Origin of the sequence: Paenibacillus sp. 276b (assembly GCF_900107875.1) — a bacterium.
In the GTDB taxonomy this organism is placed as follows: Bacteria; Bacillota; Bacilli; order Paenibacillales; family Paenibacillaceae; genus Paenibacillus; species Paenibacillus marchantiae.
The window spans coordinates 1-230,686 of the sequence record NZ_FNRR01000003.1 but is presented as its reverse complement, the minus strand read 5'-3'; the positions used below and the strand labels follow the sequence as shown (position 1 = coordinate 230,686).

Genomic DNA, 230,686 nt, shown 5'->3' with positions numbered 1-230,686 from the left:
TTCACACTACCGGAAGTGAAGTTAACATTTGCTGCACCGTTCAATTGCGTAATTTTGGTATCTCCCGACTGTACACTTCGGGTCACATCGCCATCAATGCCATTCAGCGTGAAACTTCCGGAAGTTTGTTTGACTTCCATATCTCCTGCAATTGCTGCAGCTTTAATGTCTCCTGAAGTTAGATCGAGTTGAATGATTGGTACGGTAATGTCCTGAAGGTGAATGCTTCCAGACGTAGTGTTAAGGTCCAAGGTATTGGCATGCAGACCCTTCAGATCCAGGTCACTGGAAGAAGAGACGATGTTAACTTCATCCAGCTGATGTCCTTCAGGTAACGCTACTGTGATCGTTTGCTGCTGATTATTCCAATAAAGGGTGAAAAATTGCAAACGCAAACGCTCTTCCTGGTTTAACGTAAAGGTTCCATCCGTGATCGAAGCCTGTTTAAAAGCTTCAATGGTGGCCGGGTCCCACTTTCCGTCGACTTCAATGTAGCCATTGGAATCCGGACTGACAACGAATTCAATATCTGCGCTTAAGTTGGCATTCATCATGATATTGTGCAGCTCATCATTTTTGAATTCCCAACGTTTAGAGTAGGGTTCTCTCTCATCTCCGAACTGAACTCCGTATATGGAGGTTCCGAGCAAACCGATGCCGATACATAGTATCGCTAAAGCGATCCATTTTTTGGTGCTCATGATTAGACATCTCCCTTCATCGTCTTTTGATTCCATCTTATATACTGAAGAGTGATCAACTTAAAGGCTGTAAACACCCTTTTTGTCGCAATGGCGAATAGAATGCCTATACCGAATACTCCAATCGAAACAAATAATTCAGAATACTCGAAATGGCCGAGATATAAGAAATCCACAGCAGCAGCAACCGGGGCTACGACCAGCAGCGACAAACTGGCAATCGTGAGCCATACCGACCACAGAGTCAGTCCTAGCGGAATCGCGAGTATGATGTTCAAGAAAAAAAGTCCGATTGCCGTGAAGAAGTTGCGTGCAGCTCGATTTCCCTTCTTTTGCTGTGAACGCATTTCTTCGAATGTCCGTGCGTAGAACGGATCAGATCCTGGCGTTTGTGCATCATACCGGTCACCGAGCGCTTCTTTGGCAATCTCGATCGGATGCCCCAGTTCCCGTGCAATCTCTTCTTCCGGTCTTCCTTCTCTTAATCCCATCTCAAAATGCTGTTCATAATCAGCGAGCAATTCTGCCCGTTCCAGCGGGTCCATCGGTCTTAAATGAATCTCCATTGCCTGCATGAATTGTTGTCTATTCATTGGGGGTACCTTCCTCTATAAGATTTGCGACATTGCGCACAAAACCATTCCATTCATTCGTCAGAGTCTTCATATAGTCACGGCCGGTATCAGACAGTTTGTAATACTTACGTGGTGGTCCTTCACTGGATTCCTGCAGGTAAGTCGTACAATAGCCGTCATTGACCAATCTTCGCAAAAGGGGATACAGCGCACCTTCCGCCACTTCAATATGCTGGGATACAGCCTGAGCCAGTTCGTAGCCGTAACGATCCTGGCGGTTGATTAACACGAGGACGCATAGTTCCAGCACCCCTTTTTTGAATTGAATATTAACATTCACTTGGGTTCCTCCTTGTTGCTCTATCCAATCACTAGTGTGTATTGTTCAGTAGTCGTAAATTCATCATAGCATCCGGTACTGTTTAATGCAAGGTAGTGATTTTAAAATAGTTCCGTATCACGATGTCCCGCTAAGTTGGATTAACTTCGTTTTCTCGCTATTTTATCTATAGATCAGCATACGCAAAACCCGAATCGGTTACTTCCGTCTGAAGGCGGATTCCGATCCGGGTCTATGGGATGAAGATATACGCTGATGGGGGTATCAGCTTGGTTTATTCTTGTGCTTCTAGCATCTTAAGGTCTTTAACGGCAGGTCCTTCAATGACTTTGCCCGCGTAATCGTAGCGTGATCCGTGGCATGGGCAATCCCATGAACGTTCCCCGGCATTCCATTCGACTTCACAACCCATATGGGTGCAGGTGGTATCCACAAGAAAGAGTTTGCCAGTCGGGTCCTTGTAGGCGCCAGCACGTTTGCCGTCATGGCGAACAACAGCCCCTTCATCGTTGCCGAGTTCTCCTGTGTTTTTGTGAATAATGCCGACTTTGCCAGAGATCAGTTCCGCGGCTACATTGACATTCTCTACAAGGAAGTTTTTCACACCAGGGTCTACCTTGAATCTTGCAGGATCGAATACCGCTGCGTAAGAGTTATCTCGTCCAGTAATCCGGTCTGTAAGGATATGTCCAGCCATCGTTCCTGTGGTCATGCCCCATTTGGCAAAGCCGGTAGCTACATAGACACGTTCATGTCGTCCAGTAATTGGCCCAATGTAAGGGACCTTATCGATGGAGATCAGATCCTGAGCTGACCAGCGGAAAGGGATGTTGCGAATGCCAAATGTATCGGCTGCATAACGCTCCAAATTTTCATAATGACCGACAGTGCATATGCCCTGTCCGGTTTTATGATTTTCCCCTCCAAAGAGGATGTGTTCCTTCCCTTTATGAATGACAGTACGCAGGGATCGATAGGGTTTATCGTCAGAGATATACATGCCACCTGTGAAAGGTTTCTGAGGTTCAACAACAACAGCATAGGAACGCTCGGCGTGCAGCCTTGAAAAATAAAATCCGGGGTCATAGACCGGGAAATGGGAGGCAACAACGACATGTTCGGCCGTTACGGATGGACCATTCTCATATGTCCGCACATGTAGCGAGGCATCTTCCTCCACATCGGTTACCGTTGTATGTTCGTAGATGCGGACACCTTGCTTGACTGCGGATTCCAGCAGGTAATGTAAATAACTAAGCGGGTCAAAGCGAGCTTGTCCCGGCATCTTAATACCTGCTCTGGCCGGAACAGGGATGGGAAGGGGATCAACCCATTGACCAGGAATATTCAGCTTGCCGTAGGCAGTTAGCTCAATCTCCAGCTTCTTGAGATTCTCCTCGGATTGAATGTAGACATAGGCTTCTTCCTCTGCCCACTGGCAATCAATCTGTTTCTCTTTTACCAGATCGCGCATCCACTTGGCGGCTGTTGCATTGCCTTCATAATACATGCGGGCCTGTTCTTCTCCAAAATGATGAAGCAATTCATCAAATATCACGCCATGCTGTGCCGATACCTTGGCCGTTGTATGGCCTGTTGTGCCATCCAGTACTTTTCCAGCTTCAAGCACGACCACGCTCATTCCTGTCTGGGCCAGCAAATAAGCTGTTGTGATACCTGCAATTCCTGCACCAATAATGGCTACATCGGCGGTTGTATTTTCTGTCAGTTTCGGATATTCATTGAATGTGTTTGTCGCTCTCCACAGGGATTCCGGTATGGAAGGCAAACCTGTCGGGGGCTGTTGATGCTCACTCACTTGATCTTCCTCCTTCAATATTCTTCTTCATTAAGGACTATGCTTAGCTCAATAAGTACGTCATATCTATACTCCTATCCATGATTACCATACTGTGCCAGAATAAAACGATTGTCCGCATACTTTCCTGAGGAAAGTTCACATTTTCCTGTGAAGCCCCCCTGTTTTTTTTGCTAAACATGCTATATGATAGATTTACCGAAACCGTTTTAGTAAATGAAATGAAGAGTTAACGACGGCTCGTAAAGTGCTTGTTCTAAAAGGTTAAATCTTCGAATCGTGAGCTCGGATACGTCAAGAATACATCGTATTAATTTAACAATTATGTATCCGCTATCATTCTAAATAAATCAATGAATTCCCAAAGGAGATTCCATATTATGACCAACCAAACGAAATATCCGTTTCAGGATACAACGATCGAACTGGATACACGTGTTAAGGACCTCGTGTCCCGTCTGTCGGAAGATGAGAAAATCGAATCGATGCTGCAATACCAACCCGCAGTTGAACGACTGGGTATCGCAGCATATAAACACGGCACAGAAGCAGCCCATGGTCTGGCCTGGCTTGGCGAAGCGACTTCCTTCCCGCAGCCAGTAGGGCTGGCGTGTACCTGGGATGCGGACCTGATGAAAGAGATCGGCTCCGTGATCGGAGACGAGGCACGTGTATTTTATAAACGCAATCCAGCAGTAAACGGTCTGACACTGTGGGCACCTACGGTTGATATGGAGCGTGATCCGCGTTGGGGGCGGAACGAAGAAGCTTATGGTGAAGACCCGGAATTGACTGCTGAACTGACAACGGCGCTGGTTAAGGGAATCCAGGGCGACCATCCGAAGTATTACAAGGCGGTTGCTACGTTGAAGCATTTCCTTGCAAACAATAATGAAGTGGATCGTGGCAGTGGTTCATCGAGTATTGATCCGCGCAACATGCGTGAATATTATCTGAAAGCGTTCGAGAAACCGTTCAAAGAGGGCGGCGCACAATCAATGATGACCGCGTACAACTCTATTAATGGTACACCGGCATTGCTGCATCCGTTTGTAAACGAGATTGTGAAGGGCGAATGGGGCATGGATGGCTTCATCGTGAGTGATGCAGGGGATGTCATGGGGATCAAGAACGATCATAAATACTATGATTCCCATACACCAGGTACAGTAGAGTCCGTCAAAGCCGGAATTGACAGCATTACCGATGATGCCGATCTGTCGAAGCAGGCGCTGCGCGAAGGACTGGAGCAGGGCACACTCACGATGGAAGATATCGATCTGGCGTTGTTCAATACGTTCCGTGTGCGTTTCCGTCTAGGTGAATTTGATCCCGCTGAGGGCAATCCATATGCTTCGATTGGTGAAGAAGCGATGATGACGGAGAAGGCGAAGGCCCTTTCACTGAGAGCAGCGAGAGAACAAGTTGTATTGCTTAAAAATGATCAAGGCACGCTTCCACTGGATAAAACAATATCCGGCAAAGTGGCTGTGATTGGTCAACTGGGTGGAACAGTCTATCGCGACTGGTATGCAGGCACCATGCCATATAGCGTATCCCCGCTTGAAGCGATCAGCGGCAAAGTAGGCGGCGACAAGGTTGCATTCAAGGATGGCAATGACCGCATTACATTGACTTCAGTGGCAAGCGGTAAGGCTGTCGGATTGGCTGAGGATGAGAAATCATCCATCATTGCTTCGGGAAATGCGGAGACATTTACACTAAGTGACTGGGGCTTTGGCAGTTACACGCTGAAGGCAGACAGTAATGGGAAATACCTGACGACGGATGAAGAAACGGTTACGGCATCGGCGGATGAAGTATATGGCTGGTTTGTGAAGGAAGTATTCCATCTATTGCCACAACAGGACGGAAGCGTGGGGCTGAAGACTTGGAACGGTAAAACAGTAACGGCATCCAATGGTGGAAACGATGCGTTTGCGGTATCTGAAGAGTTGAAATCTTTCGGTGCTACGGAAACATTCAAAAAGGATATAGTGGTGAATGGATTGGAAGAAGCGGTAGCGGCCGCGAAGGAAGCGGAGACGGCGATTGTATTTGTCGGCAACAATCCACTTGTGAATGGTAAAGAAGAGATCGACCGCCCAAGTCTGGACCTGGCTGAATCCCAGCAGCGTCTGGTTGAAGCCGTTTATGCAGCGAATCCAAATACCGTTGTAGTTATCGTGGGAAGTTACCCGTTCACGTCCAACTGGGTGCAGGAGAACATTCCGGTTGTATTGTATACATCCCATGCAGGACAAGAGTTGGGGAACGCTGTGGCTGACGTATTGTATGGCGATTATGCACCAGCAGGCCGCCTGAATATGACGTGGGTGCAATCGGCAGATCAGCTGACCGATATCAGAGACTACGATATCATTCAATCCGGACGTACGTATCAGTATTTTGAAGGTGATGTACTATATCCATTCGGACATGGATTAACGTATGCATCGTTTAAATACAGTAATTTGGAGCTAAACCCGGCCCAAGCTGGAGTGGAAGAGACCATTACTGTGCATGTGGACGTGACGAATACGGGAACGATCGCCAGTGATGAGGTTGTGCAGTTGTATGTGCGTGCCGGGCAGTCCCGTGTTAAACGTCCACTCAAAACGTTAAAAGGTTTCCGTCGTCTTCATATTGAAGCTGGGGCTACAGTGAAAGTCAGCTTTACACTGCCAGTTCAGGAACTGGCGATCTGGGATGTAACCCGTGATCGCTATGTGGTCGAAAGCGGTACCTACTCCATTATGGTGGGCAAATCTTCTGCTGATGTTCAGCTTGTTGCTGACCTGACGGTACAAGGGGAGACTATTCCTTCCCGTAATCTGAGTGTGGCTACACGTGCCGAGAATTACGATGCATACTTCGGTGTGGATCTGGATGAGAGTAAGGAAGGCGGAACTTCTGTCCGTGTGATTGGTGAGCAAGGATGGATTGGCTTCAAGGATGCAGATCTGGGCAGCAATGCAGCAGCGCTTGAAGCTCGTGTATCATCAGAGCAGGCAGATGCGGTATTGGAAGTTCGACTGGGTGCACCTGACGGTACACTGGCAGGACGCGTGGAACTGGCACAGGGTGAGGCACAGCAGTGGTCCACGGTTAAGGCAGACCTGAAAGGTGTATCAGGTCAACAGGATGTATACCTCATGTTGTCCGCAGGAGTACGTGTCAGCCATTTCGAGATTCATTAAGTCGGATAGAATAACATTAGCAAGATGACCATGACCAAAATGGAATGATAGTAAATGAAAAATCCTCCGAAGAGATTCGGAGGATTTTGTTTGTGCATTTGGTTGAGTGGGTTAGGAGTTTCTTTTTCCTTTTTACTTTCCGTCAAATGTAATCAGTTTGTGCACAAATTGTTTCAATTGTTGGTTCGTTGCATTCAACTGCTCAATCGTGCTCATAAAATTGTTAACTAGTTCCGCTTGCTCCTGAGAACTCGCGGTAATCTCCCCAAGTTCATTCTCCATCCCCTGAATGGATTGGCGGACGGAGAGGAGGGACTCTTCAATACGCGTGGTCGCTTCCTTTGTATCTACGGACAGCTTGCGGATTTCCTTGGCGACAACGCCAAATCCTGCACCTGCTTCACCGACACGAGCAGCTTCGATGGCGGCATTCAGGCCGAGCAGATTCGTTTGCTCCGAGATTTCACGGATGAAGCTGGCGACCTGAGTCACGTTGCCTGATTTCTGTACAGCTTGTTTGGAGTTGTTGCGAATTTCTTCGGTGGTGGCGCTCAGCTCCTCCGAATGTGCAGCTACGTGCTGAACGCTGTCAATCAACTGGTTGGTCAGGTTTTCGGTAGCATTCATGAGCTGCTGCAGCTGATCCTGATCATCCATACTATAGAGCAGGTTGAATATAGCGATGACCTCGCCCTGTTCATTTTTGATCGGAAGGTAGGCGACATCAAACGGTACTCCAAATAACTCCTTCGGGTAATGATCAAATTGTTTGTCCGTACCGCCTTTCAGATCGGCAAAATCACGATTAGGCTCGAGCAGTGGATCACCTGCTTTGAACTCCAGTTGTTTTAACGACTCTCCTGCGGAAAAATACAGGAATTTCTCCCGGTCAATAATGGAAAGGGTTACATCTTGGCGAATCGTATCCCGAAAAAAGGGCATACATGCGATTAGTGATTGAATCATATCCATTGGAAAGGTCCATCTCCTCAATTTTCTGATCTGATAAACGATTGTTTTAAATTGTTATTTAATAACTGCCTATATCATATATCGTCATGCAATAAGGAATAAAATAGAGAGAAATGATAATATATGATCCTTTAGAAGAGTTAGCTGTAGTTTCAAATACCTTTAGCTTCTGCATGGTTGTTCCGGGTGTACCGGACGGTAACTGGCAGGACACGTTGAACTGGCGCAGGAGTACGTGTCAGCCATTTCGAGATTCGTTAAGTCGGATAAAAAAGACATTGCCAGATAAACAAATAGAATGATAGTAAATGAAAAAAGCCTCCGAAGGAATTCGGAGGCTTTTATTTGCATTCACAAGCTTTGTTTAGATTGAGGAATCAGCGGTTACTCGTTCTCTTGCTGTACGAGCAGCGTCCACCATGATGCTCAATGCATCTACAACTTCCGCTTTACCACGTGTTTTCAGTCCGCAGTCAGGGTTTACCCAGAACAGATCTGCTGGCAGCACTTGAAGTGCACGCTCAATCATATTCAACATCTCGTCCTTGCCTGGAACACGCGGACTGTGGATATCGTATACACCGAGTCCGATGCCTTTGTCATACGTATTCTGCTCGAAGCTGCCTACCAGTTCCCCATGGCTACGGGATGTTTCGATCGAGATCACATCTGCATCCAGGTCGCTGATGGCTTCAATAATATCATCGAACTCGCAGTAGCACATATGGGTATGCACCTGCGTTGTTGGTTTTACGGTAGCAGTAGCTAAACGGAAGGATTCCACGGCCCATTGCAGGTACTCATCCCACTTGCTCCGTTTGAGCGGAAGTCCTTCACGCAGAGCTGGCTCATCGACCTGAATCATCTCAATGCCTGCTTGCTCGAGCGCTTCAACCTCGTCGCGAATGGCGCGAGCAATTTGGTAGGATACTTCACTGCGTGGAATATCCGAGCGGACAAAGGACCAGTTCAGGATCGTTACCGGACCTGTGAGCATGCCTTTCACCGGTTTGCTGGTCAGTGTCTGGGCATAGGCCGTTTCTTTCACCGTCATCGGTTCATTGAACAGTACATCTCCGTAGATTACAGGTGGCTTCACGCAGCGTGAGCCGTAGGACTGTACCCAGCCATTTTTGGTGAAGGCGAATCCGGTCAGCTTCTCACCGAAAAACTCAACCATATCGGTACGTTCGAACTCACCGTGTACCAGCACATCCAGACCGATTTCCTCCTGGATGGTAATCCATTCTTGGATCTGTTCACGCACATAGGCATCATATTGCTCCGCATTCCATTCCCCTTTACGGAAGAGTGCACGTGCTTTGCGCACGTCTGCCGTTTGCGGGAAGCTGCCAATGGTTGTTGTTGGCAGCAGCGGGAGCGACCATTTTTGCTGCTGCAATTCGCGTCGCTCCTGGAATGACGCGTTGCGAAGCAGCTGCTCATCAGCATGGACCCCTGCAGGCGCACCACTCAGGCGTGTCCGTGATTCGGACTCGCTCAGCAGGTGCACCGCTTCGGTGCTTGCCTGGGCGCGGCGGCTGGCTTCAGCCAAAGCCGCTGCTTGGTCCGCCTGCTTTGCACCGCCGGACAACAACGTGCCGAGCGTCGCTATTTCCTCCAGCTTCTCGTCAGCAAAGGCCAGGGCATTGCGCAGTACCGGATCAAGCGCGCTCTCCTGAGCGGCAGTAACCGGTACATGCAACAGGCTGCAGGAAGGCTGAATGATTAGCTTGCCTTCGGCTGCGAATTCAGCCACCTGCTCCAGCAGCTTCGCCGTCTCTGCGAGATCGGCACGCCAGATGTTGCGCCCGTCGATGACACCGGCGCCCAACCATTTATCCTGCGGGAAGCCATGCTCCCGCAGGCTGGCGAGGTTGCCTTCATAGCCGTGGACCAGGTCCAGGCCGATTCCGGCAACAGGCAGTGCTGTCACGACCGGATAAGCTTCCACCGATTCGAAGTATGTTTGAAGCAGCAGCTTCAATTCCGGTGCAGCTTGTGCCAAGGCAGCATACACCTGTTGCAGCAAGGCTTCATCTTCGGAAGAGACAGCCAGCGTCAGAGCAGGCTCGTCGATCTGTACCCACTGTACGCCTTCTGCTTGAAGTTCAGACAGAAGCTGGGCGTATACGGGAACGAGGCGTGTGACGATCTCTGCGAAGCGTTCCGCGTCATAGCCTTTGGCGAAACGTACATACGAGTACGGACCGACGACGACCGGTTTACCTTCCAGCCCAAGCTCCTGCTTCGCTTCGCGATAGGCGGCAAGGGGTTTATTTTCAAGCAATGCAAATGCAGTATCATTATGAATCTCAGGTACGATGTAGTGATAGTTGGTGTTCAGCCACTTGGTCATCTCACAGGCTGTTGCCTGATCATTACCCCGGGCCATGGCGTAGTAGGTAGATACGGATACCGGTCCGCCTGTATGGTTAAAGCGCTCAGGAACGACGCCAAACATCGCGGATACGTCAAGAATATGATCATAGTAGGAGAAGTCGCCCACAGGAATCAGATCGAGCTGCTGTGCTTGCTGTTTCTTCAGATCTTGCAACCGAAGTGTGGTCAGCTCCTGATGAAGCGTAGATTCATCGATTCGGCCAGCCCAGAAGGACTCCAGTGCTTTTTTCCATTCGCGTCCCGCACCGATACGGGGGTAACCAAGGTTGCCTGTCAGTACTTGTGGCTGTTGTTGCTGTGATTGCGACATGTAAAATTCCTCCTCATTTATAATAGGTAACTCATCAAGTTGAAGCTATTGTGGTGTGTTTCTTTTGAAAGCATCAAAAAAAGGCATTCCTTCCGATTCCATACCCCGAGAAACAGGCATCATGAATGACGACTGTGCACAAAGATAGAATGGGAAAGAACACCTGCTATAAGTAGTTGTAGCGGTTGCTCTAACACCTTCCTATCTTCCGTAGGTCATGCGATGCTGTCGAAACAGGCAGGTCTCCTGGCTTGCGGATCATGGTCATATGCATTCCTTCCCGGTGGTTACACCAGTGGATTATATGCACAGACTCCCCGTATACAGTGGCGGGACCGCGACGGATTTACACCGTGCTTCCCTTTTAAGCCTGACCACGCATGTAGCGCGGTAGGCACCTGTTTCCGTGTGCAGAAATGTGCGTACACATCTCTGGCTATGAAATTGGCGACCAAGCATAGATGATAGATTGTATCATGATGCAATCGTCTTATACTTGCTCTTATGCTACCAATCATAGACGATAACCTAAGGGCTTGCAACATATATCATTAATCCGATCGGAAATAAAACAGTGCTCTATGAATCCTAGATATATTGGCAGATTTGACTCCTTAAAATGAACCATATCATCGCCCACGCTGTGCTTGATCCCCCTCAAATAAAAAAATCGTTACCATGCATCTAACTGCATGGTAACGATTGTCTGGCCAGCCATTGTTGCACCCACATTAACGATGCGCTGATTACGACTGCCACGAAAAGGAAGAGACACATCACGTTCAGCTGCGATATAAGGCCCGTCGATAATGACGTCGCATAGCCGGGATAACTCCGCCCGTGACGGGTCTGTAATCAATTCCTCATACACAAACCCCGTGTATGCCCATACAGTCAGATCAGGTCGTGCAGCCCGAAGCTGCCGAACCCAGGAGGAGCATTCTGCCGCAGAGAAAAAAGGATCACCTCCGCATAACGTTACCCCTTCCAGCAAGGGATGAGAGGTTACCTCATGCAAAATCTGCTGCTGCCGCTCCTCCGTAAATGGTTCGCCTGCACGGAAGCTCCATGAGCCGGGGCTAAAGCAGCCCGGACAGGCATGGCGGCATCCGCTGATGAACAACACGGCACGCAGGCCAGGCCCCTCATTCACCGATTCCGGAATGTAACCATACAGATTCAACGATGCTTCACCCGGTCTCTCACTTCGGCCTGCTTCGCCCCATTGAAGCGCACTTTATAGTCACCGGTCAGATATCCCGTCACCCGGCGCAGCCGCTGGAAATGCACGTGGGTTTCATGAGCCTCACATCCGGGACATACATCTCCAATAACGCCCTCATAGCCACAGGACGGACAGCGGTCAATCGGATGATTAATGGAGAAATACCCGATGTCCTGGGCCAGCGCGTATTGCACGATTCGTTGGAAAGCGGCGGTATTGGCCCTTACGTTCCCGTCGAGTTCGACATAAGAGATCGCTCCGGCATTACATAGTGAGTGGAAGGGAGCTTCCAATTCAATCTTGCGATAGGCAGGAAGGGAATGATAGACCGGAATGTGAAATGAATTGGTGTAGTATTCCCGGTCATTGACCCCCGCGATGCTGCCGTATCGCTCACGATCAATCTTGGTGAATTTGCCGGACAGTCCCTCGGCGGGCGTAGCGAACAAGGTGATATTCAGGTTATGCTGCTCACTCATCCGGTCACAGAATTCTCTCATCGTACGAATGATATTCAAGGCTTCTCGATGTACATGGAGGTCTTGTCCATGGTGACGGCCATATAGAGCGGTCATACATTCAGCAAGTCCGATAAAACCAAGGGATAACGTACCATGTTTCAACAGATCGGCGACCGGTTCATTCGGAGCCAATTGTTCACCGCCTTCCCATACTCCTTCCCGCATCATGAAGTCCGATGCTTTGGCAGGCTGGTTCATCTGAATTCGATACCGGTGCAGCAGTCCATCCGTAGCATTGTGCATGACGGATTCCAGCGCCGTATAGAAGCCAGCCCGGTCAGCGATGGCTCTTGCTCCCTGGCAGATCCCATATCGAATGCCGAGCTTGACCAGATTGATGGTGTTAAAGGACAGATTGCCTTTGCCGCTCTGACGATTGCGTCCGAAGCGATCAGCCAGTGTGCGTGTCCGGCATCCCATCGTCGCAATGATCGTATCGGGATCTTCCGGTTGATAATAGAGAAGGTTGAAGGAAGCATCCACATTGACAAAGTTCGGATACATGCGCCGTGAGGAGCAGGTCACAGCAAGCCGGAACAAGTCGTAATTCGGATCTCCCTCAGATTGATTAATTCCTTGCTTGCACTGGAAAATATGTTGTGGGAACACGGGCGTTTCTCCGTTACCCAGGCCCCGAATGGTCGCTTCCAGCAACGACCGGGACACGAGCCGACCTTCGGCTGAAGTGCACAGCCCGTAGTTCAGCGAAGTGAACGGAATCTGTCCCCCAGCACGACTGCTCATGGTGTTCAAATTATGGATCAGAGATTCGGCAGCCTGTTCGGTCTCCAGTTCCGTTTCTTCACAGGCAAAGGCAAAGGCTCGAGGACACTTCTCCTTTGCTTCATCGCTATCCAGATGCAGTTGCTCATCCTCAATTGGGGCAATCTCCCCAAACAGCCGTTGCCCCTTCCGATAATGCTTACGGAACGAACGCTTCACATAAGGTGCGAGATCCCAGTCGATTTTATTGGCGGATACACCGCCGTACTGGCTGTTTTGCTGGGATTGAAAAATAATGGCCACCAGTGCCATGGCAGACATGATTGTCTGTGGTGTACGAACCGAACCGTTGCCGGTATTGAATCCGGAGGCCAGCAGTCGGTCAAACGGAATAAAGATACAGTTGGTCGTTCCAAGGGCATACTGATCCAGATCGTGTACATACAGATCGCCGTTCTCCACAGCTAGAGCGAGCTCCTTAGGCAGCACATGACGCAGAGCATGCCACTTGGCGGTCTCCGAACCGAGCCTGCTCATCTTGCCGCTGAACGAGTCTCCGTTCAGATTGGCATTCTCCCTCAGCGTATCGGCATCTTCAGCACCAATAATTCGTCTTCCCAGGTCAGATAGAAGATCAGATGCCGGTGGAGAGGCATACTCAAGCATGTTCATATCAGTTCCTCCTAAATAATGAAATTGAAATTGTATAGGGATAATGTCCATTCATTGAACACTACATGTAGAGTTTCTTTATCCATTTATAAACTATATATTGTTATTTAGGTGTGATAATGATCACATGGGAGAGGCTGATCGACTGTCATGATTTATAGCCCTGAATGATAAATGTTTTCAAAGCTGGAGGGTAAGCGTATAATTTCTATTTACCGTGCAAGTTCAGTTGACGATGCTTGAAAAAAGGATAGAAAACTTCATATATGAATAGTTTGTGACAGCTGTTTTGGAACATTTGATCCCTCGTTAATCGATTGAATCATACTGTGGGATACGGATTTGAAGTGCAGCTAAAACAAGAGAGGTGAATCATGGGAACGTTAGGCATTACAAGGGGCTTCTATGAAAATATACAGGAAGCCGCATCCCATATTGTAGATGTATTAAGCGGTATATTAAAGGTGAACACCATTTTCGTTGCCACGAATGATGGCGTGACGAATGTTATTATGGAAGCTTTTAACCGCGAGGAAGAGTTGATCGCCAAAGGTAGTGAACTTCCATTTGAAGCGTCATATTGTAGCTTGGTCTTAAGAGATAAGGGCAGCAGTCTGATCATCACGGATACATGTGAACATCCCCTTACGAAATCAATGGACGTAACAAGCGGACTGGGCAATCGTTTCTTTGTGGGGATTCCCATTATGCGGAGATCCGGGGAAACGTTCGGCACGATCTGTCTGATGGATGACCCTGATTATGTGATCAGTGAAACGGATATGAAAACTCTGCAAGCCATGGCCGTTTTTCTCGGATATGTTGTGGATCTGGAAGATACGCTGCAAGTCCAGGAACAGAAGCTGAGTGATTCGGAGCAACTACAAGAGCAGTTGCAGGCAGAGAAGGAACGTGCGGAGTCTGAGGCAATGACCAAGACGCAGATGCTGTCGCTGATGAGCCACGAAATACGTAATCCGCTGAACGGCATTCTGGGATTAACGGATCTGATGCGTACACCAGATATGTCGGACGAGCAGGCAGAATATGTGAATATGATTGAAACCAGCGGTAACATTCTGCTCTCCCTGCTGAATAATATGATGAGTTTTAACGTCAATGACGCAGGCAAAACGGTTGTACACGATGATCCATTTGATCTGGTAGCCACGATTGAGAATACCGTTTATCTCTATGCGGGACTGGCGCTGAGCAAGAACATTGAGCTGGGATTGAACCTTGATCTGAATGTGTCCCAGGTTTTTGTCGGGGATGAGATCAAGATCGGGCAACTATTGGCCCATGTCATTCAGTATGCTCTAGATTCAACACGGACAGGTTCGGTATTGGTTACGGCAACCGTAGCTGGTGGAGATGCAGAGGAGGCAGGTACGCTTCAACTCCATGTGAAGTACACCGGACGTATGTTGTCTTCGGACAATAAGCTTAGATCATTTAACAATTTGGATGGAAATATAAGTACACAGAAGCTGGTAGGAACCAATCTCGGTTTGGCGGTCAGCCAGAATCTTGCCATCCTAATGAACGGCCGTATTCAGGTGCATGGCATGGGAGACAAGGAGACAGAATTCGAGATCTGCCTGCCGCTCCGCAGACATTGGGAACTGCCTCAGCTTGCCAATATTCAGCATCGACTGAAGGGCAAAAAGGTGCTGCTTGCCAAGGACCCTGACATTCTGCAAGGGGCCTCTTCCCTGATGCGCAGATGGGAGATGGATGTGCATATGACCTCAGTTACCACCGAAGCGTACGACTGGATTCAGGAGGGCTTTAAGCCTGATGTGGCCGTTGTGGATATGGGACTGTTGGAGGGTGGTGCTGTGGATTTTGTACACAAGCTGAAGCGCTTGGTTACAGATTCACCGGTCATTGTTCTGATCCCGTATGGCATGCATATCGATCCACATGAAGCGGAGGTCTTCGATGCGGTCCTGACCAAGCCGGTGAAGCAGGCTGATTTGTTGAATGCGTTAAGCATCATTGTGCATTAAGAATATGTGAACATATATTAAACTGGCGCACCTGTTACGGGTGCGCTTTATGTTGTTATTTTGAAGGAAGAGGAAGCTCGAACAAGCAGCTCCGAGTCGACTTTAAATACACGTTTGTCCTGAAAATCATTTGTATTCATCGTATCAATCATCTTCTCCATAAGAATGGCCCCCATCGTATACTTGGGCTGGTTCACCGAACTTAGCGTAGGATGAATGTATTTGCTGATTCGATTGTTGTCCACACCTACGATAGCCAATTGCTCAGGGATGCGTATCCCGTATTCCATACATGCTTTGTATACACCTAGCGCCATTTCATCATTAGCCGCATATACAGCGGAGAAGGACAGGCCTTTGTTAAACAGTCTTTTGATGGCCTCGTACCCACCTTCCTCATTGAAGTTCCCATTCTCGATCAGTTCGGGACGGAACGGAATCTGATGATTGCGCAGGGCCTTCAAGTAACCTTCTAGCCGTTCATAGCTGTCAATTGCTTCAGGATAACCGTTTAAGAAAACGATATTTCGATGTCCGGCCTCAACGAGATGCTGAACAACTTCCTGGGAGAATTTCACGTTGTCTGTATATATACACGGGATCTGATCATGTTCGATATATTTGCCAACGATGCCAATGCGATACCCCTTATCCGCAAGCTGGAATAATTCCTCATCCGCCAGCATGGGCGTGATAATGATGACACCGTCAATGGTTCGATCCAGCAGCAAATTAAGATAATCGACTTCTCTCTCTTTCAGGTTATGAGCATCACATATAATGACCTTGTAATGGCGGGCATAGGCGATGTTCTCAATGCCTTTTATAATTTTGGCATAATAGGAGTTGTTAATATCGGGAACGATTACGCCAATTGTCATGGTTCTCTGTGAACGAAGATTCTTGGCTGCTGCGTTGGGGTGATATCCCAATTGCTCGATGGCGCGCATCACCTTATCTTTGGTCTTGGTGCTTACTTTGCTGTGCTGATTAATGACCCGCGATACGGTTGCCGGGGACACACCTGCAATGGCAGCTACATCAATGATTTTGACATCCATATTCTTCACAACTCCAAATAAGTGATTGACAATTAATTCAAATCCATTATAATTCCAATTGAAAACGATTACAAGTTATAACCGATTGAAACAATAATTGGGATAGTGGAGGAATAAAGGGTTTAATATTCAATAAAATGTAATCGATTTCACTAACTCCAGTTGTGATAAATAGCGGACATCCATGGATTGTCCCCCTCGTACACCCGCTGTTTATATAGCATTACCGTTACCTGTCGTGAGTGCTGCATCCTGGTTCAGTCATACCTCAAGATATGACCATTTAAGGGAGGCGTCAACATGTTGAAGAAGAGCACTATTATGCTATTGTGCAGCTGTCTGCTGCTGGGACTGCTGGCTTCGGCCGTAGGTTCACCGAAGGCCAGTGCGGCTTTTGGATCAGGGGATTTCCTGAAGGCTAACGGGACGGTTGTTCGCAATAATTCGGGTACAGGCAACGTGGTAAATCTGCGTGGTACAAACTTGGGTGGCTGGCTGCTGCAGGAAGAATGGATGACGCCCTCCGGGGCGGTAGATGAATACACGCTGCGTCGCACGTTGACGAATCGTTTTGGTGAATCGGGTGCACAGAGCCTGATCAATGGATATCAGGACAACTGGATTCAGGCTGGTGATCTGGATAACATCAAGAACTGGGGCATGAACGTTGTGCGTGTGCCGATCTATTGGGAGGATTTTATGAACACCAGCGGTGTCATGAAGCCTGATTCGGTTACGTTCCGCAAACTGGATTGGCTGATTGATGAAGCGGGCAAACGGAACCTGTATGTCATTCTCGATCTGCACGGTGCACCGGGAGCCGCCTGTCCATGGCATTCCTGCGGTCAGGAGAATTCCAACCAACTGTGGACTAATTCTACATACCAGAACTGGACTATTCAGATCTGGGAACGGATGGCGACACGTTACAAAGGTAATCCAACTGTTGCCGCGTACGACCTGCTCAATGAACCTCTGGTAACCATGGGAACGGGTGAAAATGCAGCTCAAATCAAGCAAAAGATGGATTTCTATGACCGGATGTACAAAGCCGTCCGTGCCAAGGATGCCGATCACATGATCATCATCGCAGCATTCTTCGACTGGTGGGCAGCTTCACCACCAACGACTTATGGCTGGACGAATGTGATGTATCAGACGCACCATTATCAATTCACGGATTATAACAACTGGGATCTGACCAATTCGGAGATGGATCGCTGGCTGAAGGATATGGCGTCCTATCAGAAGAATTGGAACGTTCCGGTGTTAGCGGGCGAGTTCTCGTTTGGTCAGGATGATCTGACCGAGAAGTGGCTGTCTGGTCTGAATGCACTGAATGCTTCATGGACGAACTGGAGTTATAAGGTCAAAGGCGGCGGAACTTGGGGCTATTACAATAACAACAACAACCCGGCACCGAACCTGAATACGGACAGCGCGGCAACAATTGCTTCAAAATGGAGCAAGTTCACAACGGCGAACTTTGCCTCTAATACTTCGTTCCAGAATGTGGTCAAAAAACATACGGGAACAGCTCCTTTTACAGAGACATGGTCCAGCCTGAAAGCCAATGCCAACGGCACATTTGTTAGCGCAGAGAATGGCGGTGCAGATGCACTGGTAGCCAATCGGGATACTGCCGGACATTGGGAGCGGTTCAAAATCATCCAGAATTCGGATGGTACGGTATCCTTCCTGTCGATGAGCAACATCAAATATGTGCAAGCAGATCTGAATAATGGCGGGCGTTTGATCGCCTCGGCCACGTACCCATCCACATGGGAGAAGTTTACCCGTGAAGATCTGGGTGGGGGATTGTTGGCCTTCAAATCGGTGGCGAATGGTAAATATGTCAGTGCGGATCTGAATAACGGAGGCGTGCTGTCTGCCAATCGTAACGCTGTGGGCGGAGCATGGGAACAATTTATCGTAACAGTTAACTAAAATTAACTAGTGCCCATTCATTAAAATGTGGTGACTGGGTAATATTTGATGCGTGTCGTGGCTCCGCTCTTTTAGCGGAGCTTTTCATATTCACCCCTACTATTTCCCAAATTCTTCTCCGAAGCCCTTTTAATCCGAGCCGAATACGATACAATAGAAAGGGAACTTCATCATTAATCAGTTTAGAGGAGGATGTGCATTCAATGGAATACCGTAGATTAGGTGGAAGCGGACTGAAAGTAAGCGAGATTAGCCTGGGTAGCTGGCTGACATACGGAGGATATGTGGAACGTGAAAACGCGGTGAAATCAATTGAAGCCGCATTCGATGAAGGCATCAACTTTTTCGATACAGCCAATGTGTACGAGCGGGGTGCAGCAGAAGAACTGCTGGGGCAGACGTTGAAAGCGTATTCCCGCGATTCCTATGTCCTTGCAACCAAGGTTTTTGGCAAAATGGGTGACGGTCCAAATGACCAAGGGTTATCACGTAAACATATTAAGGAACAATGCGAAGCCAGCTTGCAACGGCTAGGTGTTGATTATGTAGACATATATTATTGCCATCGCTATCATACCGAAACACCGATTGAAGAGACACTGCGAGCACTTGACGATCTGGTGCGTCAGGGCAAGGTGCTCTACGTAGGTGTTAGTCAATGGACCGCGGCACAGATGGAAGCTGCGCTGGGTACCGCTGACCGCCTGTTGCTGGATCATATCGTGGTGAACCAGCCGGTATACAACATGTTTGACCGTTACATCGAAAGTGAAATCATCCCTTTGGGTGAGCGAAAAGGTATTGGACAAGTCGTCTACTCCCCGCTTGCACAAGGATTGTTGACCGGGAAATACACTTCGGTGTCCGATATTCCCGAGAACAGCAGGGCAGCGAAGCTGGGATGGGATGAAGGGAAGATTAATGCTGACCGGATCGGCAAGGTTCGCCAGTTGATTGAAGTGGCGGACAAGCTGGACTTGAAGGTTGGTCAATTGGCTCTGGCGTGGATTCTGCGTCAAAATAACGTGTCCAGTGCGCTTGTAGGGGCAAGTCGCCCTGAGCAGGTGAAAGAGAACGCTGCCGCTTCCGGTGTGAAGCTGGATGCTGCCATCGTTGAAGAAATCGAACAAATCTTAGCTTAAGGCGAACTCAACCTCACAGGTTGCTTTTTACCCGTACGCGAGTTGATTCGAATGCTGCAAAGTGGTGAGATAAGAAAGGGATGTCCTGCTAGCCTGATAGGCTATGAGGACATCCCTTTTTTGGTTTGAGATTAGAATGGGCTTTGGCCGACGGAGAGCGACCTGGAACGCAGCGGAATGGCACATACGCGGTTCCTGCCCGTATTCTTGGCTTCATATAATGCACGGTCTGCCTGTTCAAAGAAATCGTTATCATCCCGGTCGTCGCAGTGATCCGGAAAAACTGCGACCCCTATGGAGATGGTCAGTCGGATCGTATTGCCATCAGGCAGCGCAAAATGGTACTTCTCGACCGATTGTCTGATGGACTCGGCAATGGCCATGGCTTGGTGATGACCACAATCGAGCAATAGTATAGCGAATTCCTCGCCTCCGTTTCGAGAGACGATATCCGCTGAGCGGGCATGCTCAATGAGCAATTGTCCGAGTTGTTTCAGGACCGCATCACCTGAAGTATGACCGAAAGTGTCATTTACTTTTTTGAAACGATCGATGTCGATGACCAGCAGGGATAGTTTTTGCTTGTACTCACGAGCCCGTTCCAGTTCCAACTCAAGTGATTTCTCAAATTGTCTGCGATTACTGAGATTGGTAAGATGGTCGGTGGTTGCTTTTCGTTCGAGTAGGAACAACATCTCATTCGATTTATTAATGAATTCTGCGATGAAATAAATAAAGATTCCACCGACAAAAGAAATGGTCATCTGTAAAGGATATACTTTCATTAATGAGTTCATGCTGGTTGTATTCAGCATCAGGATCACAAAGATCAGCGTCATACCCAGCAGGTTCATGGTAATAATTTTGGTTAATCTCGACCAGGGAGCATAGGCAAAATATACACCGGATAGTCCGATAATCGTCATGACGAATGCTGCATCGATGGCAGCGGATGACATTCCAAACATGACAATACGCAGGATGGAAATGACAAGTCCCGAGATGACCGAAGCCAGTCCTCCTAAATATACGGCTGCTGTGACGATAGCCAAATGACGCAAATCCACAATGGTAGTTTCATTTAAAGGAAAGGAATAATTCATCAGTACCGTTCCATAGATCCCGAACAGCAGACCACCGATCATCTGAACACGCATCGAGGGAAAGGGCACGCGGATACGATAGAATTTGGCTATGATTCCGGACACATACATGAACGTGATCATGACACAGAGATTGACGAAAAACGTGCTTAGCAACAAGCATCCCCCCTTTAGCGCACATTACTATATTTTAGCTGAAAAGCAGTATAGTAGCGAACCATATTATCCCAAATGAGAGCAACGGATGCTTAGAAGAGGCTTGGCTATAAGTATTCATGAATAAAATAGTCGGATATTGACTTCATTGTGCAATGAGATTTATACTTAATCTAAATCAAAATTGATTTTGATGTTTCAGGGAATCATAGCAATCAGTAGATTGCTGTGTCATCTTATATACTATTGAATGGGTTAATAAAGGAGAATTGCTGGTGAGAACTCTAAATCTGACGATACAGCGTCAAGCTGTTTACGATGTAGTCCGTCATTCCGAAGACCATCCAACGGCAGCAGAAGTGATGAACCGTCTGGTGGAGCAAGGTTATAATTTGGCTTATGGTACGGTATATAATTCGCTCCGATATTTAACGGATAAAGAGTTGATTCGAGAACTCAAGTTAGGCGAGACGGCCAGTCGTTATGATGCCCGCATGGACGATCATCAACATATTATGTGTGAAGTATGTGGCAAGGTGGATGAAGTCATGACGGAGGTTCCTCCGCAATGGATGAAGCAAGTCGCGGAGGAAACCGGGTATGCGATTGATCACGCTCATGTGGTCTTTGGAGGTGTCTGCGCGGAATGCAGAAACAAACGGGTCAAGTAAAAATCAACCTGTCCGGTCGTCGTTTGCCGCTCCGGGTCAAGCCTGCCCTTGCGGATCCAACTCCCCTTGTGGATAATTGCCCGGTTACGAGACGGGTCATTCTGATTAGTCCTATGCCAGGGCAAGTACATGAGCTGGTTAAGGCACTTACGGATAGCTGCTTCGATGTGCTGGTGTTCCACCGCTGGGAGCCTGATTTGCATGAACGGCTTGTATTTGATCTGTTGATCTATGACCTGTCTGTTGCTGGAACCATTGATGCTTTTGCCGGTATCAGCAGCCGATTGAATCGTGAAGCGGAACATGCAACACCCTGTCTGTATCTGGTGGGGGAGAAGATGATTGGCAGTGCCAGTGGCCCGATGCTTCAGGAGGAATTACTGGTCTGGCCAGCCCGTCCGCAGGAAGCGTTGTATCGTGTGCAACGCATGATCGGCAACAGTCCTGCAGCACCGAAACGTGGATTTCTACCTCAGGAAGGCCAACGCATCGCTTTCAAGGATCTATGGCTGGATCGTGAGCGGATGAGTGTGCACCGGAACAATGACCGCATTCACCTGACCAAGACAGAGTATGATCTGCTGCTGAAGCTGATTGATGCCAAAGGTGCAGTGATTTCCCGTGAGGAGATGCTCAGCGATATTTGGGAGACTGATTTTACGGGTGGAAGCAATGTGGTGGATGTTCATATCAAAAGCTTGCGCAAAAAACTTGGCGATAACGCGGCTTCGCCTCAATATATAGTAACGGTAAGAGGAGTGGGCTACCGCCTGGCGGATTAGTCCGCTTTTTTTTTGTGTGGACACATTGCGCTGTTCATGTCACTCGTATGCGGGTATATCCACTAGAGAGAGTAGATCAAGCAATCGGAATGGATCAATGCTCATCGTACTCCAAGTTGATGTTCATATTTCATTCATGAAACGAACAAGAAACTCATCTTAATCTCATACGAACCTCATGCAAGGGGCGAGTGGGACATGTTAGAATCAATTTAACAGTTAGATCAAGTCTAAATGTATATTTAAAGCGATGGCGAATATGATTTTAATAGAGTATATACAGCAGGCATGAGACCAACATGAGGAGGATAACGATATGACAGAACGCATGACAACCAATCAGGGCGCACCCGTAGGTGACAACCAAAACTCCCGTACCGCAGGAAGAAGAGGTCCCACATTACTTGAGGATTATCATCTTCTTGAGAAGATCGCACACTTTGACCGTGAACGTATTCCGGAACGGGTCGTTCATGCAAGAGGTGCTGGCGCACATGGCGTGTTTACGCTGGAGAAGAGCATGAAGGCTTATACGACAGCCGATTTCTTACAAGACCCGGGCACAGAGACGGATGTACTGGTGCGGTTCTCCACGGTAATTCACGGTACGGGTTCACCGGAGACAGCGCGTGATCCACGTGGTTTTGCCGTGAAGTTCTACACGCGTGAAGGGAACTATGATATTGTGGGTAACCATTTGCCCGTCTTTTTCATCCGTGATGCCATGAAGTTCCCGGATATGGTTCATTCCCTGAAGCCTGCGCCGGATACGAATATCCAGGACCCTGCACGCTACTGGGACTTCATGACACTGTCACCGGAGTCGACTCATATGATGACTTGGTTGTTCTCCGATCTGGGTACGCCAGCAAGTTACCGTGAAATGGATGGATTCGGCGTACACGCCTTCAAATGGATTAATGCTCAAGGGCAAGTCCATTATGTGAAATACAAGTGGGAATCGGCTCAAGGCGTGCGAGGCTTCTCACGTCAAGAGGCAGCTGAGGTACAAGGACAGGATTTCAACCATGCCACCCGAGATTTACACGATCATATCAAAAACGGTCAATACCCGCAGTGGAAGCTGCAGGTACAGTTGCTGAAGCCGGAGCAGATGGATGATTTCGCCTTCGATCCGCTCGACCCAACCAAGACTTGGCCGGAAGATGTACTACCGTTCCAGACGATCGGAACCATGACATTGAACCGTAATCCACAAAACTTCTTCGCAGAAGTGGAGCAAGCAGCCTTTTCACCAAGCGCTTTGGTGCCTGGAATTGAGCCTTCCGAAGATAAATTGCTGCAAGGTCGTCTGTTCTCTTATCCGGATACACAGCGCCACCGGCTCGGACCGAACTATTTGCAGATTCCGGTGAACTGCCCTTATGCTCCGGTTCGCAATCATCAGCGTGATGGATTGATGAATGTGAGTCAGGACCCGTCCCCGGTAAATTATGAACCGAACAGCTCGGGCAACAGCCCGGAAGAAGCACCGGAATACCGTGACAGCCAGGTTCCGTTAGAGGGTCATGTTACGCGTGAGAAAATTGAGAAGACCGATAACTATACGCAGTCAGGGGAGTTGTTCCGTTCATTCACGGCGGTGGAGCAGCAACATTTGCTCGATAACCTGATCAATGACTTGAAGGTAGTACCGGAACAGACCCAGCTTCGTGCTTTATGCCATTTCTTCCAGGCAGATGGACAGCTCGGTGGTCGTTTGGCTCATGGACTTGGTGTGGATATCTCCGCATTTATGCCCTCACAGGATCGCAATTAAATAAAAGCACTGATTTCATCATTATTTCAGAAATGAATAATCGATTTATGAATTAGACCGGGCAGGACTGCAGAATAGCAGACCTGCCCGGTCTTTAGACTTTTTTTAGCTGTAAACCGAACTTGTGCATCAAAATGATGTTCTGAAATGGAAAACATATTTACAAATCATTTACAATAAATAGCTGACATAGAGGTTGACTTCTCGTTTGTTGGCACTACAATGAGTAGTGTGAGGGGTGTCTGAACATGAGAATACACAATTTTAAAGTGGGTGAGCGTGGGCTGAACCGGTTTTTCGGTCCGCTGGAGGCGAAGATTATGGACATTTTATGGGCGCGTCCAGGCAGCAGCATTCGCGAAGTACAAACCGCACTAGAAAAAGATAAAGACGTTAATTTCAATACAGTCATGACGGTGATGAATCGCCTCGTGGACAAGGAGCTGCTCCACAAGTCGCAGAAGGGCCGAACGTCACTGTACCATCCGGTACAGAGCAGGGAGGAGTTTATGAACGACCAATCCAAGGAATTGTCACATGAGTTGGTGGATGAATTCGGGGCACTTGCTGTGAATCACATGCTGGATGCGCTGGATGAAGCAGATGCAGGGTTGATTGAGCGGCTGGAACAGAAGATTAAGCAATGGAAAAAGGATAGCGATTGACATGTGGAAGGCCCGCTCGAAGCTGTTGTTTACCGTCGGGTTTGGCATTCCGTTATTCGTGTTCATGCAGATGTTCATGTACGCGATGTACAAAATATTTGGTTGGGACATTCCGTTTAATCTGCTCTGGCTATGTAATCACTGGATGAGCAGGCTGGGTTGGTTATCCATGGGGCATGTTCTTATGGCACTGGTGCTCCTGACATTTGCCGGTACAGGCTGGCTGCTGTTCGATCGCATGATCAAGACAAGTGCAGCGGTACGGAAGCTTCGGTCGTTGGAAGACGGGGCCATGTCTCGTAAACTTGAGGCGCGGTACCGTCATCTGAAACAACCTCGATTCATTGTGGTGGACAAGCCGTCACCGGTTGCATTTACGATTGGTCTGTGGAAACCCTGTATTGTGCTTTCCACAGGGCTGCTCACGATGCTGGATGCTGAAGAAGAAAGAGCAGTTGTGTACCATGAGGTGCATCATCTGTGGCATCGTGATCCACTCAAGACGACATTGCTTTCGGTATTTGCCGTCATGATGCCTTATATTCCGGTGTTGAAGCATACTTCAAAACATTACAATATCATTCGAGAAATTCTGGCTGACAATGAAGCGATTGAACGTACGGGGAACGCCGCGGGCATTGGCAGTGCATTGCTCAAACTGATCCGGGCTTGCCCTGAACCTTGGAGGATTAGAGAGACAGCTATTCAATCGTCTTTTGCCGATACTTCGGTGAATGTACGTATTTCCCGTCTATTAGACCCGGAACAGGATGTTACGCTGACGCTTCCCCGCTATGCGGTATTCATTTCTGCCACAGTGATCCTGCTGCTGTCTGTCTTGTTTGTTTGGTCAATTGGGTGAAATGTAACGTTGAACTTAAACTCCAAGGAGGAAGATGAATATGAATAGAAGTGTGGAGATTGGGTTATTTTTCTCAAGGATCATGATTGGTCTCATCTTTGTATTACATGGTTGGAGCAAATTCGAAGGTGGAATTAGTGGTACAGTCGGTTTCTTTGAAAGTATCGGCATTCCTGGTTTTCTGGCATCGGTTGTGGCGATCATTGAATTGGTGGGTGGTGCAGCCATGATTCTGGGGTTAGGAACACGTGTATTTGCTGCATTGTTCATCGTAGTTATGGGTGGGGTTCTGCTTACTGCCAAAGTAGGGCAGCCGTTCATGAGTGGTACCGAGTTTGATTACCTGCTGCTGGCGGGTTCATTGACACTACTCTTCACAGGCAGCCGTTTCCTGGCGGTGGATCATTTCTTCTCTAGACAAGGGAACGCTCGGCAGAATGTGAGTGCATAACGGGTATATCACCATCGAGTAGGGATGGACTAACAATTTCATTCAAGCAGGTATATCCTGTATAGAAGCCTTTTCTCGCTAGTTCGGAATACGCGTAATTATACGTGTGAACCATTCGAACCGGGAAAAGGCTTTTTGTTTTGGACGACAAGCCCATCGATTTGGTACAATGAGAATAAGTATGCTACTAAGAAAAAATAAGAGAACATATAGGAGGATGTCTTTATGATTAACGTCATTCCATCCGATTCCCGTTCCAGCTTCGACCGGGGCTGGCTGCGCGGCAATCACAGCTTTTCCTTTGGTGAATACCAGGACCCGGAGAATACTGCGTTTGGACCCATGCGGGTAGCTAACGATGATGTAATTGCCCCGGGTCGTGGTTTCGGGGCACACCCGCATAGTGATATGGAGATTGTGTCCATCGTGCTGAACGGGAAGTTGCGTCATGAAGATAACCTGGGCAATGTGGCTGTTACATCATTTGGTGGAATTCAGCGCATGTCAGCAGGCAGTGGCATGATCCATACCGAACACAATGCCTCCGATTCTGAAGAAGTGCGTATATTACAGCTTTGGTTCATGCCACATACGAAAGGGCTTGAGCCGTCTTATGAGACAACTTCTTTTGATCCAGACGCACTCGCGGGAGCACTCGTACCCGTGGTATCCCCTGAGGGTGGGGCGCGTATCGCATCCATTCAACAGGATATGACCATCTATCTTGGCCGATTGGCTGCAGGTCAGACTTTAACATATGAACAGGCTGCAGATCGCCGCATGTACATTTTTGCCATTGAAGGAAAGCTTGGCTTGAACGGAGAGTATCAGCTAAATGAAGGGGATACGGCTCGTGTGGAACAGACGACATCCATGAACCTGGATGCAAGCGAGGACGCTTTCTATATGTTGATCGATCTGCCCTAGATTACCGAAATGGATTGAAACTCCAAGATCAAAGGAGGAATTACGTTTATGACGCAGCAGGAATGGTTCATGGTTAAGCATGCAGTGACAGGGCGAGGGTTAGTGAACAGCAAAACAGATTCGATGTCCTATCGCTATCAAAGAGAAGGCACTGGGTTTGTTTTTACCGTTACGGGTCTGGAACAACAGGTGGTAGATAGCATTATGGAGCTTAGACAGGAGCTCAATGTGTTTCGATTTGTACAGCGTAAAGATCAGCCCTTGGTGAAGCACTGGTACTACGTTCAGGGAGACCGGGTGCAGTATGATGGAGAAAGCCATACATTGACGATATATGCGGAATCTGAGATCCGCTATGTTCCTGAAGATTATTTTGCCGACTAACTGAATCATTAAAAAGGCCTTCCAATTGGAAGGCCTTTTTCCTTATATACAATTAAACTTGAATTATATGTGTTTCAGGTTGTTTCATGAAATTTAGAAAAAGAGAAGCAGAGGAAGGTTGACATGAAGAAATTAATATCGATATAATTACTCTAATTGATAATGAGTATCAATATCAAATCGAACTAAGTAGAGCATCTACAAGTGTTTTACGGCTATTGGTGAGGGGATTAGTAGAGAGATGAAGTTAGGCTATATGTTGATCGTGCTGGCTTTTTTGTCTATCGTATACCTGTTTATTGGCAATTCAGCAATTTCGCCCATGGATATATTTCATTTGACCCCGGTCCAGCTTCAGGTGTTACAAGTCAGTCGTTTTCCCCGTCTAGTCAGCATCCTTGTCGCAGGTATCAGTATGAGTGTCATTGGACTGATCATGCAGCAGCTGACACGCAACCGATTTGTTTCTCCGACAACGGCCGGAACAATGGACTCAGCCCGGTTAGGTATCCTCGTTACTTTGATGTGGTTTCCCGGTGCTTCTCCACTGCAAAAAATGTTGGTCGCTTTTGCCTTCGCACTGGCTGGAACGCTAATTTTTATGCGGATACTGGAGAAAGTCAAATTCAAAGATACGATATACATTGCTCTCCTTGGTTTGATGTTTGGCAATATTGTAAGTTCAGTCACGACCTTTTTTGCTTACAAAAACGATTTGATCCAGAACATGTCGTCCTGGCTGCAAGGTGACTTCTCCACGATTATGAAGGGACGTTATGAACTGATCTATATCAGTATTCCGCTGCTCATTATCGTATATCTGTTCGCTAATCGCTTTACACTTGCGGGCATGGGTGAAGATTTCTCAACCAACCTTGGACTGGCTTATCGTAAAGTGGTTAATCTCGGACTGATTCTGGTTGCCATGGTTTCAGCGGTCGTCATTATTACGGTAGGTACAATCCCGTTTCTGGGTCTTGTAGTACCAAATATTGTGACGTTGTATAAGGGGGACAACTTGCGGGATACATTGCCTCATACGGCAGTGCTCGGTGCGATTTTTGTTCTGGTCTGCGATATTTTGGGTCAATTGATTATTTATCCTTATCAGCTCTCCATCAGTTTGACTGTGGGAGTTGTAGGTAGCGTGCTGTTTCTGTATTTATTGCTTCGAAGAAAGGCTTATGAATCATGAGAATGAAGTATACGGCGAATACCTGGAAGTTTGGCATTTTGATTGCAGCGGCAGTGTTGTTAATTGGTGTATTTCTGGTCATTCAATCCGGGGGCAACTGGGATTATATTCTGCCTCGCAGAGGGAAAAAGATTCTTGCCATTGTGCTCACAGGTGCCTGCATCGCGTATTCCACTGCCATTTTCCAAACGATAACCAACAACCGAATTCTTACACCTGGCATTATGGGGCTCGACTCCCTGTATATGTTGTTTCAGACCTTTGCCGTATTTGTGTTTGGGAGCACGCATATCAGCTTTGTGAACAAAAATCTTAACTTTGCGGTATCTGTTCTGTTAATGAGTCTGTTTGCTCTACTCCTGCATCAGTTCATGTTCCGTAGAGAACGGGGGCGCAATATCTATTTGCTGCTGCTCGTTGGCCTTATTCTGGGTACGCTGTTTCAGAGCATGTCCTCCTTCATGGAGGTGCTGATTGATCCCAATGAGTTCCTTGTGCTACAGGGCAAGATGTTTGCGAGTTTTAACAATGTGAATACGGATTTGCTGATCATCTCAATGGTGGCCATTATTTTGATCCTGCTGTATGCACAGAGGTTTACCAAATATCTCGACGTACTATCCCTCGGCAAAGATCACGCGGTTAATCTTGGCGTGGACTATCAATACATCGTGAAAAGGTTGCTGCTGGTTGTGATGGTTCTGGTGTCGATCTCCACAGCGCTGGTCGGCCCAATCATGTTCCTGGGACTGCTGGTCGTGAATCTGGCGCATCAGATATTCCGATCACATCGTCATAAAGTGCTGATCTGGGGTTCAGTCATTATAGCCGTGGTTTCATTGGTCGGTGGACAGCTCATTGTAGAGCGAGTATTTACTTTTGCTACTACAGTAAGTGTCATTATCAATTTTGTAGGCGGTGTGTACTTCATCTATTTACTGCTAAAGGAGAATAAGTCGTGGTAGAAGTCAGAAATGTAACCAAACAATACGGCGGCGTCCGGGTAGTGGATGACGTATCACTGAATATTGCCAAAGGGAAAATCACTTCATTCATTGGTCCCAATGGTGCAGGCAAAAGCACACTGTTATCCATGATCACCAGGCTAATCAGCAAGGATACAGGACAAGTCCTGATCGAAGGGCAAGAGATTGAAGGCTGGAAGAACAAGGATCTGTCCAAAAAAATATCAGTTCTCAAACAATCCAATCACATAAATATCAGGTTGACTGTGGAGGATTTGGTTGCTTTTGGCCGTTTTCCTTATTCACAAGGAAGACTTACAGCAGAGGATCGGCAGTGGATTCAGGAAGCCATCGATTATATGGAGCTGGCTCCATTCCGCAAAAAGTATTTGGATGAGCTAAGTGGTGGACAGCGACAGCGGGCTTACATTGCCATGGTTATCGCGCAGAATACCGAGTATATTCTCCTTGATGAACCCTTGAATAATTTAGACATGAAACATTCCGTGCAGATTATGAAGGTGCTTCGCAAAATGGTGGATGAATTGGGCAAGACCATTGTTATTGTCATTCATGACATCAATTTTGCCTCCTGTTATTCAGACTATATCGTTGCACTTAAAGATGGGCGTGTCGTGCAGGAAGGTAAGACGGAAGACATCATTAATACAGATGTATTGCAGAAAGTCTATGACATGCACATCCCTGTGCAATGGATTGATGGGCGTAAGATTTGTGTGTATTTTGCTTGAAAAAGTTAAACCAATATAGAGAGAGCGAGAGGTGTCTATTTATGAAAAAGGGTTGGTTGTTTACGTTGCTTGTGGTGTTGTCGGTTGTTCTGGCAGCTTGCGGTGGAAGCAAAACAGCAGAAAATACAGGTGCCAGCAGTGGCACAGGATCAGAAGCGAATGCAGCAGCAGATCAGTCCAATGATGAAATCGTCATTAAACATAAACTTGGCGAAACAACAGTGAAGAAGAATCCGGAGAAAGTGGTTGTATTCGACTATGGTGTGCTGGATACATTGGATCAGCTTGGGGTAGAGGTTGCCGGTGTACCTCAGGAGGGAGTTCCTTCTTATCTGGAAAAGTATAACGATGCAAAGTACGCCAATGTTGGCGGTTTGAAAGAGGCTGATTTTGAGAAAGTAAATGCTTTGAAGCCTGACCTGATTATCATCTCAGGACGACTGCAAGACTCCTATGAAGAGCTTAGCAAGATTGCACCGACCATTTATATGGCGGTAGATACAGAAGATTATATGAACTCCCTGACTTCGAATGTGAAGACGCTTGGAGAGATCTTTGGTAAAGAAAAAGAAGCAGAAGAGGCACTGGCATCCATTGAAACCTCTGTTAAAGCTTTAAATGATAAAGTAACGGCTGCTGGAAAGAATGCACTGGTTGTTCTGACGAACGAAGGCAAATTGAGTGCTTATGGTGCAGGTTCCCGATTTGGTATCATTCATGATGTGTTCGGTTTTACTCCGGCAGATGCAAATATTGAAGTGTCGACCCATGGACAAAGCGTTTCATTCGAATATGTTATGGAGAAAAATCCGGATTATCTGTTCGTGGTAGATCGGAGTGCAGTGGTTGCAGGCAGTGGTGAGGCAACGCCTGCCAAACAGGTGGTCGAGAATGATTTGGTCAAAAATACGAATGCTTATAAAGACGGACACATTGTTTATCTTGACCCAGATTACTGGTACTTGTCCGGCGGTGGTTTGGAATCCATTCAGGAAATGATTAAAGAAGTGGACAAGAGTATCAATTAAGTGAATGAAGATTTGATGCAAACTTTTGATGAAACCCCAAAGGTCTCTGTAATTCATACAGAGGCCTTTTTTGTTGTCTGAAATGAAGATGCCATTGGAAATTTTATAAAAAGACCACATAATTCTGCGCGCTCTGGCACAAGCTACCTTGTATAAAAAAACAGGAACGGAGGGGCGGCATATGGCGGACAAAACATCAGGGAAAGATGGTTCCAAGGATTCAGAAAAGAAGAAACACATCCCCTTAGGGCTGCCGTCTCCCCCTATTCTGAAGCAACCGATAGGCCTTTCACATGAAAGCCATATGTTGGCACTGGAAGACATTTTCTCGGATTGCTCGGATGTGATCTTCCGCAATGTCAAGATTTCACCTGAAGTGGAAGGACTACTGGTGTACATCGAAGGCATCGTGAATTCGACGGATATTCAGGATCATATGCTTCGGCCTCTGATTCGTGGTCTGATCGAACAACGAACCGATGAACCTGCAGCTCCTCTGGATGATACACGTATCGCCCTGACGCAGGTGAAGAAAGTGGATACCTGGGCAGACGCAGCGGATGGTGTGCTTGAATCCTCTGCACTTCTGTTGATCAACGGAAGCAAGGAGGCTTGGCTATTCAACGTCAAGGGCGGCATGCGGCGCGGTGTCGAGGAACCCCAGACCGAGTCGGTTATCCGCGGGCCACGCGAAGGCTTCACCGAAACATTGCGCGTGAACACAGCTCTGCTTCGTTTCAAGCTGAAAACACCTGGGCTTAAGATGTTAAGCATGACGATTGGAACCGAGACCAAAACCAATATAGTTCTGTCCTACATCGATGATATTGCCGATCCCAAGCTGATTAAGGATGTCAAAAAACGCCTCAACAAGATTAAGATCGATGGGATTCTTGAGTCCGGGTATATTGAGGAATTGATAGAGGATCATCCGTATTCCCCTTTTCCGCAGATGCATTATACCGAACGTCCAGATACAGTTGCAGGTAACTTGCTGGAAGGGCGATTTGCCATCTTTGTGGATGGTAGCCCGTTTGTCCTTATAGCCCCAGTAACCATGTGGCAGATGCTTCAGGCGAGTGAGGATTATTACGAACGGTTCTTTATCAGCAATCTGGTGCGGTGGATTCGGTTTTTGTTTGTAGCTATCGCGCTATTTCTGCCTGCACTCTATATCGCCATTACAACGTTCCATCAGGATATGCTGCCGACCACGTTGATTCTGAGTATTGCCGGGGCAAGGGAGGCCATTCCGTTCCCTGCACTGGTTGAAGCCCTCATTATGGAGCTATCATTCGAGGCTTTGCGAGAAGCGGGGGTCAGGTTACCCAAAACGGTAGGTCAGGCCGTCAGCATTCTGGGGGCACTCGTGATTGGACAGGCAGCGGTTCAAGCGGGTATCGTCTCTGCACCCATGGTTATTATCGTATCCATGACAGGGATTGCGTCGTTCACGATCCCTCGTTTTAACTTTGCCATTACGGTTCGTTTACTGCGTTTTCCCATTATGCTGCTTGCCGGAGCGCTTGGTTTATACGGCATTGTGTTCGGACTGGTGCTGATCTCGGTTCATCTGACGCAAATGACTTCTTTCGGTGTACCGTATTTGTCGGGCCTCAGTCCCTACAGCAAAAAGGATACCAAGGATATTGTTATTCGTGCACCATGGTGGAAAATGATCAATCGTCCTTCAACGGTTCATCGTGACCAGCAGCGGATGAATGAGAAAATCAACGGTTCACCTGAAGCTGAGGAGGGGTGGTAAGCACATGTTTTTTGTCCATAAACGGCATGTTGTCGCCATCATGCTCCTATGTACCATTTTCATATCAGGGTGCTGGGATCGGAAGGAAATTAATGATATCGCTTTTGTGATTGGTCTCGCCATCGACAAGGAAGAGGATAATTACAGAACCAGTCTGCAAATTGCCCTTCCCGGCCAATCCGGTTCCACTGGAAGTGAGGGTGGTGGTGGGGGCACAAGTGGCGATAAATCGTGGTTCATGTTATCCAATACAGCCAAAACGTTGCGCGGAACATCTATTGAAGGCCAAAAGGCACTTTCCCGTGAGCTTTATTATGCACATCGGCGTACCATGCTGATCGGAGAGGAGCTTGCACGTGAAGGCGTTGCTCCCATGCTGGACCTACTTACGCGTTACCCGCTTAACCGACTCTCTGCTCTACCTATTGTTACCAAAGGTTCTGCTTACAAGGTGCTGAATACCGATGCGCCGATTGAAAAATTTCCTTCGGAAATGGTACGTGAACTGTGCTTTCTGAATATGCGCAGACCACGTTCTCTCAAGACATTCACGGATGCGATTCTTTCCGAGGGGGTAGATCCATTCCTGCCTGTCGCCTCGACCGTTGACAATGTGCCGAGCAACTGGAAGGACGTCAAGACGAACATCAAGTTGGATGGACTCGCCATCTTTAAGAAGGACAAACTGATAGGCATGATTGAAAAAGCGCCTGCTGGTGCACTTATACTGGCTATGGGGGAAGCCAACGAGCCAGAAATTATGGTTAAGGCTCCTCGTGGGAAAGGTGATATTTTCATCAAGCTGAACGAAAACAACTCTACATTACATCCTCATATTGAAAATGGAAAAATATCGGTGACGATTGAACTTTATGCCAAGGGAGTCTTGGTGGACAACGAGTCGAACTACGGTGACCTGAGAGAGCAAGAGATTAAGAACCTGAATCAAGCACTTCATCAGAAAATCCAGGATGACATCAAGGAAGGGATAAGGCTGATTCAGAAAGAATATCCTGCCGACATTTTGGGTTTGGGTCGCTCGATTCACCAACATCTGCCCAAAGAATGGGACAAGGTTAAGGATCGTTGGGATGATATTTATCCAAGTGTAAAAGTTGTGGTTGAACCACATATCGTTATTGAAAATGTAGGAGTTATCAACAAACCATTTGGATTACCTGAGGAGGATATTGTCCATGATTAAGCCGCTGCTGTTCACTTATTTGGGTATAGTCGTTGCCGTAATCATCATGGACTTCAAACATTTGAAGCAGGCAGCGGCTATTAATCGCTGGTTATCCTACGGACTGATCGCCATCAGCGCCGGGATTTGGTTCTATGTAACGAATTTGAGCAAAACAGTCTTCGTCACGACATGGCTTACCCAATTCATTCAGCGGTGGCTACCGTTACCATAAGGCTTTTTCAATGAATAAGCATGAAAGATAAGACAGAAAGGAGGTATTCCATGAATCAAAAAGTGACCAGTCGTCAGTTGGTGCTGCTCATCATGCTGCTCAGTATTACAGGTACGTTGATTCAGCCCCATGCACAAGCCATCTTTTATGCTGAACAGCACGCCTATTTATCCTATATCCCCGTGTTTCTTGTCATGGTGGCATCCCTATGGATGTTAAGCCGTGTTCAGCGACGGTTCCCCGATCAGGATCTGTTTGAATCTCTGGTGGAGCGTTTCCCCTTTTTGGGACGTGTGACAGGACTGTTGTATATCCTGTTTTTTCTCTTTATATTTGCCCGTGATATCCGCCTAATCGGTGACTATGTAAGCATTACCTTGCTGGAGACTACCCCGATTTCCATGATTTTATTGACCCTGTTGGTCATGGCTGTTTTTATCGTGAGGGGAGGGCTGGGGTCCTTAATTGGGATGTCAGAGCTGTATGTTACTTTGTTTATGCTGAATTCGTTGATTTTGCCGTTTATGCTCATTCAGCAAATAAACATGGATAATCTCATGCCGTATTTTGACATTGATGTTGCTGGTGTTGGCAAGGGAAGCTGGTACATATTTTCTTTTTTTGGAGAGATGATTGCAATTCCCTTTGTAATTAAGGGCAGTGATTTCCGATTCAAGTCGGTCATGTGGGGGATTACGATCGCAGCCCTGTTAATGATTCTGATTATCGTCGAAACTATCCTGGCAGTGGGGGTACCCATCGCATCCAGGTTGGTATATCCCTCCTATGAGCTTGCAAGGCAGCTGCAAATCAGTGATTTCCTTGATCGGTTTGATCTTGCACTAGCAGCGGCAACTCTACCTACGATGATTACCAAAATTGCATTTGATCTGTACTTTGTCTGTTGGGGAATGAAACGAATGATTCCAAAAGTTTCGGGCAAAGTGATGACAGGACCCGTGGCTTTGGTTGGTTACGTGTGTAGTTTCTGGTTTTTCAAAAACGCGGTTCAGCTCTTTCGCTTTACAAGGGAATGGACATGGATTGGGATTGTGTTCGAGATACTATTTCCCATCATACTCTTTGTGTTCCTTCGTCCTCGCAAAAAAGATGCGAAAAATCGCCGAGCAACGGATGACCAGAAGCAAAAGCAGCAACCAAAAGAGGATAAACAAGGGAAAGCATCACAGGAACTAGATGAGCCTGACAAAAGTAAACGTGATGGACATCAGGGTGGAGAACTACAGCCTTCCTGATATATTCCATCAAAAATCGTTATAGATGAACCGCCGAAAAGAGGGGAAACTCGGTTTCCCTCCATAGAAGTACCCTGTATACTGTAGTCAGACTGATGACTTTCGGCTGAATTAACGGGGGGAACATGGATGGCTCAACATTTGGCAGGTATACGCGTAGCATTGACCGGACCACGAAAATCCAAAGAGATGTCTTTGCTGGTTGAGAAAATGGGCGGGATTCCACTAGTCCGACCTGCACAAGGAACTGTTTTTCTGGACGATCGTAATATTCGAGATGGTCTGGTATCCTGGATATCCGACCCGCCAGACTGGACGGTATTAACCACGGGTATGGGATTGGACGCTATTTTTGATATGGCTGAGGATATGGAGATTGCTGATCAATTGCTGGACGTATTATCGGAATCCTTGATTGCAGCAAGAGGGTACAAAACAGTCAATGCACTCCGAAAACGTAAACTGACACCGCTGGTACGGGATGATGATGGCAGCACAGACGGGCTGATTCGTGAATTTGCGTCTCATGAACTTAAGGGACAGAAGGTCATGTTGCAACTGCATGGGGAAACCGCGCCCAAGTTGGTCGGTTGGCTGGAGGAACAAGGGGCGCAAGTACGTCAGGTGCTTCCTTATCGTCACGTCCCGCCCGAAGAGGGCGAACTGGAACAGTTGTTGAATGAAATTTTGCTGCATGAGGTGCATGCTGTCGCGTTTACTAGTGGGCCGCAAGTGCGGTTTTTGGTTGAATACGCGGCGTCAAAGGGCAAGCTCGAATCCATGCAGGAAGCCTTCCGGCAAGGCGTAGTGCCTGCTTCGGTGGGTAGGGTTACGGCAAACGCAATGCGTGAAGAAGGTATTGAGGCGCTCGTAGTCCCAGAGGATGAGAAGATGGGGGCACTAATCGTTGAACTGGGGCGTTATTACGCTGCCCGATCTGCGGACAAGGCTCAACTGCTGCAATAATATGTGATCCCGCCTGGAGTCATATTAAGCGTTGAATGAAACGCATTTAAGATGCCAAGTTGTTCCCGGTTCTGATCCGATATATGGATCAGAACTTTTTTTGTTGCTTGTCTCTGTGATCGGTTCATTTTCTATAAGCTGAATGAATCTGATTCAAGGGAATTCACCTGAGACTTTGGTCATGAAGTTAGTTGTACCCATTCATAATTAAAGGTTTTTGGATAATAATGTGGAATGAATTAAAGACAGATTAAGCTTGTGAGGGAGGGACAGCATGATGAAAACCGTATGTGTAACCGGGGCGGCCCGGGGACTGGGGTTAGCTCTGACGGCACAAATGCTGAAGAGAGGTTATATCGTTTATGCAGCAGGGTTGGACATGGAAGAGTCAGAAGGAATTCGTCTTCTGACGGATGCCTTTCCAAAACATTTACGCGCCATCGAACTGGACATTGCGGATGATCTGTCCGTAGCTTTGTTCACGGAGACACTTAAGCTGGATACAGAGCATTTGGATATGCTTATCAATAATGCGGCTATACTAGGAAGTATTACGGATCATATCCGCGGACCGTTAAATATGGCGGAGATGGCAGAAGTATTCAACGTAAATACCTTGGGGACATTGCGTGTGACTCATGCCCTGTTGCCCCTCCTTCTTCAAGGGACAAACAAGCTGATCGTCGATATATCTTCGGAGGCAGGCAGTATTGAGCAGTGCAGCCGGGATGGATGGTTTGCCTATTGTATGTCCAAATCTGCGTTAAACATGCAGGCCCGCCTTGTGCATAATGGTCTGAAGAATGAGGGTGGGCAAGTGATGCTGATACATCCCGGCTGGGTACAGAGTTATATGAGCGGGGAATTAAATACCGATGCAGACCTTACGCCAGATCAATCGGCTCAGCATATCACAGCACTCATCGATCGCCATAAGGAGTTCATGGGCGATCAGCCCGCGTATGTAGATTACAAGGGCGATACCCTTCCTTGGTAATTCTGTTAGAGGTAATTTGAAAGGAGTTTTTATTGATGGATCATCGTAAAAAAGCGTTATTACTTGGTGATTATACTCATCCGGACTGGCATCCGCTGCAAGGGGTGGATGCGGAAATTAGTCGGATTTTTCACGATACTATGACTGTGCAGTGCAGTGAGAATCGCAACATGCTGCTGCAAGAAAATATAACTGGATTTGATGTGTGTATCTGTTACATGGATGATTGGAAGGGGAAAGTCTCTCCACAGCAGACGGCAGGCTTATTGTCCTATGTTAGTAATGGAGGTGGACTGGTCATTATACATAACGGAATTTCGCTCCAAAATCGTTATGAGCTGAAGCAGATGATCGGTGCCAAATTCCTGCATCATCCACCTTATGCCCCACTAGAGTTCACAGTAACTGCAGAGAGCCATCCAGTGACGGAAGGCATTTCCGGATTTACGATGGAGGAAGAGCCTTATCAGTTCGAGTTCGGTTCATTTGCCGAAACGAAAATTCTGCTGGAGTATCAATCCGAAGAAGGGCCGAAGCCCGCAGCTTGGGCGCATAGATATGGTCTTGGACGCATTGTTTACTTGATGCCAGGACATCATGTACCATCTTTTGCCCATGAAACCTATCGTCAGTTAATTCTGCAGGCAGGAAAATGGGCTGCGCGCTACGTATAGCCGTACCGTTTCTTTTGTGAGCAGCTGATTAGGGGTATACTATAGAGATCAACGAAGAGGAGGATGACAAGAATGAGCGATTTGTTCAAAAAGGCAATCTCGTTAGGGCTCGGTCTTACTGTTGTAAGTAAGGAGAAAATTGAGAAAACCGTGGATGATCTGGTTAAGCGAGGGGAACTGGCGCCTGGTGAATCCAAAGCGTTGGTTGAACGCCTGATGGAACGGGGCGATGAAGAGCAGGGCCAGTTCAAAAGAATGATTCACGAACAGGTCAAGCGCGTCCTTCAGGAAGTGGGCGTTCCATCCGAGAGTGATGTAACCAGTTTGGAACAGCGTGTTGCCGTCCTTGAGAAAAAGCTTGCGGAACTGGGTCACACACCACAGCTTCAACCTGATGTATCCCCAGCTCCACTTGAAGTTCCTCCTCTCAAAGGAAACGAGATCGAGTAGATGGCTGTGCGAATCAAACATGTCGGCAGATACCGGGAAATTGCCATGGCGCTGGTGCGTCATGGCTTCGGTTATATGGTCGAGGAGCTGGGTTTGTTCCAGCTGCTGGCCATACCCCGGCGGTGGATGTCGCGTGAAGCCCACACCACCAAGACGCTGAGTGAACGCATACGACTCGTGCTGCAGGAGCTGGGGCCGGCTTTCGTTAAGCTGGGGCAACTGGCAAGCACAAGGGCAGACTTGTTGCCCGAGTCTGTGATCCGGGAATTGGTGAAGCTGCAGGATCAGGTCCCACCGTTTTCCTCGGAGACGGCACGGGGTATTTTGGAACAGGAATTGGATACACCGCTGGAGGAGATCTTTTCCCGGTTCGAGGATACCCCTGTGGCTGCGGCTAGTATTGGACAGGTGCATCTGGGTAAACTCCGAAGCGGTGAGGCCGTAGCTATTAAGATTCAGCGGCCCGGCATATCGCGTATCGTTCAGCGCGATCTAGATATTTTACGAGAATTGACAGCGATGGCGGAGAAACGCTGGGATTGGGTGAAGCAATATCAGATCCCGCAAATGGTAGAAGAGTACGCTCAGGCATTGATGGCCGAGCTGGATTATACCGTGGAGGGACGTAATACGGAAAAGATTGCACAGCAATATCAGCAGGATAGCAAAGTGAAAATACCACTGATCTATTGGGATCAAACTTCTTCTCGTGTGCTCACCATGGAGTACATCGAAGGCATCAAGCTCAATGACCGTGACGAGTTGATTAAACGTGGGCATGATCTGAATAACATTGCGCAGCGGCTGGTGGATTCGTTGTTGAATCAGATTTTCATTCATGGATTTTTTCATGCCGATCCACATCCGGGCAATCTGATGGTTCTGAAGGATGGTAGGCTTGCCTTTATTGACTTCGGCATGGTAGGAAGTCTGAGCGATGAGATGAAGCAGCACCTGGCTTCGCTCATTATCGGATTGATGCGTAAAGATACGGACAGCATGATTCGGGCGATTGAGAAGCTGGGCATGATGCCGGATGATATGGATCTACGAGGGCTTCATAACGATCTGGACAAGCTGCGCAGCAAATACTACGATATTCCCTTCTCCAAAATCAGCGTGGGTCAGGCATTGAATGATCTGTTCGGCGTGGCGCAGCGACATCGGGTTGTGATGCCTGCCGACATTCTGCTGCTAGGGAAATCGCTACTCACGATGGAAGGTGTCATCGAACATCTCGATCCTTCCTTGAGTATCGTAGATATGGCAGAACCATTTGGTCGAAAGCTGATCAAGGAACGCTTCAATCCTGGGAGGATCAAGAACCGTCTGTTCCGCAGTGCTGCGGATATGGCCGAAAGTGTCATGGGTCTGCCAGGGCAGTTAAGGCAATTGTCTTCCATTATTAGCAAAGGTAAGCTAAGGTTGGAGATCAGTGTCCCCGAACTGGATGCGCTCATGCGCAGAATGGACCAGATCAGTAATCGGCTGTCTTTTAGTATTGTACTGCTCGCATTTTGTATCATTATGGTTGGATTGATCATCGGTTCTTCGATCAGTCACCAGTCAACCATGCTGTGGGATATTCCGGTCATTGAGATCGGTTTTCTGGTAGCCATTCTGATGGTGGCCTTCTTGCTCTATTCGATATTTAAATCGGGGAGATTTTAAGTGTAGACGTAATCAAGAGAGTCGTTAAGTTTCCTGTCAGGGGAGCATTAGCGGCTTTTTTTTGTTTGGGCATGGAGGGGAATATTTAAACAAGATAAACAGAGCATAACTGAGATATTTTACATATATAAGAGATAATACAAGATAATATACCAATTACGGATACATACTCTGTTCGTGTAGAAGAGACTCTGGGACTATAATAATAGGTCAGTACATTAACGGACCCGGTTTTTCTGAGAGGGGAAAACCTAGAGAACTTGTGATTGGCTCACGATGCCTCGAAAGCAAGACACCTGAATGTTGTAGTGGAAATAAGAGGTGCACACTGGAACGGATGAGACATGTTCAGACATGGTATCGGATAACTTATTCGGATCATGGTCAATCCAACATGTTTTCAACTTATATAGACACATTTTTGCGGGAGGGTATTCCGCTGTTTTGTGTTGTTTGTTGTAGTTGCTCAGTGACGAACCATTCCATTGCCGTTCAGGAGATAAGTCAAATTTGAGTTTAAATACGTAGGAGGACCGGCAAAGGACGATATGAATACTTTAAAACAACAATGGTTTGGTAACATTCGCGGGGACGTGCTGGCAGGTATTACGGTAGCGCTGGCGCTTATTCCGGAAGCCATTGCCTTCTCGATCATTGCGGGTGTCGATCCGATGGTGGGATTGTATGCTTCGATTACGATTGCCATCGTGATCTCGATTGCGGGCGGAAGACCGGGCATGATCTCGGCCGCAACGGGCGCTATGGCGGTACTGATGGTGGGACTCGTCAAGGATTATGGCGTGGAATATCTGTTCGCCGCTACAATTCTGACAGGTATAATCCAGTTTATTTTGGGGATTTTCAAGGTTGGTCGGTTTATCACATTTGTGCCTCATTCGGTACTGACCGGGTTTGTGAACGCGCTGGCGATTCTGATCTTTATGGCTCAGCTGACCCATTTCACAGGTGCGAACTGGATCATGTATGCGATGGTAGCGGGTACGCTGGCGATCATTTATATTTTGCCACGGTTTTTCAAAAGTGTTCCGGCTCCACTGATTGCTATAGTGATCATGACGATCATTACGGCGCTATTACATCTGGACGTCAAAACCGTAGGTGATATGGGGAATCTTACGAGTACCCTGCCTATGTTCCATCTGCCGAATATCGACTGGTCCCTCAATACGCTAATGATTCTGCTGCCGTATTCGTTCACGATGGCTCTGGTAGGTTTGCTGGAATCTTTGCTGACTGCAACGATTGTGGATGAAATGACCGAGACCAAGAGCAGCAAAAACCGTGAAGTACGTGGTCAGGGGATTGCCAACTTTGTTAATGGCCTTTTCGGTGGCATGGGTGGTTGCGCGATGATTGGACAGTCGGTTATTAATGTGAAGTCTGGTGGTCGAGGTCGATTATCGACATTTACGGCTGGCGCTTTTCTGGCCATATTGTTGTTATTGCTTAGTGGTGTGGTGAAAGAGGTGCCGATGGGTGCACTCGTAGGTGTGATGTTTATGGTGTGCATCGGTACGTTTGACTGGAGCTCCATCAAGAACATTGCGCGTGTGCCACGTGCGGAAGCCTTCGTTATGGTAGTCACAGTTGCCATTGTGGTGTATACCCACGATCTGTCTATCGGTGTGATGGTCGGCGTTGTGCTTAGTGTGCTTCATTTTGGTTGGAAACAGACCAAGATTCGTGTGCAGGCATTTGAGGAGCAAGGGCAGAAGGTCTATCGGGTCCACGGACCGTTCTTCTTCGGTTCATCTTCCCATTTCGTCGATGAGTTCAATGCTGAGGCTGATCCGCAGGAAATCACGATTGATTTTGGTGGCTCACATATTTGGGATAATACGGCGGTTGTTGCCATTGGTAAAGTGAAGTTCAAATATGCGAAGCTGGGCAAAACGGTGCATCTGCGCGGACTGAACGAGGAAAGCTCTCGTTTGCTTGAGAAGAGCGGATTTGCTACGGTGCAAGGGCACAGTTCCTAATTCATAGCTATAGTTGAATCCAAATGAGTATCATTGATAGATGATAGGTGCTGTCCTGCAAGTCATGATGGATCATGACAGGGACGGCCCTTTTTTGTTTATATCAGCAAAATGCTTAGTTAGTTGAGGTCTATAGCGTGGCTGAAGTTCGTCACAATTTCACAGGTTTCCATGACTGCGGTATAAGGTCTGTATGATTCGTTAAGGCTTTAAACACAACGATCCGGGACATTTGTGGACAAATGCAGGAAAGTAACGCCTGATCCCCTTTTGTTTTGCTTGACTAACGTGTAAACTACAGGGTATGGAGAAGAAGAGCAACGGACCGATTGCTTTTTAAAAAATTCATTTCATAATCATGATTGATATACGGAAAACTAGTCTTGATTGAAGCCAAGTGAAAGCAATTATGAAATGGACTTATCTAAATGAATATACAGAGGTGTAACGATTGGCAAACTTTGAACAACTGGGCATTCGCCCGGAATGGTGCGAGATCCTGAAACATCAGGGCATCGCCGTGCCGACTCCGGTACAGGAGCGTTCGATTCCGGTATTGCTGGGTGGGCGTGATATTATTGCTGAGGCACAGACGGGTACAGGGAAAACACTGGCTTTTTTGCTGCCGATTATTCAGAAAATTAATGTATCCGACCGCTCGCCGCAAGCACTGATTATTGCCCCTACGCGGGAGCTGGCGCTGCAAATTACGGAAGAAGCGAAGAAGCTGACTGCAAACGACGATAAGCTGCATGTTCTCGCGGTATACGGCGGACAAGATGTGGACAAACAGCTGCGCAAGCTGCAAAACGGCACACAGATCGTGATTGGTACGCCGGGACGTCTCCTGGACCATCTGCGTCGTGGCACGTTGAAGCTGGATAATGTTAAGAAACTTGTGCTGGATGAAGCCGACCAAATGCTGCACATGGGCTTCCTGGATGATGTTGAGACCATCCTTAGTGAACTGCCACACAAACGTCAGACAATGCTGTTCTCGGCAACGATGCCGAAAGGCATTCGCAACCTGGCGAAGAACTACATGAAAGACCCGGAGGATGTGAAGGTATCCTCCAAGTCCGTGATTCCGATCAATCAGATTCGCCAGCAGGTGCTGGAGTGCACGGATCGTGGCAAACTTGAGGCACTTCGCGGCATGATTGATACGTATCGCCCGTACCTGGCAATTGTTTTCTGCCGGACCAAGCGCCGTGCATCCAAGCTGAATGAAGATCTGCGTGAAGCAGGTTATGCGAGCGATGAACTTCATGGTGATTTGTCTCAATCCAAGCGTGAGAACGTAATGAAAGCATTCCGCGACGCGAAATTGCAAATCCTCGTTGCTACGGATGTTGCGGCACGCGGACTGGATGTTGAAGGCGTAACGCATGTATTCAACTACGATATGCCGCATGATGCGGAAAGCTATATCCACCGGATCGGCCGTACGGGTCGTGCTGGCGGCACGGGTCTTGCCGTGACATTTGCAACACAGCACGACAGACCGGAGCTTGCTCGTATTGAGGAAGGCACCAATCAGAAGCTGTCCCGTATCCAGTGGACAAGTGAAGGTCCGGTAGCATCAACTGGAGCAAATAGACGTTCTATCAACAGTCAGGGTGATGAAGAACGTTCTGGCGGACGCTCCGCTGGGACAGGCAGTGCCCGTCGCGGCGCAGGTCGTACCGGCCGCAGCGAAGGCGGACGTGGCGGTCGTGGTGGTTCCCGTGGCGGCGAAGGTGGACGCAGCGGTGGTCGTAGTGGCGGCCGCAGTGGCGACGAGCGCAGCGCAGGCCGTGGTTCCGCGCGCAGCAGCAGCGACAGCAGTCGCGGTGCAGCGGGTCAAGGCGGGCGTGGTGCAGGTCGCAGCGGCGATGAGCGCAGCAGCGGCTGGGGCGGCCGTAGCGCCGACAAGCGCAGCTCCGGGCGCAGCAGTGAAGGTTCACGCCGACCGGACTCCGCAGGACGCGGGCCGGCCAAGAGCGACCGCCGCGATTCTCGTCGCGGGCGGTAATAACGATAAAACCTATGGCAAGTAGTCTGGAAGAACGCCATACATTTTCCAAACATCAAAACACCTCATCCTAGACCTAAGGATGGGGTGTTTTTTCGTAGAAGCTTATATGATAAAAACTATACAATGTCACGTGTGAATCCAGTATGCATGCAGGGGTAAACGAATTTTGGTTCGTCTATATACAGGGATTGAGTTTGCACTAATTTACATTTCGAGTCCATATACATCAGCTCTATACACGAATATCTGCGTACGAATCCCGATATTTCTCGTTATACACCCGACCAACCGACTCCGCCAGACCACCGCGTGCCTTACCAGGATACAGCTCCAGAGTTCGATAGAGCCGCATAAACCGATCTTTGGGCATAAAGCGCGCGTAGCGGGTAATAAGACTTGGGAACAACTCAATATATTTACTCTTGCGTACAGCAGCGGCGGCTACAGCCGTCAGAATCTGAATCCCGTTGTGCAGTTGCAAAATATTCACTTCGTACGTGGCGATATACCGGATCGCATCTTCACGGACCAATTCGGGCTTCAGCCGTGCGATTTCACCGATATATTCAGCAAGCAGCCGCTCGAAGCTGTGCAGCAGCAGCGGTTTGAGCTGCAGGTCCATATCACTGCGCAGCACGAAGGATTGCAGCAGCGCAACCTGCTGCAGACGAATCCGGTCGTTATAGACGAGTGAACCGATCTCCCTGAGCATTTCATAGGCTAGCGCTTCATCCTGCTTGCGTGCTTCTGCGACAAGAGCCCAATTCCGGTTAATGCCTTGGCGAATCGCTTCCTCATCCTGACGCAGCATGCGTTTAAGTTCACGCTGCTGTTCCACTTGGAAGGATCGCTTTTGCATGAAGATCAATCCAGCCAGAAGCAGCAGGGAGACACTGGCCGCCGCCATCGTTTGGTCTATGGTTTCACCAAAATAGGTGGCTGCTGCACCAAGGATTACCGTGATAAACAAGTCGCGTGCAATCCGACGTTTGACGCGGGAAGAGGCGCGTTCTTCCACTGTGGCAAGGGTGCCGCGTCCACAGGCAGTACAGTGATCCTCCCACAGGCAGGTATACTGGCCACACCGCTTGCAGACACGCAACTTTTGAAATGCATGCGTTGTTCTTATAAAAGGTTTGATGGATACAACTTGTTTATTGCTCATGCTCAATCACGCTCGCCATTCAGAATAGTGTAGAGGGTTCGATCGGCATCTTCCCTTGAAACGGGTTTGCGCCGATGAAGCAGGAACGCAATCACCTTTATAATGACAAAAAGAAACAATATGGCGAGGCATCCGTATGTAACCATAATCCGTTCCTTTCTAGGCATAATTAAAATATGCGTAGTTATAATGTTTACTGATCAAGCGTCGTTATATTGCAGTTTGCTGGCAATAACTATATCATATTTCCATAGTTGGAACTTTTGTTCCAGCTACTGGCATGAATTCGTCGATTTTTGTCAGTCATTACAAAACTGTAACTGAAGATAGGGGTGCTTTTCAGAATTTATTAGTAGACTGTTAAGATTTCCTTAAGGCTTGACGCCTATAATAAACTATTCCCATTTTAATCTCAAACGTGAAGGAGTACACCCAATGCTGCGGACAAGCAAAATACGCTGGCTCAGCGGAACTCTGGTTCTGCTGGCATTTCTAACGCTGCTGCTACCTCAGGCGTTGCTGCCACATGCTGCAGCGGCTCAGGCACAGACAAGCGGAATCGATGCGGTACTTGTAGCCGATGTAAGTAATTCAATGAATACAAGTGACCGTGACAAGATCAGCAATGAAGCCATGAAAATGTTTATTGATATGCTGCCGGTCCAGGGGGACAAGGTAGGGATTGTCGCTTACACCGATCAGGTGGAGCGGGAAAAGGCATTGCTGGAGATTCAGTCCGATGCGGACAAGAGCAGCCTGAAAGATTTTATTGATCAGCTCGGCCGAGGGCCATATACCGATATCTCTGTCGGAGTGGCTGAAGCGGTGAATGTGCTGAACCATGGGGCAGACGCATCTCACTCGCCAATGATCGTGCTGCTGGCTGATGGCAACAACGATTTTAACAAAACCAAAGGTCGCACCCAGTCTCAATCCGATGCGGATCTGGCAAAGGCCGTCAAAGAAGCACAGGATCAGGGGATTCCCGTCTATACGATTGGACTGAACGCAGACGGCAAACTGAACAAGGACGCACTTGCAGATCTGGCTCAGCAGACCGGAGGCAAGTCTTTTATCACAGATACACCGGATGATCTGCCACAGATTCTGAGTGAGATTTTCGCCGATCATGCCAAACTGAATGTCGTGAAGCTGCCCTCCATTACAGGAAACGGCAGTTATCAGGAAGTTACCGTGAACGTACCGAACGACAGTGTACTTGAAGCCAACATCTCGATCATGTCTTCAAAACAAGTCCAGATTGAATTGACCGATCCTTCGGGCAAGGCCGTAGATCTCAACTCTGACGCAGCCAAGCTCTCGACTTCGAAGAGTTATTCCTTGGTGAAGCTGCTCAAGCCTCAGGAAGGCGACTGGAAACTTCGGGTAAAAGGGGCTCCGAAAGACAGCATCGATATCAACCTGTTGTTCAACTATGATCTCCAGCTCGTTGTGGACCCAATTAAGACCAAGTCCTATACGAAGGGCGACAAAGTGAATCTGACCGCCAAGCTGGAGAACGGAGGACAGCCGCTGCAGGATAATGACCTGTACGCTGATATGAAGGCAACATTGGTCGTAAACGATCAGGATACAGGCAAAAGCACGGAGCAGCCGCTCGAAAACACGGGCTCCGGGTTCGCCGGAACGTTTGAAGTGCCGGACAACCATAACTACGAGCTTGTAATCCGTGCAGAAGAAGACAGCTTCTACCGGGAAAGTGCTCCAATTACGATCAATGCGGGCGGAGCAGCCGGTAGCGGAACTCAGCCAACGACACCTGCGGGCGAGCAGGACAAGCCGTTTCCATGGATGCCTGTTATTTTGGGCGTGATCGCCTTGATCGTGGTAGCTGTGGGTGTCTGGTTCCTGCTAGGCTGGCTGAAACGCAAAAACCGTGGATTTGTCGGACAGATGGTTGTCGAAATTCGCGATGAGAATACCGGGGACAAGTCGTACCCGCAATATAAAAAGCTGGCATCCTTCCGGGGCAGATTCCATCTGCACCAGCTGTTACAGCTGGACCCTGAATTGAAGGAAACTGAGAAGTATGTATTTACGCCCAGCAATGGGGATCGAATTATAATCCGTAACACCGCTGGCGGAACGTTGGAGAAATCCGGCCGTACCGTTGATGCAAGCTCAGGCGTTGAACTGAAGAACGGTGACCGACTGAGCATTCCGCTGCAACAGGCGGACAAAACGATTTTAATTGAGTATCTGGTGTAATTTGATTATTTGGTTTAAAAGGAATGCATTTTAATTTGGATATAATTGTTTACACGAGAACGGAGAGGACAGAGAAAACCTGAAGAAGCGAAGCGTTCGCCTTTATCCCCGGATTTTCACTTTGTAAAAGTGAATTGAAAAAATCTGGGGATAACAGCGATCGGAAGGTTACTCTGTCATCGGAGTGGCAAGTGTAATGAGTTTTAGCCCAACTGGTTTAAATAAGGGAGGACTTGGAATGAAACCGATTGTTAGAGAACATATTCAGCAACTGGATGTATCGCTTGGCGGAGGGATTGTCAGTGAGAAAATCAGAGTCGATACGATTGATAACCCGATTCTGATTATCGGTCTTGGAGGAACAGGTATTGATGCGCTGTTGCGCCTTAAATACCAGATTAACCGACGTTTCAAGCTGCCACAGGACCCGGTATCCAAGAAAAAAATGGATAAACCGTCCAACGTGGAGTTTCTTGCTTTTGAAACGAACGAACAGGATCGCGCCAAGAAGTATAAAGGCATCGGACTTGATCCAATTAATGAATTTGTATTGCTGTCCAATGCCGAGATTGGCGGACTGCTTCAGAACCGCAGCGTATTGGAGCCGTATATTACGGACTGGCTGTCTCCGGAGCTGAGCATCACCGATGGCATGAACGGCGCCGCAGGTGTGCGTCAGGCTGGACGCCTGCTGCTGTTCACGAAGATTAACCAGGTCGTGCAGGCGATCGACAAAAAGATCAAAACATTATCTGTAGGCACCAACAAAAAACTGATGGTGTTCCTGCTGACTGGTCTTTCCGGTGGTACGGGCAGTGGTTGCTTCCTTGATATCTCTTATATCGTGCGCGGAATTATCGAACGTGATCACGGCTCTGCCGGGATTGACCGCGTGAATACGCTTGGATATTTGTTCACCCCAGACGTGAACCTGTCCAACAAAAGCTTGAGTGAGCACACTCGTGAGTACATCCGCAAGAATGGATACGCTGCGCTCAAGGAATTGGATTATTGGATGAACGTGGATAGCCGGGGGGAGCGTTTCTCTCAGAAATATGGCAATATTCTGACCGTTAATTCACCGCTGCCGCCGTTCAACCTGTGTCATCTGATTTCTGCAACCAATACGGAAGGCAAACTGCTGGAGAATGCTTATGATTACTGCATGAACGTCACCGCCGAGAACATCACCAACTTTATGGCGAGTGAGGAAAAGCAATCCGGCGAGGAGTTTGCCATCCACGATTATATTAGCAACATTCGCACGAACATTGCTCAGATGAACAAAGCCTATCCGGCCAACTATGATTACAACATTATCGGTGCATCCTCAGCGGTACTGCCGATTGAAGAAATGACGACTTATCTGGCTTACCGCATGTTCGACAAAATGAACACCATGTTCTCCAAAGCGCCGAACCAGGAGGATACCGAGAAGTTTGCCCGCAAGCTGGGCATTGATCTCGAAAGTGTGGTCAAGTCCTTTGAAGCCCGTGTGCCGGAGCCGCTGCCAGGTTACCAGAACAGTGAGCGTCTGTCCTATGGCAATGTGGTGAAATCACAGGTCGTGAACATGGACACCGAACTGGAGCAGAACTTCCTGGCTCGTGCCCGTGAGGAATATATCAAGGCGAAGAAGCAGCTGCCGGGAGAGATTGCGGGTCAGTTCACCGAACAGATCCGGCGTATGTTTTTGCATCCTGAACAGGGTCCGTTCTATGTCTCCCGTCTGATCTACACGGAAAAAGGCTTCTGTGTACTGAAGATGATTCAGTCGTACATTGAAACCCTGCGTGAGAATGCCTTCCGCATTCCGCGTGACATTGAGGCCGCTCAGGAGCAGTCCGAAGAGAAGCTGGGCGATGCGAAGAGTGCTTTCGTCTCCAAAGAGAAGAAGAAGAATGCTTATATTGAAGCAAAAATTCATGAGTACTGGCTGCATGCCGATGTGGAACGCAATGATCAGATGATTGAGTTCTACGAAGACCTGTACGAATTGCTGAACCAGGAGAACAGCCGCATTTATAACGTATTTACTGAAACGCTGAACGCACTCAGCTCGATCTTCTCCAAAAACGGGGATATCCTGACACGCGGCGAAGAACAGTCTGATCACAAAGGCAACAAAACGTATTACTGGAACGTTGTAAGTGTGCCGGATATCGTCAGTGTGGTGGATGGACTGCTGGACAAGCGTGATACGGATGATCTGATCCGTGACTTCTCGCGTGAATTGCTGGAGAACTCCAGCCAGTGGGTGAAAGAAAACGAGATCGATATCGTCAGCTCCATCTCTGATTTCCTGACTGAGAAGTTCGGCGATCTGATTACCCGCTCGATGGAGGACTTCCTGGTTATCAAATATGGACAGGACGAGTCTGTCGAGAAATTCGTGGAACGTTTCATTGCAGGCAAACTGGATGATGAGGCGGTTCCGGTGTTCAATCTGAGCAACAGCACAGGCAGTCTGCATTTCCCATCCTGGGGATTCGTATCGGTACCAGCACAGGCGCCGGGCATTCTGAGAGGGATTCGCAATTATCAGAACAATGCGGTGGGCAAATCCCATTTTACCGTTAAGGAAAGTGAAGTGCGCAACCGGATCTTCTGGCTGAACACTCGCAACGGGGTACCACTGTTTGTGTATACACCGCTCAAAGTATATGAGGAAAGTTATGAACGTACCATTTTGGACAAAGAAGGTATCGGACGCCATCTGGTGCAAACCGAAAAGAATAACTGGACCTATCTGCCGTCGCCAATTCCAGAAAAATCATGGGGAGATGTGTACGAGAACGCCCGGGTCAAGCAGTACAATGCCCGTGTACGTACCGAATTCGAGCAGGCGCTCGGATACAACATTGTGACAGCCAAATCCATTGATGAGAATACAAGCAACCGCTATGCAATTGTGACAACGGAACCGTTTGACTTGTCTGCTAAGCTGGGTGCCTACGACATGCGCCTCACGTCCACCACGCCGAACCTGGGTGAAGTGAAGCGGGCAGTTATTGAATTGAAACGCCTGCAATCCGAAGGTTTGCCACGGGTGTCGGTGAAGGACATTTTCGGAAGTATTAATGAAGATATGGCCAAAGAAAACCTGGTGCGTTCCCCGCAGCTGATCGCACGGGTACGTGAAGAACTGGCGAAGATGAACGCTATCTCAGCCAAAGTCGCCGAGCTGGAAGGCATTCTCGCCCAGCATCAGGACGAGGAGCAGTGGTATGACCGCTTCATCGAAGCACTATACACCGATACCATCGTGAAGAAAGGCGCGCTGTACGTCTATGACCGTGATCCGGAAGAAGACGCGTGGGAGCCGTTTGCGAACCTGATGAAGAGCCGTAACTTTGCCGAATATGAAGTGTTTGGCAACTTCCGTGGACTCGCGGAGAAGGATCGCAGCACATTGCTGCGCAAAGCGTCCCGCCGTGATAACGACCTGACCGCTTCTGAAGATATCACGCCACTGCTTACGAAGTTGGATGATCTGGCTGCATTGTTCATGGAATCCCGTGATCGTCTGGAATACGAGCGAGTAGAACTGGCGAACGGGGAAGACATCTACCAGTTCTACAGAACGATGTCATCGAAACTGAATGACATTCGCAGAAGGCTGAAGTAAGATGGCGGCCGGGATGGAGTTCAGCTCGAACAATGCTCTGAAGCGCAATCTGGAGAAGTATGCAGCACAGTATGCAACAGAGCAGGAGCGTCAAGGCAGCCTGGGTGATGGTCGAAGCAGCATCCATTACCCAGCGTTGTTCTTGTTCGTGGGTGACCAGGTCGCTCCGGCAGTGTCTGCTGTCCAGGAAATCAACCGGCTGAAGTGGGATAACGGAGAAGGCGTAGTCTATGTACAGATTGGAACGGAAAATCAGGAGCATGCCCGACATCGTGACCATGACACCGCGCAAACGAAGCATGACCATTACAGCGATGGTGCTCATTCAGGATATGCGCGTGTTAACGGCGGGAGTGATGCAAGGAATGGCAGCACTTCTGATGATGGTCAGGTGACCCGTCACGTGCTTCCCTTGTCCACCATACAGACGGATCGACCTTCCAAAACGCTTCGCAAGGATGTGCATCGCAGTTTCCACGATTCAGATCAGGCACTCTTTGGTCTGAATCGTACCTTGCGGCGGGTGAGTAATCGTATTGCCGAATACGGACGCCTATATTCATCGTTCGATCGAATCTACGTGACCGTTGTAACCAGGGCAGATGATCCATTGAATGTGTTGTTGCCTGAGCTTACCAAGCTGACCGAGACGATACTGGCTCAATCCTTCAAGTCGGTACAGACCGATTTGCATGTGCTGGTCAGCGAGATGGAGCAGGTCGATTCCTTTGGATATGCAAGTGCGGCGGGACTCGCTTTTCTGCGGGAACTGGATTACATGCAGGGGCTGGACTATACGTTCAGTGGCAATCTGCTGGTTACGGAGGACGGTATCTCCATTCCGGTTGTACATCCCGCTTCTCCGTTATTCGATCTCGTATATATTTTGTCAGACAAAAACGAGCGGGGAACCGGCGTACCCGGCGGGTGGATCGAAAATGCCGAGATCATCTGCCGAATCTGTCTGCTCAAGAATCGGAAGCAGGATGCAGATAGCTCAGGTTCCGTATCAAGCACGGGGGCCAACACGTATAACAATACGTCGTTCAAAAATAACATCCGTACGACCTCGGATCAGCATGGTTATGCCAGTGCAGGTTTTGCCGAGATTAGACGGCCGAACAAACCCATTGCACTCGCGGTGTTGTATCATCTGTATCGTTATTTGCTTGAACGGATGCGGCAGGAACCCGATTGGAGCATCAAGGACAAGCTCGCCTTTTTCGGACTGGATGGGGCTTCGGTAGAACGTAAAGTGGAAGGGATTCTTCCCGATGAGGATCTGGTGAGCGGCATGAGCGGCATTATGACGCATAACGTCAGCTTCACCGATCTGAAGCCGCTCTCGCTGCGTGAAGCGGAGAGAGCATTGTTCGGGCATGGGGCAGAGGCGTATTTCCGTGATAATGTGGTCCGTCTTGCGGAGGAACGAGTACGTCAGCGCAGCACAGAAGACTCCCTTCGTCGTAAGGCTGAGCAATCGCGCACGGAGCATCCTGAGGTTGGCTATTTTCAGTGGGCTGCCTGGAGTGACAATGGGTTCGGCAGCGTGCGTGAGGCTTTGCTTGGACTGATTCGTGATAAATCGGTGCAACTTGAATCTGCACGTGCCTTGCTTGAGCAGCGTCAGCAGGAGCGGGTAGAGGATCAGTCGTTCAAACGGGCGTTGTTCCGTGACAAACAGAACGTGCGCAACCTGATCGATTGTTTGCTGGAGCGTGTGTATGTGCCCAAAGTTGAATTGCTGCGTCTGGAGAATGAATTGCAGCTGCTTCGTGTCTACGACACAGAGATGGAACAACTGCATACGTTCAGCCGGAGTGTAACGGAGACACTGGCAACGCTGGAACGTGTTTTGCGTGAGACAGCGGTAGAGAGCATAGCGGCTGCAGATGAATATATCGGTCAGAACGTAATGGAGTATTACGGCAAAGTGACGGAAGTGCTGATCGCAGATTTGGAGGCAAAGCGTGGACGGGATGTCTGGTTTGAGGACCGCCATATGGGGGATATGAACCGGCTTGCCACAGAAGGAAACGAGCGACTCTTGCAACGTCTGATGGAGGTATGTCATGTGATGCTGCTTACAGCAGAACCGCTCCGGGTACCTTTCGAAGAAGAATTGCTGTTGCGGGCGAATGTTACAATTACCTATGGGGACAAAAATGTACTGACCCGTGATGATCTGTTCCGCCGATTGTATCGCACACTGGAGGAGCAGGCGGTCGTTCGGGTAAGAGTATTCGACTATACGCAGGAACATCGTTATGAAGAAAAATATTTCTTTGGTGATCACCATAGTGCCTTCATGGACTATGCGGCGTATGCCGAAGAAACGTCACGGATCTATAAGCTGGGTGTGGTATACGAAGAACGAAGCAGTGGTGTGGAGAAGCTGAATCTGATGGGAGGCTTCCATCTGGAAGACCTGATGGTGTATCGCAATGGTCGGGTGTATTACGATTCGTATACGGAGAATGGTTATGAGCTCCATCCCTCCGATCTGGCCGAGAAGCTGTCACCCATGCGTTAAAACATAAGGCTGTATCTTATATGGACGGAAGGGAGGTACAGATCGATCCATCTGTTTCCGTCCAGTACATTATACGTTCATTTTTCATCAACCCATCTTGTATTAATTCAGCCGTTCATCGGCTGTTTTGGAAAGGATGCATGCAAACATGCAGCGAAAAATCAATCTTCTCCTGGTCCTGTTCAGCCTGATTGGCGGAGCTGTGGGCTTTGCGGCTGGAGAAATCATGCTGCGTCAGTGGCTCGGGGAAATGCCCCGTCTATTGCTGATGGGATTATACTTTGGCGTGTTGGCGCTTAGCGTGGGATTATTCTGTTTACTCGCAGAGATGATCTCGCCAAAGCTGAACGGAGCTTCCTGGAAGCTGCGATATCTGGGACTATCCTGGAAACTGCTTGTTCCGGCAACGCTGGCGCTATTGTTTGTCGTCGGACTTGCCCTGCAATTGCTGTATCAGATTAACCCAGGCGGTGTGAAGCAAGTCAAGGATATCGTGCTGATGATCGATAACTCGGGCAGTATGAGTAAGACAGACCCAGATAACGGTCGCTTTGAAGCGGCCAAAACACTGATTAGCCAAATGGAAAGCGATAAACAGGTGGCGGTGATTACCTTTGATGATCAACCCGAGCTGCTTCAGCCGTTCACCCCGTTGGACAGCGAAGCTGCCAAAAATGAGGTGTACAGCAAAATTGATGGCATCGTGACGACCTCGGGCGGAACTAATTTCGATGCAGTGCTGCGGGAAGCGATGGAGCAGATTAAGGGCAAACAGGACCCGAAACGCGGAACGGTAGCGATTCTGCTATCCGATGGATTCAGTGATGCAGACACATCTAGCATTTTGTCTGAGTATGCAAATGAACAGATTGCCGTCAATACGGTGGGGCTGAGTCTGGTGGACCCTTCCGGAACCGACTTGCTGCGTCATATTGCACAGCAGACGGGCGGTATGTACTATGATGTACCAGATTCCGGTGGACTTAATCTGGCATTCCAGCAAATTTACGATACGATTGATGAACGAACGCTGGTGACCGAACGTACAGGCATGATGGAGCACAGTACGTATCTGGCTATTTTCCGAGTGGCTGTCTTACTGTTGATTGGTGTCGCGCTGGGCGTGTCGCTCGGACTTGTATTCGATAACCGTCATCTCGCACTCAGTTTCGGAATTGGTGGTGCCGTGTCTGGTTTATTGGCCGGACTTCTGCTCGAATGGGGACTGGACGGATCAACGGTGGGTGATACATTTGTAAGATTCGGAGCGATGCTCATCTTATCTGGTGTGTTAACCCTGTTCAGCTGGATTATTCCGATCAAGGAGAATACACCGCGGAAGACGCGTGGGCGTCGCGATGCTGGTGGAGGAACCAATTCGGTGGAAGGATTCGGTCAGCGGGCAAGAGATTCGCGCAGCAAAGGATTTTGACGTCTGGAGGTAGGCGATAGATGCGTTTTACGGATGCAGACCCTTCAGCGCCCCTGATTCGCAGACTGACACTTGCAGTGGACGAGAGCCAGTGTACACTTCGCTGGCTCTGGCCAGAGAGCGTGGAAGCTGTATATGTTGAACGGCTGGAGCTCGATATGATGGGTGATGATCGTACCGAGGAACAGGCTGCACAGGGCAAGCTGAAGTTATACACAAAAGAAGAATATAAGGCGAGCAATGGATATATGGATCGAATCACGGGTTTTGGTGCCATCCGTTATACAGTGTATGTGTGTCAGATGGAGGAGGACGGGCCAGTTCTGGTGCGTCAGCGTGATGGAGACAACACGGTCGTTGCCAGTGCAGGCAAGGCGGATATTCGCTTTTCGATCCGATACAAGAGCGGTTTTTTTCAGAAACGAAAAAGTGTACTGATGACCGTTACAACGGAAGCACCTGTTCCGAAGGAGGCACTCTGTTATGTCCGCAAACAAGGTGGGGTTCCGTTGAATAAGGAAGATGGCACGGTGTACCCTTTTGTGAGTGATTTTGCTCCCGGGAGAAATGAGATGCCACCGGTTGAGGTAGCCAAGGACGATTACGTGAGACTATTCTTCACGGACGGACCAAAGTATGGAGCCGCCTATAGGCTTATATCAGACTAGATAGTTAGGCTTTTTGTCTAACTGATCAGGGGAGGGGAGCGGCTATGAGCTTTTTTAGTCGGTTTTTGAAGAGACAGCAGCCGGAAGAGCGGCCGTTGTTTTACGATATCGTATGTCCGTATTGTTTCAGCAAGTTTTCACCGGAGGAGGTTGTGTTCCGTGCTGCACATCATCGCGACGACGATGAGGACTACGCACTTGGGGAAGATGCGAAGCTGAATCGATATCGCGAACGGTTTGGACTGGATACGGTGTTTGATATGGAGGCCGTGCTGGCTCCGCATGATGTACCTGAGGAACATCGCATCTATTCGGATAACATTGTGATGGGACTGAACGATCGTTACGGTGTGGTTACACGGCGCCGGCTGTGTCCACAGTGCCATAACGAGCTGCCTGTCACGGCAGGCAAAGCACCAAGCAATATCATTTCCATTATTGGGGCATCCCAGGTGGGTAAATCCGTCTACATGACTTCATTGATTCATACATTGCAGCATTACACAGCCGATCATTTTGATGCGGCCTGCATGCCGCTGAACGCGGAGATTAGCCGCCGGTTCCGTGCAGATTATGAAGAACCGCTATTCGAGCGGGGCGATCTGTTGGATTCAACGCAGAAGGAGAAGCTGCAGGAGCCGTTTATTTTCCAATTTGTGTTCAAGGATGAAGATAAAGCTCCGCTGACACTGGTGTTCTTTGACGTCGCTGGTGAAGGTATGGTGGAGCAGGACTATCTGGGACTTCACGGGCAGCATATCAAGAACTCGGCAGGCATTCTGTTCATGGTGGACCCGCTTCAGATTCGTTCCATCCGGGACAAAATCCGCATCAACCTCGGCAACGAGCCAGGCGAGTGGACGCCAAGATACGATGAGCCACGTGATGTGGTGTTAACGATGTTCGGTGACTTTATCGCGTACCAAGACAAAGCCAAGACGAATATTCCGACAGCTGTTGTACTCACCAAAAGCGACATGCTGCATTCCCTCAAGGATGATGAGGGCGATTATATCAAATCCAACAGTAATGTATTCCGCAACATGGTGCACCGCGACTGGTTTGACCTGACCGAATTCGAGAATATCGACGGGGAGATCCGGCGTTTTATCGAGAAGGTGGACCGTCCGTTCAAAGGCACGATGGATGTGTACTTTAAGGATACGGCTTACTTTGCGGTGTCTGCGCTGGGAAGCAATCCGGTGGATATGAAGCTGCAAGGTGTGGTCAGTCCAATCCGTGTCGATGAGCCATTCCTCTGGCTGCTGTACAAGCTGAAGTACATTGAGGGGAGAGTGGGATGATGCGTTCTTCCATGACCCCGCCAATTGAACAACAGCTGTACACTCGAGAGCGGCGCGGGGTGTTTCGCACAACGGAGGGGTTCGATACGGTTGCCGCATCGCCGGGACTTGACCCTTCTTTTATCAAAAAAGTGCTTCATCCCTACTGCGTCTATGACGCTCCAGCGGAGCTGGCGGGCCGGAGTGAGAAGGATGAGACGAAGTTTCCCCCGTCCATTCATCTGCTGCATCTGGAGAGCGGGGAGACGATACTTGGGCAAAATGTGTACCAGTCTGCTGATTTCACCGGGCTGCGCAGCGCTTTTTTCGCCCATAACTATGTTTTGTCTCCCGAACGCTCGGAAGAGCAGATGAAACAAGGCGGCTGGCTGGATGCTGTGTTCGCCACGTCCTATGACATCGAACAAGGCACAGTGCTGCCTGCGCTTACTGAATTGCCACGAGCAGCTGGTGTTGGACAAAGCTCTCCAAGTCAGATCTTTGCCGCTCTGAAAATGGACGAGGTGGTATTCAAACGCCTGCTCTACGCCGTCATGCAAGCTGTAGCTACACGTCGGAAGGTATACATTGCGCTAGATGTGCCCGCTGAGGAAGTTACAGCCGGAGCCAAGGGACTGCTGCGTTTGTTATATACGGCGCTGCCTTACGCGTTCCGGCGGCAGCTCGGCTTTATGACGTTTGCGAAGGAGCCGCAGGCAAAGAAAGGCATCCATATTCAGTTCGTGGAGCGGGGCACGCTGCGTCCAAAGGATCGGAATACGGAGAAGGATTTTACCTTTGATCTGGTATCGGGCAGAGTTACCCATGCAGATGCATCTGTGGCGAAGCTTCCTTATGCGGAATTCGCCTGGACCCTACTGCACGAACCTGCGGCTGCCGATTCATTTTATGCTTTTGCGGATGAGATGCTGTCCGGAATGGAACCTGGACGGGAGCTCTCCATTGAAGCATACGGGGAACTTTCTATGTTCTATCGTCTGGAGCAGGGGATGGAAGAGTTGTATCTGGATAACAAAAGCGATGTCCTGAGTGGGTTGCTCACCTACTTGAAACCGGAAGGCGGAGCACAGCAACGCTCTCGTTTGAACGAGTTGTTCCTGACGTTGCTCAGTCGTGAGCTGGACAGCGTCAAACGGGAGAATGTACCTGAAGAATCGGTTGCAGCACGCATCGGGGAGTATTTCCGGGTCGCTGCGCCAGTCGTACAGTCCCGAATCGTGGATTATTTCATCTATGGTGTTAATAACGCCCGTTCGCAGAAACGTATGCGTGCCGTGCAGGAGCTGTATGGCTTGCTGGATCGGGACAGCCTGTTAAGCCGTGCTTTCTTCGACAAAGTGCTGGCGAACGAATCACTGACCAAGCTGCTGTTCGAGCCCTATCTGGATAATCAGCTGAAACGCACGGAATCAGCCGCCGATGTTGTGGAAGTGATCCAGAGATGGATTACATCTCACCCGTCTGCCATCCACAATAGTTTCTTGCTGGAACGGACAGCAACCGAGCTGCGTGAACGTTTGTGTTCTGCGCCCAACCCTGTTCAGTCTGCCAATGAGGCACTTAAGCGGGTTAGTATCTTGGATCGTGTACCAGTTGCAGGCTCCCTAGACACGGGTATTACCGCCCGAATTGGCCAGTCTGGAGCTTCAGTTCGTGCTAATCGGAAAGGTGGACCTGGGTCCGCTGTCCAACCACCAGCGTATCAGGAGGATTTAACCCGGCTCGCAGATAAGCTGGCTTACGTCATTAACTTGTTTATGATACAGGATCTCGATCTGGAGCGGGTTAACCGTGAACAGCTGTTAAGCATTGATATTTTGTTGCACGGAAACGAGGTTCGGGACTGGGCTGCTCGCCAGGGCTCAGATGTATCTGCGCGTACAAACATGATGCTGGCAGCGAGAGCATGGCTTAGCGGTGAGGGGAGTGACGAAGAGGAGCTGGAATCTCTCTCTTTGGCCGAACGTAATGAGCTCCAGCGCTGGACGCGTCGCTGGCTTGCCGGAGAGCTTCGTGATCGCCCAGATACGGCTGCATTTGAAGCACTGCCGCTGGCTTTCTATCGCGGTGGCAGCGGCAGCAACAGACTCGATTATCCAGGCCTGATTGAATTTATCTATAGTAGTTCAGGACGTACAGAAGTGTTGTATCAATTTATGGAGTGGTCGGGGACTCAACGCTTGTTTATTCGCGGCTCTAACGCACATAAGGGATACTCGGATGCAATCGTGGCCTATTTCAAGGCCCATGATCGCGAAGCTTTTAAGTCAAAGTCAGCTTTCAAACCCTATTATGCCAGAGCAAGCAAGACGATGAAGCCGGCCTACGACCGCGCCAAAACAGAGTTGTCTTCCCCGCTGGTACGCATGCTGACAGGTAAAAGGAAGAACCTTTTTCTAGGATCGGTTATTGTCATTCTGATTATTGGTATTGCTGGAGGCACGTACGCTTTGATGAGCGATAAGGCGGAGACATCTGAGGCATCACCTCCACCGACACAGGAGCCCGTTGTTCCCGCTGAACCGGAGGTGGAGCTCGCTGAACAGATCGCCTACCTCGTTCCTGCATCCAAAGCGGACGACGGTTCAAAGACGCCTGCCCAGTTGGTGATCCGTTACAGAGACGAAACGGACAGCAACGCTTTGCAAACGGACACTCTCCAATGGAACTTGAAAGATGGTACTACACAGAAGCTCAATGCTGAGGGTGAATGGGAGAGTTTCAACCGAAATGAGGAGCCGGATGGCGAAGGTACAGCTGGTGACAGCTCAGAGGGTACGTCTGAAGGAAGCTCTGCAGGTTCTTCTACCGATAAGGCGGACGATACTCAGCCGAGCGGAGAAGCCGAGCAAGGGGCAGATTCAGCCTCAACGGGGGATACCACTTCAAATCCCGCAGCAGGCAGCACATCGACGGATGCCGGTACTGGCACAGCCTCTGACACTACGGATGAAGGCACAGGACAGGGAGATGCAGACGGCACGGCTTCAGATCCATCTCAGTCTACGGGAGCAGATTCATCTTCAGTGGAAAATCTGACTGTTGCTGAAGCAGATCGTCTGTATCCCTATGGGCACCAAGTGGAGCTTCCGGCCGATTTTAATCTAAAGGACATCGTGAGTATCCAGAGTGGAACGCTCGTGATCAACCTAGTCCCGGAACCGAAGCTCTAAGCGGCATTAATTGAATATATTATTAATGGAATACAGCCACCTCGAAGAATTTCGTAGGGGCTGTATTTTTGTTTTTGCTCAATTGATGGGGAATGACATATACAAAATGAATCAATATAGGTCTAATTTTCACAATTCGGACACATTATTAAGATGTTGGGCAAGGATGAACATACGCAAAGCGATGAAATGCACGTACACGATGAGAAAAGCTCTCACATAAAGTGCGAAAAATTTGAACGATTTCTAGTAAAACACTTCAAAAATAGCTTTCAACTATCAAGGAGTTTGGTATTTACTGTTGACAAATGATAATGATTATCAGTATCTTTAGAGTATAAGATCTTGTTGCGCCGGAAATACGCTGAACTACAATTTCGTTTTCGTTGTCATAGCCGGAATACATAACCGGGATAAATGAGAGAGGGATGATCGCATGTTTCGTCTGGAGACGTCCAAGTTGGATATCGCTTATGAGGAAAGACTGATTGTTGAAGATCTGAATATTCAAATTCCCCAAGGAAAAATTACAGCACTTGTTGGAGCCAATGGTTCAGGAAAGTCTACCATCCTGAAAACAATGGCACGGATCATGAATCCAAAAGCAGGTAGTGTATTGCTCGACGGGAAGTCCATCCATAAGCAGTCCACGCGTGAAGTAGCCAAGCAGCTTGCGATTTTGCCACAAAATCCAACAGCTCCTGAAGGACTTACAGTAACCGAACTTGTGTCCTACGGACGGTTCCCATATCAAAAAGGTTTTGGTTCGATGCGTGCTGAAGACAAACGCATGATTGAATGGGCTATCGAAGTGACAGGCATGACGGAGTTCCATGATCGTCCAATCGATCAACTGTCCGGTGGACAGCGTCAACGTGCCTGGATTGCCATGGCTCTTGCACAAGAGACAGACATTCTGTTCCTGGACGAGCCAACAACGTTCCTGGATATGGCTCACCAACTTGAAGTACTGCATTTGCTGGAGCAACTGAATGCCACAGCAAACCGTACAATCGTTATGGTTGTGCATGACTTGAACCATGCTTCCCGTTATGCGCATCACATGATTGGTATTAAAAAAGGTAAAGCCATCGCTACAGGTTCACCTGTAGAGGTTATGAACTCCGATGTGCTTCGCGAAGTATTTAACATTGAAGCTGATATCGTGATTGATCCTCGTTCCGGTGTACCGCTCTGCTTGCCTTACGCCCTTGCGGGTGAACGTCAGCAATCAGCACCTCCAGAACAAGTGCTCATGAACAGTGCAATGGTTCATGCTGGAGGACGGACAGAGCAACGCGTTCGTCACGCGACAGGAAGTTAATGAAACGGGCCATATGTGGTCCTAAACTATAGAATGAAGCCGCTGTGCATTACGCACGCGGCTCATTCGCATTCTAGGAGGTCTACAGGAATGGGAGAAATCAACTACACCTGGTTACAGCAATATGGACGAATAACAACCGGGATGATCGATGAATCGGTCTTTGGCATGCCTTTGACGGCATTGAAACATCCGAAGCAGGCCAAGCTTATGCTGGAAGCTTATAATGAGCATCTTCGGGCCGACTCTCTTCGCTCAGCGGCTGTTTATTTCATGCAATCGGTTCGTGGCCTGATGATTGGGGTGACGAAGGCAGAGCGGCAAGAGCGGTATGATGCTATTTTGGTTGCGAAGTCAGGCTAAAAAGGTATATGTCCATGTCGATGGACAAAATTTGATTCTACCAATGAACTCGGTCAGAGTTTAATCACAGATTTGGTAATTGATCGCCTCAGGTCTATAATATAGAGACAGGCTGTGTGCCGCATGGTTATTCGGTACAGTACATACAGCAGCCCAACCTACATCTTACTCATGGGAGGAATCAGTCATGTCCGTATATTCGTATCAGGCGGTAACGACCGCAAATCAGGAAGTTTCACTCGATTTGTATCAAGGCAAAGTGTTGGTGATTGCCAATACAGCCAGCAAGTGTGGGCTGACTCCACAATACGGTGAATTGCAGAAGCTCTATGATCGCTATCGTGATCAAGGCTTGGTTGTATTGGGATTCCCTTGTAACCAGTTCGGAGGCCAGGAGCCGGGTACCAGTGAGGAAGCAGAATCATTCTGCCAAATCAACTATGGCGTTAATTTCCCGGTGTTTGCCAAGGTCGATGTAAATGGTGAAGATGCGCATCCATTGTTCAAGTATCTGCGTGAGCAGCAACCTGGTGTTGGCGAAGACAATAACATCCAATGGAATTTCACCAAATTCCTCGTGAATCGTGAGGGTGAAGTTGTAGGGCGTGTTGAACCAAAAGAATCCCCTGAAGCCATGACTGCAGAGATTGAAAAGCTGCTTGGCGTATAAAATAAACGAAGAAGCCTGCCTCCAGATTGGAGGATAGGCTTTTTTTGATACAATTTTTTAGTGCAAATATCCTCTTCATATAAGTGTCTCCTCAGTAGTTATTACGCTTATTTTGAGCATAAACCAGCCATAAGCAGGGAAAACTGAAGTCAATGGAGATTGAGTCGATGACTCGCTTGATCGTAAATAAACCACATCCGAAAAATTTATTTTGATTAACCCCTTGCAATGTGAAAAATATCACATTATAATAAGTGTACAAAGTGAAATAAATCACATAAGCAGTATTCATTTATAAGTGAAATATTTCACAACCACAATGACGTTAAATTCAATTTTTTATTTATATACTCCAAGGGGGAACCTTATCATGAAAATCGCAGTTATCGGATGTACACATGCAGGAACCGCAGCCATCGTTAACACCGCCAAATTGTACCCGGATGCTACCATTACAGTGTATGAGCGCAATGACAACATCTCCTTCTTATCATGTGGCATTGCGCTTTATGTAGGTGGCGTGGTGAAAGATCCAGACGGATTGTTCTATTCTTCGCCAAACCAACTGGCCGAGCTCGGTGTCGTTACCAAAATGCTTCATGAAGTGACGTCAGTAGATGCTGCGGGTCACAAACTTCAGGCTAAAAACTTGAAAACAGGGGAAGAATTCGAAGATACCTTCGACAAGCTGATCGTGACCACGGGTTCATGGCCTGTCGTACCGAAGCTGGAAGGCATCGAGATGGACAACATTTTACTTTGCAAAAACTACAACCATTCCAACACGATTATTGAGAAAGCCAAGCATGCCAAACGTATTACTGTGGTAGGAGCCGGATATATCGGCATTGAGCTGGTGGAGGCTTTCCAAATGAACGGCAAGGAAGTTACACTGATCGATAGTGTGGACCGGATCTTGAACAAATATCTCGACCCCGAGTTCACGGATGCTATTGAAGAAACGTTGACTGGACACGGCATCAAGCTGGCGCTGGGCCAAACTGTTCAGAAGTTTACCGGAGAGAATGGCAAAGTGAACAAGGTCATTACATCCAAAGGAGAGTTCGATACAGACCTCGTTATTCTGTGCATTGGTTTCCGTCCAAATACCGAGCTGCTCAAAGGCCAAGTGGATATGCTGCCGAACGGTGCAATCATCGTGGATAAATATATGCAAACCAGCCAAAAAGACGTCTTCGCTGCTGGAGACAGCTGTGCAATTCATTACAACCCAACTGGCAAGGCAGCGTACATTCCACTGGCAACCAACGCAGTGCGGATGGGTACACTCGTAGCAAGGAATCTTGTTCGTCCTACGACACGTTATATGGGTACACAAGGCACATCAGGTATTAAAATTTATGAGCAAAATATTGCAGGTACAGGCTTGACGGAAGCATCTGCTGCGGATGAGGGTCTGGTCGTTGAAGCTGTAACGCTTGAAGATGCTTACCGTCCAGAGTTCATGCCAACGGCAGAGAAGCTGCTGCTCAAAGTAATCTATGAACAGGCTACACGCCGCATTGTTGGTGCGCAGGTCATGTCACAAGCTGATCTGACACAGTCGATCAATACGATCTCTGTCTGCATCCAGAACAACATGACGGTAGATGAGCTGGCCTTCATCGACTTCTTCTTCCAGCCACATTACAACAAACCATGGAACTTCCTGAACTCGGCGGGTCTTCAGGCGTTGCCACCAGTAGAAGTAAAAACACCAGCGATGGTATAACCATAAATATCTGAGAACTGCCGCAGTCATTCTGCGGTAGTTCTTTTTTGTTTTTTCTGGATATCAAGCAAGACACAACGGAAATATTAAAATGTAGTTTTCAGACTTTGTGATAAAAGTAACAAACCTCTTGAAATCTTCGCGATACAATGAACATATCAACAAAACAGGTTGAATTATGATGTTCATGAACTGTGAAGGAGAGGATCGTTATGGCAGCAAAAACACCTCTTGAGGTTGCACAATATACGGCGCATACGGGGATGAAGAAAGTCCAAAATCCGGTGTCCTCCGTATTGATACTCAGTTTTCTGGCAGGCGCTTTTATTGCGCTCGGATTTCTGCTGGATATTCGGGTCATTGCCTCTGCTCCGGCCGAGTGGGGCAGCTTGGTAAATCTGATTGGCGCAGCAGTGTTCCCGGTAGGTTTAATATTGGTGCTGATTGGCGGCGGGGAACTGCTGACAGGCAATATGATGGCTGTTCCACTCGCGACGATTGCACGTAAACTGTCCGCAGGCAACATGTTGAAGAATCTCACCTTAGTAACGATAGGTAATTTCCTTGGGGCGATCTTTGTGGCCTATGCGTTTGGGCATGTGCTTGGTCTGACGGCAGAGGGAGCTTATTTGACCAAAGTGGTGGATATGGCTGGACACAAGCTGGACGACAGCTTCCTTCAGGCTTTTATATCCGGGATCGGGTGTAACTGGCTGGTAGCTCTCGCGGTTTGGTTGTCTTATGCATCGGATACGATGAGTGGAAAAGTATTGGGCATATGGTTCCCAACGATGGCCTTTGTAGCTATTGGATTCCAGCACGTTGTCGCCAACATGTTCCTGATTCCTGCTGCGATCTTTGAAGGGCATTATTCGTGGGGACAATACGTCATGAATTTCATTCCGGTATGGCTTGGCAACCTGACGGGAGGGGCGCTGTTTGTTGCAGCTGCTTACTGGATGGTGTACCTGCGCAAGCATGAGCCGGAAGTGAAGCCTGAGATGGCCATGGCGGCGGCCCAGCCTGTGGAGTCGGAAGCCAGACCGATGTGGAGCAAGCAGGCGTAGCGGCATTTTGGACAGTAACCGAGTTAGCGGTGTAACCGTGGTGCGAGTGCGAGAACGAGTGGAAAGACGAATGCAAAGTAAACAGGAGGCGATTCTGATCTCGTTCAAGTCATGGCTGTCTGCTGTGATGGGCGGGAAAAGAATCGTTTTTTTTTGCAAAAAAATATCCACGCAAAATAAATTCGCCATGACAAGGTTCGGGGGAACGAAACCTGTTCATGGCGAATTTCGGGAGTGGTCCATGATATGGCATGAGGAGGAAGTGGGGAAACACTAGCCTAATGCCTTATTTTTAATTTACCCCTGAATTTCGAGATTGAATCAAAGGGAAAAAAGATTTTTTGAAAAAAATTTGGATCGGTTGTGGCGGTAAAAAAAGACTGTTTTCTTTTCGCGATTACCAGGAAGAAGATATGATATGAGGATAGCTTTGAAGGGGGAGGGACTTGTATATGATCGATCAGGAGAATGGCGTATTCCCGGCGGTTTGCCCGCTCGATTGTCCGGATACTTGCGGCCTGCTGCTTCATAAGGAGAACGGTAAGATCGTGAAGGTAGCGGGCAATCCGGACCATCCGATTACAAAAGGCGCCATCTGTAACAAAGTCCGAAATATGACGGAGCGGGTGTATCACCCCGAGCGGCTGCAATATCCGATGCGACGCATCGGAGCCAAGGGCGAAGGCCAGTTCGAGCGAATCAGTTGGGACGAAGCCATCGGCGAGATTACGGCGAAATTTAGTTCGCTGGCAGATACCTACGGACCGGAGAGCATCCTGCCCTACAGTTTCTATGGAAACATGGGCATTCTTGGTGTGGACGGCATGGATCGTCGATTTTTCAATGCATTAGGTGCGAGCAAGCTGGAACAGACCATCTGTAATGCAGCGGGAAATACCGGGTGGAAATATACGATGGGTGCGAACCGGGGAACCTTGCCCGAGGATACAGAGCATGCGGATGTCATTCTGGTGTGGGGAGGCAACATCGTCAGCACCAATATGCATCAGGTTGTTCTGGCCGAGAAAGCCCGCAAAAAGGGCGCCCAAATCGTCGTTATTGATGTCCATCGCAATCGGACCGCCCAATGGGGAGACTGGTTCATTCCACTCTACCCCGGTACAGACAGTGCATTGGCACTCGGATTAATGCATGTACTGTTCGAGCAGGGCCTGACGGATGAGGCTTTTATGCAAAAATATACCGTCGGCCATGAGGCACTGCGTGATCATGTCCGCAGCTACACCCCGGGGCGCGTTTCGCGTATTACAGGTGTGCCGGAAGCGGACATCGTGAAGCTGGCTGAGCTGTATGGCAATGCACAGGCAGCTCATATTCATATCGGCAATGGCCTACAGCATCACGACAACGGTGGCATGAACGTACGCAGCGTAGCCTGTCTGCCTGCCATTACAGGCCAGTGGCTAAAGCGCGGCGGTGGTGCCATTCGTACCAACAGCTACGCGAGCACGAATAGCGATGCGCTGGAGCGTCCGGAGCTGCGACAGAACCCGGAGCCGCGCGTGGTGAACATGAACCGGATTGGCGAAGCACTGCTGGAGGCGGAGCAGCCGATCCGGGCGTTGATGGTCTACTGCAGCAATCCACTGGTGGTGGCACCAGATACCGAGCGGGTGGAGCGAGGTTTTGCACGGGAGGATCTGTTCACGGTAGTCCATGACCTGTTCATGACGGATACGGCAAAATACGCGGATATTGTGCTGCCTGCGACATCTTCATTTGAAACGACGGATCTGTATACGTCCTACTGGCATCAGTATGTTCATTTGCAAGAGCCAGTCATTACGCCTTTGGGTGAGAGCAAGAGTAATGTTGAATTGTTCTCTTTGCTTGGACAGGCGATGGGGTATGACCCGGAGATTTTCGGTGAGACACCGGAACAGATGATCGAGGAAGCACTTCAGGGTACGGGCAATCCCTACATGAACGGAGTAACCTTGGAAGGGCTGAAGCAGCATCATTTCGTCAAGCTGGATATGTCTGCACATGACTCCTATTTGGATCAGTTGCCCACGCCTTCGGGGAAAATCGAGCTGTATTCGGAAACGATGGCACAGAAGGGACTGCCTCCGTTGCCTACGTATAGTGCACTCGTGGAGGGGTATGACGGGGAAAACCCGGCTGGACCTGCGGATGTTTATCCGCTGATGTTTCTGTCGCCGCCAAACCATAATTTCCTGAATTCCACCTTTGCCAATTCGGCCAAACATCAACGTTTGGAGAAGATGCCATTATTGCAAATGCACCCGGAGGACGCCGCCCGCAGACAGGTGGAAGACGGGGATGCGGTGGTCGTATGGAACGACCGTGGCCGAATCGAGCTAACCGCCAAAGTGAGTGAATCCATGCTGCCAGGAACGGTGATTAGTCAAGGCTTATGGTGGGATGGTAATGGCAAAAAACAGCGGGCGAACTCGCTCACGTCTAATCGTCTGTCCGACATGGGGAATGGGGCAACATTCTTCTCGGCCACTGTCGAAGTGAAGCGTCAATGAATGTGCTTGCAGATCGGATCTTTTCAGGTAAGATGAACAATGGATAGTTCGTAAGCAGAATGATAAAGAGCAAGATTCGGAAATCAAATTTCTAAATTCTAAATTCAAGTGGCCTTCGCTCTGGCTAATTATGCCGTCAGGGCAAGGGTCTATTTTTTATGGCAATATGCTTTTTGAAGGTACTAAGGAGAATAAACAAGATGATGAGATGGCTGGATACGTATCCAAAAGAAGTGAAAATATTTTTGCTGGCAAGTTTGGTCAATGCGACAGGTAGTGCCTTGATGTGGCCGCTGACCACGATGTATGTATTTGACGAGCTTGGACGCACGATGGCGAACGCGGGGTTTGTTATTCTGATCCAGTCGCTGGGCGGCATCTTCGGGCAACTGCTCGGTGGTGCATTGTACCACCGGGTGGGCGTCAAGAAGCTGATCATCGGATCGCTGGCGTTAAATGCGGTAGGGCTGTTTGCTCTGCCGTGGATTAGTGCGTATTGGGTTGTGTTTATATGTGCCATGGGCTGGATCGGCCTGTTCAGTTCATTGTCGCTGCCAGCGATTCAAGCCTTTATTGGCTTCCGGTTTGCGGAGCGACGTGGGGAATTGTTCAATGTGATCTATGTCGCCAACAATATCGGTGTGGCAATTGGTACAGCGCTCAGTGGTTTTCTGGCTGACTTTTCCTATCACCTCAGCTTTGTACTGAACGGGGTGACCTCCGCCGGGTTTGCGATTTTCTTCTGGTATTATCTGTCGCGGGCAGAACCGGATCAGGGCGAAGTACATCTGACCAAACGCAAAACGGTTCCCGATGGGCCGGGCGTCTGGGCGCTACTGGGCAACACCAGGTTATATCTGTTCATGAGCCTGGGCGTGCTGTTCCTGCTATTCGGTAATTCTATCTGGAATACGGGTGTGTCTCCGTATATTATTTCCGAGGGTATGGAGAAAAGAATGTACGGTCTGCTCTGGACCCTGAACGGGGTGCTGATCTTTGTGGGACAACCCTTCACCAATTGGGTCAAGCGTACGATGGCCCGTACATCGACTGCTCAGATGACTGCAAGTGCGGTGTTCTATGGCATGGCCTACATCGTCATGATTACCATGTATAGCTATCCGGGTATGGTGCTTGCAATGGTACTGGCTACCTTTGGGGAAATGCTGATCTCACCTGCTACGCCGGCATTCATCTCAGAGCATGCCGGAAGAGCGGCACCTTTCTACATCGGGATCTCCGGTGGTATCGGTGCGGTTGGACGGGTTATCGGGCCGTATGCAATGGGGGTCATGTACGACAAACAGGGACTGATTCCTGTAGCGTGGCTGGCGACTGGCACGGCGGTTATTGCGGTGCTTGGTTTTGTACTGCATGCGGTGCTGAACCGCAACCGTGAAGTGAAGGAGTACGGATTGGACGCTTAGCTTTTTCTGATTGAATGCTATGAGGGAGGAAGAGGACAGATTGGAGTGGAGGGGCAAAGAAAGTCACTTTAATCTGTCGGATCATCCCGTATATTGATATTGACAAAAAAATCTTTTTATGCTATAATTTACATATAAAAACATTCCGTATATACTAAGGTTCTCCTGGCCAGGGGGAATCTTATTTTTGTTTGTACGGGAGGATGAAATATGAAGCATAATGAGTCCAGCATCACATCCTTGATTTCGGCATTTGGCCGAGCCTACCACTGCCAGTACGATACACCTCTTATTTTCGATGATTATATAGCTAAAGAGCTTATTACTCCTCAAGAGTTTGCGGGTATTCGCGAGAATATGATTCAAGGTATTCATTTTTTTAACCCGGACATGGCTCATCTGATCAAGGACGAGCCGGATACGATTTTAAAATGGATTACCCAGGTGCAGTTATCACCAATAACACTGGCTCGGGCCGCCTATTGTGAGCATGTACTGCTTCATGAAGTTGTGTTGGGATTGAAGCAGGTTGTCATTCTTGGCGCGGGGATGGATACATTTGCTATGAGGCATCCGGAACTGGAGGACACTCTAGAACTATTTGAAGTGGATTATCCAGCTACACAGCAATTCAAGCGGGAGCGTCTGAACCAGGCCAAGTTGATCATGCCGGACAATCTTCATATGGTGCCAATGGATTTTACTCATGAACCTTCGTATGAACGTTTGACTGATGAAGGCTTGAAGAAGCAAAAGACATTGGTTACTCTGTTAGGCGTTTCGTATTATTTGACCAAAGAAGATCTGTCTAACTTGCTGCGGCATATATTTTCGGATCTTCCAACAGGGAGCTCCATTGTGTTGGATTATGCAGATGAGCATCTCTTTGAGGAAAAAGGAAGGTTTAACCGGGTTGAAAATATGGTTAAGATGGCTGCAGTGGGGGGCGAGCCGATGCAATCCTACTTCACTTACGAGGAGATGGAGCGGTTATTGGCGGATGTGGGACTTCTTATATATGAGCATCTATCGCCAGAAGACATACAGGATCGATATTTCAGCAATCGTACAGATGACTTATCTGCCTTCGAAACAAACCATTTCATCCATGCGGTCAAAAAATAAAATCCTATTCCTGCTGTGATTATCACAGATTAGGATCTGAATAAGAAAGGGATGTCCCATAAGTCATTGAACATGACGGGGACATCCCTTTTTAGCGTTAGTACTGTTTAACGAACTGAGCGCGTGTTATTGGCGCCAATTTCCACAGGTCTGTGGTTTAACGAAACCAAGAGACGTTACTTCCGCACCTACCCAAACTGGGCTTGATGTAATCGGCTATACGAGCCCTGACGCGCCAGAAGTTCATCATGGCTGCCTTGTTCGGCTACGCCACCGTTCTCCACAACCACAATGCGATCCGCGTGTCTAATCGTTGCCAGTCGATGGGCGATGATTAGCGTTGTACGTCCTTGTGCCAGCTCGGATAAAGCCAACTGAATGGCGGCTTCCGTCTCGGTATCCAGTGCGGAGGTCGCTTCATCCAGAATGAGGATCGGCGGATTTTTCAAAATCATGCGAGCAATGGATAGACGTTGCTTCTGTCCTCCAGACAATTTGACGCCCCGCTCACCAATTAGAGTATCGAGTCCTTCCGGTTGAGATTGTACCAGCTCTTCCAGTTGGGCCCGGCGAATGGCTTGCCAGATTTCTTCATCAGGTGCATCCAGTTTGCCGTAGGCAATATTTTCACGGATCGACCCATCAAACAGGAAAATATCCTGCTGCACAATTCCGATATGGGAGCGCAGCGACTCCAGTGTCATATCTCTTACCGGAATCCCATCAATAGAGATGTGCCCCGCATCCACATCGTAAAAGCGTGGAATAAGACTGCACAGCGTAGATTTGCCTGCACCCGAAGGTCCAACCAGCGCTACCGTTTGTCCTGCCTTAATCTCCAGATTCACCTGATCCAAGGTTGGTTTGTGTTCCCCATAAGCAAATGAAACGTCATGGAAGGCGATGTCGCCTTTCACATGTGGGATGGATTTGGCTTGTGGTGTATCATCCACATCGGGCTCGGCTTCCAGCAGCTCCAGGTAACGTCTGAATCCAGCGATGCCTTTGGGATACGTTTCGATGACGGAATTAATCTGTTGAATCGGTCCAAGAAACACATTGGATAACATGACAAAGGCGATAAATTCTCCGTAGGTCATGCTGCCTTGAATGACAAACCACGTACCGCACACCAGTACAAACAGCGAGACAAATTTCATCAGAATGAAGCTGAGCGAGGAATTCCACGCCATAATCCGGTAGGTGATCAGTTTGGTAAGACGGAAGCGTTCATTATTTTCGACAAAACGTTTCACTTCATGCTTTTCATTGGCAAAAGCCTGTACTACACGAATTCCGCTCACATTGTTCTCTACGCGTGCGTTATAATCTGCAATATCCGCAAACATACGCTTGAACGCTTTGGACATTTTGCGGCTGAAATAGAGGGAAAGGAAGATCATCAGTGGTACGATGATGAAGGTCATGACAGCCAGTTGCCAGTTGATACCCAGCATAATGCCGAAGGCTCCAGCCAACGTCATCAGGGCAATGAACAGATCCTCGGGTCCATGATGCGCAATCTCACCTATATCCATCAGGTCATTGGTCATGCGAGAGACGAGGTGCCCCGTCTTGTTGTTATCGAAAAAGCGGAAGGATTGTTTCTGCACACGTTGGAACAGTTCCCGCCGCATATCGGATTCGATGTTAATACCCAGCTTATGTCCCCAGTAGGTGACTGCATAATGGAAAAAGGAACTGAGCAGATAGATGCCCAGTAATCCGGCACAGGCTGATAAGATCATGGACCAGTTGCCTGCGGGAAGCAGCTGATCGACAACTTTGTTTACAGCCAAGGGAAACGCAAGTTCCAGCAGTGCAGCCAGAATCGCACAGGAGAAGTCCAATATAAAGAGTCCCCGATAAGGACGATAATAAGCCATAAAACGGCGAAGCATATGTAGTCACTCCTCTCTCTAACGCAAAAGCCCAGGCAGGCTGATCGGCCTGTCCGGACATTACGTTTCTTCCTATGAAATGATTATTGAATCCATCCTCTTATTTACGATTTTGCTGTGCACGTTCTACGATCATATCAGCGAATTCTTCAGCCTGACTCTGAATTGCAATCGGATCGAAGTACCAGTAGCGATCTTCCTGTAATTCGTACACCTGATTGTTCTTCACAGCCGGGAGCGATTGCCAGATGGAATCACCTTGGTAATTTTTATTGTTTTCCCCTACGGTCAGGAAGATATGGTCTCCTGCATAATCACCAACGACTTCACGCGATATCTCTTTCCACTGGGTATCACCCATCAGTTCTTTCTTGGTGATTTCGAGTGGTGTAAGTTCCAAAGCGCGATAAACGGCTTGTCCACCGCGACCAAAGTTGTCTCCATAGCCATAATAGCTCTTGTCTGATACTTCGAGGATGGAGAAGGTTTCCTCCGGTTTAATGACTGCTTTTACTTTGGCGCGAGCGGCTTCAATACGTTCGTCGTACGTTTTCAGCCAGGCTTCGGCTTCTTCGGATTTGTTCATGAGTTCTCCGAAGCCTCGAATTTCATCCTCTACATTGGTAAACGTGCCGTAGGGAATGACCACGGTAGGTGCGATTTTTTGATAACTCTCAATTTCTTCAGCTTTATCAGAGTAGGTAATGATCAGATCCGGGTCCAACGCGACGACCTTCTCCAAGGATACGGCACCCCGGTCGCCAATATTCTCTATGCCCTCCACTTGATCGGCGTAGAATGGATTTTCCAGATAATATTTAATAGAGCCAACGGGCTTTACACCAAGTGCGAGCAGATCACTTACGTACATATCCGTAACAATCCGTTTCGGTTCAGCCGGAATTTCCACATCTCCACTTAATGACTTGTAGATCCGCGTAGCACCCGAAGAATCGGTATTTGTTTCGGTCGAACTTGTAGTCGATTCTGAACCCGCCGCTGTTGGTTCCGTTGTGCCGGAACCCGTACCGCTGTTACAGGCAGCCAGAATCATGATGATGGCGAGCATGAGCAGCAAGCCGGAAAAGCGTTTTTTTGCAGCAAACATATAATTGTTCCCCCTGTGTATATAATCAATAATGATTATTATTCTCATTACTAACATAGAGGATGACGTAACATTTGTACATGGACATCTATGATGACTAATGCATGGACAGATGTGATGTCAGTTTGTGCATGATGTGCTGAAATTGCTCCATAACCGAGATGGGGTCGAATCCATAAAACATATCCGCATCAATCTCGTACAGGCGCCCTTCCCGGACCGCACTCAAGGTGTTCCAAGACTCCTGAGCAAACAGTTTGTCCACAGCATCCTGCTCTGATGATTCCCTGGCATAATCAATAAAAATATGATCTGCCGCATACAAATGAATTTCATTTAGCGGAACATGGATGTAACCTGTGAGTAGTTGTCCATCCTTCTTCATCCGTGCAGGAGGGGTGAAGCCCAGCGATTGATACAAAATATGAGAAGCTCTACCCCATCCGTGACCATAGATGTACGCTCCACTCTCACCAATCATGAAAATGCATACTGCTGAACCCCGTTCACCCATGATCTGATCGAGTGTACGATTGGCCTCTTGCTGAAGCGTATCATAATGGTCTAACAGCGCACGTGCTTTGGCTTCCAGACCCGTGATACGTCCCAAATGGATGAATTGCTCCTGCCAGTCAAGTTCCTCAAAAGGCATCAAAATCGTTGGTGCAATCTGCCGTAATTCATCCATGTCGGAATGAGGTGCATAACCAAGGATGACATCGGGATGAGCGTCTGCGATTAGATCCGGATGATTAATGAGATCATGCTCATAACACTGATCAAATTGGTTTTGTCCATTTTCAATAAGTCTACTTTTCATCCATCCTGCAACGGCACCCAGATGCGGGATGTGGCCCAGTGCGAGCAAGGAAGCGGTATAGTTGTATGTAAGACTTGCGATTTTTTTTGGCGTTCTCCGATAGAGAGTCGGTGCACAACCTACCGTTTGTTTAAATTTTCGACTTAAATAAAAGGTATCTCTGTATCCCGTCAACTGCGCAAGCTCTTGCAATGTGGGATTGGCAAACAGCAGGTGTTCCTGGGCAATTCGAATTCTTAACCGGGTAACATACTCCACAAACGTAAGTCCGGTGTACTTCTTGAATTCTCTTGAAAAATGCTCTGGACTCACATTAACCTCTTTCGCTAATTGCTCACGTGTAAAAGAATGAGTAATTCTTTCATGGATGTGCGCGATGACGATGTCCAGCCAGGAATGATCTTCATGAGCCAAACGCACAGCATGATCTCGCAACGTATCCAGCAGCTGATAAAACAGCATATGAGGTTTGAATGGTCCGGACTCATCGCGTTTCGAGCTGGACTGAACCAACTCGGAGATCAGCTCGGCAATAAGACGGCTCGTAACGGAAACAGGATGTCCGAATGGCCAGAGCCTTTGTTCGTTATCTGCAAAATCAAAGGCCATTGCAATACCCTGAACGGGTGAAAGGGAACCACGCTTGCTTTCATGCTGAAGCAGGGTTCCAGCTTGGCGTACGATAGCAGAGCCGGTATTTACCATCAATTGACCATTCGAACTGATCAGTCTTGCCTGACCAGAGGTGATGACATAAAGAACGTGCTTGCTGCTCCACAGCTCATCGATACGGGAGAAGGCTTCCCGATCATGGAGCTGCACCAGATGACACAGCTTGAACATTGCCGGAGGCACGTTTGTGATTTGCTGCAAGCGGCCGGGGGTGTTCAGGGATGATTTATGAAAGCTTAGATCCAGATTGCTCATAACATAATGGACTCCTTATAGAGGATTGGACTAATAAGCAGTATAATACCACAAAGGTGTAATGGGGACCCCGCGAATCATTCCCTTCACATATTTCTGTGAAAAATGGATAAAGAGGTTGAAATCGCTATCAACACCGACTATAATGAAAATGTCGAAACGTTTCAATCTATGGTTTACAGGCGTGTTCATTGTGATTTATAATGAATTCTTCCTCTTGTCCAATATTGAAATGTTGTCAATCGACCAAGCTATATGTACAATTAAAGGGTATATGATTCAGCAGTGATGCTTAAAAGACGTGAAGAGAAATTTTTTTTGAAAACACTTCGAAACGTTTCGATAAATGAGAATTGATGCCATTTCTAATGGATAATGCATAGGAATGAGTGGTTGTTGCAACCATTTACAGTATAAAATGATAGGTAACAAGAAAGTTAGAAGGAGCGAACGTGGAATGGCAACGATTAAGGATGTGGCAAAGCTGGCAGGCGTGGCGCTCTCGACCGCTTCCTATGCACTGAATGGGGACAGCAAGGTAAGTGCCAAGACCAAGGCAAAAGTGCTGGCAGCAGCACGGGAACTGAATTATCGCAAAAACGGCTTTGCCATGGACCTGAAACGGAGCCGGACGAACACGATTGCGTTGATTCTTACAGATCTGTCGGGTCCGTATTACTCCGAATTGATTCGCAGCGTACAGGACGTAGCGCTGGCTAACGGATATGATCTGATTGCTTGCAGCTCTATGGGAGGACGCGACTCCACAGCGGTTCGTTTCTTGCGAGAGAAAAGAGTGGATGGTGCTATTATCCTGGCTCATAACATCCATGATGATATCCTGGTGGAATCTGCAGGCGAACGTTTCCCTATCATTGTGATGGATCGGCAACTGTCGAGCAGCCATCTGGTCAACGTGCTGGTGGACGGGGAGCAAGGTGGTTACCTGGCTACACGTCACCTCATTCAGAAGGGGCATAAGACCATCGCCTATATCAGCGGGCCATCCAATTCTTATGATAATGCTCTGCGTTATCAAGGATATTTGCGAGCAATGCAGGAGGCGGGCCTTGAAGAGAAGTCCAAATGGCGTCTAAGCGGTAATTTTGTACGTGAGGGCGGATATAGTGCAACCAAGATGATGGTTATGCAGGGCGAGCTTCCATCTGCTGTATTTTACGGGAATGACGAAATGGCGATTGGTGGACTGAAAGCATTTGAAGAGAGCGGCATTTCGGTACCGAATGACATTTCGATAATCGGGTTTGATGATATTCAACTGTCCGAATATGTTCATCCTCCGCTTACGACGGTGCGGCAGCCCAAGCATGAAGCAGGTTCATTGGCAGGACATTTGCTCTTCCAGATGCTGAACGGCGAAGCTGTGAATACATCGTATACGTTAACCATTGATCTGGTGGAGCGCGAGTCTGTACGATCGGTACAGGTAGAGTCAGGAAACCAGCCGGCCTAGGAAGTAACTCGCCCTCTTTGAATTAAGAGTTGAATGATGGGGATCACCGTCCGAATGGCCAGACAAAGGTCATTTCGCAGAGGACCCCTATTCTTTTTCAGATTTATCGAAACGTTTCGATTTTATACTAATTGAAGGAGTGAATAGTATGACAACGATGATTAATGAACCAATTCGGCTGACTGCCGGGGATTTATCCTTTACCTTTTTGAACAGTGGGGACCTGTACCAAGCTAAATCCGGTACGACCATGTTGAATCAATTGCTTAGCAACCAGATCGATGGATCTTTGAATAACCTGTATCTGCGTGTACACGAGGGAGAGAAAATCAGCTCGTTCCCACTGCTGGGTGTGCGTTCGAACAGCAAAGTGATCACAAGCAAAGCGCAATCCGGGAATCAACTGATCTGGGAAGGTACCGTACAGCTTGAAGGCAAAGAACAAGGTATTAGCTATCAGGTTGTGTTTACAGCCACAACGCAAGGCGTCTGGTTCTGGGATGTGAAGCTCACAGGACAACAACATAACGTTGACGTGGTATATGGACAAGATGTAGGTCTTGCTGATCCAGGTGCAGTACGCAGCAATGAAGCCTATCTGTCACAATATATTGACCATACGGTATTCGAAGATGAAGCGAAGGGATATGTGGTGTGTTCCCGTCAAAACCAGCCTCAGGGCGGTGCTTTCCCTTACATGCAACAAGGTTCTCTGACTAAGGCAATTGGTTACTCTACAGACGGATTCCAATTCTTCGGTCTGTCCTACAAGGAAACGAACCAGCCTGAGAGCCTGAGCCATAATACACTGGCAAATGAGACATACCAGTATGAATTTGCCTACACAGCATTGCAATCGGAGCGCGTAAGCTTGGACGGGGAAGCCCAAGTGGTCTTCTACGGACTGGCCAAAGCAGATCATCCTGCCGGAATCTCCGCACTGGAATTCGGGGATGAAGTGACTGCAGCATGGAACGAAGTACAAGCATTGACTGTGGAGCAAGGCGAGACGTTGGAACAGGTGAAACTGTCATCCTTCTTGGGTGAGCCGCTTGCTGCGCTTGATTTGACACAAGATGAGATTAATGATCTGTTCCCTGACCGTCATCAGGAAGAGCGTAGCGGTGATTCACTGTTATCCTTCTTCACGGGCAGTTATGAACATATCGTCCTGAAAGCGAAAGAATTGCTCGTAGAGCGTCCGCACGGCCATATCCTGATGAGCGGTGGCAATGTACAGCTTGGTGCGCAGGTTATTACGACGACATCGTATATGTACGGTATTTTCAATTCACAACTCGTTATTGGTAACACCAATTTTAATAAAATGATCAGTAATGCCCGCAACGCACTGAACGTGCCGAAGACGGCTGGACAACGCATTTATGTGGAAATGGATGGACAATATCGTCTGCTGACGATGCCTTCCCTGTTCGAGATTGGCTTCAACTATGTGCGTTGGATCTACAAAACCGAATCGGATACCATTATCGTGACCAACTACACCGCAGCACACACGACTGAAGTGAGCATGAACGTGCGCTCGACTAGTGGCAAAGCATATCGCTACCTGGTAACCAACCAAGTTACGATGAATGTCAATGAATACGAGTATCCGCTGCATATGACGCAAGATGGCAACACGCTGATCTTCAAGGCTGATCCGCAAGCGATTAGTGCTGGAACGTATCCTGACCTGCAATATCGCATGTCGGTGGATGGAGCAGCCGTAAATGTTGGGGACGAAACGTTGCTGGCGAGTGGTATCCGCAGTGGATCTGCATCGCTGGTTACACTTAGTCTGGAAGAGAGTGCAGAATGGACGCTGAAGGTACAAGGCGTATTGGAAGGTCAAGCTAACGAAGCAGCCGGTTCTGTAGCAGTAGGATCCAGCCTTACTTTTGAAGAGGAAGTTCAGGCGTACCGCGAATTCTTCGCAGGCGTAATGAACGGTTTCCGTTTGTCTCGTGGGGAAGGCCAAAGTGCGGAGGATCTGTTCAAAGTGAACGCACTGGCTTGGTGGTACACACACAACATGTTGGTTCACTACTCCGTACCTCACGGATTGGAGCAGTACGGCGGCGCAGCATGGGGTACTCGGGATGTATGCCAAGGTCCGGTTGAATACTTCATGGCAACGCAAAAATATGAGCAGGTTCGCGATATCATCAAAATGGTATATACCCACCAATATGAAGATGATGGCAACTGGCCGCAATGGTTCATGTTTGATAAATACTTTGCAATTCAGCAGGAAGAGAGCCACGGTGATATCATCGTATGGCCGCTGAAAGTGCTGGCGGACTACCTGACAGCGACTCGTGACTATGCGATTCTGGATGAGAAAGTACCGTATACCGTTAAGCATAGCTTCGGGTTCACGGAAGAAACAGCGACTGTATTGGATCACGCGAAAAAAGAGATCGAATATATCCGCTCACACTTCCTGCACGACACATTCCTGTCTTCTTACGGTGATGGGGACTGGGATGATACGCTCCAGCCAGCCAATGCACAGCTCAAACAATATATGGTGAGCAGCTGGACCGTTGCTTTGACTTATCAGTCCGTAAATGTGCTCGCACAGGCACTGCAGCATAAAGATGTTGGATTTGCACAAGAACTAGATGTTCTGGCCCAAGGCATCCGTGAAGACTTTAATCGTTACATGTTGGGTACAGATGTGATCCCAGGTTTCGTATACATGGAAGAAGCGGATCAGGCGAAGCTGATGCTTCACCCAACAGATACGGAGACAGGCATTCAATATCGCCTTCTGCCGATGACGCGCAGCATGATCGGAGAATTGCTGAATGCAGAACAGGCAGAATCGCATTATGCGCTGATTCGTGAACAGTTCCTGTGCCCGGATGGGGTACGTCTGATGAATCGTCCAGCTCAATATGCAGGCGGTGTGAGCAGCCACTTCAAACGGGCAGAGCAAGCGTCCAACTTCGGTCGCGAGATCGGCTTGCAGTATGTACACGCTCATATCCGTTACGTTGAAGCGATGGCGAAGCTCGGTAAGACGGATCAGGTGTGGAATGGTCTTGCCATGATCAACCCGGTTGGCATCGGCGAAGTTGTACCTAATGCCGAGATTCGTCAGGCGAACGCGTACTTCAGCAGTTCCGACGGCAAGTTCAACACGCGCTACGAGGCGCAGGAGCATTTTGATCAACTACGCAAAGGAACAGTACAGGTGAAAGGTGGATGGAGAATCTACTCCAGCGGCCCTGGAATCTACATGAACCAACTGATCTCCAATGCACTTGGCATTCGTCAGGAAGGCGGAGATCTGGTTATTGACCCGGTATTGCCGGCTGAGCTGAATGGCATGCAATTCGAATTCGAATATGCAGGAGAGCCAGTAACATTTATCTACCATCTGAACGAAGGTTCGGTTAACCGTGTAACGGTAAATGGCAAGGACATCCGCACCGAGCAAACGGCGAACCGTTACCGTCAAGGTGGGGCTCGTATCTCGCTGGATGAGTTCAAACAAGCGCGTAATGCTTCGGAGCGCACGATTGTTGAAATTTATATGTAAATTTAATACAAACTCGATGTTTCACTAGAGTGGAAGGTCATCCTCCTTAACAGGCAGGGTGACCTTTTTTTATTTGAAAAGATTTATTGGTAGGTCAGGGGAACTTGTTACGGTGAGATGATGATTCTAACGCAAAGGAACGGCCAGCAACGTGTGCAGAAGCGCATTATGGCGTATATGCTTTGTCACATAGCCTGCGTCCTCCAGCGAGCCGCACAGGCCGTCCAGCAGCGGGAAATGACGTTCCCTTATCGTTTGCAATTGGTCCTCATGACCTGCTGCCTCAGCCTGTTGAATATATGTCTGACGGTGAGCTGCATCAGCGAACATCAGATCTGTCAGGCAGATCCGTCCACGTGCAGTTAACACTCGCTGCATTTCATGTAACGCCAACTGTTGCTGGTCTGGGCTCAGATGATGGAAGGCGAAGCTGGATACGACAAAATCGAAGGAATGGTCGGCGAAAGGCAACGCCAGAAAGTTGCCAAGTTTCACATGCATCTCGGGATATTTGGTGCGGCATGTACGCAGCATCTCCCGGGATTGATCGATGGCAGTCATCGCTGCGCCGCGCTCTAACAGTCTGCCAGCCAAATTCCCCGTGCCTGTACCGATATCGAGTCCTTTTTCGCCGGACACAGGAGATATCCAGCTTGCCGTCTGCTCCAGCGCCTCATCATAGTTTTCATATATATTGAACGGTCCTGCGCCTACTCTTACTCCTAATTCTCCCGATCCTGATCCTGCATCTTCCGGATACGTTGTATCGCTGTTTGGACTGTGTGCTGTCTGGCTATTGTTCTGGCTATGGATTTCATCGCCGTTATGATCTGGTCCGCCTTTTCGATCCGACTCAACCGCTGCTTGCATGGCTCTAGGTCTCGAATCAATGCTGACGTTTGAGGCAATTTGTCCTGGCAGACGACCATTCGCCGCCTGTACCCGCTGATCGTGGATGGCTGCTTGCATATCGTAATTCCAGCGGTCATGCCAGTTCTGCCGGGCTTCCCTGAGACGGCGCGCACTGTCTGCAAGATCATGCAGATGACTGACATCCAGTGGCCCGTCTTGGCGATTGAGATCAATCATGCGCTGGGTTGTATCCAGCATGCGCTTGAGCTCAACCCATTGGGCATACATGACCGCCTGCTGCAGCTCCAGATATTCTTCCAGCCGCTGCTGATTGCCCTGGTCAATCTCTCCGAGCGCTTGGGTGATATCCTGAAGCGACATCCCGATTTCACGCAGAGCTGCAATGGTTTGCAGCCGCCAGATGTCATTCTCGGTATATGTACGATATCCGTTACTTGTCTGTTTGACGGGCGAGATCAGTCCTTTTTCCTCGTAAAAGCGAATAGCTCTCGCCGATATGCCGAGTCTGTCCGCGGCTTCTTTGATGTTCATCACGTGCACCTCCTTATCAATTCAGTATAAACGATGACGTTACGGCAAGGTTAAGTGTTTATTTCTTTCCACTGAGTGAAATTTTAGTCAAGTCTGAGGCTATGCTACAATATAAAGCAAAGGAGCATTTTGCATCGTATTCAATTGCAAAATGTCGAAATGAGTAAGGAACAAGCCATTTTTTCTAACGCTGCTTTGCGCAGTATTATCGACTATTGCTCGAAAGGTTGAACTTTTATGCTTATCAGCCATACGTATACCATTCGGCCATCCGAGATCAAGGATGCCGCCCAACTGATGGAACTGGATGCACTGGTATGGGATAAGCATACCTCTCCGGCCCCGTTTCAGTGGCGATCCAGACAACAATATTTGCAGCATTGTCCTCCAGGCAGTCAGCTGATTGCCGTTCAGGGAGAGCGGGTATGTGGTTATGTGGGCTTTTATCTGCCAACAGGAATGCCTGTTAACCGCCATGTATACGAGATTAATATCGCTGTTCATCCCCATGATCGGCGCTGTGGTATTGCTACAGCCCTGATGGATGCGATGAAACACCATGCCTTTGAACAAGGGATCATCAAACTTAGGTTGCGGGTGTTATCCAGCAATCCAGGGGCGATTGCTTTTTATACACAGTGCGGATTTGTGACGGAAGGCAGACTGGTGTCGGAATTTTATATTGCAGGCAATTATGTGGACGATATTCTTATGAGCTATTTCATCCGGGCCAACGGATAGAACAGAGTAGAAGGAGGAACAACAATGGACATGGGACTTCGGGGTAAAAAGGCGCTGGTGCTTGCATCCAGTCGAGGACTGGGCAAAGCGGTAGCCGCTCAATTGGCGGCAGAAGGCGCTGATGTCATGCTCGCCAGCCGGAACGAAGAGAAGCTTGCAGCGGTGAAGCAGGAGCTGCTGGCGCTGGGTGGCGGTGGACGTATCGAATATTGTGCAACCGATGTGACAAGCAAGGAAGATATTGATGCCCTGATTCGCAAGACAGGCGAACAGTTTGGGCAGATTGATATTTTGGTGAACAATTCAGGCGGCCCGCCTTCAGGAACATTCGAGTCATTGACGGATGAAGATTGGGAACGTGCATTTGAATTAAATGTACTTAGCTATGTCAGACTGATTCGCGGTGCGCTTCCTTACATGAAGGAGAATGGCGGACATATCGTGAACATTGCCTCCACCTCTGTGAAGCAGCCGATCCCCGGTCTGATTCTGTCCAATACGTTCCGTACGGGTGTGTTCGGATTAGCCAAGACCTTGTCACAGGAACTTGCGCCATATGGCATTCTGATCAATACGGTTGCACCAGGTAGAATTGGTACGGATCGGATACATGAACTGGACGCTGCGCGTGCAGAGCAGAACGGAATAAGTGAGGAAGAGGTTGCCGAACAATTCCGTAAGGAAATTCCACTGGGACGTTATGGTCAACCCGAGGAGTTTGCCAAAGCAGTTGTGTTCCTCTTATCAGGAGCGAATACGTACATTACAGGTACATCTCTTGTAGTGGATGGTGGCATGGTACGTGCGCTCTAAGAAGAAGTCGGATCGAGAGATTCGAAGTTATATGGATGCATAAATGCGCAAATAAGATAAGCCCCTCCTTATTCTCCACGTGTTGTGGAGTAGGAGGGGCTTTAAGGGTTGATGTATGCATTGTGAGGGCCGTCATTCGTAATGGAAGCTGGTCCTCCAACCATTCAAATTATGTAAGTCTAATTAGCGTAAAAGTTCCCATTCATGCTGCAGCATGCCATACACCGCATGGTTAACATAGCCCTTAGGCAGTTTCTCAGCCTGGCGAATAACGCCTTCAAGGACGAATCCAAGCCGTTCAGGGATGGCCCGGCTCCGCTTGTTGTTGGTTGCTGAACGAATCTCGACACGGTTCAGATCCAGGGTGACGAGAGCGTAGTCCACCAGAACGCGGCATGCGCTGGTCATCAAGCCTTGACCTTCAAAACCCTTGCCAAGCCAGTAACCGATGCTTACCGTGCGGTTGGTCCAGTTGATTTCGTGGAAGCCGATGATGCCGGCAAGATCGCCTTTCAGCCAGACACCTGCGGTGAACCCGCCGTTGTCAGCGCCCTGTTTCAATGCATTGCTGATAAAATTTGAAGTGTGCTCAATCTCGGTCACGTTGTCCACCCACGGTAACCAATGCCTCAACTGGTCCCGCGAGCGGTCCGTGAGTTCGAACAACGGTTTGGTGTGCTCCATGGCAAGTGGGCGGAGTTCGGTATATTCATCCAATGAATAGGTAAACATGAGTGCAACCTTCTTTCTTTAAAATAATGAATTATCGGGAATTCTTCGGTAGCTTGCGCTCCAATGCAAACAGGTCTTCTTCCATCGAGGCCATGCGTTGATTCACCGTAGTACGGGCGTCACCCAGTGCCTGATTATATATGAAGGGAGCCAACTGGGTCATGAAAAGATCCAGCACACCCCAAGCTGCCAGATCGCCCAGTTCTTCGCCGCGTTCCTCTTCGAAATACGACTGGATGGTACGTATGGCTTCATCCTGTTGTTCTTTGGACAGTTTTAGCGCGTTCAATGGGAAACCCTCCCTTAAATTCTGTTTTTCTATCATGCTACATGATTCGTGCGAACCCGTCAAAATGGTTTTGGGCCTATCTTGTGTGTAACTGATCCTGATTTTGGGGCGTTATTTATTGAACTCCTCCCTCGTTAAAGGTATATTTAAATGAAACGCGTACGAAACTTTCCAAGAAAATAGATTTTTTCAGGAAATGACTTCGTTATAAAGGGATTTTAGCCGGAATTGCTGCAAATTCCTGAAAGCTCCAATCAATTCATGAAAGGTTTGATACCTGTGGACAATCGTACAACCCCACCTAACTTTATCAAAAATATTATTACCGAAGATCTCCGGTCAGGGAAAGTCCAGGAAGTCATTACCCGTTTTCCTCCGGAACCGAACGGTTATCTGCATATCGGCCATGCCAAAGCGATCTGGATTAACTTTGCACTGGGTGGCGAATTTGGCGGCAAAACAAATCTGCGCTTCGATGACACGAATCCGGTCAAGGAAGATGTAGAGTATGTTCAATCGATTCAGGAAGACGTGAAATGGCTCGGATATGAGTGGAGCGAGAAACGTTTTGCTTCCGATTATTTTGATGAAATGTACAGCCGCGCGGTCTTGCTGATCCAAAAAGGCAAAGCTTATATCGACGACCAAAGCGCTGACGAAATCCGTGCTATGCGTGGAACGCTCACTGAGCCGGGCAAGAACAGCCCGTACCGTGATCGCACTGTAGAAGAGAATCTGGACCTGTTCACACGGATGCGTGCAGGCGAATTCCAGAACGGTGAGAAAGTGCTGCGCGCCAAGATTGATATGGCTTCACCGAACATCAACCTACGTGATCCGGTCATTTACCGTATTGCTCATGCACATCATCATAATACGGGTGACAAATGGTGCATCTATCCGATGTACGCATTCGCACATCCACTTGAAGATGCAATTGAAGGCGTAACCCACTCCCTCTGCTCCCTGGAGTTTGAGGACCAACGTCCATTCTATGATTGGGTTATTGCCGAATGTGAGATGGAGAACCAACCACATCAATATGAGTTTGGCCGCCTGAACCTGTCGCAAATGGTGACAAGTAAACGGAAGCTGAAACTGCTCGTGGATGAAGGCCATGTGGATGGATGGGATGATCCGCGCATGCCAACGATTTCAGGTCTGCGCCGCCGGGGATATACACCGGAAGCGATTCGTGATTTCGTATTCGAAACAGGCATTTCCAAAAGCCAAGGCGTCATCGACCTGCAAACGCTGGAGCACTTTGTACGTGAAGATCTGAAATTGAAAGCTCCGCGCACGATGGCTGTCCTGCACCCACTCAAAGTAGTCATTACCAACTACCCTGAAGGGAAAGTGGAATGGCTTGAAGCTGAGAACAATGTGGAGAACCCGGAGATGGGCAATCGCCAAATTCCGTTCTCTCGCGAGATTTACATTGAACAAGACGATTTCATGGAAAATCCACCGAACAAATATTTCCGTTTGTTCCCTGGCAACGAGGTTCGTCTGAAACATGCGTATTTCATCAAATGTAACGATGTAATCAAGGATGCAGAAGGCAATGTGACTGAAATCCATTGTACCTATGATGTGGAAACGAAGAGCGGCAGTGGATTCACAGGCCGTAAAGTTAAAGGTACCATCCACTGGGTGGAAGCAAGCCAAGCGGTACCTGCTGAATTCCGTCTGTATGAACCTCTGATCGCCGCAGAAGCACCGGATGCTGAAGAGGAAACAGAGCTGGAAGAGCAACCGGAGAAAACGTTCCTGGATCAATTGAATCCAAACTCTCTTGAAGTCGTTCAAGGGTTTGTGGAGCAAGAAATGAAGGAAGCGAAAGCACAGGATAAATTCCAGTTTTTCCGTCACGGTTACTTCAGCGTTGATCCGAAACATTCCGAGCCAGGCCGTCCGGTATTTAACCGGGTAGTATCCCTGAAAAGCTCGTTCCAACTGCCAAAAGCATAAGGTGAAGTACAAAGGTAGAACAATAGGTGAAGTTAGAGGTTTAGGGTGAGAAAACAAGTTAGGGTTATACGCCTAAGCTGTAAACCTAAATCCATAAAATTCAATCTATAAACGTAAAAGGCGTCTCCAGGGCAATAAGCCAATGGAGACGCCTTTCTTTTTTACTACTACAATTCTTAATCTTTTGTTTCGGTTTTTTAAACGATGATGTTACACGATAACGGAGAGGACAGAAATAACCTGAAGAAGCGGAGCGTTCGCCTTTATCCCCGGATTTTCCCCTTTAAATAAGGGATTCAAAAAAATCTGGGGATAACAGCGATCGGAAGGTTGTTCTGTCATCGGAGTGCTCCAGTGTGACTTTGAACGTGCGAATAGCCTACAACAAAAGATTATCTTTCACCCATTTCCGTCAACACAGTTGGCTGATAGCCGTTGCGGCGGTTCGAGAGCCACATGATTGCAAAACCAACAGCACCGATCAGGGAGAAGAATACCCCGATGTTATACATCACTTCGGCACCGAAGCTCTGGAACAGCCAGCCGCCGAACAGGCCGGCAATGACACCAGAGAGGCCGCCCCAGGCCATTGTATACACGGCCTGACCAGAGGAACGGTACGGCCTTGGAATGAACAGCATCGTCAGCTGGGTTCCTACATAGAAATACCCGCCGAACGTAATGGAGTGCATGAGCTGAATGAACACAATCTCTAACGGATTGTTCGCTAAGGCCATGAGCTGCCAGCGGATGGCGAACAACAGACTGATCAGGATGAGCGATGATAGAAGCATGCTCATTTTGCGTTTGAGAAAACGGTCCAGGAGCAAGAAAACACCCACTTCAAGGATGGATGATGTGAAGATGGCCCAGCCAACCATCTGTTTATCGCCACCCATTTCCACGATGTATAATGACATAAATGTACTGTTCATGGCGTTGGGTACGGAAACGAGCACCCCAAGCCCGATAAAGATCATAAAGTACGGATTGAACATCACCCTGCCGAAACGTCGAAAGCTCACTACAGGTGTATCTGAAGCGATCGGTTGTCTGGGTAGAAACAAGGCAAAGACAAAGGCAATGACAATCATGAAGGCAAAGACAATCGATACACTGCCCGCTCCCAGGCGGTCAATCAGCGGTCCGGCAGCCACAGCGGTTAGAGCCCAACCCAGCGATCCCCAAAGCCGAAACGTACCGAATTTCTGAGTTGTGCCATCGATATAACCGAGAATCAGGCTGTTGGTTTGGGCAAACAGTGGACTTTGAAAAAAATAAAAAAAGATCATGGCTGCATAAATCCAGGCATACGTAGGCGCATAGAATACGGCCTGAGCAAGCACAAAGGTGCCACCCATCATCATCATCAGAATAATGCGAATATTGCGTGATTTATCGCTCCAGAAGCCCCAGAACGGATTAGCGAACAAGGATACAAACGGACCAATCGCCATCAGACTGCCAATCTCCAATTTGGTCATCCCGATTTCCTGCAAATACAACTGAAGAAAACCGGCGAAGATTGAAATGGCTCCATAAATGAAAAAGTTATATAGTTTCAGCGAAACCAAAGAGGGATTGCCTCTTCCGGGTGCATATCTGTCCAATAGAGCCATTCCTTTCAGAATCATATTCTTCAATGTATCATTTGTTGAAAGGGTATTCAATGTATAGAATAAGTTTATTGAACGAGGAGGATTACCGTGAGCACGATGGAATGGACAGGTATTGTATTGGCAGGAGGTTTATCCCGCCGTATGGGTTCCAATAAGGCATTGTTGGAATGGAATGGTTCCAGCGTGCTGGAGCAGGTCATCCAAGCGATGGCACCAGCTGTGAATAGTATTATCGTTTCCGCAGGAGCCAACACGGCTGCATACGAGGCATTGCCCTATGACTGCGTTCAGGATTATTACCCTGGGAAGGGACCGCTGGCAGGGTTGCATGCCGCGCTGAAAGCCTCGCAGACAGACTGGAACCTTGTCTGCGCCTGTGATATGCCGCTTATAGAGCCATCCTTTTTCAAAGGTATGAAGTGGCTCACCGAATCAGGTCAAGAGCATCAAGCGATCGTTCCACGACTGGCAGGGCGTGTTCATCCGCTTGCAGGTGCATATCATAGACATGTTCTCCCCGAACTTGAACAGCGCTTAATAGATAATAGACTGAAAGTAACCCAATGGCTTGAAGAGATCAGCTGCCGATATGTCGACGTCGATGAGCTGGAAAGCGCTGGTGTCCATGATGTGGCCATTCAGCTTAGTAATATGAATACCCCGGAAGAGTATGAGCATATTCGCAACAGATCATACGGCCCTTAACCCATCTATTCATTCATCTTCTGATTCCTTTCTTAGTCCGATTCGGTCTCCCAACTCTGGTCCACTGGACCCGATTCGTTGGATAGATCCTGAACGGCGTTGCGATATTGAAGTGGACTCTGGCCCGTCCATCGTTTGAATTGCCGACTGAAGTGCGACAGATGGGTGTAGCCCAGCTTCCATGCAATTTCCCCCAAAGAGAGCTTCGGCTGTTCGATCAGTACTTTGGCTTCCTGCAGCTTCAGGCTGGACAGGTAGGCCCGTGGAGATTGTCCGTATACCTTGCGAAAGATCTGCAACCCATATCCCGGACTGATGCCAAATGAGGATATGATCTGTTCCACTTTGACGGTGGATACATTGCCCTCTTTGATTCGGAGCTGGGTATGGAACGCCTGTTTGATGGCTTCTGCGATGGCTCCTGCATAATGCATGGCTGCGGGAGCTGGAGCATTAGGCGAAGCATCAGATCGGGTGGATAGTGGTTCACGGTCAGCTGCCTGGGACAGCAGGGCAAACAATTCAAACATGCGTGCCTGCATGATAAATTTGTCTGTGGAAGTGTATGCCTCCGATGTTCTGATCATGTTCATCCAGTTCTCCAGGACAGGGCGCATTTGCATATTATCTGTGGTGCCTGCCTCATAGATTCGGCTGTGATGTGACATCAGCTTCAGGGTAAATACGGGATCATCTACATTAAAATGAGCACTGAAGTACGTCATGCCCTCTGATGATACACATTGGTTTGTATGTTTGAATCCGGGTGGAATTAGCAGAATCGAACCTTCCTCAACCGTATAGGTATATCCGTGAATTACACTCTCCTGAGTCCCCTTTATAATCAGCATAATTTCAAAGCCCGGATGGCATTCCTCCGGCATCGCCCAACCGTATGGAACTTGTTGGCTGTGCGCTCCATAGAATTTAATGTTACAGTCGATAATAGGCAGCCAGTGAGCCAGTGTATGATGTGGCATTTCTCGCAGCTGCGATCGGATATCCATGACATTCACCTCGGAAAAGGGTAAAAATAACTCGCCTTGTACAATCGGCACCCATAGTATACTTCATTATAATCAGTTTAACGCCAACATTGAAAATCGCAGAACAGGAGAGCGTTCGGCAGATTGCTAAGTCTCTGATGTACTTCAATAGATAATAATGTAAACGTTATCATTTTTCAATTGGATCATTTCATTTTGTATAAATGCCAAGAGCTTCATACTTCCGGATGAAAAGGGGATTTTAACATGGACAAGTTATTGTACGGGGTAGCCTACTATGACGAATATATGCCTTATGAGCGATTGGACAAGGATATTCAGATGATGAAAGATGCAGGCATCAACGTGGTGCGGATTGCGGAATCAACATGGAGTACGCATGAACCACAGAATGGTGTATTCGACTTCTCCTCAGTAGATCGTGTTCTGGATGCCATGCATGCGGCGGGTATTCAGGTTATTGTGGGTACACCTACGTATGCTGTTCCGACGTGGATGGTCAAGGAGCACCCGGATGTTCTGGCAACAACGGTACAGGGACCGGGGAAATATGGGGCGCGGCAGATCATGGATATCACACATCCGACGTATCTGTTCTATGCGGAACGCATCATTCGCAAGCTGATTTCCCGTGTCAGTAAACACCCTGCCGTGATTGGTTATCAGACGGATAACGAAACGAAGCATTACAACACTGCCGGAGATAATGTACAATTGCAATTCGTCAAATATATGCGTAACAAGTTCAGCTCATTGGATGATCTGAACAAGGAATTTGGGCTGGATTACTGGAGTAACCGCATTAATAGCTGGGAGGACTTCCCGTCTGTTGTTGGTACAATCAACGGCAGTCTGGGAGCTGAATTTGCCAAATTCCAGCGCCAACTGGTAACTAACTTTCTAGCGTGGCAGGTCGGAATTGTAAATGAGTACAAACAGGAGGGGCAGTTTGTAACCCAGAATTTTGACTTCGACTGGCGTGGATATTCGTACGGCATTCAGGGAGATGTGGACCATTTTGCCGCATCCAAACCTTTTGACATCACCAGTGTGGACATCTACCATCCGTCGCAGGATGATCTGACCGGCATTGAGATTTCATTCGGTGGTGACGTGGCACGTTCCACCAAACAATCGAACTATCTCGTACTGGAGACGGAAGCGCAGGCTTTCTGGCATTGGGTTCCCTACCCCGGACAGCTTCGCCTTCAGGCGTTTAGCCACCTGGCATCGGGAGCAAACATGGTCGCCTATTGGCACTGGCATTCCTTGCATAATTCATTTGAGACGTATTGGAAAGGATTGCTGAGCCATGATTTTGAACCCAATCCGGTGTACAACGAGGCCAAAACGATCGGCCGGGATTTTGCCAGACTTAGCCCGCAACTTGTGAATTTGAAGAAAACGAATCGGGTAGCCGTGCTGTTCAGCAATGAGGCGTTGACGTCGATCAAGTGGTTCGGATTTAATTTTACGAGTGACAAAAAATACAACGACGTTATCCGCTGGATGTATGACGAATTATACAAAATGAATATTGGCTGTGATCTGATTGATCCGTCTGTGGAGAGTTATGAAGGCTATGATGTGATCGTTGTGCCTGCTTTGTACGCAGCTTCCGATGTCTTGCTTGAGAGGCTGAACCAATTCGTACAAGATGGTGGGCATGTCGTTTACTCCTTCAAGAGCGGATTCGCTAATGAGCATATTAAGGTCCGCTCTACCCACCAGCCTGGACTGATCAGTGAGGCTTGTGGCATCAGTTACAACCTTTTTGTAGAGCCGAAAAATGTTTCGCTTCGAGATGATCCGTTCGAGGTTGGAGAGGAACAGAATCAGATTCACACCTGGATGGAACTCATCACACCAACAACTGCAGAAGTGCTGGCCTGGTATGATCATCCTCACTGGGGAGAATATGCAGCAATTACCCAGAATACCTATGGCAAGGGCAAAGCAACGTACGTTGGATGTTATACCAGCTCCGCGGTGATCCGCAACGTGTTGGAGCGTGTCATGAAGGAAGCTGGACTGTGGGGAACCGATCAGGAATTGGCTTTTCCAATCATCGTGAAGAGCGGAGTGAATGATCAAGGGAATACGATTCGGTATTTCTTTAACTACTCCGATCAGGCGATTTCGTTCGTGTATGCCTACGGGGACGGAACGGAACTTTTGGCAGGAACAGCGGTGTCCGGAGGGCAGAATATGAAGCTGGAACCATGGGGGTTCTGCATTATTGAGCAATAATGGGAAATCATAAATGAATTGACAAGTCTGTTTTCAATGATTATAAAAAGAATACCAAGACCAAAGCGCCCTCGGCTTCATGCTGGGGCGTTTATCTTATTTTAGCTCATAGCTCAGGAGTGGATGCCTCGTGTTTACCGAATTATATCGGAAGCTTACTGATCCGTTCAAACGCAGCATTCGCAACAAATTAATCCTCACCATGACGTTTCTGGCCATTCTGCCCGTCATTGCCATGACGGTTGTAGCAGCCGAAAATACCCGTTCTTCCATGGAAGAAGAGATCATGGAGACCAACCGTGCGAATATGAATTGGGCCTCCATCTATTTGGGTGAACAATTCGCGCGGATGAACAATCTCATCTATTCCATTCAGATCAGTGATGAGCTGCATCAGTATTTGGCATTGAACCAGGATGCTCCAGCTGCCAGCCGCTTCGATGAACAGAAGGCTGTGTTCAACATGCTGAACAGTGTATATTATTCGGCTGGCAACTATGTATTTGGTGTGGAATTATACCTGAAGGAACTGGACACATTGTTCACCTTCAACTCGATGGAAAGCCGGATCAGATCAGTCCCGGACATTCCTTCGGCATACGATGAACTTTTTAAACAGCATAAGGACTTTACGATTATTAATGATCCGAACGATCCAGAGAAGTTTCATATGACCCGCAGCATGAACCGATTCGAGGATCAGGCGCAGATCGGCGCGATCAGTCTGGAAGTCAAGTGGGCCGAATTCAATCAGACACTGGAATTGCTGGACAGCCGGGGAGATTATGCGGTGTACATCGCGGATAGTACGGGAAGTCCGGTCTATCAGCCAAATAAGGAGATACAGCCTTCAGCAGAGGCGCTGGAAAGGCTCGCAGCTACGAAGGACAGTTCCGGTTTCATTCGAACAGCCAAGGAATATGTATTCTATCATGCCATTGATCCTTCAGGAATGCGTCTGATCAAAATTGTACCTTCCCATGTCATCAATGAGAGTGCAATGGAAACGATGAAATATGGTCTTGTTGTGGGTGGGCTAGCTACCGTGGTTTCGGTATTGTTGGCAGCACTTGTGGCTTGGCGAACATCCAAACCGATTGTCAGACTGGCGAATTCCATGAAGGGAATCCAGTTGATCAAGGACAAGGAAGTGGTGCGCAGTGGTCGGGTGGATGAGATTGGCCTGCTGGAGAAAAATCTGCATGGTATGGCAAGCCGCATTCGGGAGCATATCCGGGATAACTATCTCATGAATCTGGAGAAACAGACGGCCGAGCTCAAGGCGCTTCAGTCCCAGATTCACCCGCATTTTCTACAAAATACGTTGCAGATGATCGGAGGTATGGTGTACTCACAGAAGCCGGCAGACAGTTATAAAGTTATTCGTGCACTAAGTGAGATGTTCCGTTATATTGTCAGAGCGCCGGATGGTCTTGTGCCATTACAGTCCGAATTGGACCAACTGGAGCATTATATGCTCATCCAGAAGCAGCGTTTTGGCAGCAGACTTGAATATAAACTGGAGATTGAAGGCGGGCTGAATGACTGTTACATTCCCAAGTTGTCCCTGCAACCGATTGTGGAGAATGCATTTGTTCATGGTCTGGAGAAAAAGCAGGGAGAGTGGAAATTGAACATTCAAGTTGTCCGACTAGATCATGAGGTAACCATCCGCATTTCCGATAATGGGATGGGCATGGATCAAGAGAGGCTGGCCGAGATGCAATCGAGACTGTCCAAGCTGTCCCAGCAAGGAGACAGAGTATGGAGCTCGGGCACTAGCATTGGTCTGGTCAATGCCGCATCACGCATTTTGATGCACTTTGGGCCTGCATACGGTATGAACATGGAGAGTGGGGAAGGACAGGGAACCCGTGTCACTGTTCGAATTCCTTGCCATACAGGAGGCGAGATCTCGTGAACAAGGATCATTATAGAGTGCTGTTAGTGGACGACGAGCCATGGAATAGAGACATTTTGCGCAATTTGGGCACGTGGGATGAGCTTGGCATGGTGGTAGCAGGTGAGGCAGAGGATGGCGGAGAGGCGATCCGGTTGGTCGAGCAGCATCAGCCCCATATTATCATTACAGACATGCGTATGCCGGGTAAAGACGGCGTGGAACTGCTCCAGACGCTGAGCGCACAATATCCGCATATCAAAGTGATTGTGGTCAGCGGTTATGATGATTTCAATTATGCGAAACATGCCATTCGTCACCGTGCCGCTGATTATCTGCTTAAGCCAGTAAATCCCGATGAATTGAATAACGTTCTGGCCAAGTGTAAACGTGAATTGGAAAAGACCGAGTCCGGGCCGGAGTCGTGGGAACCTTATCCTTCGGCTTTTTCTGGCGAATTCTCGTTGTTTCAGCAGCAGGCACGCTTGCGTTTTAACGACTTGAACGTTCAGGGATTACATGAGCTGTTCGGGCAGCTGGAGCACCGACTTGATACCAGTGATATCCGGAGACCGCAACAGCTGGGGCGGATAGCATACGAATTACAGACGCTGCTGGGCGAGCTGTGTGTTTCCAACGGCTTATGCGAGCAACCTGTAGCAGCTGTGCTCCCGCCGCCGACGGCTCTGGCGTCCATTGCATCGGCGGTGGACTGGATATCAGCGCCTTACTATACTTCGTTGGAGCAGCTGATTGCGCAGCGCAAATTCAAGAACAAGCTGAACCTGGATGAGGTGAAGCAATACATCGAGCAGCATTGCATGGAGATGATTACGCTGGAGCAGCTTGCCCAGATCTTTTTTGTTAGCAAAGAATATCTCAGCAAGGTGTTCAAAAAAGAACACAGCGTGAATGTGACCGACTATATTGTCCAGTTACGGATGGCAAGAGCCAAGGAGTGGGTGCTCGATGATCAGATTCCATTCAAACATATTGCTGAGATGACGGGTTATGAGGATGTATCGTACTTTTACCGGGTGTTCAAGAAACACTTCGGAGTTTCGCCTGGAGAGATGCGAAAGGGACAACCTCGAATATCAGGTAACAGCCCTAAATAATTCGTTCACAGAGAGCTTACTGTTGGATTAAGGTTTAAAATAATCCAATAAATGAGTCTAATAATGTCCAATGAAGCGCTTTCATTTTGTGATATATAATGATCCTATGAAAGACAAACCAGTTACACCGGGAGGTCATAAGAGATGAAAGTATGGAAAAGCGTAGCAAGTGCGGTACTTGTGAGTGTTCTGCTCGCAGGCTGCGGTTCCAATGCGGGTACGGATGGTAAGACGGAGGGAACTGCATCGGGCAGTACGGTGTCCCTCAAAGTATTCATTGCACAGCCGCGGCTGAAAGAACATTACGATAAATATATAGAACAGTTCAAAGCCAAGGAGAAAGCCGAAAAGAATATTGAGGTCAACGTACAACTGGAGATGCCGCCAGCAGATAATGCGCCTCAGATTCTGAAAACACGACTTGCCTCCAATGATGCACCGGACGTGTTCGCACTTCATGCGGTCAATGAAATTCCACCGTTCAGCAAAGCAGGTTATCTGGAAGACCTGTCGGGTCAACCTTTTGTCGATAAATTACTGGATTCCGTTAAGCCTTCCGTAACGGATGCATCGGGTAAAGTCGTGGCCGTTCCTTTGGAAACGTTATCTTGGGGATACCTGTACAATAAGGATATTTTCAAAGAGCAGGGGATAGAGGTACCTACAACTTTGACGGAAATGAAAGCGGTCGTGGAAAAGCTGAAAGCAGCCAACATCACCCCGTTTGAACTTTCATACAAAGAAGCCTGGATTCCACAACTGTTCCTGCCACTTACTGTAGGTGCACTGACTCAGTCAGAACATAAAGACTTCTTGGATAAGATGAATCAGGATCAAGGTTCCTTCTCGGATATGAAATCCTTGTTCGACATCTTCGATCTCGTCAATGCCAATGGAACGGAGAAAGCACTCGAAGTGGGCGGCGATGATGGTTCAGCAGCCTTTGCAACAGGCAAAGCAGCAATGTGGATTCAAGGACCTTGGTTCGCGGAAACCATCCTGAAGTCCAATCCGGATATCAACTTCGGCGTAGCTCCACTGCCGATCAATGACAACCCGGATGATACCAAAATCAACCTGAGCACATCGACTTCACTGGCCGTATCTTCCTCCAGCAAAAACAAGGAAGTGGCACTCGACTTCGTGAACTATGTTCTCGATGACAAGGACTCAAGTGCATTCTACGAAGCACTGAAATTCAATCCGGTTGCCAAAATTCATGACTTCAAAAGTTTCCCTTGGGTAGACGATGCCCTGAAATATGTTAATGAAGGCAAAGCGTATCAGGATCCATCCATTCCTCAAGCGGTTAAGGATGAATCAGGCAAAGCGCTGCAAGGTTACTACTCCGGACAACTGGATCAGCAGCAGGTGATTGATGCGCTCGACAAGGCGTGGAAATCCTACAACAAAGTCAACAAGTAAGCAGATGAAACGGCTGGCAGAACGGTCTTCGTTCCCCCGTTTCCGCGAGTATGCTTATAGTGAAAAGGGGGAGAACCAATGGCTACGAATGTATTCAAGAAGTATCTGTCGCTGCTAGCGTTCACTGCGCCTGCCTTTGTCATCTATGCCATTTTCCTGCTGTATCCCACATTTAGCGGCTTGTTCTACAGCTTGACGGACTGGAATGGTCTGAACCGGGATTACAGTTTTATCGGTCTGGGGAACTTCGTGGAACTGTTCAAGGAAGATCCCGACTTTCTGAATTCCCTGTGGTTCACGTTGAAATATGTGGTGTTTATGCTGATTCTGCAAAATGGAATTGCCTTGCTGCTCGCCGTGTTCATTGAGACACGGACGCGCAGCAAGGGGTTATTCCGGACCCTGTTTTTCATGCCGAACATGATCAGTACAATCATCAGCGCCTTTATGTGGACATTCATCTTCTCCCAGGTGCTGCCGCAGCTGGCCGAGAAGTTGGCGGTCTCCTTTTTGGACCAACAGTGGCTGGGTGATCCGAAATTTTCATTCTACTCCATCCTGATCGTATCGCTCTGGAATGGTGTGGGGTATATGATGATCATCTATCTGGCTGCACTCCAGGGTGTGCCGAAGAGTCTGAAGGAAGCGGCTGTTATTGATGGAGCCAACGCGTTCCAGGTACTGCGTAATGTCGTATTACCGATGATCACTCATGCCGTGACGATCTGTTTCTTCCTGACACTGAACGGAGCCTTCAAAGTATTTGAAGTTGTGTACGGTCTGACAGGTGGCGGTCCAGGCAGAGCAACTCAGGTCATTACGATGAATATTTATGAAGAGGCATTCTCCAACAATTTTAGATACGGATATGCCAGTGCCAAGTCGGTTGTGTTATTCGTCATCGTGCTCATCTTCACGCTCATTCAGATTACGGTGATGAAGAAGAAAGAGGTGGAAGCATGAGGATGCAACGAATTAACAGCTACCTTATTCGACTGCTGCTGGTGCTGGGCTCCCTCGTCGCAATGCTGCCAATCTACATGGCGATTGTGAACTCATTCAAAACACAAGGCGAAATGTTTCAGTCTTTTATAGCTCTCCCAACGACATTTCATTGGGAAAACTACTCGGATGCATTTAACAAAATCAACCTGCTGGGCAGCTCCTTGAACTCGGCGATTGTATCCTTCCTGGGGATTGGTGGTATTGTATTCTGCGCTTCATTGGCCGGATACAAGCTGTCGCGTACTTCAGGCAGATTGAGCAACCTGATCTTCTTCCTGTTCGTGGCATCCATGCTCGTTCCTTTTCACTCGATCATGATTCCGCTGACACGGGTTGCCAAAGGACTTCACGTTCAAGGTAGCACATACGGATTGGCCCTGATCTATATCGGACTTGGTGTGAACATGGCGATCTTCCTGTATCACGGGTTTGTTAAGTCCATCCCGCGTGAATTGGAAGAATCGGCACAGATGGATGGATGTAATGAGTTCCAGACGTTCTTCCAGATCATCTTCCCATTGTTGCTGCCAATTACGGTCACCATCGCCATCTTGGACTTCCTGTGGATATGGAATGACTTCCTGTTGCCACTACTCATGCTGACGGATGTAAATCGTTATACGCTGATTCTGTCCACGAACATGCTGTTTGGCGAGTACAATAAGGAATGGCCGTTGATTCTATCCTCCCTGGTACTGACCGCGATTCCGGTGGTTCTCATCTATGCGTTCTTCCAAAAGTTCATCATGGAGGGGATTGCAGAGGGTGCGGTAAAAGGGTAAAGAAAACCTGCCTGCGATCTAGACGAGACGTGTCTGTCTTATGAATACAAAAATTCAAAAGAACCGCCTTGATCGGAGGGATGTCACTCCTTCCGATCAAGGCGGTTCTTTCATTTCATGATGTCATCAGCTTTTTGACTGTCTGTGCCAGAAGGTGAAGGCCCCGCTCCATCTCATCCGGTGAAGCATAGGCATAGGACAGACGAATGTGCTCTGCATCTAGGCGGTCATAAAGATAACCCGGATGAATCAGCACATGATTCTCCAGACAGGCATGGAACAGTTCGCGAATGGAAAGAGGACTGACGGTAAATCTGAGCCAGATATAAAAGCCTCCGGCAGGTATGCTCCACTCGACGAGTTCAGCGAAATCGCGTTGCAGAAGCTGGATCATGAAGTCTCTGCGTCTGCGCAGTTCTGGCCGCAGGCGATCCATATGCTGCTCGTGGTATCCATCGGCAAACCAGAGTGCAGCAGCCTCCTGAGCGAGGGAGCTGGTGCCATAATCCGTCTGCATCTTGATGTCTGCGAGGCGACGGATGACCGGCTCCGGCCCAACCAGCCAGCCGAGGCGCAGACCGGGGCTCACCGCCTTGGACAAGGTGCCCATGTGCAGCACCCGTCCTTCTTTATCACGCGCCTTCAGCGCTGGCGGCGGGAGCTCGTCCAGCCACAGGTCGCTATAAGCGGCATCTTCCAATATGGAGATGCCGGTGTTCCGCGCTGTGGCGAGAATTTCTTCCCGGCGGCTGTCACTCATGACGGAGCCAGTAGGATTGTGGAAGCTCGGAATCGTATAGAGCAGTGAGATGCTGTCCCTGTTTGCATTGTTCTGTACGGCATCTTCCAGACGCGGAGTGTGTAAGCCTTCGGCATCCATCGGAATGCCACTCATTTTCAATCCGGCGGATTGGAAGGCATGAATGGAGTACAGATAAGATGGTTTCTCCAGCAGAACTGCCGATCCGCGGGGCAGAAGCCCAACTGAAATAAGGTGCAGTGCCTGAAGAGAGCCGGATACGATCAGAATGGAGTCAGCGGAGGCTTGGATGCCGCTTGCTTGCAAGTAAACGGACAAAGCCTGTCGGAGCTCCAGACTACCCTGTGGTTCGAGGTAGTTTAGTGTACGAGAACGACTGGATAGAGCAAGGAGGATGTCATTAAAAGCCTCCTGGGGCATCAGATCAGGGGCAAGCTCACCTGTACCAAGTCTGATGATGTCTGGCTGGAACTCAGCCCGGTTAATCTGCTGTACCTCTGGCAGATTGGGATAATACCAGCCTTCTTCGATGGCTTCCTCCCAGTTGGGCAGAGCTCCGTGAGCCAGCGCATGCCAGCCAGAGCCACAGACATAGGTTCCGCCGCCATGTCTGCCTTCAATCATGCCTGCGGCAGCCAGATTTTCCAGTGCAGTAACCAGCGTGCTGCGGTTCACACCCATGGTTTGAGCCAATGTCCGTTGTGATGGAAGCCGATATCCTGCTGTCCATTCGCCGGCAGTAATTTTCTCGCTGATATAGACTTCAATCTGTCGGTACAGAGGTAAGGAATGGGAGGGGTCCGGCTTCCAGCTGCCCCCCTGTCGAGAATCAGAACGATTCATGGGCAGGTTTGCCTCCTTTATAGAATGAGTGATGGGATTTACGTTTTCTCTTATTTTGAACACTATATCATTTGGTTGGGTCCGATGCCATCCAAGTGGTTGGTTACGCCTGATGTTATCTCTACTACTATGGAGACATGGCTATAAGGGGGATGAACGATGGGGGTAATTATTCACGCGGTGGTGCTGGCGTTTGGACTGATTTTGCCACTTGGTGTACAAAATGTGTTTATTTTTAATCAGGGCATGAGTCAGCGAAGTTATGCGCGGGCGCTGCCAGCGATAGTAACCGCAGGACTCAGTGATACGTTGTTGATTGGTGCAGCGGTCGGAGGGGTGTCCCTCATTTTGCTGCAATGGCCGCTGCTGGCGAGTTTATTGTATGCAGGAGGGAGTGTATTTTTACTCTATATGGCATGGAGCATTTGGAGGTCATCCGGCCCTGCCAATAGTTCAGCAGCAGTGCTATCTGCGGGAAGACAGATCGCTTTTGCAGCTTCCGTTTCCTTGCTTAACCCGCATGCCCTGCTGGACACGGTAGCCGTAATCGGAACCAGTTCACTTCAATACGAAGGGGTCACACGTTTTTATTTTGCAATAACGGCGGCAGTAGTATCATGGGTATGGTTTCTGGGACTGGCGGGTGCAGGCAGGCTAGTAGGTAGAACAGACCGTACAGGCTGGGTCAGTGTTTTCTTCAATCGGTTATCCGCTGTAGTCATGGTCGGAATGGCGGGCATGATGCTGTGGAAGCTGATTCTATCGTAAAAATAGAAAAGAATCCCCTCACGTTAAACGTGTGGGGATTGTTTATATGCTGGCCTTATAGTTAATGCGCCAAATGAGTATTCTATATTATTCTGCCTTCAATAGCATGGATTCAATAAAAGCTTTGAGATCCTGAGATGCGTTGTTCAGTTGATCAATGACCTCGCTGAACTCGGTGACGAGTTCGGCCTGCTGGTTGCTGGATTGGGCGATGGATGTAATCTCCTGTTCCATCTGACGAATGGAATGTTGTACTTCCTTCAAGGAGCGTTCAATGTTCACTGTGGCTTCTTTGGTTCCGGTGGATAATTTGCGTACTTCGGTAGCAACAACGCCAAAGCCAGCGCCTGCTTCTCCTGCTCGAGCTGCTTCAATGGCAGCATTCAGGCCTAGCAGGTTCGTCTGCTCCGAAATTTCACGAATGAATGAAGCTACCTTGGTGACTTCACTGGAATTTTGTACCGCCATCCGTGTGTTGTCCAAAATCTGTGAAGATGAAGCAGTCAGTTGCTGGGACTGAGCGGCTACGGTCTGAACCATATCGGTTAACTTACCGCTGATTTCTCCGATCAATTCGGTGAAGTGCCCCAGTTTCTCCTCGTTTTTGAGCGAAAATCCAATGGCCAATGCGCCTACGATCTGGCCTGCTTCATCGCGAAGCGGGGTAGCCGCAGAGTTAATGGGAGTCCCGTAATGATGCGCTTCAATACGATTGGCTGAAGTTTCACCATGGATAAGTGCCCGGCGTAGTGTAGGATCTTCAAGTGAGATCGGATCTCCGGCCTTGATACCCAAATCAAGATCTTCGCTCCGTACGTAATACCGGAACTGCTCCATATCGGTAACAGCAATCATCAAATCATTTTCCTTGAGCATGATTTTAAAATACGGGCTTGCTGCAACAAGTGCTTCAACAATATTCAATTGGATCAACTCCTATATATGTGTGCGTATTATCGTGATGTATTGTATATTCATCGTCAGAATTGCGGGATTCTTGAAGGCCTAAAGAGGACATATGGCAGATTTATTTTATTTTAATCTTGAAATCAGGAAAATTGATCAACAAGGTTAGAAAAAAGAAAAATACATGACAAAAAAGCTGATGAGGATCATCTGACCTCAGCAGCTTTTAGTACATCAATAATGGCTGTATTTTGAGAAGTATATCGTGTGCTTACGTTTATTATTTCTTCCTGCTCTGATGCATTTAAACGATGAGCAGGTACCCGCCAGATCACGCTTGCCTATCCACCAATCTGGGACATGCGTCGTACCGTCGGTGTATGACTTTGCATTTTCTGCTCCAGGGCAAGCGCCATTTCATGATTCTTCGGTTTGGTGCCAAGAGCCTTGAGGAAGAGAGCTGCCATAGCATCGGGAGCATCTACGAAGCGGCGAACGTTGTATTCATCCGACCAGTACAGACAAGCTTTGATATGCCCATCTGCTGTCAGGCGGAGTCGGTTGCAGTTATCACAGAAGTGATCACTGACCGGATGGATCAATCCGAATGTCCCTTGTGAACCGGCAATCTTCATGTTTCGTGATGGACCATTACCTGCCGGACCTGCCGTATTTTCCACCGCCCAGCCAGCCTCCGCGCATACATCCGTGACTGCTTCCAGCGGCAAATACGATTTGCGCCATGAATCTGAAGCCTGCCCAATCGGCATATATTCAATGAAGCGTACATGCAGTGGCTGATCTATGGTCATGGCAATGAAATCCTTAATCTCATCATCATTGATGCCCTTCATTAACACGACATTCAGCTTGATCGGAGCAAGTCCAACTGCCGTGGCGGCTTCAATGCCTTTCAGTACCTTATTTACATCCCCACCGCGAGTAATCATGGAGAAACGGCTCGCCTGCAGGGAATCCAGACTGATGTTAATCCGGTTCAGTCCAGCGTCTTTCAGGGCCTGAGCCTGTTTGTCCAGCAGCAATGCATTGGTAGTTAACGCAATATCTTCAATCCCGTCAATGGCCGAGATCATACTTACGAGTTGATGCAGATCTTTCCGTACCAGAGGCTCGCCTCCGGTCAGACGGACTTTGCGCATTCCCATTGGAGCCAACACTTTGAGCACCTGGGCAATTTCCTCGTAGCTCATAATTTGGTCATGCGGGGCAAATTCCATGCCTTCTTCAGGCATACAGTACACACAACGCAAATTACAGCGGTCCGTAACAGAAATACGGATGTAGTCATGTATTCTGCCAAAAGAATCCTGGAGCATTTCCATGCAGACCACCCTTTCATTGATTCAGATTGGAAAGCTTCTATATGAAATGAACCGACAATGTCTAAACGAACAGTTGCATCAAATTTTAGCTATTTCTCCAATCCGCGTCAATGATGACGTCAGGTAATTACGTTTTTATCGGGATGGGTCAGTTGGAATTGTCCCACAAGCTGTTGCAAGAAGACCGTGATGGCTTCGACATTGTGCGATGAATGCTGAACGTGCAGCATGTCGTTAATAAGCTCGACCATCTCGGCTTCAACCTCCGAAGACGTGGAACGATTTTTGTGGCTGATGGCAGCGATATTCTCCATCAATACCACGACCTGATCTACAACCTGTGTTCTTTGGGGTTCTTCAGCCGTTGCACTTTGGAGTAACTGCGAAGCAGCCTGAACAAGCGTGGTGCCTTCAGCCAGCACCTGATCGCCTTCCTTGATGGATTGCGAGGCTGCTCCTGCCGCTACTGAGATATTATCCAGAATCTGATGAATATCTTCCGTGGAGGAACGGGATAATTCTGCAAGTTTGCGGATCTCACCAGCAACGACGGCAAATCCACGTCCGTGTTCGCCAACATGGGCTGCTTCAATGGAAGCATTTAGTGCGAGCAGATTGGTCTGTGCCGAAATTTCATCAATGACAGCAAGTGCGCGGTAGATATCCTGCATGGTCGCCATAAAGGATAGAATCGTATGGTTGGTGTCGGACACGGCTCCCGAGATCTGAGTCATTTTTTCTCCAATACGCTCCACTTCCTGGCGGGCAACGTCAATCTGCTCTGTGGACGACACTTCAAGCTGTTGTAGGGTGAGGCGCATTTCGTCGGCGGCTACTTTGGCCTGATCCAGGTCCTCAAGCTGCTTGCGTATCCCCTGAATCATAGAGCCAAGTTTGAGATTTACACGTTCGGTTGTTCCCTGTGTAGTTTCCGTTGACGCCCGCATCTGGTGCTGGTTGTTCATCACATCCACGGTGGCAAGCTGTACCTTGAGCATAATTCCTTCCAGAGAGTCGATCATATTGTTAATCCATTTCGCCAGTTCACCTGACTCATCCTGGGCAAAAGCCGACGTGTCCAGACGCTGAGTCAGATCCCCTTTGCCTTCGGCGTTAATCCGAATAAAGCGGCTAATGCGGCGCAAATCCTCATGGCCCCGTTGAACATGTTTTCGTTGCAGCTGGCTTGCAGTCAGGAATCCATAGATGAAATTAAAGGCAGCGATGGCTGCTGCGCTCCATGCACTTCCAGTCAGCGCATATACAAGTGCAGCTCCCGCAATGCCTGACAACAGGATGTACAAGCTATGCTGCTTGAATTGGCGCCAGCCAATGCTGCGTATCCGATACACTTCCTCCAGATCGCCTTCACACATCATGCCCCACAGATCCGGACAGTGGGGAAGCTGGAACGTGATGCCTTTTCCAATAACTGATATATGACGATAGTCTGAATAACCCGGAAAAGCCACAAACAGATTGGAGCCATTGTGAATGGTATTCGCTACACCGGGATGAAGTTCATTGGTAGAAGGATCGGTAAACATCAATTCCAATTCGGTATGTTCTTTAACAGATACAACGCCCCATTCAGTGGTTACGCCGTCTTTCAGATTCTCCCCATGGGTGAATGTATGATCCTCGAAGCGGCTGCGGGACAGGGCAGTCCCGGGTTGAAGCGTAGGCCGCAGTTTTGATTCAGCCATAAAAAGATAATTATCCCCCGAATCAGGGTAGATGTGGCCTGATTCACGCTGGATCAGATCGCCCAATACATCATTAGGCACACGACTGCACAGGGAACCGATGTAACGGCCGTTTTCCATGATCGGTACGATAAACGTCAAGGTTACATCATCGTGAAACGTGGAAGAACGTGGTCCAATTTCTAGTGTGAGCGGATCAGAATAAGGTCCAAACAGGCACTTTTGTCCGTTGATATCCGCTTGGGTATACCTAAGTCCTGGCCCGATCAAAGCATTTCCATCTTCGTAGACTTGTCCAATATGTTTCTTATATGTAGAAAATACAACCTGGTTTTGCTCGTTCAGCATAAAAAGCTCAGTACTATCGGTAGCGCGTACATAACTTGCTGCGAACCATACCTCCAATCCGTGTACATCTTCTGTGCCTTGTAACATACCCTGCGGATGAACGGCTCGTACCTGTTGAAGCAATCGATCGAGATGATTCCACTGCTCCTCAGCCCAACACATCAAGAGCTGCCGCCGGGTCTCGGCGATGCCCTCAAAGATTTCCTCTACGTCTTGCTTCATATTTGCATTCAACCGATACGACCGCCACAGCGGCCATCCTTTTCTCCATCCCAGCCAATCAAACATACGGACCACCCCGATTTCTGATTTTGAAAATCCTTTGCGAGACTGTTCGGAAACGCGATTATCCAGCCACTATGGGTGGTGGACGGGAATCAATGACACCGCCTTCATGATCCCGGAACCAGACACCGTATCGGGGCGAGAGTTCACGTCCTTCTATATGAGCATTTTGCAAAATGCTGTTATCAATGTTTATACAAGAAAATCAACAAGAATACGAGGGTATATGTCATATTTTCCGAATATTTATTCAATAAATACAAATGATTATGCGCCTTTACTTGGATATTACAAGAGTTCTGTATGAGTGAAGCAGATGTTAGATAACATACACGGACATTGACATGTTTAGGACTGAGAATCGGTATCATTTTACACTGTGTAACATGAACAGGCCCATACTCAAAACAGTCTGTATAATGTAATCCCCGCCCAAAGATATATAGTATTACCTAACAAGCAAAACCTGTTACGTTCGTGTATATAAACCTTCCATTCAGCCTTGGTGTGAAAAGATTGCGAGCTTCCCGCGAAAAGGAGAATGCCCATGTCCTCTATCATCGTCCCCGACACCTGCCATATCGAGCTGGATCACATTTCCGTTGTATTTGGCAGTGGAGCACAACAAGTTACCGCCCTGTCCGACGTTTCATTTCAAATCCATTCCAATGAATTTGTCTCTCTGCTTGGCCCCTCGGGGTGTGGCAAGTCCACACTGCTGCGACTCGTAGCCGATTTGCTCCAGCCAACGACAGGCAGCATCCGGGTTGCCGGGGAAGAACCGGAGCGGGCGCGGTTGCAGCGCCAGTTCGGTATTGTCTTCCAGACTCCAGCGTTATTCGATTGGCGCACGGTACGCCACAATGTGGAGCTTCCCCTGGAGCTGCTCGGCACAAGCCGGAAGGAGTGCCGCCGCATGAGTGGTGAACTGCTTGAAATGGTTGGGCTGACTCGCTTTGCTGACCATTATCCATGGCAGCTCAGTGGGGGCATGCAGCAGCGTGTTTCCATTGCACGTGCACTCGCGCTTGATCCGCCATTGCTGCTTATGGATGAACCTTTCTCCGCACTGGATGAATTCACGAAGGAGAAGCTGCAATTGGAGCTGCTTGATATTAAGCGATCTACAGGCAAGACATTCCTGTTCGTTACACACAGTATCCCCGAGGCCGTATTTCTATCTGACCGCATCATCGTCCTCTCCGCACACCCTGGTCAGGTGCACTCCATTCATTCCGTCAACCTGCCAGCCAAGCGGGATCGAGAGCTGAGGGAAACCGAAGCCTTTTACCGTATGATGACCACCATCCGCAATTGTTTCTATGAGGAGCGTGATCCAATCCATGTTCCTGCACACCAGTAAGCTGGGTTTTCGCTCCTGGGTAGTGATCTGGATTTTGTTCGTATTGCTGCTGTGGGAAGGTATCGCCTGGATTCTCCACTTGTTCTTGTCACCCCAGCAGGCAGCATCCCGTCTTCCTTATCTGCACGAGGTTCTAGCAGCCCTGTTTCGTTACTCAGGCACATTGGCTGAACAGGGGGCCGTAACGTTTGGGAATGCAGCAATTGGTTTTGCCGGTGGAACTGCGTTAGGCCTGCTGCTGGCCCTGCTCATGAGTGTGGCGGTTTGGGTGGAGCGTACCTTATCTCCATATGTCATCTCTTCCCAGATGGTGCCCGTAATCGGTCTTGCGCCCATTGTCTATGGCATTATCCATAATGCCGAGTGGGCCCGAATTATAATGGCGGCTTACGTTACGTTCTTCCCGATTATCATCCACACACTCAAAGGATTAAAAAGTGCAGCGCCGGAGCATCTGGAGCTTATGCGTTCCTGTGGAGCTTCCCTGCCTGCGCGTTATGTCAAATGTCTGCTGCCTTCTGCACTGCCTGGTCTGTTTTCCGGTATGAAAATAGCTGCTCCACTTGCAGTCACTTCTTCCATTGTGGTGGAGCTAATGGGAGCCCCGGATGGACTTGGCGTACTGATGGTCAGTTCCTTGTATTACGGCAGTGCCCAAATCGGCATGTTCTGGGCAACCATCATGCTCAGCATTGGCATTGGACTCATCTCGTATCTTGCCATCAGCCTTGCTGAGCGCTGGCTAACCCCATGGCAGCCCGAATTCAGGGCCAAGGGAGGGCGTGCTGCATGATGAATGAAAGTGTGGTGGTAAGCCGCAATGGTGAGGAGGGTGCGACGGTCGCTGTCTCTGGCACGGGCTCCATTGGGGAATCTATTGTGGATTCGATTAAGGTGCCAACTGCTTCAGGCTCGGATATCCATGGGCAACAGGGACAAGCCGGACAGAGACTGCGGGGTAGTAGTGTTCGCAAAAGATCAATTGGATTGCGCCTACTGCCGTGGCTTGCCGGAGCCTTATTTCTTACCTTATGGCAGCTTCGATTGTTCCATCAGTTATTCTCGCTTGAAAGTTACCAACTGCCTGTGCCATCAGCAATTGCAGCGTCCATCAGCGAAAATGCAGAAATGCTCTTCCGATACGCGATGTACAGCGGAACCGAGATGCTGGGTGGCTTTCTGCTCGGCTCCTTGCTGGGAGCCTTGGCGGCTGCGGGTGCATCCTTCTTCCCGACGAGTGGCAGGGCGGCAGTTGCTGTAATGTCAGCACTGAACGCCGTTCCGATTGTTGCGCTGGCCCCGATTATGAACAACTGGTTTGGGGACGGGATATGGTCACGTATTGCCGTCGTGGCTGTAATTACGATGGCTGCCATGGCTGTGAGTCTATTCAAGGGCTTGACCTCAATTCAGCCGCAATACAGTGATCTGATGGGTGGTCTTGCCGCCAGTAGGATGCAGGTTTTCGTGAAGCTGCGCTGGCCACATGCGCTACCTTCCCTCTTCGCAGGTCTGAAAATTAATATGTCGACCAGCATTATTGGCGCCATTGTGGGTGAGTTTTTCATCGCCTCCCAGGGGCTTGGATACTTGCTCTCGGATCAGATCCGACTGGCGAACATGCCACTTGCCTGGTCCTGTATTGTTATCGCGGCTGTGCTCGGTATTGTGCTGTATGAAGTCGTCGTTCTGGCCGAGAAACGGCTGATCCCGTGGAATCGTGCACGTACAGATCCATAAAAGCTCATTCAGATGCCAACCTTCCACAGATCGATTGACTCGTGAAGCAGATTTCACAGTACCTGATTGAAAATCCTTATATATAAACAGGGGGTTGTTCTGTATATGTACAAAACGTTAAAACCGGGTTTTCTGGTGTTGGTACTGTTGGTCGTTGCGATGCTGGGAGCGTGTTCCGCGAAATCAGAGCCGTCCGTCACCCCTTCTGCTGCCAGCTCGGAGGGAGCGGAAGGTTCAGATCAGCCCTTAACCAAAGTGAAGATCCAGCTCAAATGGGTGCCTCAGGCTCAGTTCGCCGGGATATACGCCGCTAAGGAGAAAGGTTTCTTTGCAGATGAAGGTATTGATGCCGAGATCATTCCGGGTGGCCCGGATATCGTGATTGAACAGCAGGTGGTCAACGGCGCAGCCGATGTGGGTATCACTGGGGTGGACAGTTTGCTGGTCAGCCGGGATAACGGTCTTCCGCTGGTCTCCCTCGCCCAGATTTCGCAGAAGAGCAGTTATCGATTGATTGCGAAGAAGTCCGCGGGTATTACCGATCCCGCCCAGATGAAAGGCAAGAAAGTGAGCACATGGTTTGGTAGCCAGCAGTTTCAGGTTCTCGCTTTTATGGAGAAGAACGGCCTTGATCCAAAGAAGGATATTGAACTGGTGAAGCAGGGCTTCACGATGGATCAGTTCTTCAACGATCAGGTGGATGTCGCCACGGCGACGATCTATAACGAATATCACGTGGTACTGGAAAGCGGAACGAAGGAGACCGACCTGGATGTATTCAACATTGAGGATGCCGGGGTAGGCATGCTGGAGGATACGCTGATCGCGAAGAAGGATTGGGTGGACAGTAATAAAGAGCTGGCGGTGAAAGTGACCCGTGCCGTTCTGAAAGGCTGGAACTATGCCATCGACAATCAGAATGAAACGGTGGATATCGTGATGAAAAACGTAACAGACGGCAGCACGACCCGCGAACATCAGGTGACCATGCTGGAAGAGATTGCGAAGCTGATTCGACCGGAAGGATTTACAGAGAAACAGGTAGGTAGTTTCGTGGATGAATCGTTTACGCGGACTGCGGATATTGCCCTGAAGTATGGCCTGATCAAGAAAGCCGCCAATCTGGACGAAGCACTGGAGAAAAGCATCTATGAAGAAGCGGTGAAGGATGTGACGAAATAAATAAGCGTGGAGCGTTCGGAAGTGGGCACTGCAATCGGAGTGGTCAAGTGTAAAGTCCATAGATTCAGGTTAGAGAGGAGGATGACGAATGAGCTCAGTGGATCAGCAACCCCAGCCGCGTGGTGGTACAAAGGAAGAGTGGCTGGAAAAGGATCGCAAATATGTGTGGCATCACATCTCGCCTCATAACGATCATCCGATGATTGCCGTAAGCGGGGAGGGCAGCTGGATCACGGATCAGGATGGCACACGGTATCTGGATGCGATGTCGGGACTGTGGTGTGTGAACGTCGGGCATGGACGCGAGGAGATTGCCCAAAGTGCCTATGAGCAGATGAAAGCTCTAGCGTACGTGCCCATGACCCAGAGCCATGAGCCGGCGATTCTGCTGGCAGAGAAGCTGAATGACTGGCTGGAGGGGGAGTATCGCATATTCTTCTCCAACTCGGGTTCAGATGCCAATGAAGTGGCGTTCAAAATAGCCCGTCAGTTTCATCATCAGAATGGTGAACCAACTCGTCACAAATTCATCTCCCGTCACCGCGCCTATCACGGCAACTCCATGGGCGCACTGGGCGCTACCGGGCAAGCGGCCCGCAAAATCAAATACGAGCCGCTGGGCGTAGGCTTTTCTCATGTACCACCTCCCTATTGCTACCGCTGTCCATTTGGACGAAACAAGGATGGATGCGGACTGGAATGCGCCACTATCTATGAAGAGGTTATTCGTTGGGAAGGGCCGGAGACGGTAGCTGCGGTCATTATGGAACCAGTCATTACAGGGGGCGGCATGATTGTCCCGCCTCCGGAGTATATGCGTACCGTGCAGGAGATTTGTGAGCGTTATGGGGTGCTGTTCATTGTGGATGAGGTCATCTGCGGATTTGGCCGCTCCGGGCAAAAATTCGGTCATCAGAATTACGGGGTGCAGCCCGATATCGTCACGATGGCAAAGGGCATGACGAGTGCGTACGCTCCACTATCGGCGACAGCCGTTCGAGCAGATCTGTATGACACCTTCAGAGAACCCGGACTCGATTCACACTTTCGTCATGTGAATACGTTCGGGGGCAACCCAGTCTCCTGCCGCGTGGCACTGACCAACCTCGATATCCTGGAACGAGAGAATCTGGTCAGCCGTGCCGATGAACTTGGATACCTGCTCCGGGATAAGCTGGAGCCGCTGCTGGAGTTATCGGTGGTTGGAGATATCCGTACATTTGGCTTCGCCTGCGGGGTAGAGCTGATTGAAGCAGATGGTTCACCTGCTCATGCGGATAAGGTCATGAAAGTGCTGGCAAGCTGCAAACAGGACGGCATCCTGATTGGCAAGAACGGCGATACCGTACCGGGATTTGCGAATATTTTGACCATCTCTCCGCCGTTTGTCACCACCGAGGAAGAATTGGACCTGATCGCTGGCAGTTTGCTGGCTGCACTACGCAGTCTGGATGCTGGATAGTGATGGAGGAGAGGCGCTAATCTAGTGAGATCTTCATTTATATCGTGCTTTTGAATATGTAAGGAGGCGAGGGAGGATGCAGACCACCACTAAAAAAATCATTAATCAGATGCGTCTGGATGATCGAATTGGACAGTTGTCCCGTATTGGCCGAATTGTGGAGACGGGTGTTTGCCGGCTCGCGTTGACTCCGGAAGACATGGAGGGCATTATCCAGCTTCGTCTCTGGATGGAAGAGGCCGGACTTGTGACTCGCCTTGATCCGTTTGGCAATCTGATTGGTCGCTTTGAAGGTACAGATTCGTCCTTGCCGATCCTCATGATCGGTTCGCATATCGATTCCCAGCCATATGGTGGTCGGTATGATGGGGCCATCGGCGTCCTTGGTGCGCTGGAAGCTGTTCAGTGTCTGATGGAACAAGGCATTCGCCCTCGGATGCCCATTGAGGTCATTGCCTTTTGTGATGAAGAGGGCTCGCGTTTTAACAAAGGATTATTTGGCTCACGTGGCATAACCGGACAGCTGGAAGAGGGAGAATTGGAGCGACAGGACAAAAATGGGGTGACCCGCCGAGAGGCATTGCAGTCCTTTGGCTGTGCACCAGAGCAATTTGCCGTATCGGTCTATCCGGCAGGTTCGATTGGTAGTTATCTGGAGCTGCATATTGAGCAAGGACCTGTGCTCGAATCGCTGGACGCTCCGGTAGGCCTGGTGACTGGCATCTCGGGCCCGCTGTGGCTCACGGTGACCATGAAAGGCATGGCAGGGCATGCCGGGTCCGTACCGATGGGGATGCGGCATGATGCGCTGGTGGGCAGCGCCAAGGTCATTGCGGCTTTTGACGATATGGTCAGAGAAGATCCGGAAGCTCCGACAGTAGGGACCGTGGGGAGCCTCAGTGTCTTCCCGGACTCACGCAACATCATTCCTGAGCAGGTCAGCTTTACGGTTGATTTGCGAGATATGGAGATGGAGCGCAGAAATCGGCTTGAAGGAAGGTTAATGAGCCTCTTGGAAGACGTTAGCTCGGAATACGGCCTGACCTACTCTTTGACCGAAGATACCAACAGCGAGCCGCGATATTGTGCAGAACGAATCAAGAATGCCATTCGCTCTTCTGCCGAAGAAATCGGCCTGCCTTTACCAGAGCTGATGAGTGGTCCGTTCCATGATGCACTTGCCCTTTCTTACGTGTGTGACTATGGCATGATCTTTGTTCGCAGCAAGGATGGCATCAGCCATCATCCAAGTGAGTATTCTTCGCCCGAGGACATTGCTCTCGGTACAGAAGTGATGTACCGCACGATAAGGCAGATGTGCAGCCCGGAAACCAGTGAATAACGATGCGAACATACCAGGAGGGAGGACGCTGGAAGTTCATTTCGTAGGTAACAATCCAATGGATACTTCAAATCCAATCATATTTGGTGGGTTTTACAGTCATATAAGATGATGGTGATTTTCATATAAACGGACAGCGGACAGTTTCTTAGAGGAGGCGATGTGGCGTATGGGTAAAATCAGCATCGGGATGATTCAAGCTTCACACGAGGTGGAGGGCTCGGCCCCAGTTGAAGTGCATAAGGAGGCCGCCATTCAGAAACACATTGCGCTGGTGCGTGAGGCGGCTGCTCGGGGAGCGCAGATTATCGGCTTGCAGGAAGTGTTCTACGGGCCTTACTTCTGCACGGAGCAGAGCCCCAAGTGGTATGCATCTGCCGAGCAGGTGCCGGAAGGACCGACAACCATGCGTTTTCAGGAGCTCGCGAAGGAGCTTGGCGTGGTAGTCATTTTGCCTGTATACGAGGTGGAAGGGATCGCTTCGTATTACAATACGGCTGCTGTTATTGATGCGGACGGCTCCTACCTGGGGAAATACCGCAAACATCATATTCCGCATGTGGAAGCAGGCGAAGGCACCAATGGGTTCTGGGAAAAATATTATTTCAGACCCGGTAACCTGGGCTATCCGGTATTCGATACAGCCTACGCCAGAGTGGGCGTGTACATCTGTTACGATCGTCATTTTCCGGAAGGGGCACGGCTACTTGGGCTGGCGGGTGCAGAGATTGTATTCAACCCTTCCGCAACGGTAGCCGGAACATCGGAATATTTGTGGAAGCTGGAGCAGCCTGCCCATGCGGTAGCTAATGGCTATTATGTGGCTGCCATCAACCGAGTGGGAGTGGAATCGCCATGGAATATGGGTGAATTTTATGGTCAGTCGTATCTGGTGGATCCGCGAGGCAGAATGGTGGCCATGGGCAGCAGGGATCAGGATGAGGTCATCATTGGCGAGATGGATACGGAGTTGATTCGGGAAGTACGCAATGTATGGCAATTTTACCGCGATCGACGGCCTGAGACCTACGAACATCTTGTTAACTTGTAGCTGAGCGAAGATAGTTTTGGCATCGCAGTCCCTGTGTGAGTCAGTCATTAACTTTATCCGGCGGCGAAAGGAAAAACAGAGATCAACCTTATGGAGGTGCATGATATTGATGAACAGCGCAGGAGCAACGTTGTCTGATTACGGATGGGAGAATCGTTTTACCGAAATGAAGCCTGCAATGACGGGCAAGGAAGCGATGGAGGAATCGAACCGCTGTCTGTACTGTTATGATGCACCCTGTATCAAGGCATGTCCAACCGACATTAATATTCCTTCGTTTATCAAAAAAATCTCAACAGATCACCTCAAAGGCTCGGCTCGGACTATTATGGAAGCCAACCCGGTAGGTGCTAGCTGTGCACGGGTCTGCCCGACAGAGGAACTTTGCGAAGGCGCTTGTGTACTGAACGAGTCATCTAAGCCGATTCGGATCGGTGATTTACAGCGATATGCAACAGACTGGGCACGGACGAAGAATGAACTGTTATTCAAGGCAGCGCCTGCCAACGGAAGAAGTGTTGCAGTTGTAGGCGCAGGGCCTGCGGGATTGTCTGCGGCCAGAGAGTTAGGGCGTGCAGGGTATGAGGTGACGATCTATGAAGCCAAAGCGAAAGGCGGAGGGCTTAACACGTATGGTATCGTGTCCTTTCGCCTGCCGGAATCCGTAGCCTTATGGGAAGTCGAACAAGTGCAGGCACTGGGGGTGCAGGTTCGGTATGGTGTACGCATTGGGGTGGATGTATCCGCTGAAGAGTTATTGGAGCAGCACGAAGCCGTTATTCTGGCTTGCGGGATGGGCGCTGTTCCGATGCTCGGCATTGAAGGAGAGACGCTGGAAGGTGTCTATGATGCCATTGAGCTGGTGGAATCCACGAAGCAGGGTGTGCCCCCGGCTCTGAACGGTCTGAAGGTTGCCATTATTGGTGCGGGCAATACGGCAGTGGATGCAGCGACCTGTTCGGTACGCCTAGGTGCCGAGCGTGTGCAGATGCTTTATCGACGTGGGGAGAGCCAGATGACAGCGTATGCCTTCGAATATACATTTGCGAAGCAGGAAGGTGTGGAATTTCGCTGGTTCACCATGCCGAAGCGCATTATTGGAGACGAGAATGGTCGAGTCCAGGCTATAGAATGTATGAAAATGAAGCTGGTTACTCCACCTGGAGGTGGCCGGGCATTGCCTGTGCCGATTGAGGGATCGGAGTTCATGCTTGAATGTGACACCGTTGTTCGAGCCATTGGACAGAACCGTTTGCTGCCATTAATTGAGGTATTTGGCCTGCGTCATCACTGGGGCGTTGTTGAAGTGGAACCACAGACGTACCGTACGTCCCATCCACAGATCTATGCGGCAGGCGATGTTATCTTCGGACAGGGGCAGGGCGAAGCAATGGTGGTCTCCGCAGCTCAACAAGGCAAGCTGGCGGCTGCATCGGTGATGAAGGCGTTGCCCGGACAGGTGGAAGAGACGGCATGAGATATATTTAGTTATAGCTAACGAATCTTATGCACCAAGCCTTCTACGATTCGTTAAAACGCTCACCTACCGCATTTGCACCAAACAGAAGGTGTACGGTTCGTTAGAATGTACACAAACAGTATATAACAGCAGGTTGGCAACACCAATCACTCATACTAACCCTGATCAAGCAGGATTCCTGGGTCATACGTGAGATTCCAGTCTATCTTGTGAAGTTCAAACAAACACCATTGTGAGTTCAAACCACACCAAGGAGGGATCGTTATGGCTGACTTATCCATTAATCTGGCAGGTATTCGATCGCCCAATCCATTCTGGCTGGCCTCTGCGCCGCCGACCAATACCGGATATCAGGTTCAGCGCGCCTTTGAAGCAGGCTGGGGTGGTGCCGTCTGGAAGACGTTGGGCGAGCCGATCATTAATACCTCTTCGCGTTTTGCAGCCGTTCATTTTGGTGGACAGCGCGTCGCGGGTTTTAACAATATTGAGTTAATATCCGACCGGCCGCTGGAGGTGAATCTACGTGAAATTGCTGAGACCAAGAGGCGTTTCCCAGATCGGGCAGTGGTTGCTTCACTCATGGTGGAACCGAAACGAGAGAAGTGGCATGAGATTGTGAAGAAAGTCGAAGCTGTCGGCGTAGACGGGCTGGAGCTGAACTTTGGGTGTCCGCACGGCATGGCCGAGCGTGGTATGGGAGCAGCGTCTGGTCAGCAACCGGATCTGGTTGAATTACAGACGATGTGGGTGAAGGAAATGGCGACCACACCTGTTATTGTGAAGCTAACGCCTAATATCACCGATATTACGGCGACTGCCCGTGCGGCGGTGCGCGGCGGTGCGGATGCGATTTCCCTGATTAATACGATCAACTCCCTGGCGGGTGTGGATCTCGATTCCTGGAATACCGTGCCGCATGTAGGTGGCAAAGGGGCACATGGCGGCTATTGCGGTCCGGCTGTGAAGCCAATCGCGCTGAACATGGTTGCCGAGTGTGCGCGCAATCCGGCAGTTGGGGTGCCGATCTCCGGCATCGGAGGCATATCCGATTGGCGAGATACCGCAGAATTTTTACTTATGGGCGCGACGGGGGTCCAGGTATGTACCGCAGCCATGCATCATGGCTTCCGTATCGTGGAGGACATGATCGATGGATTGAACGATTATTTGGATGAGAAAGGTCTGCGAAGTGTATCTGAATTGATTGGTCAGACGGTTCCGCGTTATTCGGATTGGGGCAATCTCGATTTGAATTACAAAGTGGTAGCCCGCATCAACCGCGATGTCTGCATCAATTGCAACAAATGCCATATCGCCTGCGAAGACACCTCGCATCAATGTATTGATATGTTGTCTGACCCCTCTGGCTCGTATCTGGAGGTCGTTGAGGAAGATTGCGTCGGATGTAATCTGTGCTCGATTGTTTGTCCGGTGGACGGCGCAATTGAGATGGTAGAGATCGCACATGAACAGGAACCGTTAACCTGGAATGACCGTCAGTCTGCGATTGCCCTGCTGCAATCGGCCAGAGATCAATCCACCAAGGAGGCTATATCATGAGTACCCGCAAATTGATTCGTAATGGAATGTTGGTCACGGCGTCGGATACGTTTGAAGCTGATATCTACATTGAAAATGGAAAGATCGTGCAGATAGGCATGGGACTTGTGCCGGATGAACGAACGGAGGTTGTGGATGCGTCCGGCTGTTATGTCATCCCTGGCGGGATTGATCCGCATACTCATCTGGATATGCCGTTCGGCGGAACGGTGACGGCGGATGATTTTGCAACGGGTACCGCAGCTGCTGCCTTCGGCGGCACAACAACGGTCATTGATTTCTGTTTGACGCAAAAAGGCCGACCTTTGCTGGAATCCCTTCAGGAATGGCATGCCAAAGCCGAGGGCAAAGCCGCCATTGATTACGGGTTTCATTTGATGATTGGCGAGATGAATGATCAGGTGCTGGAGGAACTGCCACAGATCATTGAAGAAGAGGGTGTGTCTTCCTTCAAGGTGTTCATGGCTTATAAAAATCAGTTCCAGGCCGATGACGGCATTCTCTTTCAGACGCTGCAAAAGGCCAAAGAGTACGGCGCACTCGTCATGGTACATGCCGAGAACGGCGATGTTATTGATCTGCTGGTCCAGCAGGCGCTGGCGGATGGTAGAACCGAGCCGATACATCATGCACTTACCCGACCTTCCATGTTGGAAGGAGAGGCTACAGGGAGGGCGGCCCGACTGGCAGCACTTGCCGATTCACAGCTCTATGTGGTGCACGTCACCTGTGCGGAAGCCGTGGAGCAGATCGCCCGTATGCGAGACATGGGTTATCGAATCTGGGGCGAGACCTGTCCGCAGTACTTAACTCTGGATCAATCGAAGATGGATCAACCGGATTTTGAAGGCGCGAAGTATGTCTGGTCCCCACCGCTGCGTGAAGCCCCTCATCAGGAAGTGTTGTGGAATGCACTCAAGAACGGTCAATTGCAGACGATTGGCTCGGACCATTGTTCGTTTAACTTCAAGGGACAGAAGGATCTGGGACGGGATGATTTCAGCAAAATTCCAAATGGAGGGCCTGTCATTGAAGATCGGCTCAGCATTTTATATTCCGAAGGGGTAGTGAAGGGGCGAATTTCGCTTAATCAGTGGGTGGATTTATGCTCTACACGGGCAAGCAAGCTATTTGGTTTATTTCCGCAGAAAGGAACGCTTGCAGTGGGGACAGATGCGGATATCGTTATTTTTGACCCATCTATCTCAAGGGTGATTTCGGCAGCTACCCACCATATGAATGTGGATTATAGCGCCTTTGAGGGCATGCAGGTTCAGGGATGTCCGGTGACAGTGCTATGCCGCGGGGAATATGTGATTCGGGATCGACAGTTTGCCGGAGTGGCAGGAGCGGGTCAGTATGTGAAGCGTGACAAATATGATGCCGGTGCACCATTACCTGTGAGACAGCCTGTGACGGCAGTGAATGGAGGGTGAAGCTGATGTCTGACCATGATGTATTTGAAGAGGAAAAGATAGCGATTGAACGAATGGTGGCCCAGGGTTACCGGATCTATGCCGTTCGGGAACATCTGGAGGGTGCTCATGTCGTGTGGGGGCACCCCGATCTTCCCGGAGAAAAACAGGAGCAATATGTGGGTACAGCGTCTGGACGGAAGTGGTTCAGTCATATCCTGATCAGGCAGCTTCAGGAGCAAAAAGGAGCGTAGAAGGTCACACGAGTGGCCCATGAACGTATTCATATGCATAGATGGCAAGTTCGATGGCGACGCGTTTCTCGGGGAGAGTATAGTCGTCACCCAGAAGTATCTCAATTTTGTGTAATCTGTGATATAACGTCTGTCGGACGATAAATAAAGCCGTGGCCGTCTCCTGTTTGGAGCAGCATAGAATAAAATATTGTTTAAGCGTACGCAACAACTGACCGCCTTTTTCGGTATCATAACGAATGACTGGCCCGAGATATTCTTCAATGAAATCATCCAGACTGCCGCTCTGCTTCATGCTGGCAATAATGCGGTAGCAGTGAAGATTGCTGTAAAAGGGCTGCTGCATCACACCGATGTCCTTCTGAATGCGCAGGGTATCCTTGGCTGCCTCAAGGCTGTCTTTCAGACGTGATAGATCAGCGCAGCTGTGACCGATGCCGAACAGACCCGAGAAGAGGCGATGGGTCTGTTCCTGTTCATGCTGCTGCAACTGTTCAATGCAGCGCCATAGACTGCTTTTTCGCTGAGATCCAGGCAGAGGGTCAACAATAATCAGAATGATCTGGTGGTTTAGCACGGTGCTGTACAGGGCGAATCCTTCCCGCGCGAACACGGAACGGGCAATGATGTTGCGTTGAATTAGCAGTTTCTGTAGCTTGAGACTGTCTGTGTAGCTGGGATTGCTATCGAACAAAATGACGGTACCTTTTCCAGAAGCAAGCTGGGCATTGGCAGCAGATACATATTCATGAATTTCTTTCGCAGAATGATGTCCGTTAAGCCAGTCAATGACCCACATATCTTCCTTGTAGCGTCGCTTTTCCTCCATGTATTTGGTGCGCATCCAGTCCTGAGCAATGGCGGCTGCGCAACGTTCCAGTGCCTGGATGATGAACTCATCAGAGGGTCTATTATGCAGATCCTGATCGTGATCCGACAGCTTGTCGAGCATCAGCACCAGATCGGCAAATGCATAATCAAGCGCCTGTACAGGCAGAGTGAGTGCATCCGGTGAATGCACCGAATGATTCCTCTGTAAAGAATGATCTCCCAAATGCTCTCCCTCGTCCGAATGACCACGACGTGACAACCACTCCTGCCGACGAATCTCCAATTGGGCTGGAGGGCAGTAGGGAACGGCACTTGCTTCCCCATCCAGTGGATATAGCGCTACAGGGTAACCCGTTGTTCGAGACAACAGTCGGAGCAGTGGTTGTACACCGTCTCCATTCAAAAGAAGTTGGTTGAACGAGGTAGTGAGGCTGTCGAGATCAGCGAGCATACGCTGGTGGCTGCGAATCAGGGCGAAATGCAGGTCCTGTGTAATATCGATATAACGTACTTGTTCGTGGAACCAGATCAGTGGAAAATCCTCTTCTGCTGCAAGTTCCTTCATAGGTCCGAGCTGGGACTTGGTGTGAGCCCCCAGTTCGATACAGAGTCCCGCAGCTCCACGAGCAATTAACTGGCGCATGAAAGACAGTCCCTGCTTTTCATCATCCTGCCAGCCAATGCCAGTCGTTAGCACCAGTTCCCCGCCATTCAGCAAGTTGCCTACTTCGGTAACCTCCATAATGTGCACCCAACGCACATATCGCTCCAATGCCCGTTCACTGGCGAGTACCTCAGCCTTGCGGAACACTGGACGTTTCAGCATGTCTCTCATCTGAATATGCAGCGTCGTTTCCCCCACAAAACCACCGTCCTTCCCTCAAATACATGCAGTTTACATACCCGCTTTGTAAGTCGAGCTTCTGAAGAGCGTTTGTCTTGATTATAAGTCTGTTAACAACAGATGAGCTGAAATCTCACGTTCATTTGTTTTATTTCACAAAATGATCTCTTCCTTTTATGAAATAAAACAAAATGGATTATTTCTATGTAGTTCTATCTAACATCTAGATGTTTCTATGACCGATGCTAAGAAACTATAGTTAAATGTAAAACACCCCTTAGCCGCAGATCAGAATGTACAAACCATTCTAATGTGGACTAAGGGGTGTTCTATGTTAGAAGCTCATCATAATTCTGAGTGATGATTTAATTCAATCAACAGAAGGTGTCGATTAATCTTCAATTCTTTTCTTTTTGAACTTCATCAGGAACTCATACACGATTGGCACGATAACCAGAGTCAGCAGCGTAGAGCTGATCAGACCACCGATTACGGTAATTCCGAGACCTTTCGAGATGATCCCTGCGCTTTCTTCAAGTCCTGTCACCAGTGGCAGCAAGGCACCAATGGTAGCCAGAGCTGTCATTAGAATTGGACGCAGACGCGTTGCTCCGGCTTCCAGCAAGGCTTCACGAGTAGGCATTCCCTCTTTTTCCTTGTGAATAACACGGTCGATCAAGACGATGGCGTTGGTGACCACGATCCCGATCAGCATCAGTCCACCCATCATGGCAGATACGTCAAGCGTACCACCAGCTACGAACAGGCCGACCATAATACCAATGACGGTAAATGGCAGGGAGAACAGGATGGCAAATGGCGCCAGTCCACCGCCGAACGTAACAACAAGCACAAAGTATACAATCGCAATGGCTGCCAGCATGGCCAGACCAAGTTGGGTAAACGTGTCATTAATCTGTTCGGTTGTACCGCCAAACTTCACTTCAACACCATCTGGCAGATCCAGTTTGTCGATGTTCGCCTGCAAGTTTGATGATGCTTTTTGTACATCGGAAGCTAAGATGTTGGCTGATACCTGCACAACGACTTTGCCATCAATACGCATGATGGAGTTCGGTGAAGTGCCTTCTTCCACTTTCGCGACATCTTTGATTGGTACTTCAATGCCGAGTGGTGAAGTAACTTTTTCGTTTTCAATATCAGCAATGCTGGTAAATGTCTTTTTGTCAGTCTCTACATAGACCTTATACGTTTTGTTTTCAATATCCACTTCTGTGAGTACAGGGCGTTCACGTGCAGGGCTGAGGGTCATAGCCAGTTGGCCAGCAGTCAGACCGAGCGAGCTCAGTTTTTCCTGATCCGCGACGAGCGTGTATTGCCCGTAGGTATCAGAGAGCGTAGTGTCGGCTTTTTCAAAAGATTCGGTATCTGCTTCAACCAGCTTCAGAATTTCATCCGAGACAGGTTTGATCTGATCTACATTGTCACCATAGATGGAAAGGCTCAAGCTGCTGCCTCCCAGTCCCCCAGACATGTCAAGCTCATTCCAGGTTCCTACGGTAACTTCTTTCTTCAGACCTTCCACAAGCTGTTCTTTCACTTTTGTAAAGTCTTTCGTATCTTCGTTATATTCGATATAGAAGAGAGCAGAGTTGGAGCTGCCTCCACCCATGCTGCTCAGTGGATTGCTGCCGCCGATGGAATACTGCATTTTCTCCAGACCTGGCTGCGTCAGCAACCATTTCTCGGCTACGAGTGCTTCTTTTTCAACATCTTCACGCAAAGCTCCAGTTTCCGGGCTGTACGTAATGGTCACATATTTATCCTGTTGTTCCGGCAAGAAACTTGCACCGATGAACGGATACAGGAACAAACTGCCGACGAGCAGCAATACAGCAACGCCGACGGTGATGAGTTTGTGAGACAATGTCCAGTTCAAGAGACGTTTGTAACCTTCCGCCATCTTGCCTGGTTTTTCCTCATGATTCTGCTTGTTCTTCAGACCTTTGCGGAACAGCGTATGTGCCAGCATCGGTACAATCGTAACAGCCACAATCAGGGATGCCAGCAAAGCAAAGACCATGGTCAAGGCAAATGGCATGAACAGCTCACCGACCATACCACTCACCAGTGCCAGCGGCAGGAATACCGCAATGGTTACGATCGTGGAAGAAAGGATCGGAATGAACATTTCACGGGTAGCTTCCCGGATCAAATCACGGCCTTTAAGTTTCTCTCCCTTGAGTGTCAGTCTGCGATAGATATTCTCGATAACAACGATGGAGTCATCGACAACCCGTCCAATCGCGACCGTCATGGCACCCAGGGTCATCATGTTCAGCGTAATGTCCATCATATTCAGTGCTGTCAATGCAATGAGCAAGGAGAGCGGGATAGAGACAATGGAAATAATGGTGGAGCGAATATCACGCAGGAACAACAGAATGATCAAAATGGCGAACAAAGCACCAAACATCGCTTTGAACAGCATCGTGTTTACGGAGTCCTGGATAGGTTTACCTTGGTCAAGCAAAACAGTCAAATCGGCGTTTTTGAACTGCGTTTGTAATTCTTCCGCTTTGTCCTTAACCGCCTTAACGACATCAACTGTATTGGCATCATTGGACTTAACGATGGAGATCCCGATGGATTCCTTACCGTCTGTCCGGGAAGTGGACTCCGCCTGACCAATGACTTCAATTTTGGCGATCTCGCTTAATTTAACCGTTGGAATTCCAGGTGCGTTTGCGGCACCTGAAGTGCTGCCTACACTGGCATTTCCACCTGCGGCTTGTCCTGCAGCCTGGTCAGAACCTTGTGCAGAGCCTTGAGCTGCTCCACCAGCTTGTGCGCCGGCGCCTTGTGGTGCTGTGGCCGAACCACTGCCTGCTCCTGCACCGCTTGGTACAACCGGAATAGCGAGATTTTTCAAATCATCCAGATCGATGATGTTGCCATCAACAACAACAGCTTTCTGTGCTTTGTCCAGTTCAAACAGTCCGAGTGGTACACGGACAGAAGAGCCTTGAACGATGCCGTTGACTGTATCTTCAGTCAAACCGAGTTCATTCATTTTTTTCTGATCAAACTTCAGTTGAACTTCCTTAACATATTGGCCGGAAACTTGGACTTGAGCTACACCGTCAATATCTTCGAGTGCAGGCTGGATATCCGTTTCAACCAGTCGAGTCAATTGTTCAAGATCGCCGCCGTCCTTGTCAGACAAGCTGAGCGAGACAACCGGGAAGGAGTTGATGCTGAACTTCGAGATGGTTGGTTTCTGTACACCATCCGGCAACTGCACCTCATTCAGTGCTTCACGTACCGCTGCGGTAGCGTTGTCCAGATCGGTACCATAATCAAATTCGAGGGTGATGGAAGAAGCATTCTCCATGGAAGTAGAGGTGAGTGTCTTAATTCCCTCTACATTTCTTAAGGTCTGTTCGAGTGGTTTGGTGACATCCTCGACAATACCTTCTGGAGCTGCCCCTGGATCAATGGCCGTAACACTCAAGAATGGCACATTGATGTTTGGAATGGTCTCCTGTTTCATCGTCAGTCCGCTGTACAAACCGGCGAAGGAAACGATGATGGTCAGAATCCAGATCGCAAACTTGTTGTTCAGTGAAAAATTAATAATCCCTTTCATACGATGGTTTCTTCTCCTCTCTGTTTCTCCCTGTATTTCTTTATTGTTGTGACGAGTCAGCCTGGATGAACCGGCTATACATGGCATCCATAATGTGCTGAAGCTCGGAGTGCAATGGCTGGATGACAGGAATGTGATCCAAATTACGCATCATGCCCAGAATAATGGCACGTCGCGGTGTGAATTCCATGATTTCCTGTCTCAGGATGGCGATGGTCTCCAACGCGTCATTGCGCAATTGCCCTGGAGGCATATCAGAAGAGATGATATCCTTCATCTGTTTGATGATATGAATAGGATGACGCATCATTGTGGAATCTGTATCTGAATCGCTGCTCCATGCTGGCCAATGTTCCAAAGGAACCAAAGGGGCAGGGCGTTGATCGAGCAATCCGCGAGCTGCATAATCAATCGTTTGCAGCATGTTGCTTGCCATCTTGGATACGGTAAGGGAAGGCATTTCCGTAAACCAGATTTTGATGTAGGAGAGGAACAGACCATGCGTGAGCAAAATAAGGTCTAAGGTATAGGGTCCAATCTCCGGTCCGTACAGATCCTCCAGTTTGTCCTTGAACCAGTGCAGGGTACGGATCTCCAGATCCTTGTTTTTCGGTTTGCACTTTTCCTTGCGATGCTGCTCTTCATCCATCATCATGCTGCGCATTTGCACGCGTAAAAATTCTTTCAGCTCGGATACATGGACAAGCAGTGTTTCAATCTGCCTGTGCAGACGTTCTCTCGAAGTGAGCCCAGCTTCATGTTCAATCTGGGAGATTTCGTCCATGAGCGTGAATATGCAGTACTCCATCGTACTGGCCTCTAATTCCTCTTTGGATTTGAACATGAGGTAGAGGCTGCCTTTCGACATCCCGCATATTTCTGCAATCTCCTGCATGGAGGTTGCAGCACTGCCTTTGGCTGAGAACAGCTTGAGTGCTGTGGTAATAATGAGCTTTTTCTTCTCATTCATTTCATGGATAGGGTTCATTAACGATACATCCACCTCACCTGCGGAACTTATGAGTTCTTGAATTGACTTTAGGGTCAAACCAAGTATAAACGATAAAGACAATGGAATTCAAATGGGAGAAAAATGGAAAAATAAGAGGGTGTACTATATGGGGACTGGAGCATTTTTCCTACGTAATGCAGACGCAGTAAAGGCTGTATATATGAGCGACGAATGTTCATTGCAATATGTATGATCTATTTCATGATCCGCCTTTAAAGACGTAAATGGCTAGAAGAATAATAGCTACAAGAGCAATCAAATAAAAGGTTCCCACAGCGACCAGAAAGATATATCCGGTAAATGAACCCATACGCGCGAACCATTTCTTCATCATCACGACTTCCTTTCTTACGTAACAGAGTGTGGTGAGGTTTCTTACTTACATCATATCCCAAAAAGACGACTTTCTGATCGAAAGTCGTCTTTTTGGGATAATTAAATATTATGGAAGATATATAATGGAGGTATTTACGTTACGTAATCAGTTTCAATCCGATCGCCGCCACCAAAATCATGGCAATAAACAGCAGCCGCTTGGCTTCCTTCCGCTCACCGAACAGGAACATACCTGTTAACGTACTGCCCACCGTACCGATTCCAGTCCACACCGCATACGCGGTACCCATGGGAATAGAAGTCATCGCGTAGGATAACAGGGAGAAGCTGAATGCGAACGATACGAGCATGAGCACGATATAAGGCCAGCCTTTTCGGGTAGAAGCACCATTAATGCCGATGACGCCAAAAATTTCACATATGCCTGCGCCCACAATTGCCATCCAAGCCATTATGCTTCACCTCCTTTTGCCGATTGTTGATCCGTGACCAGTTTCAGTCCGATCACACCACATAGCAACAGACCGATTAACAAAACCTTGGCAAGTGAGAATGCTTCACCAAATAGGAGCATTTCAGCCAGTACCGTACCTGCAGTACCAATCCCCGTAAATACGGCATACACCGTACCCACAGGCAATCTTTTGGAAGCAGCAATGATTAATCCAAAGCTCAGGATGATGGCTAAGGCCGTCAAAGCCCACTCCCAAACATTAGAGGCGTGTTTCAGCCCACTTACCCATACAATCTCAATGAGTCCTCCGATAAAAACATATAACCAGTTGCGGTTCATGATGATGAATCTCCTTTCAAAACAACGGGCAGTGCCTCTTGTTTCAGATGATGAATGCCATGCCAGTAGACTGGCCAGGAAGCTTCAATCCGTCTTCTGTATCGACGTGAACTTCCATAAATAATCTCAACCGTGATGCCATCGAGAAAAGTCATATAAGTAATCGCAGCTTGTTCTGCTGGAACAGCCTGTAGTTCCCCCTTGCGCGTCGCCCTTTGTAGCAGCCGTGTCAGTGACCGCTCCATACCGTCCAGAAACGGATAAACTAAATCCATCACTTCGCTATATAGCGAAAGCGGCGGGAAGTAACACATACGCAGCATAAAGCGGGCAGAGGCATTGCAGTTATACTCTTGCTCAAACCATATCAGCAAACCCTTCAACCTTTGTTCCAGTGGCAGATCGGCGTGATCACGGAAGTATTCGAGCGTTCGACGCTGAACATCCTTAAACGCATGCGCAAGGGTTTGCAAAAACAGGTCATCCTTGCCGCTAAAATGTGCATATATGGACGGTTTTTTAATCCCGACTTCGTCAGCGATTGCTCTTAAGGAGGCTCCTTCATATCCATCTCTTGCAAAATGGAACAGGGCTGCATCCCGAATCGAATGTGCAGTCATTAATATCACCTTCCTAACGGTCGTTAGGTAACCTATATTTTCACATTTTACAATCCCTGTCAAGGCACGAAAAACGCCTGCACGATAGTGTACAGGCGGCTTTATGCTTGGAATTTCATTTTCCATTAGAAGGTCGTTAAACCCAAAATCAGTTGCAGCTTATATACGATTTCTTTCAAAAATGTAGTCTTTTCCTGAAATTCATCCAGGTTCAGGGTGAACTCGGCATCTTCATTATTCCATATCCGGTCAAAATAATTCGCCACATCATGAGTAAATGAGTTGTCTGGTGGTGCAGCAACCCAGAGGTCATTTTCCAGATTGTAATCATTCATGTTTCTGGGGGTGAAGTTGGTCGATCCTCCAAGGACGATATGATCCCCGGTGGCTTTGGCAATGTACATCATCTTAGTATGATATTGCTCCTTGGTTGTGTTATACCAGCGAATTTGGATTTTGCCATCCGATTTATCATGTAACTCAGCAGCTACAGGACGATTGGGAATGCCAGTCTTCTCCTGACCAAAGGCATTTTCGTTCGGGTCGAGTACAAGCCGTATCTCGGTTCCCCGTTGCGAGGCTTCGAGCAGTGCATCCAGTACTTTGGGTGAAGCGATGTAGAACATGCCCATCCACAAGATGTCACCTTTTGCCGATTGATTAATCTCATGGAGCACTGCGTCATTCACTTTGCCCTCGGTCAGATAGCGAATTCGCAAATCTCCTTTATTCGGGTCTGTGGTAGGAGCTGTATAGGAAGGAATTTTACCTCCACCCGAGATGTTTAGTACGGCCTGCTCGGACTGAAGAATATCTCCGATGATTGGTCCGGTTATTTCAAAAGCAATGTTCGAATGATAGGCACTGGCATCATGAACATTGCCTGAGGAGACAATAGCTGTCTTCTCGCTGACCACCACTTTGCGATGATTGGCCTTCACATTGAGCAACTTAAGGTAGGAACGCACGGTGACATCCGGTCCATCGGTTGCCATCAGGTTCGGAATCCAGCCATTGCCGGATTGTCCAAACCACTGGAAGAAGGTGCGCCAGACCGCAGAGTAGACAGGAGTGGAGTCACGTAAAGGGTCCACATCTGTGATGACCACGTGAATTCCGGCCTGCTTCATCTGCTCCAGTAACGGGTTCGGTGCGGAGTTATAGTTGGTGTTCACTTCATCCGTAATGAACCACATATCCATATCCGGTTTCTGAAGTTTTTTGGCAACCAGTGTTTCCGTAAACTCTGTGCTGATGGGTGGAAATTGCTGACCTTTGTGCTGGTAATTATTGAATAAAAACATATCAACGACGACGAACTGTTCCGCGTCCTCGATAACCTGAAGCATGCGCTGGAAGATCTGCTGTTCGTGCTCCATCTGTCCATCAGCGGATGGATAGGTCAGATCATGCAAAAACTGTACCTGATCCACCCGGTATTCAGGACTTTCATAGGCAATGCCGGATGGTAACGGTTTATAGGTCTGATAGAGCATGACGGCGATGAGCCATAGTGCCAATAGGACGAGTCCTGTTCGTATGTATGGAAATTTGCCGCGTGAAGACTTGCGGTCTGATGTCTGGCGGCGATAAGAAAACAACAATAACTCCCCTTTCTGAACGTGCTGACTTCTATTACCACCCGGATGACAACATTGACGCAGAGAGCCTGACAGATTATTTAAGTCGTCAGGAAAGGCAAAACCATTTCGATTGATTCAATCGACATGCATATGACCGTTGTGTATAATGAGTGTATTATTTTTGTGGAATGTTCGGATTTTCATATACCTGACAAAGACGGGATAAGGATTCGTTTAACCTGCGAAAGTCTGGCTATTTCAGGAAAGAAAGTGGGTAATAAGGTGTATTCCATCAAACAAGTCGCTGCCATGCTGGGTATTCCGACGGTAACGCTCCGGGCTTGGGAGAATCGGTACAGTGCGGTCACCCCTGAGCGGACGGAATCGGGTTATCGCTTGTACACGGAAGAGAATGTTGCAGATCTGCGCTGGTTAAAAGAGCAGGTGGAGCAGCACCAGACGAATATTTCGGAAGCAGTACGCATGCTCAAGGTGAACAAAACCAGTTCACATGAAGCTGCAGTGCCTACATCGTTAACGCCTCCAGTACCCACGATGGAAGAGGCTTATGTACGTATAGCCGATCAGATCTATGACTCGCTATACAACTTTCAGGGTGAACGAGCCAATGGTCTGATTGATTTTGGCTTCACCATGTACGGATATGATTCCATGTTTTATCATGTGCTGGTGCCCATTCTGGTTCGGGTTGGGGATGCATGGGAGCAAGGCAGGGCTTCGGTCGCTCAAGAGCATTTTATGACACAACTGATCTCACAGCGCTTTTATCAGTTTTTCCATCTGTTCCCGATCTATCCGCATCTGCCCAAAGTTCTGGCCTTGTGCCCGGAAGGGGAGCATCATCAGGTGGGATTATTGTTGTTCTCCCTGTTTATGCGTAAAAATGGTGCAGAAGTGCTCTATCTCGGAGCCAACACACCGGAAGAGGGGCTATTCCCAATTATCCGGGAGCAGAACATCCGATTGGTCTGTCTATCGGTTACTAGTTCCGAACTTCTTGAGCGGTGTGATCAACTCATAGGGCGAATTGTGGACGAGTTCCCGCATATGCGTTTTGTACTTGGAGGCAAGGGTTATGAGCGTACAGAGAAAGCACGATATCCGCAGTGGATTATGCCTGAAGATTCATCGGATTGGCAAGCGTGGATGGAACGTGAGTATTTTGTTGAACCATCGCCTGGGCGGAGATAACTGATTCGTTTCTTTTTGAAAATGTATTTTAAAATAGAATGTATAGGTTTGGGTATACAGGACATCCTTTGACGCAAGAGCGCAGAGGGTGTTTTTTGTATTCCAAAATATCTTATTAGAGAATTTGACCAGTCGGTCATTTTTTGATTTAATAAGTTGTATAATATTTGTACTATATTTGTATAATGTTTTTGCGTTTACCCGCTTGAACTGTTCATGGGCGGTTTAATAATAGGTTAAAGACTATAGTCTTAGAGATAGTTCTTAACATAGGAAAGGTGAGTGGCATGATACCGAATCAGCAACGTAAACGTGCAGCTGTCATTGGTGCAGGTCCGGGTGGACTTGCAGCAGCGATGTTATTGTCCGGCCAGGGGTACGAAGTAGATGTATATGAGAAACAGCCAGTCATCGGGGGACGTTCTGCCAGACTGGAGCTGGGTGAATATCGATTCGACCGTGGTGCCACATTTTTGATGATGCCGCAGTTGATTGAAGAGATGTTCGACGTTGTAGGACGCAAGCTATCAGACTATGTGGAGATGAAAGAGCTGACTCCGCTGTATGCCCTAAATTTCGGTGATAAGGTGTTTACGCCTTCTCGTAATCGTGAAGATACAGCTGCACAGATCAAGGAGCTTTTCCCCGGCAACGAGGACAATTACCTTCGGTTCATGCAGGAAGAGGAAGTGAAGTTTGGCAAAGTCATGCCTTTGCTGCGCAGGCCTTTTGGCAAGCTGGCAGATTATTTGCGAAAAGATGCCATGACAGCTCTGCCGAAACTCGATATTAACAATACAGTTTACGGCATTCTGTCCCGCTATTTCACAGATGAGCGCTTGCGCTGGGCATTCACGTTCCAATCCAAATACCTCGGCATGTCCGCTTGGGATTGCCCGGGTACGTTTACGATTCTGTCATTCATTGAGCACCACTATGGATTATTTCACCCCATTGGAGGCGTCAATCGCGTATTTCAAGCCATGGCTGATGTAGTTGAAGAATATGGAGGAAGAATACATACATCCTGTCCAGTTAAACAGGTCATTGTTCGCAATGGTCGTGCAGAAGGCGTTTTGCTTGAGAATGGCGAACGCATTGAAGCGGACCATGTCGTTGTTAATGCAGACTTTGCACATGCCGTGAACCATCTGTTTGAACCAGGCGTACTCAAGAAATATACACCGGAGAAAATGAAGCGTAAAAAGTACTCTTGCTCCACAGCCATGTTGTATCTGGGCGTGGACGGTGAAGTGGATTTACCGCATCATTCGATCTATTTTCCCGAGGACTATCGACTGAACGTCGACGAGATTACGAAGCACAAAGTGTTGTCTGCGGATCCATCCCTCTATATTCATAACCCTTCCAGACTCGATTCGACGCTCGCACCGGAAGGAAAATCTGCTTTATATGTTCTCATGCCTACGCCGAACCTTACCGGAGACATCGATTGGGAGGTAGAACGGGAGAATGTGCGGGAGGCGATGATGAAGCGGATGGAATCGATTCCTGAGTTGTCAGACATCCGCAATCGTATTGAAGAATCCATGATGTTTACACCGCTGGATTGGCAAAATGAACTCGACGTGTACCGTGGAGCAACATTTAATATGGCTCACAATCTTGGGCAGATGATGTATCTGCGGCCGCATAACCAGTTCGAAGAGTTAAAAAGGGTATGGTTGGTGGGCGGCGGAACGCATCCGGGCAGTGGATTGCCGACCATTTTTGAATCAGCTCGAATCAGCGTGAAGCTGATCCAGGAAGAGGACGCTCGCAAGTGCTCCAAACCATCCTCGTATGTGAAAACGGCGGAAGCGGGAGGCCATTCATGAAACGGGCAGCCATCGTAGGTGCAGGCATTGGCGGTCTTACTTCAGCATTACTACTGAATAAACAGGGTTGGGACGTAACGGTATACGAACGGGGTTCCAGAGTTGGAGGTCGTATCGGCTACGAGCAGGAAGGGGAATATCGGATCGATCAAGGCCCTACGATCGTACTTCTGCCCGAGATGCTGCTTGGCATTTTGGAGGAAGCAGGTGTGGATCGTTCGAAGATTGAGCTGCTGCGTTGTGATCCATTGTACAGGGTTCATTACAGCAGCGGTCGTGTGATGACCAAGATGACGGCACGTGAACAGCAGGCCGAAGAGATTGAACGTCTCTTCCCTGGAGAAAGCCAGGGATTCTCGAAATTTATGAAAGATATGGACACACTGTTTCCGGCGGGACGGGCTGCGTTTCTGGAACGGGCTTTTCCGCGAAAACGGGATTTCTTCACTCCGTCTCTGATGTCCCTGATGGGCCGATTACGTGCTCACAAAAGTGTACGGAAGGCTGTAGGCGATTATTTTCAGCATGAGGAACTGCTGGATGCTTATTCGCTGCAAAGTCTCTATATTGGGGGATCTCCCTTCGGCACGCCGGGTATTTACTCCCTGCTTCCTTATGCAGAGCATGAATATGGCATCTGGATGGTGAAGGGTGGCTATGCTGCATTACCTGCCATACTGGAACAGGAACTGATATCACGTGGTGGTCGCGTGGTGCTGAACACGGAAGTGACGGGACTGAATATTAAAAATGGTGTGTGCGAAGGTATAGAAACTGCCGCAGGCGCAGAAAATGTGGATGCAGTTATCTACAATGGCGATTTCCCCCACCTGTCGGGTCTGCTGGGTCAGACGCCTGAAGTTTCACGTAAACGAAAGCCATATCGTCCCTCATCGGGATGTGTGTTGATCTATGCGGGCGTAGACAAAACCTGGGAGGATGCAACGACGCATCAGTTTTTCCTGCCTCCTAGTCTGGACGGCAGTCTGCGGGAAGTGTTCGACCAGCGCCGCATTCCGGCGAAGTCCTCTTTTTATGTATTCAATCCGGCTGCATTGGACGAGACAGCAGCTCCGCCAGGTCAGAGTGTGTTGTACTTCCTCATTCCAGTGCCGGATGCCGATGGTGTCGACTGGTCTCGGGAGAGCGAAGCGCTGGCAGAACGAGTGTTGGAAGAAGCGGAACAACGCGGATTTCCGGGACTTCGTGAAGCAATCAAGTGGAAAAAAATACGTACTCCCGCTGACGCTGAGCGTGACGGGCTGTATGGCGGCGGCAGCTTTGGCATCGCACCCGTACTGTTTCAATCCGGTGTATATCGTCCGCAACCGAAGCCATTCCCGGCAATCCGGGGACTGTATGCGGCAGGAGCTTCTGTACATCCGGGAGGCGGGGTTCCTATTGTGATGCAAAGTGCACGGATGGCAGTGAATTTACTGACGAAGGAGATGGAAACATGAATGAAGCGATTTTGAACAAGTGTGAGGAATTAATGCAAAAGGGCTCGTCATCTTTTTATCAAGCCTTCAGAGGTCTGCCCAGCCCACGCCGCGAGGCCGTGTACGTGATCTATGCCTTTTGTCGCATGATCGATGACAGTGTAGATGAGCCGGAGCAGTCGCCCTATACGATTCATGAAATCCGCAATCTGTTCAATCAACTGGAAGAAGCGGAAGGACATTTTATTTGGCCGGCATTACGATGGCTGTTTACGAGTTTCCCTCATTTGGACAAGGGGCCTTTCTTCCGTCAAATGGACGGACAATTAACTGATCTTAAAGTCACACATTATACAACGATGGAGGAACTGGAACAGTATTGTTATCTGGTTGCCGGAACCGTCGGCGAGATGTTGCTGCCTGTATTGCGAGATGACAACGGTACAGACGTGGCTATGAACGGGATTGCGCTGGGCAAAGGTATGCAGATCGTCAATATTATCCGTGATGTGGGCGAAGACCGGGCAAGGGCCCGTCGCTACGTTCCGCTGGAGATGATGGAGAAGCATGGATATTCCGAACAGGATTGGGCTAACGGTGTTGTTGACGAAAGGTTTAAAGCCATCATTCATGAATTAAAAGCAGCTGCGCTGGGCTGGTTCCGAATCGGTATGGACCGTCTGGATACGTATCCCACCGAAAGTGCATTTGCCATTGAGCTGGCGGCAGCCTTTTATTCGACCATTCTGCATGCGGTTGAGCGCAACGACTATGACGTGTATACGAAGCGTGCCTTTGTTAGTGATGAACTGAAACTGGAGATGCTGGGTGCCATTGTGAAACGTTATCCAATGCTGGCTTACCAAGCCTCCCGCACGGCGGTATCCTGATGGTTCAGGGCCTCTACTGGGCGTGGTACTTCATCGGAGCGGTACTGATGCTGACGATTGGTGTTCCGGATGTACTGTCCTTCTCCAACGGTTTGTTTCTAATCTTCTATGCACTGTATGTGCTGGATCTGATATATCAAGGACGGAAACGGTCGGGGTTGTCCGACCAGTCAGTCATTTGGATGAAACCTGGACTCTGGCTGGTTTCCTTTATTATATGGCTGGGCGGCATGGGGGTAGAATGGGTCGGCGTGCATACACACTGGCCCTTTGGCGAATATTCGTATTCGAACTTCTTCGGAATCCACCTGTTCAGTGTACCCGTTACATTAGGCTTCGCCTGGATTGCCGTGGTGGGTAACTCGGCTCTGCTCAGTGGCGGTGGATCGACCTGGACTGGCAAGCTGATTCGGGCGGTTAAGACCGGATTTTGGGCTATCGTGCTGGACTTGGTGCTGGACCCGGTTGCGCATGCCAGAGGATTCTGGCAATGGCAAGCTCCAGGTGGATTCTACGGAGTGCCCTGGACCAATTACATAAGCTGGTTTGTAATGGGAGCGTTTCTCTCTTTGTTTCTTCCCGCAATGCCTTCAGATCGAAGCTCATTGCTGCGTGCGAAGTGGTTGTATCAGCTGTTTATTCTTTTGTTTGGGTTGTTAGCTCTCAAAGAAGGAATTACGGGCAGCTTCATCATTGCTATTGTAGGTGTGCTTCTTGCTGAGGGGAGCTGGCTATATGATTCGCGCCGTAAAATCAAAACCGTTTAACCGGATTTTTTTCTTATACAATCATTATTATTTGCTGCGGAGACGTTTTCGCTCGTTTACGTTATCAGGTTCATTGGACCCGCTTTTACCGAATACTGGTTCACCCATAGATCCGGATCAACCGGTCATCTATTTCATGAACCACAGCTCCTGGTGGGATGGTCTGCTGCTCTATCATGCATCGCAGCAGACTTCCCGAGGCGATCATTATGTCATGATGGAAGAAGAGCAGCTGCGACAATATGCCTTTTTCCGCAAACTTGGCGCGTATTCAATCAACAAGGAGAATGCATCCAGCATTCGAACCTCCTTGCAATATACCACCGAGCTGCTTCACTCCGGCAAAAGGGTCTGGATCTTTCCCCAAGGGGAAATTCTGCATCAGGATGCCAGGCCAATCGAGTTTCGTCCAGGCATTAGTTTGCTGTTACGCCGCTCTCCACGCGCCGTAGCTGTACCTGTGACTTTGTGTCATGGCATGGTTCAACATGATTTACCGGAAGTATCGATGCAGGTGGGTACGCCTGTAATAGAAGATTGGAAGACATGGAAGAGTGACGAGATTGCCACCAGATTGAGCAGGGTGCTGGAGCAGCAGTTGAATGACCATAAATCAGAGCTGGTACGCATCGGGCAGGGGAGTTTACCGGGCGCTTTTCCACTGATTCGTCATGTACGTTCTACGAGTGAAAAATACGATGCGGCACGAAAGCGGGTGAACCGTTAGCGATGAGTGCATCTGAAATAGGATGGATTATACTGACTTGTGTATTGGGCGTTCAGTTGATGTTTGCAATATGGAACATTTCCTGTCTGCCTAAAGTGCGTTCATTCAACGCAGACGGATTGAAGGACAGGGATATGCTGGTCTCTGTGCTGATTCCTGCCCGCAACGAGAAACTGCACATTCAAGGATGTCTGGAAAGTGTGCTTGCCAGCGATACATCTGGATTTCGGATGGAAGTACTGGTGCTTGATGATCGCTCGGAAGATGAGACCGCAGCTATAGTTCAGTCGATTGCCGATCATGATCCACGTGTGCGCCTGCTGCATGGCGTGGAACTTCCCGTAGGCTGGATGGGAAAATCTCATGCTTGTCACCGACTGGTACAGGAGGCCAAGGGTGAATGGTTTATGTTCGTGGATGCCGATGTGCGCTTAGAACCGGCAGCCATCCGGCAGACTATTGCTGCGGGGTGTGAGCAAGGCGGCGGCCTCGTAACGGGATTCCCTTATCAGGTGACGAAGACCTGGATGGAAAAGCTCGTTGTGCCTATGATGGTGTTCACCATCATCAGTCATCTTCCTATTTTCATGATACGCAGATCATCCAATCCGATGTTTGTAGCCGCTACTGGGGCGTTTTTGCTCATTCATCGTTCCAGTTATAAGGCCTCCGGTGGACATGCTGCAATCCAGGCTGATCTGGTCGATGACATGAGTCTGGCGAAGGCGGTTAAGCGTGCGGGACATCCAGTCATGCTGGCCGATGTTCATGATGTAACGAAAACACGAATGTACCAGAATGGTGCTGAAGTGTGGAACGGGTATAAGAAAAACATGTACGAAGGTATGGGGCGCAAAGATGTGCTGCTTTTAGGCACGATGCTGATGTATACACTGATGTATATTGTGCCTCCCCTCGGTCTGATTATCGGTTTGTTGTCGGGCAATGCTATATCCATCATCTATGGTCTTGTGGGAACCGTGCTCGGGATGGCAGTCAAAAGGGTATCGGATCACGCTGGAGGACAACCCTGGTGGCTTGCTTTCCTGCAACCGATAAGTATGGCCTGTGTCATTGCGATCGGCATCGCTTCCTGGCAGGCAGGCCGTTCCGGCAAGGGGTATGTATGGAAGGGTAGGCGGTACAGTTGAAGGGTAACGTCATTATTATCGGAGCAGGATTTGGAGGTCTATCGTGTGCCATTCGTCTAGCTTCGCAAGGAGTGAGGGTCACCATTCTGGAACGGCAGGAGCGGGTCGGTGGAAAGCTGCAACAGATTGAGCAGGATGGATATCATTTTGACCGGGGGCCAAGTACGATCACGATGCCCGCAAGCTTCCGTTCCGTCTTCGATCACGCTGGTGTGGTGATGGAAGATTATGTGCAGCTATATGAGTTGGAACCTCGTACACGTAATATATTTGCAGATGGAACCGTGGTTGATTTGTCGGGCAATCGAGAGAGGATGAAAGAGCAGATTGCTGCCTACAGCCCGGAGGATGCAGCCCGTTATGATGCATTTATGGACGAGTCTGCAGCGCTGTATTTGGAAGCCAATCGTCATTTTCTTGGAAAGCTGCTGTTGTCGCCTAAGGATAAATATAATCTTCGAATGTTGCGCAGTCTGCTACGTGTACGGCCTACAGTGAAGCTGGATAAATTGCTGCGTTCTTATTTCCAACATCCCCATACCCTTGCGATGTTCGGTCGGTACGCAACCTATGTGGGGTCATCGCCATATCAGGCGCCTTCGATCTTTGCCATGATGGGTCATGTGGAAGCAGAAGAGGGCATCTATGGGGTCAAGGGTGGAACCTATCAACTAATAGAAGCAATGACACGGCTTGCACAGGAAGAAGGGGTGCAGATCGTTACTGGCATCGAAGTCCATCAAATTGTTGTCAGGCATGGTAAAGTGGCAGGCGTGGATACGGATCAGGGCTTCCGGAAAGCCGATCAGGTCGTTGCCAATGGAGATGTGCTTAGCGTCAATCGGCTGCTGCTTGCGCCAGAATATCGCAAACAGATGAGCGATGAGCGAATTCGCAAGTATGAGCCGTCGATTTCGGGGTTCGTGACACTGGCTGGTGTGCGGAGACAGTATGAATCCCTGCTGCACCATACCGTCTTTTTCCCGGAACGGTATGAAGCGGAGTTTGACCATATTTTCCGTGACCGAAAAATGCCTGCCGATCCGACGATCTACATTTGTTATTCCGGTTATTCGGAAGCGGGTATGGCTCCAGCGGGAGCCAGCAATCTTTTCATTCTGGTGAACGCTCCGTATTTGTCGGACTCCTGGCACTGGGATGAGCAGATGGACCGATACGGTGAGTTGGTGTTGGAGAAGCTGGCCGAGCGGGGAATTATGGGATTGAAGCAGTCGGATGTACTGATCCGGTACACGCCACAGCATATAGAACGGGATACCCTCGCCCATCAAGGGTCGATTTACGGCATCTCGTCCAACTCCGTGAAGCAGACCTTCATGCGCCCCGGCAACAAAAGCAAGGATGTACAAGGATTGTGGTACGTGGGTGGAACGACGCATCCGGGCGGCGGAACACCAATTGTGACATTGTCCGGGCAACTTGTTGGAGCGCAGCTTGCATCGGAAATCGTAACGTAAGTTATAGAAGAGATTCATTTAACAGAATGACTTACCCAACCTCCAAATATCTGAGTAGCAAATATGAATTGGACCTCGAAATTCAAGTTATTGTTGGGTTTCGGGGCACCCTTTCCATTGCCGGGCCGGAACGTTATACTGGTAGAGTTGACGCGTTGAGTGGGAATATCATTTATAATATAGATCCAAATCATACCGTTTGTACGTTACATAATAAGAATTAATATTTCTGAGAATCTCTCTGCTGTATCGGGCAAATCCTGAACGGAACCTAGCCCACGCTGGCAATGATCCTGTCCATCAGCACTATTCTCACATAAGGAGGTCTCATCATGAATGAACAAGAGCGAGCCGGCAAACGGCTGCTTCCCGAGGTGGCTACGGGGGAACGGAAGCTGGAGCATGTGCGCCTCTGTCTTGAAGAGAATGTGGCAGGAGAAGGGGTAACCAGCGGAATGGAGCGGTATGCTTTTCGTCATAACCCGTTACCTGAATTGAATTTTGAAGAGGTAAGTCTGGAGACTTCGTTTATTGGTAAAAGGGTTCGTACACCCTTGCTCATCAGTTCGATGACGGGTGGCAGCAAAACAACGGGTGCCATTAATGAGCGGCTTGCCCGTGTGGCAAACGCCCGAGGCTGGGCACTCGGCGTAGGTTCGATTCGGGCTGCCGTGGAACAGCCCGAACTGGCAACCACCTTTGATGTGCGGCGCTGGGCACCGGATATTCCGGTCATCGCGAACCTTGGCGCGGTGCAGCTGAATTACGGCTTCAACACTGCTGATTTCCAGCGGGCCGTTGAGATTGCTGGCGCAGATATGCTGGTGCTGCATTTGAACAGCTTGCAGGAGATTTTCCAGCCCGAAGGCAATAAGGATTTTAGCGGACTACTTCATCGGATCGAGGAGCTGTGCCGTCAATTGGACGTGCCTGTTGGCGTGAAAGAAGTGGGTTTTGGCATCGATGGAGTAACGGCACAGCGATTGTACGAAGCAGGTGTGGCTTTTATCGATGTGGCTGGAGCAGGTGGCACCAGCTGGGTGCAGGTCGAAAAGTTCCGAAATTCGAATCCGGTACGTCGTGCGGCAGCAGAAGCTTTTGCCGACTGGGGCATTCCGACAGCGGAGTGTATTCAGGAAGTGAGAGCGGTAAGCCCGGAAGGTGTTCTGATTGGCAGCGGTGGACTGCACTCAGGCGTTGATGCGGCCAAAGCGCTGGCGCTTGGTGCAGATCTGGCCGGATTCGGCCGATCTCTGCTGGAGTCTGCCGTCGCTTCCGATGATGCGCTGAATGAGCGGTTGGAGCAGGTTGAATTCGAGCTGCGTACCGTCATGTTTGGCATTGGTGCAGGGCGGATCAAGGATTTGAAGCAGACGTCGCGTCTGGTGGAACGGCGTTGAATTCGATTTGGTTTTATGTGAGCTGAGCTAACGAACCTTAGAAAATTAAAAGGGGAACCCCGTCAGATCATGACGAATTGGGGAGCCTCTTTTTGTTGTTTAACGTGGGAGAGAAGGGCTACATACAATCTTCTCTCACGGTTATCGTTTCGTTGGTTACAGTCACATAGGAGTTGCCAGATAAGTATTCGGTATAGCCGCATACCGTTTTGTTATAGGTTTCACCACGGCTGTTCGTAAACTCCAGATAGACGGATCCTTCACCGGAAAGTTGCAGCTGTGGAGCGAACTTCACTTGTTCCCCGCTGGGGACTGCTTTATTTAAGTTGTATATAGTACCCTCATTGTTTGTATTGAACGAGTCAACGCCGCTGCTCACGCGTGCTGTAATATTTGAAAGATCATAGTCGGACTGATTATGAATCGTGATCCTTAAATGTCTGAAGGGGTCCAGCGCCTGGTAAACTATAGAAATAACTAATCCAATGAAGAGAATCACTGTAGATAGGATGATTATTTTCCTTTTTGAAAAGGGACGACGCGTATTCATAAGTAATCTGCTCCTTTCTTTCATATAGATATAAACAGAGTGAGGTAACTAAAAGTTGTATAGGATTTGGCTTGAATTGCATCATGCAGACCATGGTATAACAAGATACAATACTATAGAGTGCAAAAAGATCATACATAGAACACTCAAACTAGGAGGGAAACCAATGGAACTGATCCCCATGAATCAAGAAGAATATGAAAATTTCCGTGTTCGCTCAATTAAAGATTTTGCAGAAGAGAAAGTGGAGGCGGGTACTTGGGCTGCAGAAGAGGCGCAGGGACTTGCGGAGGCATCCTACGACAAATATTTACCTGAAGGGCTGAATACACCTGGTGCGTACCTCTATAATTTGGTGCATGCCGTGGACGGGAATGTGGGTTATATCTGGTTTAACGTTACGGATAACCGCCGTGGCAAAGACGCTTTTTTGCTGGATATTGTGGTCGAAGAAGCCTATCGGGGTAAGGGTTACGGTACAGAGACGATGGAGGCGCTTGAAAAGGAAGCCTTGAGCCTTGGCGTGGATCGCATTGGTCTGCATGTCTTTGGACATAATGTGCGGGCAAGCAGCCTGTATCGCAAGATGGGGTATGAGGTAACGGATCTGACGATGTACAAGGAAATCAAAGGGTAAAACTAAAATCGGATAATTTAAGTCAAACGTATGATCTACGCAAAACGAATCATCCGCAGTAACCAGGGATTTGGGGAAGCGGATGGCGCTCTGGTCGAATTGGCGAAGTTCCTTGATGCCTTGGGGTTTGTCATATATAATGTATAGGATTATCCATACCGAACAAGTAATCAATGAGGAGTTGTCATATACATGGCTTTGAAAGCTGGAATCGTGGGCCTGCCAAACGTTGGTAAATCCACACTGTTTAACGCAATTACACAAGCTGGTGCTGAATCGGCAAACTATCCGTTCTGTACGATTGACCCTAACGTGGGGATCGTTGAAGTACCGGACGAGCGTTTGGACAAATTGACAGAACTCGTTGTACCGAAAAAAACGGTACCAACGGCGTTTGAATTTGTAGATATCGCAGGTCTTGTTCGCGGTGCGAGCAAAGGCGAAGGTCTTGGTAACAAGTTCCTTGCACACATTCGTGAAGTAGACGCAATTGTACACGTGGTACGCTGCTTTGTAGACGAGAATATCACACATGTTGATGGCAAAATTGATCCGGTAAGCGACATCCAAACGATCAATCTGGAGCTGATCCTGGCCGATATCGAGAGTGTTGAGAAAAAAATCGATCGCTCCAAGAAAAACATGAAGGGCGGCAACAAGTCAGCTGCTCAGGAAGTGGAAGTACTGGAGAAAGTGAAGGCTGTTCTGTACGAAGACAAGCCAGCACGCAGCATGGAGCTTACGGACGAAGAGCGACTGATCGTGCGCGATCTGCATTTGCTTACCCTGAAGCCTGTTCTGTACGCAGCCAATGTAGCTGAGGACGAAATCGGTGATGTGGCGAACAATGCTTATGTGCAAAAAGTAAGAGAATTCGCAGCTGCTGAAAATGCAGAAGTGGTGCCGATTAGTGCGAAAGTGGAAGAAGAGATCTCGGAGCTGGAAGGCGAAGATAAACAAATGTTCCTGGAAGAACTCGGTATCGAGGATTCCGGTCTGAACCTGTTGATCAAAGCTGCTTACAAATTGCTGGGTCTGTACACGTACTTCACAGCAGGCGTACAGGAAGTTCGTGCTTGGACGATCCGTAAGGGTACAAAAGCACCTGGCGCAGCGGGTGTCATTCACACCGACTTCGAGCGCGGATTCATCCGTGCAGAGGTTGTTTCCTACGACGATCTGGTTGCTGCCGGTTCCATGAACGGTGCGAAAGAACGCGGACAACTTCGTCTCGAAGGTAAAGAGTATGTTGTAAGCGACGGCGATGTTATGCATTTCCGCTTCAACGTCTAATCTGGATAATCTAGATAAGAAAACATACTTGAATATACGAGTATAACAGCTCTGTCGTCTTCTAATGAAGATGGCAGGGCTTTTTACATATTGCAAAAAAATTCTCAATGAGCTTAAGGCATTCGACAATAAATTTGTCTGTATATCCTGTACATTTACTGGATTGTTTACTCGCTCTGGATATAATAAAAGGAAGAAGGCTCATGGGAGATGAGCTCTTATACTCTTATAGCGGTTGCAAATCAATCTGGTTGCTTAAAATAAAGTAAATCAAAATTTGGATGCAGCTGCTGCAAACAGTTGCTATTCAGGAGCATAAGAATATGCTATAATTAAGAGTCGTATACCTATGTTAAATTTCTCGCTCAGCTTAATGAGTTGAAGCGGGTTTGACACCGGGTACGCGATTTCTTTTATATAACTTAAAAGTAAAGGATTTGATGACGTTGTAGCGATGTTATACGTCGATCATAAAATGAATGTTACGGTCAGGGATTTCTGAGAACTCCGTGCCTTGTGAAATATAAATGGTCTGATAACGCATGAATGAATTGAATGCCTATCGGAATCGAATGAATCGAATGAACGTTGAAATGCTGGAACGAAAATAATGCGTGAGGTGACTATACATGTTTGATAAATTACAGGCGTTAGCCGACCGTTACGAGAAACTCAGCGAGCTGCTGTGTGACCCGGATGTAGCAAGTGACAACAAGAAGCTGCGGGAATATTCCAAAGAGCAATCGGATCTGCAGCCTACCTATGAAGCATACAATGAGTACAAACAAGTGAGCCAGGATCTCGAAGCTGCGAAAGAAATGCAGGGCGAGAAGCTGGACGACGAGATGCGTGAAATGGTCAAAATGGAAATTGATGAACTGAGTACTCGCCAGAAAGAACTGGACGATCTGATTCGTGTTCTCATGCTGCCCAAAGACCCGAATGATGATAAAAACGTCATCGTAGAAATTCGTGGTGCAGCTGGTGGGGATGAAGCGGCGCTGTTTGCAGCGGATCTCTATCGGATGTACACACGTTATGCCGATACGCAAGGCTGGCGCGTGGAACTGATGGACGTTAACACAAATGATTTGGGCGGATTCAAAGAGGTCGTATTCCTCATTAATGGACGCGGCGCGTACAGCAAAATGAAATACGAAAGTGGCGCACACCGTGTGCAACGTATTCCTACAACGGAATCCGGCGGTCGGATTCATACGTCTACTTCGACAGTAGCCGTTATGCCTGAAGCCGAAGATTTCGATATTGAAATCCATGATAAAGATATCCGTGTAGATACGTTCTGTTCCAGTGGTGCCGGTGGACAATCGGTTAATACCACGAAATCGGCTGTACGGGTAACTCACGTTCCAACGGGAATTGTGGCTACGTGTCAGGATGGTAAATCCCAGAACTCGAATAAGGAAAAAGCATTGCAGGTTCTGCGTACGCGTATCTTCGATATGATGCGTCAGGAAGAAGAAGCGAAAATTTCGAGTGAACGGAAGAGCAAAGTGGGTACAGGTGACCGCAGTGAGCGGATTCGTACCTATAATTTCCCACAAAGCCGTGTTACGGATCACCGTATCGGATTGACGATGCACAAGCTGGATCAAATCATGAATGGTGAGATTGCTGATATCGTGTCTGCACTTACGATTGCCGAGCAGACGGATATGATGGATAGAGGAGAATAATGCTGTGACCCGCGCGCAGTTTGTCATGACGCCGGAACAGAGTTGTCGGGAAGCCTTCGTGGAGGCTTCCTCTTTTTTGGAGAAGTGCGGCGTGTACGAGCCGCACAACAATGCCCGGCTGCTGCTGGAACATGTACTCGGCCGCGAAGGGGCCGCGTACTATATGATGCAGCTGGAGCCCTTTCCCAGCGAGCTTCGCAACCGCTGGGAAGACGCCGTCACGCGCAAGGCTGCGGGTGAGCCGGCGCAGTACATTATCGGCAGCCAGGAATTCTACGGGCTGCCGTTCGAGGTCACGCCGGCCGTGCTGATCCCGCGGCCGGAGACCGAGTTGCTGGTCGAGGCTGTGCTGCGCGAAGCCGACCGCGTGTTTCCCGGCGGCTCTCCGCTCGCCGTCGACATTGGCACGGGCAGCGGGGCCATCGCAGTGACGATGGCTTCGCAGCGCCCGCACTGGCAGGTAGGCGCCGGAGATATCTCGGCGGCTGCCCTGCAAGTGGCCGCGCGGAACGCGGCCGCGAACGGGGTACAGATCGACTTCCGTGAAGGCGATCTGCTGGCCCCGTTCGCCGGGGCACGGGTGGACATCCTGGTGTCCAACCCGCCTTACATCCCGGCGGCAGATATCGCCGGGTTGCAGCCCGAGGTGCGCGATCATGAGCCGCGCACGGCACTGGACGGCGGCCCCGATGGGCTGGGGCCGTACCGCATCATGCTGGAGCAGCTGGTGCTGCTGCCTGCACCGCCGCAGATCATCGGTTTTGAGCTGGGCCAGGGTCAGGCTGGGGACATCGCAGCTCTGCTTGAATCGGCCGGATATTGGCCGGAGATTATCGTCGTGCCGGACCTTGCAGGCATAGAACGGCATGTACTGGGTGTTCGTACTTCGGAACAGGTGACGAAAATGTAAGGTTCCACGGGTTTTCTTTTTGCCGTGAAATCCTCTACAATGAGATATACCGAAGATTGCTGAATGCTTGGAGGAACATAACTACATGCTGCATAAATTCAAAAAAATAGACTATTCGATTGTTTTTATATTGCTCATACTGATGGCTATTAGTATTTTGTCGATTTATAGTACCACCTTCGGCAGACCAAAGCTGGAGGGACTCACGAAAAGTGCAGTGATGTATTATATTTTGGGCTTCGTGGTCTTTTTTGGGATGTCGATGATCAACTACAAATTCATTATCAAAAATTATTTGTATATCTATGGCGTGGGTATGCTGCTGCTCATTTTCGTTATGTTCTTTGGTAAAGAATATTATGGCGCCAAAGGTTGGCTATCCATATTCGGAGTCAGTTTGCAGCCTGCTGAATTGTTCAAGTTATGCCTGATTGTTTTTTTATCGGCCTTTTTAGCCAGAAAAAAGAATCGTCCGCTTTATTTTGGACGTGATGTCATTCCGATCTCACTCTGTGTACTGCCGCCATTACTACTCGTATTACTTCAAAATGACTTGGGGAATGCGTTAAGTTATGTGGTCATTCTTGTGGGGCTATTATGGATTGGTAATATTAAATTTACTCATGCCCTTATTGGTTTTATTATCGCTGTGGCTGCTTTTATCGGTGGTATACAGGCTTATATTCATTATCACGATGAGATTGTCAAATTTCTGAAGGATGTTGGACGTTCGCACTGGGCAGATCGTTTCGATCCATGGCTTGTGCCGGATTTGACCTCAAGAGATGTTCTCTGGCAGACGTATAACGCGAAGCTTGCAATTGGTTCTGGCGGCATTACGGGAAAAGGGTATTTGGAAGGAACAACGATTCAGTCGAATCGGGTGCCACTGGCATATGCCGATTCGATCTTTGTACAGATTGGGGAGGAATTCGGTTTTATAGGTGCATCCGTGTTGCTGCTACTGTACTTTATTCTTATTCACAGGCTTGTGCTGATTGCGTTGGAATGTAAGGACAGGGCAGGGCCATATCTGATTGTCGGTATTATAGCGATGCTGCTCTACCAGATTTTTGTTAATATCGGTCCGTTCATTGGTCTGATGCCGCTGACTGGGATTACCTTGCCGTTTATTAGTTCGGGTGGTACCTCAATTATGATCAACATGATCAGTATGGGGATTGTGATGAGTATCAAGGTTCACACGGAAGAGAACGAGGATATCCTTGGTTCCGCAGAACAACCAGGCATTACAGAACTGGTCATGAAGCTAGTTAGACGCAAATCAACGCAACAGGAGCAATAGTCTTTATCCTTGGACAGACTCTTTGCAAATGAATACGATATAAGTTAACCCTGAAATCAACAGATCGGAGCAAGACAGATCTGTGGGTTTCAGGGTTTTTCGTTGTTTTGTTTGACGGATTTCCATTTTCTCTTCCAATTCTATACAATGGTAATATTAAAGACTAATGGAAATAATTAATGGGTATTGAGCCTCAGGGGGATACGTGGGAACATGCTGAGAATGCTGAAGAAGATGGACGGGGTTATTCTGTTTGTGTTGCTGCTGCTTATGGTCATGAGTGTATTTACGGTGTACAGTGCGATTCAGTCCGATCCGAAATTGGGCAATCATCATATCAAAACCTTGCAGTTTTACGGAATTGGATTCGTAGCCCTCATTGGTATTGGATTGGTCAATTATAAACTGTATATCCAATATGCGTTTTATATTTACGGGTTTGGGATTGTCCTGTTGATTCTTGTTAATTTCATAGGGGGCACGATCAATAATGCGAATGGCTGGATAAAGATTAATGATTATCTTTCTTTTCAACCTGCAGAGTTGTTTAAAATGATCTTGATTCTGTTTCTGGCTCATGTATTGGTAAAAAGAAAAAATTCTACGCTTCGTTTCTGGAAAGACATCGTTCCTATTGGTTTATGGACGTTCGTTCCCTTTGCACTCGTAATGATTCAGAATGATCTGGGCAACGCCCTTGGATACATCGTGATTCTGGCCGCTGTGTTATGGATAGGGAATATCAAGTTGTCGCATGCACTAATTGCTCTTGCCATTGTGGGGATAACCTTTTTTGGATTCGTCAAAGCATATACGTCATATCACGATGAGATTTTTACCTTTCTGGAAAAGGCGAACCGGGAGCACTGGGCCGAGCGAATTGATCCTTGGCTTGTACCGGATAAAGCAACGTCGAAAGCTTCCTGGCATACGAAAAATGCGGGTCTCGCCATAGGCTCGGGAGGCATAACAGGCAAAGGCTACATGCAAGGCACATCTGTTCAATCGGGGCGTGTACCGTATACATATTCGGATTCCATTTTTGTGGTCATTGCCGAGGAGTTTGGTTTTGTAGGTGGATCTGTTCTGCTCTTAATGTATTTTATCCTCATTCATCGTATGGTGTTAATCGCTTTACACTGTAGAGACCGGGCGGGACCTGTCGTGATTGTGGGGATTATCGGCATGTTGTTATATCAGGTGTTTGAAAATATTGGTGCTTTCCTTGGGCTGATGCCGCTTACGGGCATTACGCTGCCATTTATCAGCTATGGAGGCACCTCGTTGCTCATTAATATGGCATGTATCGGGCTGGTGATGAGCATTAAATTGTATGGCCAGGAAGAAGAGGACGAGCTTCTTATAGGTGAACAACGACCTACCTTACTGGAACGTTTATGGAGTATGGTCAAAAAGGAAAAGACAACAGCGTAATCTTGAAGTTTGGTATGATTCATCTCTGCTATGGACATCCAGCTTCTCATTAAGAGGGGGGGAGTATGTTATAGAGCAGTAAGTGATTTGTTTGTTATTCCGATCTTTGCCTGCGGCAGTCAGGTGAAGGTCTTTTTTTTTGTTAAAAAAGCATGGCGATCTTTGGAACTTTGAATGAATGCCAAATTTAAATTTTATTGACAAATATTTCAATTCTGTATTATCCTAATTTTAACTAGATTATATACGTATTTTACCCGCCTTACTTACACTCTAGACGTCAGACAGTAATCAATACTTTTGAAAGTGGGTTATCAACCTACTCCTCATCCATGCAACCAGTCATGCCAATGATGAATGTAATTGTAATTTCGTTGGTGTACTTCTTCCCTAGATTATCAAAATTGTTCAGCGACAAATTTCCTTTGATATCCCATTGCCCTTCAGCTCAACGTACTATGATCCTTTTTGAGTTAGCCTATTTTTTCTGCGAATCTATGTATTCCATCCACGAATGTTCAGCGGCTCAGATTCCTTTTTCTTTAAATGAAATCGATTACATTTGATTGTAAACGCTTCCTTTATTTCGAGTCTGATTGGAACAGAAAGGGTGGAAAAGCGATGTGGATCAACAAACATAGCCTTTCAGCGGCATTAACGAGAGAAGCAGCAGGGAGTACAGGGCGTGATCCTCCTGCTAACCAAAACGTAAGGCTACTGCTGAATTCCTAAAATTAAAACCCAAAGGAGAGTTAAGTGATGAACCTAAATCGAGTTGGTACGATCCCTTCATTTGTAAAAGTGTTCATGCTCTTGTTTTTATCTTTTGCACTAACCGTTTCAACATTTGCTATCGGACCGGCGAAACAAGCTGAGGCAGCTCCTCTTCCAAAGAAAATTATTGCTTATGTGGCTGGTTGGGCCAATTGGACCGCGAATGATATCAAGGCAGAACAGCTCTCTCATATCAATTACTCCTTTGCACTCATCTCTAACGGCAAAGCAACCATTACAAACTCGGATCGTACCAAACTGCAACTTATGGTTGGACTGAAATCCAGAAACCCTGATCTGAAGGTGATATTGTCTGTTGGTGGCTGGGGAGCTAACGGTTTTTCAGACGCAGCGCTAACAGACGCCTCACGTACAACCTTTGCCGATAGCATTGTGCAGTTGGTAACCTCCAATAATATGGATGGTGTCGATCTGGATTGGGAATATCCGACCAACCCTGCTGCCGGTACAACTGCACGGCCGCAAGATAAACAAAATTTCACACAACTGCTCTCGAAGGTGCGTGAGAAGCTGAATGCTCAAGGACAAGTGAATGGCAAACAATATCTGCTGACCATTGCCGCCGGAGCGAGCAGCAGTTATCTGAACGGTGTGGAAATCAATAATATCACGCCTCTACTCGATTGGATCAATCTGATGACTTACGATTTTCATGGAACCTGGGACGCAACCACAGGTCATCATACGAATCTGTCCGGAAGAGATATTAGTGTAACGTCTGCGGTCAATCTGTTCAGAAATAGCGGTGTTCCCGCGAATAAACTGGTTATTGGCGGAGCCTTTTACGGCCGGGCTTGGACTGGTGTCCAGAATTCGAACAATGGTCTGGACAGGCCAGCTTCGGGTGGTTTTGAACCCGACTACAACACTATTGTCAGCCAATATTTGAATAAAAACGGGTATACACGGTACTGGGACAGCAGTGCCCAAGCTCCTTATCTGTTTAATGGGAATACCTTTATCTCCTATGACGACCCGCAATCGCTCAGCCTGAAGGTGCAATATGTGAAAAACAGCAATCTGGGTGGCATCATGTTCTGGGAGTACAGCAATGACCGCTCAGGTGCGCTGCTTCAAGCCGTATATTCGGAGGTTACGGGTGGGGGCACGGTGCAGCCTCCGAATCCAAGTGGATACAACTATCTGGTTGCTCAAGCCAATCAGCAAATCATCTCTGCCGAGAATCAAGGCAATGACCAGCTTGTCGCCAATCGGACGACGGCAGGAGACTGGGAGCTTTTTGAATGGATCACGAACTCCGATGGAACGGTGTCCCTCAAGTCCAAAATCAATAATAAATATGTCACAGCGGATGTTAATATGGGTGGTGCCCTGATCGCCAAAGCCACAACCATTCAGCAATGGGAGAAGTTCAATCGTGTGGATTTGGGTGATGGAACAATCGCGTTGCAGGCACTCGCCAATAACCTGTATGTGACCTGTGATCTGAATAATGGCGGTAAGCTTGTAGCGAGCCGCAATTCGGTTGGCGGGGCTTGGGAAGCTTTTCGGGTGAATAAGTAACCGAGAAGCCGAGAAGCAAGGGCATCCATACAGCATGCTAATTGGAATATCAAGGGTAGGTTAGAGTTTTAGATTTATCAAAGAAGTGCCAGCCGACAAGCGTTCCATAGGCAGGCGCTTCTTTGATTTTCGTCATACATAAAGCGAACTAACAGTCCTTTCGTTTTAAGTATTACCCGCCTATTAAAATTTTAGTAGATTTGTAATCTAGCAGGTTTACTTCCGTCTCTTCCGGGCATACTGATAGACATGAGAGAGTTACAGGGATCATGATCACGGGAGCCGAGGGGGAGAACGGAATGAGCAGAAGAATCGTGAAACAAATTGGACTTATAATTGTATGTCTTATGATGATTATTATGATGTGGGAAGGTCAGAAAACCGATGCAGCTGTGGCGGCCACAGCGATTCCGGAACAATCCATTCGCTTGCGCATTCTGGCAAACTCGGATGCAGCGGGAGATCAGTTGGTCAAACGCGAGATTCGGGACGCCGTCGTTGCCCAAATGAATGGGTGGGTAACCGAACTGGAGAATCCGCAAAGTCTGGAAGAAGCGCGTGGGGTCATCCGTCAGCATTTATCTGAAATAGAGGATCGTGTAGGAGAAGAGCTTGCCAATCGTGGCTTAACCTATTCATATCAGGTGGAACTTGGGGTTGTTCCGTTTCCAACCAAATTATATGGGGGTACCGTATATCCGGCTGGAGATTACGAAGCAGTGCGGATAACACTGGGAAAAGGTGAGGGACAAAACTGGTGGTGTGTGTTGTTTCCACCATTATGCTTCATAGATGCAGGAACAGGTGATGCGCTGGCGAAGCCTGCAACAGCATCTGCAGCTGCCGTAGAGCCTGGGGACGCACAAGCATCTGTGCAGGCAGCTACACCAGAAGCGCGTTTCTTCCTGTGGGATATGGCGGTCAAATTGTGGGATTGGGTGACGGGATTGTTTGCATAACTGTATAACATGCTGCTGGATATAAGCTTTATCAGGGGACTTCGATTCATGGAAGTGCGCTTTTGTTTTATCATAGGCTTGAGTCAAAGATCGCATGATGTTAATCGCTGGGAAGATTCAGACCGCATCCTTGGGCAGAGCAGATATGTTATAATTATAGGAATCAGAAAACATAAGCGAAGAAGGCATCTCGGAAGCGGAATGTCTTGCATTAACTACCCTACTGAAGTTTAGGAATGATGGATATATGACGAGAGAGAACGAGCAATTGCATCAGTCTTCCATGAAAGGCATGGAGAACGATGAAAGTACAGAGAAAATGGTTACAAGTATGTGGGATGTCAATGTACTGGTAACCAATGAGAACAAGAATGACGTGGAAAAAGGGAGCGCGTATAAACAGGCTCTTGCTGACTTACAGGATGCCGCAGCCTGTCTTCGTCAAGGACAGACCGTGGCATTCCCAACCGAGACGGTATACGGTCTGGGCGCAGACGCTCGCAGTACAGCTGCGGTGGAAGCTGTATTTGCAGCCAAGGGGAGGCCTTCAGATAATCCGCTGATTGTGCATATTGCACAGCGTGACCAGTTGGATTCACTGGTCACGGAAGTGAATGGCACAGCGGAGGCGCTGATGACGGCCTTCTGGCCGGGGCCGCTAACGCTTGTGCTGCCGGTTAGGCCAGGGGCGGTATCCCCGCGGGTTACCGCCGGCTTGGACACGGTGGCCGTGCGGATGCCGGACCATCCGGTGGCCTTGCAGTTGATCGCGGCGGCGGAATGCCCGGTCGCCGCGCCGAGCGCCAACCGCTCCGGGCGACCAAGCCCGACCCTCGCAGCACATGTGCGCGAGGATCTGGCAGGCCGCATCGGCGGCATCGTGGACGGCGGCCCCACCGGGGTGGGCGTCGAGTCCACGGTGGTGCAGGTCGGTGACGACGGTACCGTCACCATCCTGCGCCCTGGCGGCATTACGGCGGAACAGCTGTCCGCCGTTGCCGCCCGTGTCGCCACGGACCCCGCGCTGCTCGCCGAGGGGCCCGGTGGCGATGACAGCCCGGCGCCGCGCTCGCCGGGCATGAAGTACACGCACTACGCGCCCACAGGTGCGCTGTGCGTGGTGGAGGGGCCGCCCGCAGCGGTGGCGGCCTGGATCAGCGCCGCCCTCGCAGAGGCGGCGCAGCGCGGGGAGCGCACCGCGGTGCTGGCGTTCGCCGAGCACGTGGAGCAGTACCGCGCCGATGCCGTGTTCTCGCTGGGCGAAGCCAGCGAGCTGGAGGAAGCAGCGCGCCGGCTGTACGCCGCGCTGCGCAGCTGCGATGAGCAGGGGGCCACATATATTGTGGCTGAAGCCTGCTCACGCGAAGGACTGGGAGCAGCCGTCATGAACCGGCTGCTCAAGGCGGCAGGTCACCGACTCATTCAGGTCGGTAACCGATAGCTCCCTTTTTCCATAATATCGCTAGAATATTTCCCTCTGGCACCCGTCCTCTAGTTACGACTAGCAAATCCATTTTTTTGAGCTGGGATTGCAAAATGTCTTCTCAGGTTATGTTTATGTCCTTGTCCGCATAAGGTGTACAAGAACCTTTACGTGACTTGGGGGTATGGGGATGTGGGATGTGTCTGCCCATGTAGGGCAGTTGGTAACCATTTTGATTATGGCCGTCGCTCTCGGACTCGACGCGTTCTCACTCGGCATCGGGATTGGCATGAAGGGCATTCGTATGAGAGACGTATTGCGAATCAGTACCGTAACGGCCCTGTTTCACATCATCATGCCGCTCATCGGCATGTATACGGGCAAATATGTCAGTTCCTTACTTGGTGACATTACGACGTATGCAGCTGGCGGTCTGCTGGTCCTGCTCGGCGCCCATATGATCTTGAACGCTTTCCGGGAGGGAGATACCAAACTGGTGGATCATCGATCTTTGCTCGGTGTGATACTGTTCTCACTGAGTGTCAGTGTGGATTCGTTTTCCGTTGGAGTCTCGCTCGGCATGTTCAGCAGTGACTTGGTGTTAACAGTACTGGCTTTTGGTGTTTGTGGTGGAGCGATGTCCGTCATGGGTCTGATGTTGGGACGGCGTGTGAGCCAGAACATGGGGGATTACGGAGAAGCGGTCGGCGGAGCGATCTTGCTCGCTTTTGGACTTTTGTTTATATTTTAAAAAACGACGTTAACCATAATTACAGCCTAGTGCAGTCTTCAATATATAATTAAGAGTTTCATTGGTTCAGATGGAGTTTCAAACATGATTCGACAACATTTGCAAAATGGGGAGGCTAACCACAATGAAACATATTTTGTTTGTATGTACAGGGAATACATGTCGCAGCCCCATGGCGGAGGGACTTTTACGTAAACTGGCGTCTGAGCGGGGCATTCAGGTGGACGTTCGTTCCGCGGGTGTAGCCGCAACTACGGGCATGCCGATTTCCCGTCATGCGGAGGCCGTATTAAGGGATCACAACGTTGAGGGACCCCCTCATTCGACGCTCTTGAGCTCTAACCTGGTCGGTTGGGCTGATCTGATCCTTACGTTGACACGCAGTCATAAACAGCATGTTATGCAGGTTTTTCCTGACTCTATACACAAGACGTATACTTTGAAAGAGTATGTGGAAAATGACGAACAAGTCCTGAATGACCTTCAGGAATTGGACAGCCTGTTTGCGACATTGGAAATGAAACGTGCGCTAGGTCAGGAGATTTTGGCATCTGAACGTGAGCGGGCGATCGAGATCAGACAACGCATACCGAGCTTTGATATTTCGGACCCGTTTGGCGGCAGTCGCGACGATTACAACATCGCTGCGGCAGAGATTCGGACTGCGCTCGACAGACTTTTGGACAAGCTGGAGTAATTGGATTTGTTTAATCATTCCCAGCTACCGATGGATTTCCATATAAAAACGTACACGGGATGTAAATTACCCGTTGATTTTAAACGCAGGTTGTTTTATGATGAATGGGAAAACAGGGATCCGGTGTAACTGGCGACGAAGTGGGCATAACCACGATGGAGCACCGGAACAAACGGCCGGTCGCCTGGGCAAAAGAGCAATTCTGCGTTACCCGCAGACTGCTCTTTTTTTCGTCTTTCATCTGATTATTCGCTATAATAGTACCTGAAATGCCATGCAAGAATATTAAGGGCAGCCAAGAGGAAGCCGGGCATGATTTTATCGGGAGGCGATAGGATGACTATTGAGTTAGATTCGGAACAACCCGGATTGCATGAACAGACTGCATCCATTCTGCGTGAACTGGCGCTTGCCGGACAGCTTGGACCTGGACAGATCGTGGTGATCGGTACAAGTACAAGTGAAGTTGCAGGCAAACGGATTGGTACAAGCGGTGCGGTTGAAGTGGCGCAGCAGCTTCTTGCGGGTATACGCGAGGTGCAGCAGGAGTTCGGTTTTGATGTTGTATTCCAATGCTGTGAGCATCTGAACCGGGCACTGGTTATGGAGCGTTCATTGCTTACACGTCTTGGATTGACTGAGGTTGGTGCAGTACCCGTGCCCAAAGCAGGCGGTTCCATGGCATCCGCAGCGTATCGTTCGCTGACCGATCCTTGCCTGGCTGAACATGTGCAGGCCCATGCGGGACTGGATATTGGGGAGACGATGATTGGCATGCACTTGCGGCATGTGGCAGTACCCTTCCGAACAGCACTCCGCTACATCGGTGATGCCCGAGTAACTACAGCACTGACCCGTCCGAAGTTGATTGGCGGCGAGCGTGCAGTGTATCGTATGGAAGAGCAACCAGATTCGACATTTTGTGACTGATATCTTCAACCTATTTAAAGCCAAATTAGACTTTACACGAAAACGGAGAGTGCAACACCAATCTGAAGAAGCAAAGCGTTCGCCTTTATCCCCGGATTTCCCCCTTATTATAAGGGAGTTCAGAAAAATCTGGGGATAACAGCGATCGGAAGATGGTGATGCAATCGAAGTCAGGAGTGTAACCACTGTAGTTTCGCTTTATAACTTCACTTATAACTGGGAGGAATTTAATCATGGAACAATTGCGCAAGAATGACCCGGCAGTACTGGAAGCGATGAATCTTGAACTGAAACGTCAACAAAACAACATTGAGCTGATCGCGTCCGAGAACATCGTAAGCGAAGCGGTTATTGAGGCAATGGGATCTGTACTTACTAACAAGTACGCTGAAGGATATCCAGGCAAACGTTACTACGGTGGTTGTGAGCATGTGGATATCGTAGAAGATATCGCGCGTGATCGTGCCAAAGAATTGTTTGGAGCAGAACATGTGAATGTTCAACCTCACTCCGGTGCACAAGCGAACATGGCAGTATACCTTGCGGCTCTGAAACCAGGTGATACTGTGCTTGGTATGAACCTTGCGCATGGCGGACACCTCACACATGGTAGCCCGGTTAATGCTTCCGGTTTGCTGTACAATTTCGTAGCTTACGGTGTACAAGAAGATACATTCCTGATTGATTATGATGAAGTGCGCAAAGCGGCTTTTAAACATCGCCCTCGTATGATCGTTGCAGGTGCAAGTGCATATCCGCGTATCATTGATTTTGAAAAGCTTGCTTCCATCGCTAATGATGTAGGTGCTTTGTTCATGGTGGATATGGCTCACATTGCAGGACTGGTAGCTGCAGGCTTGCATCCAAGCCCGGTTCCACATGCGCATTTCGTAACGACAACAACTCACAAAACGCTGCGTGGACCTCGTGGTGGTATGATTTTGTGCCGCAAAGCTTGGGCAGCAGCGATTGATAAAGCGGTATTCCCTGGTTCCCAAGGTGGACCTCTGATGCACGTGATTGCTTCCAAAGCGGTAGCATTCGGTGAAGCACTGCAACCTTCGTTCAAAACGTATGCACAAAACGTGGTAAAAAATGCACAAGTATTGGCTGAAACGCTGATTGCTGAAGGATTGAACATCGTATCCGGCGGTACAGACAACCACTTGATGCTGATCGACACACGCAGCGTGAATATCACAGGTAAAGAAGCCGAGCATGTACTTGATTCCATCGGTATTACCGTGAACAAAAATGCAATTCCGTTTGACCCAACTAGCCCGTTTGTAACGAGCGGTATCCGTATCGGTACACCTGCAGCTACTTCCCGTGGTATGAACGAAGAAGCGATGGTAGCTATTGGTAAGATCATTGCGAAAACATTGAAAAACCCTAAAGATACAGCTAAATTGGACGAAGCCCGTGCTGAAGTAACGGCACTTACGGACCAATTCCCGCTCTACACTGACCTTAAATACTAAAAACTTGCTCATGGTGTTTGTATTTGAGATGTTCTTATGTAAACACTCAGACGGAGCAAACCGAAAGAACCTGAAGAAGCGTAGCGCTCGCCTTTATCACCGGAATTCCACCATTTATTTATGGATCAAAATAATTCTGGGGATAACAGCGATCAGAAGGTCATTCGGTTTGCGGAGCTTCATAGTGTTTACACATTTTTAACATTCAACTGACATAACAGCGAGAGCAAAAAGGACCGGAAGACTCATTTTTCCGGTCCTATTTTTATAGGATTCGGTTTTCTGTAATGATTAAGTGCCCTTTGATGGTGTAATTCGGTGTAGGTGATGATATAATATACAGGATTTATCGGGCCTATGAATGATGATTAGGCATATTTGGTAATGCTGAACATGAAGAACATACCGGAGGGACAAATTAGATGGGAAAATTAGTAATATGTGATCACCCTTTGATTCAACACAAACTGACGTTTATACGCGACATGCGTACGAATACGAAAGATTTTCGTGAATTGGTGGATGAAGTGGCTACACTGATGGCTTATGAGATTACAAGAGATGTTGAGCTGGAAACTATTGATGTACAGACACCAGTAGCTGAAACACAAGGAAAAGTCATTTCCGGACGTATGCTTGGGCTGGTGCCGATTTTGCGTGCGGGCCTTGGGATGCTGGATGGTGTTGTCAAATTGCTGCCGGCGGCAAAAGTTGGACATGTAGGTTTGTTCCGTGACCCGGAAACACTGCAACCTGTTGAATACTACACCAAGCTGCCTACGGACGTGACAGAGCGTCAGTTGATTGTCATCGACCCGATGCTGGCAACTGGCGGTTCTGCCATTGCTGCTATTGACGTGCTCAAAAAACGCGGCTGCACGCAAATCAAAATGATGAACCTGGTTGCAGCTCCTGAAGGAGTAAAAGCTGTTCAGGATGCGCATCCGGATGTAGACATTTACGTTGCTGCACTGGACGATCGTCTGGATGATCACGGCTATATCGTTCCCGGACTGGGAGATGCAGGAGACCGTCTATACGGCACTAAATAAGCATATCGCATGCTTTGTAAGAGGTTGTTCAAAAAGTCCAATTTTGATTACGAAGGATGCCCAAGGGCATCATCGACATCGAATATGAAATTCAGTCGAAATGTCCGTTGCTCACGTAGTTTTCCCTACGCTCCGCTACTCCATTTCTACCTTCATTCCATATTCTTGGTACTGAAAACCGGACTTTTTGAACATGAACTTATAGAAAAGGGGCTTTGCTTCAATGTCCAAGAAAATTAAAGTCATGACGATATTCGGGGTGCGCCCGGAAGCCATCAAGATGGCTCCGCTTATTTTGGAACTGCAGAAACATCCCGAATCTATTGAATCGATCGTTTGCGTTACTGCACAGCATCGTCAGATGCTGGATCAGGTTCTTGAAGTATTCGATATTCATCCAGACTACGATCTGGATGTGATGAAAGATCGCCAGACGTTGAATGAAATTACGATTCGTGTGCTGGGAGGCCTGGAGCCGGTTTTGCGTGAAGCAAAGCCGGATATCGTGTTGGTTCACGGTGATACGCTGACAACGTTTGTAGCCAGCTATGCTGCGTTCCTGCAGCAGATTCAGGTGGGGCATGTGGAAGCAGGTCTTCGCACGTGGAACAAGCTCTCTCCATACCCGGAAGAAATGAACCGTCAGTTAACCGGTGTGCTTGCTGACTTGCATTTTGCACCGACGGACTGGTCTTCTTCTAACCTTGCCAAAGAAAATAAATCGGAGTCTAGTACGTATGTCACAGGCAACACGGTAACAGATGTGTTTCAATATACAGTACGGCAGGATTACACACATCCGGTACTAGATTGGGCACAGGGCAAGCGTCTTGTGCTGATGACAGCTCACCGCCGTGAATCCCAAGGCGAGCCTCACCGTAACATTTTCCAGGCCGTCAAACGGATTGCCGACGAGTTTGAGGATATTGCCATCGTGTATCCGGTACATCTAAGTCCTGCTGTGAAGGAGCCGGCTCACGCGATTTTGGGGAATCACCCCCGTATTCAACTTATTGATCCACTAGACGTGGTGGATTTGCATAACTTTTACCCGCATACTCACTTGATTTTGACAGATTCAGGAGGTTTGCAGGAAGAAGCGCCTTCGTTTGGTGTGCCTGTTCTCGTCCTTCGGGATACAACGGAGCGTCCGGAAGGAATTGAGGCTGGAACACTGGAGCTGGTGGGTACCGAAGAGGAACGTGTATATGAGCGCACCAAAGCTCTGCTTACAGACGAAACACTGTATGCAAGCATGAGTCAGGCTGCCAATCCTTATGGTGATGGACATGCTTCAGAAAGAATTGTCAATGCGATTTTGCATCATTTTGGTGTGAATAGTGAACGTCCGGAATCATTTCACAGAAAATTCAAAAAATAATTCATTTTTTCTAACGGATTATTAAAGGGTACAGCATACAGTTAAACTGTACGGTTTACGCGGGTTTATGGGCTCTGAGGGCCTGTATTCCCGTCGTTTTCCCCTTTAAAACGCTAAAATCATTCAATTGACAAAGGCTCTCATCATTCAGTAAAATTAACTGGGATTGCAAGGGTGGCGTGGAAAATGGCCGATTCGAACAAACCAAATTCATCCCGTAACCATGACGATAATGTATGGAAAGCGATGGGGCTCGTGACAGCTTTTGGAATCGAGATTGCCATTCTCGCTGTTGCCGGATATTACGTTGGCTCCTGGGTGGACAAGACCATCGGGGGTAGCGGAATATGGATCGCCGTAAGCGTTCTCTTTTTTTTGGCAGCAGGCGGCGTAAGCATCTACTTTATCGCGAAAAAATTCATGGGGGAAAGTGATGAGTGAACTAACCAGATACCGCAGATGGATGACTGTTTTCATCATGTACTTTCTTATGATTTGTTTTCTAGCAGCGGCCTTTCTGCCCCGTGTGGAAACAATAGCTTTGGGACTGGCCCTAGGAACGGTGATCAGTTGGATCAACGCGTCTTATCTGGGTCGCAAAGTCAGGAGAATGTTGGATGGTGCAGCGGAAGGAAACCTTAAGCGTGTGAACCTGGGATTTTTGACTAGAGCAGCTCTCGCAGTACTCGCTGTTTTCGTGGCGATGCAGTATCCGCAATACTTCAATTTATATGCGGTTGTAGTTGGCTTGGTCATAGCGCAATTTTCCTTACTATTTATAGGGATATTGTTGTCCCGCAAAGCAGACTCATAGAGGTGCTGCAAGCTTTCGAATGAGAAAGGGGTGAGAAAAATATGCATGAATCTCCGATAATTAACCTGGGTGGGTTCCATCTGGATTTGTCTGTTCTGCTGATGCTGATCGTAACATCCGCCATTGTATTTATTGTTGCAAAACTGGCTACGCGGAACTTGTCAGTGGAAAATCCGGGCAAAATGCAAAACTTCCTAGAGTGGGCGATTGAGTTTGTACGTAACCTGATCTCGAGCACGATGGACATGAAGAAGGGGCAGCATTTCCTTACCTTGGCAACCACAATGATTATGTTTATCTTTGTGGGAAACATGTTGGGTCTCCCTTTGGGCTTTGTAACTGGGGCTACGGATGCAAGCCAAGCTGAAATCTTTGGCAAGCCAATTGTCTCGGTCCAAGAAGCGTTCCATGAAGCTCATGAGAAGAATCCTGAAGCTCATCCACATATCGAAGTTGCCTGGTGGAAATCACCTACGGCTGACCTTTCGGTAACCATGGGTCTAGCGTTGATCGCATTTGCTATCGCGCATGGATTGGGACTTTTCCGTAACACCAAAGCGTATCTCAAGCATTATTTCCAACCACACTGGCTGTTCTTCCCAATCAACATTGTGGAGACAGCATCCAAGTTGTTGACACACGGTATGCGTTTGTTCGCTAACATCTTTGCAGGTGAGGTTCTGATCTCCACGATTATGAAACTTACAGCATTCAAATGGATTGGCGCAATTGCAGCAATTCCGCTGTTGACGGCATGGCAGGGATTCAGTATTTTCATCGGAGCCATACAGGCATTCGTATTTACGGTTTTGATGATGGTATACATATCACAAACCGTCGAATCGCATGAGGAACATTAAGATTCAGGTCCAATACGGTTAAACCTGTAGGGCTGAACTATAAAATTTGAACGAACATTCTAAGGAGGATATACAAATGGGAGCAATGGCATTAGTGGCAGCAGGAATTGTTGCAGGATTGGGCGCACTTGGCGCAGGTATCGGTAACGGTTTGGTAATTAGCAAAACGGTGGAAGGTATTGCACGTCAACCGGAAGCAAAATCCACTCTTCAAACAACAATGTTTATCGGTGTAGGTTTGATCGAGGTATTGCCAATCATCGGTGTAGTACTCGCGTTCATGTTCTACGGAGCGGCTTAATAAAATCAGTGCAGGTTTGGCGGGGAAGGCCACAGCCATCCGCGCCTTCTTTTTAGGTAGCGTCCGTAAACCGGAGTTGCGGCCTGAGGATACCTTCAGGAAGGAGTGAACAGATTGAATTTCGTATGGGAAAATACAGTTCTGGCGATTATAGCATTTGGTATTTTATATTGGCTGCTTAGCCGTTATGCATTTGGTCCACTTTTCTCCATTATGGAAAAACGTCGTGAGCTCGTATTGGCGCAAATGAATGAGGCTGCCCAAACGCGGGATCAGGCTATTGCCTATGTTGAGGAACAGAAGCAGGCTCTTGAAAAAGCGCGTAAAGATGCTTATGACATCATTGAACAATCCAAACAAACAGGCGGCAAACAGGCTGAAACGATTCTGGCGGATGCAAAAGCAGAAGCGAATCGCCTGAAAGACGATGCTGTGCGTGAGATTGAGAGCGAGAAGAACAAAGCGGTTGCAGCCCTTCGCAGCGAACTGGGTACAGCTTCCGTTCAAATCGCTTCCAAGCTGATCAAAAAAGAAGTTGAGAACGGTCCTGCACAAGAGGAGCTTGTGAACCAATACCTCAATGAGGTAGGAGGCCGACAATGAGCCGCGATACGATTGTTGCTAAGCGTTATGCGAAAGCATTGTTTGAAGTTGCTCTCGGACAGCAGAAGGTGCTTGAAGTCGAACTAGAGCTACGTACTGTTGTAATTGCCATCACTGGTGATGCGGAAATCGGTAAATTTATCGAGTCACCCAACATCTCTGAAGAGGCAAAACAGAATGTACTTCGCACAAGTCTTGACGGCAAGGTGTCTGAACCTGTTCTGAAAACCGTCTTGCTTTTGATTGAGCGTGGACGCGTTGAACTGCTGGAAGCTCTGCTGAATGATTATGTGAAGATCGAGGGCGAATCGCTCGGCATAGCCGATGCACGCGTGTACTCGACTTATGCCTTGAATGATGAAGAACAAGGAGCGGTAGCCCGTGAATTCGGTGGCCGTGTGAATAAAAAGATCCGTATCGAGAACATTGTCGATCCGACTTTGCTGGGCGGATTGAAAGTTGCCATTGGCGATACGATCTATGACGGTAGCTTGGCTGGCAAGCTTGAACGTCTTGAGCAGTCTTTTAACAGACGAGTACAGTAGATTGGGGTGAGGACACTTGAGTATCAAACCAGAAGAAATCAGTACATTAATTAAGAGCCAGATCGAACAATACAAGAACGATATCGATGTAGTCGAAGTCGGGACGGTTATTGAGGTTGGTGATGGTATCGCTCGTGTCTACGGACTTGAGAATGTCATGTCCAACGAGTTGGTTGAATTCCCAAGCGGTGTTATGGGTCTCGCCATGAACGTGGAAGAGAGCAACGTCGGTATCGTTATCCTGGGACCTTACTATGATATTCGTGAAGGCGACCAAGTAAAACGTACCGGTCAAATCATGCAAGTGCCTGTTGGCGAAGCATTGATTGGACGCGTTGTTAACCCGCTCGGTATTCCAGTGGATGGCAAAGGGCCAATCGCTACAACGGAATTCCGTCCGGTTGAAGGTAAGGCACCAGGCGTAATGGATCGTAAATCGGTTCATGAGCCGATGCAAACAGGGATTAAAGCCATTGACGCAATGGTTCCAATTGGTCGCGGACAACGTGAGTTGATCATCGGTGACCGTCAAACAGGTAAAACATCAATCGCGATTGATGCCATCCTGAACCAAAAAGGCAGCGGCATGAAATGTATCTATGTTGCTATCGGTCAAAAACAATCTACAGTTGCACAAGTCGTAGAAACTCTTCGTCGTAAAGGCGCAATGGAGTACACGATTGTTGTAACTGCAGCAGCATCTGACCCATCACCATTGTTGTACATCGCACCGTATTCCGGTTGTTCGATGGGTGAGTACTTTATGTACAAAGGTGAGCACGTTTTGGTTATCTACGATGATTTGACCAAACAAGCTTCCGCATATCGTGAGCTTTCCTTGCTGCTTCGCCGTCCACCGGGCCGTGAGGCTTATCCGGGTGACGTCTTCTACCTGCACTCCCGTTTGCTGGAGCGTGCAGCGAAGCTGAATGATGAGCTTGGTGGTGGTTCTTTAACCGCACTGCCGTTCATTGAAACACAAGCTTCCGACGTATCTGCTTACATTCCGACGAACGTAATCTCCATTACGGACGGACAAATCTTCTTGGAAGCTGACTTGTTCAATGCTGGACAACGCCCGGCGATCAACGTAGGTATCTCCGTATCCCGTGTTGGTGGTTCTGCTCAGATCAAAGCGATGAAAAAAGTTGCAGGTTCCCTGCGTCTCGACCTCGCTCAATATCGTGAGCTTCAAGCGTTCTCCCAGTTCGGTTCCGATCTGGATAAAGCGACTCAGGCCCGCCTGAATCGTGGTGCTCGTATGATGGAAATCCTGAAGCAAGGTGTAAACCAGCCTCTGCCTGTAGAACAACAGGTAGTCAGCTTGTACACAGCGGTTAAAGGGTTCCTGGATGAGATTCCTACAGGTGATGTTACTCGTTTCGAGGGTGAGTTCCTCGCGTTCATGGAGAGCAGCCATCCGGAAATTCTTGGGTCCATCCGTGATACAAAAGAATTGACTGCAGACAATGAATCCGCTCTGAAAGATGCTATTGAGAAGTTCAGAAAGAGCTTTGCTGTCTCTGTCTAAATAGATGATATGCAGTTGCGGAGTTGTTTAACCGATTCCGCATGTCTGCATGTAAAACTTTGATCTATCAAAGTTTCAATATGCTTACGAAGTAGTTTTGACTATGTCAAAACTAGTGAATGCTTACGAAGTAACTTTGGCTCGCCAAAGTTTAAGTTTGGGCTTACGAAGTAGTTTTGACTACGTCAAAACTTGAAGGTGGTGAAATCATGGCAAAAGGCATGCGCGAAATAAAGCGGCAAATTAAAAGCGTACAAAGCACCAAGCAGATCACCAAAGCAATGGAAATGGTAGCTGCCGCAAAACTGCGTAAAGCGCAGGAAAAAGCGGAAGCAGCTCGTCCTTATTCGGAGAAGCTGAAAGAAGTTGTGGCAAGTATTGCAAAAAGCACGCAAGGGGTTCAGCATCCGATGCTGGAAAGTCGTCCGGTCAAAAAGACAGCTTATCTGGTTATTACATCGGACCGCGGTCTTGCGGGTGGTTACAATGCGAATATTTTGCGTCAGGTCAACCTGACACTCAAAGAAAAGCACAACTCTCAGAATGACTACGAATTGTTCGTCATTGGACGTAAGGGACGCGATTATTTCAAACGACGTGAAATGGCGATGACATCCACTACAACGGATCTTTCCGATTCGCCATCATTTGCAGATATCAAATCCATCGCACACGAAGCTGTTAAAGGGTTTGAATTGGGTAAATTTGATGAATTGTACATTTGTTATAACCGCTTTGTAAATGCGTTGACCCAGATTCCTACGGTAGAACGTCTTCTTCCGATGGAAACACCTGAGGTAACTGCTGCAGAAGGACCGACTGCAAGCTACGAGTATGAGCCGTCTCCTGAAGCAGTACTGGAGGTTTTGCTTCCGCGTTATGCGGAAACGCTGATCTATGGTGCTCTTCTGAACGGTAAAGCGAGTGAGCTGGGTGCGAAAATGACAGCCATGGGTAATGCAACCAAAAATGCATCTAAACTCATTAATGACTTGTCATTGACCTATAACCGTGCCCGTCAAGCGGCGATTACGCAGGAGATTACGGAAATTGTGGCAGGTGCCAACGCAGCACAAGGCTAACCGTTTTTTATTAATGAAGGCTTGCAGAGCAAAGATAAATGAACGGTACATTATTTTTGCAAAAGTAGCAGGCTTGTAGGAGGGGAACGTTAAGATGAACAAAGGACGCGTTGTGAGCATCATGGGTCCGGTTGTTGACGTCGAGTTTGATCGCGGCGGTTTGCCGGAAATCCTCAATGCCATTACGATCACTACAGTAAGCGAAGCTGGCGTAAGTGTTAATCTGACACTCGAAGCTTCGAAACATCTGGGTGACAACCGGGTACGTTGTATCGCGATGTCCTCCACGGACGGACTCGTTCGTGGTATGGAAGCCGTAGATACAGGAGCTCCAATCTCTGTACCTGTTGGGGAAGCGACACTGGGTCGTGTATTTAACGTACTCGGCGAAGCCATTGATACTGGCGGCACTGTAGCTGCTGCACATAAAAATCCGATTCACCGCTCGGCTCCTGCATTTGATGAACTGACTACCCAGGCTGAAATGCTGGAGACAGGAATCAAAGTTATCGACTTGTTGGCTCCTTACGCCAAAGGTGGTAAAATCGGTCTCTTCGGTGGTGCCGGTGTAGGTAAAACCGTAACGATTCAGGAATTGATCAACAACATCGCACAAGAACACGGCGGTATCTCCGTATTCGCGGGTGTTGGTGAGCGTACACGTGAAGGTAATGACTTGTATCACGAGATGAGTGATTCGGGCGTTATCAACAAAACAGCAATGGTCTTCGGACAAATGAACGAGCCTCCAGGCGCACGTCTTCGTGTAGCCCTCACTGGTCTGACTATGGCGGAATACTTCCGTGATGAAGAAGGCCGTGACGTGTTGCTCTTTATCGATAACATCTTCCGTTTCACCCAAGCAGGTTCAGAAGTATCTGCCTTGCTCGGACGTATGCCTTCCGCGGTAGGTTACCAACCAACGCTGGCAACGGAAATGGGTCAATTGCAAGAACGTATCACTTCGACTAAAAAAGGTTCCGTAACATCCATCCAGGCCATCTACGTGCCTGCGGATGACTATACTGACCCGGCTCCAGCAACGACGTTTGCCCACTTGGACGCAACGACGAACCTGGAACGTAAAATTTCCGAGATGGGTATCTACCCTGCGGTAGATCCGCTGGCATCCAGCTCCCGGATCTTGTCCCCTGAAGTTGTAGGCGAAGAGCATTACAACGTAGCTCAAGGCGTTAAACGTATCTTGGCACGTTATAATGAATTGCAGGATATTATTGCGATTCTGGGTATGGACGAGCTGAGTGAAGAAGACAGAGCGCTCGTTTACCGTGCTCGTAAAATTCAACGTTTCTTGTCCCAGCCATTCCACGTTGCTGAAGCATTTAACGGTATTCCGGGTAAATACGTTCCGGTTAAAGAAACGGTGCGCAGCTTTAAAGAAATTCTCGAAGGCAAGCATGACGATCTTCCGGAAGCAGCTTTCCTCTTCGTGGGTACAATTGAAGAGGCAGTGGAGAAAGCCAAAACACTGGTATAATCTGAATCCAGGATTGTCCTTATGAAGCGAGCTATCGGATAGTTTCAGGAGGGATGGAATTGAGCACCTTTTTGTTGGAAATTGTAACGCCTGAGCGTTTGGTATTTACAGAGCAAGTGGATAGTATCATCGTTCGTGGTGTTGAAGGGGAACTGGGTATTATGCCAGGTCACATCCCTATGGTTACACCATTGCAGATCGCACCAATCATTATCAAAAACGGAAAACAGAACAAGCAGGTCGCTATTGGCGGCGGTTTTATCGAAGTCCGTAAAGATAAGGTTGTTGTCCTCGCAGAAAGTGCCGAATTCCCGGAAAGTATCGATGTGGACCGTGCGCGTGCGGCGAAAGAGCGGGCAGAACGCCGTCTCAGCAGCCAAAGCAATCAGGATCATTTTGATCACCGTCGGGCAGAGATTGCTCTGCAAAAAGCGGTTAACCGGATCAACGTATACGGCAAATAAACTGTTCATTGGAGCCTGGCGGCTTAGTCTGCCGGGCTTTTTTGAGTTTTTGGAACGTTGCCTTTTCCAGTTACAGTAAAATATATGGTCATTTTCTTCGGTTGAAGCTCTTGATTTAACGGCAAATAAAGTTAATTGTATTCACCGTTTATGGGCAGTTGAATAGAATGTAGGACTAAAGTCGTGGCGATAATGATCACTGTTGGAACCATTTTTAACGACGGAAATCCAAATTATTTCCGAGGAAATGACAGGATCGATATCGAAATAACGCTCTTTTATGTCGTTTTAGTCACAAAATCCCGGCATTTTGAATTTAAAATATTATCAAAGTGGAAATCAATGTAATTGACAATGTATGATGAAAGAGCCTATATTCCATAGAGTCAGCAGATGCAGGAAGCTGCGTTGATGAATTCCATAGTCATTCACAGCCAGATTGTTGCTGCTCCGTGATTGGGCATCCAGATTTCCTGCATAGCAGGAGTAAGTCTGACAGTAGGCTCAGTACGTTGTGTTCAAGTCATTCCATTGTTCTAACAAGTTATGGATGCCAGGCATAATTATGCTGATCGCTGCAACAAATGTGGAGGTAATGAATATATGGATACTGACCTGACGAATCAGTTGAACCAGACATTAAGTACGAATGGCTTAGTTTCGATTATCGTCTCTCTTTTATGTATAGCGTTGTCGTGGTGGGCTTTGCAGAATCTCAAGCTGGATTTAATCATCAGGCAGCCACGAGGAGCACAGGGAAGACTGTTACATTTACTGTTGGCCATTATACTTGGGCATGCTGTTTCAGGCTTTGTCATTGACTATTTGTCATGGACACAAATGTTGCGCCATTTGTTTTAATGTTGAGATGGTTGGTTAATCATCTGTTAGGTTCTTCAAGCAGTGTAATGTCGAATAACATCGATTAATTGTGTTAACAATTAGAGTATGAGTTGTCGGCAAAGAAATTAAGAAAAAAGTGTGACGTGGAATTGGATGAATTTGAGATGTTTTATGTAAAAATGCTTGTATCGTACAATTCAACAATGTTATGATGGAAGTTAGGGAATTCACAATTGTTCACTTATTTTGTGGTTATAAACGGGATATCCGGATGAATCCGGCTACTAATCATCCCAATCTGTCTGTTCAGATGTTTGCTGGCCTGTAAGGCATTACATTTACAAGTCGGAGGGCATCATGCAACGCACGTGGTATCATCGATATGGATCATAAACCAATTCTTTTCTGAATAGACATCAAGGGCATTATTTGCCAGGCTATGTCGAAATTCCACACACAGCAACAGTCTTTTCTATTACAGAAGGGCTTACGTATTCCGGAATGAAGAAAAGGGAATAAAAGCGCGGAGGGAACCATGATGAGCAAATTTATCGTCCGCGGTGGCAAAAGGTTGACCGGAAGTGTCAAAGTTAGCGGCGCTAAAAATTCTGTTCTTCCGATCATCGCTGCCTCTCTCTTAGGGGAAGAAGGACAAAGCGTTATTATTGACGCTCCTCCTCTAGACGATGTGATGACGATTAACAAGGTGTTGGAATCGCTGGGAGCGGGTGTTACATACCGGGACGAAGTGATTACCGTAAATGCGGAGAAACTTACTTCCTGTGAGGCACCGTATGAATGGGTAAGTAAAATGCGGGCGTCATTTCTGGTCATGGGGCCATTGTTGACGCGTATGGGTCATACAAGAATTTCGCTTCCTGGTGGATGTGCCATCGGTACACGGCCTATTGATCAGCATTTGAAAGGTTTTGAAGCCATGGGTGCTGAGATTAGCTTGGGCCAAGGCTATATAGAAGCTCGTAGCCAAGGACGGTTGCGTGGCGCGAAAATTTATCTAGATGTGGCTTCCGTAGGTGCCACTCAAAATATTATGATGGCTGCAACATTGGCTGAAGGGGTAACTGTTCTTGAGAACGCGGCAAAAGAACCAGAGATCGTGGATCTTGCCAACTTCCTGAATGGAATGGGTGCCAAAGTACGAGGTGCTGGAACAGGAGTCATCCGCATCGAAGGTGTGGAGAAACTGTCTGGCGTGAAACATACCGTCATTCCTGACCGGGTTGAAGCAGGTACCTATATGGCTGCTGCTGCAATCTCCGGTGGTGATGTGTATATCGAAGGTGCGATTTCAGACCACTTGGGTTCTGTTATTGCGAAGCTGGAAGAAATGGGTGTAACCATTCATCCTGATGAGAATGGCGTTCGTGTCATTGCAGATCGTCCGCTCAAGGCTGTGGATGTGAAAACATTACCATACCCAGGTTTCCCTACCGATATGCAATCCCAAATGATGGCGCTTTTGCTTGCCTCTGAGGGAACCAGTGTTGTAACAGAGACTGTTTTTGAAAATCGCTTCATGCATGTGGATGAATTCCAATTGATGAATGCGGAGATCAAAGTTGAAGGACGTTCGTCCATCATCACGGGCAATGCCAAGCTGAAGGGTGCCAAAGTAACTGCTACCGATTTGCGTGCGGGTGCCGCACTTATTATCGCGGGTCTTGTTGCTGAAGGTACAACGGAAGTGGGCGGTGTTCATCACATCGACCGTGGTTACGTACATCTCGCTGAGAAGCTTAACGGACTTGGAGCCGATATTTATCGTATTTCGGTTGAAGAGCCTAAGCTGGATGCAGTTAAAGCATCGAATGAAAAAGTCGGGGAAGAAGTACCGCTGTTCAAAGTACAACCGACCTGGGCATAACATCGAATTGGACAATAGGCGTTGCTCTCTAATATGAATCACACATCATTGTATATTGCGGATACGAGAGCATGCGTGCTGTCATTTAAATTCAGATCAAAAGCTAAGCCATCTGGCTTGGCTTTTTTTTGTGTTCAACGATCCATTGAATCAGTACCTGATTCTATTAATAGCTGGTCCTAACTTATATAGCATAACATCATATTCTGTACCAATTCTGAACAAATGAAAGAGCATGCTTTTGGAGGAACGGGTGGTACCTTATGGAGACGGATTCCGCGACAGATCAATGTTTTTTAATAATACATAGCATAATTAAGTTAGAAATCGCCACATATGGAATGCCTTCGTTTCTCTTAAATCAGGTTCTATCAGATCCAGCCAGCTCATACCCTAAACTATGGATTTGAACAAAAGGACCGGCGCTTGACCGGCCATGGACAACGGAGGGTTATATCAAAATGAAAGAAGCCCGTGTGCAGGTTAAGGTACCTCTTGTCCCTCGTCCACTAGTGAAGGAGCCAGAAGAGATTGCTGGTTTCGGTGTGGAAAAAGACAAGCTTGCTTCAACGAACATCAGAACTGTTCCAGATGAGCCCGTAACAACATGTACTAGACGGCCTAGCTCCCAACAGGAGTCAGCTCAACACACTGCGGCACGTATACACATGCCTGTCATTGAATTAGACCAGTTTCGTCGTGTGAAGCGCCGCCGAATGCGTACGTTTGGCCGAGGCCGCAGATGGGGAAAGAACAATACTCGCTGGCAGCCAGCGGCGGCTGTATCGGCAGTGCTTGCACTTGCGCTGTTGATCCCCGCCATTCTGGTCTGGCCGCGGACGAATGATCCGGTTAAACCGATCCCGGTCCCACCAGGTACAGGCAGTGTAACGACTCCAGCACCTTCTCCAGCTGTACCTGTTACCTACCCTGAACCTCAAGTAAGGGTGTACCTGTCTGCAACCGGTACGACGATGAATCTTCCACTTGAAGATTATGTTACCGGAGTTGTCGCTGCCGAGATGCCAGCTGAGTTCAGATTGGAAGCTCTGAAGGCACAGGCCATCGCTGCAAGGACATTTATCGTGAGAAGGCTGGCAGCCAACGATACAAGCGGTGTACCTTCAGGAGAAGCCGATGTAACAGATACCGTGAGTCATCAGGTGTTCATACCACCAGAACAAGTAAAAGCGGACTGGACGCGTCTGGGGAAAGCGAAGGAATGGGAGAAGCTGCAGCAGGCTGTCCGCGAAAGCAAAGATTCCGTCATGACATATCAAGGCAAGGCAATTACTGCATCCTTTTTCTCCACAAGTAATGGGTATACGGAGAATGCTGAGGATGTCTGGGGGAACCCTGTTCCTTATTTACAAAGTGTAGCGAGTCCGTGGGATAAAAATCTGGCTCCCGGTTTTGAAGAAACCATCACCATGAAGCGCAGTGAGATTCTCCAAAAGTTGAATCTGGGTGCAAATGCTATCCCTGTGAGTGCGCAGCAAAGCGGTGGCTGGATGGAAGTATTGTCTACAACGCAAGGCCATCGGATCAAGGAGATACAGATTGCAGGTAAAACGTTTAGCGGACCGGAGGCTCGAAAGCTACTTGGGCTTAGATCCAGCCAGTTCAGCTGGAAGACCGATGGAGATGAGGTTCAGATTACAACGTATGGATACGGTCATGGAGTCGGCATGAGCCAGTGGGGAGCCAACGGCATGGCACAGGAGGGTCACACCGCGACCCAGATTCTCAAACACTACTACACAGGCATCTCCTTCGGACAGGCATCCAAGATGCTAGCCTCAAAGTAAGCCAACATGGAAGTCGGTATCGTCCGGACCATTTGAATTGACCAAACGTTAGTCTATTAGCAGTAATGGGCCACTGAATAATATAAAGCGAGGCATCGCAGGCAATCTATGAAGTTGCTAAGCTTAGAATCAAAACCCACCGTTTGCTCTACTAATGAACTTAAAACTATAACGCCATGTTCAATCTCACAAACTCAATTTATAAGGATTGGCTGCTAAATTCAATCCATGCATTTCTGTCTATCACCCCTTCCGGGCTTTCAAGACTTGGCTATATATGCGGAGTGTGCGAGCGTATGGAGAGCGCAGGGGACAAAAAAGGCCTGTAGAAACGAAGTGTCCGCCTTTACTCCCGGATTTCACCTTTAAAGAAGGTGATAGAAGAAATCTGGGAGTAACAGCCGGTCGAAAGGTTTTCTGGCCCCGAAGCGGTGCACGTACTAACACTCATCTCAGCATATATAGCACTCTTTGAAAGCTCCGTGAAAATAATTAGAGTCGCGCGTGTATAAAAGAGTTGCACCCGGTAACACTTGTTACTGAGGTGATTAAGATGAATGAACAAAACAAAAAAACAGGCCAAGAAGAAACTCCTAAAACAACTCAAGGAGTACCGGCTAGCCAGCCCTCTTCATGGAAAAGAGCAATGTCCAAACGTTGGGTCTTCCCGGCAGCCTACATCGCAGCAGCAGGCATTATACTAACCTTAGTGTGGGTCTATCAGGGCACAGGCGACAAAACGCTGAACTCGGACCCTACAAGTGGGGTAGTAGAAACGGGCGCATCGGGTACAGAAGGAACAGCGGTTAACGGAGAACAGGAAAGTGTGGAAGTTGTTGCAAAGTCGGAGAATTTTGTATGGCCGGTAGCGGTTCCGTCCGAAATTTCGGTAGTAAAACCTTTCTATGACAACGAAGCTTCAACTGAGGAACATGAAGCAGCGATGGTGCAGTACAATGACACATTTATTCCGAACACGGGTGTAGATCTGGCACGTGGGGATAACAAAACGTTCGAAGTCAAAGCAGCACTCGGCGGAAAAGTTACCCGGGTTGAACAAAACCCGCTGACAGGTCAAGTTGTGGAAATCACACACAGTGATAACCTCAAAACCGTATACCAAAGCCTGGCTGACGTCAAAGTGAAACAGGATGATGAAGTGAAGCAAGGAGATGCAATTGCATCGGCTGGCGTTAATGAACTGGAAAAAACGCTGGGCAACCACCTTCACTTTGAAGTTTACGAAGACGGACAACCGGTTAACCCGCAAGGATATCTTCCGGAAAAATAAAATGATTTTTACCGCAGCAACATGACGGGCAGAGGGAATTCTCCTCTGCTCTTTTTGTGCTTTTCAGAAAATAATGGGACCTTCGAAGCTTGTCACACCTTTAAACCGCGAATATATAGGCATGCTCCTCATATAATGTACCAAACTATCCACACAGTAGGGAGGCGGGAGCGTGCACGATTACATCAAGGAACGGACCATAAAAATTGGTCGCTGCATTGTTGAGACGAGGAATACGGTCCGTACCATAGCCAAGGAATTCGGCGTGTCAAAGAGTACTGTGCATAAGGATCTGACGGAGCGTCTGCCGGAAATTAACCCTGATCTTGCTGACCAGGTGAAACACATTCTGGAGTATCACAAGTCAATCCGTCATTTGCGGGGCGGTGAAGCGACCAAAATTAAATACAAAAAAACAAGCGGTAAAAAACGCGAGGTGCTGGCTTCCGCTAAATCGTAGAGACCTGCGGAAAGACGTAGGCCAAAAAGCTCACACATGCATTGAATCCCTCCCCTGAAGTATGATATGTTAAAAGCTGGTACAGGATCGAATTATGACATCTTATCAGCCCGATTTTTACATATATATGTTGCACTTTGTCGAACGAGCGGTGACGTGATAAGGGACTCTTTTTCACAGGATACGCTGACCAAATAATATCACTTTGGGGGCTCTTTTATGTTTAGCAAGGATATCGGTATTGATCTTGGCACGGCAAACGTGCTTATTCACGTGAAAGGAAGTGGGGTTGTCCTCGATGAACCTTCCGTCGTGACCATTGAAAGCGATACGAAGCGGGTCCTTGCTGTTGGGGAAGAAGCGCGTCGTATGGTGGGGCGTACTCCAGGTAACATTGTTGCCATTAGACCGCTGCGTGACGGTGTTATTGCGGACTTCGAGATTACGGAAGCTATGCTTAGACATTTCATTAATCGTGTGGGGGCAAGAAGCTGGTACAGCCACCCGCGTATTCTGATCTGTGCACCAACCAACATTACTTCCGTGGAGCAGAAGGCTATCCGTGAAGCTGCTGAGCGCAGCGGTGCCAAAGAAGTATTTCTGGAAGAAGAGCCGAAAGCGGCAGCGATCGGTGCGGGGATGGATATTTTTCAGCCGAGCGGCAATATGGTCGTGGATATCGGCGGCGGAACGACTGACGTTGCAGTCCTGTCTATGGGCGACGTAGTCACCGCCTCTTCTATTAAAGTCGCAGGGGACAAGTTCGACGAAGCGATTACCAAGTTTATCAAAGCCAAATACAAACTCATGATCGGTGAACGTACAGCCGAAGATCTCAAGATTGCGATTGGTTCCGTGCATCCGGGTGGTCGTCAAACAGAGATGGACATTCGCGGTCGTGATATGGTATCCGGTTTGCCTGTTACCGTAACGGTGTCGGGAAATGAAGTGCAAGAGGCGCTATGGGATTCCGTGCAATCTATTATCGTGGCAGCCAAGTCGGTATTGGAGCGGACGCCACCAGAATTAGCGGCAGACATTATTGACCGAGGTGTCGTGTTGACAGGTGGAGGCGCTTTGCTGAACGGACTGGACGAACTGTTGTCCAATGAATTGCATGTACCGGTATGGGTTGCAGAGGATCCGATGCATTGTGTCGTGAAGGGGACTGGCATTATGTTGAATAATTTGGATCAGGTGGTTAAGAAAAAGTTCTAATCTGCCGATATAAAAAGCAAAGGTTCGCCCAAGCTCGGGAAGCAGAACGGACAAGCAGCCATCCTGTAATGCAGGACAAGCGCTTGAGGAGAGGGGTTAATACATGTTAAGAGGTCTGTACACCGCTACCGCGGGAATGATTACGCAACAACGCCGCCATGACACCGCAACGCAGAACATCGTAAATATGAACACAACGGGATATAAACAAGTGAACAGCGTAAGCCGTTCTTTTCCGGAAATGCTCATTACTTTGGTAGGCGGAGATGCTAATCTTCCGACAAAGCGGCTGGGCAAGCTGAACACAGGTGTGTTCGCGGAAGAAAGTTTGTCCATGAATTTGCAGGGAGCCATTATGGAAAGTGGGCAAAAGAGTGATTTTGCCATTTCGTCCAATCTGGCCGTGAATGATCCACAGACAGGACAACCTGTCCCGTTTGACGGTTCAGGCAAATTTGTACGAGCTGATGGCACGGTAACTTACCAACCTCAGGCGTATTTTACAGTACAGGATGCAGAAGGCAACACAAGATATACACGTGATGGTCACTTCGAGGTTACCGGAACTGGACAGCTGCTCAGCTCAACAGGTTCACAAGTCCTGGATAATAATGGACAACCTGTTGTGTTGACAGGATCGGTAGACCAATTTAAAGTGGATGAGCAAGGTCGTCTTGTCAATGCAGAGACGGGTGCACCTACAGGAGTTACATTGGGAATCAGCGTCATCGATCAACCCAACCAATTGGTACGTCAAGGCGATGGTAATTTCAGCCTGAATGATCAGAATGGAGCAACCGCTCGGATGATGGCTGCCGGTGATAATGTGCAGATCCGTCAGGGCTACCTGGAAGGTTCGAATGTAGATGCATCACAGGCAACTGTAGATATGAACGCAGCATTCCGTGCTTATGAAGCGAACCAGAAGGTCGTACAATTCTACGACCGCAGTCTGGATAAAGCCGTCAATGAAGTTGGGCGTGTATAACGCCAACGTATAATATAGCCGCGTAGCGGAGAGCCAAACCCCCTTTACGAAGCAAGCAGAGAGGCTCACGCGAAGCGCAAGCCTAAACGCAACCGAGCCTATGCGAGGATTGCGCAGTATTATCCTAAGCGCAGCGATGGTCTCGACAGTCCTTTGCGGAGCAAAGCAAGGAGAGACCACGCGGAGCGCAAAGCATAAACGCAGCCGAGCTTATGCGAGGATTGCGCAGCATTAAGCTGAGCGCAGCGACGGTCTCGACAGTCCTTTGCGAAGCAAAGCAGGGAGAGACCACGCGGAGCTACACGCCGCATAAAGAGCGTGCCGGGCTATGATTCAGCCATGTGAAACTATGGCGGGAATCATAGCCCGGCAGTCGCGGCGCACACACACGACCGTCACTTAGCAAGATCGTACCCCACGCACCCACTCCGCCTGTTTTCGGGAGTCCAGAGGGCAGCGCCATCTGGGGCCCTCCCTACCAGGGAGGGTTTGGGAGGGTAGAACCAGGGAGGGTAACCACCGAATGAATAATTCCATGATTAGTGCAATGGTCTCCATGACCGGAATACAGCAGCGTCTGGATGTCATTTCCAATAATATTGCCAACGTGAATACGGCAGGCTATAAGAGTAAGCAAGCAGCCTTCGAAGATGTACTGACACGTGTGCAGCAGCAACCGGACAAGTACAAGCTGGATGGACGCTCGACCCCGATGGGATACAACCTTGGGTTTGGTGTACGTTTGGCTGATGTGACAAAGGATATGAGTCAGGGTACGCTCAATGAGACAGGTAGTCCTACCGATCTGGCGATTGAAGGCAATGCGATGTTCGCCGTTGAAGCGAATGGTGAGAAAATGTGGACGCGTCAGGGTGCATTCCATTTTGTCCCTGATACTAGACCCAAAACGAATCCCAATGCGCCAGACATGATGGTATTGGTCAATGGCGAAGGCCACTTTGCATTGGATCGTCAAGGTAATCGCATTACGGCACCGAATAACAGCAAGGTTGCATTTGATGAAAAAGGCAATCTGTTGATCCGTCGTGGCAATGAAGCCAATGCAACGATTGGAGCCCAATTGCAACTCGTAGATATCGAGCGCCCGGAAGGGCTTGTGCAGTATGCGGATAATCTGTTTGGTCTGGATGCGGGTCTGACCGAGGATGATGTATTTGGAGCTAATGCAGCTACACGTGAAGCAACAGCTATGATTCGTGCAGGCTACATTGAACAATCCAACGTGGATTTGACACAAGAGATGGCTTTGTTGATGCAAGGACAGCGGACTTACCAACTGGCGGCACGTGCGCTCACATCCAGTGATTCCATGGCGGGTCTTGCCAACAATATGAGAGCATAAAAGGTGAATGTGATGACAGATACACAGCAGCAGAACAGTAAGCCGGATAAGACGAAAGTCAAGAAGAAGAAGAGTGGATGGCGCATCGCAAGATGGTTTTTGGTTCCGGTCCTGCTTGTTCTTGCCCTCGCTGGCGGATTGGTGGCTGGCTACGTGGTACTGGGCAAACAGGATATCGGTTCCGTATTGCAGTGGAGTACATGGGAACATGTATATGATTTGGTCTTCGCTCCGTAGATGAACGATATATGCAAAACTCCTGCGCAGGCAGGAGTTTTCTTTTTGGTGTTGAAAACAGTATAATGATGGATGACGTTTGACGTCAAAAGAGGCCTCCCCTGCGAAAGACATTCGTCATCGCGAAGAGAGACCCCTTATCTCAACCTTCACTACTGCAGTCATGAAGGATATAACTAGTGTTAACCGAAAATATGCTTTTCATACAAATTAAATGAAAATCACATTTATATGAGCATCGACTTGATCATGTTGGGGTTGACGGCTTCCGCACTAAAGTAAGTGGAGGGAACGGAATCGTTCAGAAGAAGCGAAGCGCTCGCCTTTGTCACCGAATTTTAGACAACTCTAAAATGTATCAGAAAATTCGGGGACAACAGCGATCGAAAGAATGATCCGTAACCGTAACGACCTCTATTGCGCTTAACTTCAATCATGATGGAGAATCTCATATAAACATCCCGAGAGGAGATTATACTGTGCTCGATATCAAACAGATTCAAGAGATTATCCCACACCGTCCCCCATTTCTACTGGTGGACAAGATTTTAGAGATAGAGGATGGCAAACGTGCCGTTGGTTTGAAAAATGTAACCATTAATGAACCTTTCTTCATTGGTCATTTTCCAGAGTATCCGGTAATGCCGGGTGTGTTGATTACAGAAGCTCTGGCACAGGTCGGTGCAGTAGCCATTCTTAATTTGGAAGGCAACAAAGGCAAAATCGGCTTTTTGGCGGGACTGGACAATTTCCGATTCCGTGGACAAGTTGTGCCTGGAGATACGTTGATGCTGGAAGTGGAAATTACGCGTCTCAAAGGTTCAATTGGTAAAGGCAAGGCTACAGCCAAAGTAGGCGACAAAGTGGTAGCTGAAGGCGAGATCATGTTCGCACTGTCTGACCCAAGCTAATGATTGTATCGTTCAGCAGTTCATTGAATTTTATATAGAAGGAAGGGGTTTGCAGGAATGGAACAGTTAAGCACAACAGCAGCACAAACATTGCAGCAGTGGTTGGAGGATGCTTCGATTGATGAAGCGACGAAACAGGAGCTTCGTGATTTGCAGGATCAGCCGAAAGAGCTGGAGGATCGTTTTTACAGAAATCTAGAGTTTGGTACAGGTGGATTGCGTGGTGTGATCGGAGCGGGAAGCAACCGGATGAACCGTTATACCGTGGGTCGTGCAACGCAAGGGTTTGCCCGTTATTTGCTGGAGCAGCATGGTGACAAAGAAGGTAAACCTTCTGTTGTGATCGCGCATGATTCCCGTCATTTCTCACCTGAGTTCACACTGGATGCTGCCTTGGTTCTGGCTGGAAATGGCATTGTGGCTAAGTTGTTTACATCCCTGCGTCCTACGCCTCAGCTTTCCTTCAGTGTACGTCATCTGCAAGCAACCGGCGGTATTGTGGTGACAGCAAGTCATAATCCTCCTGAATACAATGGCTACAAAGTATACAACCACGAGGGTGGCCAACTGGTACCACACGAAGCGGAGAAAGTCATTCAATACATTCAGGAAGTTCCTTCCCTCGCGGATGTGAAAAAGCTGACGCAGGAAGAAGCCGAGGCTCAAGGATTGCTCGTATGGCTTGGGGAAGAGGAAGATCAGGCATTTGTTGATACCGTTGCCAGCCTGAGCCTCAGTCGGGACCTGATTCAATCCGGCGTCGGCCGTGATTTCAAAATCGTCTTCACTCCACTGCACGGAACAGGTAATGTGCCTGTACGTCGTGTGTTGGAACAGATCGGTTTTGAGCAGGTTCACATTGTCGCAGAACAAGAACAGCCTGATGCTGAATTTTCCACAGTGAAATCCCCTAACCCTGAAGAGCGCGAAGCATTTACGCTTGCAATGAAGCTGGGTGAATCTGTGGGTGCGGACATTCTGATCGGTACAGATCCGGATGCAGACCGCATGGGTGCAGTAGTGAAAGACAAGGATGGCAAGTATTTCGTACTGTCGGGTAACCAATCCGGAGCGATCATGGTGCATTATGTGTTGAGTCGTTTGCAAGAGACAGGTAAGCTGCCGAAGAACAGTGCAGTTGTCAAAACGATTGTAACAAGCGAGATGGGAGCGGTCATTGCTGAGCATTACGGTGCAGAAGTGATGAACACCCTGACAGGCTTTAAATATATCGGTGAAAAAATGAACCAGTTCGAAGCAACCGGCAGTCATACGTTCTTGTTCGGTTATGAGGAGAGCTACGGTTACCTGGCAGGCAGCTACGCACGTGACAAGGATGCAGTCCTGGCTGCCATGCTGATTGCTGAAGCAGCTGCTTATTATAAAAACCAAGGCAAAACGCTCTATGATGTCCTGCAAGAGCTGTACAGCCAATTCGGATATTTCCTGGAGAAGCTGGAGTCCCGTACGCTGAAAGGCAAGGATGGCGTAGCTCAAATTCAGGCGAAAATGACCGACTGGCGTTCTAATCCGCCACAAGAAGTAGCCGGCATCGCTGTACAAGATGTGCTGGATTACTCCCTTGGCTTGGATGGCTTGCCTAAAGAGAACGTTCTAAAATTTATTTTGGCAGACGGATCATGGTTCTGCCTGCGTCCTTCGGGAACAGAACCGAAGATCAAAGTATACTTCGCCGTGCGCGGAGAGGACCTGGAAGACGCCGAAAGCCGTATTGAGCGTTTGGCTACTACGGTGATGACGCGTGTAGACGCACAATAAATACGAATGCAGTACTGAGCAAGAACATGAGAAAGCCTCTCCGCACCGTAAGGTTGGTTGGCGGAGGGGCTTTTCTTTTAGGTAAAAAGGGTAAATGTCTACGTCTATTTTGGATGAATTGCGGATAGATGCACGTTTGTTGACACAAGCTGTTTGTATCCGGTATTTATTCACTATTATGCAATGAAAATCATGAGCTGAACGTGCATTTGGTTCCAACACTTGAGGAGGTACATGTAGTGCGTCAAAAATGGCTTTATTGGAATACCGCTTCACGGAAGTGGCTGTGGATTGTTGTCATTATCGGTTTGATTGCTTCCATCCCTGTCATCAGTGATCGGGTACAAACGGAATCTTCCGCCAAAAAGGTGGAGCTTGTCTTCAATTATCGGGGGCTATTGGATATCTCGGCTTATCAGGCCCATCCGCAAGACTTCATGAATGAACAACTGACTCGGTTGAAAGACGCCGGAGTGACAACCATGGCGGTGTTCGAAAGTACACTGGATGAGTTGAAGAAGTCCCGCCGTCTGATGGTATATAACGGGCAGGATCTTGCGAACATGACCAAAAATGTCATTCCTGCTAACGATAATTACACGTATGTTCTATTCACAAATGAGGAAAATGCACAAACGTATACCCCTATCATTGAACAAACGTTCGCCGATCGGGAGATTCCTGTGCTTCCATGGGAATATGAAGGTCGTAGCGGCTTAATATTGCAGACTCCACCGGAGAATGCCAACATGCAGCCTTTGCAACCAGATCCGGTTGCCGTGAAGATGCTGCGTGATAAGGGATTTTACATTTTGCCACGGATTTCAGACAGTGTGCCTTATAATCAGGAATCCATGGAACGCCTGCTTACCTTCTTCGAAGAAAATGGGGTAAAGCGCATCTTGTTTGATGGTGATGCTGTGAAAGGGTACAATGATAATGCAGAGATGAAGAGTATCGATATGTTTGCCCAGTTGCTGAACAAGCACCATATTGGACTGGCGGCTATTGAGAATTTGAAGAAACCACAATCCGGTTTTGAGACTCTCTCCTATAAAATTGACTACAATGTAACTCGTCTGTACTCCTTAAGTGACGGGGATGCCAATCTGGATGTAGACACCATTGCTGACCGTTTTGTTTTGGCTACTAAAGACCGCAACATTCGTATGATCTATATGAATGCTTCGCCAAGTCGGAATACGGCCAAAGCCATGATCACCAATCCAATTGATAATCTGATCAATAGTTTGGGTGAGCCAGGTCATGCGATTGAACGTATGGGTAAACACGGCTTCGAACTCGGACAAGCTGAAGCGTTCACGGTTAAGGATTCTTCCATTCAGCGTTATGCTAAGCTGGTTGCCTTGATTGGTGCAATCGCAATGATTACGCTTATGGTTTCATATTTTGTACCACTGCTGACATTGCTGGTATTTGCACTGGCTCTGGTGGGTAGTGCCGGGTTATTCTTGCTCAAACCGACGTTGCTGGAGCAAGGAATTGCATTACTGGTAGCCATTAGTGCGCCAACCATTGCGATGGTGCTGGCGGTTCGTACAGTGAACTATCAGCAACAGCGTCAGCCAGACGCGCCTGCGGGTCGTCGACTGGCACAAACGTTATTCTTATATGTAAGAACATCGATTCTGTCGTTCCTGGCGGTGCCTTTTGTCATCGCATTGCTGAACAGCATTACGTACAGTCTGGTTATCAACCAGTTCCGAGGCGTTAGCCTGTTGCACTTTGCACCTATGGCGCTGGTAGCGATATATATTGTGTTTTACCGTGGTTCGGGTACGTTCTCCATTAAACAAATTAAGGATATTCTTCGTACACCGATTAACGTATTGATGGTTGTATTGGCACTGGTTGCTGCTGTGGTTGGATACTATTATTTGAGCCGTACAGGCAACTCGGGTTCGGTTACACCGTTCGAGATGTTCCTACGTACAACGCTGGAAGATACATTCGGCGTGCGGCCAAGATTCAAAGAATTTATGCTGGGACACCCGCTGTTTATCGTTGGCGTGTTCGCCGCTTTAAAATATCGTAAAGTCATCTTTGTGCTCATTATTGCAGCAATTGGACAATTGTCCATGGTGGATACGTTCGCGCATATCCATACGCCAGCTGTATTGTCACTCATTCGTGGAGTGATGGGATTGGGACTTGGCTTAATCTTCGGTATCGTTGCTGTGGGTGTGTGGCAAGTAGCGGAAGGATGTTGGAAAAAATGGTCACCACTTCTCAAAAGTTAGTCATCTCGGGGTATTACGGATTCCGCAACAGCGGAGACGAAGCGGTACTAAAGTCAATTTTGACGGCGCTGGAAGAGGAGAGTCACAGATCGAATGTCACGATTGAGCCGATTGTGCTCTCCGGTGACCCGGAGTCGACCACTTTAATGTACGGTGTACGTTCAGTACATCGGATGAAGTTGAAGGAGGTTCGCGAAGCGATCAAGGAAAGTGATGGTTTAATTAGTGGGGGAGGAAGTCTGCTGCAGGATGCAACCGGACTGAAATCCATCCCTTACTACCTGGGGGTCATCAAACTGGCCCAGTGGTTGAAAAAACCAACATTTATCTATGCGCAGGGCATTGGACCTGTGAAACGCAAAATATTCAATCCGATGATTCGTTCGGTCTTCAAAGCCTGTAATTATGTATCTGTGCGTGATGAACAATCTGCTGAATATTTGCGCGGGCTCGGATTGCAGTGGAATCAGATTCATGTGGTTCCTGACCCGGTGATGGGTCTGCCGTTGCCTGAAGCCAAAGCGGAAGAAGTAAGTTCAATCGCGGTTAATGCTCAAGGAGCAAGCGTTCATACCAAACTCCCGGTGATCGGCGTATCCGTACGTTTCTGGGAGTCGGATCGTAAAGAGCTTACAGCCATTGCTGCTGGACTTAAGAAGCTTTGCTCCAAAAAGGCCGTTCACTTGCGCTTTATGCCGTTTCACTTACCGATTGATGAACAGGCTTCAAGGTTTGTCATGGAAATGCTCGGTGATTTGGGGAACAAAGGTAGCGAGGTCAGCATTACCAAGGATCTCACTGATCCCCAACTGATGCTTCAGGAAGTCAGCAATTGTGATGTCGTTATCGGCATGCGTCTGCACAGTCTGATCTATGCAGCTTCACAGTATGTTCCTCCTGTTGGTATCTCGTATGATCCGAAGATTGATCAGTTCATGCTGCGTCTGGATAGTGAAACCGTGGGCAGTACGGATGCGCTGGATGGGGATAAACTGGCGAAGACAGTGGCTAACCTGTTGGATCAGCGTTCACAGTGGCTGAAGGAACATGAAGAAGGCATTACCGAATTGAAGCAGGAAGCCAAAGTGCCTGCTCAGCAAATTATTAAATATTTAGGCCGCAAAGGGTGAAATAAGATGAATCAGACCGGACCAATACCTACCGTTTCAATCTATGGTATTCCTTTTTCCAAACTAACGATGAAAGAAACGGTGGACGTTCTTCGCGAAGCTGTGCTCACGAAGCAGCCGCACCAAGTCATCACAGCCAATCCCATCATGGTCATGGCCGCGCTGGAGAATCCAGCGATGATGAAGGTTATGCAATCTGCAGAAATGATTGTTCCCGATGGAACAGGTGTTGTATGGGCTGCCAATTATTGTGGGGAGCCTGTGGCAGAGCGGGTGCCTGGATTTGATCTTTTACATGAATTGCTGCGTGTTGGAGAAAACTATCGGTGGGGCGTGTATCTGCTCGGTTCCACACCTGAGGTGATTCAAGAAACGGCAGTTCGGTTACAAGAGCAATATCCGGCGATTCGAATTGTAGGTTATCGCGACGGTTATTTTGGTCCGGCTGAGGACGAGCAGGTTGTCGCTTCCATCCGTGAAGCCGCACCTGATCTGCTGTTTGTTGCACGTGGGGCAGACACGCAGGAACCGTGGATTCACAAGTACAAAGATGCGCTTCAGGTTCCCGTTACCATGGGGGTTGGAGGCAGCTTTGATGTGATTTCGGGCAAATCCAAACGTGCACCTAAAGTGTTCCAAAAGTTAAGACTGGAATGGTTTTATCGTCTGCTTCGCGAACCTAGTCGGGCTGGCCGAATGCTTGCGCTTCCGAAATTCGCTGTCAAAGTGATGCGGGACAAAGAAAACGTGACTAAAGTCCGTTAAAATTAGGCTATTACGCGTAAAATGAACGTTTTTGCTAAAAATTGAGGTTGGCATTTCGCCTGTGATCAGCGTATAATTCATTCCGGATTACATGTGTGCCACTCAAATAAAAACTTTTAGTTGCACATGGCCACTCCGATGTCAGAATAACCTTTTGATCGCTGTTATCCCTGGATTTCTTTTATCAACCTTTCTAAGGTTGAAATCTCGTGATAAAGGCGAACGCTTCGCTTCTACAGGTTATTTCTGCCCTCTCCGTTCTGGTGCAAATGGTATTTTTATTAAAAGTGACGAACAATAATTTATATATAAAAAGAGATCAGGGGATTTATAATTTCTTACAGGTATTATAATTGGGGGTCGAATGTTCAAATGGTAGCGATCTTTATCATTGGATTTATCGTGTCAATGGGACTGGCTCTTGCCCTGACACCACTTGTCAAAAAGTTCGCAGTCAGAATCGGAGCAATGGATACACCGAATGCACGTAAAGTGCACACTCGGATTATGCCACGTCTTGGTGGTCTAGGGATTTTCCTGGCCTTTATCATTACGGTTGCTGCCCTGCTTCCTTTTGTGTCAGCATGGTTTACGACAAGAGATATGAGCTTTGTCAGTGCTTTTCTGATTGGTGGATCGATCATCGTACTGATTGGTGCATTGGATGACCGTTTTGAACTGTCAGCCAAAGTGAAACTGCTCGGACAAATTGTTGCTGCTGCTGTAGTCGTATTCGGATTCAATATCCGTGTAGACTTCGTCAATATTCCTTTTCAGGATGCTTACTCTTCACTGGAAGCTTGGGTGTCCATTCCGCTGACGATTCTCTGGATTGTTGGTGTAACGAACGCGATTAACCTGATTGATGGTCTAGATGGTTTGGCTGCCGGTGTATCCGGTATTGCCATTGGTACCATTGCCGTGATGTCCTTCCTGATGGGTAACATGATGATTGCCTTGATGTGTCTTGTACTGCTTGGTAGTATTGTTGGATTCTTGTTCTTCAATTTCCACCCAGCCAAGATCTTCATGGGGGATACGGGATCTCTATTCCTTGGTTTCTCTCTGGCAATGCTGTCCATGCTTGGATTCAAACAAATTGCTGTCGTATCCTTCATTACACCGTTGATCATTATCGGTGTGCCGCTCTCGGATACCTTCTTCGCGATCATTCGTCGTGCGGTACAACGGAAACCGATTTTCTCACCGGATAAAGGTCACTTGCATCACTGCCTGCGTGAGCTTGGATTCAGTCACCGTCAGACAGTGCTGATCATCTACGGAATTGCCGCATTCTTCGGTGTACTGGCGATTATCCAATCTTCTGCTGCGATGTTCGAAGCCAACTGGGTAACGTTCGTCGTGATCTGTATCATGATGTTCTTCCTCCAGGTTGGAGCAGAAGTCATCGGACTTGTAAGTAAAACCAGAAGGCCGGTCATTAACTTCCTGATGCGCATGCGCGTCAAGTTGAACCCGGAGACCCGCTCGAAATCCTAAATAGAAACGCTCGTTTACTGATCTTATTGAATATTCTTTCAACCCAAACCTTGTCCCTCGTGGACAAGGTTTTTTGTTTATTTTGCTGTTTTTACTAAATAATTGGAACCTTTCGGCCGATATATAACGGTAACTGACTTAAAAAGAGGAGAGATGATACGTAATGCAACAAAAGAAACGGCCGTTGGCATGGATCATGTTGGTCGCTATGGTGTTCTCATTGTTCCCACAAGGTCTGTTCGGTGGGGCCGTTGCTTCGGCTGCGGACGGTGACGGTACAGGATCTAACGCATATTCAACTTACTTTACGCCAGATATTAAGGTATTAAGGGAAACATCCATTTTGTCTTTGGTTTCAGGACAGACAGGCAAAGAATTCCTTTCCAGAAGTAACGCATATACCACATCAACATCAACCATTAGTATCTCGGGTTCATATGCATTTGTTTCCAAGGATACGATGAAAGTAAAAGTAGAACAGCTGAATTCCACGACTGAAGGCAGTGTGAATAAGTGGGTTCCAGATGAAACGAAATCCATTACAACTGCAGTCACTGCAGATAGCAGTGGGAACAACAAGTTTAACGCAAACAACCTTACATTGTTTCCCGGATTCAACAAGATTACCTTCCTAGGAGTACAGGGTTCTGTTGAACGTTCGGATACATTTTATGTTTTGTATGATCAAGCTCCATATATAGAGAACTTCAAAATCTCCACGGTTGTTTCTGGAGGTACAGGGAATGCAACCTACGACCTTAACGCAGGTTCTGAGACAGTCGTTAATACGGAACGTGTATCTATCCAAGGTAAGGTGCAAAACGCTACGCAGGTTACCGTTACAGTAAATGGTAGCGATTCTTTTGATTCGGCTATGTTACAAGATGGATCATTTTTCTTGCCGCAGCTTAAGCTTAAAGCAGGAATAAATACGTTGAAATTTAAAATATCAAGTGCATCAAACTCCATTGAAACGGAGCGTTCGGTGTATTATTTTGATAAAAACCAACCATTCACCAAGCTCGACTTAACGGTAGGGACAGAGACGCAATCCATATTAAACGATGCAAATCCGAATTTTACAATAGTGGGACAAACAGAAGGCAAATTGTCTGGACAAGCATTATTGCCTTATTCAGCAAGTAGTTCAGATTTTAGTCCAACGAACGGAACGATTACATTATCTAATAGCAATATAGCTCAACCTACAACATTCACTTTTCACGTAACCAAAACAACTGCGATTGCAGGAGCAGACGGAATTAGTTTGGAATATCGACTCGTGGATTTTGTAGTGGACACACCTTTCAAAATGGAGTTAGAAGAAGGCGGGACTGATGTCAAGAAGAATCAGGAAGTCAAAGTCAGCCTTACTTATGGTAACTTCAGCACAGGATTTACTGGAGGATACGTGTATTCGCCAGGTTCCCAGGATATCTTGAATATGTACTACCTCCCGGATTACAAAAGTGGCCCGATAGAGTCCAAGACCAAACTGGATGGATCAAGAGTGAAAAGCGATACATTCTTCATTTTGGTTGAATCCAGCAAAGATATTAATGCAGCAACTCTTTTTGGTGAATATTTACCTACAGGTGTAAATAAATTGAAAATTGATGCTGTCCCAACTGTTCCCGCAATGGGATTGACTACAAAACAACAGATCTATCAAATTACGGGATTTGTAAGTGGTGAACAGCAAATTCGTTTTTATTTCGGTAAACCGACTGACTTGCCCAAAGTAGTCAAGATTTCTTATTCATCTGTTAGTTCGATCTATGTAGAAAATTTGCAAGATGGACAGACGTATAGTTTCGACTCGAAGAGTACGGAACAGACCATGTCTGTTAAAGGTAAGTTTATTGGCTTTAAGACGCTGGGGATTGATTTTAAGCCTGAGCTTGTAGTTAATGGTAAGGTGCTTAAAGACACTGAATATACAAAGGTTTCAACTGGCTTCCCGGACAGCAATGGTGATTTTTCCATTAAATTAAAAGTGTTGAAAGAAGGGCCGATTGTATATGGTGAGAACACGATTGTGATTCGTGCAATTGATGAGGATGCCAACAAACAGCCTACAACTATAACAACAACGCTTAGAATCAATGTTATTGATACGAACCAATCAACAGTTACCACCTTTATGCCTACTCTGGTTCCTAAGGATTCCAGACAACCCTTTGTTGATAAGGCTCTAACCAGTTATACACAGGACGAACTGAAGAAAATCTTCGCGGTTACGCCTGAATTTGCATTCAAAGAAGATAAATATGTAACAAGTGAAGAAAATTATGATCTTGTGATTAATGGCGGTGGAGCACAAATTGCTAACGTTTATTTTGGCTCCAAACTAGTGTTCACCCATACACAAGCTACTGATCGTGTACTACAAACGAATAAATTAGGCGAAAACGGAATGCCTACATTCGATTTTGTGGGTAATGAAAATCAGTTCTTCGTAAGAATTCAAAACCTGAAATTTGATGCGCCTGGAACGCACGTATATACACTTGAACTTATTAATAGAACAGGTGCCAGAACAACTCAGCGCTTAGAGATTGTACGTGAACCATCCTCTTATCGCATTCTTGCTCCTCAGCCAACCGTAGGAGATAAGATTGTTGTTAATAAAAACTTTGTGAGATTCGATATTGAGGCAGAAGGGGCTACTCAAGTACTGATTGATAAGCAGCCTGCTGTTAAACGTACGGATTCTAACAATCGTTTTGTACTGGACTACGTAGGTTTGAAACCTGATAAAAATAACGCAATCAAAATTCAAATTACCCGTCCGGGTGGAACCATTAATGACACTGTCAATGTATTCTATACATCTACAATTACAACAGATACGCAATACATGGCTCCGAAAGTGGCCAATAAATATACTGTATTTAACAAAGAGCTGCAGCTTTCACTTCCGAAAGGTACGGTTCTGCAATCCACAACAGTAAGAAATATGACCAAGTTCTATCCAGATAACAAGATTTTGTTCGGAATTGCTGATCCGGATAAAGGGATTGTAGAGAGAAAAAATGACTACGGTAACTGGATCGGATCTCCGGATGAAGGTAGTGAAAATGCACAAAGTTTCATTACTGTATCGCCTGAACTTACGGGTTTATTCAGTTCAACACTTAATACAAGCAACTTTACGCCAATCTCAGATATTTACTGGATTCATGGTGGCGTTGGTGAACTTGGAGATAAAGGTGAGAGTGGTTATAGCGCAGGAACCAATGGTTTGGCTCCTTATAGTCTGGAAGGGAACTTCACGCAATATGCTGCTGAGAGAGTCCTAACTCCATCCCAAAGAGGTAGCCTGACGATCGCTTATGATCCATCGATTGTAGACGATGTAGGTTCTACCATTACTGTTTTCAGATACTCAGATAAAACCAATGTAGGCAAGTGGATTCCTATCGGGGGAGTCGTTGATACAAAAGGTCACACGATTACGGTACCATTTGATGAATTCGGATACTACAAAGTAATGAAATTGAGCAGAAGTTATCCTGATATTACAAACCACCCATGGGCTCGTAATTTGCTTAATGCTTTGTATTCCAAAGGAATTATGAATCCATTGAGAGCAAGTTCTTTTGGTGCAGATGATCAGACAACTCGTGGAGAATTTGCAACGTTACTCGTTAGAGGTCTGGATATTCCGTTAAATTATGCGAACCAACAAACGTTCCAAGACGTATCGATCAGTACCAAGTCCGATCGTTGGACCTATGAAGCTATTGAGACAGCTGCTCGGGCAGGTATCGTAACGGGGTTGAGTGATGGATATTTCCAACCGGAAATGCCAATTACACGTGAACAGGCAGCCGTTATGATTGCTCGTGCAATGAACTCCAAATTGGCAACGAACGACAGTAAACTAGCTGCAACGCTTGGAAAGTCATTCCTGGACTCAGGTTCTATTGAATTCTATGCTCGTCCTGCTGTGCTCGCGATAACCAAAGCGAAAATCATGGAAGGAAGCCCGGTCACGGTGCCTGGTGCAACCAAAGCTCAGTATCAGTTCAATCCAAAGGGTAATATGACTCGTGCAGAAGCTGCCAAAATTGCAGTTGAATTACTTAAGAAGAGCACGAAGCTGTTCCCTAAAAACTTGAGCTAATCCGCCTAGAAAAATATTCAATTCTGAAAGACCTGTCCCTTGGACTAAAAGGACAGGTCTTTTTATGACTGTAAATCAACTGGTAAAGAACACTTTTATAATAGAAGAAATCTGTTTTTTACCAATATCTATTTTTGTAATTTGCTAGAGATTAAGATACAATAGCGGTAAATACACAATGATCTAGAGGGTGAAGTTAGCTAATGAAACCGATTTATTCGAAAGCCCAGCTGGGCTACATGAAGGCAAAGACACAGTTCGAGAAACAAGCAGTCATTCTGGAGAAGAAAATAGAAGATACACGTAAAACGCAGGAAGTTTCCCAAGAAGTGATGGAAGGGCTTGTCAAGGCGACTGGCTTCCATGATGCGTATAACAATTTGGTTCTGGCTGAGAATGACTTAATTGAATGGTCTCACACCACGATGAAACATGAGAAGACATACCGGGAAAATAGACAACCCATTGATGACATGTATCTGAGATTGAACAGTGATCCGAATATGCGTGCTCAAATTATTGATCTTGCGATGAAAATTCGCTAAGTTATAGAACCAGAGCATTACGAAAGGCATTCCATATGGAATGTCTTTTATTTATTTTGTATTTAGAAGAATTTGTCGCTTCATGCAGCGAGTTATCGGGTATAAATAAACGTCCCCATCAATCCAGACACAACATAATCTCATGCAGACTGCTCCATCATTGATGGTCTAAAGGTTTTGAACCTCGCATTTACCCGCACTGCATCAATACATAAATAAGTTCAAAACTTTTTTTGCTGAATCCGCAACTTTTTGAAATCTGCTGCGTTTAAGATGTAGAGTCGAAAACATTGGGCCTCTTACCAAGAATGACCTCGTGAAGAATCTTGTCTATTTATTAGAAAAAATTGCTTTACGGCACGGAAGACCCATTGTATAATACGTAAGGTAGGATTAGGAAACTACTCTATTTTCGTATGGATCTATCATTATTCTCGTTTACAAGTTTCTGTGATATGCTCACAGACATCATTTATATTAACTTGCTCACAACTCTGGAAAGGGGGTGCAACAATATATGAGGAATACGAGCGACCCTATTAAAGAAAATTCAAATGTTATGAACGCCCAAGGAGGAGAAAAAAAGGTTATGAAGAAAATTTTATCCGTAGCTCTGTCTACAGCAATGGCATTCTCAATGTTTGCATCTGTAGCATTCGGTGATACAGCGGTTTCGCCACAACAACAGTTTGATGCATTGAAAGCAAAAGGTGTTTTCACTGGTTACCCAGATGGAACAGCTGGTTTGGACAAAGAGATGACTCGCGCTGAGTTCGCAAAAGTTATCACTAAATTGCTTGGCCTGAAAGAAATCACTGGTGTATATTCTTACAACGATAAAAACTACAATGCTAAAAACTGGGCTGCTCCTTACATCGAAGCAGTAACAGCTGCAGGCATCATGGAAGGTAAAAACGTTGAGAAGAAAATCTTCGACTTCAACGGTAAAGTAACTATCGAAGAAATGGCGAAAGTTCTGACAATCGCTTTGGACCTCGAAGTTCCAACTGAAACTAACAACACAGCAACAGCTTGGGCTAAAGGTTATGTTCAAGCAGCAATCAACGCTGGTCTGCTTGACACTAGCTTGAACTTCCAATCTAACGCTTCCCGTCAATTGCTTGTAGGCGCTGCTTACGCAATTGATCAAGCTCAAAGCATTAAAGTTGAGTCTTACAAAGTATCCGAAGCTGGTAAAGTAGTTGAATTTAAAATCAGTGATGGTGAAACTGTAAAAGTTACTTTGGATAAAGCTCTTGAAGCTAACAAAGAAACTGAAGTGAAATTTACTTACAAAGATAAAACTTTCACTGAAAAAGTTACTTATGTTGTAACTGCAGCTCAAAAAGTTGTTAGTGCAACTGCTAACAACCTGAAGCAAGTTGTTGTAACATTTGATGGTGATGTTGATGCTGATAGCGCTGAGCTTGAGTCCAACTACACTATTGATGGTTTCAAATTCAAATCTGCTACATTGTCTTCCGACAAGAAAACAGTAACTTTGTTGCTGCCAGCAGAGCAAACTTTGACTTCCCAAAAAGCTTACAAACTGAATGTAAGCAATGTTAAAAACTCTGACAAGTCCAAAGTGTTCAAAGAGACAGTACAAGTGACTCCAGTTGACACTACTTTGCCAGAAGTTTCAGAAGTTAAAGGTCTCGGAACTAAAGCGTTCAAAGTAGTATTCTCTGAGCCAGTTAAAGCATCTTCTGTAAACACAACTTCTAACTTCCGCATCGACGGTAAAGCAATCTCTGGATATGTTAACTTCACTTATCCAAGTGTTGCAGTTATCACAACTGACCTGAGCGTTGGTAAACACACATTGACAGTAAATGGTGTTGAAGACTATGCAGGTTACAAACTTCTGCAAAAAGAAGTTGAGTTCGAAGTAGTTGAAGACACTACAGCTCCAGAAGTTGTTAGTGCAAAAGCTACAAACCTGAACAAAGTAGAAATCGAATTTAACGAGTCTGTTAAATCCGTAAGCAAAGCTTACCACACGTCTTCTGGTAAAACAGGAACTGTTACTGTTGAAGATAACAAAGTAACTGTAAACTTCGAAAACGACAACAAGCTGAGCTTGGGTGAAAACACAATCACTTTGGAAGGTGTAACAGACTACAGCAACAACTCTGCTACACGTACTACTAAAGTGACTCCAGTTATCGATACTACTCGTCCAGAAGTAGCTTCTGTAACTGCTGAAGTTTACAACAACAACCATGTAATCACTGTTGAATTCAGCAAAGCTGTTGAATCTACTGATGTATTGAAAACAGCTAACGCTAACTTCACTTTGAAAAACGAAAAAGGCGAATTGGTTACTACTAGAGGCTTCACAGCAGCTGGTCACCCAGTTAACGCTCCTAAATTTGTAGATGGTACTGGTAACAAACGTGTACAAATCACTACAATTGGTGAATTGGCACAAGGTAAATACACTTTGGAAATCTCCGGTATCCGTGATATCGCAGCAATTGCAAACACAATGTTGCCATACTCCACTACTGTAGATGTAAGTGATATTGCTAAACCAAAAGTTAACGATGCTTGGTTCGTTCAAGAGAGCACTGGTAACGGATCTTTGAAAGATCTTGATATCTACGTTACATTCAGCAAAGAAATGGCTGTAAGTGGTAACGGTAGTGCAATCGATCCAAACAAATATAACTACCAAATCAATGCTAATGGTCCATTGTTGCCGCTTCCTAACAACACTGAGGTAACTCAAGTAAATGCTCAACAAGTTCGCATTTCCTTGCCTGCCAAAGAAAATGGATACCTGGGTGCAAATGATACTTTGAATCTGCGTATTGCTAATGTTGCAGATACAAAAGATAACTACATCGCTGGTAACGTAGTTTCTACACCTGTTGTAGCTAAAGATTCCAGAAAAATCGGTGTTGAATCAGCTAAAGCTGTTTCCGACAAAAAAATCGATGTTCAATTCGATGGATACCTTTCTTCCGTAAGTGCAAGTGACTTCGGTATCAGTGCTACTGATGCAACTTATAATTTGAAATTGAACAGCGTTGAGACTAAAGATGGTAACACTTTGGCTCACTTCGAAATCACTACTGGTCAATCTTTGAATGCTACAGCTTCTACAGCTAACTTCGTTACAGTTGTTGCAGTAGAAAATATCCAATCTGTAAGCCCTAATGGCATCAGAGTTGGTAATGTAAGCAAAGGTTTGACTGATGGTATTGCGCCTAAATTGGTAGAAAACAACAACAACTTCAGCGTAGTTGAAGGTGCTGTTGTAAATGGTAAAAAACAATACGTTGCTACATTGACATTCAACGAAGAACTGAATGTTGCTAACAACACTACTGGCTTCTTGGCTCGTATTGGCGGATCCGAAGCAACAGTTACTAAGGTTGAAGCTGGTAACACTAATCAAGTGGTAGTTACATTTGAAGCTGCTTCTACTACACAATTGACTGGTTCTTATGTAGAATTGTACCTCAACTCTACAAATGCAACTAACAAATTTGTAACTGATAAATCCGGTAACGCTGCAGATCCTTCCAACGTTTCCGTACAAAAACAGTACTAATTTATAAGTTTTTAGAGAAGACCCTTAGAGAAATCTAAGGGTCTTTTTTATTGTTGTTGTATATTTGATAATTCACAACAACATCGTAACTTTCTCGCCTTCCCAAACGTTTATACTATATAGCAAGAAGCAACATATGGGAGGTTTGGAAGTGAATCAAAAGAAAATGGTTGTGAGCGTGCTCGCAAGTGCGATGTTGATCAGTTCAACCGCTGGCATTGCAATGGCAGCGAGCACAACAAATAAAACGTCTGTCACCAGTTCTAATAGCAGTGAATCGAAGAAAACAAAAACATCAACGAACAAAGTCGTACATACACTGAGTAACTTGTCTCCTGTCAAAGTAACCGCACATAGCTCCGTGAGATTAACGGATGTGAACATCTTATCTCAGGATGATGGGAAAGTTGTTACGTATACTATTTCATATAAGAACAATGACAGTACCCCAATGATGATGCTCGATTATTGGAGCAAGGTAAAAACCAAAGGCGGAACGCTGTTCTCACCTAAACTGATTGCGAAGGATCAGGAGAAGAAGACAGTCGCACCTGGATCAACTGTAGATTTGACTTATGTCATGAAGGTTGGTCGGGAAGTGAAGCTAAGTGATCTGAACTTCCTCATTGTGAAGTGGGATTTCAGTCAATCTAACTATGAACGTACGCTGGGTAAGTTTAATGTAACCGCATCCTATAGTATAACTACACCCGTAGGCAAACCGAAGACGGTTCGTCTAAGTGATTCTGCCGTGAAGGTGAAAGTGTCAGGTATTAAAGTGTTCCCAGGTGAAGATAAGAATCAGTATGTCAAAATTGGTGTGAATTTAAACAATATTAGTTACAAATTACTCGAAAATCCGAATATCAAATGGATTTTGCGTACACCAAGTGGTACGAACTATCCGTTGACGCCTGACAAAGATAGTACAAGCGTCAGTATACAGGCGCAGGCCAATAAGCCTCTCAGTCTGATGGCATCTCTTCCTACGTCAGTGAAGCTGCAAAAGTCTGAGCTGTTGCTGGTAGAGGAGCAGGGTGAAGAGAAGACGGTCTTACCTGTTGCTGCGTTGCAGCTGCCTGAGGCAAGCAAAGCAACGAACGTAGAGGTGACTGCGAATCAACCGAATATCATATCTGTTGAGGGACAACGATTATCTACATTGCTGGAATCAGCAAAGATACGTATCGATGAAGGTGAATATGATATGAATATGCAATTTGTACTTAAGAACGAAGGTAAGAAAGCCATTAAAGTACCAATATATACATTTGAGGTACGAACTGCTGACGGAACAGTTTATCCGATTGAAACCAAAGCATTGGACGCATTAAAGCTAAACCCGGGAGATATTAAAACAATTAAACTCAACGCGACCTTACAAGGTGATGGGGACACAAGCAAAATTAAGCTGTACGCGATGAGTCCTGTTGATAAGACTGAAAGCACGGATACATCGACTCCAACGAGTACAAGTAGCTTTGTTTTCTCCTATCCTGTGGGCGTATATGCGATTCCGCAATCAGTATCTACTGGAGACGGTTTGACAACAGAGACGGTCATTAAGAATAGTAAAGGAACGTTTGGTGTTTCGTTGGGATCGTTACAGCGTTTACCTTGGGCAGATAGTGACATTGTGGCTGCAAAAGTAACGATCCGTAATGCCGGCAGCAAAACGGTACAGCTCCCAGAGCTAGAAGCAATGTTCACCATTGATTCGGCTCAAATTGATGGAGATAAGAAGTTAATCTATACGCAAAGCGGAAAACTGCTTGGAGCGGGCATGACGACCGAGGCTTATCTGTTGACCAAAATTCCTTCTGAGCTTCGTATGGGACGTTTGGAAGTAAGTTTGATCGAAAAAGTTAGTGAAGAAGAAACAAATGAGTGGATCACGTTAAATACGTCGGGATTGATTCAACCTGTATCCTACGTAGGAACAGGCAAGACATATACAATGGGTGCTGCGGATAAAGAGACTGAAATGGGTGTGCGTAGAACGATCCGTTACCCGGGAACATCTTCGGATATCGTATATACCGAATTTGAAATGACAAACAAATCGTTGCGTCAAAGTGGGCTTGGCAAACTGGTGGGTTACTTCAAAACATCGGACGGTCAATATTACAGAGCAACTGCAAAACAATCCGAGCGTTCACCCGGGCCAGGCCAGAAATCAATTGTTACATTCTGGGCTAAGGTTCCGAAGTCAGTCACATTCTCGGATATGCGGTTGGTTGTGGGTGAAGGCATAGCAGATAGCAAGTTTGTCATCGGCGAAGGGGAAGCCACAGCCTATGTGAATGCTCTAGCATTCGAAGTGCCACCAACTTCCATCAGTGTTCAAGGGACGCTGAACAATATTGATCTCTATCCATATACGCTCTCTGCTAGTAGTGTACGTGCATATCTGGCGGGAAGCTCATCTGTGCAGGTAGAGATGAATTATAGCCTATCCCGCAATGAAGAGATCGAGATGGGCGAGAATGAACATAAATTGATTCTGGCTCTTACCGATCAAGCAGGTAAAACATATGAGAAAGAGTTAGTCTTGGGAACCGATCTGAAAGCGGGAACGAATCAAACACTCACTTGGAGTGTAGAAGACAGCTTCTTCGAGAAACTGCGTGGAGGCTCGTATCGTTTGGCGGTATATGACCAGTTCCAGGGACAACGTATTCGTCTTGCGGAACAAGGCTATGGATACGATCTGACCAAGCTTCCAAAGGAAGAACCTGTAGATTCAAGATAAACGAAGTCTTTCTACAATTAGTGATTTATCCACAAAACCTCGTTTCCAGAGAAATGGAAGCGAGGTTTTGCTTGTCGCATCTCTACTTTTTCTCTATAGTTAAAGTTAATAGATTACCAGAGGAGGAAAATAAATCACATGAAACCTTATATGAAAGTATCCCTGGCTGCACTAGCGATTGGTGTTGGTGTGTGGGTAGGGTCTGTATACAGCAATACGGCAATAGGTGCAGGCACAAGCCAACCGGGAACAGCAGATGATCCGGTAGTGACGAAAAGTTATGTTGATCAGCAAATTCAGAAAGCTTTGGGTGGAGGCACGAACACAGGGTCTGGAAATACATCAGGTAGCAACAGCGGCTCTACAGGAACTGGCAACTCAGGCAGCACGGGTGGAGACACAACGCTTCCTCCATTGGTTTCTGGAGCATCTGTTGCCGTTGAAATTGTGACCGTGAAGCCAGGTCAACAACTGATCGGTGCATCTGGCGCGGAGTTCATTGTGCGCAGCGGTAAAGCTGTGATCGTCAGTGAAGGTACGAATGGTGTAGCTGATCTGACGGACGGGGTTGATTTGACGAATGGTCAGACAGCACCGACCAATCACTTGCTCTCTTTTCCAAGAGATGGACGGGGTATAACGGTATTGGATGGTAACAAGTACAGCCTGACTGTCATGGTACGTGGTGGATATTCTCTGAAATAGGATGAGCACTTGTCAGACTTTTTATTCATTTCATTTGTTCAGATTACCCAGTTCTAACAAACATTAATACGGCTAGCCAGCCTTGTTCCTGCTCACTCTATAACTGTACACAACCAATAACCGGAGGTGCAGGAATCATGGCTAGAAGCAACCGCAAAGTGGTACCTGAAAGTCGTCAGATGTTGGATCAAATGAAGTATGAAATTGCCGCTGAGTTTGGTCTGAATGTGGGATATGGCGGTAGAGGTCTTGCTGGTGCAGATACCGAATTTGGTTCTGAACTGGGTGAGGTAAGTGATCACTCCTATGGCCAGTACAAAGGCTGGGGCCATCTGACTTCCCGTGAGAATGGATCGGTCGGTGGAGAGATTACAAAAAGGCTGATTCGCCAGGCACAGCAGCACTTATAAGGTGTTTTCCTTATCCCAATCCGTTTGACACGTCTTGACAAATACGTTAAGATGGCAGTTGAGGTACGCAACCTTTTCCGCTAGGGAAAGGTTGATTTTTTGTTGAGGCCATTACCTGAAAAATCCTTATCTTCGTAACTGCGGACCCTGCGTCCTTATTCCGCCCGGAAAGCTTTCGAGGGTACAGTGAACGAATCAACGTAAATGTTTTGTTCGGGCAATCGCCATACTACTCGTTATGGGAGGTTGAAACTTCAATGTCTATTAAAGGCCGACATCTATTCACATCGGAGTCTGTAACTGAAGGACATCCGGATAAAATTTGCGACCAGATCTCGGACGCCGTATTGGATGCGTTCCTGACGAATGATCCAAATGCTCGTGTAGCGTGCGAAGTTTCCGTAGCTACAGGCCTTGTGCTTGTCATTGGTGAGATCAGCTCAGCGTCTGAATATGTGGACATTCCGTCCATCGTTCGTAATACGATTAAGGAAATCGGGTACACTCGTGCCAAGTTCGGTTTCGACTATAATACTTGTGCAGTCCTGACTTCTCTGAACGAGCAGTCTGCTGACATCGCACAAGGTGTTAATGCAGCTCTGGAGAATCGTGACCCGGAACAAATGGCTCGCGAAACAGAGAACATTGGTGCTGGTGACCAAGGTCTGATGTTTGGTTTTGCAACCAACGAAACACCTGAACTCATGCCTTTGCCAATCGCCTTATCTCACCGTATAGCTCGCCGTTTGGCTGAAGTGCGTAAAAACGGCACATTGGAATATCTTCGTCCGGATGGTAAAACTCAGGTAACGATTGAATACGACGGTGACAAACCGGTACGTGTTGATACAATCGTCGTGTCTACTCAACATGCTGAAGAGACTCTACTTGCGCAGATCCAAAAAGACATCAAAGAACATGTAATTCTGCCTGTCGTTCCAGCTGAATTGCTGGATGAGCAGACTAAATATTTCATCAACCCAACAGGACGTTTCGTTATTGGCGGACCTCAAGGAGATGCAGGCCTGACTGGACGTAAAATCATCGTAGATACCTACGGCGGTTATGCACGTCACGGCGGTGGAGCGTTCTCCGGTAAGGATCCAACAAAAGTAGACCGTTCCGCAGCATATGCAGCTCGTTATGTTGCGAAAAACCTCATTGCAGCAGGTCTTGCCGACAAAGTGGAAATCCAGCTCGCTTACGCGATTGGTGTAGCCAACCCGGTATCGATCAACGTGGATACATACGGAACAGGCAAAGTCAGCGAAGAGACATTGGTTGAACTTGTGCGTAACAACTTCGATCTTCGTCCGGCTGGTATTATCCGTATGCTGGATCTGCGTCGCCCAATTTACAGACAAACGGCTGCTTACGGTCACTTCGGTCGTACAGACCTCGATGTACCTTGGGAACAAGTGGACAAAGCAAACGTTTTGAAAGAGCAAGCAGGTCTGTAAGTTAACGATAAAGTCATCAATAGAAGCCCTTGGTTCCGATATGGAATCAGGGGCTTTTTGTATGCAAACATTAAGAACTGTGGAAGTGCAAAATAATTCCTTTTATTTCCTTTTAACTAAAGAAAATTGGTAATGTAACCGACATACATAATGAGGTCTGTACATCAGACAGTTGAAACAGGATGAGGAGGAAGGAACGGTGAGTTTAAAAAGAACGGCTCGCAGGGGGATCATCGGACTGTTAATCGTGCTAATGTCTATTCAAGGTTGGCAAGGTATTCCGTTTATGGACACAAATACGGTGTATGCCGCCGACGAATTTACGGACACATTGATTGAAGCTACAATCCCTGCTGAGGGAACAACGGAGGTTGATGGTGCAGCACCGCTCGTTATTCGGTTCAAGGAAGCGGTTAAGAAGTCTGAAAACGCTGTGGGAAATGTAGTAATCAGACGTTTTCAGGATAATTCACCAGTGGCTACTATTAGAATGGATAGCCCGGATGTAAAGATTAAGGGAACTCTAGCAGATCCGGATGCACCTGAGAGTGTTGAAGGGGTAGGAAAAGAAGTAAGTATTGCTCATCCACTGTTACGTGGAGGAACATACTATGTACAATTCGATTCAGGTTCCCTGCTAACTGCTGATGGAGGAACTGCGGTCAAAGGTCTGACATCGCAACAATGGAAATTTAGCACAAAGGGAATCGGAACGGCTAAGGTAACCTCCTATTTCCCCAATCTAGGAGCAGTTTCTGTTCCAACTACGTCCAACATACAACTGACTTACAATGATAGTATTTCAGCGGGTGCAGGCAAGATTCAGCTTCTACAAGGAAGTACGGTTGTTGAAGAACTGGATATAGGTGCAGGTGCACCGCGAATTGTGATAAATGATAGAACGCTCACCATTGATCCAACGAACAACTTTTCGAATAACACTACATACTCCGTTGTGATACCTGAAGGGGTATTAAGGGACAGCGTTGGTAATGATGTAAAAGGGATTAGTCGAGGAGAATGGAATTTCAATGCGTTTTCTTCTGATCCATCAGCATTAACCGTATCCTCGTTATCTCCAACCAATGGAGCAAGCAATGTTTCTTTAACGAATGAACTTACAGTGACATTCAGCAGAGAGTTGAGCTCAGCTTACATCACTGGAGCGGTTACATTAAAAAATGCAAATGGTGCTGCAATACCCGCAACAGTATTGCTCAACAGCACTAACAATCGGCAATTACGGATTATTCCGTTAAATGGTCTAACAAGCAATACCACATACACAGTAGATATATCAGGAGGCTTTCTGCGGGATAACGCGGGGAATCTGTTTACAGGACTGAACGGGGCAAACTCATGGACATTCAGGACATTGAGTTCGGATACCAACGCTCCAGTTTTAAAGACAGCGAAAATGTACAGCAATAGCATCATTCGTTTGACATATGACGAGTTGCTCTCAAGTCTTGATCCGTTTGCTTCTAGCTTCACGGTCACGGTTAACGGAGAGAACCGGAATGTGAGTACTTCCTATGTCTCAGGAGATAGTGTCTATGTTGTACTGGACACGGGTGTAGCGGTAGGCCAGGTTGTTAGAATTGCGTACGCCCCGGGAACAGGAACTCGTAAAATTCAAGATCTGTCTTTTAACGCAGCAGCAGCATTCTCTGCCAGAGATGTGGAGAATAATCTGGATTCCATCATGTCCAAACCACGTGAAGGTACAGCTTATAATAGTACGATTAGCTTGTATTACCCAGAGACGGTCTATATCAATTCAAGTGATGCTGTAAGACAGTTTAGTGTTACGGCTGACGGCACAACGGTGGGGATTAACAGCATTTCTACCAACAACAGTTCTCTGGTGACACTCAGCCTCAGCCGTTCCATACAAAATGGGGAAGTGGTTAGAGTATCGTATGAACCAGACTCATGGCCTGTAAAAGACACTCGTGGACAAGCGCTTGCGGGCTTTAGTGGATTCTACGTTCGAAATAGTATTGATACGAAAGCTCCCGAATTTAAAAACGCAGAAGTAAGCGGATCTACATTATGGATTCGTTACAATGAACCGCTGAGCAGGACGAACAAGCCCCTAAAAAGTCAATACTCCGTATTGGTAGATGGGAAGGCAGTGTTTGTAAATGATACAGAGATTGAGGATGACTTGGTTACCTTAACATTGGCAAGTGCCATTTCCAGTACGCAAAACGTTAGTTTATCCTACGTGCCTGGAACATTGAGATTAACCGACTTGAATGGCAACCCGGCTGGTTACATTAATTTGGCGCCAGTGACCTACACCTATGGAAACGGAAAAATTCTTTCGGCTGTCCTTCAAGGAGATACCGTGTCCATTAACTTTAAGGAACCACTTCAAGCTCAGACGGCTCTTACCGCGTCGCAGTTCAATGTACAGCTCGGTGGCTCTTCGATTAGTGTACTTTCAGCTGCAAGTTCAGGTTCCATAGTAACTCTGAAGCTCTCAAGTTCAGCTACCTCAGGACAGACGGGAACGGTTAGTTATGTACCGGGAGCCGTTCCACTAAGAGATGCATTAAATAACACAATTGTAGCTTTCGGGCCACTTAACTTACAGGTTAATGGCAGTTCCACAGGCAGTCAGACAAATGGCCGTCCTTCCTGGTTGACAGAGTTAGATGCATCGAGTTATGGTCAGGCTGTTCTTGTCATGAGTAACGATACGGCTACCAATGTGTCAGCAATGACTCGCAACAATCTCTCAACTCGTCAATTTAACGTAGATGCTGCCAAATTGCTACAGGCCTTTGAGTATGCAAGGACGGTTGGAAAAACGGCACAGCCTGTTGTATTTGAGATGAATGCTGATGAATCTTCGGCATATGTCGGCTTCCCACTAAGAGCATTGGCTCAGTTGGCATCGAGCAATCGCACGGGTTCAATTGGAATCAAATATGGTGATCGCCTATGGACACTTCCCCTGTCTGGTTTGGATGTGTCCTCCATGATTCAAGACGTGGGGGGATCAACGAGTGTAGGTTCTTCCTATCTTTACGTGCAGATCGAGACAGTACCGGTATCCGGATCAGGTACATTGGATGGCTTGTTATTAGCTGCAGGCGCACAGAAGTTAGGCAATAATACGAATATATACTTGTCTGCATTTAACGGAAATAACAACCTACGTGTGGAGCAGAACATTAAAAGCCTGCTCGCTATACAATTGCCACTGAAAACACCGACGACAACTTCAGGGTTAACCTATATGGATCCAGGTACATTTATCCTATCTAACGTGCCTAGTTCGTTTAAAACCACTATCAATGGTGTGGTTGTCCAAGGACAGTTGAATGGCAATCAAACGGTTGTTCCTGTTACACATATCGTAAACTACCAGGATACATCATCCCATTGGGCTAGTGCAGTCATTAGAGAGCTTTCTGCCAAATGGATTATCGGTACGCCGAACGGTTCTTTCTATGGACCAAATCAGAATATTACACGCGCAGAATTTGCTGAATTAGTAGCTAGAGGATTAGGGCTGCCGGGGAACCAAACAGCAGCAGGTCGTTTCCGTGATGTTTTGGGCGGTGGCACAACGAGTGCTTATATCGGTGCAGCTGCTGAAGCCGGAATCATTACAGGGAATACGGATGGTACCTTCAAGCCAGACCGTCCAATTACCCGTGAACAGATGTCCATTATGATGGTTCGGGCCATGAATTATGGTGGAAAAACGGTCTCACTCCAATCTTCAGCTTCCTCAACATTATCGAAGTTCAAGGATAGCAACAAAATCCAATCCAAGGATTCTGTCGCCAAAGCAGTGCAAGAAGGAATCATCCAAGGTATGACGTCAAAAACGTTTGTCCCTCAAGGTAATGCTACTCGTTCACAAGCAGCGGTGATGTTGAAGCGTGTGTTGGATAAGTTAGGATACTTGTAGAACGAAATGATATTTCAATAATGTTATTAGGAATAGTCATGATAACGATACGTAACATACTGGACCGTTTCAAGGAAGTTCATTTCTTGAAATGGTCTTTTTTTATATTTAAAACTAGATAGTCCTGGTCCTGCTCCAGAACAACGAACACCTGAAGAAGCGTTGCAATGGCAGAGCCAGCAGAAGATGGATCGAGGCATAACCGTGTACGAGAATGATGGAACAACAATTATTGGTGAATTTCTCATTTCAAAACCGTCACCGTAATTATTAGCTTCAACGTTCCTAGATGTAGAAACTAACGTTGATTTGGTTACATCAATTGTTTCAACAGCCAGATTTACTCCAAATAGACTTCGGTTGTGCTAACTCAAGCATAACTGAAGTCTATTTTTTGACTGTAAAAACGTATAACAGAACAATAGGATATCGCATAACCCAATAAATACCTGAATTCAGGCTCGGGGCGTAACTTTTTCCACAAAAAGTAGTCTATTAATAGAAGAGTATACTAGAAATCTCGCTATCTGCTGCCACGTGGGAGAGATCGTGATATCTAAGATTGATATACAAGATGGGAGAGACGTTTCAAACATGCTGGGGAAACAAGGGAAACGGCTGAACGACGTTAAGGGTAGCAAGGCGAAGAAATGGGCGATTGTGACACTGGCAGGCGTGATCTGGATTGCACCGGTTCTGGGAGCGGGACAACAGGTGTGGTCGGGAAGTTCATGGCAGTCAGTGGCTGCAGCGGCTTCTACAACAACAAGCAAATTAAGCGAAGAAATTCTGACTTCGGGTGCGAAGTTGATGAAATACAATTATACAACGACACGTTCCGGCTCAAAGGTGAACGTACTGGCAGATGTCATTCAAGTGGATTTGCAAAATCCCTATGTGAAGCTGGATGTCATGACAGGCAAGGGTGGCAATCTGAATAGTAAACAAAGCACGGGTGGCATGGCTAAGGAAAATGGTGCAGTAGCCGCCGTGAACGGCGATTATTTCAATGTATCCGGGGAACTTGCCCCAATCGGTGGACAGGTCTCGGATGGGGTGCTCGTATCTACTCCATCAGAGCTGACAGGGATGTATGCCCTCACCGTAACCAAGGACGGTAAGCCGATGATTGATGAATATTCATTCGATGGCACCGTGAAGGCAGATGATGGTTCAACGTTTGCTTTGCGTGGGATAAATAAAGAGGACTACACGGTCGAATCGAGCTCGGTGAAGTACAGTCATGCCAATTCAATGTATATTTATACACCGGCTTGGACGTCAACGAAGCGGCCAAATGATCCTTCCACAACACCAACTGAGGTACTTGTGCAGAACGGCGTAATAACCCAAATTTCGGATAAAAAAGCGTTAAACATGACGGTACCGGCAGATGGGTACATTTTGCGTGCGCATGGAACGGCAGCGACATGGATTATGACTCACCTGGCGGTAGGACAGTCGCTGAATGCGGATTACAAGTTAAAAGCCAAAACGACGGGGGAGACCGTTGATCCAAGCAACCTGCAGATGATGATCGGTGGACATACCATTCTGGTGAATGGTGGCAAGGCGGCTACTTTTTCCCGTGATATTGCTGCTTCCGGTATCGGTGGCATTCGTGCGAGAACAGCAGTCGGTTACTCCCAAGATGGTCGGTATGTCTACATTATTGCAGCGGAGAAAAACAGTAACAGCAGCGGTTTGTCGCTGACTGAACTGCAATCCTTCATGACCAGCATTGGTGTATGGAAAGGCATGAATCTGGACGGAGGCGGCTCCACAACGATGGTAACTCGTCCGCTTGGTGAGGAGACAGCAGGGCTTACGTTCAACACGGAGTACGGTACAGAGCAGCGTCAGGTCGTAAACACGCTGGGCGTGTTCTCTACGGCTCCAGAAGGTAAGCTGAAAGGCTTTGCCGTGAGTGGCAGCCAAACGTTGCTGGTAGGGCAAGAGGGCAAGTATACAGCCAAAGGATATGACACCTACTATAACCCGATTGCGACAGGCGATATCAAGATGACATGGAAATCGAGCAACAACGGCATCGTGAGTGTAAGCAATGGAACGATCAAAGGTGTGAAACCAGGTACAGCGACGCTGACTGCAACAAGTAACGGTGCTTCATCTTCCATTAAAGTTACCGTGCTGGGCGGCAGTGAACTGGCTTCACTGACAGCCGGATCTGGCTTGGGATCGCTTCAAGCGGGCACAACAATTTCCATTCCGGTAACGGCGAAGACCAAAGACGGACAAAGTGTAACGGTTCCAGCGGACTCGCTAACTTGGGAATTTATTGGTTTCAAAGGTAAAGTGGTTGCAGACCAATTAACCGTATCCTCCGTGAACTCTGGCGCTCAAGTTGGCTATGCGATCGGTCGTTATGACGGCTACAGCACGGTGGTTGTGCTCTCCGCTGCGGCAAGTGAAACAATATGGGAGAACTTCGAGAATGTAAGCTACCCGATCAACTTCACGACCAATGCATCAGGTGTAACTGGATCGGCTTCTGTGACAGCGGGAACAGGTGAAAAAGCTGGCTCCAAGGTGCTGCAGCTGAGCTATGACATGACCGCAGGAATAGGGAAAATGTATGCTTATGCCCAATTGAATGGTTCCACTGGCAAAGAGGTATCTGCAACAGCAACATCCATGTCGATGGATGTTATGGGAGATAAGAGCCTCAACTGGTTGCGCGCCGAATTTACGGATGCCAGTGGCAAAACGGTATATGCCGATCTCGCAAAGGCAATTGATTGGGATGGGTGGAAAAAGCTCAATGTGGATCTGAATGGGCTGAACATTGCTTATCCGGCGAAGCTGAAACGGGTTTATGTGGTGAATGTGGAAGAAGGTCAGGATGAGCGTGCGAAGACGGGCACGGTTGCTTTTGACAATATTGCTTTCACCATGCCATCCAAATCCAGTGAAGTGGGCTTGCCTACAGGAACTGCTTCATTAGTGCTTGGACAGAAATCCATGACCGTAAACGGAACGAAAAAGGCAATTGATGCTGCGCCAGTACTGAAAAATGGTACAACATATGTCCCAATCAAGCATGTATTGGATGCTTTTGGTGGGCAGGCGAGCTGGGATAGCAAAAATCAACGGATTACCGTTGTACGTGGTGGCAAGCTAATTGATCTGGTTGTAGGCCAGAAAGAATTCATTATCAATGGCAAAAGACAAAGTGCAACAGTAGCACCTTACGTATCTGGTGGTAGGACTTTAGTCCCTCTTAGACTCGTTTCGGAGCAGCTTGGACTGACTGTAAAATGGGAACAGAACACGAAGACCGTTACCATCTCATCGTGATATGGTATGATATATACCGGAAACGATAGAAATGGAGTCGAACAAACGTGGATTTACAAGCCGATGCCATAGACCGCGTCATAAAAAACGCCATACAAGTCATGGAAAACAGTAAATATCAAATGTTTGAGATTATGGACTCGACTCGGAATGAGCTAAAAACGCTGAACGAGGAATTGAAGTCGGTTTTGAAAGAGACGGCGGAAACGATCGAGAAAGTAGATCAATTGGAGCTGAACTACCGCCGCTCCCGGATCCGGCTAACTGAGGTTAGCCGCGACTTCGTCCGTTATTCCGAGCATGATATCAAGCAGGCGTATGAGAAAGCGACGCAGTTACAGCTGGATCTGATGATTTACCGTGAGAAGGAAATGTATCTGAAAGCCCGTCGGGATGATCTGCAGAAGCGTGCCAAAAATGTGGAAGCTTCCGTGGAGCGCGCCGAGACGATCGGTTCCCAGATGGGGGTTGTACTGGAGTATCTGTCGGGTGAGCTGGGTCAAGTGACCCGCATCATTGAATCCGCCAAAAATCGACAAATGATTGGTTTGAAAATAATTTTGGCCCAGGAAGAAGAGCGGAAACGTATTGCCCGTGAGATCCATGACGGACCTGCGCAGATGCTCGCAAATCTAGTACTTAGGACGGAAATTGTAGAAAGAATGCTCATAAAGCAGGATTTTAAGATGGTCCAGGCCGAAATAGTAGATTTGAAAGGCCAGGTTCGTTCGAGTCTTGGAGAAATGAGAAAAGTTATTTTCAATTTGCGTCCTATGGCACTGGATGACCTGGGATTGATTCCAACGCTTCGGAAGTACGTGCAGGATTTTGAAGAAAAAACAAAAATCCGCTCGCTTTTTGAAACGAGAGGCAAGGAACACCGTTTGTCTTCGGCAATGGAGGCTGCGATTTACCGCCTCGTGCAGGAAGGTCTGTCCAATGCTGCAAAGCATGCTTATCCCACTTATGTTGTAGTGGAAATTACATACCAGGCTCAGCTCGTTAAGATTGTCGTGCAGGACAATGGGCTTGGGTTCAAACCGGAGCTTCTTGCGAAGAAGAGCAAGGATCATACCCACTTCGGTCTGATTGGGATGAGAGAGCGGGTTGAACTGTTAGAAGGAAGAATAGAGATCGAGTCCGCGGAAAATCAAGGAACCAAAATAGTGATTCATATCCCGACAAACGTGGATAAGGGAAAGGAGTAGCAGGATGGAAAACCGTGATACTGGAAAGACATCAATTAAAGTTCTTTTGGCTGATGATCATCAGCTGTTCCGTGAAGGTCTGAAACGCATTTTAAATATGGAGGACGACATTGAGGTCATCGGCGAATGCGGCGATGGGATTCAGGTGCTCGAATTCTGTAATCAGGATAAACCGGACATCGTATTGATGGACATCAACATGCCGGTGGAAAATGGGGTTGAAGCGACGGAGAAATTGCGTGAGCTGTTCCCAGATGTCAAAGTCATTATCTTGTCTATTCATGATGATGAGAGTTATGTGTTCGAAACTCTTCGTAAAGGTGCTAATGGCTACCTGCTGAAAGATATGGAGGCCGAGTCCCTGATCAATGCGATTCGTTCCGTTCATGAAGGGCACGCATTCATCCACCCTAAAGTAACTGGCAAACTGATCATGCAGTTGCGTCGGATGACGTATCTCAATGAGACAGGGGCAATGAGCGAAGGAGCTTCGAAGGAAGCAGGCGTTAAATTTGTCGCTGGCGACAATAATCCGCTTACTCGTCGTGAGGCTGAAGTTTTACGTCTGATGGCTGAAGGTAAGAGCAATAAAATGATTGGTGAGTTCCTGTTCATCAGTGAGAAAACAGTAAAAAACCATGTCAGCAGTATTCTGCAGAAGATGGAAGTGGATGATCGTACACAAGCGGTTATCAACTCGATCAAATATGGTTGGGTTACCCTGTAATATACGATTGTATTTAGAAGCAGTTTGATTATAGCAATTATAGGATTCTGTTTACTCGCGCCCATTCCAGAATATTGGACTGGTTAGCGGGTTAATGGACTTTATTACTGCAAATGAGCAAAGTGTGAAGTTAGAAGAACTTATGTTCAAGCTTCGGCATGAATGATTGAACGACCTGGCCTGTCTTCTTCGTCCGGTGTCGATCAGAATGGAATATGCGCTTTAGGATTTGCAAGTGTAACCCTTCGGGGAATGCAGCATATACTGCTGTATACAGGGATGTTCGCCATGGGTGAGCATGACCTTCCGAGGAGGTGCAGTTGCCATGGTTGCTCATCTGACTATGATTCTGCTCATATACTTCCTGGCGGCAATGGCCGTTCATGCCATGCACCAGCGCCATCTTTCCCGTCCGGACCCCGAAGGCTACGAGCAGATTATGCTCATTCCTTCCAATCAGGAGCAGCGGATTGAAGGCATTGTAAGAGCGCTTTGCCGGGAATTATTTTACCGTGGAAAGAGCTTCACATTGACGGTTGTCGCTGATCGTACGGAAGCCGAAACGGTTCGTATTATTGAGAAGCTTATGCTTAGGCAAGGAATGGAGTTATCCTACTTGTCTGCTGTCCCTTCGGATATGGAACAGTGGAATCAGACCGGGAGTCATTCTATTCGCCTTATCGATTTGCGTGAGCCAAAGCAGTAGATGCTTTTTTTGCAACAGTTGGGCTCATTCATCGTGCAAGCTGCTGAGACAGACTGGCTAAACGTGTCATCAGTCAGAATGCACTTTCAATGAAGTCATGCCAGCTTGCCAAAATAAGCGTGAATTTCATCATGTTTGAGGTTAAAGATTACAGCTTATGCTGTAGTCTTTTTTTGTCATTGTAGCCAAGCTTGCTGTTAAATTAAATATGGGTTTTTATGCAATCTATGGTTATTGTCCCTGTTGGAGCCTTGTGGGGATCGCTGCACGAACCTTTTTGAAATCAGAACTCTTAAGTTAAAAGTATAGACGAAGCAGATTGGAAAAAGTTTCGCATGATCAAAGAAAGATTAACGATGCTAATTGAATTGGTAAAATGATCGTTACGATTGCTTTTGGAAACTAAACGACTTGTGGAAAGACTCCACAATTGATATAGTGATAATACAAATGGATATTGAACTGAATAAGATATGGACATGAAGCACATGCTCCGACGAATAGTCGGTTGGCATGTGCTTTTTTTGTGTTTCGGGATATGGAGGACGAGGGAGGAGAGCAGATGAAGGTTGGGTTGTATGTGTGCCGAGTGAGAGAAGAGTGGAAGATGGCGTTGTCACTGGATATCCGAGTGGATGTGGCGTGGTGGCTTGAGGGATTGAGCGGACATGGGGTGTTGCGATGGTTGCTGCTAGGCAGGGAGTTACCTTTAAGTCAGGCCTCGTGGATGGTAGAGAATTTTGAGGTGGAGCGAGGTATGGATCAGTGGGGAGAGGAGCATTGGCAGACGTATATGCAGCGCAAACTGGAAGAGTACGAGAGGGCCTCCGGGGAACTTGCGGCTAGGGGAGAGATGGGAGGCAATGTAGGGATTGGCGCTGAAAGAGGTGCGGAGGTAGGCGGGATGCCAGAGTCGTATCCCGCCGTGGAGTGGGCTCAGCTTGAGCGGGGCGCGGCCCTGCTAGCTGAGCGGCTTCGCGGCCGCCAATTGCTGGAGGCCGAGGCAGAGGCGCTGCTGGCGGATACCTCGCCGCAGCTTGCCTCGGTTTGGCGCGCGGCTGCGCAGGTCGCGCACCTGCGTGGGCGGCTGAGCATAGCAGCCGCCCTGGAAGGGCCTGCCACGCGGCGGCAACGCCTCGCGTGGCTTGGTCGAGCGCATAGCGCGCCCCGCTGCCGCCGATGCGGCAGCTTTGCCGGGCAGCGCGTGCCCTGCGCTGCCTGCGGCCTGGCGGCGTGCGCCTACTGCGAGGCTTGCCTCGCGCTGGGGCGCAGCCGTGCCTGTGCGCTGCTGCTGCGTAGCGCAGCGCATACGGCCGTGCCACGCGGGGCATCGCAGCGTGGCACGGCCGTTATCCCCACCGAGGGCGGACTTGCCCGGTGGGGACTTAGCCCTGCGCAGAGCGCGGCTGCTGCCGCGGCGCTGGCGTTTTTGGCCCAGCCATCCGCAGGGGATGGGCCGGGGCGGTTTTTGCTGTGGGCCGTGACCGGGGCCGGCAAGACGGAAATGATTTTCCCTTTGCTCCAATACATATTGGAGCGCGGTGGACGAGCGCTTGTGGCTACGCCGCGCCGGGATGTCGTGCTGGAACTTGCCCCTCGTTTGGCGAAAGCATTCCCTGGCATCTCGCTCGCTACGCTATACGGAGGCAGCACCGAACGCTGGAAAGACGCGCAGCTCACACTCGCCACCACACATCAACTGATGCGTTTTTACCAGGCATTCGATCTGGTCATTATCGATGAGCTCGACGCATTTCCTTATCATAATGATCCCATGCTCGCTCATGCGGCGGCGTCCTCGTGCAAGCCTGATGGCCATTTTGTGTACTTGTCCGCTACGCCACCAGCTAGGCTACAGCGGGAAGCAGCGCAAGGGAAACTCACTCACGCCAAAGTTCCAGTCCGCTTCCACCGCCACCCTTTACCCGTACCGCGAATACTGAAAATGCCTACCGTCGCCGAGTGTATTCGGAAGCGAGAGCTGCCCGCCACACTAAAAAAGAGTATTCAAACTTCCTTGCTGCGCGAAGCTCAGGTATTTGTATTTGTGACACGGATCGCTCAGATTGAGGCATTTGTAAATCTCATGCGTCGCATGTTTCCACAAATCCATATCGAAGGAACATCATCCCAAGATCCGGATCGCGCGAGCAAAGTAATTGCGTTTCGTGAACGGACCATACGTTTGCTCGTGACCACCACTATCTTGGAGCGGGGCGTCACCATTCCGCGCAGCGATGTATTTATTTTGGATGCAGATAATGGTCTCTTCGACGAAGCATCTCTGGTACAGATGGCGGGTAGAGCAGGTCGATCTATGGATGATCCGGCAGGAAGAGTCGTCTTCGCATCATCCCGCCGTACGCGTTCCCAGGTGAAAGCGGTGGCCCAGATCCAAAAAATGAACACCATCGCAAAACGCAAAGGCTACCTTCACCCGCCAACACACCAATAGATACTGAGGGAGGCAACAACCTAATGTCGAACTGGCTAAGCAGCATAACAGACCACGTGCACCAACTCACCCATCGCCTGCATGGATTACTCGCCCCACCCGGAGCGACTTGTCTAACCTGTGGTACAAGAGCGATATTGTCTCCGATCTACCCCGGCATCTGTCCCCGTTGTGTGCAGCAAATTCCATGGATTCGTTCCGTTCGCTGTCTGCGTTGTGGTCGAGGGATCGGCTGCCCGGACTGCGTCCGCCCACACATGCAAAACCGTTCTTTCATATGCAACCGCAGCGCCGTCCAGTATAACGCTCTAATGAAGGAATGGATTGGGATGTACAAATTCAGAGGCCACGAGCGCTACGCGCCACTGTTAACGGCACTTATTATTCAAGCATTCCAAGCAATGAGTGAAGAACTCAACCCTGTTATGGCAAAAGAAACCCTGGCCCCCGTAGCTCATCCCGCCACGCCTGCTCAATACCATGTGGATGCCAACTCACATCCACCCGGCTCGAGTGCGTCCACAAACGCACTCGTTCACCAACCTGACGGGCGCGTATCAGTACCCGCGCCCGTTCACGGAGCTGGCTTACGCGACTCAACCTGCGTTCGCCCTCATTCACCTAACGCGAGTGTGCCTCTTTACACGCGCGCGCAAAACCACAGTGCATACGCGTACTACACGCACGCTCATCCCGGAGCAGCGACGCGCAACCGTCAGTCGCTGCTCCAAAACAACAAGCCGCGATGGCGGCCAGACGCGGTGACCTATGTCCCCGTCAGCGAAGAACGCCTTGCCGAGCGCGGCTTCAACCAGGCCGAGCGGCTCGCAGCAGGACTTGCCGCAGCCGTCCGCCTGCCTGTAGTTGATCTGCTGCAGCGTCGGATCAACACTACCAAACAAAGCTTCAAAACACGCGGCGAGCGTATCCAGACGATGCAGGATGCATTTGCAATTCAGCCAGGTGGAATAGATATGTTGCTTGAACTCTATAAAGCAGCCAAAGCCGCTTCTCAATCCGTTCAAAAGAACATGTATTCACGAGCAGCTAATTCATACGCTAATGGAGAAGAAGGGTCTTCACATGTCACACCAACAACAGAAGGTAGGCCGTTAATTCCCTTACGCTTGCTAATGATCGATGATATCTACACAACCGGTAGCACCTTGGATGCTTGCGGACAGGTGATCTTAAACGCTGGATATTCTATTAACCTTCCAATAGAGATTTACACGCTGACTTTGGCCAGATCCTGACTGGAAAATGTATATGTACTTAATAAATGGCTATCATACTCAAATTATTTGATGATAATAACTAATAAATTTTATATAGAAAAGAGAAAGTACGTTCTTATATGTACAGCGTTGTGACTTTTTTGAATTATCATATATATGCATATGATTTGAAAAGTAGTTGTTTAACGAAATTATGAAAGGGGATTAGACAAGAATATTTTTACATGTAAAAAAGAGGAATTGATTCTGCCGTGTAGAATAGATAGTTCTGCCGTTCACCAGTAGGTGACAGCACAGGGAGTGGCATAACATATCTTTTGAAGGAGAGAACAACGGTGGGTGCAGGAAAAAGAAAAAATGGGTTTTACTTATGGACCGTCCGTTTACTGGTGCTAATGCTGGTATTCGGACAGTTTGGCGTGTACGGGGGGAACCGTGCTGATGCCGCAACGAGTAATGGTATTGTTTCATCAAGTAATGATTATCAATATGTAATGACGAATAACAACGGTAAATTACAGGTGAACCAGAGAGATGTTAATCTCAGTTGGGTTAGATCCTACAATATTTCAACAACAGGTTACTCTTTTACAAGAAGGCAGTCCATCTTGGGATTTACCAGTGATATTACGAATATAAGCTTCGGATCGTATACATCCAAGTATACTGGACAGATCGACAATGCATTTCTTATTGATCTAAGTAAGGTTCGTGATTACTTCACTGAGATGACGTATAGACAATCCGGCATGGAAGTGGGGCAATGGACTATCTCCAACTATAATGTTCTCGGTCAGCTTACACCGGTTGATGTATACAATTATGATGTTAGGCAGTTAAGTTTGGTCGTAAATGCGGATACGGGAGAGGTAGTGGACTTTTATTCTGAGCTGAACCCATATTATACACGCAAAGCGGAACCGGCCTCTTTTACCAAACAGCTGGTAGCCCCGGTGACGATTAACAACATACCTGCTATTCCGGCAGAAGTCACAGGAAAGCAAAGTGAAAGTACAGTTAACTTGAAATGGCAGCATGCGCAGCAGGCCGTACAATATGAAATTGAGGAGAATGGGGTCGTTAAAGGGCCTTACTATGGGACAACCTTTGGCAGCAATTCATTATTGCCTGATACGTTGTATTCCTACAGAGTACGTGCTCTAAATTCAATAGGTACAAGTGATTGGAGCCCTATGTATGAGATCAAAACTTTGCTCCAACAACCGGTGGTTTCGGCAAGCTCCCAGGAAGGTAAAAATATTATCCAATGGAATGCGGTTGATCAGGCTGATCATTATCAATTAAAGATTGATGATGAAACGCCTATCGAGCTTGGCAATGTGACATCGTATGAGCATGAGGATCTCGCAGCAAATTCAAGTCATACGTACACGTTAAAAGCTCTGTCTTCCAACAATGAGAGCGATTGGAGTAAAACAATAACGCAACTGGTAGTTCCAGACTCCGTCAGTGGTTTGAAAGTAACAGAAGCAACATTTAATAAAGTTGCACTATCCTGGACCGCTGTAAAAGGTGCAACGGGTTACGATTTGGAGATTGACGGTAATATCGTTGCTGTGACTGGTACCACATATAGCAAAACAGGACTCATTCCTAATACAGAACATACTTTCCGCTTAAGACCAAAAAATACAGGCGGGGCAGGCAGTTGGTCTGATCTTTTAACCGTGTCAACTCAATTGAGCACACCTGTATTAAAATCAAGTCCTTCACAGGAAGAAATTATTCTCGTTTGGCCTTCTATTGAGGGTGCTACTTCATATGAAGTGGAAGCCGATGGAGTAATTGCTGGTATTGTTGTAGATCCGACATTTACGCATATCGGACTCACACCAGGTACAGCTCATAAATACCGTGTGCGTGCTTTGACAGATACCAATACAAGTGCGTGGACAGCCATACTGAGTCAAAATACGCTACCAGGTTCTGTTGCAGGACTAACAGTGAACTCTGTAACCAATACGGCTATAGCGTTAAAATGGACAACTGTAACTGGAGCCACTGGATACGATCTTGAAATCGACGGTACGGTTGTCGCTGTCACCGGCGTTGCCTACACGAAGAGTGGTCTTGCAGCCAACACAGATCACACCTTCCGTATCCGGTCGAAGAATGCTGCCGGTGTAGGAGCATGGAGTGATTTGATTAGCGGAACCACATTATTAAATACACCTGTTTTGAAAGCCGCATCGGAAGAGACGACCATTAACCTGACATGGGCAGAAATCGCTGACGCTACGAAATATGAAGTAGAAGCCGATGGCGTGGTAGTGGGGACAGTGAGCGAACCTTCATACACGCACAGCAGTCTGCTCGCAGGGACAGCACATAAATATCGCGTACGGGCTTTGACCGACACCAACACAAGTGCATGGACAGCCATTTTGATGCAAAGCACATTGCCGACCTCTGTTACTGGGCTGACTATTAACACCGTAACGAATGCAGCAATAGCATTGAAATGGAATGCAGTAACCGGAGCAACGGGGTATGACCTGGAGATTGATGGCGCCGTAGTATCCACTACCGCCACTGCCTACAACAAGAGTGGTCTTACAGCAAATACAGACCACACCTTCCGCATCCGTTCCAAGAATGCCGCAGGCGTAGGAACATGGAGTGATTTGATTAGCGGAACCACGCAATTGAACACTCCTGTATTGAAAGCGACGTCCGAAGAAACGGCTATCAACCTGACGTGGGCAGAAATCGCCGACGCTATGAAATATGAAGTGGAAGCTGATGGCGTGGTAGTGGCGACAGTGAACCAACCTTCGTACACACATAGCGGCTTGCTCGCAGGAACAGCACATAAATATCGTGTACGTGCTTTGACCGATACCAATGTGAGTGCATGGACAGGCATTTTGACGCAAAGTACAATCCCAGCTTCCGTCAGTGGACTGACTATTAGCTCGGTAACGAATGCAGCAATAGCTTTGAAATGGAATACAGTAACTGGAGCGACAGGTTACGATTTGGAGATCGACGGAACAGTTGTCGCTGTTACTGGTGTTGCCTACACGAAGAGTGGTCTTGCAGCCAACACAGATCACAGCTTCCGCATCCGTTCCAAGAATGCTGCTGGCGTAGGAACATGGAGTGATTTAATTAGCGGAACCACGCAATTGAACACACCAGTATTGAAAGTTGCATCGGAAGAAACGGCTATTAACCTGACATGGGCAGAAATCACTGACGCTATGAAATATGAGGTGGAAGCTGATGGCGTTGTAGTAGCAACAGTGAACAACTCTTCATACACGCACAGCAGCTTGCTGGCAGGAACAGCACATAAATATCGCGTACGTGCTCTGACCGATACCAATACAAGTGCGTGGACAGCCATTTTGACGCAAAGCACAATCCCGGCATCCGTGAGCGGATTGATTATTACCTCGGTAACAAATACAGCAATAGCTTTAAAATGGAATGCAGTAACTGGAGCAACGGGTTATGATCTGGAAATTGATGGTGTATTAGTATCCACTACAGCTGCTGGCTACACGAAGAGTGGTCTCGCAGCCAATACAGATCACACCTTCCGTATCCGCTCCAAGAATGCCGCAGGAGTAGGAACATGGAGTGATGTGATCAGCGGAACGACGCAATTGAACATCCCAGTGTTGAAAGCGACATCGGAAGAAACAGCTATTAACCTGACGTGGGCAGAAATCGCCGACGCTACGAAATATGAGGTAGAGGCCGATGGCGTGGTCGTGGGGATCGTGAACGAACCATCGTATACGCACAGCAGCTTGCTCGCAGGAACAGCGCATAAATATCGCGTACGTGCTCTGACCGATACCAACACAAGTGCGTGGACAGCCATTTTGACACAAAGTACAATTCCAGCATCCGTGAGCGGATTGACTATTAGCTCGGTAACGAATGCAGCAATAGCTTTGAAATGGAACGCAGTAACCGGAGCAACTGGTTACGATCTGGAGATCGACGGAACAGTTGTTGCTGTCACCGGAGTTGCCTACACGAAAAGTGGTCTTGCAGCCAATACAGATCACACTTTCCGCATACGCTCGAAGAATGCCGCAGGTGTAGGAACATGGAGTGATTTGATTAGCGGAACGACGCAATTGAACACTCCTGTATTGAAAGCGACGTCGGAAGAAACGGCTATTAACCTGATGTGGGCAGAAATCACCGACGCTACGAAATATGAAGTAGAGGCTGATGGCGTAGTAGTAGCAACGGTGAGCGAACCTTTGTACACACACAGCAGCTTGCTCGCAGGAACAGCACATAAATATCGTGTACGTGCGCTGACCGACACCAATACAAGTGCGTGGACAGCCATTTTGACGCAAAGCACATTGCCTGCTTCCGTTACTGGATTCACTATAAACTCCGTCACGAATGTGGCAATAGCTTTGAAATGGAACGCGGTAACCGGAGCTACTGGATACGATCTGGAGATTGATGGCACCGTAGTATCCACCACTGCTGCTGCATACACGAAGAGTGGTCTTACAGCCAACACAGATCACACCTTCCGCATCCGTTCCAAGAATGCCGCGGGAGTAGGAGCATGGGGTGATTTAATCACCGGAACCACGCAATTGAATACCCCAGTGTTGAAAGCGACATCGGAAGAAACGGCTATTAATCTGACATGGGCAGAAATCGCCGACGCTACCAAATATGAAGTAGAAGCTGATGGCGTGGTCGTGGGGGCAGTGAACAACCCTTCATATACGCATAGCAGTCTGTTCGCAGGAACAGCACATAAATATCGTGTACGTGCGCTGACCGACACCAATACAAGTGCGTGGACAGCCATTTTGACGCAAAGCACATTGCCTGCTTCCGTTACTGGATTCACTATAAACTCCGTCACGAATGTGGCAATAGCTTTGAAATGGAACGCAGTAACTGGAGCAACTGGTTACGATCTTGAGATTGATGGCGGCGTAGTGTCGACAACTGCTGCTGCATACACGAAGAGTGGTCTTACAGCCAACACAGATCACACCTTCCGCATCCGGTCGAAGAATGCCGCTGGCGTAGGAACATGGAGTGATTTGATTAAAGGAACAACACAATTGAGCACCCCAGTATTGAAAGGGGCCCCAGACAGTACGGGTATTGTATTAACATGGGATGCAGTCATTGGTGCCTCTTCGTATGAAATTGAAGCAGATGGTCAAATCGTAGCGACAATAAATGATATAACCTTTATTCATTCTGATTTGCTTCCATCAAGCCTTCATAAATATCGCATTCGTGCACTGAATGATCAAAATATGAGTGCATGGACTTCTGTACTAAGCATCAAAACATTGAATTAAGGATCTAGATCAGGGGTATAGGTTGCGCATACATGCACCCTATACCCCTTTTTTATTCGCAAAGAGGCTATGGACTTGAAGTGAGAAAATAAGGTAATGTATAGTTATTATCCATTTCGGAATAGGAAGTTTGAGAGGGGCGTTTTAGCGATGAATCTGGGTAATTGTCCGCGTTGTGGCAAATTATATGCGTTGAATTTTCGGGATGTATGCTCGAACTGTATCAAGGAAATTGAACTGGAATACCAGACTTGTGTGGATTATCTACGCGAAAACAAGGGCACTAACATACAGGAACTGTCTGATGCAACAGACGTTTCAATTAAAAATATTACCAAGTTCATTCGTGAGGGACGGATTTCCATCGAAAACGCCCCCAATATGATGTATCCTTGTGAAGTGTGCGGAACCCTGATCCGTGATGGCCATATGTGCGACTCTTGCCGGAATCGTTTGACGAAAGATTTGGCTGGAGCGGCTCGAGAAGTAGGTCAGAAGGATAACGGCAGCATAGGCGGACGAACCTATAATGCTGTCGACAAACTACGGGATCTATAGGAACGAGGGCTTAAATACAAGTTTTGCTATAACAAATGTTTTGGAACGTACCGATAAACTTATTAAAGATTATCGGTTTTTTTTATTATCCTAATCGTTCGACAATATAAAGATAATGTGAAAAATCTTAAGGTGGAAGGAAGTGCAATTCGTATGAAAATCAATGAACCGAGTAGAATTGGTGCAATCAATTCATATCAGAGGAACGTTGAATCCAATCAGCAGGCTGATGCCAAAAAGAGCCGCCGTAAGGACGAGGTATCCATTTCTCCGGAGGCGATGAAGATGCTTGAGGAACAAGGTCGTACACAGGATGCAGGACGATTACAACGGATACAGGAACTGAAAGAACAGGTAAGTTCGGGAACTTACCAGGTAGACAGCAGTAAACTTGCTGACAAGTTACTGCCGTACTTTAAGTCTACCGGGGAACAATAGGAGGCAACCATGGCGTTAGCTCAACTTTTTAATGTTCTAGATCAACTTGATGCTGCTCATCAGACCATGTTGCATTGGGGAAAATCCAAAAGAACTGCAATAATGAATAATCAAGTCAGTGAGCTGATTCAAATCAATAATCAGGAATCAAGGGTCCTTAAGGAGATACTTCGCCTAGAAGAAGAGCGAGTTAATTGCTGTCACTTGTTTTTACAAGAGAAAGGGATTAAATCCGCTCTGAACTTAAACCTTACAGAATTATCACGTTTGGTATTTGATCCGAAGGATAAGGAAATCTTGCTTGGGAAGCAACAGCAGTTGGCTAATTCATTATCAGAGCTTAAGGCATTAAATGATATGAACCAAACCCTTGTTGAGCAATCACTTCAATTTTTGGATTATTCTATGAATCTGTTTAGTGGAGTTCCTGATCAAGAAGTAACTTACCAACCTCCTGCTGGAAAACAAGTCGGAGGAAGTCGCATAGGAATGTTTGATACTCGCGCGTAGAGCGCATAAGGGGGAAGTATATTTCGATGGTATCTACATTTCACTCCATTGAAACGGCGAAGAGGAGTTTGTTTACTCATACAACTGCCTTAAGTACGACTGGACATAACATCGCAAACGCAAACACGCCGGGATACTCTAGACAACGTGTTAATATGAATGCTTCTATATCAATAGATGCACTGGGAATGAATCGTTCTATGGCCCCGGGACAACTCGGTACAGGGGTGGAGTTCAATTCAATCACTAGAATAAGAGAAGCGTTTTTAGATACTCAATATAGAGGAGAAGCAAATGCCTCTGGTAGTTGGAATATCCAATCTGATTCTCTTAGTAAACTTGAGGGCATATTTAATGAACCATCAGACACAGGCATTCGAACAGTAATGGATCAATTTTGGAAATCGTGGTCGGAGCTAAGCAAAGATCCTGAAAATGAGACAACACGTAAAATTGTGAAGGAAACGGCAGTAGCCATGACCGATGCTTTCAACTATATGAGTCGCCAATTAGATAGCCTCAGTCAGGATTTAACAACGAACGTTGGAGTAAAAGCGAACGAGGTTCAGAACTATCTCACATCTATTGCTGATTTAAATGATTCTATTAGAAAGCTGGAGTCCTTGGGTGATAACGCGAATGATTTGAGAGATCAAAGGGACCTGTTTACTGACAAATTGTCACAAATTGTGAATATTACTGTTCAAGAAACTGACCAAGGGTACACGATTTCCATGGGGGCCCAACAATTAGTCAATGGAACAGCAGTTACGCAGGTAGACAGTGCCTTCTTAGAGAATGCATACAATGCAGGCGGAATTACTGGCGGTGAAGTCTATGGTATGTTGTATTCACGCGATGTATATGTTGCGGATTATCAGCAACAACTTAACAATATGGCTAACACGCTTGCTAATGGTGATGTACAGGTTACCCTTCCTAAAGGTTCCGTTCTTCCCCCAGGAGTGACTGTAGCTGGAGTAACCGGTAGAAACGTTACCGAAGACACCGTTGTTACAGTTAAAGGACTTAATGGCCTACATCAATTGGGATATACTTTGGATGGGACTACAAAGGGTGGTTTGCCGTTTTTTGAAGCTCAAGGTGGAGGGGCAATCACAGCAGGTAATATTCGTTTAAATGCGCAAATTGAGGAGAATCCGAAATTGATTGCTTCTTCAATGCGTACAGTAGGTACAGAACCTAATGAACAGGTTGTGGCTGGTAGTAACTCACTTGCGCTTTTAATTTCAAATTTAAAAGATCTTAAATTCCAATCACCTGGGGGAACTCAAACAGGAACAATTGATTCTTTGTATAGTTCTCTGGTGGGTCAGTTAGGTGTGCAAGGTCAAGAGGCATCGCGTCAGACAGAGAACGCATCACTTTTGTTACAACAGGTAGACAGCAGACGCCAATCGGTAAGTGGTGTATCCCTGGATGAAGAAATGTCCGATATGATTAAATTCCAACATGCCTATAATGCATCTGCACGTTTTATGACCACATTTGATGAAATGCTCGACAAATTAATTAATTCAACTGGCGTAGTTGGCCGCTAATATATGAAGAAAGGGGTAGTGAGTCGTGCTTAGAGTAACCTCAAATATGATCAGTTCCCAACTCATGCATAACTTGAACCGTAATACGGTACGTATGAGTGAGACGCAAAATCAATTGGCTACAGGACGCAAACTGAACAAGCCCTCCGATGACCCTGTAGGTATTACGTATTCTCTCCGGTACCGTACTGAATTATCAGCTAATGATCAATACTCTCGAAATGTGAATGATACTTTATCCTGGTTGGATCACAGTGACCAGATGTTAGATCAGACAGGTAATATTATTCACAGACTCAAGGAGTTAAACGTACAAGCCGCCAGTTCTACTAATCCTCAATCTGCACTAGATAGTATAAAAACAGAAGTCATGCAATTAAAAGAGCAGTTAATCGATATCGGAAACAGCAAATTGAATGGCAAATATGTCTTCAATGGTCAATCTTATACGCAAAAACCTTACGACTTCGTTAAGGATGCTAATGGTAATTCGATAACGACAGATGTTCTACCTACAGATAATAACAACATTATTTATTCGGTTGGGGAAAGTGTACAAATGGGCATTAACGTTACGGGATCTGCTATTTTTGGCTCAACAGGTGATACATCCGAGGATGATCAATTGTTCACAACAATCGATCGTTTAACGGAAGCACTTACGAATGGGGACTTCGAAGCAATCGGCGCTCAATTGGACAAGTTCGACAGTCGATTGGAGAAAATCACAACGATTCGAGCTGAACTTGGTGCCAAAACCAACCGGGTAGAACTGATGCAAAGTCGTCTCCAAGACTTGGGTATCAATCTGACAGATCTGCAGGCCAAGACGGAAGATGCTGACTATGCAGAATTAATTATGAATTCTTCAATCCAAGAGAACATATATAATGCGACTCTGTCAGCCGGTGCTAAAATCATTACGCCTTCACTTGCCGATTTCTTAAGATAGGAGGTGCATCTTGAGTATACCTCAGATACAAATCCATCAGCAGCCATCTATTTTAAGTATTGTAGCTGAACTAGGAAGCTATTCGATTGAACAGCCGCGTGCGGAACAGACAATCCGTTCCACCCCTGCGCAGCTGAATATTCAGAAGCCTGTTTCGACGCTTGAAGTGAATCAAGAAAGCGCCTGGAAGGCATATAATGGTGGGGCTACACTTGAGATGAATCAGCGGATCTATTCTCAATTGTCATCGATCTTTCTGCAGGGAATCGCTAGACGAATGCAGGAAGGACATCAAATGGCATCCATTCATATTCCGGGAAACACCATTTCCAACATCAAAGGGAAGTCTTGGGATAAGGATGGTTTTGTAGAATTTCGGGGTCCGGCTTCTTTTGATAATGTAGATATTCGCTTTGATCTTCAGAAAGCAGAATATCAATATGTAGAGGGCTCGTTAGAGATAGACGTTCAGGTGAGGCGTCCTGAAGTTGAATATACCCGAGGCAGATTGGACATCGCAGTACAACAATACGCTAAGGTAGAGATTACACCACCGAGTTTTGAGCAGTGGATGGGTTAGGGTTGGAATATATTGAAGCTGTAGAGGTATAATGAATGCCATCTATAGCTTTTTTTCATTTAATAAGAGAGTGGGGGATGATGATGGTCGTAGAGACTACTTCATCGGTTACAGAGGATTTTTCGGAGAATCTGATTTTTCATTTTACTAAAGGCATTCCCGGGTTTGATCAAGTTAAGGATTTTGCATTTATTCCTTTTCCGGAAGGGCCATTTGCTTATTTACAGTCCGTTGAACACGAAGATATATCGTTGGTTATAGCAGACCCGTTCGTATTTTATCCGAATTATCAATTTGAGCTGGCAGATCATGTTGTGGAAGAGTTGTCTTTGCAATCCAATTTACTTGTGCGTTGTGTGGTAACGATGAACAAGGATGTGGGCAAGTCAACGTTAAACTTGTTAGCGCCTATCGTACTTAATCTGGAAATGCGATCAGGTAGGCAAGTTATACTTCAGCAATCCCCATATCAAACCCGACATCCGTTATGGAGAGAAGCAGAAGAACAGCGGAGTATGGCTGATAAGGATGGTGAATAGTATGCTAGTCCTGTCCCGAAAGAAAGGCGAATCCATAATCATTCAGGATGAGATTGAAATAACTGTCTTAAGTGTTGAAGGAGATAACATTCGAATTGGAATTAAAGCACCCAAGGATATCGAGATATTCCGTAAGGAAGTGTATCTGGCTATTGAAGAAGCGAATCGTGAATCGGCAGCCCAACAAGTGGATCAGATCGAAGCATTAATGAGACATTACAGAGAGCCAAAATAAATTTTCTGAAAAATCTATATTTGCTATAAAGTCAGAGTCATATTCGGTCGATATATGTATTAGACGCTAGTTCGGAGGGGCGGCCGACCTTAACGAATCAAGCTAACCACATGGATGTGGACATTTATTAATTTCAAGGAGGAAATTCTAATGATTATCAACCACAATATCGCGGCTTTGAACACGCACCGTCAACTGGGTGCAAACACAGGTGCTTCTTCTAAAAACTTGGAAAAATTGTCTTCCGGTCTTCGTATCAACCGTGCAGGTGATGACGCTGCTGGTCTGGCAATCTCCGAAAAAATGCGTGGTCAAATCCGTGGTTTGGATATGGCTCAAAAGAACGCTCAAGATGGTATCTCCCTGATCCAAACAGCTGAAGGTGCATTGACTGAAACTCACAGCATCCTGCAACGTATGCGTGAATTGTCTGTTCAAGCTTCTTCCGATACTAACGAAGGCGTTGACCGTCAAAAACTTCAATCCGAAGTTGACGAATTGTCTAAAGAAATCAAACGTATTTCTACAGACACTGAGTTCAATAACCAAAAAGTACTGGATGGTTCCTTTGCAGATAAAACTTTCCATATCGGTTCTAACTCTGGCCAAAACATTAAGTTGACTATTAATAACATGAGTAACACAGATCTTGGTGTATCTACAGTTAAAGGTGTTGAAAGAGATCTTACTGCAGTAGGTGCATCAGTTACTAACTATAGCAGTCAAGATCTTTCTATCGCAACTGCTACTGTAGGAACTGCAGATGTAGAAAAAACTTCAGTTGCGATCGCGGATGATGGGACGGTTACTATCACACTTGCTCAAAAAGCTGATGGAACAGTCACTGCAACTAAAGACGATGTTGTAGCTGCCCTTAAGAAAGCTTTTGATACAAAAGGTCTTGATGTCGAAGTAAAATCTGATGGCACAAGCGGGGCAGCTGGAGCACTTACTGCTGTGGCTGTTGATGCAGTCGATCCAGATGTAATTGATGATACAAAGGGTATTCGTATCTCAACTCAGGCATCTGCTGACAAAGCAATCACAACAATTAACAATGCTTTGAACAAAGTATCCGAAGAGCGTTCCAAATTGGGTGCAAACCAAAACCGTTTGGAGCACACAATCAACAACTTGGGTGCAACTTCCGAGAACTTGACAGCTGCTGAATCCCGTATTCGTGACGTGGATATGGCGAAAGAAATGATGTCGTTCACGAAGAACAACATCCTTACACAAGCTGCTCAAGCGATGTTGGCTCAAGCGAACCAACAACCACAAGGCGTTCTGCAATTGCTTCGTTAAGATTCATTTTAAGTTTTATGAGAGAACTGCTTTGGCCTATGGGCCAGGCAGTTCTTTTTTTATTAAAAGGGTAAAGCCATAGCTCCTACAAACCGATATATATAATATTGAAGTAAACAAGTGGGAGGGCTGAAGAATATGAATCCGGATGTGTCTTTCACAGGTAGTTCTGTGAATCAGAGAAGTAGCTCCACATATACATCGTCTTCATCAAGTAATTCGTCACTCACATCTCAGATAGTTAATCAGCAGCAGATGGACCAACTGGAGAAACAAGGGGGGAAAATCCCCGTAGGAGAAGCACAGTTGATTAAAGCCATTGATCGTGCACTAAAGGCTTTGGAAGGCCCGGAGACAGCCTTTGAAGTTGCAGTACATAAAGAAACGCACTCGATTATGGTTAAGGTACTGAATAAGGAAACTGGTGAAATAATTCGTGAAATTCCACCAGAGAAAACGTTGGATCTGGTAGCTAAGATGATGGAGTTTGCCGGGATTATTATAGATGAAAAAATATAAATCATAGAGGAGAGTTAATATTATGAGAGTTTCTGGATTGACGTCAGGTATGGATACCGACACTCTGGTCAAACAAATGATGACAGCTGCGAGGGCTCCCCTTGATAAGCTGTCACAACAAAAACAGACATTGGAATGGAAACGCGACAGCTATCGTACAATTAACAGTCAATTGGTAGATTTCCGTAACAATAAGTTGAATAAATACCGTATTTCAACCGAAGTGAATGCATACAAATCAGAAGTGACGGGTGATACAGCAGCTGTATCCGTAAAAGCATCCCCAACAGCCAGTCAGGTTCCCATGACTATAACGGTAGGTAGTTTGGCTACCCAGACATCCCTTGAGAGCAGTAAAAAACTAGGTGAAGGAATAACCAAAAATTCTAAGTTAAGCGATCTAGGAGCAGGTGGTACTTTTACACTGAGTGTAAAGAGTTCTACGACTGCTAGCCCTAAAGAAATTACTTTCTCCAACACGGAGTCTATTGATTCTGTGATCAAAAAAATAAATGCAGATACCAATATTAAAGCGACTGCTTCCTTTGATGAAGCCAGTGGGAAAATCACACTTAAATCCAAAGAGTATGGGAATTCTGATTTTTCATTTTCAGGGTCATTAACGGATGCGTTCCAAATGGCTGAGAGCGAACCAAAAGTCGGAAAAAAAGCTGAAGTAACAATTAACGACATACCGATGGAATTGAATTCTAATACGCTGCGAATGAATGGTGTAGACATTACGTTTCTTGCTAAAACAGAGACAGATAAACCGGCGATTGTGAACACCAAAGTTGACTCTTCTAAAATGGTTGAGACGATTAAGTCATTTATTAGTGATTATAACAGCGTATTAAATACTTTAAACTCTAAACTATCCGAAGAGCGCTACAGAGATTTTGCTCCGCTTACTGATGAGCAAAAGAAAGATATGAAAGAAGATGATGTCACTAGGTGGGAAGCAAAGGCAAAGAGTGGCCTGTTAAAAGGGGATGAAATTCTTAATCAAACCGTAACCAACTTAAGGAATTCTGTTGTTTTTGCTAAAAGTACTTCGGGTATAACTTTGAGCTCGATTGGAATCACTACAGGGCAGTGGTTTGAAGGCGGGGCTCTAAGTATCTCAGATGAAGCCAAATTAACCAAGGCCATAGAAGAAAATCCGGATGAGGTAATGGAGTTATTTACCGGATCTGCAGATGGTACTGCTACTAAAGGTCTGTTCAATGAGATGTATGATAAAGTGAATATTACACTAGGACAAATGGCTAGTCGTGCAGGAACTTCGAAGTATTCGACTGATGTCGGTGTATCTTTTAATGAAGACAGCAATATGGGTAAAGAATTAAGTGATTTGAAAAGCCGAATGTCTGCTATGACTAAGAAACTTACAGACCTGGAAACTCGATATTATAGCCAGTTTACAGCTATGGAGCAGGCCATTAACAAAATGAACTCTCAATCGTCAAGTCTGGCTAGTTTTGCAGGTCAATAAGATTAACAGGAGTGAATAGAAATGATATCATCCCCTTTTGAAAAGTATAGACAATCCGCCGTGCAGACCGCACCTTCTCAACTGTTGATTATGCTCTATGATGGTGCAATTCGTTTTGTAAAAGGTGGGATAGAAGGTATTACTGGACAAGAAGTGCAAAAATCCAATGAATTTTTCAAGAAAGCTCAGGATATTGTAAGTGAGTTGCGAGCCTCTCTGGACTATTCTTATGATGTATCTCATAATTTGTCATCCTTATACGAATATGTGAATTACTTGTTAATTGAAGCTAACATCAAAAAGAATGTTCAACCAGCTGAAGAAGCTTTGGGGTACTTAGTGGAATTACGAGAAACATGGTCCCAAGCGGCAAAATTAACTACAGGGAATGCAGACCATGTTACTGGATGAACAAATTGGTGAGTTGGAGTCAATGACTTTAAATGTAGTTAGACAAATTCCTCAGATTTCGTATCAAGAACTTGAGGAATTTGTCGAAGGACGACAGGGACTGGTCGACGGCATAGGAGATTTATTGAATGATAATTCTTTGTCTGATTCTCAGAAGAAACGCATAGACCATATACTGCAATACGATTCATTAATTCTAAATCAAATGTCTCTGCTCAAAAGTGAGTCGGAAGAATGGTTAATGCAAAGGGGTCAGGCCAAGGCTCAACGTCATGCATATGAATTGTCATACACCCCGGATAGTATATTGATGGATCAAAAAAAATAAGTGGGATATTATCAACTACTCCTTAAAACACAAGGACTACCTTAACTTGAGTTTCTAGTTTATTATTAGAACTTATCAAGATTAAAGGGGTCCTTTATGTTTTAACGATAGTATGTGCTCGCTCGGTTTAAATTCATAATTTAAATTCTAAGCTTCTGTACAAATATTTTGGATTAATCTCAAAAACTTGTTATAAGATCCCTCTTTTGATCGCAGCCCCACTATGAGTCCCCAAACCACCTCTCGATCCAAACGCCACCACCACTCCGCTAACGGCTTGGTAGGCTCACCAAAAAAACTAACACCCTCTTATATAATCATAGAACTCCTTAGAACGCCCAGTAGCAATAGTTCGTAATTCAACAATTTTGCACCGTTTTTTCTTGATCTAAACTTCCAGCGCAACTTCAACATCGATTCCGTAAAGTTTATTCATTTTTTAATTCAATGACGCACCTATTTTGTCTAATAGATTGTTATCAGATAAATCTGTTCATCTTCTTCTGGATAATGAAAGGATAGCGTACGCGAACCGTATTTGTAGATCATGTCATATCCGCCTTCTGCTTCATTTAAATATTCTTTCTGTGGTTTACCTAGCCACAACTTCACCGTTTCGGGATAGAGATTACGTTGCTCTGCGAACAGGTTGAAAACCATGATTCTAGATCTGTTGTCCAGTTCGTGCAGGTAAGAGTCAAAACCGATTGCGTATTGCGAATAAACGTAATATGCTCCCCATTCGCCGTTCTCCTTGAATTTAGCCTTTTTTAATGTATTGAGCATGGACTTGTGGGTCATGTCCAGCTTGATATTGGGCTGATTCGGCAGAATACCTTTTACAGCAGATGTCTTCAGACTTTCGAGATAGGCTCTATCTCCAATTCCTGAGTTAGGCCAGTTTGGCTGATCAACATTAACATATCGGGTGTCACTTAAACGCAACTCTAGTTTGCTAATGTTGAGTTTGAAGGTTTCTATTTCATATTTGAATATAGTGTTATTGTAGAACTTGAACTGCACCCGTGCGTCAGACAACATGCGTATGCCATTCCCTCTACCTGCAGGGTAGAAATCGTCTATTTTTTTGCCTTTGTTATCTACAAATTTCAACGGTTGTAATACACCTGATCGAATAATAAACGGTTTAGCCAAATTAAAGTTGGATGACCCCCACTCCGTGATGAACAGCATATCTGGTGTAAGTTTTTCCTTACTCTTAATGGTGTAATGCCATGTTTGGGGTAAAGTAACGGAATGAAGGCCAAGATCCGCCGACTGTACTGTACCGTAGGAGTCTCCTTTTTTCAGTAATGCTGCTCGATAAGTGCCTGTATATGTAGGGTCACCAGGATTGTTGTTAGTCCAAAAGTCTTCCTTTGTTAGGGTGGAGCTTTCTTCATCTTGAGCAAAAATAAAGATCGTATATTGCGTTTGGTAGGCATCACGAAGTGTGAAGGATAACCGACTGATTTCTTTCAATTCCTCTGCAGGTATCCGATTCCCTTGAGCATTTGTTTGCGATGGAGCCAATACCAATATCCCGGAAAAAAAGATAGTTAGTAGAATTATAGCAATCCATTTTTGGTTCCGAAGTGAGTGAATCATTTCTATAATCTCTCCTTGTTAAATGAAATATAATCATTGCGGTGGATATACTAAATTTTAACATGCCGATCTAACCTTTCACCATTATAGTATGTAAACTTTTCTCGTAACGGGTAGCTGAAGAGTCGGGTGATATAGCATCAATCTTATCTTGAAAATAGCCGAAATAAAACTTATCACTAGTTTAATAACCTGATATATTAACAATAACCCATCGTTCAACACAATCCCCAATTAATCTACAAAAAATTCCAAGAAAACATTTACTTTACCAATTGACAATGGATAACTTTGGATGGTATTATCTGAGTTGTGGGCAAGGGTCTTTGACACAACCTCACTTCATTTGATGACGAAGGGAATGTTAGTGCATGCAAGGTAAAGTAAAATGGTTCAACGCAGAAAAAGGTTACGGTTTCATTGAAACTGAAGACGGCGGCGACGTATTCGTACATTTCTCCGCAATTCAATCCGAAGGATTCAAAACTTTGGAAGAAGGTCAATCCGTAGAATTCGACATCGTCGAAGGCGCGCGTGGACCGCAAGCAGCTAACGTAATCAAATTATAATCATCCGGACAATCCGACCTACATATATGGTTAGATGGTTACCAATTGAATTATCGCTAGCATCAGACTCCGGTTTTTCCGGGGTCTTTTTTTGTTTGCGCCTAGCTAAGGTAGACTCAATTAGCTGGTGAAAGTCCGTTCGAGGTAAGAGCCAAGGTGCAAAAAGAAACATTTATTTAGGACAAGAGAGAGCACCCCTCGAAACGATGGGCAAAGGCTGTGTAACGTGTGAGCCCTTGGAAGTTTAGAGGATAAAGAGAAAGTTGAGTCTGGAACTAGAGAACTCTCCCTCGTGGGTTTCATGCGCTATACGACAGGGTTACCTAGGAAATGTTCTTTGGGGAGTATGGAAAGAGGTCAAGTCGAGTGGTGGTAGTCGTGGCATTTATGGAGTGACGCTAAGCTATTAGAAAATGACTAAATTATAAAAAGAATCCGTATTGACACAGGAAGAAGAACATCATAAAGCAGTTTGAAACCTCATGCGCAGTTTTATGAAGGGGAGCTAGAAAAATAGAAAAGTAAAACAGAGGGCTTATCCCTGCAATGAAATTCAGTCTCCTACTCTACTAATAACAAAAATCTCAAGAACTTATGATACATCAAGACTATTTGGATGAAATAATTTTCAACATGATTTTATAGTACCTCTTGTTTTTAATAGTTATATCATGCTACTTGAGGTACTTTATGAGCTCATTCTGGAATCAGACTTGGTATTATTTTTATCAGTGCACAAAACTGAAAGGTCTATGGGGTAAATATGCAAATTTGACGCTGAGTAGCTGGATAAGGCTTGTAAATAGTGAGGTTTTGTGGGAAAGAATACTAGTTTCCTTCCTGAACCATTATTAAAAGTTAAAATATAGTAGAATAATTCTATTAACATATGGTAGTATAGATCTAGTTTGATAGTTAATTAGACTCATATAACAGATTGTTAGATTTCTATTAATCAGCTAACAACCTGTTAAAACGATTTTGGATGGATAATACATAAGACTTTAGGAGGATAACATGAGTAAAAAGAAGAAACTACGTGGAGCAGTTGTTAGTGCTTTAAGTTTGAGTATGGCATTGTCTTCGCTTAGTCCTGTATCTGCACAATCTGTAAATGATGTACAAGGGCACTGGGCAGAGCAACAAATTCAAAGCTGGATTGAGAATGGTAGCTTGAAAGGTTATCAAGATGGTTCAGTAAAACCGAATAATTCTATTACGCGCGCCGAATTCATTACATTGGTTAATCGCATGTTTGGATTCACAGATCCAAGCGTAGCTAATTTTAAAGATTTGTCCCCGTCCAACTGGGCATATAACGATGTAGCAAAAGCAGTCAATGCTGGTTATGTGAAAGGGTACTCGGATAACACCTTCCACCCTGGTTCCAACGTAAGTCGTCAGGAAGCTGCGACAATGATTTCAAATATTCTTGGATTGAACACTAGCAACACCGAAGAGATCAAACAATTTACAGATGCAGGAAAGATTCCTACGTGGAGCCAGGGGAGCGTTGCGGCAGTAATTGAGAAAGGAATCATGAAAGGGTATCCAGATGGTACATTCCAAGCCCAGAAGCAGCTAACTCGTGCAGAAGCGGTTGTGCTTATTGAATCTGCCATGAGTAACCGGGAAGTTGCTGCAGAAACAGTAACTATTGATAAGGCTGGAATTTACGGTAATACGCAAGAGACAAAGATAGTCAACGGCGATGTGATTATTAATGTGCCTGGTGTAACTCTGGAAAACTACGAAATTAAAGGAAATCTGTTACTTGCAGCAGGTATTGGCAGTGGAGACGTAACAATTAAAAACGTAAAAGTTCACGGCACCACTAACGTCGAGGGTGGCGGTGAGAACTCTATTCATTTCGTGGATTCAGTGCTGGTCAACATTTTAGTTAATAAAAAGGACGGTACAGTTCGTCTAGTAGCTGAAGGTACCACTAAAGCCCAGAAGGTTATTGTTCAATCATCAGCTAAATTGGAAGAGAGCGATCTGAACGGCGAAGGTTTCACCGATGTTGAATTGGCCAAAGAACTGCCAGCCAACGCAACAGTACAATTGAACGGTAAATTTGACGACGTTGATATCTTTAGCGCATCCGTATCCGTGAAATTGCTCAGTGGTTCGATTCAGGATGTAACAGTTGATGCTGCAGCTGCTAACAATACAATCCAACTGAGCAGTGGTGCGCAAGTTGTAAACTTGGTATTGAACGCCATCTCTAAACTACTGGGTGCTTCCAATATTACAACAGTAACACTTAATTCTGGTTCTCAAAATTCTACTTTTGATGCAAGACCGAGCAATGTCCAGGGTGACCAGAAAGGTAGCATTATTGTAAACACACCATCTACTGCAACTTCATCATCAAGTGGCAGTTCTTCTTCAGGTGGATCTGGGGGTGGTTCCACAGATGGAGGCGGTGACCAAACGAAGGTGACATATACAGTGGCTTTCAACCTCAACGGAGCTAATGGTACAGCCCCAACTGCAGCAACAGTGGAAGCGGGTAAAACAGTGACTTTGCCAGCTGCACCTTCAAGAGAAGGGTATGCTTTTGCAGGCTGGAACACAGTAGCAGATGGAAGCGGAACATCTTTGGACGGTACAACAGTGATCAACGGGAACACTACGGCATTTGCACAGTGGTATTTAGCCGCGCCAGCTAATGGATTAAAAACGCTTAACGTTGCCAGAGTAACCGAAACTGGAGCGAAGTTCCTAGCAGCAGGTTTAGTTAATGAGAGTGGTGCCGAAGTGCCAAGCACCCTGGGAGAAATCAAAGAATATATCGAGAACAAGTATGAAGTATCATTCAATGCAGAAGCTATTTCGGTTGTAGATGGA

183 protein-coding genes and 2 riboswitches (1 of these 185 cut by a window edge) are annotated in these 230,686 nt (G+C 47.5%); of the genes, 146 read left to right on the top strand and 37 right to left on the bottom strand.

What is annotated here, in order from left to right; genetic code table 11:
• The 4 genes from BLV50_RS17060 to BLV50_RS17045 all read right to left on the bottom strand — a co-directional run.
• A protein-coding gene (locus BLV50_RS17060; protein ID WP_177031205.1) for a DUF4097 family beta strand repeat-containing protein crosses the window boundary here: on the bottom strand, positions 1–701 show its 5' portion. Its footprint begins 202 nt before the window's first position; 701 of the gene's 903 nt are visible here — the first part of the coding sequence; the start codon lies at positions 699–701; its stop codon lies beyond the left edge, outside the window.
• A 2-nt stretch (positions 702–703) separates the two neighbouring features.
• Positions 704–1,294 (bottom strand): HAAS signaling domain-containing protein, encoded by a 591-nt coding sequence (locus tag BLV50_RS17055; RefSeq protein WP_064641806.1) that lies wholly within the window; start codon positions 1,292–1,294, stop codon positions 704–706.
• Complete coding sequence (locus BLV50_RS17050) at positions 1,287–1,616, bottom strand: PadR family transcriptional regulator (RefSeq protein WP_063567210.1); 330 nt, start codon at positions 1,614–1,616, stop codon at positions 1,287–1,289. Before BLV50_RS17050 ends, BLV50_RS17055 begins: the two co-directional genes overlap by 8 nt.
• 274 nt (positions 1,617–1,890) lie before the next feature.
• Complete coding sequence (locus BLV50_RS17045) at positions 1,891–3,435, bottom strand: FAD-dependent oxidoreductase (RefSeq protein ID WP_090809024.1); 1,545 nt, start codon at positions 3,433–3,435, stop codon at positions 1,891–1,893.
• Positions 3,436–3,815: 380 nt separating this feature from the next.
• Between BLV50_RS17045 and BLV50_RS17040 the strand changes: the two genes are divergently transcribed.
• Positions 3,816–6,635: a glycoside hydrolase family 3 C-terminal domain-containing protein gene (locus BLV50_RS17040; RefSeq protein ID WP_090809022.1), complete on the top strand. Its 2,820-nt coding sequence runs from the start codon at positions 3,816–3,818 to the stop codon at positions 6,633–6,635.
• Between the two features lie 132 nt (positions 6,636–6,767).
• Here BLV50_RS17040 and BLV50_RS17035 read toward each other — a convergent pair whose 3' ends face one another.
• The 4 genes from BLV50_RS17035 to BLV50_RS17020 all read right to left on the bottom strand — a co-directional run bounded on the left by BLV50_RS17035 (position 6,768) and on the right by BLV50_RS17020 (position 13,461).
• Complete coding sequence (locus BLV50_RS17035; protein WP_063567213.1) at positions 6,768–7,607, bottom strand: methyl-accepting chemotaxis protein; 840 nt, start codon at positions 7,605–7,607, stop codon at positions 6,768–6,770.
• 364 nt (positions 7,608–7,971) lie between these two features.
• Positions 7,972–10,320: a 5-methyltetrahydropteroyltriglutamate--homocysteine S-methyltransferase gene (gene metE, locus BLV50_RS17030; RefSeq protein ID WP_090809020.1), complete on the bottom strand. Its 2,349-nt coding sequence runs from the start codon at positions 10,318–10,320 to the stop codon at positions 7,972–7,974.
• A gap of 218 nt (positions 10,321–10,538) precedes the next feature.
• Positions 10,539–10,737, bottom strand: a riboswitch (cobalamin riboswitch).
• 256 nt (positions 10,738–10,993) lie between these two features.
• Positions 10,994–11,503, bottom strand: a complete 510-nt coding sequence (nrdG, locus tag BLV50_RS17025) for an anaerobic ribonucleoside-triphosphate reductase activating protein (protein WP_090809018.1) — start codon at positions 11,501–11,503, stop codon at positions 10,994–10,996.
• Positions 11,500–13,461: an anaerobic ribonucleoside triphosphate reductase gene (locus BLV50_RS17020; protein ID WP_090809016.1), complete on the bottom strand. Its 1,962-nt coding sequence runs from the start codon at positions 13,459–13,461 to the stop codon at positions 11,500–11,502. Before BLV50_RS17020 ends, nrdG begins: the two co-directional genes overlap by 4 nt.
• 374 nt (positions 13,462–13,835) lie before the next feature.
• Between BLV50_RS17020 and BLV50_RS17015 the strand changes: the two genes are divergently transcribed.
• A complete protein-coding gene (locus BLV50_RS17015; protein ID WP_063567217.1) occupies positions 13,836–15,473 on the top strand; it encodes a hybrid sensor histidine kinase/response regulator in 1,638 nt (545 codons plus the stop codon).
• A 47-nt stretch (positions 15,474–15,520) separates the two neighbouring features.
• Here BLV50_RS17015 and BLV50_RS17010 read toward each other — a convergent pair whose 3' ends face one another.
• Positions 15,521–16,534, bottom strand: a complete 1,014-nt coding sequence (locus tag BLV50_RS17010; RefSeq protein WP_090809014.1) for a LacI family DNA-binding transcriptional regulator — start codon at positions 16,532–16,534, stop codon at positions 15,521–15,523.
• A 300-nt stretch (positions 16,535–16,834) separates the two neighbouring features.
• On the opposite strand from BLV50_RS17010, the gene BLV50_RS17005 reads away from it, so the two are divergent.
• Both BLV50_RS17005 and BLV50_RS17000 read left to right on the top strand, forming a co-directional pair.
• A complete protein-coding gene (locus BLV50_RS17005; RefSeq protein WP_090809012.1) occupies positions 16,835–18,481 on the top strand; it encodes a cellulase family glycosylhydrolase in 1,647 nt (548 codons plus the stop codon).
• A gap of 203 nt (positions 18,482–18,684) precedes the next feature.
• Positions 18,685–19,623, top strand: a complete 939-nt coding sequence (locus tag BLV50_RS17000) for an aldo/keto reductase family protein (RefSeq protein ID WP_063567219.1) — start codon at positions 18,685–18,687, stop codon at positions 19,621–19,623.
• Between the two features lie 131 nt (positions 19,624–19,754).
• Here BLV50_RS17000 and BLV50_RS16995 read toward each other — a convergent pair whose 3' ends face one another.
• The gene (locus tag BLV50_RS16995; protein WP_063567220.1) at positions 19,755–20,882 is read right to left on the bottom strand and encodes a GGDEF domain-containing protein; all 1,128 of its coding nucleotides are present in this window, start codon (positions 20,880–20,882) and stop codon (positions 19,755–19,757) included.
• A 275-nt stretch (positions 20,883–21,157) separates the two neighbouring features.
• On the opposite strand from BLV50_RS16995, the gene BLV50_RS16990 reads away from it, so the two are divergent.
• The 23 genes from BLV50_RS16990 (at position 21,158) to BLV50_RS16880 (ending at position 44,555) form a co-directional block, all read left to right on the top strand.
• Positions 21,158–21,553, top strand: a complete 396-nt coding sequence (locus BLV50_RS16990) for a Fur family transcriptional regulator (RefSeq protein WP_063567221.1) — start codon at positions 21,158–21,160, stop codon at positions 21,551–21,553.
• Positions 21,529–22,335: a winged helix-turn-helix transcriptional regulator gene (locus BLV50_RS16985; protein WP_072733680.1), complete on the top strand. Its 807-nt coding sequence runs from the start codon at positions 21,529–21,531 to the stop codon at positions 22,333–22,335. Before BLV50_RS16990 ends, BLV50_RS16985 begins: the two co-directional genes overlap by 25 nt.
• A gap of 316 nt (positions 22,336–22,651) precedes the next feature.
• Positions 22,652–24,115 (top strand): catalase, encoded by a 1,464-nt coding sequence (locus BLV50_RS16980; protein ID WP_072733679.1) that lies wholly within the window; start codon positions 22,652–22,654, stop codon positions 24,113–24,115.
• Between the two features lie 248 nt (positions 24,116–24,363).
• Entirely contained in the window at positions 24,364–24,780 is a 417-nt protein-coding gene (locus BLV50_RS16975; RefSeq protein WP_063567224.1) for a BlaI/MecI/CopY family transcriptional regulator, read from the top strand.
• A gap of 1 nt (position 24,781) precedes the next feature.
• Complete coding sequence (locus BLV50_RS16970) at positions 24,782–25,642, top strand: M56 family metallopeptidase (protein ID WP_090809010.1); 861 nt, start codon at positions 24,782–24,784, stop codon at positions 25,640–25,642.
• Between the two features lie 40 nt (positions 25,643–25,682).
• Positions 25,683–26,093, top strand: a complete 411-nt coding sequence (locus tag BLV50_RS16965) for a DoxX family protein (RefSeq protein ID WP_063567226.1) — start codon at positions 25,683–25,685, stop codon at positions 26,091–26,093.
• 225 nt (positions 26,094–26,318) lie between these two features.
• On the top strand, positions 26,319–27,020 hold the full coding sequence (locus BLV50_RS16960; RefSeq protein ID WP_063567227.1) for a pirin family protein: 702 nt from the start codon (positions 26,319–26,321) through the stop codon (positions 27,018–27,020).
• A gap of 48 nt (positions 27,021–27,068) precedes the next feature.
• On the top strand, positions 27,069–27,404 hold the full coding sequence (locus BLV50_RS16955) for a hypothetical protein (RefSeq protein WP_063567228.1): 336 nt from the start codon (positions 27,069–27,071) through the stop codon (positions 27,402–27,404).
• 241 nt (positions 27,405–27,645) lie between these two features.
• Entirely contained in the window at positions 27,646–28,599 is a 954-nt protein-coding gene (locus tag BLV50_RS16950) for an ABC transporter permease (RefSeq protein WP_063567229.1), read from the top strand.
• A complete protein-coding gene (locus BLV50_RS16945) occupies positions 28,596–29,564 on the top strand; it encodes an iron chelate uptake ABC transporter family permease subunit (RefSeq protein ID WP_269453530.1) in 969 nt (322 codons plus the stop codon). The genes BLV50_RS16950 and BLV50_RS16945 overlap by 4 nt, the downstream gene beginning before the upstream one ends.
• Positions 29,558–30,316 carry an iron ABC transporter ATP-binding protein gene (locus BLV50_RS16940; RefSeq protein WP_063567230.1) on the top strand — a complete coding sequence of 253 codons (759 nt, stop codon included), beginning with the start codon at positions 29,558–29,560 and terminating at the stop codon, positions 30,314–30,316. The genes BLV50_RS16945 and BLV50_RS16940 overlap by 7 nt, the downstream gene beginning before the upstream one ends.
• A 41-nt stretch (positions 30,317–30,357) precedes the next feature.
• A complete protein-coding gene (locus tag BLV50_RS16935; protein ID WP_090809006.1) occupies positions 30,358–31,344 on the top strand; it encodes a siderophore ABC transporter substrate-binding protein in 987 nt (328 codons plus the stop codon).
• 304 nt (positions 31,345–31,648) lie between these two features.
• Complete coding sequence (locus tag BLV50_RS16930; RefSeq protein ID WP_240321539.1) at positions 31,649–33,109, top strand: spore germination protein; 1,461 nt, start codon at positions 31,649–31,651, stop codon at positions 33,107–33,109.
• A gap of 4 nt (positions 33,110–33,113) precedes the next feature.
• The gene (locus BLV50_RS16925; protein ID WP_176854491.1) at positions 33,114–34,313 is read left to right on the top strand and encodes a Ger(x)C family spore germination protein; all 1,200 of its coding nucleotides are present in this window, start codon (positions 33,114–33,116) and stop codon (positions 34,311–34,313) included.
• A complete protein-coding gene (locus BLV50_RS16920) occupies positions 34,306–34,527 on the top strand; it encodes a hypothetical protein (protein WP_063567234.1) in 222 nt (73 codons plus the stop codon). The genes BLV50_RS16925 and BLV50_RS16920 overlap by 8 nt, the downstream gene beginning before the upstream one ends.
• 50 nt (positions 34,528–34,577) lie before the next feature.
• Positions 34,578–35,783 carry a GerAB/ArcD/ProY family transporter gene (locus BLV50_RS16915; RefSeq protein WP_177031204.1) on the top strand — a complete coding sequence of 402 codons (1,206 nt, stop codon included), beginning with the start codon at positions 34,578–34,580 and terminating at the stop codon, positions 35,781–35,783.
• A 129-nt stretch (positions 35,784–35,912) separates the two neighbouring features.
• Positions 35,913–36,749 carry a uroporphyrinogen-III synthase gene (locus BLV50_RS16910; protein ID WP_090809000.1) on the top strand — a complete coding sequence of 279 codons (837 nt, stop codon included), beginning with the start codon at positions 35,913–35,915 and terminating at the stop codon, positions 36,747–36,749.
• Between the two features lie 274 nt (positions 36,750–37,023).
• Positions 37,024–37,746: an SDR family oxidoreductase gene (locus BLV50_RS16905; protein WP_240321537.1), complete on the top strand. Its 723-nt coding sequence runs from the start codon at positions 37,024–37,026 to the stop codon at positions 37,744–37,746.
• A gap of 35 nt (positions 37,747–37,781) precedes the next feature.
• Positions 37,782–38,420, top strand: coding sequence for a ThuA domain-containing protein (locus BLV50_RS16900; RefSeq protein ID WP_063567237.1), 639 nt, complete (start codon positions 37,782–37,784; stop codon positions 38,418–38,420).
• A gap of 72 nt (positions 38,421–38,492) precedes the next feature.
• On the top strand, positions 38,493–38,870 hold the full coding sequence (locus tag BLV50_RS16895) for a phasin family protein (protein ID WP_053782782.1): 378 nt from the start codon (positions 38,493–38,495) through the stop codon (positions 38,868–38,870).
• On the top strand, positions 38,871–40,541 hold the full coding sequence (locus tag BLV50_RS16890; protein WP_063567238.1) for an ABC1 kinase family protein: 1,671 nt from the start codon (positions 38,871–38,873) through the stop codon (positions 40,539–40,541).
• A 548-nt stretch (positions 40,542–41,089) separates the two neighbouring features.
• On the top strand, positions 41,090–42,541 hold the full coding sequence (locus BLV50_RS16885; protein ID WP_090808998.1) for a SulP family inorganic anion transporter: 1,452 nt from the start codon (positions 41,090–41,092) through the stop codon (positions 42,539–42,541).
• Between the two features lie 451 nt (positions 42,542–42,992).
• Positions 42,993–44,555 (top strand): DEAD/DEAH box helicase, encoded by a 1,563-nt coding sequence (locus BLV50_RS16880; protein ID WP_079695562.1) that lies wholly within the window; start codon positions 42,993–42,995, stop codon positions 44,553–44,555.
• A gap of 235 nt (positions 44,556–44,790) precedes the next feature.
• Here BLV50_RS16880 and BLV50_RS16875 read toward each other — a convergent pair whose 3' ends face one another.
• Together BLV50_RS16875 and BLV50_RS33115 are read right to left on the bottom strand one after the other, a co-directional pair.
• The gene (locus BLV50_RS16875) at positions 44,791–45,723 is read right to left on the bottom strand and encodes a hypothetical protein (RefSeq protein ID WP_063568407.1); all 933 of its coding nucleotides are present in this window, start codon (positions 45,721–45,723) and stop codon (positions 44,791–44,793) included.
• 2 nt (positions 45,724–45,725) lie between these two features.
• Positions 45,726–45,869, bottom strand: coding sequence for a hypothetical protein (locus BLV50_RS33115; RefSeq protein ID WP_167434777.1), 144 nt, complete (start codon positions 45,867–45,869; stop codon positions 45,726–45,728).
• Positions 45,870–46,158: 289 nt separating this feature from the next.
• Here BLV50_RS33115 and BLV50_RS16870 point away from each other — a divergent pair, with 289 nt between their 5' ends.
• From BLV50_RS16870 to BLV50_RS16795, 16 genes are all read left to right on the top strand, one after another.
• Positions 46,159–47,952, top strand: coding sequence for a vWA domain-containing protein (locus BLV50_RS16870; protein ID WP_063568408.1), 1,794 nt, complete (start codon positions 46,159–46,161; stop codon positions 47,950–47,952).
• A gap of 238 nt (positions 47,953–48,190) precedes the next feature.
• Positions 48,191–51,580, top strand: a complete 3,390-nt coding sequence (locus BLV50_RS16865; RefSeq protein WP_063568409.1) for a tubulin-like doman-containing protein — start codon at positions 48,191–48,193, stop codon at positions 51,578–51,580.
• A 1-nt stretch (position 51,581) separates the two neighbouring features.
• Entirely contained in the window at positions 51,582–54,113 is a 2,532-nt protein-coding gene (locus BLV50_RS16860; RefSeq protein WP_090808996.1) for a transcription initiation factor TFIID, read from the top strand.
• Positions 54,114–54,261: 148 nt separating this feature from the next.
• The gene (locus BLV50_RS16855; protein WP_090808994.1) at positions 54,262–55,545 is read left to right on the top strand and encodes a vWA domain-containing protein; all 1,284 of its coding nucleotides are present in this window, start codon (positions 54,262–54,264) and stop codon (positions 55,543–55,545) included.
• A gap of 20 nt (positions 55,546–55,565) precedes the next feature.
• The gene (locus tag BLV50_RS16850; protein WP_079695568.1) at positions 55,566–56,213 is read left to right on the top strand and encodes a beta-mannanase; all 648 of its coding nucleotides are present in this window, start codon (positions 55,566–55,568) and stop codon (positions 56,211–56,213) included.
• A gap of 44 nt (positions 56,214–56,257) precedes the next feature.
• Entirely contained in the window at positions 56,258–57,517 is a 1,260-nt protein-coding gene (locus BLV50_RS16845; RefSeq protein WP_063566908.1) for a TRAFAC clade GTPase domain-containing protein, read from the top strand.
• Entirely contained in the window at positions 57,514–60,690 is a 3,177-nt protein-coding gene (locus tag BLV50_RS16840) for a GAP1-N2 domain-containing protein (RefSeq protein ID WP_090808992.1), read from the top strand. Before BLV50_RS16845 ends, BLV50_RS16840 begins: the two co-directional genes overlap by 4 nt.
• A 436-nt stretch (positions 60,691–61,126) precedes the next feature.
• Positions 61,127–62,014 carry an ABC transporter ATP-binding protein gene (locus tag BLV50_RS16835; protein ID WP_090808990.1) on the top strand — a complete coding sequence of 296 codons (888 nt, stop codon included), beginning with the start codon at positions 61,127–61,129 and terminating at the stop codon, positions 62,012–62,014.
• 90 nt (positions 62,015–62,104) lie between these two features.
• Complete coding sequence (locus BLV50_RS16830; RefSeq protein WP_090808988.1) at positions 62,105–62,377, top strand: hypothetical protein; 273 nt, start codon at positions 62,105–62,107, stop codon at positions 62,375–62,377.
• A 187-nt stretch (positions 62,378–62,564) separates the two neighbouring features.
• A complete protein-coding gene (locus BLV50_RS16825; protein WP_063566912.1) occupies positions 62,565–63,047 on the top strand; it encodes a glutathione peroxidase in 483 nt (160 codons plus the stop codon).
• A 370-nt stretch (positions 63,048–63,417) separates the two neighbouring features.
• On the top strand, positions 63,418–64,779 hold the full coding sequence (locus BLV50_RS16820; RefSeq protein ID WP_072733668.1) for an FAD-dependent oxidoreductase: 1,362 nt from the start codon (positions 63,418–63,420) through the stop codon (positions 64,777–64,779).
• 212 nt (positions 64,780–64,991) lie between these two features.
• Positions 64,992–65,846 (top strand): formate/nitrite transporter family protein, encoded by an 855-nt coding sequence (locus BLV50_RS16815; RefSeq protein ID WP_090808987.1) that lies wholly within the window; start codon positions 64,992–64,994, stop codon positions 65,844–65,846.
• Positions 65,847–65,853: 7 nt separating this feature from the next.
• Positions 65,854–66,123: a hypothetical protein gene (locus tag BLV50_RS16810; RefSeq protein ID WP_143038132.1), complete on the top strand. Its 270-nt coding sequence runs from the start codon at positions 65,854–65,856 to the stop codon at positions 66,121–66,123.
• A gap of 175 nt (positions 66,124–66,298) precedes the next feature.
• Positions 66,299–68,362: a molybdopterin-containing oxidoreductase family protein gene (locus tag BLV50_RS16805; RefSeq protein ID WP_090808985.1), complete on the top strand. Its 2,064-nt coding sequence runs from the start codon at positions 66,299–66,301 to the stop codon at positions 68,360–68,362.
• A gap of 203 nt (positions 68,363–68,565) precedes the next feature.
• Entirely contained in the window at positions 68,566–69,789 is a 1,224-nt protein-coding gene (locus BLV50_RS16800; protein WP_063566966.1) for an MFS transporter, read from the top strand.
• Positions 69,790–69,999: 210 nt separating this feature from the next.
• Positions 70,000–70,914: a class I SAM-dependent methyltransferase gene (locus BLV50_RS16795; protein WP_090808983.1), complete on the top strand. Its 915-nt coding sequence runs from the start codon at positions 70,000–70,002 to the stop codon at positions 70,912–70,914.
• A 188-nt stretch (positions 70,915–71,102) separates the two neighbouring features.
• On the opposite strand, the gene BLV50_RS16790 is transcribed toward BLV50_RS16795, so the two are convergent.
• The 3 genes from BLV50_RS16790 to BLV50_RS16780 all read right to left on the bottom strand — a co-directional run bounded on the left by BLV50_RS16790 (position 71,103) and on the right by BLV50_RS16780 (position 75,670).
• The gene (locus tag BLV50_RS16790; protein WP_090808981.1) at positions 71,103–72,815 is read right to left on the bottom strand and encodes an ABC transporter ATP-binding protein; all 1,713 of its coding nucleotides are present in this window, start codon (positions 72,813–72,815) and stop codon (positions 71,103–71,105) included.
• A 100-nt stretch (positions 72,816–72,915) separates the two neighbouring features.
• Positions 72,916–73,923 (bottom strand): ABC transporter substrate-binding protein, encoded by a 1,008-nt coding sequence (locus tag BLV50_RS16785; RefSeq protein WP_063566919.1) that lies wholly within the window; start codon positions 73,921–73,923, stop codon positions 72,916–72,918.
• 97 nt (positions 73,924–74,020) lie between these two features.
• Positions 74,021–75,670 (bottom strand): ABC transporter substrate-binding protein, encoded by a 1,650-nt coding sequence (locus BLV50_RS16780; protein ID WP_090808978.1) that lies wholly within the window; start codon positions 75,668–75,670, stop codon positions 74,021–74,023.
• A gap of 457 nt (positions 75,671–76,127) precedes the next feature.
• On the opposite strand from BLV50_RS16780, the gene BLV50_RS16775 reads away from it, so the two are divergent.
• Together BLV50_RS16775 and BLV50_RS16770 are read left to right on the top strand one after the other, a co-directional pair.
• Entirely contained in the window at positions 76,128–77,144 is a 1,017-nt protein-coding gene (locus tag BLV50_RS16775) for a LacI family DNA-binding transcriptional regulator (protein WP_063566921.1), read from the top strand.
• Positions 77,145–77,292: 148 nt separating this feature from the next.
• Positions 77,293–80,694: a GH36-type glycosyl hydrolase domain-containing protein gene (locus BLV50_RS16770; protein ID WP_090808976.1), complete on the top strand. Its 3,402-nt coding sequence runs from the start codon at positions 77,293–77,295 to the stop codon at positions 80,692–80,694.
• A 126-nt stretch (positions 80,695–80,820) separates the two neighbouring features.
• Here the strand turns inward: BLV50_RS16770 and BLV50_RS16765 are convergent, their stop codons facing one another.
• Positions 80,821–82,098 (bottom strand): methyltransferase domain-containing protein, encoded by a 1,278-nt coding sequence (locus BLV50_RS16765; protein ID WP_090808974.1) that lies wholly within the window; start codon positions 82,096–82,098, stop codon positions 80,821–80,823.
• Between the two features lie 237 nt (positions 82,099–82,335).
• On the opposite strand from BLV50_RS16765, the gene BLV50_RS16760 reads away from it, so the two are divergent.
• Positions 82,336–82,839: a GNAT family N-acetyltransferase gene (locus tag BLV50_RS16760; RefSeq protein ID WP_063566924.1), complete on the top strand. Its 504-nt coding sequence runs from the start codon at positions 82,336–82,338 to the stop codon at positions 82,837–82,839.
• 24 nt (positions 82,840–82,863) lie between these two features.
• Positions 82,864–83,652, top strand: a complete 789-nt coding sequence (locus tag BLV50_RS16755) for an SDR family oxidoreductase (RefSeq protein WP_090808972.1) — start codon at positions 82,864–82,866, stop codon at positions 83,650–83,652.
• 183 nt (positions 83,653–83,835) lie between these two features.
• Here the strand turns inward: BLV50_RS16755 and BLV50_RS16750 are convergent, their stop codons facing one another.
• Both BLV50_RS16750 and BLV50_RS16745 read right to left on the bottom strand, forming a co-directional pair.
• Positions 83,836–84,384 (bottom strand): GNAT family N-acetyltransferase, encoded by a 549-nt coding sequence (locus tag BLV50_RS16750; RefSeq protein ID WP_063566926.1) that lies wholly within the window; start codon positions 84,382–84,384, stop codon positions 83,836–83,838.
• Positions 84,385–84,415: 31 nt separating this feature from the next.
• Entirely contained in the window at positions 84,416–84,673 is a 258-nt protein-coding gene (locus tag BLV50_RS16745; RefSeq protein WP_090808970.1) for a DUF2164 domain-containing protein, read from the bottom strand.
• Positions 84,674–84,934: 261 nt separating this feature from the next.
• Between BLV50_RS16745 and BLV50_RS16740 the strand changes: the two genes are divergently transcribed.
• Entirely contained in the window at positions 84,935–86,644 is a 1,710-nt protein-coding gene (locus tag BLV50_RS16740) for a glutamine--tRNA ligase/YqeY domain fusion protein (protein WP_177031218.1), read from the top strand.
• A 392-nt stretch (positions 86,645–87,036) separates the two neighbouring features.
• On the opposite strand, the gene BLV50_RS16735 is transcribed toward BLV50_RS16740, so the two are convergent.
• A complete protein-coding gene (locus tag BLV50_RS16735; protein ID WP_371129263.1) occupies positions 87,037–88,278 on the bottom strand; it encodes an MFS transporter in 1,242 nt (413 codons plus the stop codon).
• An 81-nt stretch (positions 88,279–88,359) separates the two neighbouring features.
• Between BLV50_RS16735 and BLV50_RS16730 the strand changes: the two genes are divergently transcribed.
• Positions 88,360–88,968 carry a molybdenum cofactor guanylyltransferase gene (locus tag BLV50_RS16730; RefSeq protein ID WP_256337993.1) on the top strand — a complete coding sequence of 203 codons (609 nt, stop codon included), beginning with the start codon at positions 88,360–88,362 and terminating at the stop codon, positions 88,966–88,968.
• Between the two features lie 32 nt (positions 88,969–89,000).
• On the opposite strand, the gene BLV50_RS16725 is transcribed toward BLV50_RS16730, so the two are convergent.
• Positions 89,001–89,975: an AraC family transcriptional regulator gene (locus BLV50_RS16725; protein WP_072733658.1), complete on the bottom strand. Its 975-nt coding sequence runs from the start codon at positions 89,973–89,975 to the stop codon at positions 89,001–89,003.
• A 246-nt stretch (positions 89,976–90,221) separates the two neighbouring features.
• On the opposite strand from BLV50_RS16725, the gene BLV50_RS16720 reads away from it, so the two are divergent.
• The 6 genes from BLV50_RS16720 to BLV50_RS16695 all read left to right on the top strand — a co-directional run bounded on the left by BLV50_RS16720 (position 90,222) and on the right by BLV50_RS16695 (position 98,455).
• Positions 90,222–92,225: a beta-galactosidase gene (locus BLV50_RS16720; protein ID WP_072733657.1), complete on the top strand. Its 2,004-nt coding sequence runs from the start codon at positions 90,222–90,224 to the stop codon at positions 92,223–92,225.
• 130 nt (positions 92,226–92,355) lie between these two features.
• The gene (locus BLV50_RS16715; protein ID WP_072733656.1) at positions 92,356–94,146 is read left to right on the top strand and encodes a sensor histidine kinase; all 1,791 of its coding nucleotides are present in this window, start codon (positions 92,356–92,358) and stop codon (positions 94,144–94,146) included.
• Entirely contained in the window at positions 94,143–95,243 is a 1,101-nt protein-coding gene (locus tag BLV50_RS16710) for a response regulator (protein ID WP_063566931.1), read from the top strand. The genes BLV50_RS16715 and BLV50_RS16710 overlap by 4 nt, the downstream gene beginning before the upstream one ends.
• A gap of 144 nt (positions 95,244–95,387) precedes the next feature.
• The gene (locus tag BLV50_RS16705; RefSeq protein ID WP_063566932.1) at positions 95,388–96,668 is read left to right on the top strand and encodes an ABC transporter substrate-binding protein; all 1,281 of its coding nucleotides are present in this window, start codon (positions 95,388–95,390) and stop codon (positions 96,666–96,668) included.
• Between the two features lie 78 nt (positions 96,669–96,746).
• Complete coding sequence (locus BLV50_RS16700; protein ID WP_064641854.1) at positions 96,747–97,631, top strand: carbohydrate ABC transporter permease; 885 nt, start codon at positions 96,747–96,749, stop codon at positions 97,629–97,631.
• On the top strand, positions 97,628–98,455 hold the full coding sequence (locus BLV50_RS16695) for a carbohydrate ABC transporter permease (protein WP_024632759.1): 828 nt from the start codon (positions 97,628–97,630) through the stop codon (positions 98,453–98,455). The genes BLV50_RS16700 and BLV50_RS16695 overlap by 4 nt, the downstream gene beginning before the upstream one ends.
• 115 nt (positions 98,456–98,570) lie before the next feature.
• Here BLV50_RS16695 and BLV50_RS16690 read toward each other — a convergent pair whose 3' ends face one another.
• Positions 98,571–100,058 (bottom strand): aminotransferase-like domain-containing protein, encoded by a 1,488-nt coding sequence (locus BLV50_RS16690; RefSeq protein ID WP_090808963.1) that lies wholly within the window; start codon positions 100,056–100,058, stop codon positions 98,571–98,573.
• A gap of 159 nt (positions 100,059–100,217) precedes the next feature.
• Here BLV50_RS16690 and BLV50_RS16685 point away from each other — a divergent pair, with 159 nt between their 5' ends.
• Positions 100,218–100,826 (top strand): LysE/ArgO family amino acid transporter, encoded by a 609-nt coding sequence (locus BLV50_RS16685; protein WP_090808961.1) that lies wholly within the window; start codon positions 100,218–100,220, stop codon positions 100,824–100,826.
• Between the two features lie 87 nt (positions 100,827–100,913).
• Here the strand turns inward: BLV50_RS16685 and BLV50_RS33685 are convergent, their stop codons facing one another.
• From BLV50_RS33685 to BLV50_RS16670, 3 genes are all read right to left on the bottom strand, one after another.
• Entirely contained in the window at positions 100,914–101,750 is an 837-nt protein-coding gene (locus BLV50_RS33685) for a methyl-accepting chemotaxis protein (RefSeq protein ID WP_076287553.1), read from the bottom strand.
• Between the two features lie 323 nt (positions 101,751–102,073).
• The gene (gene moaA / locus BLV50_RS16675; RefSeq protein WP_063566937.1) at positions 102,074–103,075 is read right to left on the bottom strand and encodes a GTP 3',8-cyclase MoaA; all 1,002 of its coding nucleotides are present in this window, start codon (positions 103,073–103,075) and stop codon (positions 102,074–102,076) included.
• A gap of 119 nt (positions 103,076–103,194) precedes the next feature.
• Entirely contained in the window at positions 103,195–105,351 is a 2,157-nt protein-coding gene (locus BLV50_RS16670; protein ID WP_371129262.1) for a methyl-accepting chemotaxis protein, read from the bottom strand.
• Positions 105,352–105,961: 610 nt separating this feature from the next.
• Between BLV50_RS16670 and BLV50_RS16665 the strand changes: the two genes are divergently transcribed.
• From BLV50_RS16665 to BLV50_RS16615, 11 genes are all read left to right on the top strand, one after another.
• Complete coding sequence (locus tag BLV50_RS16665; protein WP_256337981.1) at positions 105,962–106,777, top strand: ABC transporter ATP-binding protein; 816 nt, start codon at positions 105,962–105,964, stop codon at positions 106,775–106,777.
• Positions 106,746–107,570: an ABC transporter permease gene (locus tag BLV50_RS16660; protein ID WP_256337980.1), complete on the top strand. Its 825-nt coding sequence runs from the start codon at positions 106,746–106,748 to the stop codon at positions 107,568–107,570. Before BLV50_RS16665 ends, BLV50_RS16660 begins: the two co-directional genes overlap by 32 nt.
• Positions 107,567–108,517, top strand: a complete 951-nt coding sequence (locus BLV50_RS16655; RefSeq protein WP_256337979.1) for an ABC transporter permease — start codon at positions 107,567–107,569, stop codon at positions 108,515–108,517. Before BLV50_RS16660 ends, BLV50_RS16655 begins: the two co-directional genes overlap by 4 nt.
• A gap of 105 nt (positions 108,518–108,622) precedes the next feature.
• Positions 108,623–109,699: an ABC transporter substrate-binding protein gene (locus BLV50_RS16650; protein WP_090808954.1), complete on the top strand. Its 1,077-nt coding sequence runs from the start codon at positions 108,623–108,625 to the stop codon at positions 109,697–109,699.
• An 88-nt stretch (positions 109,700–109,787) separates the two neighbouring features.
• On the top strand, positions 109,788–111,161 hold the full coding sequence (locus tag BLV50_RS16645; RefSeq protein ID WP_090808953.1) for an aspartate aminotransferase family protein: 1,374 nt from the start codon (positions 109,788–109,790) through the stop codon (positions 111,159–111,161).
• 76 nt (positions 111,162–111,237) lie between these two features.
• The gene (locus BLV50_RS16640; RefSeq protein ID WP_090808951.1) at positions 111,238–112,503 is read left to right on the top strand and encodes a M20 family metallo-hydrolase; all 1,266 of its coding nucleotides are present in this window, start codon (positions 111,238–111,240) and stop codon (positions 112,501–112,503) included.
• Positions 112,504–112,672: 169 nt separating this feature from the next.
• Positions 112,673–113,554, top strand: coding sequence for a nitrilase-related carbon-nitrogen hydrolase (locus BLV50_RS16635; protein WP_072733644.1), 882 nt, complete (start codon positions 112,673–112,675; stop codon positions 113,552–113,554).
• A gap of 109 nt (positions 113,555–113,663) precedes the next feature.
• Complete coding sequence (locus BLV50_RS16630) at positions 113,664–115,031, top strand: NAD(P)-dependent oxidoreductase (RefSeq protein WP_090808950.1); 1,368 nt, start codon at positions 113,664–113,666, stop codon at positions 115,029–115,031.
• A gap of 267 nt (positions 115,032–115,298) precedes the next feature.
• Positions 115,299–116,594: an NAD-dependent dihydropyrimidine dehydrogenase subunit PreA gene (gene preA / locus BLV50_RS16625; protein WP_090808948.1), complete on the top strand. Its 1,296-nt coding sequence runs from the start codon at positions 115,299–115,301 to the stop codon at positions 116,592–116,594.
• Complete coding sequence (gene hydA, locus BLV50_RS16620) at positions 116,591–118,030, top strand: dihydropyrimidinase (protein ID WP_090808946.1); 1,440 nt, start codon at positions 116,591–116,593, stop codon at positions 118,028–118,030. The genes preA and hydA overlap by 4 nt, the downstream gene beginning before the upstream one ends.
• 5 nt (positions 118,031–118,035) lie before the next feature.
• Positions 118,036–118,263, top strand: a complete 228-nt coding sequence (locus BLV50_RS16615) for a hypothetical protein (protein ID WP_063566948.1) — start codon at positions 118,036–118,038, stop codon at positions 118,261–118,263.
• 4 nt (positions 118,264–118,267) lie between these two features.
• Here BLV50_RS16615 and BLV50_RS16610 read toward each other — a convergent pair whose 3' ends face one another.
• The 8 genes from BLV50_RS16610 to BLV50_RS16580 form a co-directional block, all read right to left on the bottom strand.
• Entirely contained in the window at positions 118,268–119,956 is a 1,689-nt protein-coding gene (locus BLV50_RS16610; protein ID WP_090808944.1) for a PucR family transcriptional regulator, read from the bottom strand.
• Positions 119,957–120,329: 373 nt separating this feature from the next.
• Entirely contained in the window at positions 120,330–123,548 is a 3,219-nt protein-coding gene (locus BLV50_RS16605; RefSeq protein WP_090808942.1) for an efflux RND transporter permease subunit, read from the bottom strand.
• Between the two features lie 40 nt (positions 123,549–123,588).
• Complete coding sequence (locus BLV50_RS16600) at positions 123,589–124,518, bottom strand: TetR/AcrR family transcriptional regulator (RefSeq protein ID WP_072733940.1); 930 nt, start codon at positions 124,516–124,518, stop codon at positions 123,589–123,591.
• A 241-nt stretch (positions 124,519–124,759) separates the two neighbouring features.
• Complete coding sequence (locus BLV50_RS33490; protein ID WP_256337978.1) at positions 124,760–124,891, bottom strand: hypothetical protein; 132 nt, start codon at positions 124,889–124,891, stop codon at positions 124,760–124,762.
• Between the two features lie 142 nt (positions 124,892–125,033).
• A complete protein-coding gene (locus BLV50_RS16595) occupies positions 125,034–125,348 on the bottom strand; it encodes a DMT family transporter (protein ID WP_063566950.1) in 315 nt (104 codons plus the stop codon).
• On the bottom strand, positions 125,348–125,689 hold the full coding sequence (locus BLV50_RS16590; protein WP_063566951.1) for a DMT family transporter: 342 nt from the start codon (positions 125,687–125,689) through the stop codon (positions 125,348–125,350). The genes BLV50_RS16595 and BLV50_RS16590 overlap by 1 nt, the downstream gene beginning before the upstream one ends.
• Complete coding sequence (locus BLV50_RS16585; RefSeq protein ID WP_072733638.1) at positions 125,686–126,309, bottom strand: TetR/AcrR family transcriptional regulator; 624 nt, start codon at positions 126,307–126,309, stop codon at positions 125,686–125,688. The genes BLV50_RS16590 and BLV50_RS16585 overlap by 4 nt, the downstream gene beginning before the upstream one ends.
• A gap of 125 nt (positions 126,310–126,434) precedes the next feature.
• The gene (locus tag BLV50_RS16580) at positions 126,435–127,910 is read right to left on the bottom strand and encodes a phospholipase D family protein (RefSeq protein ID WP_256337977.1); all 1,476 of its coding nucleotides are present in this window, start codon (positions 127,908–127,910) and stop codon (positions 126,435–126,437) included.
• A 126-nt stretch (positions 127,911–128,036) separates the two neighbouring features.
• On the opposite strand from BLV50_RS16580, the gene BLV50_RS16575 reads away from it, so the two are divergent.
• From BLV50_RS16575 to fni, 9 genes are all read left to right on the top strand, one after another.
• The gene (locus BLV50_RS16575; RefSeq protein ID WP_256337976.1) at positions 128,037–129,104 is read left to right on the top strand and encodes a MerR family transcriptional regulator; all 1,068 of its coding nucleotides are present in this window, start codon (positions 128,037–128,039) and stop codon (positions 129,102–129,104) included.
• Between the two features lie 287 nt (positions 129,105–129,391).
• Entirely contained in the window at positions 129,392–130,942 is a 1,551-nt protein-coding gene (locus BLV50_RS16570) for a phytoene desaturase family protein (RefSeq protein WP_090808940.1), read from the top strand.
• A complete protein-coding gene (locus BLV50_RS16565; protein ID WP_090808938.1) occupies positions 130,939–132,402 on the top strand; it encodes a phytoene desaturase family protein in 1,464 nt (487 codons plus the stop codon). Before BLV50_RS16570 ends, BLV50_RS16565 begins: the two co-directional genes overlap by 4 nt.
• A complete protein-coding gene (locus BLV50_RS16560) occupies positions 132,399–133,271 on the top strand; it encodes a phytoene/squalene synthase family protein (protein WP_090808936.1) in 873 nt (290 codons plus the stop codon). Before BLV50_RS16565 ends, BLV50_RS16560 begins: the two co-directional genes overlap by 4 nt.
• Positions 133,271–134,038 carry a carotenoid biosynthesis protein gene (locus BLV50_RS16555; protein ID WP_090808934.1) on the top strand — a complete coding sequence of 256 codons (768 nt, stop codon included), beginning with the start codon at positions 133,271–133,273 and terminating at the stop codon, positions 134,036–134,038. The genes BLV50_RS16560 and BLV50_RS16555 overlap by 1 nt, the downstream gene beginning before the upstream one ends.
• On the top strand, positions 134,007–134,765 hold the full coding sequence (locus BLV50_RS16550; RefSeq protein WP_090808932.1) for a lysophospholipid acyltransferase family protein: 759 nt from the start codon (positions 134,007–134,009) through the stop codon (positions 134,763–134,765). The genes BLV50_RS16555 and BLV50_RS16550 overlap by 32 nt, the downstream gene beginning before the upstream one ends.
• Before the next feature lie 2 nt (positions 134,766–134,767).
• Entirely contained in the window at positions 134,768–135,916 is a 1,149-nt protein-coding gene (locus BLV50_RS16545) for a glycosyltransferase family 2 protein (RefSeq protein WP_090808930.1), read from the top strand.
• Entirely contained in the window at positions 135,913–137,394 is a 1,482-nt protein-coding gene (locus BLV50_RS16540; protein WP_090808928.1) for a phytoene desaturase family protein, read from the top strand. The genes BLV50_RS16545 and BLV50_RS16540 overlap by 4 nt, the downstream gene beginning before the upstream one ends.
• Positions 137,395–137,726: 332 nt before the next feature.
• Positions 137,727–138,794, top strand: coding sequence for a type 2 isopentenyl-diphosphate Delta-isomerase (fni, locus tag BLV50_RS16535; RefSeq protein WP_090808926.1), 1,068 nt, complete (start codon positions 137,727–137,729; stop codon positions 138,792–138,794).
• Between the two features lie 118 nt (positions 138,795–138,912).
• On the opposite strand, the gene BLV50_RS16530 is transcribed toward fni, so the two are convergent.
• The gene (locus BLV50_RS16530) at positions 138,913–139,293 is read right to left on the bottom strand and encodes a hypothetical protein (RefSeq protein WP_218135405.1); all 381 of its coding nucleotides are present in this window, start codon (positions 139,291–139,293) and stop codon (positions 138,913–138,915) included.
• A gap of 217 nt (positions 139,294–139,510) precedes the next feature.
• Here BLV50_RS16530 and BLV50_RS16525 point away from each other — a divergent pair, with 217 nt between their 5' ends.
• From BLV50_RS16525 to BLV50_RS16370, 32 genes are all read left to right on the top strand, one after another.
• Positions 139,511–139,981, top strand: a complete 471-nt coding sequence (locus BLV50_RS16525) for a GNAT family N-acetyltransferase (RefSeq protein ID WP_072733632.1) — start codon at positions 139,511–139,513, stop codon at positions 139,979–139,981.
• Between the two features lie 192 nt (positions 139,982–140,173).
• On the top strand, positions 140,174–141,274 hold the full coding sequence (ychF, locus tag BLV50_RS16520; RefSeq protein ID WP_063566964.1) for a redox-regulated ATPase YchF: 1,101 nt from the start codon (positions 140,174–140,176) through the stop codon (positions 141,272–141,274).
• A gap of 629 nt (positions 141,275–141,903) precedes the next feature.
• Positions 141,904–142,971 (top strand): peptide chain release factor 1, encoded by a 1,068-nt coding sequence (gene prfA, locus BLV50_RS16515; RefSeq protein ID WP_063566965.1) that lies wholly within the window; start codon positions 141,904–141,906, stop codon positions 142,969–142,971.
• A gap of 25 nt (positions 142,972–142,996) precedes the next feature.
• Positions 142,997–143,881 (top strand): peptide chain release factor N(5)-glutamine methyltransferase, encoded by an 885-nt coding sequence (prmC, locus tag BLV50_RS16510; RefSeq protein ID WP_090809418.1) that lies wholly within the window; start codon positions 142,997–142,999, stop codon positions 143,879–143,881.
• Positions 143,882–143,966: 85 nt separating this feature from the next.
• Positions 143,967–145,187 carry an FtsW/RodA/SpoVE family cell cycle protein gene (locus tag BLV50_RS16505; RefSeq protein ID WP_072733630.1) on the top strand — a complete coding sequence of 407 codons (1,221 nt, stop codon included), beginning with the start codon at positions 143,967–143,969 and terminating at the stop codon, positions 145,185–145,187.
• Positions 145,188–145,400: 213 nt separating this feature from the next.
• Positions 145,401–146,621, top strand: coding sequence for an FtsW/RodA/SpoVE family cell cycle protein (locus BLV50_RS16500; RefSeq protein ID WP_063568411.1), 1,221 nt, complete (start codon positions 145,401–145,403; stop codon positions 146,619–146,621).
• Between the two features lie 759 nt (positions 146,622–147,380).
• A complete protein-coding gene (locus BLV50_RS16495; RefSeq protein WP_256337975.1) occupies positions 147,381–148,940 on the top strand; it encodes a glycosyl hydrolase family 18 protein in 1,560 nt (519 codons plus the stop codon).
• Between the two features lie 299 nt (positions 148,941–149,239).
• A complete protein-coding gene (gene spoIIR, locus BLV50_RS16490) occupies positions 149,240–149,899 on the top strand; it encodes a stage II sporulation protein R (protein WP_079695631.1) in 660 nt (219 codons plus the stop codon).
• A gap of 331 nt (positions 149,900–150,230) precedes the next feature.
• Entirely contained in the window at positions 150,231–151,340 is a 1,110-nt protein-coding gene (locus tag BLV50_RS16485; protein WP_371129268.1) for an L-threonylcarbamoyladenylate synthase, read from the top strand.
• A gap of 172 nt (positions 151,341–151,512) precedes the next feature.
• Complete coding sequence (locus BLV50_RS16480) at positions 151,513–152,073, top strand: manganese efflux pump MntP (protein ID WP_063568347.1); 561 nt, start codon at positions 151,513–151,515, stop codon at positions 152,071–152,073.
• Positions 152,074–152,197: 124 nt separating this feature from the next.
• Positions 152,198–152,770 (top strand): low molecular weight protein arginine phosphatase, encoded by a 573-nt coding sequence (locus BLV50_RS16475; protein WP_090808922.1) that lies wholly within the window; start codon positions 152,198–152,200, stop codon positions 152,768–152,770.
• 115 nt (positions 152,771–152,885) lie between these two features.
• A riboswitch (ZMP/ZTP riboswitch) is annotated at positions 152,886–152,967 on the top strand.
• 139 nt (positions 152,968–153,106) lie between these two features.
• A complete protein-coding gene (locus BLV50_RS16470; protein ID WP_063568349.1) occupies positions 153,107–153,700 on the top strand; it encodes a TIGR01440 family protein in 594 nt (197 codons plus the stop codon).
• Between the two features lie 233 nt (positions 153,701–153,933).
• Entirely contained in the window at positions 153,934–155,181 is a 1,248-nt protein-coding gene (glyA, locus tag BLV50_RS16465) for a serine hydroxymethyltransferase (protein WP_162842473.1), read from the top strand.
• 422 nt (positions 155,182–155,603) lie between these two features.
• Entirely contained in the window at positions 155,604–156,233 is a 630-nt protein-coding gene (gene upp, locus BLV50_RS16460; protein WP_053782842.1) for a uracil phosphoribosyltransferase, read from the top strand.
• A 223-nt stretch (positions 156,234–156,456) separates the two neighbouring features.
• Entirely contained in the window at positions 156,457–157,614 is a 1,158-nt protein-coding gene (gene wecB / locus BLV50_RS16455; protein WP_072733625.1) for a non-hydrolyzing UDP-N-acetylglucosamine 2-epimerase, read from the top strand.
• Positions 157,615–157,800: 186 nt separating this feature from the next.
• Complete coding sequence (locus tag BLV50_RS16450; RefSeq protein ID WP_063568352.1) at positions 157,801–158,055, top strand: AtpZ/AtpI family protein; 255 nt, start codon at positions 157,801–157,803, stop codon at positions 158,053–158,055.
• Positions 158,048–158,428, top strand: coding sequence for an ATP synthase subunit I (locus tag BLV50_RS16445; protein WP_063568353.1), 381 nt, complete (start codon positions 158,048–158,050; stop codon positions 158,426–158,428). The genes BLV50_RS16450 and BLV50_RS16445 overlap by 8 nt, the downstream gene beginning before the upstream one ends.
• A 41-nt stretch (positions 158,429–158,469) precedes the next feature.
• Complete coding sequence (gene atpB, locus BLV50_RS16440; protein WP_063568354.1) at positions 158,470–159,288, top strand: F0F1 ATP synthase subunit A; 819 nt, start codon at positions 158,470–158,472, stop codon at positions 159,286–159,288.
• Between the two features lie 76 nt (positions 159,289–159,364).
• Positions 159,365–159,589, top strand: a complete 225-nt coding sequence (atpE, locus tag BLV50_RS16435; RefSeq protein ID WP_062321699.1) for a F0F1 ATP synthase subunit C — start codon at positions 159,365–159,367, stop codon at positions 159,587–159,589.
• Between the two features lie 114 nt (positions 159,590–159,703).
• Positions 159,704–160,192, top strand: coding sequence for a F0F1 ATP synthase subunit B (atpF, locus tag BLV50_RS16430; RefSeq protein ID WP_063568355.1), 489 nt, complete (start codon positions 159,704–159,706; stop codon positions 160,190–160,192).
• Positions 160,189–160,737, top strand: coding sequence for a F0F1 ATP synthase subunit delta (locus BLV50_RS16425; RefSeq protein ID WP_090808920.1), 549 nt, complete (start codon positions 160,189–160,191; stop codon positions 160,735–160,737). Before atpF ends, BLV50_RS16425 begins: the two co-directional genes overlap by 4 nt.
• A 16-nt stretch (positions 160,738–160,753) precedes the next feature.
• A complete protein-coding gene (gene atpA, locus BLV50_RS16420; RefSeq protein ID WP_063568357.1) occupies positions 160,754–162,268 on the top strand; it encodes a F0F1 ATP synthase subunit alpha in 1,515 nt (504 codons plus the stop codon).
• A 209-nt stretch (positions 162,269–162,477) separates the two neighbouring features.
• Positions 162,478–163,350 carry an ATP synthase F1 subunit gamma gene (gene atpG / locus BLV50_RS16415; protein WP_063567727.1) on the top strand — a complete coding sequence of 291 codons (873 nt, stop codon included), beginning with the start codon at positions 162,478–162,480 and terminating at the stop codon, positions 163,348–163,350.
• Between the two features lie 94 nt (positions 163,351–163,444).
• Positions 163,445–164,848 carry a F0F1 ATP synthase subunit beta gene (gene atpD / locus BLV50_RS16410; RefSeq protein WP_063567728.1) on the top strand — a complete coding sequence of 468 codons (1,404 nt, stop codon included), beginning with the start codon at positions 163,445–163,447 and terminating at the stop codon, positions 164,846–164,848.
• A gap of 59 nt (positions 164,849–164,907) precedes the next feature.
• A complete protein-coding gene (locus tag BLV50_RS16405) occupies positions 164,908–165,312 on the top strand; it encodes a F0F1 ATP synthase subunit epsilon (RefSeq protein WP_062321712.1) in 405 nt (134 codons plus the stop codon).
• A 603-nt stretch (positions 165,313–165,915) separates the two neighbouring features.
• Positions 165,916–166,173: a DUF1146 family protein gene (locus BLV50_RS16400; RefSeq protein ID WP_062321714.1), complete on the top strand. Its 258-nt coding sequence runs from the start codon at positions 165,916–165,918 to the stop codon at positions 166,171–166,173.
• Between the two features lie 520 nt (positions 166,174–166,693).
• Positions 166,694–168,040 (top strand): UDP-N-acetylglucosamine 1-carboxyvinyltransferase, encoded by a 1,347-nt coding sequence (murA, locus tag BLV50_RS16395; protein WP_083678749.1) that lies wholly within the window; start codon positions 166,694–166,696, stop codon positions 168,038–168,040.
• Positions 168,041–168,501: 461 nt separating this feature from the next.
• Entirely contained in the window at positions 168,502–169,848 is a 1,347-nt protein-coding gene (gene spoIID, locus BLV50_RS16390; protein ID WP_090808918.1) for a stage II sporulation protein D, read from the top strand.
• Positions 169,849–170,401: 553 nt separating this feature from the next.
• Positions 170,402–171,139, top strand: coding sequence for a M23 family metallopeptidase (locus tag BLV50_RS16385; protein WP_063567731.1), 738 nt, complete (start codon positions 170,402–170,404; stop codon positions 171,137–171,139).
• Positions 171,140–171,311: 172 nt separating this feature from the next.
• Positions 171,312–171,599, top strand: coding sequence for a sporulation transcriptional regulator SpoIIID (gene spoIIID / locus BLV50_RS16380; RefSeq protein ID WP_024632710.1), 288 nt, complete (start codon positions 171,312–171,314; stop codon positions 171,597–171,599).
• Between the two features lie 219 nt (positions 171,600–171,818).
• Entirely contained in the window at positions 171,819–172,817 is a 999-nt protein-coding gene (locus BLV50_RS16375) for a rod shape-determining protein (RefSeq protein WP_063567732.1), read from the top strand.
• 103 nt (positions 172,818–172,920) lie between these two features.
• Entirely contained in the window at positions 172,921–173,805 is an 885-nt protein-coding gene (locus BLV50_RS16370) for a flagellar hook-basal body protein (RefSeq protein WP_064641898.1), read from the top strand.
• A 298-nt stretch (positions 173,806–174,103) separates the two neighbouring features.
• Here the strand turns inward: BLV50_RS16370 and BLV50_RS32795 are convergent, their stop codons facing one another.
• On the bottom strand, positions 174,104–174,268 hold the full coding sequence (locus BLV50_RS32795; RefSeq protein WP_177031203.1) for a hypothetical protein: 165 nt from the start codon (positions 174,266–174,268) through the stop codon (positions 174,104–174,106).
• A 60-nt stretch (positions 174,269–174,328) separates the two neighbouring features.
• Here BLV50_RS32795 and BLV50_RS16365 point away from each other — a divergent pair, with 60 nt between their 5' ends.
• From BLV50_RS16365 to BLV50_RS16265, 21 genes are all read left to right on the top strand, one after another.
• The gene (locus tag BLV50_RS16365; protein ID WP_090808916.1) at positions 174,329–175,168 is read left to right on the top strand and encodes a flagellar hook-basal body protein; all 840 of its coding nucleotides are present in this window, start codon (positions 174,329–174,331) and stop codon (positions 175,166–175,168) included.
• Between the two features lie 12 nt (positions 175,169–175,180).
• Positions 175,181–175,405: a DNA-directed RNA polymerase subunit beta gene (locus BLV50_RS16360; protein ID WP_024632706.1), complete on the top strand. Its 225-nt coding sequence runs from the start codon at positions 175,181–175,183 to the stop codon at positions 175,403–175,405.
• 479 nt (positions 175,406–175,884) lie between these two features.
• Positions 175,885–176,316: a 3-hydroxyacyl-ACP dehydratase FabZ gene (gene fabZ, locus BLV50_RS16355; RefSeq protein WP_064641900.1), complete on the top strand. Its 432-nt coding sequence runs from the start codon at positions 175,885–175,887 to the stop codon at positions 176,314–176,316.
• Positions 176,317–176,373: 57 nt separating this feature from the next.
• Positions 176,374–178,095, top strand: coding sequence for a phospho-sugar mutase (locus tag BLV50_RS16350; protein WP_090808914.1), 1,722 nt, complete (start codon positions 176,374–176,376; stop codon positions 178,093–178,095).
• A 239-nt stretch (positions 178,096–178,334) separates the two neighbouring features.
• A complete protein-coding gene (locus tag BLV50_RS16345; RefSeq protein WP_090808912.1) occupies positions 178,335–180,356 on the top strand; it encodes a DUF5693 family protein in 2,022 nt (673 codons plus the stop codon).
• Positions 180,332–181,486 carry a polysaccharide pyruvyl transferase CsaB gene (csaB, locus tag BLV50_RS16340; protein WP_090808910.1) on the top strand — a complete coding sequence of 385 codons (1,155 nt, stop codon included), beginning with the start codon at positions 180,332–180,334 and terminating at the stop codon, positions 181,484–181,486. The genes BLV50_RS16345 and csaB overlap by 25 nt, the downstream gene beginning before the upstream one ends.
• A gap of 6 nt (positions 181,487–181,492) precedes the next feature.
• Positions 181,493–182,251: a WecB/TagA/CpsF family glycosyltransferase gene (locus tag BLV50_RS16335; RefSeq protein ID WP_090808908.1), complete on the top strand. Its 759-nt coding sequence runs from the start codon at positions 181,493–181,495 to the stop codon at positions 182,249–182,251.
• 372 nt (positions 182,252–182,623) lie between these two features.
• The gene (locus tag BLV50_RS16330) at positions 182,624–183,751 is read left to right on the top strand and encodes a glycosyltransferase family 4 protein (protein ID WP_072733618.1); all 1,128 of its coding nucleotides are present in this window, start codon (positions 182,624–182,626) and stop codon (positions 183,749–183,751) included.
• A gap of 163 nt (positions 183,752–183,914) precedes the next feature.
• Positions 183,915–187,880: an S-layer homology domain-containing protein gene (locus BLV50_RS16325; RefSeq protein WP_090808906.1), complete on the top strand. Its 3,966-nt coding sequence runs from the start codon at positions 183,915–183,917 to the stop codon at positions 187,878–187,880.
• A gap of 203 nt (positions 187,881–188,083) precedes the next feature.
• On the top strand, positions 188,084–188,425 hold the full coding sequence (locus BLV50_RS16320) for a hypothetical protein (RefSeq protein WP_079695642.1): 342 nt from the start codon (positions 188,084–188,086) through the stop codon (positions 188,423–188,425).
• A 517-nt stretch (positions 188,426–188,942) separates the two neighbouring features.
• Positions 188,943–191,987 carry an S-layer homology domain-containing protein gene (locus BLV50_RS16315; protein ID WP_090808904.1) on the top strand — a complete coding sequence of 1,015 codons (3,045 nt, stop codon included), beginning with the start codon at positions 188,943–188,945 and terminating at the stop codon, positions 191,985–191,987.
• Positions 191,988–192,138: 151 nt separating this feature from the next.
• Positions 192,139–194,739 (top strand): hypothetical protein, encoded by a 2,601-nt coding sequence (locus BLV50_RS16310; RefSeq protein WP_090808902.1) that lies wholly within the window; start codon positions 192,139–192,141, stop codon positions 194,737–194,739.
• Positions 194,740–194,877: 138 nt separating this feature from the next.
• Positions 194,878–195,444: a hypothetical protein gene (locus BLV50_RS16305; RefSeq protein ID WP_090808900.1), complete on the top strand. Its 567-nt coding sequence runs from the start codon at positions 194,878–194,880 to the stop codon at positions 195,442–195,444.
• Between the two features lie 137 nt (positions 195,445–195,581).
• Positions 195,582–195,854, top strand: a complete 273-nt coding sequence (locus BLV50_RS16300; protein ID WP_053782866.1) for an alpha/beta-type small acid-soluble spore protein — start codon at positions 195,582–195,584, stop codon at positions 195,852–195,854.
• Positions 195,855–196,111: 257 nt separating this feature from the next.
• The gene (gene metK / locus BLV50_RS16295; RefSeq protein ID WP_090808898.1) at positions 196,112–197,314 is read left to right on the top strand and encodes a methionine adenosyltransferase; all 1,203 of its coding nucleotides are present in this window, start codon (positions 196,112–196,114) and stop codon (positions 197,312–197,314) included.
• Positions 197,315–197,513: 199 nt separating this feature from the next.
• A complete protein-coding gene (locus tag BLV50_RS16290) occupies positions 197,514–201,245 on the top strand; it encodes an Ig-like domain-containing protein (RefSeq protein WP_090808896.1) in 3,732 nt (1,243 codons plus the stop codon).
• 594 nt (positions 201,246–201,839) lie between these two features.
• Positions 201,840–204,563 carry a stalk domain-containing protein gene (locus BLV50_RS16285; protein ID WP_090808894.1) on the top strand — a complete coding sequence of 908 codons (2,724 nt, stop codon included), beginning with the start codon at positions 201,840–201,842 and terminating at the stop codon, positions 204,561–204,563.
• A 47-nt stretch (positions 204,564–204,610) separates the two neighbouring features.
• Positions 204,611–205,771, top strand: a complete 1,161-nt coding sequence (locus tag BLV50_RS16280) for a sensor histidine kinase (RefSeq protein ID WP_024631628.1) — start codon at positions 204,611–204,613, stop codon at positions 205,769–205,771.
• Positions 205,772–205,775: 4 nt separating this feature from the next.
• Complete coding sequence (locus BLV50_RS16275) at positions 205,776–206,498, top strand: response regulator transcription factor (protein WP_063567747.1); 723 nt, start codon at positions 205,776–205,778, stop codon at positions 206,496–206,498.
• A 325-nt stretch (positions 206,499–206,823) separates the two neighbouring features.
• A complete protein-coding gene (locus BLV50_RS16270; RefSeq protein WP_090808892.1) occupies positions 206,824–207,204 on the top strand; it encodes a hypothetical protein in 381 nt (126 codons plus the stop codon).
• A 562-nt stretch (positions 207,205–207,766) separates the two neighbouring features.
• Positions 207,767–209,659 (top strand): helicase-related protein, encoded by a 1,893-nt coding sequence (locus tag BLV50_RS16265; protein WP_090808891.1) that lies wholly within the window; start codon positions 207,767–207,769, stop codon positions 209,657–209,659.
• Positions 209,660–209,772: 113 nt separating this feature from the next.
• Here the strand turns inward: BLV50_RS16265 and BLV50_RS33110 are convergent, their stop codons facing one another.
• Both BLV50_RS33110 and BLV50_RS32790 read right to left on the bottom strand, forming a co-directional pair.
• Entirely contained in the window at positions 209,773–209,916 is a 144-nt protein-coding gene (locus BLV50_RS33110) for a hypothetical protein (protein ID WP_218135404.1), read from the bottom strand.
• Between the two features lie 166 nt (positions 209,917–210,082).
• On the bottom strand, positions 210,083–210,259 hold the full coding sequence (locus BLV50_RS32790) for a hypothetical protein (RefSeq protein ID WP_177031202.1): 177 nt from the start codon (positions 210,257–210,259) through the stop codon (positions 210,083–210,085).
• 161 nt (positions 210,260–210,420) lie between these two features.
• On the opposite strand from BLV50_RS32790, the gene BLV50_RS32495 reads away from it, so the two are divergent.
• The 15 genes from BLV50_RS32495 to BLV50_RS16190 all read left to right on the top strand — a co-directional run bounded on the left by BLV50_RS32495 (position 210,421) and on the right by BLV50_RS16190 (position 225,656).
• Complete coding sequence (locus BLV50_RS32495) at positions 210,421–210,915, top strand: ComF family protein (RefSeq protein ID WP_143038131.1); 495 nt, start codon at positions 210,421–210,423, stop codon at positions 210,913–210,915.
• 317 nt (positions 210,916–211,232) lie between these two features.
• Positions 211,233–216,224 carry a fibronectin type III domain-containing protein gene (locus BLV50_RS16255; RefSeq protein ID WP_090808889.1) on the top strand — a complete coding sequence of 1,664 codons (4,992 nt, stop codon included), beginning with the start codon at positions 211,233–211,235 and terminating at the stop codon, positions 216,222–216,224.
• Between the two features lie 150 nt (positions 216,225–216,374).
• Entirely contained in the window at positions 216,375–216,782 is a 408-nt protein-coding gene (locus BLV50_RS16250; protein WP_090808887.1) for a TIGR03826 family flagellar region protein, read from the top strand.
• A gap of 153 nt (positions 216,783–216,935) precedes the next feature.
• A complete protein-coding gene (gene flgM, locus BLV50_RS16245) occupies positions 216,936–217,220 on the top strand; it encodes a flagellar biosynthesis anti-sigma factor FlgM (RefSeq protein WP_090808885.1) in 285 nt (94 codons plus the stop codon).
• Between the two features lie 9 nt (positions 217,221–217,229).
• Positions 217,230–217,730, top strand: coding sequence for a flagellar protein FlgN (locus BLV50_RS16240; RefSeq protein ID WP_090808883.1), 501 nt, complete (start codon positions 217,230–217,232; stop codon positions 217,728–217,730).
• A gap of 26 nt (positions 217,731–217,756) precedes the next feature.
• The gene (gene flgK / locus BLV50_RS16235) at positions 217,757–219,292 is read left to right on the top strand and encodes a flagellar hook-associated protein FlgK (protein ID WP_090808882.1); all 1,536 of its coding nucleotides are present in this window, start codon (positions 217,757–217,759) and stop codon (positions 219,290–219,292) included.
• A gap of 25 nt (positions 219,293–219,317) precedes the next feature.
• Positions 219,318–220,244, top strand: a complete 927-nt coding sequence (gene flgL, locus BLV50_RS16230) for a flagellar hook-associated protein FlgL (RefSeq protein WP_090808880.1) — start codon at positions 219,318–219,320, stop codon at positions 220,242–220,244.
• A 10-nt stretch (positions 220,245–220,254) separates the two neighbouring features.
• Complete coding sequence (locus tag BLV50_RS16225; protein ID WP_090808879.1) at positions 220,255–220,824, top strand: DUF6470 family protein; 570 nt, start codon at positions 220,255–220,257, stop codon at positions 220,822–220,824.
• A 77-nt stretch (positions 220,825–220,901) separates the two neighbouring features.
• A complete protein-coding gene (locus tag BLV50_RS16220; protein WP_256337974.1) occupies positions 220,902–221,363 on the top strand; it encodes a flagellar assembly protein FliW in 462 nt (153 codons plus the stop codon).
• A gap of 1 nt (position 221,364) precedes the next feature.
• A complete protein-coding gene (gene csrA / locus BLV50_RS16215; RefSeq protein ID WP_090808875.1) occupies positions 221,365–221,598 on the top strand; it encodes a carbon storage regulator CsrA in 234 nt (77 codons plus the stop codon).
• Positions 221,599–221,748: 150 nt separating this feature from the next.
• Positions 221,749–222,903 carry a flagellin N-terminal helical domain-containing protein gene (locus tag BLV50_RS16210; protein ID WP_090808873.1) on the top strand — a complete coding sequence of 385 codons (1,155 nt, stop codon included), beginning with the start codon at positions 221,749–221,751 and terminating at the stop codon, positions 222,901–222,903.
• A 138-nt stretch (positions 222,904–223,041) separates the two neighbouring features.
• Positions 223,042–223,422, top strand: a complete 381-nt coding sequence (locus BLV50_RS16205; protein WP_090808870.1) for a flagellar protein FlaG — start codon at positions 223,042–223,044, stop codon at positions 223,420–223,422.
• A 22-nt stretch (positions 223,423–223,444) separates the two neighbouring features.
• On the top strand, positions 223,445–224,917 hold the full coding sequence (fliD, locus tag BLV50_RS16200) for a flagellar filament capping protein FliD (RefSeq protein ID WP_090808868.1): 1,473 nt from the start codon (positions 223,445–223,447) through the stop codon (positions 224,915–224,917).
• A gap of 21 nt (positions 224,918–224,938) precedes the next feature.
• Positions 224,939–225,328: a flagellar export chaperone FliS gene (gene fliS, locus BLV50_RS16195; RefSeq protein WP_090808867.1), complete on the top strand. Its 390-nt coding sequence runs from the start codon at positions 224,939–224,941 to the stop codon at positions 225,326–225,328.
• Complete coding sequence (locus BLV50_RS16190) at positions 225,315–225,656, top strand: hypothetical protein (RefSeq protein WP_090808865.1); 342 nt, start codon at positions 225,315–225,317, stop codon at positions 225,654–225,656. Before fliS ends, BLV50_RS16190 begins: the two co-directional genes overlap by 14 nt.
• A 465-nt stretch (positions 225,657–226,121) precedes the next feature.
• Here BLV50_RS16190 and BLV50_RS16185 read toward each other — a convergent pair whose 3' ends face one another.
• The gene (locus BLV50_RS16185; protein ID WP_143038130.1) at positions 226,122–227,189 is read right to left on the bottom strand and encodes a hypothetical protein; all 1,068 of its coding nucleotides are present in this window, start codon (positions 227,187–227,189) and stop codon (positions 226,122–226,124) included.
• 446 nt (positions 227,190–227,635) lie between these two features.
• Here BLV50_RS16185 and BLV50_RS16180 point away from each other — a divergent pair, with 446 nt between their 5' ends.
• Together BLV50_RS16180 and BLV50_RS16175 are read left to right on the top strand one after the other, a co-directional pair.
• A complete protein-coding gene (locus BLV50_RS16180) occupies positions 227,636–227,833 on the top strand; it encodes a cold shock domain-containing protein (RefSeq protein ID WP_024631599.1) in 198 nt (65 codons plus the stop codon).
• 1,017 nt (positions 227,834–228,850) lie between these two features.
• Positions 228,851–230,686 (top strand): S-layer homology domain-containing protein (locus BLV50_RS16175; protein ID WP_177031201.1); only part of this gene is annotated, 1,836 nt, incomplete at its 3' end.

Bases quoted from the DNA above. Each gene is read 5' to 3' on its own strand.
- BLV50_RS16950 (WP_063567229.1), top strand. From the start codon at position 27,646: ATGAAGTTAGGCTATATGTTGATCGTGCTGGCTTTTTTGTCTATCGTA.
- BLV50_RS16780 (WP_090808978.1), bottom strand. From the start codon at position 75,670: ATGAGCAATCTGGATCTAAGCTTTCATAAATCATCCCTGAACACCCCC.
- BLV50_RS16250 (WP_090808887.1), top strand. From the start codon at position 216,375: ATGAATCTGGGTAATTGTCCGCGTTGTGGCAAATTATATGCGTTGAAT.
- fliD (WP_090808868.1), top strand. From the start codon at position 223,445: ATGAGAGTTTCTGGATTGACGTCAGGTATGGATACCGACACTCTGGTC.
- BLV50_RS16300 (WP_053782866.1), top strand. From the start codon at position 195,582: ATGGCTAGAAGCAACCGCAAAGTGGTACCTGAAAGTCGTCAGATGTTG.
- prmC (WP_090809418.1), top strand. From the start codon at position 142,997: ATGACGCCGGAACAGAGTTGTCGGGAAGCCTTCGTGGAGGCTTCCTCT.
- BLV50_RS16930 (WP_240321539.1), top strand. From the start codon at position 31,649: ATGTTGGCACTGGAAGACATTTTCTCGGATTGCTCGGATGTGATCTTC.
- BLV50_RS16470 (WP_063568349.1), top strand. From the start codon at position 153,107: ATGACTATTGAGTTAGATTCGGAACAACCCGGATTGCATGAACAGACT.
- BLV50_RS16765 (WP_090808974.1), bottom strand. From the start codon at position 82,098: ATGAACATCAAAGAAGCCGCGGACAGACTCGGCATATCGGCGAGAGCT.
- BLV50_RS16665 (WP_256337981.1), top strand. From the start codon at position 105,962: ATGTCCTCTATCATCGTCCCCGACACCTGCCATATCGAGCTGGATCAC.
- BLV50_RS16450 (WP_063568352.1), top strand. From the start codon at position 157,801: ATGGCCGATTCGAACAAACCAAATTCATCCCGTAACCATGACGATAAT.
- BLV50_RS16755 (WP_090808972.1), top strand. From the start codon at position 82,864: ATGGACATGGGACTTCGGGGTAAAAAGGCGCTGGTGCTTGCATCCAGT.
- BLV50_RS16315 (WP_090808904.1), top strand. From the start codon at position 188,943: ATGAGGAATACGAGCGACCCTATTAAAGAAAATTCAAATGTTATGAAC.
- wecB (WP_072733625.1), top strand. From the start codon at position 156,457: ATGTCCAAGAAAATTAAAGTCATGACGATATTCGGGGTGCGCCCGGAA.
- BLV50_RS16595 (WP_063566950.1), bottom strand. From the start codon at position 125,348: ATGGCTTGGATGGCAATTGTGGGCGCAGGCATATGTGAAATTTTTGGC.
- csaB (WP_090808910.1), top strand. From the start codon at position 180,332: ATGGTCACCACTTCTCAAAAGTTAGTCATCTCGGGGTATTACGGATTC.
- BLV50_RS16915 (WP_177031204.1), top strand. From the start codon at position 34,578: ATGAATCAAAAAGTGACCAGTCGTCAGTTGGTGCTGCTCATCATGCTG.
- BLV50_RS16635 (WP_072733644.1), top strand. From the start codon at position 112,673: ATGGGTAAAATCAGCATCGGGATGATTCAAGCTTCACACGAGGTGGAG.
- BLV50_RS16790 (WP_090808981.1), bottom strand. From the start codon at position 72,815: ATGCTTCGCCGTTTTATGGCTTATTATCGTCCTTATCGGGGACTCTTT.
- BLV50_RS16855 (WP_090808994.1), top strand. From the start codon at position 54,262: ATGCAGCGAAAAATCAATCTTCTCCTGGTCCTGTTCAGCCTGATTGGC.
- BLV50_RS16370 (WP_064641898.1), top strand. From the start codon at position 172,921: ATGTTAAGAGGTCTGTACACCGCTACCGCGGGAATGATTACGCAACAA.
- prfA (WP_063566965.1), top strand. From the start codon at position 141,904: ATGTTTGATAAATTACAGGCGTTAGCCGACCGTTACGAGAAACTCAGC.
- BLV50_RS16795 (WP_090808983.1), top strand. From the start codon at position 70,000: ATGAAGCATAATGAGTCCAGCATCACATCCTTGATTTCGGCATTTGGC.
- BLV50_RS16365 (WP_090808916.1), top strand. From the start codon at position 174,329: ATGAATAATTCCATGATTAGTGCAATGGTCTCCATGACCGGAATACAG.
- BLV50_RS16565 (WP_090808938.1), top strand. From the start codon at position 130,939: ATGAAACGGGCAGCCATCGTAGGTGCAGGCATTGGCGGTCTTACTTCA.
- BLV50_RS17015 (WP_063567217.1), top strand. From the start codon at position 13,836: ATGGGAACGTTAGGCATTACAAGGGGCTTCTATGAAAATATACAGGAA.
- BLV50_RS16220 (WP_256337974.1), top strand. From the start codon at position 220,902: ATGATGATGGTCGTAGAGACTACTTCATCGGTTACAGAGGATTTTTCG.
- BLV50_RS16550 (WP_090808932.1), top strand. From the start codon at position 134,007: ATGATTCGCGCCGTAAAATCAAAACCGTTTAACCGGATTTTTTTCTTA.
- BLV50_RS32795 (WP_177031203.1), bottom strand. From the start codon at position 174,268: ATGGCGCTGCCCTCTGGACTCCCGAAAACAGGCGGAGTGGGTGCGTGG.
- BLV50_RS16875 (WP_063568407.1), bottom strand. From the start codon at position 45,723: ATGAGCAATAAACAAGTTGTATCCATCAAACCTTTTATAAGAACAACG.
- BLV50_RS33490 (WP_256337978.1), bottom strand. From the start codon at position 124,891: ATGAAGAAATGGTTCGCGCGTATGGGTTCATTTACCGGATATATCTTT.
- BLV50_RS16670 (WP_371129262.1), bottom strand. From the start codon at position 105,351: ATGAAGCAAGACGTAGAGGAAATCTTTGAGGGCATCGCCGAGACCCGG.
- BLV50_RS16320 (WP_079695642.1), top strand. From the start codon at position 188,084: ATGAAACCGATTTATTCGAAAGCCCAGCTGGGCTACATGAAGGCAAAG.
- BLV50_RS16265 (WP_090808891.1), top strand. From the start codon at position 207,767: ATGAAGGTTGGGTTGTATGTGTGCCGAGTGAGAGAAGAGTGGAAGATG.
- BLV50_RS16870 (WP_063568408.1), top strand. From the start codon at position 46,159: ATGCTGCGGACAAGCAAAATACGCTGGCTCAGCGGAACTCTGGTTCTG.
- BLV50_RS16925 (WP_176854491.1), top strand. From the start codon at position 33,114: ATGTTTTTTGTCCATAAACGGCATGTTGTCGCCATCATGCTCCTATGT.
- BLV50_RS17005 (WP_090809012.1), top strand. From the start codon at position 16,835: ATGTTGAAGAAGAGCACTATTATGCTATTGTGCAGCTGTCTGCTGCTG.
- BLV50_RS16910 (WP_090809000.1), top strand. From the start codon at position 35,913: ATGGCTCAACATTTGGCAGGTATACGCGTAGCATTGACCGGACCACGA.
- BLV50_RS16350 (WP_090808914.1), top strand. From the start codon at position 176,374: ATGGAACAGTTAAGCACAACAGCAGCACAAACATTGCAGCAGTGGTTG.
- BLV50_RS16585 (WP_072733638.1), bottom strand. From the start codon at position 126,309: ATGACTGCACATTCGATTCGGGATGCAGCCCTGTTCCATTTTGCAAGA.
- BLV50_RS16905 (WP_240321537.1), top strand. From the start codon at position 37,024: ATGATGAAAACCGTATGTGTAACCGGGGCGGCCCGGGGACTGGGGTTA.
- BLV50_RS16900 (WP_063567237.1), top strand. From the start codon at position 37,782: ATGGATCATCGTAAAAAAGCGTTATTACTTGGTGATTATACTCATCCG.
- BLV50_RS16190 (WP_090808865.1), top strand. From the start codon at position 225,315: ATGTTACTGGATGAACAAATTGGTGAGTTGGAGTCAATGACTTTAAAT.
- BLV50_RS16475 (WP_090808922.1), top strand. From the start codon at position 152,198: ATGAAACATATTTTGTTTGTATGTACAGGGAATACATGTCGCAGCCCC.
- BLV50_RS33115 (WP_167434777.1), bottom strand. From the start codon at position 45,869: ATGGTTACATACGGATGCCTCGCCATATTGTTTCTTTTTGTCATTATA.
- BLV50_RS16945 (WP_269453530.1), top strand. From the start codon at position 28,596: ATGAGAATGAAGTATACGGCGAATACCTGGAAGTTTGGCATTTTGATT.
- BLV50_RS16735 (WP_371129263.1), bottom strand. From the start codon at position 88,278: ATGATTCTGAAAGGAATGGCTCTATTGGACAGATATGCACCCGGAAGA.
- murA (WP_083678749.1), top strand. From the start codon at position 166,694: ATGAGCAAATTTATCGTCCGCGGTGGCAAAAGGTTGACCGGAAGTGTC.
- BLV50_RS16500 (WP_063568411.1), top strand. From the start codon at position 145,401: ATGCTGAGAATGCTGAAGAAGATGGACGGGGTTATTCTGTTTGTGTTG.
- BLV50_RS16305 (WP_090808900.1), top strand. From the start codon at position 194,878: ATGAAACCTTATATGAAAGTATCCCTGGCTGCACTAGCGATTGGTGTT.
- BLV50_RS16275 (WP_063567747.1), top strand. From the start codon at position 205,776: ATGGAAAACCGTGATACTGGAAAGACATCAATTAAAGTTCTTTTGGCT.
- BLV50_RS16895 (WP_053782782.1), top strand. From the start codon at position 38,493: ATGAGCGATTTGTTCAAAAAGGCAATCTCGTTAGGGCTCGGTCTTACT.
- BLV50_RS16385 (WP_063567731.1), top strand. From the start codon at position 170,402: ATGAATGAACAAAACAAAAAAACAGGCCAAGAAGAAACTCCTAAAACA.
- BLV50_RS16970 (WP_090809010.1), top strand. From the start codon at position 24,782: ATGTGGAAGGCCCGCTCGAAGCTGTTGTTTACCGTCGGGTTTGGCATT.
- BLV50_RS16835 (WP_090808990.1), top strand. From the start codon at position 61,127: ATGTTTCGTCTGGAGACGTCCAAGTTGGATATCGCTTATGAGGAAAGA.
- BLV50_RS16815 (WP_090808987.1), top strand. From the start codon at position 64,992: ATGGCAGCAAAAACACCTCTTGAGGTTGCACAATATACGGCGCATACG.
- BLV50_RS16445 (WP_063568353.1), top strand. From the start codon at position 158,048: ATGAGTGAACTAACCAGATACCGCAGATGGATGACTGTTTTCATCATG.
- atpG (WP_063567727.1), top strand. From the start codon at position 162,478: ATGGCAAAAGGCATGCGCGAAATAAAGCGGCAAATTAAAAGCGTACAA.
- atpB (WP_063568354.1), top strand. From the start codon at position 158,470: ATGCATGAATCTCCGATAATTAACCTGGGTGGGTTCCATCTGGATTTG.
- BLV50_RS16360 (WP_024632706.1), top strand. From the start codon at position 175,181: ATGACAGATACACAGCAGCAGAACAGTAAGCCGGATAAGACGAAAGTC.
- BLV50_RS16590 (WP_063566951.1), bottom strand. From the start codon at position 125,689: ATGAACCGCAACTGGTTATATGTTTTTATCGGAGGACTCATTGAGATT.
- BLV50_RS16655 (WP_256337979.1), top strand. From the start codon at position 107,567: ATGATGAATGAAAGTGTGGTGGTAAGCCGCAATGGTGAGGAGGGTGCG.
- glyA (WP_162842473.1), top strand. From the start codon at position 153,934: ATGGAACAATTGCGCAAGAATGACCCGGCAGTACTGGAAGCGATGAAT.
- BLV50_RS16725 (WP_072733658.1), bottom strand. From the start codon at position 89,975: ATGGATATCCGATCGCAGCTGCGAGAAATGCCACATCATACACTGGCT.
- BLV50_RS16850 (WP_079695568.1), top strand. From the start codon at position 55,566: ATGCGTTTTACGGATGCAGACCCTTCAGCGCCCCTGATTCGCAGACTG.
- metE (WP_090809020.1), bottom strand. From the start codon at position 10,320: ATGTCGCAATCACAGCAACAACAGCCACAAGTACTGACAGGCAACCTT.
- BLV50_RS16965 (WP_063567226.1), top strand. From the start codon at position 25,683: ATGAATAGAAGTGTGGAGATTGGGTTATTTTTCTCAAGGATCATGATT.
- BLV50_RS16560 (WP_090808936.1), top strand. From the start codon at position 132,399: ATGAATGAAGCGATTTTGAACAAGTGTGAGGAATTAATGCAAAAGGGC.
- BLV50_RS16845 (WP_063566908.1), top strand. From the start codon at position 56,258: ATGAGCTTTTTTAGTCGGTTTTTGAAGAGACAGCAGCCGGAAGAGCGG.
- preA (WP_090808948.1), top strand. From the start codon at position 115,299: ATGGCTGACTTATCCATTAATCTGGCAGGTATTCGATCGCCCAATCCA.
- BLV50_RS16705 (WP_063566932.1), top strand. From the start codon at position 95,388: ATGAAAGTATGGAAAAGCGTAGCAAGTGCGGTACTTGTGAGTGTTCTG.
- BLV50_RS17055 (WP_064641806.1), bottom strand. From the start codon at position 1,294: ATGAATAGACAACAATTCATGCAGGCAATGGAGATTCATTTAAGACCG.
- moaA (WP_063566937.1), bottom strand. From the start codon at position 103,075: ATGGAAATGCTCCAGGATTCTTTTGGCAGAATACATGACTACATCCGT.
- BLV50_RS16805 (WP_090808985.1), top strand. From the start codon at position 66,299: ATGATCGATCAGGAGAATGGCGTATTCCCGGCGGTTTGCCCGCTCGAT.
- BLV50_RS16830 (WP_090808988.1), top strand. From the start codon at position 62,105: ATGGGAGAAATCAACTACACCTGGTTACAGCAATATGGACGAATAACA.
- BLV50_RS16800 (WP_063566966.1), top strand. From the start codon at position 68,566: ATGAGATGGCTGGATACGTATCCAAAAGAAGTGAAAATATTTTTGCTG.
- BLV50_RS16865 (WP_063568409.1), top strand. From the start codon at position 48,191: ATGAAACCGATTGTTAGAGAACATATTCAGCAACTGGATGTATCGCTT.
- BLV50_RS16545 (WP_090808930.1), top strand. From the start codon at position 134,768: ATGAGTGCATCTGAAATAGGATGGATTATACTGACTTGTGTATTGGGC.
- BLV50_RS16570 (WP_090808940.1), top strand. From the start codon at position 129,392: ATGATACCGAATCAGCAACGTAAACGTGCAGCTGTCATTGGTGCAGGT.
- upp (WP_053782842.1), top strand. From the start codon at position 155,604: ATGGGAAAATTAGTAATATGTGATCACCCTTTGATTCAACACAAACTG.
- BLV50_RS16825 (WP_063566912.1), top strand. From the start codon at position 62,565: ATGTCCGTATATTCGTATCAGGCGGTAACGACCGCAAATCAGGAAGTT.
- hydA (WP_090808946.1), top strand. From the start codon at position 116,591: ATGAGTACCCGCAAATTGATTCGTAATGGAATGTTGGTCACGGCGTCG.
- BLV50_RS16975 (WP_063567224.1), top strand. From the start codon at position 24,364: ATGAGAATACACAATTTTAAAGTGGGTGAGCGTGGGCTGAACCGGTTT.
- BLV50_RS16785 (WP_063566919.1), bottom strand. From the start codon at position 73,923: ATGTTTGCTGCAAAAAAACGCTTTTCCGGCTTGCTGCTCATGCTCGCC.
- BLV50_RS16575 (WP_256337976.1), top strand. From the start codon at position 128,037: ATGCATATGACCGTTGTGTATAATGAGTGTATTATTTTTGTGGAATGT.
- BLV50_RS17000 (WP_063567219.1), top strand. From the start codon at position 18,685: ATGGAATACCGTAGATTAGGTGGAAGCGGACTGAAAGTAAGCGAGATT.
- BLV50_RS16740 (WP_177031218.1), top strand. From the start codon at position 84,935: ATGAAAGGTTTGATACCTGTGGACAATCGTACAACCCCACCTAACTTT.
- BLV50_RS16375 (WP_063567732.1), top strand. From the start codon at position 171,819: ATGTTTAGCAAGGATATCGGTATTGATCTTGGCACGGCAAACGTGCTT.
- BLV50_RS16695 (WP_024632759.1), top strand. From the start codon at position 97,628: ATGAGGATGCAACGAATTAACAGCTACCTTATTCGACTGCTGCTGGTG.
- BLV50_RS16885 (WP_090808998.1), top strand. From the start codon at position 41,090: ATGAATACTTTAAAACAACAATGGTTTGGTAACATTCGCGGGGACGTG.
- BLV50_RS17040 (WP_090809022.1), top strand. From the start codon at position 3,816: ATGACCAACCAAACGAAATATCCGTTTCAGGATACAACGATCGAACTG.
- atpE (WP_062321699.1), top strand. From the start codon at position 159,365: ATGGGAGCAATGGCATTAGTGGCAGCAGGAATTGTTGCAGGATTGGGC.
- BLV50_RS16955 (WP_063567228.1), top strand. From the start codon at position 27,069: ATGACGCAGCAGGAATGGTTCATGGTTAAGCATGCAGTGACAGGGCGA.
- BLV50_RS16335 (WP_090808908.1), top strand. From the start codon at position 181,493: ATGAATCAGACCGGACCAATACCTACCGTTTCAATCTATGGTATTCCT.
- BLV50_RS16890 (WP_063567238.1), top strand. From the start codon at position 38,871: ATGGCTGTGCGAATCAAACATGTCGGCAGATACCGGGAAATTGCCATG.
- BLV50_RS16605 (WP_090808942.1), bottom strand. From the start codon at position 123,548: ATGAAAGGGATTATTAATTTTTCACTGAACAACAAGTTTGCGATCTGG.
- BLV50_RS16650 (WP_090808954.1), top strand. From the start codon at position 108,623: ATGTACAAAACGTTAAAACCGGGTTTTCTGGTGTTGGTACTGTTGGTC.
- BLV50_RS16485 (WP_371129268.1), top strand. From the start codon at position 150,231: ATGTGGGATGTCAATGTACTGGTAACCAATGAGAACAAGAATGACGTG.
- BLV50_RS16480 (WP_063568347.1), top strand. From the start codon at position 151,513: ATGTGGGATGTGTCTGCCCATGTAGGGCAGTTGGTAACCATTTTGATT.
- BLV50_RS16270 (WP_090808892.1), top strand. From the start codon at position 206,824: ATGGTTGCTCATCTGACTATGATTCTGCTCATATACTTCCTGGCGGCA.
- BLV50_RS16720 (WP_072733657.1), top strand. From the start codon at position 90,222: ATGGACAAGTTATTGTACGGGGTAGCCTACTATGACGAATATATGCCT.
- BLV50_RS16770 (WP_090808976.1), top strand. From the start codon at position 77,293: ATGACAACGATGATTAATGAACCAATTCGGCTGACTGCCGGGGATTTA.
- BLV50_RS16730 (WP_256337993.1), top strand. From the start codon at position 88,360: ATGGAATGGACAGGTATTGTATTGGCAGGAGGTTTATCCCGCCGTATG.
- BLV50_RS16760 (WP_063566924.1), top strand. From the start codon at position 82,336: ATGCTTATCAGCCATACGTATACCATTCGGCCATCCGAGATCAAGGAT.
- metK (WP_090808898.1), top strand. From the start codon at position 196,112: ATGTCTATTAAAGGCCGACATCTATTCACATCGGAGTCTGTAACTGAA.
- BLV50_RS16640 (WP_090808951.1), top strand. From the start codon at position 111,238: ATGCAGACCACCACTAAAAAAATCATTAATCAGATGCGTCTGGATGAT.
- BLV50_RS16600 (WP_072733940.1), bottom strand. From the start codon at position 124,518: ATGAATGAGAAGAAAAAGCTCATTATTACCACAGCACTCAAGCTGTTC.
- BLV50_RS16425 (WP_090808920.1), top strand. From the start codon at position 160,189: ATGAGCCGCGATACGATTGTTGCTAAGCGTTATGCGAAAGCATTGTTT.
- flgK (WP_090808882.1), top strand. From the start codon at position 217,757: ATGGTATCTACATTTCACTCCATTGAAACGGCGAAGAGGAGTTTGTTT.
- BLV50_RS17010 (WP_090809014.1), bottom strand. From the start codon at position 16,534: ATGGATGTCAAAATCATTGATGTAGCTGCCATTGCAGGTGTGTCCCCG.
- BLV50_RS16525 (WP_072733632.1), top strand. From the start codon at position 139,511: ATGGAACTGATCCCCATGAATCAAGAAGAATATGAAAATTTCCGTGTT.
- BLV50_RS16935 (WP_090809006.1), top strand. From the start codon at position 30,358: ATGAAAAAGGGTTGGTTGTTTACGTTGCTTGTGGTGTTGTCGGTTGTT.
- BLV50_RS16505 (WP_072733630.1), top strand. From the start codon at position 143,967: ATGCTGCATAAATTCAAAAAAATAGACTATTCGATTGTTTTTATATTG.
- fni (WP_090808926.1), top strand. From the start codon at position 137,727: ATGAATGAACAAGAGCGAGCCGGCAAACGGCTGCTTCCCGAGGTGGCT.
- atpD (WP_063567728.1), top strand. From the start codon at position 163,445: ATGAACAAAGGACGCGTTGTGAGCATCATGGGTCCGGTTGTTGACGTC.
- csrA (WP_090808875.1), top strand. From the start codon at position 221,365: ATGCTAGTCCTGTCCCGAAAGAAAGGCGAATCCATAATCATTCAGGAT.
- BLV50_RS16615 (WP_063566948.1), top strand. From the start codon at position 118,036: ATGTCTGACCATGATGTATTTGAAGAGGAAAAGATAGCGATTGAACGA.
- BLV50_RS16750 (WP_063566926.1), bottom strand. From the start codon at position 84,384: ATGTTTACCTATTCATTGGATGAATATACCGAACTCCGCCCACTTGCC.
- BLV50_RS16325 (WP_090808906.1), top strand. From the start codon at position 183,915: ATGCAACAAAAGAAACGGCCGTTGGCATGGATCATGTTGGTCGCTATG.
- BLV50_RS16645 (WP_090808953.1), top strand. From the start codon at position 109,788: ATGAGCTCAGTGGATCAGCAACCCCAGCCGCGTGGTGGTACAAAGGAA.
- BLV50_RS17035 (WP_063567213.1), bottom strand. From the start codon at position 7,607: ATGGATATGATTCAATCACTAATCGCATGTATGCCCTTTTTTCGGGAT.
- BLV50_RS16210 (WP_090808873.1), top strand. From the start codon at position 221,749: ATGATTATCAACCACAATATCGCGGCTTTGAACACGCACCGTCAACTG.
- flgM (WP_090808885.1), top strand. From the start codon at position 216,936: ATGAAAATCAATGAACCGAGTAGAATTGGTGCAATCAATTCATATCAG.
- BLV50_RS16840 (WP_090808992.1), top strand. From the start codon at position 57,514: ATGATGCGTTCTTCCATGACCCCGCCAATTGAACAACAGCTGTACACT.
- fliS (WP_090808867.1), top strand. From the start codon at position 224,939: ATGATATCATCCCCTTTTGAAAAGTATAGACAATCCGCCGTGCAGACC.
- BLV50_RS16285 (WP_090808894.1), top strand. From the start codon at position 201,840: ATGCTGGGGAAACAAGGGAAACGGCTGAACGACGTTAAGGGTAGCAAG.
- BLV50_RS17020 (WP_090809016.1), bottom strand. From the start codon at position 13,461: ATGAACATGCTTGAGTATGCCTCTCCACCGGCATCTGATCTTCTATCT.
- BLV50_RS16205 (WP_090808870.1), top strand. From the start codon at position 223,042: ATGAATCCGGATGTGTCTTTCACAGGTAGTTCTGTGAATCAGAGAAGT.
- BLV50_RS16690 (WP_090808963.1), bottom strand. From the start codon at position 100,058: ATGAATCGTTCTGATTCTCGACAGGGGGGCAGCTGGAAGCCGGACCCC.
- BLV50_RS16495 (WP_256337975.1), top strand. From the start codon at position 147,381: ATGAACCTAAATCGAGTTGGTACGATCCCTTCATTTGTAAAAGTGTTC.
- BLV50_RS16240 (WP_090808883.1), top strand. From the start codon at position 217,230: ATGGCGTTAGCTCAACTTTTTAATGTTCTAGATCAACTTGATGCTGCT.
- BLV50_RS16960 (WP_063567227.1), top strand. From the start codon at position 26,319: ATGATTAACGTCATTCCATCCGATTCCCGTTCCAGCTTCGACCGGGGC.
- BLV50_RS16700 (WP_064641854.1), top strand. From the start codon at position 96,747: ATGGCTACGAATGTATTCAAGAAGTATCTGTCGCTGCTAGCGTTCACT.
- BLV50_RS16180 (WP_024631599.1), top strand. From the start codon at position 227,636: ATGCAAGGTAAAGTAAAATGGTTCAACGCAGAAAAAGGTTACGGTTTC.
- BLV50_RS16920 (WP_063567234.1), top strand. From the start codon at position 34,306: ATGATTAAGCCGCTGCTGTTCACTTATTTGGGTATAGTCGTTGCCGTA.
- BLV50_RS16330 (WP_072733618.1), top strand. From the start codon at position 182,624: ATGGTAGCGATCTTTATCATTGGATTTATCGTGTCAATGGGACTGGCT.
- BLV50_RS16860 (WP_090808996.1), top strand. From the start codon at position 51,582: ATGGCGGCCGGGATGGAGTTCAGCTCGAACAATGCTCTGAAGCGCAAT.
- BLV50_RS16985 (WP_072733680.1), top strand. From the start codon at position 21,529: ATGCAGAAACAAACGGGTCAAGTAAAAATCAACCTGTCCGGTCGTCGT.
- BLV50_RS16775 (WP_063566921.1), top strand. From the start codon at position 76,128: ATGGCAACGATTAAGGATGTGGCAAAGCTGGCAGGCGTGGCGCTCTCG.
- BLV50_RS16820 (WP_072733668.1), top strand. From the start codon at position 63,418: ATGAAAATCGCAGTTATCGGATGTACACATGCAGGAACCGCAGCCATC.
- BLV50_RS16400 (WP_062321714.1), top strand. From the start codon at position 165,916: ATGGATACTGACCTGACGAATCAGTTGAACCAGACATTAAGTACGAAT.
- spoIIR (WP_079695631.1), top strand. From the start codon at position 149,240: ATGAGCAGAAGAATCGTGAAACAAATTGGACTTATAATTGTATGTCTT.
- BLV50_RS16980 (WP_072733679.1), top strand. From the start codon at position 22,652: ATGACAGAACGCATGACAACCAATCAGGGCGCACCCGTAGGTGACAAC.
- spoIID (WP_090808918.1), top strand. From the start codon at position 168,502: ATGAAAGAAGCCCGTGTGCAGGTTAAGGTACCTCTTGTCCCTCGTCCA.
- BLV50_RS16685 (WP_090808961.1), top strand. From the start codon at position 100,218: ATGGGGGTAATTATTCACGCGGTGGTGCTGGCGTTTGGACTGATTTTG.
- BLV50_RS16630 (WP_090808950.1), top strand. From the start codon at position 113,664: ATGAACAGCGCAGGAGCAACGTTGTCTGATTACGGATGGGAGAATCGT.
- BLV50_RS16555 (WP_090808934.1), top strand. From the start codon at position 133,271: ATGGTTCAGGGCCTCTACTGGGCGTGGTACTTCATCGGAGCGGTACTG.
- ychF (WP_063566964.1), top strand. From the start codon at position 140,174: ATGGCTTTGAAAGCTGGAATCGTGGGCCTGCCAAACGTTGGTAAATCC.